This window comes from Klebsiella pneumoniae complex sp. WS1778, from assembly GCF_049472055.1.
Classification (GTDB): domain Bacteria; phylum Pseudomonadota; class Gammaproteobacteria; order Enterobacterales; family Enterobacteriaceae; genus Klebsiella; species Klebsiella quasipneumoniae.
On record NZ_JBKGTJ010000001.1, the window covers coordinates 949,255 to 1,172,193 of the forward strand.

224 protein-coding genes, 3 tRNA genes and 7 pseudogenes (2 of these 234 cut by a window edge) are annotated in these 222,939 nt (G+C 58.2%); 125 read left to right on the plus strand and 109 right to left on the minus strand.

What is annotated here, in order from left to right:
* The 3 genes from ACLEXF_RS04870 to ACLEXF_RS04880 all read right to left on the minus strand — a co-directional run.
* Positions 1-364: the beginning of a M20 peptidase aminoacylase family protein gene (locus ACLEXF_RS04870; protein ID WP_043519653.1), read on the minus strand. It extends 758 nt beyond the left edge of the window; 364 of the gene's 1,122 nt are visible here — the first part of the coding sequence; the start codon lies at positions 362-364; the stop codon falls past the left edge of the window.
* Complete coding sequence (locus tag ACLEXF_RS04875; protein ID WP_064187171.1) at positions 354-1,361, minus strand: MsnO8 family LLM class oxidoreductase; 1,008 nt, start codon at positions 1,359-1,361, stop codon at positions 354-356. The genes ACLEXF_RS04870 and ACLEXF_RS04875 overlap by 11 nt, the downstream gene beginning before the upstream one ends.
* Before the next feature lie 91 nt (positions 1,362-1,452).
* Positions 1,453-2,004, minus strand: coding sequence for a shikimate kinase (locus ACLEXF_RS04880; protein ID WP_043519654.1), 552 nt, complete (start codon positions 2,002-2,004; stop codon positions 1,453-1,455).
* Positions 2,005-2,099: 95 nt separating this feature from the next.
* On the opposite strand from ACLEXF_RS04880, the gene ACLEXF_RS04885 reads away from it, so the two are divergent.
* Complete coding sequence (locus tag ACLEXF_RS04885; RefSeq protein WP_049116190.1) at positions 2,100-2,795, plus strand: class I SAM-dependent methyltransferase; 696 nt, start codon at positions 2,100-2,102, stop codon at positions 2,793-2,795.
* Positions 2,796-2,818: 23 nt separating this feature from the next.
* Here the strand turns inward: ACLEXF_RS04885 and dapF are convergent, their stop codons facing one another.
* Positions 2,819-3,685 carry a diaminopimelate epimerase gene (gene dapF, locus ACLEXF_RS04890; protein ID WP_043519657.1) on the minus strand — a complete coding sequence of 289 codons (867 nt, stop codon included), beginning with the start codon at positions 3,683-3,685 and terminating at the stop codon, positions 2,819-2,821.
* A gap of 160 nt (positions 3,686-3,845) precedes the next feature.
* On the opposite strand from dapF, the pseudogene ACLEXF_RS04895 reads away from it, so the two are divergent.
* Together ACLEXF_RS04895 and ansP are read left to right on the plus strand one after the other, a co-directional pair.
* Positions 3,846-4,097, plus strand: a pseudogene (locus ACLEXF_RS04895) (hypothetical protein); the annotation flags it as partial.
* Positions 4,098-4,286: 189 nt separating this feature from the next.
* On the plus strand, positions 4,287-5,741 hold the full coding sequence (gene ansP, locus ACLEXF_RS04900; RefSeq protein ID WP_032456141.1) for an L-asparagine permease: 1,455 nt from the start codon (positions 4,287-4,289) through the stop codon (positions 5,739-5,741).
* A gap of 50 nt (positions 5,742-5,791) precedes the next feature.
* Here ansP and ACLEXF_RS04905 read toward each other — a convergent pair whose 3' ends face one another.
* Together ACLEXF_RS04905 and ACLEXF_RS04910 are read right to left on the minus strand one after the other, a co-directional pair.
* Positions 5,792-6,013: a YgdI/YgdR family lipoprotein gene (locus ACLEXF_RS04905; protein ID WP_002906779.1), complete on the minus strand. Its 222-nt coding sequence runs from the start codon at positions 6,011-6,013 to the stop codon at positions 5,792-5,794.
* Positions 6,014-6,161: 148 nt separating this feature from the next.
* Entirely contained in the window at positions 6,162-7,223 is a 1,062-nt protein-coding gene (locus ACLEXF_RS04910; protein ID WP_117129990.1) for a YncE family protein, read from the minus strand.
* Positions 7,224-7,480: 257 nt separating this feature from the next.
* On the opposite strand from ACLEXF_RS04910, the gene pqqU reads away from it, so the two are divergent.
* On the plus strand, positions 7,481-9,586 hold the full coding sequence (gene pqqU, locus ACLEXF_RS04915; RefSeq protein WP_017900492.1) for a TonB-dependent receptor PqqU: 2,106 nt from the start codon (positions 7,481-7,483) through the stop codon (positions 9,584-9,586).
* 68 nt (positions 9,587-9,654) lie between these two features.
* Here the strand turns inward: pqqU and ACLEXF_RS04920 are convergent, their stop codons facing one another.
* Positions 9,655-9,954 (minus strand): DUF406 domain-containing protein, encoded by a 300-nt coding sequence (locus ACLEXF_RS04920; protein WP_020481014.1) that lies wholly within the window; start codon positions 9,952-9,954, stop codon positions 9,655-9,657.
* 277 nt (positions 9,955-10,231) lie between these two features.
* On the opposite strand from ACLEXF_RS04920, the gene rihA reads away from it, so the two are divergent.
* A complete protein-coding gene (gene rihA / locus ACLEXF_RS04925; protein WP_214455923.1) occupies positions 10,232-11,167 on the plus strand; it encodes a pyrimidine-specific ribonucleoside hydrolase RihA in 936 nt (311 codons plus the stop codon).
* A 61-nt stretch (positions 11,168-11,228) separates the two neighbouring features.
* On the opposite strand, the gene ACLEXF_RS04930 is transcribed toward rihA, so the two are convergent.
* On the minus strand, positions 11,229-12,266 hold the full coding sequence (locus ACLEXF_RS04930; protein WP_407259779.1) for an NADP-dependent oxidoreductase: 1,038 nt from the start codon (positions 12,264-12,266) through the stop codon (positions 11,229-11,231).
* A 65-nt stretch (positions 12,267-12,331) separates the two neighbouring features.
* Positions 12,332-12,913 (minus strand): helix-turn-helix domain-containing protein, encoded by a 582-nt coding sequence (locus ACLEXF_RS04935; protein WP_004202756.1) that lies wholly within the window; start codon positions 12,911-12,913, stop codon positions 12,332-12,334.
* Between the two features lie 162 nt (positions 12,914-13,075).
* Here ACLEXF_RS04935 and ACLEXF_RS04940 point away from each other — a divergent pair, with 162 nt between their 5' ends.
* Together ACLEXF_RS04940 and ACLEXF_RS04945 are read left to right on the plus strand one after the other, a co-directional pair.
* Positions 13,076-13,594 carry a GNAT family N-acetyltransferase gene (locus tag ACLEXF_RS04940; RefSeq protein ID WP_004202758.1) on the plus strand — a complete coding sequence of 173 codons (519 nt, stop codon included), beginning with the start codon at positions 13,076-13,078 and terminating at the stop codon, positions 13,592-13,594.
* A complete protein-coding gene (locus ACLEXF_RS04945) occupies positions 13,591-14,040 on the plus strand; it encodes a DMT family transporter (RefSeq protein ID WP_407259778.1) in 450 nt (149 codons plus the stop codon). The genes ACLEXF_RS04940 and ACLEXF_RS04945 overlap by 4 nt, the downstream gene beginning before the upstream one ends.
* Positions 14,041-14,048: 8 nt before the next feature.
* Here the strand turns inward: ACLEXF_RS04945 and ACLEXF_RS04950 are convergent, their stop codons facing one another.
* Positions 14,049-14,282: a YdcY family protein gene (locus tag ACLEXF_RS04950; protein WP_004202765.1), complete on the minus strand. Its 234-nt coding sequence runs from the start codon at positions 14,280-14,282 to the stop codon at positions 14,049-14,051.
* Between the two features lie 16 nt (positions 14,283-14,298).
* Positions 14,299-15,897 carry an ABC transporter substrate-binding protein gene (locus ACLEXF_RS04955; RefSeq protein ID WP_004202766.1) on the minus strand — a complete coding sequence of 533 codons (1,599 nt, stop codon included), beginning with the start codon at positions 15,895-15,897 and terminating at the stop codon, positions 14,299-14,301.
* Between the two features lie 269 nt (positions 15,898-16,166).
* On the opposite strand from ACLEXF_RS04955, the gene ACLEXF_RS04960 reads away from it, so the two are divergent.
* Positions 16,167-17,600, plus strand: coding sequence for an aldehyde dehydrogenase (locus tag ACLEXF_RS04960; RefSeq protein ID WP_094311972.1), 1,434 nt, complete (start codon positions 16,167-16,169; stop codon positions 17,598-17,600).
* Positions 17,601-17,612: 12 nt separating this feature from the next.
* On the opposite strand, the gene ACLEXF_RS04965 is transcribed toward ACLEXF_RS04960, so the two are convergent.
* Both ACLEXF_RS04965 and ACLEXF_RS04970 read right to left on the minus strand, forming a co-directional pair.
* Positions 17,613-18,362, minus strand: coding sequence for an alpha/beta fold hydrolase (locus ACLEXF_RS04965; RefSeq protein WP_017900486.1), 750 nt, complete (start codon positions 18,360-18,362; stop codon positions 17,613-17,615).
* Between the two features lie 88 nt (positions 18,363-18,450).
* Positions 18,451-18,624, minus strand: coding sequence for a GhoT/OrtT family toxin (locus ACLEXF_RS04970; RefSeq protein ID WP_004202771.1), 174 nt, complete (start codon positions 18,622-18,624; stop codon positions 18,451-18,453).
* A 195-nt stretch (positions 18,625-18,819) separates the two neighbouring features.
* On the opposite strand from ACLEXF_RS04970, the gene yncL reads away from it, so the two are divergent.
* Positions 18,820-18,912: a stress response membrane protein YncL gene (gene yncL, locus ACLEXF_RS04975; RefSeq protein WP_002906891.1), complete on the plus strand. Its 93-nt coding sequence runs from the start codon at positions 18,820-18,822 to the stop codon at positions 18,910-18,912.
* A gap of 51 nt (positions 18,913-18,963) precedes the next feature.
* On the opposite strand, the gene ACLEXF_RS04980 is transcribed toward yncL, so the two are convergent.
* Positions 18,964-19,215 carry a hypothetical protein gene (locus tag ACLEXF_RS04980; RefSeq protein WP_339110607.1) on the minus strand — a complete coding sequence of 84 codons (252 nt, stop codon included), beginning with the start codon at positions 19,213-19,215 and terminating at the stop codon, positions 18,964-18,966.
* A 487-nt stretch (positions 19,216-19,702) separates the two neighbouring features.
* On the opposite strand from ACLEXF_RS04980, the gene ACLEXF_RS04985 reads away from it, so the two are divergent.
* Positions 19,703-19,825, plus strand: a complete 123-nt coding sequence (locus ACLEXF_RS04985) for a small membrane protein (protein ID WP_004175940.1) — start codon at positions 19,703-19,705, stop codon at positions 19,823-19,825.
* Positions 19,826-20,165: 340 nt separating this feature from the next.
* Here ACLEXF_RS04985 and patD read toward each other — a convergent pair whose 3' ends face one another.
* The 6 genes from patD to ACLEXF_RS05015 all read right to left on the minus strand — a co-directional run bounded on the left by patD (position 20,166) and on the right by ACLEXF_RS05015 (position 27,236).
* Positions 20,166-21,593 (minus strand): aminobutyraldehyde dehydrogenase, encoded by a 1,428-nt coding sequence (gene patD / locus ACLEXF_RS04990; protein WP_043520012.1) that lies wholly within the window; start codon positions 21,591-21,593, stop codon positions 20,166-20,168.
* A gap of 22 nt (positions 21,594-21,615) precedes the next feature.
* Complete coding sequence (locus ACLEXF_RS04995) at positions 21,616-22,422, minus strand: ABC transporter permease (protein ID WP_017900483.1); 807 nt, start codon at positions 22,420-22,422, stop codon at positions 21,616-21,618.
* The gene (locus tag ACLEXF_RS05000) at positions 22,412-23,341 is read right to left on the minus strand and encodes an ABC transporter permease (protein ID WP_423265735.1); all 930 of its coding nucleotides are present in this window, start codon (positions 23,339-23,341) and stop codon (positions 22,412-22,414) included. The genes ACLEXF_RS04995 and ACLEXF_RS05000 overlap by 11 nt, the downstream gene beginning before the upstream one ends.
* Position 23,342: 1 nt before the next feature.
* Positions 23,343-24,356, minus strand: a complete 1,014-nt coding sequence (locus ACLEXF_RS05005; protein WP_004202778.1) for an ABC transporter ATP-binding protein — start codon at positions 24,354-24,356, stop codon at positions 23,343-23,345.
* Between the two features lie 16 nt (positions 24,357-24,372).
* Positions 24,373-25,518: a putative ABC transporter substrate-binding protein YdcS gene (gene ydcS / locus ACLEXF_RS05010; RefSeq protein WP_017900481.1), complete on the minus strand. Its 1,146-nt coding sequence runs from the start codon at positions 25,516-25,518 to the stop codon at positions 24,373-24,375.
* A 305-nt stretch (positions 25,519-25,823) separates the two neighbouring features.
* A complete protein-coding gene (locus ACLEXF_RS05015; protein ID WP_094334059.1) occupies positions 25,824-27,236 on the minus strand; it encodes a PLP-dependent aminotransferase family protein in 1,413 nt (470 codons plus the stop codon).
* Between the two features lie 720 nt (positions 27,237-27,956).
* Between ACLEXF_RS05015 and ACLEXF_RS05020 the strand changes: the two genes are divergently transcribed.
* The 5 genes from ACLEXF_RS05020 (at position 27,957) to ACLEXF_RS05040 (ending at position 31,253) form a co-directional block, all read left to right on the plus strand.
* Positions 27,957-29,354, plus strand: coding sequence for a cytochrome ubiquinol oxidase subunit I (locus tag ACLEXF_RS05020; protein WP_423265736.1), 1,398 nt, complete (start codon positions 27,957-27,959; stop codon positions 29,352-29,354).
* A complete protein-coding gene (cydB, locus tag ACLEXF_RS05025; protein ID WP_339110606.1) occupies positions 29,354-30,364 on the plus strand; it encodes a cytochrome d ubiquinol oxidase subunit II in 1,011 nt (336 codons plus the stop codon). The genes ACLEXF_RS05020 and cydB overlap by 1 nt, the downstream gene beginning before the upstream one ends.
* The gene (locus ACLEXF_RS05030; protein WP_339110605.1) at positions 30,364-30,489 is read left to right on the plus strand and encodes a DUF2474 domain-containing protein; all 126 of its coding nucleotides are present in this window, start codon (positions 30,364-30,366) and stop codon (positions 30,487-30,489) included. Before cydB ends, ACLEXF_RS05030 begins: the two co-directional genes overlap by 1 nt.
* A gap of 96 nt (positions 30,490-30,585) precedes the next feature.
* Entirely contained in the window at positions 30,586-30,870 is a 285-nt protein-coding gene (locus ACLEXF_RS05035; protein ID WP_004202787.1) for a hypothetical protein, read from the plus strand.
* Positions 30,871-31,019: 149 nt separating this feature from the next.
* Positions 31,020-31,253 (plus strand): DUF2554 family protein, encoded by a 234-nt coding sequence (locus ACLEXF_RS05040; protein ID WP_017900476.1) that lies wholly within the window; start codon positions 31,020-31,022, stop codon positions 31,251-31,253.
* A gap of 12 nt (positions 31,254-31,265) precedes the next feature.
* Here ACLEXF_RS05040 and ACLEXF_RS05045 read toward each other — a convergent pair whose 3' ends face one another.
* Positions 31,266-33,227 (minus strand): peptidase U32 family protein, encoded by a 1,962-nt coding sequence (locus tag ACLEXF_RS05045; RefSeq protein WP_004202789.1) that lies wholly within the window; start codon positions 33,225-33,227, stop codon positions 31,266-31,268.
* Positions 33,228-33,260: 33 nt separating this feature from the next.
* Between ACLEXF_RS05045 and ACLEXF_RS05050 the strand changes: the two genes are divergently transcribed.
* A complete protein-coding gene (locus tag ACLEXF_RS05050; RefSeq protein WP_032425876.1) occupies positions 33,261-33,428 on the plus strand; it encodes a hypothetical protein in 168 nt (55 codons plus the stop codon).
* 10 nt (positions 33,429-33,438) lie between these two features.
* Here the strand turns inward: ACLEXF_RS05050 and ACLEXF_RS05055 are convergent, their stop codons facing one another.
* Complete coding sequence (locus ACLEXF_RS05055; protein ID WP_004202791.1) at positions 33,439-34,008, minus strand: helix-turn-helix domain-containing protein; 570 nt, start codon at positions 34,006-34,008, stop codon at positions 33,439-33,441.
* A gap of 184 nt (positions 34,009-34,192) precedes the next feature.
* On the opposite strand from ACLEXF_RS05055, the gene ACLEXF_RS05060 reads away from it, so the two are divergent.
* Complete coding sequence (locus tag ACLEXF_RS05060) at positions 34,193-35,359, plus strand: benzoate/H(+) symporter BenE family transporter (protein ID WP_114465543.1); 1,167 nt, start codon at positions 34,193-34,195, stop codon at positions 35,357-35,359.
* Here the strand turns inward: ACLEXF_RS05060 and ACLEXF_RS05065 are convergent.
* The gene (locus ACLEXF_RS05065) at positions 35,336-36,205 is read right to left on the minus strand and encodes an AraC family transcriptional regulator (RefSeq protein WP_004202793.1); all 870 of its coding nucleotides are present in this window, start codon (positions 36,203-36,205) and stop codon (positions 35,336-35,338) included. The genes ACLEXF_RS05060 and ACLEXF_RS05065 overlap by 24 nt on opposite strands.
* Positions 36,206-36,390: 185 nt before the next feature.
* On the opposite strand from ACLEXF_RS05065, the gene ACLEXF_RS05070 reads away from it, so the two are divergent.
* Complete coding sequence (locus ACLEXF_RS05070) at positions 36,391-37,287, plus strand: DMT family transporter (protein WP_032456156.1); 897 nt, start codon at positions 36,391-36,393, stop codon at positions 37,285-37,287.
* Positions 37,288-37,334: 47 nt separating this feature from the next.
* Here ACLEXF_RS05070 and ACLEXF_RS05075 read toward each other — a convergent pair whose 3' ends face one another.
* The 3 genes from ACLEXF_RS05075 to tehA all read right to left on the minus strand — a co-directional run bounded on the left by ACLEXF_RS05075 (position 37,335) and on the right by tehA (position 39,863).
* Entirely contained in the window at positions 37,335-38,003 is a 669-nt protein-coding gene (locus ACLEXF_RS05075) for a DUF3313 domain-containing protein (RefSeq protein WP_004202796.1), read from the minus strand.
* 262 nt (positions 38,004-38,265) lie between these two features.
* The gene (gene tehB / locus ACLEXF_RS05080; RefSeq protein ID WP_017900473.1) at positions 38,266-38,862 is read right to left on the minus strand and encodes a tellurite resistance methyltransferase TehB; all 597 of its coding nucleotides are present in this window, start codon (positions 38,860-38,862) and stop codon (positions 38,266-38,268) included.
* On the minus strand, positions 38,859-39,863 hold the full coding sequence (gene tehA / locus ACLEXF_RS05085) for a dicarboxylate transporter/tellurite-resistance protein TehA (protein ID WP_049092914.1): 1,005 nt from the start codon (positions 39,861-39,863) through the stop codon (positions 38,859-38,861). Before tehA ends, tehB begins: the two co-directional genes overlap by 4 nt.
* Before the next feature lie 111 nt (positions 39,864-39,974).
* Here tehA and ydcK point away from each other — a divergent pair, with 111 nt between their 5' ends.
* Positions 39,975-40,955 carry a YdcK family protein gene (gene ydcK / locus ACLEXF_RS05090; RefSeq protein ID WP_049092912.1) on the plus strand — a complete coding sequence of 327 codons (981 nt, stop codon included), beginning with the start codon at positions 39,975-39,977 and terminating at the stop codon, positions 40,953-40,955.
* Here the strand turns inward: ydcK and rimL are convergent.
* From rimL to hglS, 4 genes are all read right to left on the minus strand, one after another.
* Entirely contained in the window at positions 40,941-41,519 is a 579-nt protein-coding gene (gene rimL, locus ACLEXF_RS05095) for a 50S ribosomal protein L7/L12-serine acetyltransferase (RefSeq protein ID WP_004202802.1), read from the minus strand. The two genes, ydcK and rimL, sit on opposite strands and share 15 nt — an antisense overlap.
* Before the next feature lie 52 nt (positions 41,520-41,571).
* A complete protein-coding gene (locus ACLEXF_RS05100; protein ID WP_043519995.1) occupies positions 41,572-43,227 on the minus strand; it encodes a glucan biosynthesis protein D in 1,656 nt (551 codons plus the stop codon).
* A 315-nt stretch (positions 43,228-43,542) separates the two neighbouring features.
* Complete coding sequence (locus ACLEXF_RS05105) at positions 43,543-45,048, minus strand: carboxylesterase/lipase family protein (protein WP_023318416.1); 1,506 nt, start codon at positions 45,046-45,048, stop codon at positions 43,543-43,545.
* A 41-nt stretch (positions 45,049-45,089) separates the two neighbouring features.
* A complete protein-coding gene (hglS, locus tag ACLEXF_RS05110; RefSeq protein ID WP_023318417.1) occupies positions 45,090-46,433 on the minus strand; it encodes a 2-oxoadipate dioxygenase/decarboxylase HglS in 1,344 nt (447 codons plus the stop codon).
* A 239-nt stretch (positions 46,434-46,672) separates the two neighbouring features.
* Between hglS and pcaH the strand changes: the two genes are divergently transcribed.
* From pcaH to ACLEXF_RS05130, 4 genes are all read left to right on the plus strand, one after another.
* Positions 46,673-47,413, plus strand: a complete 741-nt coding sequence (gene pcaH / locus ACLEXF_RS05115; protein ID WP_004202816.1) for a protocatechuate 3,4-dioxygenase subunit beta — start codon at positions 46,673-46,675, stop codon at positions 47,411-47,413.
* The gene (gene pcaG, locus ACLEXF_RS05120) at positions 47,410-48,030 is read left to right on the plus strand and encodes a protocatechuate 3,4-dioxygenase subunit alpha (RefSeq protein ID WP_004202817.1); all 621 of its coding nucleotides are present in this window, start codon (positions 47,410-47,412) and stop codon (positions 48,028-48,030) included. The genes pcaH and pcaG overlap by 4 nt, the downstream gene beginning before the upstream one ends.
* Before the next feature lie 177 nt (positions 48,031-48,207).
* Complete coding sequence (locus ACLEXF_RS05125) at positions 48,208-49,131, plus strand: LysR substrate-binding domain-containing protein (protein WP_004143800.1); 924 nt, start codon at positions 48,208-48,210, stop codon at positions 49,129-49,131.
* Positions 49,132-49,408: 277 nt separating this feature from the next.
* A complete protein-coding gene (locus tag ACLEXF_RS05130) occupies positions 49,409-51,781 on the plus strand; it encodes a glucose/quinate/shikimate family membrane-bound PQQ-dependent dehydrogenase (RefSeq protein WP_135729990.1) in 2,373 nt (790 codons plus the stop codon).
* 68 nt (positions 51,782-51,849) lie between these two features.
* Here ACLEXF_RS05130 and ACLEXF_RS05135 read toward each other — a convergent pair whose 3' ends face one another.
* The 3 genes from ACLEXF_RS05135 to cybB all read right to left on the minus strand — a co-directional run bounded on the left by ACLEXF_RS05135 (position 51,850) and on the right by cybB (position 53,900).
* A complete protein-coding gene (locus tag ACLEXF_RS05135; RefSeq protein WP_004202819.1) occupies positions 51,850-52,968 on the minus strand; it encodes an S-(hydroxymethyl)glutathione dehydrogenase/class III alcohol dehydrogenase in 1,119 nt (372 codons plus the stop codon).
* Positions 52,969-52,992: 24 nt separating this feature from the next.
* Positions 52,993-53,268 carry a metal/formaldehyde-sensitive transcriptional repressor gene (locus ACLEXF_RS05140; RefSeq protein ID WP_004202822.1) on the minus strand — a complete coding sequence of 92 codons (276 nt, stop codon included), beginning with the start codon at positions 53,266-53,268 and terminating at the stop codon, positions 52,993-52,995.
* A gap of 104 nt (positions 53,269-53,372) precedes the next feature.
* Positions 53,373-53,900, minus strand: a complete 528-nt coding sequence (gene cybB / locus ACLEXF_RS05145) for a cytochrome b561 (protein ID WP_004202824.1) — start codon at positions 53,898-53,900, stop codon at positions 53,373-53,375.
* A gap of 243 nt (positions 53,901-54,143) precedes the next feature.
* Between cybB and ACLEXF_RS05150 the strand changes: the two genes are divergently transcribed.
* A complete protein-coding gene (locus ACLEXF_RS05150; protein ID WP_211774202.1) occupies positions 54,144-54,512 on the plus strand; it encodes an RND transporter in 369 nt (122 codons plus the stop codon).
* 9 nt (positions 54,513-54,521) lie between these two features.
* Here the strand turns inward: ACLEXF_RS05150 and ACLEXF_RS05155 are convergent, their stop codons facing one another.
* Both ACLEXF_RS05155 and ACLEXF_RS05160 read right to left on the minus strand, forming a co-directional pair.
* On the minus strand, positions 54,522-54,707 hold the full coding sequence (locus ACLEXF_RS05155) for a hypothetical protein (RefSeq protein WP_004202827.1): 186 nt from the start codon (positions 54,705-54,707) through the stop codon (positions 54,522-54,524).
* A 230-nt stretch (positions 54,708-54,937) separates the two neighbouring features.
* Positions 54,938-55,402 (minus strand): winged helix-turn-helix transcriptional regulator, encoded by a 465-nt coding sequence (locus ACLEXF_RS05160; protein ID WP_057215607.1) that lies wholly within the window; start codon positions 55,400-55,402, stop codon positions 54,938-54,940.
* A gap of 194 nt (positions 55,403-55,596) precedes the next feature.
* Here ACLEXF_RS05160 and ACLEXF_RS05165 point away from each other — a divergent pair, with 194 nt between their 5' ends.
* Together ACLEXF_RS05165 and add are read left to right on the plus strand one after the other, a co-directional pair.
* Complete coding sequence (locus tag ACLEXF_RS05165; RefSeq protein ID WP_060655925.1) at positions 55,597-56,751, plus strand: MFS transporter; 1,155 nt, start codon at positions 55,597-55,599, stop codon at positions 56,749-56,751.
* A gap of 157 nt (positions 56,752-56,908) precedes the next feature.
* Positions 56,909-57,910 carry an adenosine deaminase gene (add, locus tag ACLEXF_RS05170; protein WP_062914272.1) on the plus strand — a complete coding sequence of 334 codons (1,002 nt, stop codon included), beginning with the start codon at positions 56,909-56,911 and terminating at the stop codon, positions 57,908-57,910.
* Between the two features lie 35 nt (positions 57,911-57,945).
* Here add and ACLEXF_RS05175 read toward each other — a convergent pair whose 3' ends face one another.
* A complete protein-coding gene (locus tag ACLEXF_RS05175; protein ID WP_004202837.1) occupies positions 57,946-58,986 on the minus strand; it encodes an oxidoreductase in 1,041 nt (346 codons plus the stop codon).
* Between the two features lie 190 nt (positions 58,987-59,176).
* On the opposite strand from ACLEXF_RS05175, the gene blr reads away from it, so the two are divergent.
* The 13 genes from blr (at position 59,177) to gstA (ending at position 71,085) form a co-directional block, all read left to right on the plus strand.
* On the plus strand, positions 59,177-59,314 hold the full coding sequence (gene blr, locus ACLEXF_RS05180; RefSeq protein ID WP_012541534.1) for a division septum protein Blr: 138 nt from the start codon (positions 59,177-59,179) through the stop codon (positions 59,312-59,314).
* Positions 59,315-59,429: 115 nt separating this feature from the next.
* Positions 59,430-60,800 (plus strand): GH1 family beta-glucosidase, encoded by a 1,371-nt coding sequence (locus ACLEXF_RS05185; RefSeq protein ID WP_060655927.1) that lies wholly within the window; start codon positions 59,430-59,432, stop codon positions 60,798-60,800.
* Between the two features lie 215 nt (positions 60,801-61,015).
* Positions 61,016-61,231 (plus strand): transcription modulator YdgT, encoded by a 216-nt coding sequence (gene ydgT, locus ACLEXF_RS05190; RefSeq protein ID WP_004202843.1) that lies wholly within the window; start codon positions 61,016-61,018, stop codon positions 61,229-61,231.
* A gap of 75 nt (positions 61,232-61,306) precedes the next feature.
* Positions 61,307-61,747, plus strand: a complete 441-nt coding sequence (locus ACLEXF_RS05195) for a DUF2569 domain-containing protein (protein ID WP_004202845.1) — start codon at positions 61,307-61,309, stop codon at positions 61,745-61,747.
* Between the two features lie 78 nt (positions 61,748-61,825).
* Positions 61,826-62,407 carry an electron transport complex subunit RsxA gene (rsxA, locus tag ACLEXF_RS05200; protein ID WP_002907658.1) on the plus strand — a complete coding sequence of 194 codons (582 nt, stop codon included), beginning with the start codon at positions 61,826-61,828 and terminating at the stop codon, positions 62,405-62,407.
* Positions 62,407-62,985, plus strand: coding sequence for an electron transport complex subunit RsxB (gene rsxB / locus ACLEXF_RS05205; RefSeq protein WP_423265737.1), 579 nt, complete (start codon positions 62,407-62,409; stop codon positions 62,983-62,985). Before rsxA ends, rsxB begins: the two co-directional genes overlap by 1 nt.
* The gene (gene rsxC / locus ACLEXF_RS05210) at positions 62,978-65,239 is read left to right on the plus strand and encodes an electron transport complex subunit RsxC (RefSeq protein ID WP_423265738.1); all 2,262 of its coding nucleotides are present in this window, start codon (positions 62,978-62,980) and stop codon (positions 65,237-65,239) included. Before rsxB ends, rsxC begins: the two co-directional genes overlap by 8 nt.
* Positions 65,240-66,292 carry an electron transport complex subunit RsxD gene (rsxD, locus tag ACLEXF_RS05215; protein ID WP_099441278.1) on the plus strand — a complete coding sequence of 351 codons (1,053 nt, stop codon included), beginning with the start codon at positions 65,240-65,242 and terminating at the stop codon, positions 66,290-66,292. It begins immediately after the preceding gene.
* A 10-nt stretch (positions 66,293-66,302) separates the two neighbouring features.
* Positions 66,303-66,923, plus strand: coding sequence for an electron transport complex subunit RsxG (rsxG, locus tag ACLEXF_RS05220; protein WP_004202852.1), 621 nt, complete (start codon positions 66,303-66,305; stop codon positions 66,921-66,923).
* 2 nt (positions 66,924-66,925) lie between these two features.
* Positions 66,926-67,624 (plus strand): electron transport complex subunit E, encoded by a 699-nt coding sequence (locus ACLEXF_RS05225; protein ID WP_017900824.1) that lies wholly within the window; start codon positions 66,926-66,928, stop codon positions 67,622-67,624.
* Between the two features lies 1 nt (position 67,625).
* Positions 67,626-68,261, plus strand: a complete 636-nt coding sequence (gene nth, locus ACLEXF_RS05230; RefSeq protein ID WP_407259775.1) for an endonuclease III — start codon at positions 67,626-67,628, stop codon at positions 68,259-68,261.
* Positions 68,262-68,863: 602 nt separating this feature from the next.
* The gene (dtpA, locus tag ACLEXF_RS05235; RefSeq protein ID WP_004202855.1) at positions 68,864-70,369 is read left to right on the plus strand and encodes a dipeptide/tripeptide permease DtpA; all 1,506 of its coding nucleotides are present in this window, start codon (positions 68,864-68,866) and stop codon (positions 70,367-70,369) included.
* Between the two features lie 110 nt (positions 70,370-70,479).
* Positions 70,480-71,085: a glutathione transferase GstA gene (gene gstA, locus ACLEXF_RS05240; protein ID WP_114506155.1), complete on the plus strand. Its 606-nt coding sequence runs from the start codon at positions 70,480-70,482 to the stop codon at positions 71,083-71,085.
* Positions 71,086-71,127: 42 nt separating this feature from the next.
* On the opposite strand, the gene pdxY is transcribed toward gstA, so the two are convergent.
* From pdxY to anmK, 5 genes are all read right to left on the minus strand, one after another.
* Entirely contained in the window at positions 71,128-71,988 is an 861-nt protein-coding gene (pdxY, locus tag ACLEXF_RS05245; RefSeq protein WP_004202858.1) for a pyridoxal kinase PdxY, read from the minus strand.
* A gap of 61 nt (positions 71,989-72,049) precedes the next feature.
* Positions 72,050-73,324 (minus strand): tyrosine--tRNA ligase, encoded by a 1,275-nt coding sequence (gene tyrS / locus ACLEXF_RS05250; RefSeq protein ID WP_004175868.1) that lies wholly within the window; start codon positions 73,322-73,324, stop codon positions 72,050-72,052.
* 124 nt (positions 73,325-73,448) lie between these two features.
* Positions 73,449-74,105, minus strand: coding sequence for a pyridoxamine 5'-phosphate oxidase (gene pdxH / locus ACLEXF_RS05255; RefSeq protein WP_004202860.1), 657 nt, complete (start codon positions 74,103-74,105; stop codon positions 73,449-73,451).
* A gap of 57 nt (positions 74,106-74,162) precedes the next feature.
* Complete coding sequence (gene mliC, locus ACLEXF_RS05260) at positions 74,163-74,486, minus strand: C-type lysozyme inhibitor (RefSeq protein ID WP_004202862.1); 324 nt, start codon at positions 74,484-74,486, stop codon at positions 74,163-74,165.
* 92 nt (positions 74,487-74,578) lie between these two features.
* Positions 74,579-75,703 (minus strand): anhydro-N-acetylmuramic acid kinase, encoded by a 1,125-nt coding sequence (anmK, locus tag ACLEXF_RS05265; RefSeq protein ID WP_200927975.1) that lies wholly within the window; start codon positions 75,701-75,703, stop codon positions 74,579-74,581.
* Positions 75,704-75,971: 268 nt separating this feature from the next.
* Between anmK and slyB the strand changes: the two genes are divergently transcribed.
* Both slyB and ACLEXF_RS05275 read left to right on the plus strand, forming a co-directional pair.
* Positions 75,972-76,439, plus strand: a complete 468-nt coding sequence (gene slyB, locus ACLEXF_RS05270) for an outer membrane lipoprotein SlyB (protein WP_002907749.1) — start codon at positions 75,972-75,974, stop codon at positions 76,437-76,439.
* Between the two features lie 224 nt (positions 76,440-76,663).
* On the plus strand, positions 76,664-78,025 hold the full coding sequence (locus ACLEXF_RS05275) for a sensor domain-containing diguanylate cyclase (protein WP_094311982.1): 1,362 nt from the start codon (positions 76,664-76,666) through the stop codon (positions 78,023-78,025).
* A 34-nt stretch (positions 78,026-78,059) separates the two neighbouring features.
* On the opposite strand, the gene slyA is transcribed toward ACLEXF_RS05275, so the two are convergent.
* Positions 78,060-78,500 carry a transcriptional regulator SlyA gene (slyA, locus tag ACLEXF_RS05280; protein ID WP_017901090.1) on the minus strand — a complete coding sequence of 147 codons (441 nt, stop codon included), beginning with the start codon at positions 78,498-78,500 and terminating at the stop codon, positions 78,060-78,062.
* Positions 78,501-78,672: 172 nt separating this feature from the next.
* Between slyA and ACLEXF_RS05285 the strand changes: the two genes are divergently transcribed.
* Genes ACLEXF_RS05285 through ACLEXF_RS05295 form a run of 3 tightly spaced genes read left to right on the plus strand, consistent with a single transcriptional unit; the run spans position 78,673 to position 81,840 of the window.
* Positions 78,673-78,909 (plus strand): DUF1656 domain-containing protein, encoded by a 237-nt coding sequence (locus ACLEXF_RS05285; protein WP_004202868.1) that lies wholly within the window; start codon positions 78,673-78,675, stop codon positions 78,907-78,909.
* A gap of 10 nt (positions 78,910-78,919) precedes the next feature.
* Positions 78,920-79,816 (plus strand): efflux RND transporter periplasmic adaptor subunit, encoded by an 897-nt coding sequence (locus ACLEXF_RS05290; RefSeq protein WP_023318434.1) that lies wholly within the window; start codon positions 78,920-78,922, stop codon positions 79,814-79,816.
* The gene (locus tag ACLEXF_RS05295) at positions 79,816-81,840 is read left to right on the plus strand and encodes an FUSC family protein (protein ID WP_004202870.1); all 2,025 of its coding nucleotides are present in this window, start codon (positions 79,816-79,818) and stop codon (positions 81,838-81,840) included. The genes ACLEXF_RS05290 and ACLEXF_RS05295 overlap by 1 nt, the downstream gene beginning before the upstream one ends.
* Here ACLEXF_RS05295 and sodC read toward each other — a convergent pair.
* The 3 genes from sodC to ACLEXF_RS05310 all read right to left on the minus strand — a co-directional run bounded on the left by sodC (position 81,833) and on the right by ACLEXF_RS05310 (position 83,611).
* Entirely contained in the window at positions 81,833-82,354 is a 522-nt protein-coding gene (sodC, locus tag ACLEXF_RS05300) for a superoxide dismutase [Cu-Zn] SodC (protein WP_017901092.1), read from the minus strand. The genes ACLEXF_RS05295 and sodC overlap by 8 nt on opposite strands.
* Positions 82,355-82,423: 69 nt before the next feature.
* A complete protein-coding gene (locus ACLEXF_RS05305; protein ID WP_004202873.1) occupies positions 82,424-83,320 on the minus strand; it encodes an aldo/keto reductase in 897 nt (298 codons plus the stop codon).
* A gap of 48 nt (positions 83,321-83,368) precedes the next feature.
* Positions 83,369-83,611 (minus strand): DUF1289 domain-containing protein, encoded by a 243-nt coding sequence (locus ACLEXF_RS05310; RefSeq protein WP_017901094.1) that lies wholly within the window; start codon positions 83,609-83,611, stop codon positions 83,369-83,371.
* Positions 83,612-83,750: 139 nt separating this feature from the next.
* Here ACLEXF_RS05310 and ACLEXF_RS05315 point away from each other — a divergent pair, with 139 nt between their 5' ends.
* From ACLEXF_RS05315 to rnt, 4 genes are all read left to right on the plus strand, one after another.
* Positions 83,751-84,350 carry a TetR/AcrR family transcriptional regulator gene (locus ACLEXF_RS05315; protein WP_004202876.1) on the plus strand — a complete coding sequence of 200 codons (600 nt, stop codon included), beginning with the start codon at positions 83,751-83,753 and terminating at the stop codon, positions 84,348-84,350.
* A 53-nt stretch (positions 84,351-84,403) separates the two neighbouring features.
* Positions 84,404-85,501: an alkene reductase gene (locus tag ACLEXF_RS05320; protein ID WP_064189771.1), complete on the plus strand. Its 1,098-nt coding sequence runs from the start codon at positions 84,404-84,406 to the stop codon at positions 85,499-85,501.
* Between the two features lie 78 nt (positions 85,502-85,579).
* Entirely contained in the window at positions 85,580-85,987 is a 408-nt protein-coding gene (gene gloA / locus ACLEXF_RS05325) for a lactoylglutathione lyase (RefSeq protein ID WP_004202879.1), read from the plus strand.
* 137 nt (positions 85,988-86,124) lie between these two features.
* Positions 86,125-86,772 (plus strand): ribonuclease T, encoded by a 648-nt coding sequence (rnt, locus tag ACLEXF_RS05330; protein WP_004202881.1) that lies wholly within the window; start codon positions 86,125-86,127, stop codon positions 86,770-86,772.
* 47 nt (positions 86,773-86,819) lie between these two features.
* Here rnt and ACLEXF_RS05335 read toward each other — a convergent pair whose 3' ends face one another.
* On the minus strand, positions 86,820-87,167 hold the full coding sequence (locus ACLEXF_RS05335) for a Grx4 family monothiol glutaredoxin (RefSeq protein ID WP_002907768.1): 348 nt from the start codon (positions 87,165-87,167) through the stop codon (positions 86,820-86,822).
* A 340-nt stretch (positions 87,168-87,507) separates the two neighbouring features.
* Between ACLEXF_RS05335 and ACLEXF_RS05340 the strand changes: the two genes are divergently transcribed.
* Entirely contained in the window at positions 87,508-88,380 is an 873-nt protein-coding gene (locus ACLEXF_RS05340; RefSeq protein ID WP_004189707.1) for a C40 family peptidase, read from the plus strand.
* Here ACLEXF_RS05340 and ACLEXF_RS05345 read toward each other — a convergent pair.
* Complete coding sequence (locus tag ACLEXF_RS05345) at positions 88,335-88,820, minus strand: helix-turn-helix domain-containing protein (protein WP_023318438.1); 486 nt, start codon at positions 88,818-88,820, stop codon at positions 88,335-88,337. The genes ACLEXF_RS05340 and ACLEXF_RS05345 overlap by 46 nt on opposite strands.
* A 481-nt stretch (positions 88,821-89,301) precedes the next feature.
* On the opposite strand from ACLEXF_RS05345, the gene sodB reads away from it, so the two are divergent.
* A complete protein-coding gene (gene sodB, locus ACLEXF_RS05350) occupies positions 89,302-89,883 on the plus strand; it encodes a superoxide dismutase [Fe] (protein WP_004202885.1) in 582 nt (193 codons plus the stop codon).
* 59 nt (positions 89,884-89,942) lie between these two features.
* On the opposite strand, the gene ACLEXF_RS05355 is transcribed toward sodB, so the two are convergent.
* On the minus strand, positions 89,943-91,112 hold the full coding sequence (locus ACLEXF_RS05355) for an MFS transporter (RefSeq protein ID WP_004202887.1): 1,170 nt from the start codon (positions 91,110-91,112) through the stop codon (positions 89,943-89,945).
* Positions 91,113-91,278: 166 nt separating this feature from the next.
* Positions 91,279-91,371 (minus strand): YnhF family membrane protein, encoded by a 93-nt coding sequence (locus ACLEXF_RS05360; protein WP_002907776.1) that lies wholly within the window; start codon positions 91,369-91,371, stop codon positions 91,279-91,281.
* Between the two features lie 292 nt (positions 91,372-91,663).
* Here ACLEXF_RS05360 and purR point away from each other — a divergent pair, with 292 nt between their 5' ends.
* Positions 91,664-92,689 carry an HTH-type transcriptional repressor PurR gene (gene purR / locus ACLEXF_RS05365; protein WP_004202888.1) on the plus strand — a complete coding sequence of 342 codons (1,026 nt, stop codon included), beginning with the start codon at positions 91,664-91,666 and terminating at the stop codon, positions 92,687-92,689.
* Between the two features lie 18 nt (positions 92,690-92,707).
* On the opposite strand, the gene punR is transcribed toward purR, so the two are convergent.
* Positions 92,708-93,619, minus strand: a complete 912-nt coding sequence (gene punR / locus ACLEXF_RS05370) for a DNA-binding transcriptional activator PunR (RefSeq protein ID WP_004202889.1) — start codon at positions 93,617-93,619, stop codon at positions 92,708-92,710.
* Between the two features lie 112 nt (positions 93,620-93,731).
* Between punR and punC the strand changes: the two genes are divergently transcribed.
* Positions 93,732-94,913, plus strand: a complete 1,182-nt coding sequence (gene punC, locus ACLEXF_RS05375; RefSeq protein WP_423265739.1) for a purine nucleoside transporter PunC — start codon at positions 93,732-93,734, stop codon at positions 94,911-94,913.
* 294 nt (positions 94,914-95,207) lie between these two features.
* Positions 95,208-96,356 carry a cyclopropane fatty acyl phospholipid synthase gene (cfa, locus tag ACLEXF_RS05380; RefSeq protein ID WP_004202893.1) on the plus strand — a complete coding sequence of 383 codons (1,149 nt, stop codon included), beginning with the start codon at positions 95,208-95,210 and terminating at the stop codon, positions 96,354-96,356.
* 37 nt (positions 96,357-96,393) lie between these two features.
* Here the strand turns inward: cfa and ACLEXF_RS05385 are convergent, their stop codons facing one another.
* On the minus strand, positions 96,394-97,029 hold the full coding sequence (locus ACLEXF_RS05385; protein ID WP_004202894.1) for a riboflavin synthase: 636 nt from the start codon (positions 97,027-97,029) through the stop codon (positions 96,394-96,396).
* A 229-nt stretch (positions 97,030-97,258) separates the two neighbouring features.
* Here ACLEXF_RS05385 and mdtK point away from each other — a divergent pair, with 229 nt between their 5' ends.
* Complete coding sequence (gene mdtK, locus ACLEXF_RS05390; RefSeq protein ID WP_004202895.1) at positions 97,259-98,632, plus strand: MdtK family multidrug efflux MATE transporter; 1,374 nt, start codon at positions 97,259-97,261, stop codon at positions 98,630-98,632.
* 177 nt (positions 98,633-98,809) lie between these two features.
* Positions 98,810-99,274 (plus strand): acid resistance repetitive basic protein Asr, encoded by a 465-nt coding sequence (gene asr / locus ACLEXF_RS05395; protein ID WP_135716075.1) that lies wholly within the window; start codon positions 98,810-98,812, stop codon positions 99,272-99,274.
* Between the two features lie 139 nt (positions 99,275-99,413).
* On the opposite strand, the gene ACLEXF_RS05400 is transcribed toward asr, so the two are convergent.
* Positions 99,414-99,992, minus strand: a complete 579-nt coding sequence (locus tag ACLEXF_RS05400) for a TIGR00730 family Rossman fold protein (RefSeq protein WP_004202897.1) — start codon at positions 99,990-99,992, stop codon at positions 99,414-99,416.
* 253 nt (positions 99,993-100,245) lie between these two features.
* Between ACLEXF_RS05400 and ACLEXF_RS05405 the strand changes: the two genes are divergently transcribed.
* From ACLEXF_RS05405 to ACLEXF_RS05415, 3 genes are all read left to right on the plus strand, one after another.
* Positions 100,246-100,322 (plus strand) — tRNA-Val (locus ACLEXF_RS05405).
* 4 nt (positions 100,323-100,326) lie between these two features.
* A tRNA-Val gene (locus ACLEXF_RS05410) sits at positions 100,327-100,403 on the plus strand.
* A 4-nt stretch (positions 100,404-100,407) separates the two neighbouring features.
* A tRNA-Val gene (locus tag ACLEXF_RS05415) sits at positions 100,408-100,484 on the plus strand.
* A 121-nt stretch (positions 100,485-100,605) separates the two neighbouring features.
* Here ACLEXF_RS05415 and ACLEXF_RS05420 read toward each other — a convergent pair.
* Positions 100,606-101,358: an SDR family oxidoreductase gene (locus ACLEXF_RS05420; RefSeq protein WP_108433486.1), complete on the minus strand. Its 753-nt coding sequence runs from the start codon at positions 101,356-101,358 to the stop codon at positions 100,606-100,608.
* Between the two features lie 98 nt (positions 101,359-101,456).
* Between ACLEXF_RS05420 and ACLEXF_RS05425 the strand changes: the two genes are divergently transcribed.
* Positions 101,457-102,377, plus strand: a complete 921-nt coding sequence (locus ACLEXF_RS05425; protein WP_065696989.1) for an AraC family transcriptional regulator — start codon at positions 101,457-101,459, stop codon at positions 102,375-102,377.
* Position 102,378: 1 nt separating this feature from the next.
* Here the strand turns inward: ACLEXF_RS05425 and ACLEXF_RS05430 are convergent, their stop codons facing one another.
* On the minus strand, positions 102,379-103,263 hold the full coding sequence (locus ACLEXF_RS05430) for a LysR substrate-binding domain-containing protein (protein ID WP_032456178.1): 885 nt from the start codon (positions 103,261-103,263) through the stop codon (positions 102,379-102,381).
* A 156-nt stretch (positions 103,264-103,419) separates the two neighbouring features.
* Between ACLEXF_RS05430 and ACLEXF_RS05435 the strand changes: the two genes are divergently transcribed.
* Both ACLEXF_RS05435 and ACLEXF_RS05440 read left to right on the plus strand, forming a co-directional pair.
* Positions 103,420-103,935, plus strand: coding sequence for a hypothetical protein (locus ACLEXF_RS05435; RefSeq protein WP_064183323.1), 516 nt, complete (start codon positions 103,420-103,422; stop codon positions 103,933-103,935).
* Between the two features lie 7 nt (positions 103,936-103,942).
* Complete coding sequence (locus tag ACLEXF_RS05440; protein ID WP_064183322.1) at positions 103,943-104,779, plus strand: MBL fold metallo-hydrolase; 837 nt, start codon at positions 103,943-103,945, stop codon at positions 104,777-104,779.
* Between the two features lie 87 nt (positions 104,780-104,866).
* Here ACLEXF_RS05440 and ACLEXF_RS05445 read toward each other — a convergent pair whose 3' ends face one another.
* Positions 104,867-105,016 (minus strand): hypothetical protein, encoded by a 150-nt coding sequence (locus ACLEXF_RS05445; RefSeq protein WP_002907802.1) that lies wholly within the window; start codon positions 105,014-105,016, stop codon positions 104,867-104,869.
* Positions 105,017-105,416: 400 nt separating this feature from the next.
* On the opposite strand from ACLEXF_RS05445, the gene ACLEXF_RS05450 reads away from it, so the two are divergent.
* The 4 genes from ACLEXF_RS05450 (at position 105,417) to ACLEXF_RS05465 (ending at position 108,076) form a co-directional block, all read left to right on the plus strand.
* Positions 105,417-105,851, plus strand: coding sequence for a winged helix-turn-helix domain-containing protein (locus tag ACLEXF_RS05450; RefSeq protein WP_017899535.1), 435 nt, complete (start codon positions 105,417-105,419; stop codon positions 105,849-105,851).
* A gap of 45 nt (positions 105,852-105,896) precedes the next feature.
* Complete coding sequence (locus ACLEXF_RS05455) at positions 105,897-106,613, plus strand: hypothetical protein (RefSeq protein ID WP_064183321.1); 717 nt, start codon at positions 105,897-105,899, stop codon at positions 106,611-106,613.
* Positions 106,614-106,697: 84 nt separating this feature from the next.
* The gene (locus tag ACLEXF_RS05460; protein WP_004202908.1) at positions 106,698-106,907 is read left to right on the plus strand and encodes a YdgH/BhsA/McbA-like domain containing protein; all 210 of its coding nucleotides are present in this window, start codon (positions 106,698-106,700) and stop codon (positions 106,905-106,907) included.
* Positions 106,908-107,059: 152 nt separating this feature from the next.
* Positions 107,060-108,076: a zinc-dependent alcohol dehydrogenase family protein gene (locus ACLEXF_RS05465; RefSeq protein ID WP_023318447.1), complete on the plus strand. Its 1,017-nt coding sequence runs from the start codon at positions 107,060-107,062 to the stop codon at positions 108,074-108,076.
* A gap of 47 nt (positions 108,077-108,123) precedes the next feature.
* On the opposite strand, the gene ACLEXF_RS05470 is transcribed toward ACLEXF_RS05465, so the two are convergent.
* Entirely contained in the window at positions 108,124-108,759 is a 636-nt protein-coding gene (locus ACLEXF_RS05470) for a carbonic anhydrase (RefSeq protein ID WP_004202911.1), read from the minus strand.
* 249 nt (positions 108,760-109,008) lie between these two features.
* Between ACLEXF_RS05470 and ACLEXF_RS05475 the strand changes: the two genes are divergently transcribed.
* On the plus strand, positions 109,009-109,638 hold the full coding sequence (locus ACLEXF_RS05475; protein WP_064149860.1) for a LysE family translocator: 630 nt from the start codon (positions 109,009-109,011) through the stop codon (positions 109,636-109,638).
* 3 nt (positions 109,639-109,641) lie between these two features.
* Here the strand turns inward: ACLEXF_RS05475 and ACLEXF_RS05480 are convergent, their stop codons facing one another.
* A complete protein-coding gene (locus tag ACLEXF_RS05480; RefSeq protein ID WP_004202915.1) occupies positions 109,642-110,412 on the minus strand; it encodes a DeoR/GlpR family DNA-binding transcription regulator in 771 nt (256 codons plus the stop codon).
* A 90-nt stretch (positions 110,413-110,502) separates the two neighbouring features.
* Here ACLEXF_RS05480 and ACLEXF_RS05485 point away from each other — a divergent pair, with 90 nt between their 5' ends.
* From ACLEXF_RS05485 to ACLEXF_RS05545, 13 genes are all read left to right on the plus strand, one after another.
* Positions 110,503-110,886, plus strand: a complete 384-nt coding sequence (locus ACLEXF_RS05485) for a VOC family protein (RefSeq protein WP_004202917.1) — start codon at positions 110,503-110,505, stop codon at positions 110,884-110,886.
* Positions 110,887-110,917: 31 nt separating this feature from the next.
* Complete coding sequence (locus tag ACLEXF_RS05490; RefSeq protein ID WP_053810294.1) at positions 110,918-111,601, plus strand: CatA-like O-acetyltransferase, family 1; 684 nt, start codon at positions 110,918-110,920, stop codon at positions 111,599-111,601.
* Between the two features lie 270 nt (positions 111,602-111,871).
* Entirely contained in the window at positions 111,872-113,098 is a 1,227-nt protein-coding gene (locus tag ACLEXF_RS05495; RefSeq protein ID WP_023318450.1) for an SfnB family sulfur acquisition oxidoreductase, read from the plus strand.
* A gap of 1 nt (position 113,099) precedes the next feature.
* Positions 113,100-113,774 carry a methionine ABC transporter permease gene (locus ACLEXF_RS05500; protein WP_004202921.1) on the plus strand — a complete coding sequence of 225 codons (675 nt, stop codon included), beginning with the start codon at positions 113,100-113,102 and terminating at the stop codon, positions 113,772-113,774.
* A gap of 31 nt (positions 113,775-113,805) precedes the next feature.
* Positions 113,806-114,582 (plus strand): MetQ/NlpA family ABC transporter substrate-binding protein, encoded by a 777-nt coding sequence (locus tag ACLEXF_RS05505; protein ID WP_423265740.1) that lies wholly within the window; start codon positions 113,806-113,808, stop codon positions 114,580-114,582.
* 52 nt (positions 114,583-114,634) lie between these two features.
* Positions 114,635-115,678, plus strand: a complete 1,044-nt coding sequence (locus ACLEXF_RS05510) for a methionine ABC transporter ATP-binding protein (RefSeq protein ID WP_048326362.1) — start codon at positions 114,635-114,637, stop codon at positions 115,676-115,678.
* A gap of 148 nt (positions 115,679-115,826) precedes the next feature.
* On the plus strand, positions 115,827-117,530 hold the full coding sequence (locus tag ACLEXF_RS05515) for an ABC transporter substrate-binding protein (protein ID WP_080935642.1): 1,704 nt from the start codon (positions 115,827-115,829) through the stop codon (positions 117,528-117,530).
* Between the two features lie 44 nt (positions 117,531-117,574).
* Positions 117,575-118,534, plus strand: coding sequence for an ABC transporter permease (locus tag ACLEXF_RS05520; protein WP_004202926.1), 960 nt, complete (start codon positions 117,575-117,577; stop codon positions 118,532-118,534).
* Positions 118,531-119,481, plus strand: a complete 951-nt coding sequence (gene opp4C, locus ACLEXF_RS05525; protein ID WP_072140468.1) for an oligopeptide ABC transporter permease — start codon at positions 118,531-118,533, stop codon at positions 119,479-119,481. The genes ACLEXF_RS05520 and opp4C overlap by 4 nt, the downstream gene beginning before the upstream one ends.
* Complete coding sequence (locus tag ACLEXF_RS05530) at positions 119,478-120,458, plus strand: ABC transporter ATP-binding protein (RefSeq protein ID WP_023318454.1); 981 nt, start codon at positions 119,478-119,480, stop codon at positions 120,456-120,458. The genes opp4C and ACLEXF_RS05530 overlap by 4 nt, the downstream gene beginning before the upstream one ends.
* Positions 120,455-121,426: an ABC transporter ATP-binding protein gene (locus tag ACLEXF_RS05535; RefSeq protein WP_423265741.1), complete on the plus strand. Its 972-nt coding sequence runs from the start codon at positions 120,455-120,457 to the stop codon at positions 121,424-121,426. The genes ACLEXF_RS05530 and ACLEXF_RS05535 overlap by 4 nt, the downstream gene beginning before the upstream one ends.
* 368 nt (positions 121,427-121,794) lie before the next feature.
* Entirely contained in the window at positions 121,795-122,322 is a 528-nt protein-coding gene (locus ACLEXF_RS05540; protein WP_023318456.1) for an anti-virulence regulator CigR family protein, read from the plus strand.
* A gap of 117 nt (positions 122,323-122,439) precedes the next feature.
* Positions 122,440-122,928 carry a DinB family protein gene (locus ACLEXF_RS05545; protein ID WP_264947038.1) on the plus strand — a complete coding sequence of 163 codons (489 nt, stop codon included), beginning with the start codon at positions 122,440-122,442 and terminating at the stop codon, positions 122,926-122,928.
* A 78-nt stretch (positions 122,929-123,006) separates the two neighbouring features.
* Here ACLEXF_RS05545 and ACLEXF_RS05550 read toward each other — a convergent pair whose 3' ends face one another.
* Positions 123,007-123,378, minus strand: a complete 372-nt coding sequence (locus ACLEXF_RS05550) for a cyclophilin-like fold protein (protein WP_017899547.1) — start codon at positions 123,376-123,378, stop codon at positions 123,007-123,009.
* A 237-nt stretch (positions 123,379-123,615) separates the two neighbouring features.
* Entirely contained in the window at positions 123,616-124,542 is a 927-nt protein-coding gene (locus ACLEXF_RS05555; RefSeq protein ID WP_017899548.1) for a LysR family transcriptional regulator, read from the minus strand.
* A gap of 173 nt (positions 124,543-124,715) precedes the next feature.
* On the opposite strand from ACLEXF_RS05555, the pseudogene ACLEXF_RS05560 reads away from it, so the two are divergent.
* The 3 genes and pseudogenes from ACLEXF_RS05560 (at position 124,716) to ACLEXF_RS05570 (ending at position 128,351) form a co-directional block, all read left to right on the plus strand.
* Positions 124,716-125,846, plus strand: a pseudogene (locus ACLEXF_RS05560) (alpha/beta hydrolase).
* Between the two features lie 61 nt (positions 125,847-125,907).
* Positions 125,908-127,056, plus strand: coding sequence for an iron-containing alcohol dehydrogenase (locus tag ACLEXF_RS05565; protein ID WP_407259772.1), 1,149 nt, complete (start codon positions 125,908-125,910; stop codon positions 127,054-127,056).
* Positions 127,057-127,155: 99 nt separating this feature from the next.
* A pseudogene (locus ACLEXF_RS05570) lies at positions 127,156-128,351 on the plus strand (MFS transporter).
* Between the two features lie 114 nt (positions 128,352-128,465).
* On the opposite strand, the gene ACLEXF_RS05575 reads toward ACLEXF_RS05570, so the two are convergent.
* The 4 genes and pseudogenes from ACLEXF_RS05575 to ACLEXF_RS05590 form a co-directional block, all read right to left on the minus strand.
* Positions 128,466-129,146, minus strand: a complete 681-nt coding sequence (locus tag ACLEXF_RS05575) for a hypothetical protein (RefSeq protein ID WP_171996491.1) — start codon at positions 129,144-129,146, stop codon at positions 128,466-128,468.
* Positions 129,147-129,287: 141 nt separating this feature from the next.
* Positions 129,288-130,091 (minus strand): helix-turn-helix transcriptional regulator, encoded by an 804-nt coding sequence (locus ACLEXF_RS05580; RefSeq protein ID WP_309298522.1) that lies wholly within the window; start codon positions 130,089-130,091, stop codon positions 129,288-129,290.
* A gap of 156 nt (positions 130,092-130,247) precedes the next feature.
* A pseudogene (locus tag ACLEXF_RS05585) lies at positions 130,248-130,361 on the minus strand (helix-turn-helix transcriptional regulator); the annotation flags it as partial.
* A gap of 159 nt (positions 130,362-130,520) precedes the next feature.
* Positions 130,521-132,053 (minus strand): MFS transporter, encoded by a 1,533-nt coding sequence (locus ACLEXF_RS05590; RefSeq protein ID WP_131076431.1) that lies wholly within the window; start codon positions 132,051-132,053, stop codon positions 130,521-130,523.
* Between the two features lie 116 nt (positions 132,054-132,169).
* Here ACLEXF_RS05590 and ACLEXF_RS05595 point away from each other — a divergent pair, with 116 nt between their 5' ends.
* Positions 132,170-133,087, plus strand: coding sequence for a LysR family transcriptional regulator (locus ACLEXF_RS05595; RefSeq protein ID WP_109938399.1), 918 nt, complete (start codon positions 132,170-132,172; stop codon positions 133,085-133,087).
* Between the two features lie 73 nt (positions 133,088-133,160).
* On the opposite strand, the gene ACLEXF_RS05600 is transcribed toward ACLEXF_RS05595, so the two are convergent.
* From ACLEXF_RS05600 to ACLEXF_RS05615, 4 genes are all read right to left on the minus strand, one after another.
* On the minus strand, positions 133,161-134,150 hold the full coding sequence (locus ACLEXF_RS05600; RefSeq protein ID WP_074440893.1) for an isopenicillin N synthase family dioxygenase: 990 nt from the start codon (positions 134,148-134,150) through the stop codon (positions 133,161-133,163).
* Positions 134,151-134,170: 20 nt separating this feature from the next.
* Positions 134,171-135,589, minus strand: coding sequence for an amidohydrolase family protein (locus ACLEXF_RS05605; RefSeq protein ID WP_032435162.1), 1,419 nt, complete (start codon positions 135,587-135,589; stop codon positions 134,171-134,173).
* A gap of 11 nt (positions 135,590-135,600) precedes the next feature.
* A complete protein-coding gene (locus tag ACLEXF_RS05610) occupies positions 135,601-136,590 on the minus strand; it encodes an ABC transporter substrate-binding protein (protein WP_043519923.1) in 990 nt (329 codons plus the stop codon).
* Between the two features lie 293 nt (positions 136,591-136,883).
* Entirely contained in the window at positions 136,884-137,783 is a 900-nt protein-coding gene (locus ACLEXF_RS05615; RefSeq protein ID WP_004202952.1) for a LysR family transcriptional regulator, read from the minus strand.
* 207 nt (positions 137,784-137,990) lie between these two features.
* Between ACLEXF_RS05615 and ACLEXF_RS05620 the strand changes: the two genes are divergently transcribed.
* The 10 genes from ACLEXF_RS05620 (at position 137,991) to ACLEXF_RS05665 (ending at position 147,904) form a co-directional block, all read left to right on the plus strand.
* Positions 137,991-138,959 (plus strand): PDR/VanB family oxidoreductase, encoded by a 969-nt coding sequence (locus ACLEXF_RS05620; protein WP_423265742.1) that lies wholly within the window; start codon positions 137,991-137,993, stop codon positions 138,957-138,959.
* Between the two features lie 11 nt (positions 138,960-138,970).
* Positions 138,971-140,254: an amidohydrolase family protein gene (locus ACLEXF_RS05625; protein ID WP_407259770.1), complete on the plus strand. Its 1,284-nt coding sequence runs from the start codon at positions 138,971-138,973 to the stop codon at positions 140,252-140,254.
* Entirely contained in the window at positions 140,244-140,723 is a 480-nt protein-coding gene (locus tag ACLEXF_RS05630) for a RidA family protein (protein ID WP_048324511.1), read from the plus strand. The genes ACLEXF_RS05625 and ACLEXF_RS05630 overlap by 11 nt, the downstream gene beginning before the upstream one ends.
* Complete coding sequence (locus ACLEXF_RS05635; RefSeq protein WP_023318467.1) at positions 140,720-141,601, plus strand: creatininase family protein; 882 nt, start codon at positions 140,720-140,722, stop codon at positions 141,599-141,601. The genes ACLEXF_RS05630 and ACLEXF_RS05635 overlap by 4 nt, the downstream gene beginning before the upstream one ends.
* Positions 141,601-142,584: an ABC transporter substrate-binding protein gene (locus tag ACLEXF_RS05640; protein WP_117129964.1), complete on the plus strand. Its 984-nt coding sequence runs from the start codon at positions 141,601-141,603 to the stop codon at positions 142,582-142,584. Before ACLEXF_RS05635 ends, ACLEXF_RS05640 begins: the two co-directional genes overlap by 1 nt.
* Positions 142,581-143,411 carry an ABC transporter ATP-binding protein gene (locus ACLEXF_RS05645; protein WP_032431880.1) on the plus strand — a complete coding sequence of 277 codons (831 nt, stop codon included), beginning with the start codon at positions 142,581-142,583 and terminating at the stop codon, positions 143,409-143,411. Before ACLEXF_RS05640 ends, ACLEXF_RS05645 begins: the two co-directional genes overlap by 4 nt.
* Before the next feature lies 1 nt (position 143,412).
* On the plus strand, positions 143,413-144,228 hold the full coding sequence (locus tag ACLEXF_RS05650) for an ABC transporter permease (protein WP_049093736.1): 816 nt from the start codon (positions 143,413-143,415) through the stop codon (positions 144,226-144,228).
* A 26-nt stretch (positions 144,229-144,254) separates the two neighbouring features.
* The gene (locus ACLEXF_RS05655; protein ID WP_186920822.1) at positions 144,255-145,676 is read left to right on the plus strand and encodes an FAD-binding oxidoreductase; all 1,422 of its coding nucleotides are present in this window, start codon (positions 144,255-144,257) and stop codon (positions 145,674-145,676) included.
* Positions 145,677-145,948: 272 nt separating this feature from the next.
* Positions 145,949-147,313: a patatin-like phospholipase family protein gene (locus tag ACLEXF_RS05660; RefSeq protein ID WP_109938403.1), complete on the plus strand. Its 1,365-nt coding sequence runs from the start codon at positions 145,949-145,951 to the stop codon at positions 147,311-147,313.
* A 108-nt stretch (positions 147,314-147,421) separates the two neighbouring features.
* Positions 147,422-147,904 (plus strand): hypothetical protein, encoded by a 483-nt coding sequence (locus ACLEXF_RS05665; protein ID WP_017899565.1) that lies wholly within the window; start codon positions 147,422-147,424, stop codon positions 147,902-147,904.
* A 136-nt stretch (positions 147,905-148,040) separates the two neighbouring features.
* Here the strand turns inward: ACLEXF_RS05665 and chrA are convergent, their stop codons facing one another.
* From chrA to ACLEXF_RS05685, 4 genes are all read right to left on the minus strand, one after another.
* The gene (chrA, locus tag ACLEXF_RS05670; protein ID WP_017899566.1) at positions 148,041-149,408 is read right to left on the minus strand and encodes a chromate efflux transporter; all 1,368 of its coding nucleotides are present in this window, start codon (positions 149,406-149,408) and stop codon (positions 148,041-148,043) included.
* Positions 149,377-150,336 carry a chromate resistance protein ChrB domain-containing protein gene (locus tag ACLEXF_RS05675; protein WP_117129963.1) on the minus strand — a complete coding sequence of 320 codons (960 nt, stop codon included), beginning with the start codon at positions 150,334-150,336 and terminating at the stop codon, positions 149,377-149,379. The genes chrA and ACLEXF_RS05675 overlap by 32 nt, the downstream gene beginning before the upstream one ends.
* Positions 150,337-150,465: 129 nt before the next feature.
* Entirely contained in the window at positions 150,466-151,659 is a 1,194-nt protein-coding gene (locus tag ACLEXF_RS05680; RefSeq protein WP_258963770.1) for an MFS transporter, read from the minus strand.
* A gap of 197 nt (positions 151,660-151,856) precedes the next feature.
* A complete protein-coding gene (locus ACLEXF_RS05685) occupies positions 151,857-152,093 on the minus strand; it encodes a tautomerase family protein (RefSeq protein WP_049003323.1) in 237 nt (78 codons plus the stop codon).
* Positions 152,094-152,153: 60 nt separating this feature from the next.
* Here ACLEXF_RS05685 and ACLEXF_RS05690 point away from each other — a divergent pair, with 60 nt between their 5' ends.
* Both ACLEXF_RS05690 and ACLEXF_RS05695 read left to right on the plus strand, forming a co-directional pair.
* Positions 152,154-152,615 (plus strand): winged helix-turn-helix transcriptional regulator, encoded by a 462-nt coding sequence (locus tag ACLEXF_RS05690; protein ID WP_155027046.1) that lies wholly within the window; start codon positions 152,154-152,156, stop codon positions 152,613-152,615.
* A gap of 236 nt (positions 152,616-152,851) precedes the next feature.
* Positions 152,852-154,069, plus strand: coding sequence for an MFS transporter (locus ACLEXF_RS05695; RefSeq protein WP_155027047.1), 1,218 nt, complete (start codon positions 152,852-152,854; stop codon positions 154,067-154,069).
* A gap of 60 nt (positions 154,070-154,129) precedes the next feature.
* Here the strand turns inward: ACLEXF_RS05695 and ACLEXF_RS05700 are convergent, their stop codons facing one another.
* The gene (locus tag ACLEXF_RS05700) at positions 154,130-155,038 is read right to left on the minus strand and encodes a DUF535 family protein (RefSeq protein WP_004202981.1); all 909 of its coding nucleotides are present in this window, start codon (positions 155,036-155,038) and stop codon (positions 154,130-154,132) included.
* Positions 155,039-155,327: 289 nt separating this feature from the next.
* Between ACLEXF_RS05700 and ACLEXF_RS05705 the strand changes: the two genes are divergently transcribed.
* The gene (locus ACLEXF_RS05705) at positions 155,328-155,468 is read left to right on the plus strand and encodes a hypothetical protein (protein ID WP_002908189.1); all 141 of its coding nucleotides are present in this window, start codon (positions 155,328-155,330) and stop codon (positions 155,466-155,468) included.
* A 44-nt stretch (positions 155,469-155,512) separates the two neighbouring features.
* Here the strand turns inward: ACLEXF_RS05705 and ACLEXF_RS05710 are convergent, their stop codons facing one another.
* Positions 155,513-156,403, minus strand: coding sequence for a LysR family transcriptional regulator (locus tag ACLEXF_RS05710; RefSeq protein ID WP_017899570.1), 891 nt, complete (start codon positions 156,401-156,403; stop codon positions 155,513-155,515).
* A gap of 140 nt (positions 156,404-156,543) precedes the next feature.
* Here ACLEXF_RS05710 and ACLEXF_RS05715 point away from each other — a divergent pair, with 140 nt between their 5' ends.
* The 6 genes from ACLEXF_RS05715 to ACLEXF_RS05740 are packed head-to-tail and all read left to right on the plus strand — an operon-like array spanning position 156,544 to position 162,268.
* Positions 156,544-157,251, plus strand: a complete 708-nt coding sequence (locus ACLEXF_RS05715; protein ID WP_004202983.1) for a CoA transferase subunit A — start codon at positions 156,544-156,546, stop codon at positions 157,249-157,251.
* Between the two features lies 1 nt (position 157,252).
* Entirely contained in the window at positions 157,253-157,909 is a 657-nt protein-coding gene (locus tag ACLEXF_RS05720) for a CoA transferase subunit B (RefSeq protein WP_004202984.1), read from the plus strand.
* Positions 157,910-157,918: 9 nt separating this feature from the next.
* Positions 157,919-159,100, plus strand: a complete 1,182-nt coding sequence (locus ACLEXF_RS05725) for an acetyl-CoA C-acetyltransferase (RefSeq protein ID WP_043519898.1) — start codon at positions 157,919-157,921, stop codon at positions 159,098-159,100.
* Between the two features lie 11 nt (positions 159,101-159,111).
* Positions 159,112-160,035, plus strand: coding sequence for a 3-hydroxyacyl-CoA dehydrogenase family protein (locus ACLEXF_RS05730; RefSeq protein WP_043519889.1), 924 nt, complete (start codon positions 159,112-159,114; stop codon positions 160,033-160,035).
* Positions 160,036-160,079: 44 nt separating this feature from the next.
* Entirely contained in the window at positions 160,080-161,474 is a 1,395-nt protein-coding gene (locus tag ACLEXF_RS05735; RefSeq protein ID WP_196531944.1) for a GntP family permease, read from the plus strand.
* Positions 161,475-161,497: 23 nt separating this feature from the next.
* Positions 161,498-162,268: a 3-hydroxybutyrate dehydrogenase gene (locus ACLEXF_RS05740; RefSeq protein WP_423265761.1), complete on the plus strand. Its 771-nt coding sequence runs from the start codon at positions 161,498-161,500 to the stop codon at positions 162,266-162,268.
* 19 nt (positions 162,269-162,287) lie between these two features.
* Here the strand turns inward: ACLEXF_RS05740 and ACLEXF_RS05745 are convergent, their stop codons facing one another.
* Entirely contained in the window at positions 162,288-163,160 is an 873-nt protein-coding gene (locus tag ACLEXF_RS05745) for a LysR family transcriptional regulator (protein WP_004145376.1), read from the minus strand.
* A 106-nt stretch (positions 163,161-163,266) separates the two neighbouring features.
* On the opposite strand from ACLEXF_RS05745, the gene budA reads away from it, so the two are divergent.
* The 4 genes and pseudogenes from budA to ACLEXF_RS05765 form a co-directional block, all read left to right on the plus strand.
* Positions 163,267-164,046: an acetolactate decarboxylase gene (budA, locus tag ACLEXF_RS05750; RefSeq protein ID WP_002908205.1), complete on the plus strand. Its 780-nt coding sequence runs from the start codon at positions 163,267-163,269 to the stop codon at positions 164,044-164,046.
* Positions 164,047-164,055: 9 nt separating this feature from the next.
* Positions 164,056-165,735, plus strand: a complete 1,680-nt coding sequence (gene alsS, locus ACLEXF_RS05755; RefSeq protein WP_043519886.1) for an acetolactate synthase AlsS — start codon at positions 164,056-164,058, stop codon at positions 165,733-165,735.
* A 23-nt stretch (positions 165,736-165,758) separates the two neighbouring features.
* Positions 165,759-166,529 carry a (S)-acetoin forming diacetyl reductase gene (locus tag ACLEXF_RS05760; RefSeq protein ID WP_004151179.1) on the plus strand — a complete coding sequence of 257 codons (771 nt, stop codon included), beginning with the start codon at positions 165,759-165,761 and terminating at the stop codon, positions 166,527-166,529.
* A gap of 148 nt (positions 166,530-166,677) precedes the next feature.
* A pseudogene (locus ACLEXF_RS05765) lies at positions 166,678-166,806 on the plus strand (IS110 family transposase); the annotation flags it as partial.
* Between the two features lie 110 nt (positions 166,807-166,916).
* Here the strand turns inward: ACLEXF_RS05765 and ACLEXF_RS05770 are convergent.
* From ACLEXF_RS05770 to ACLEXF_RS05785, 4 genes are all read right to left on the minus strand, one after another.
* The gene (locus ACLEXF_RS05770) at positions 166,917-168,419 is read right to left on the minus strand and encodes a carbohydrate porin (RefSeq protein WP_049004054.1); all 1,503 of its coding nucleotides are present in this window, start codon (positions 168,417-168,419) and stop codon (positions 166,917-166,919) included.
* A 164-nt stretch (positions 168,420-168,583) separates the two neighbouring features.
* Positions 168,584-169,987, minus strand: a complete 1,404-nt coding sequence (locus ACLEXF_RS05775) for a glycoside hydrolase family 1 protein (RefSeq protein WP_049004055.1) — start codon at positions 169,985-169,987, stop codon at positions 168,584-168,586.
* A 34-nt stretch (positions 169,988-170,021) separates the two neighbouring features.
* A complete protein-coding gene (locus tag ACLEXF_RS05780) occupies positions 170,022-171,905 on the minus strand; it encodes a beta-glucoside-specific PTS transporter subunit IIABC (protein WP_049004056.1) in 1,884 nt (627 codons plus the stop codon).
* Positions 171,906-172,261: 356 nt separating this feature from the next.
* Positions 172,262-173,149 carry a LysR family transcriptional regulator gene (locus ACLEXF_RS05785; RefSeq protein ID WP_040241338.1) on the minus strand — a complete coding sequence of 296 codons (888 nt, stop codon included), beginning with the start codon at positions 173,147-173,149 and terminating at the stop codon, positions 172,262-172,264.
* Positions 173,150-173,433: 284 nt separating this feature from the next.
* Between ACLEXF_RS05785 and ACLEXF_RS05790 the strand changes: the two genes are divergently transcribed.
* The gene (locus ACLEXF_RS05790) at positions 173,434-174,471 is read left to right on the plus strand and encodes an aldo/keto reductase (RefSeq protein ID WP_064189808.1); all 1,038 of its coding nucleotides are present in this window, start codon (positions 173,434-173,436) and stop codon (positions 174,469-174,471) included.
* Positions 174,472-174,522: 51 nt separating this feature from the next.
* Here the strand turns inward: ACLEXF_RS05790 and ACLEXF_RS05795 are convergent, their stop codons facing one another.
* The 3 genes from ACLEXF_RS05795 to ACLEXF_RS05805 all read right to left on the minus strand — a co-directional run bounded on the left by ACLEXF_RS05795 (position 174,523) and on the right by ACLEXF_RS05805 (position 177,747).
* Positions 174,523-175,467 (minus strand): SMP-30/gluconolactonase/LRE family protein, encoded by a 945-nt coding sequence (locus ACLEXF_RS05795; RefSeq protein WP_407259765.1) that lies wholly within the window; start codon positions 175,465-175,467, stop codon positions 174,523-174,525.
* A 65-nt stretch (positions 175,468-175,532) separates the two neighbouring features.
* Complete coding sequence (locus ACLEXF_RS05800; RefSeq protein ID WP_053810921.1) at positions 175,533-176,714, minus strand: aldo/keto reductase; 1,182 nt, start codon at positions 176,712-176,714, stop codon at positions 175,533-175,535.
* 46 nt (positions 176,715-176,760) lie between these two features.
* Positions 176,761-177,747 carry an aldo/keto reductase gene (locus ACLEXF_RS05805; RefSeq protein ID WP_053810273.1) on the minus strand — a complete coding sequence of 329 codons (987 nt, stop codon included), beginning with the start codon at positions 177,745-177,747 and terminating at the stop codon, positions 176,761-176,763.
* Positions 177,748-177,960: 213 nt separating this feature from the next.
* Here ACLEXF_RS05805 and ACLEXF_RS05810 point away from each other — a divergent pair, with 213 nt between their 5' ends.
* Complete coding sequence (locus ACLEXF_RS05810; protein ID WP_114506072.1) at positions 177,961-178,869, plus strand: LysR family transcriptional regulator; 909 nt, start codon at positions 177,961-177,963, stop codon at positions 178,867-178,869.
* Positions 178,870-178,905: 36 nt separating this feature from the next.
* Here ACLEXF_RS05810 and ACLEXF_RS05815 read toward each other — a convergent pair whose 3' ends face one another.
* Positions 178,906-179,805 (minus strand): LysR family transcriptional regulator, encoded by a 900-nt coding sequence (locus ACLEXF_RS05815; RefSeq protein ID WP_064187649.1) that lies wholly within the window; start codon positions 179,803-179,805, stop codon positions 178,906-178,908.
* A gap of 139 nt (positions 179,806-179,944) precedes the next feature.
* On the opposite strand from ACLEXF_RS05815, the gene ACLEXF_RS05820 reads away from it, so the two are divergent.
* The 9 genes from ACLEXF_RS05820 to ACLEXF_RS05860 all read left to right on the plus strand — a co-directional run bounded on the left by ACLEXF_RS05820 (position 179,945) and on the right by ACLEXF_RS05860 (position 187,057).
* Positions 179,945-180,247 carry a hypothetical protein gene (locus ACLEXF_RS05820; RefSeq protein ID WP_053810270.1) on the plus strand — a complete coding sequence of 101 codons (303 nt, stop codon included), beginning with the start codon at positions 179,945-179,947 and terminating at the stop codon, positions 180,245-180,247.
* Positions 180,248-180,261: 14 nt separating this feature from the next.
* The gene (locus ACLEXF_RS05825; protein WP_064794669.1) at positions 180,262-180,951 is read left to right on the plus strand and encodes a type 1 glutamine amidotransferase domain-containing protein; all 690 of its coding nucleotides are present in this window, start codon (positions 180,262-180,264) and stop codon (positions 180,949-180,951) included.
* Between the two features lie 84 nt (positions 180,952-181,035).
* Positions 181,036-181,983, plus strand: coding sequence for an aldo/keto reductase (locus ACLEXF_RS05830; protein WP_049004063.1), 948 nt, complete (start codon positions 181,036-181,038; stop codon positions 181,981-181,983).
* Between the two features lie 102 nt (positions 181,984-182,085).
* Positions 182,086-183,120 (plus strand): amidohydrolase family protein, encoded by a 1,035-nt coding sequence (locus ACLEXF_RS05835; protein ID WP_080841544.1) that lies wholly within the window; start codon positions 182,086-182,088, stop codon positions 183,118-183,120.
* A gap of 151 nt (positions 183,121-183,271) precedes the next feature.
* Complete coding sequence (locus ACLEXF_RS05840; RefSeq protein WP_407259764.1) at positions 183,272-183,844, plus strand: NAD(P)H-dependent oxidoreductase; 573 nt, start codon at positions 183,272-183,274, stop codon at positions 183,842-183,844.
* A gap of 2 nt (positions 183,845-183,846) precedes the next feature.
* Positions 183,847-184,866: an aldo/keto reductase gene (locus tag ACLEXF_RS05845; RefSeq protein WP_420497972.1), complete on the plus strand. Its 1,020-nt coding sequence runs from the start codon at positions 183,847-183,849 to the stop codon at positions 184,864-184,866.
* 87 nt (positions 184,867-184,953) lie between these two features.
* On the plus strand, positions 184,954-185,493 hold the full coding sequence (locus ACLEXF_RS05850; RefSeq protein WP_064187701.1) for an NAD(P)H-dependent oxidoreductase: 540 nt from the start codon (positions 184,954-184,956) through the stop codon (positions 185,491-185,493).
* A 34-nt stretch (positions 185,494-185,527) separates the two neighbouring features.
* A complete protein-coding gene (locus tag ACLEXF_RS05855) occupies positions 185,528-186,238 on the plus strand; it encodes a putative quinol monooxygenase (protein ID WP_407259995.1) in 711 nt (236 codons plus the stop codon).
* Between the two features lie 15 nt (positions 186,239-186,253).
* Complete coding sequence (locus ACLEXF_RS05860; protein ID WP_049004716.1) at positions 186,254-187,057, plus strand: carboxymuconolactone decarboxylase family protein; 804 nt, start codon at positions 186,254-186,256, stop codon at positions 187,055-187,057.
* 204 nt (positions 187,058-187,261) lie between these two features.
* On the opposite strand, the gene ACLEXF_RS05865 is transcribed toward ACLEXF_RS05860, so the two are convergent.
* Together ACLEXF_RS05865 and ACLEXF_RS05870 are read right to left on the minus strand one after the other, a co-directional pair.
* Positions 187,262-188,479: an MFS transporter gene (locus tag ACLEXF_RS05865; RefSeq protein ID WP_074377612.1), complete on the minus strand. Its 1,218-nt coding sequence runs from the start codon at positions 188,477-188,479 to the stop codon at positions 187,262-187,264.
* A 127-nt stretch (positions 188,480-188,606) separates the two neighbouring features.
* Positions 188,607-188,957 carry a cyclophilin-like fold protein gene (locus tag ACLEXF_RS05870; protein WP_040241394.1) on the minus strand — a complete coding sequence of 117 codons (351 nt, stop codon included), beginning with the start codon at positions 188,955-188,957 and terminating at the stop codon, positions 188,607-188,609.
* 269 nt (positions 188,958-189,226) lie between these two features.
* Here ACLEXF_RS05870 and ACLEXF_RS05875 point away from each other — a divergent pair.
* Positions 189,227-189,386: pseudogene (locus ACLEXF_RS05875) on the plus strand (LysR family transcriptional regulator); the annotation flags it as partial.
* A 440-nt stretch (positions 189,387-189,826) separates the two neighbouring features.
* Here ACLEXF_RS05875 and ccmI read toward each other — a convergent pair.
* The 12 genes from ccmI to ACLEXF_RS05935 form a co-directional block, all read right to left on the minus strand.
* Positions 189,827-190,669, minus strand: a complete 843-nt coding sequence (ccmI, locus tag ACLEXF_RS05880) for a c-type cytochrome biogenesis protein CcmI (protein WP_065904635.1) — start codon at positions 190,667-190,669, stop codon at positions 189,827-189,829.
* Positions 190,666-191,112 carry a cytochrome c-type biogenesis protein gene (locus ACLEXF_RS05885; RefSeq protein WP_074195372.1) on the minus strand — a complete coding sequence of 149 codons (447 nt, stop codon included), beginning with the start codon at positions 191,110-191,112 and terminating at the stop codon, positions 190,666-190,668. The genes ccmI and ACLEXF_RS05885 overlap by 4 nt, the downstream gene beginning before the upstream one ends.
* A gap of 11 nt (positions 191,113-191,123) precedes the next feature.
* Positions 191,124-191,678: a DsbE family thiol:disulfide interchange protein gene (locus ACLEXF_RS05890; protein ID WP_004202997.1), complete on the minus strand. Its 555-nt coding sequence runs from the start codon at positions 191,676-191,678 to the stop codon at positions 191,124-191,126.
* Positions 191,675-193,627 carry a heme lyase CcmF/NrfE family subunit gene (locus tag ACLEXF_RS05895; protein ID WP_407259762.1) on the minus strand — a complete coding sequence of 651 codons (1,953 nt, stop codon included), beginning with the start codon at positions 193,625-193,627 and terminating at the stop codon, positions 191,675-191,677. The genes ACLEXF_RS05890 and ACLEXF_RS05895 overlap by 4 nt, the downstream gene beginning before the upstream one ends.
* Entirely contained in the window at positions 193,624-194,082 is a 459-nt protein-coding gene (ccmE, locus tag ACLEXF_RS05900) for a cytochrome c maturation protein CcmE (protein ID WP_004143391.1), read from the minus strand. The genes ACLEXF_RS05895 and ccmE overlap by 4 nt, the downstream gene beginning before the upstream one ends.
* Positions 194,066-194,296 (minus strand): heme exporter protein CcmD, encoded by a 231-nt coding sequence (gene ccmD / locus ACLEXF_RS05905; protein ID WP_023286548.1) that lies wholly within the window; start codon positions 194,294-194,296, stop codon positions 194,066-194,068. The genes ccmE and ccmD overlap by 17 nt, the downstream gene beginning before the upstream one ends.
* Positions 194,293-195,030: a heme ABC transporter permease gene (locus tag ACLEXF_RS05910; RefSeq protein WP_423265743.1), complete on the minus strand. Its 738-nt coding sequence runs from the start codon at positions 195,028-195,030 to the stop codon at positions 194,293-194,295. The genes ccmD and ACLEXF_RS05910 overlap by 4 nt, the downstream gene beginning before the upstream one ends.
* 49 nt (positions 195,031-195,079) lie before the next feature.
* Positions 195,080-195,739 (minus strand): heme exporter protein CcmB, encoded by a 660-nt coding sequence (ccmB, locus tag ACLEXF_RS05915; protein ID WP_043519859.1) that lies wholly within the window; start codon positions 195,737-195,739, stop codon positions 195,080-195,082.
* A complete protein-coding gene (ccmA, locus tag ACLEXF_RS05920) occupies positions 195,736-196,359 on the minus strand; it encodes a cytochrome c biogenesis heme-transporting ATPase CcmA (RefSeq protein ID WP_032456218.1) in 624 nt (207 codons plus the stop codon). Before ccmA ends, ccmB begins: the two co-directional genes overlap by 4 nt.
* Positions 196,360-196,442: 83 nt before the next feature.
* Positions 196,443-197,783 (minus strand): c-type cytochrome, encoded by a 1,341-nt coding sequence (locus ACLEXF_RS05925; protein ID WP_004217197.1) that lies wholly within the window; start codon positions 197,781-197,783, stop codon positions 196,443-196,445.
* A gap of 10 nt (positions 197,784-197,793) precedes the next feature.
* Positions 197,794-199,578 carry a GMC family oxidoreductase gene (locus ACLEXF_RS05930; RefSeq protein WP_002908285.1) on the minus strand — a complete coding sequence of 595 codons (1,785 nt, stop codon included), beginning with the start codon at positions 199,576-199,578 and terminating at the stop codon, positions 197,794-197,796.
* Between the two features lie 2 nt (positions 199,579-199,580).
* Positions 199,581-200,336: a gluconate 2-dehydrogenase subunit 3 family protein gene (locus ACLEXF_RS05935; RefSeq protein ID WP_017899589.1), complete on the minus strand. Its 756-nt coding sequence runs from the start codon at positions 200,334-200,336 to the stop codon at positions 199,581-199,583.
* 501 nt (positions 200,337-200,837) lie between these two features.
* Here ACLEXF_RS05935 and ACLEXF_RS05940 point away from each other — a divergent pair.
* Positions 200,838-201,209 carry a VOC family protein gene (locus ACLEXF_RS05940; protein WP_004203014.1) on the plus strand — a complete coding sequence of 124 codons (372 nt, stop codon included), beginning with the start codon at positions 200,838-200,840 and terminating at the stop codon, positions 201,207-201,209.
* 7 nt (positions 201,210-201,216) lie between these two features.
* Here ACLEXF_RS05940 and ACLEXF_RS05945 read toward each other — a convergent pair whose 3' ends face one another.
* The 3 genes from ACLEXF_RS05945 to ACLEXF_RS05955 form a co-directional block, all read right to left on the minus strand.
* Positions 201,217-202,287, minus strand: a complete 1,071-nt coding sequence (locus ACLEXF_RS05945; RefSeq protein ID WP_043519856.1) for an ABC transporter ATP-binding protein — start codon at positions 202,285-202,287, stop codon at positions 201,217-201,219.
* Positions 202,280-204,049, minus strand: coding sequence for an ABC transporter permease (locus ACLEXF_RS05950; protein WP_004189548.1), 1,770 nt, complete (start codon positions 204,047-204,049; stop codon positions 202,280-202,282). The genes ACLEXF_RS05945 and ACLEXF_RS05950 overlap by 8 nt, the downstream gene beginning before the upstream one ends.
* A gap of 74 nt (positions 204,050-204,123) precedes the next feature.
* On the minus strand, positions 204,124-205,212 hold the full coding sequence (locus ACLEXF_RS05955) for an ABC transporter substrate-binding protein (RefSeq protein ID WP_423265744.1): 1,089 nt from the start codon (positions 205,210-205,212) through the stop codon (positions 204,124-204,126).
* Positions 205,213-205,515: 303 nt separating this feature from the next.
* Here ACLEXF_RS05955 and ACLEXF_RS05960 point away from each other — a divergent pair, with 303 nt between their 5' ends.
* The gene (locus ACLEXF_RS05960; RefSeq protein ID WP_004203019.1) at positions 205,516-206,595 is read left to right on the plus strand and encodes a malate/lactate/ureidoglycolate dehydrogenase; all 1,080 of its coding nucleotides are present in this window, start codon (positions 205,516-205,518) and stop codon (positions 206,593-206,595) included.
* Positions 206,596-206,841: 246 nt separating this feature from the next.
* Positions 206,842-208,992: a formate dehydrogenase subunit alpha gene (fdhF, locus tag ACLEXF_RS05965; protein ID WP_423265745.1), complete on the plus strand. Its 2,151-nt coding sequence runs from the start codon at positions 206,842-206,844 to the stop codon at positions 208,990-208,992.
* Positions 208,993-209,032: 40 nt separating this feature from the next.
* On the opposite strand, the gene ACLEXF_RS05970 is transcribed toward fdhF, so the two are convergent.
* Positions 209,033-210,190, minus strand: a complete 1,158-nt coding sequence (locus ACLEXF_RS05970) for a M20 aminoacylase family protein (RefSeq protein WP_004203021.1) — start codon at positions 210,188-210,190, stop codon at positions 209,033-209,035.
* Between the two features lie 296 nt (positions 210,191-210,486).
* On the opposite strand from ACLEXF_RS05970, the gene ACLEXF_RS05975 reads away from it, so the two are divergent.
* From ACLEXF_RS05975 to ACLEXF_RS05985, 3 genes are all read left to right on the plus strand, one after another.
* Complete coding sequence (locus tag ACLEXF_RS05975) at positions 210,487-211,686, plus strand: MFS transporter (RefSeq protein WP_004203023.1); 1,200 nt, start codon at positions 210,487-210,489, stop codon at positions 211,684-211,686.
* A 113-nt stretch (positions 211,687-211,799) separates the two neighbouring features.
* Entirely contained in the window at positions 211,800-212,234 is a 435-nt protein-coding gene (locus tag ACLEXF_RS05980; RefSeq protein ID WP_017899595.1) for a VOC family protein, read from the plus strand.
* A 41-nt stretch (positions 212,235-212,275) separates the two neighbouring features.
* Entirely contained in the window at positions 212,276-212,668 is a 393-nt protein-coding gene (locus tag ACLEXF_RS05985; RefSeq protein ID WP_017899596.1) for a VOC family protein, read from the plus strand.
* A 129-nt stretch (positions 212,669-212,797) separates the two neighbouring features.
* Here the strand turns inward: ACLEXF_RS05985 and ACLEXF_RS05990 are convergent, their stop codons facing one another.
* From ACLEXF_RS05990 to ACLEXF_RS06030, 9 genes and pseudogenes are all read right to left on the minus strand, one after another.
* The gene (locus ACLEXF_RS05990; protein WP_254465463.1) at positions 212,798-213,385 is read right to left on the minus strand and encodes a DUF1062 domain-containing protein; all 588 of its coding nucleotides are present in this window, start codon (positions 213,383-213,385) and stop codon (positions 212,798-212,800) included.
* A 299-nt stretch (positions 213,386-213,684) separates the two neighbouring features.
* On the minus strand, positions 213,685-214,407 hold the full coding sequence (locus ACLEXF_RS05995; RefSeq protein WP_002908374.1) for an amino acid ABC transporter ATP-binding protein: 723 nt from the start codon (positions 214,405-214,407) through the stop codon (positions 213,685-213,687).
* Positions 214,394-215,158, minus strand: coding sequence for an amino acid ABC transporter permease (locus ACLEXF_RS06000; RefSeq protein WP_004151161.1), 765 nt, complete (start codon positions 215,156-215,158; stop codon positions 214,394-214,396). Before ACLEXF_RS06000 ends, ACLEXF_RS05995 begins: the two co-directional genes overlap by 14 nt.
* A 63-nt stretch (positions 215,159-215,221) precedes the next feature.
* A complete protein-coding gene (locus ACLEXF_RS06005; protein WP_325944104.1) occupies positions 215,222-215,989 on the minus strand; it encodes a basic amino acid ABC transporter substrate-binding protein in 768 nt (255 codons plus the stop codon).
* 92 nt (positions 215,990-216,081) lie between these two features.
* Positions 216,082-217,015: pseudogene (locus ACLEXF_RS06010) on the minus strand (MurR/RpiR family transcriptional regulator).
* The gene (locus ACLEXF_RS06015) at positions 216,981-217,958 is read right to left on the minus strand and encodes an ABC transporter substrate-binding protein (RefSeq protein WP_407259994.1); all 978 of its coding nucleotides are present in this window, start codon (positions 217,956-217,958) and stop codon (positions 216,981-216,983) included. The pseudogene ACLEXF_RS06010 and the gene ACLEXF_RS06015 overlap by 35 nt, the downstream one beginning before the upstream one ends.
* Positions 217,948-219,000, minus strand: coding sequence for a FecCD family ABC transporter permease (locus ACLEXF_RS06020; protein ID WP_407259759.1), 1,053 nt, complete (start codon positions 218,998-219,000; stop codon positions 217,948-217,950). Before ACLEXF_RS06020 ends, ACLEXF_RS06015 begins: the two co-directional genes overlap by 11 nt.
* A complete protein-coding gene (locus ACLEXF_RS06025) occupies positions 218,997-220,022 on the minus strand; it encodes a FecCD family ABC transporter permease (protein ID WP_064177704.1) in 1,026 nt (341 codons plus the stop codon). Before ACLEXF_RS06025 ends, ACLEXF_RS06020 begins: the two co-directional genes overlap by 4 nt.
* A complete protein-coding gene (locus ACLEXF_RS06030; protein WP_004203036.1) occupies positions 220,019-220,840 on the minus strand; it encodes an ABC transporter ATP-binding protein in 822 nt (273 codons plus the stop codon). The genes ACLEXF_RS06025 and ACLEXF_RS06030 overlap by 4 nt, the downstream gene beginning before the upstream one ends.
* Before the next feature lie 505 nt (positions 220,841-221,345).
* Between ACLEXF_RS06030 and ACLEXF_RS06035 the strand changes: the two genes are divergently transcribed.
* Positions 221,346-222,939: the 5' portion of a TonB-dependent siderophore receptor gene (locus ACLEXF_RS06035; RefSeq protein ID WP_407259993.1), read on the plus strand. It continues 479 nt past the right edge of the window; only the first 1,594 of its 2,073 coding nucleotides appear in the window; it begins with the start codon at positions 221,346-221,348; the stop codon falls past the right edge of the window.

Below are 222,939 nucleotides of genomic sequence, written 5' to 3' on the forward strand. Positions count from 1 at the left end.
GGATCCGTACCCGCCCCGGGAGTTCCGCTTCCCGCTCCTTCAGCAGCAGCGCCGCCCCCAGCATCACGCTGGTGTGAATATCATGGCCGCAGGCATGCATCACCCCTTCATTTTGCGAGCGGTAAGGCAGACCGGTCGCCTCCTCGATGGGCAACGCGTCGATATCCGCCCGCAGGGCAATCACCTTGTCGCCGCTGCCGACTTCGGCGACCAGCCCGGTTTTCAGATCGAAGGGCAGCAGAGTCAGCCCGCCGCTCTGCAGCCAGTCGCGGATCCGCGCGGTGGTGGCTACTTCCTGTAGGGAGAGCTCTGGGTTCTGGTGCAGCTCGCGCCGCCAGCTAATCAGTTGTTGTTCAAAGGACATTCAGCACCTCCTTGCCGTAGTGAGCCTGCGCCAGCAGGCGCAGGGAGTGCAGGCGCGCTGGCCCGTCGCTAATGGGGGTATCAATGATGAGTTCACCCAGCCGATCTTCCGCCTGCAGCGCGTCAAGCCGGGCTTTAACCTGTTCGGGAGTACCGGAGATCAGTGAAGATTCGCGGCGGTGGATGCGTGTCGGCCGGCTGCCAGCCTGGCGGGCAAAGGCGACGGCCTGAGCCTCACTGCCGACGGTCACCCGCTGGCCGTTCTCCAGCTCGACGCCCCACACCTCGACCTGCTGCGCCAGCGCAGCGGCGGTGGCCGGATCGTCAGCCACCACCACCTGCACGGCGACGATCGCCTCACGCGGGCTGAGCTCGCGCCAGCGGTTGATCACCGTACGGCGCAGCGCGCTGTCGCCATTGAGATGGGCCGCAAACACGAAGTTCCAGTCAAGACGGGCGGCCAGTTCCGCACTCTCCAGGCTGGCGCCGAGCAGAAATCCGTCGGCCCGGCGCGGCGGGATCGGCGTGGCGCGCAGGCTCTCCTCTCCCCCTGGCTCAGTCAGTGACAGCCAGTTATCCAGCTGCGCCAGCTGATCGGCAAAGGTCCCTTTCTCCTCCTGATGCAGGCCCTGCTGCAGGGCGCGGGTGGAGAGCGGCAGGCCGCCAGGCGCCTTGCCCACCCCGAGATCGATGCGACCCGGCGCGAGGGCGGCCAGCAGGTTAAAGTTTTCCGCGACTTTATAGGGGCTGTAGTGCTGGAGCATGACGCCGCCGGACCCAAGACGAATGCGCCGGGTGTGGCCCAGCAGCCAGGCGATAACCAGCTCCGGAGAGGGGCTCGCCAGCTGATCGGTATTGTGGTGTTCGGCGACCCAGAAGCGGTGATAGCCCCAGGCTTCGGCGTGTTGCGCCAGCGTTAATGTGCGCGCCAGCGCCTGCGCGGCGGTTTCCCCGGCGGCAAGCGGACTTTTATCCAGGATACTGATTCGATAAGACATTTCGCAGGCTCATATGAAAGTACGTGCCTGCATTATTAAAATCTCTGCTAACTATTGAGAAACAATTAATTCACATGTGTACTGCTGAAAATTAGATATGCCCGCCTGACCGCTGCGCTTCCAGCTCGCGGAGCAGCGCCTCGGCCTGCCGCGGACTGCGCAGCCGGACGAAGCGAATATGCCGATATTGCGGATCCTGCATATCGGCCAGATAGCGTCGACGATTCTGCCGCCAGGTCTTCAGCGTCCAGAGGATGATGGATTCCCGGCTGCAGAACGAACGGCGGAAACTCTCGCGGTTGCCGGTGCCCGGCCATAGCTCCTGTTGTCGCCACGCCCGGCTCGCGGCCCGCCACACCGCCTGGCGCAGCGTGCGCCAGAGGCCATAATCCAGCCAGATCACCAGATCCACCTCGCGCCATTTGACCCCGCGGCTGCGATTGTAATTGCCATCCAGCACCCAGCCCGGCGAGGCCGTAGCGGCGGCAATAGCGGCGAAAAACGCCTCATCCGGCGTGCCCTGCCAGTTCGGCCGCCAGTACAGGCGATCGAGCTCGATCCAGGGTAGTCCCAGCCGGTGCGCCAGGCGCCGGGCCAGAGTGGATTTGCCTGAGCCGCTGGTGCCGACCACGTTGATGTTCATCTCTGTTTCTCCCTGGTAGCCAAACGAATACTTATTTCAATGTTAAATGGCGTATATAGTAGTGATGTTTATCAATGATAAAAGGTGTTTTCAGGATGAACCCCTATGAAGCCCGCTACAGACAACTGTTAGCCAACGGAGCCAGCGCCTGGGCGGGTGATGGTTTTGCCAGGGCAAAGATACAACAAGAAAAAACATTTCATTGGCTGGATGCCCATGGCTATTTACCCGCTCCCGGCGCGCCGGTACTTGAACTGGGATGTGGCAATGGTGCCATGGCAGCCCAGTATCTGGCGGAAAGAGGCTATGCCGTATCGGGTGTTGATGTGTCCGAAACGGCGATCCGCTGGGCAGAAGACCGTTTTCAGCAAGCGGGTCTGGACGCCACATTTTTCGTCGGCAACGTCTGTCATCTTTCTCAATGTGAGGATGCCCAGTTTGCCTTAATCATTGATGGCAGCTGTTTACATTGTCTGCTGGAAGATGAGCGTCGCCGTTTTTTCGCCGAGGCGAGAAGATTGCTGAAACCCGCAGGCCGGCTGGTGATCGGCTCGATGTGCGGGCTTCCTCGTTATGCTGAAGACCTCGCCACTTACGATCCTGTCAAGCATCATCTCCTGAAAGAGGGGCAGCCCTGGCGTACGCTTAAACCCCTCCCGGCTTTACTGAATGAGATACAGCAGGCGCAGTTTAGCGTCCTTACCACCAACGTTAAGCACAATGCCTGGTGGGATCATGCCACCATCGTTTGTTCGGCAAACGGGCCGTCGGCGGATCCTGAAGGGGCTTAATGTCAGGCTTACCGCCCCCTCTGTCATGCCTCGTCATTGAAGATGACGCCGCCGCCGACAAAGCAGTCTTTATCCAGCGTCAGGCTGGCGATCTTATGCACCGGACCGCGCATATTCACCTGAAAATCCGCGCCGAAGGTGATGCACAGCTGGCCGCCAGGCATGTTGACATCCACCCGATCGTCCACCTTCCCTAACCGGCGCATGGCGCTGGCCGCCGCGCAGCTGCTGCTCCCGGAGGCCATCGTAAACCCGGCGCCCCGCTCCCAGATACCAATCTTCAGCGTATGGCGATCGACAATTTCCACGAACTGCACATTGCAGCGTTTGGGGAATAAGGGATGATGTTCAATTTGCGGTCCTAAACGATGAACCTGTTCCAGGTCGAGCTTATCCACGAGGACAACGCAGTGGGGATTGCCCATGGAGACCAGCACGACGGACAGGGTTTCATCCGCCAGCGTCAACGGATAATTCACCGCCTCGGGCAAATTCACTAAGGCGGGTAACGCCGCCGGATTGAAATTCGCCCGCCCCATATCCACGCTAATCTGATGAAAATCACTCTCCACGGTGCAATAGACATCTCCGCCCGCCGTGTGCACTAAAAAAGGCTCATGGCCGACGCGACCGATATCAAACAGATAGCGCGCATAGATCCGTAGCCCATTACCGCTTTTCTCCGCCTCGGAGCCGTCCGGATTGATTATACGCAGCGTGGGATGGGTTTGATCGCCGCTGTCGATCAGCAGACCATCGGAACCAACGCCATAGTGGCGATGGCACAGAATTCGAATATGCTCGTTGCTCAGCTGGTCGGCAACGGCGCGATGGCATACCAGGTAATCATTACCCAGTCCGTGATATTTATGAAAGTGTAAGGGGGTCATTGTGTGGGGTCGCCTGGCGCTATGGGTCTGATCTTGCATCTTACAATACCTGCGCCGCCAGAATGAATTAAACACTAAGGCTTAACCGCTCTGTTCATTCTGCTCTTCGGCAGGCAGGCGTCATGCTTCTCCCGTCTGCGCATCCCCGCCGTGACTGACGCTGAAGCCATTTATGCTGGAATATCCGGATATTAACATCAAAAGCACTGATGATAATGGCCAAACGGTGGTCGTCGATGACCGGTTAAACGCTGGGCTGCGACTCGGCGAACAGCTGGCTATCGCCTGTGACCAACGAATGCGCCAGCAGGCGAACTGGCCCCACGCCGTCCCCGGACAGCCTCGCTATTACCCCAGTCGACGCCAACATACCAGCGCTTTCATTCTGTTGCGGGAAACTCTGCGACGCTGATCTCATTGATAAATCTGTCAAATGCTATCGGTAAATGTTTTAGGTGCGTAACTATTAGGTTACGTGTAGGATTCAGCGCCATGTCTGAGCTTATCTCCTACGTCAGAATGATGAGAAAGCCAGCATAATGTGCCAGCCGTCCTCCACACCGGCTGCAAACATGGGCATTGACAGGAAACTGATACATCAATGAATACGAAACACGACACTGCAGCGGAGCACCATGCTGCAAAACGCCACTGGCTCAACTCACACGAAGCGGGTTATCACAAAGCGATGGGCAACCGTCAGGTACAGATGATTGCCATCGGCGGCGCCATCGGTACCGGTTTGTTCCTCGGCGCCGGGGCACGTTTACAAATGGCAGGGCCAGCGCTCGCACTGGTCTATCTGGTCTGCGGCATCTTCTCTTTCTTTATTCTTCGCGCGCTCGGCGAACTGGTTCTCCACCGCCCCTCGAGCGGCAGCTTCGTCTCTTATGCCAGGGAATTCCTCGGCGAAAAAGCCGCCTACGTGGCCGGCTGGATGTACTTCGTTAACTGGGCAATGACCGGGATCGTCGATATCACCGCCGTGGCGCTGTATATGCACTATTGGGGCGCCTTTGGCGATGTGCCGCAGTGGGTCTTCGCCCTTGGCGCGCTAGCCATCGTTGGCACCATGAACATGATCGGCGTGAAGTGGTTCGCCGAGATGGAGTTCTGGTTCGCACTGGTCAAAGTACTGGCGATCGTCGCGTTTCTCGTGGTCGGTACCATTTTCCTCGGCTCCGGTAAGCCGCTGGACGGTAATGCCACAGGCTTCCACCTGATCACCGATAACGGCGGCTTCTTCCCGCACGGCCTCCTGCCGGCGCTGGTGCTGGTGCAGGGCGTGGTCTTCGCCTTCGCCTCCATTGAGCTGGTGGGCACCGCGGCCGGTGAGTGTAAAGATCCGGAGACGATGGTGCCGAAGGCCATCAACAGCGTGATCTGGCGTATCGGCCTGTTTTACGTTGGGTCGGTGGTGCTGCTGGTGCTGCTGCTGCCGTGGAACGCCTACCAGGCGGGACAGAGCCCGTTTGTTACCTTCTTCTCAAAACTGGGCGTGCCGTACATCGGCAGCGTGATGAACATCGTGGTATTAACCGCCGCCCTCTCCAGCCTTAACTCCGGCCTCTACAGCACCGGACGTATTCTGCGCTCCATGTCGATGGGGGGCTCCGCGCCGAAGTTCATGTCGAAGATGAGCCGTCACCACGTCCCTTACGCCGGGATCCTGGCGACGCTGGCGGTGTACGTGGTCGGGGTGTTCCTCAACTATCTGGTGCCGTCGCAGGTGTTTGAGATCGTCCTCAACGTCGCTTCGCTGGGGATCATTGCTTCCTGGGGCTTTATCGTGGTGTGTCAGATGCGTCTGCGCAAAGCGATTAAGGAAGGGAAAGCGGCTCAGGTGAGCTTCAGAATGCCGGGGGCGCCGTTCACCTCGTGGCTGACGCTGCTGTTCCTGTTTAGCGTGCTGGTGCTGATGGCCTTCGATTATCCGAACGGCACCTATACCATTGGCTCCATCCCGTTGCTGGCGGTGCTGTTGGTGGCGGGCTGGTTTGGCGTGCGTAAGCGCGTGCATGCGATTCACAGCACAGCGCCGACGCTTAAGCAGTAAATGGCAGGACTCCCGGTTTGTCCATCGCGGGCAAACCGGGAGGTCAGGACTTAGTTATCCTCAACCAGCTGCGACACGTCGCTGCTGTTAATTTCTCGCTTATTACCAGACTCATCGATATAGCTGGTCATCCCCGTTTCTTTATCCAGCTGCGGCTTGCCGTGAGTCACGATCGTCTGACCGCTTTTGGTGGTCATAACGTAGTTGGACGAACAGCCTGCCAGCAAGGCCAGCATCGCGCCGGCGCAAATCACCATGAATGGCTTTTTCATTTTATCTCCACTGATTACCACTGCCCGCGCGAGGCGGGAAAGGGGTAAGTGTATAACCATCTGGTTTATCAGGCCAATACGCGTTTGTAACAGAGGGTGAGATGCCGGGCGCGACCACCGGTGGCAGTGGTCGTCGCGCCCGGGGACCTTACAGCGCGATGCGGATCACATCGTCCGGGGCGGTGGCCTCTTTCTCACGGCTGGAAGCTTGTTTCACGCTGACGTACAGCGTTTTGCCGTCATCAGAGAGCGCCAGGCTGTTGGGATGGGTCGGCGTTTTAAAGGTCTTCACCACCTTATAACTCTTGCCGTCGATAACGCTCACCTCCCCCGCTTTACGATGCGTCACATAGGCTTCGTTGCGGGTGGGGTTGAACAGCACCGCCAGCGATTCCGGCGCGGCGATTTTCTCCAGCACCTTACCGTCGCGGGTATCGACCACCAGCACTTCCGGCTGCTTGCTGTCGGTAATAAAGGCGCGGTGGCCGGCGGTATCGAGGCTCAGGTTAAGGTAGAAATGCGCCTTGCCGTCATCCAGCAATTTTTTGCGCGACACAATGGTGTTGTTCTCGCTGTCGATGGTCAGCAGTTCGCCGTCGGCGTTGGTGGTATAGAGACGCTTATCCTGCGGGTCGATCGCCAGGCCCGTCGCCATTGCCCCGGTGCCGGTAATGGTCGTTTTCAGCTTCAGGGTAGCGCCATCCACCACCCAAATCACGCTCTCTTTGCCCAGACCGGTAATGTAGACGGTGTTGGTTTGCTCATTGACCGCCAGCTCGCGCGGCTGCAGCGGGCGCACGGTTTCACTGCGCTGACGCTCGTCCAGCACCAGTCGCCCCTTCACGGCGCCGGTTTTGGCGTCAATGGCGGTGATGGTGCTGTCAACGGTATTGCCAAACCACAGCGTACCGGTGGCATGGTTGATAGCGGCGCCGAACGGCTTCAGATCGTTGTGAATAATCTGCGTCACGTCGAGGGTGGTGGGGTCAAGACGATACACAATCCCGCCCTTGTCCAGCGAACGACTCTGCGAAGTGGCAACCCATAGCGCGTTCTCCTGCTGGCTGTAGGCCATTTCGTAGGCCCCTTTTCCGACGGCCTTGCGCAGCATCTCTTCCGCGGCGTGGGCGCTAAAGCTGCCTGCCAGCAGCAGAGAAGTGAATAACAGTGAATGGCGCAGACGCGGCGCGACAAACTGACGTAATGACATGACGACTCCCTTTGATAAACCTGTATGTGCTGACCCGACATCGCTTCCGGCGGCAAAGTCATGGCTCTACCTTGTTTTGAATGAGAATAGTAATCATTATTCTTGTTAAAGTGGAGCGCTAATTGTTGTTGTTCGGTAAATTCGTCAGCCTTGAGCACTATCCGTTAACCAACGGCAGTTAATAATTTTCAAATATTTTACAAACGGGGTAACATATATACATATGTTCCATTTGGTTCGTCTCCCGAGTACTATCGATGAAAATCCTATCCGTGCGACATGCGGCCTTGCCGGCCCTGCTGCTGCCGCTCATCGCCGCCGCCCAGGCCGCCGATGAACAAACCATGGTGGTGACCGCTGCGCCAACCACCGTTTCTGAACTGGATACCCCCGCCGCCGTCAGCGTGGTCAATGGGGATGAGATGCGCCAGGCCGCGCCGCGCGTCAACCTTTCTGAATCGCTAGGCGCCGTGCCGGGCCTGCAGGTGCAGAACCGGCAAAACTATGCCCAGGATCTGCAGCTGTCGATTCGCGGCTTTGGCTCCCGCTCCACCTACGGCGTGCGCGGGCTGCGCATCTATGTGGACGGCATTCCGGCGACCATGCCCGACGGCCAGGGGCAGACGTCCAATATCGATATCGGCAGCGTCGACACCATTGAGGTGCTGCGCGGCCCCTTCTCTGCCCTCTACGGTAACTCGTCCGGCGGGGTGATCAACGTCACCAGCCAGACCGGCACCCAGCCGCCCACCGTGGAAGCCAGCAGCTACTATGGCAGCTTTGGCACCTGGCACTATGGAATGAAAGCCACCGGCGCCGTTGGCGACGGCAGCCACGCGGGCGATGTGGATTACACGGTGTCGACTAACCGCTTCACCACCCACGGCTATCGCGATCACAGCGGCGCGCGCAAAAATCTGGCCAACGCCCGGCTGGGGGTGCGTATCAACGACGTCAGTAAGCTGACTCTGCTGCTGAATAGTGTCGATATCAAAGCCAATGACGCCGGCGGATTAACCGCCGATGAATGGCGCGATAACCCGCGCCAGTCGCCGCGCGGCGACCAGTATAATACCCGCAAAAATACCCGGCAGACCCAGGCAGGTCTGCGCTATGAGCGCCAGCTGAGCGCCCAGGACGATCTCAGCGTCATGATGTACGCCGGGGAACGCGAAACCACCCAGTTCCAGTCGATCCCGCGCGCGCCGCAGCTGAAGCCGAGCCACGCCGGCGGGGTGATTGACCTCACCCGCCACTACCAGGGGATCGATACCCGGCTGACCCATCGCGGGGAGCTGCTGGTGCCGGTCACCCTGACCGCCGGTCTTGACTACGAGAACATGAGCGAGCGCCGCAAAGGCTATGAAAACTTTGTGATGGTCAACGGCGCGCCGCAGTATGGCGAACAGGGCGCGCTGCGTCGTAACGAACGCAACCTGATGTGGAACGTCGACCCTTACCTGCAGACCCAGTGGCAGCTCACCGACAAACTTTCGCTCGATGCCGGGGTGCGCTACAGCTCGGTATGGTTCGATTCGAATGACTACTACATCACGCCGGGCAATGGCGATGACAGCGGCGATGCCAGCTATCACAAATGGCTGCCCGCAGGCTCGCTGAAGTATGCCCTGACCGACGCGTGGAACGTCTACCTCTCCGCCGGCCGCGGCTTCGAGACGCCGACCATCAACGAACTGTCATACCGCTCCGATAACCAGAGCGGCCTTAATTTCGGCCTGAAGCCCTCCACCAACGACACGGTGGAGATCGGCAGCAAGACGCGGATCGGCAATGGGCTGCTCACCGCCGCCCTGTTCCAGACTGATACCGATAATGAGATCGTGGTCGACAGCAGCAGCGGCGGGCGCACCAGCTATAAAAACGCCGGCAAGACCCGTCGTCAGGGCATGGAGCTGGGACTGGATCAGCAGTTTGGCGAGAGCTGGCGCCTGAAGGCGGCCTGGACCTGGCTGGACGCGACCTATCGCACCAACGTCTGCGGCGACGCCAGCTGCAACGGTAACCGTATTCCGGGGATCGCGCGCAATATGGGCTACGCCTCCTTCGGCTATCAGCCTGAGCAGGGCTGGTACGCCGGAAGCGATATTCGCTACATGAGCGACATCATGGCGAATGACGAAAACACCGCCAAAGCCCCGTCCTGGACGGTGGTCGGCCTGACGACCGGCTATAAGTGGAGCTATGGCAGGATGGATATGGATCTGTTCGGCCGGGTCGACAACCTGTTCGACCGCGAGTACGTCGGGTCCGTCATCGTCAACGAGTCCAACGGACGCTACTACGAGCCCGCGCCCGGACGCAACTACGGTATCGGGCTAAACCTCGCCTGGCGCTTCGAGTAACGCTCGACTTCGCCCGCGGATTCGCGGGCGAAGGTGTTATTCTCAGGCGCTGGCGCCCAGGACGCTGATTAAAGCAGGTTTCTCAGGGACAATTCGAAAATGATCTTTTCCGCCTGGCAGGAGAAGGCGATGGACAGATCGAGCTTCACCTCGTCGCCGGCGGCGGCGAGGGTGTAGTCAACCTGCGGCGGTTCACTGGCGGGCGCCGCCGCGGCGGCACGCTCGCGAACGGCGGCTACGGTTGACTCCGCTTCCTCGCGGCTCGGGAATAATTTCTCAGCCCGGTAGACGCAGTCCTCGTTATCAATGATCGTCCCGACATCAATGGCGCAGCCTTTGGTGCTGCATTTATCTACTACATCTTTCATCGTCATAACCTCTTGAGTTTTCTTAAGGATAAGAATCCGCTCGCCGAAAAGCAAACCATTAATATCCGTAAGGATTAGCGATTTTTATTCTATCGCGCCGCGGCGGACGCAAGCTTGCGCCACCGCAAGGCGAGGCCTGATGACGCAGGACCGCCGCGACTAACCGTGCGATTGCCGGTGCAACCGTGCTTGCCATCACACTATTCTGCACACTATCTCGTCTGCTTCGCGCCGCAGCGTTAGTCTGGTCACAGAACAACGCCAACAAGGAGCTGCTATGGCACTGCCGATTATGATTGATTGCGATCCGGGACATGATGACGCGATCGCCCTGGTCCTCGCCCTCGCCTCGCCGGAGCTGGAGGTGAAAGCCGTCACCGCCTCCGCAGGCAACCAGACCCCGGAGAAGACTCTGCGCAACGTGCTGCGTATGCTGACCTTGCTGAACCGCGCGGATATTCCGGTCGCCGGCGGCGCGTGGAAGCCGTTAATGCGCGATCTGATCATTGCCGATAATGTGCACGGGGAAAGCGGACTGGATGGCCCGAACCTGCCGGAGCCGGCCTTTTCCCCGCAGAACTGCACCGCCGTCGAGCTGATGGCCAGAGTGCTGCGGGAAAGCCGGGAGCCGGTGACTCTGGTGGCCACCGGGCCGCAGACTAACGTGGCGTTGCTGCTCGCCAGCCATCCGGAGCTGCACGTGAAGATCGCCCGCATCGTGATCATGGGAGGCGCCATGGGGCTGGGCAACTGGCAGCCGGCGGCGGAGTTTAATATCTACGTTGATCCGCAGGCTGCGGAGATGGTCTTTCAGTCGGGGATCCCGGTGGTAATGGCGGGCCTGGATGTCACCCACCGGGCGCAGATCCTTCCTGCGGATATTGAGCGATTCCGCAAGATTGGCAATCCGGTATCCACTATCGTCGCCGAACTGCTCGACTTCTTTATGGCCTACCATAAGGATGAAAAGTGGGGCTTCGACGGCGCACCGCTGCACGACCCCTGCACCATCGCCTGGCTCCTCAAGCCGGAGCTCTTTACCACCATCGAGCGCTGGGTCGGCGTGGAAACGGAAGGAAAATATACCCAGGGGATGACGGTGGTCGATTACTACCATCTGACCGGCAATCCGCCCAATACCACCCTGCTGCTGGATGTGGACCGCGAAGCCTTTGTCGATCTGCTCGCCCAGCAGTTAGCCTTTTACGCCTGATATGCAGCAGCGCCTCTCTTCCCGGCCGGGAGAGAGGCGCATTCAGGCTAAACCCGGCGTATTAGTCGCCCGCCGCCACGCGGATCACCACCTTACCAAAGTTTTCGCCTTTCAACAGGCCGATCAGCGCCTGCGGCGCCTGCTCCAGACCGTCAATCAGCTGTTCGCGATATTTAATTTTCCCCTCCTGCACCCAGCGCCCCATCTGCTGCTGGAATTCCGCGATCCGATGCCCGTAATCCTGGCCGATAATAAAGCCCTGCATCCGGATGCGTTTCTTGAGGATGGTCGCCATCAGCAACGGCAGACGATCCGGCCCATCCGGCAGACCGGTGGCGTTATAGCCGCTCACCAGCCCGCAGACCGGAACCCGCGCCGCGGTGTTGAGCAGCGGCAGCACCGCGTCAAACACCTTGCCGCCGACGTTTTCGTAGTAGACGTCAATGCCCTGCGGGCAGGCCTGGGCCAGCTGTTCGGCAAAGTCCGCCGCGCGATGGTCAAGGCAGACATCAAAGCCTAAGGTGTCAACCGCATAGCGACACTTCTCCGCGCCGCCGGCGATGCCGACGGTACGGCAGCCCTTAATTTTGCCGATCTGTCCGACCGTGGCGCCCACCGGCCCGGTGGCCGCAGCGACCACCAGCGTGTCACCCGCCTTCGGCTGGCCAATGTCCAGCAACCCCATGTAGGCGGTGAAGCCCGGCATCCCCAGAACCCCCAGCGACCAGGACGGGTGCTGCGGGTTGTCCCCCAGCTTCACCAGTCCGCTGCCGTCGGAAAGCTCATAATCCTGCCAGCCGCTGTAGCCCAGCACCCAGTCGCCTGGTTGAAAATCATCATGCTGCGAGGTCACGACGCGACTCACGGTCCCGCCCACCATCACCGCGCCAATGGCCACCGGCGGTGAATAGGACGGCGCGTCGCTCATCCGCCCGCGCATATAGGGATCCAGCGATAAATAAACGGTACGCAGCAGAACCTGGCCCGGCCCTGGCGTCGGTACCTCGCTCTCTTCCAGGCGGAAATGCTCTGCCGTCGGTTCACCATGGGGACGGGAAGCCAGTACCCAGCGGCGATGGCGTTGCGTTTGTTCTGTCATAGCAAACTCCTCTTGTTAGCAGACTGTACTGAGGCTAGCTGCTTTATGCGCAATGCGCTTTAACATTAAGAGCCGGATGGCGATTGATTAAGGCGCACCACCAGATAGACGCAGGTCTCTGCGGACTCATTGATAAAGCGGCAGTCGTTCGGCGGGCCGAGCTCCAGACAGTCCCCTGTCTGCATCTCGTGGCGGGTATTCCCTTCCATGAACACCAGTTCGCCCTGCTGCAGCCAGATCAGCTGGCGGGCCAGCGCGTAGGACGAGGCCGGCATCGGCACATCGCTGCCGGGCGGCAGCTCGATCTGCACCATGTCAATGGGCAGATCGCTGCGCGGCGAGACGTGGCGACGGAGATAGTGGCTTTGCGGGTCGTGCCACACCGGCTGGCTGGCAAAACGCAGCAGCTTGCCCTCCTGCATTTCCGCCCGGGCGATCAGCGTCGACATACTGATCCCGAAGGCGCCGGAAAGGCGGCCCAGCATTGAGGCCGTCGGGCTGCTTTCACCGCGCTCGATCTTATGGATCATCGCCCGCGAAGCGCCAGCCCGTTCGGCGAGGTCGTTCAGCGACCAGCCGCGGGATTCGCGCTCGATGCGGATGCGCGCGCTAATGCGCTGATTGAGGTTGTCTTCTATAGTATTCATAACGTAACACTATAGTGTGCGCGCAGGCATTACACAACCGCCCGTCGTGCCGCGTAACCCCTGGCCCATCAGGAAAAAATTTGCTGAAAACGGATGACAGCGTGGCGTTCATTATTGTAATAATATCGTACTACTATAGTGTACGAAAAACTGAGGTTTGCTATGTCCATCCGCCCTGCCATTAAAGACGATTGCGCGGCGATCGCCGAGATCTATAACCACGCCGTCGTGCATACCGCCGCTATCTGGAATGACAAAACCGTGGATACCGACAACCGCATCGCATGGTTTGAAGCCCGCCAGCTGGCAGGCTTTCCGGTGCTGGTGAGCGAGGAAAACGGCGTCATCACCGGCTATTCCTCCTTTGGCGACTGGCGCGCGTTTGACGGCTTTCGCCACACCGTGGAGCATTCGGTGTACGTTCACCCCGACCATCAGGGGAAAGGCCTGGGCCGCAAACTGCTGGTTGCGCTGATCGCCGAAGCGCGGCGGCTGAATAAACATGTGATGGTCGCCGGGATCGAGTCGCAGAACCACGCCTCGCTGCACCTGCATGAAACGCTGGGCTTTATCACCACCGGGCAGATGCCGCAGGTGGGAACCAAATTTGGCCGCTGGCTGGATCTCACCTTTATGCAGCTGCAGCTGGATGCGCGCCAGGAACCGGACGGTAAGGCATGAATGCGTCGCTCACCCTCGCCTGTCTGGTGGCCGCCGGCGTAGGCCTGGTACTACAGAACACCCTGATGGTGCGCATCACCCAGTCGGCGTCGACGATCCTCATCGCCATGCTGCTCAATTCGCTGGTGGGTATCGTTATTTTCGTGACCCTGTTACTCCTGCGCCAGGGCGCCGCTGGCTTTCAGGAGCTGGCCCTGAGCGTGAAGTGGTGGATGCTGATCCCCGGCCTGCTGGGGTCCTTTTTCGTTTTTGCCAGCATCAGCGGCTATCAAAACGTCGGCGCGGCCACTACCATTGCGGTACTGGTGGCCAGCCAGCTGGTCGGCGGGTTGATCATGGATTTAATTCGCGCCCACGGCGTACCGCTGCGGGCGCTGATCGGGCCATTATGCGGCGCGGTGATGCTGGTAGTGGGCGCCTGGCTGGTGGCCAGACGCCAGTTCTGAGCGCCTCTTCAGAGGATCGCGCCGCCTTTGGTCAACTGCTCGCGGCGCGCGTCCTGCTCTTCCTGATGCTGTCGGCCATGGTGGGCGATAGCGGTGCGCAGGCGCTGCTGCTGGGTATAGCGCTCCTCACGACTGAGTTGCGCGTCATCGCTCAGGGCGATCAGCAGCTCATTCATATGAGCGATAACCCCCTCGGCAATAGTGTCATCGACTTTGACGATAACCTCATCCAGATGTGCCATCCTGTTCTCCTTTCGCTTAATTCAGCTTCGCTTTGGAAAAATCGCTGCCCATCATGCTCACGCGGTAGCCGCTGACGTTACTGCGGGTGGCATAGAAGGTCTTGCCGGTCGCCAGGGTGATCCACGGCGCCTGCTGGTAGAAGATCTCTTGCGCCTGTTCATAGAGCGTGGCGCGCGCCTGCGGATCGCTCACCAGCAGCGCTTTCTTCACCAGCGCGTCATACGACTTATCGCACCAGCGGGCGGCGTTAGAGCCGGTCTGGATATTATCACAGCTGAGCAGCGTGCCGGCAAAGTTGTCCGGGTCGCCATTGTCCGACATCCAGCCGTACAGCGCGCTATCGTGTTCACCTTTACGCATGCCGGCGAGGTATTCGCCCCACTCATAGCTGACGATCTTCGCTTTCACCCCGACTTTCGCCCAGTCATTTTGGATCATTTCAGCAATGCGTTTTGAGTTCGGGTTGTACGGACGTTGAACCGGCATCGACCACAGGGTCACTTCCGCCCCTTGCTCCAGACCCGCCTGCTTGAGCAGCGCTTTCGCTTTCTGCGGATCGTAGTCGTAGTCCGGGAGGTCTTTTTTATACCCGAGCATGGTGGACGGGATCGGTGACTTCGCCACCGTACCGGAATCGAGGAACACCGCCTTAACGATCGCCTGCTTGTCGGTGGCATAGTTTAACGCCTGGCGCACCAGCACATTATCAAACGGTTTTTTCTCCGTGTTAAACGCCAGGTAGCCGACGTTCAGCGCCTCGACGGCGTGCAGCGCCAGATCTTTATTGCCCTTAATTACCGGGAACTGAACCGGCGAAGGCGCAGGAATAATCTGGCACTCGTTAGTCTGCAGTTTCGCCAGGCGTGTCTCGACGTTTGGCGTGATGGAAAAGATTAAGTGCTTAGTCGGCACCTCGCCTTCCCAGTAGTGGGGATTGGCGATATAGCGGATTTGCGAATCCACTTTATACTGCTGCAGGGCATAGGGTCCGGTACCGACAGGCCAGTTATCAACGTTTTCCGGCGTCCCTTTCTTCAGCATCGCCTCGCCATACTCCGCCGACAGAATAGAGGCGAAGTCCATTCCCCAGTCGGCAAGAAACGCCGCGTTCGGCTCGTTAAGTACGAACTGGACGTGATAGTCATCGACCTTTTTCACCGACTTAATCAGCTTATCGAGGCCCACGTCGTGGAAGTACTCATAGTTCCCCTGCGACACCTTGTGATAAGGATGCTGAGGATCCATCTGGCGCAGCACGGAAAACAGGACGTCGTCGGCGTTAAAATCGCGGGTCGGTTTGAAGAATTTATTGCTGTTGAACTTCACCCCCTGACGCAGCGTGAAGGTCCAGGTCTTGCCATCCTCAGAGACGTGCCACTCGGTGGCCAGCGACGGGATCGGCGTGTTCTTCACCGGGTCAAAAGTGACCAGGCGGTTATACAGCACCTGCGAGCTGGCGACGAACGACGGGCCGGAGCTGGCGATCTGCGGGTTGAAAGACTCCGGGGAGGCCTCTGAGCAATAGACCAGCGTATCATTGCCCGCAGCCCATGCGGCGCTGACCGGCAACAGCGCGCTCAGCAGCAGCGCCAGCGTAGTTTTCCCTGTAGACATGGTTATAAGTCCTGATTATTGATTATAAGAACAGTAATAACAGCACAGCCCCTCGCCACCGGCAAATAATCAATGGCTATCACCTTATGCCAATCGCGCTGAATTTGCTGGTTTAATCGGCGTCGCGCTGCTTTTTGCGTCAGGCACGATTGGGATGTTGTGAGCTACGCACAATTCCGGCAAAAAAATGTGCGATAACCGCCCCGCTCACGCTCGCCATCAGCCGCGACCGGTACACTGGAGGAACCGCAGAACAAGAGGTTATCCCCATGACAATCACCTGCAATCTGTACATTGATGGCCAGTGGCACGATGCCGAAGACCGTCGGACCTTCACCCGGCGCCACCCGGCCCAAGACGATGTCGCTTCGGTTGCCGCTGCCGCCAGTCTCGCCGACGGCAAACGCTGCGTTGTGGCCGCGGCCAGCGCCTTCCCGCAGTGGCGCGATACGCTCCCGGCGGAACGGCGTCGCTTACTGCTCGACGCGGCGGAACATATGCTGTTACGGGAGGCTAAATTTATCGCCGCCATGGCGGCGGAAACCGGCGCGACCGCGCACTGGGCCGGATTTAACGTCCATCTGGCGGCTGATATCCTGCGCGAAGCGGCGGCGCTGACCACCCAGATTGAAGGACAGATCATTCCATCCAACGTGCCGGGCAATCTGGCGATGGGCGTCCGCCAGGGGGCTGGCGTGGTGCTGGGTATGGCGCCGTGGAACGCGCCGCTGATCCTTGCCACCCGGGCGCTGGCGACGCCGCTGGCCTGCGGCAACACGGTGATCCTCAAGGGCGCTGAGCTCTCCCCGGCGACACAAGGATTGATTATCGACGCCCTCGACGCGGCGGGCTTCCCGCCGGGTGTGGTGAACTATCTTACCTGCGCGCCGCAAGACGCGCCGGCGCTGGTGGAGTCGCTGATCGCCCATCCGGCGGTGCGGCGCGTCAACTTTACCGGCTCCACGCCGGTGGGGCGGATTATCGCCCGCACCTGCGGGCAGTATCTGAAACCAGCGGTGCTGGAGCTCGGTGGTAAAGCACCGCTGCTGGTCCTCGACGATGCCGATATCGAACAGGCGGCGGCGGGCGCCATTTTTGGCGCCTTCGCCAACGCCGGACAGATCTGCATGTCCACCGAGCGCATTATTGTCGACAACGCCGTGGCGGAGCGCTTTATCCCTCTGCTGGCCAGGCGCGCCGCCTCTCTCCCCGCCAGCCTGACCGGCCCGGTGGTCGACATGAATACCGTCACCCGCTGCAACGCGTTAATCGACGATGCCTTAGCCAAGGGCGCCCGCCTGCTGACCGGCGGTAAAGCCAGCGATACCCACATGGCGCCGACCTTACTGGACGGCGTCACCCGCGAGATGCGGCTGTGGAACGAAGAGTCCTTCGGCCCGGTAAAAGCGATTATTCGGGTTAATAATGACGAAGAGGCGCTGGCGGTAGCCAACGACAGCGAATATGGCCTTTCCGCGGCGGTCTACAGCCGCGACAGCGCCAGAGCGTGGAACCTGGCGCAACGTCTGCAAACCGGCATTTGCCATATCAATGGTCCAACCGTTCATGATGAAGCGCAGATGCCGTTTGGCGGCTGCAAAGCCTCCGGCTATGGCCGGTTCGGCGGCCGGGCCGGAATTGCAGAATTCACTGAGCTGCGCTGGATAACGCTCCAGACCCAGCCCCGCGAACTGCCTTTCTGACGCCGTCTCCCCTTAGCCGTGACTGGCGATGAGTTGCGCCAGCCCTTCCGGGTTTTCCCACGCCATCGAGTGCCCCGCGTGGGGCACAATCCCGACCGGGATCCCGTGCGCCTCTGCCCGTTCGATATCCGCATAAGGGAGCGACTGCTCGCCGACGATCAGCATCTTCTGACAGCGCAGCTGGCAGAGCTGGGTAAACCAGGGCGTGTCGCTGCCGTTTATCAGGCTGCTGGCGGCTCGCCAGACGGCCCAGGGGGCGCTGTTTTGCAAACAGCCGGCCCACGGCGAGCGCTCTTCCGCCAGCATCCTGGCGTAACCTTCAGCGATAAAGGCCCCCTCTGCCTGCGCCGCAATGCGTCTGCTGTACTCACCGCCTCCGGCGAACAGGTTGGGTTCAGACACCAGCAGCGTCGTCACTCGCTCCGCCAGCAGCCCTGCCGCTTCGATGGCGATGCTTCCACCCATGCTATGCCCATACAGCGCGAAGCGCTGCAGGCGCAGGTGGTTGAGGACCTGCTCCACAGCTTGCGCTTGCTTATGTATGTTGTAACTAAAGTCGTGCGGTTTATCGCTGTAGCCGAAGCCCGGGAGGTCGATAAGTATTTTGCGCCGCCCGTTGAGCGCGGGGTCGCTGGCGACGCGGGGGTAGTCGTAAGAGGACGCGCAGCCGAGGCCGTGGATAAACACCAGCGGAAGCCCCTCTCCCGGGAGATCGAGCCAGCGCAATGTGGCGCCTGCGACGGACGAAAAGAAACCGTTCACCTGTTTGCCTCCATGATAAGGTTACTGTGTTTTTATACAGTAACCTTACCTTTGCCGCCACCCTTTTCTGTCGTCCGCAGCCGGAAGGTTAAAACAGCGAGACGAGCAGCGCCATGGGGAAGCTGAACGGCCAGGTGGCACCGATCAACAGAGCCGCCAGCAGGCGGATCACCCAACTCTCTTTGGTTAAAAACCAGCTAATTACGGCACAGATCACGCCCATAATGGCGTAAAACACCAACATTTTTTGATATAACGTCATTCTTAGTTTTCCTTCCCTGAGGAGCGTTCCATGGTGGGATAATTATCTGCCATGACGTCGTGATTCAGAGATACCTGTATAACAAATTCAGAATCGGGCTCAATATTCAGAACAAAGCCTGATTCGTCTTAATCCGATAGCGCAACCGCGCCCGCCGTACTATACCTTTAGGGGCTTACTCATTAAGGTGGCGTTATGGATGTCTCCAGCAAGACCGTCGTTATGATTAATGTCTGCGCCGCGTTCGCGCTTATCAGCCTGCTGTCGGTGAGATTTGGCTGGTTTTAATCATTTTACTCAGCAACGAAACCTAAAAAAGCAGCCCAGTGGGCTGCTTTTTTACGTGCGGAGGCTGGCGCCATTATCAGGGTCATAAACGCTACGGGCTGAATGGCTTGCGATAATAACCTTGTTCAGCTCAGGGTTATAATGAGGCAGAACATTCACTTTCTCATTATCCCATTCGGCAGCGGCGCAGACGGCCTGCCCCACTCCCGCGTTCTCACAGTCCTGAATACGTTTTGCCGGCGCGTTACCATAGCTCAGCGCCACGGTGCCGATTGCCAGCAGAATAAAAGCCAAAATTTTCACAGCGACATCAACGTTAAAACCGAATATGCATGAAATGATCGCATGAGCGGCGGCGGAAAGTCAAACCCGGGAGCGTGCGCCACCGCGCTGGCGCGTATGGTGGATTGATTCGTCGGTGATTAAATATTGCGAATAAATATCACCCGCTGACTGCAAATATAAAAGCCTTATTTATAGTCGTGAAATAGTTTCTGTTCAGCGCAATCTGATTCATCTGATAAAGATAATATTTCGCCAATCGCAAATGAAAAGATTAGCGCGCGTTGACCGAAAATGCGATATACCACGCTGGCGCTGGATCTGAATAAGATAACAGGCGGCTACAAGCTATTGTAACCAAACCTTTTCCTGTCTGGCCTCGCTGGCCAGGGCCCAAAATAGCGCTAAATGACAACAAATATCATTTGCCTTCTCTGCAGAGAATACTTACATTCATAACTATTGGTAATGTTTTTAGCGCAGTGCGCTTTTATATTTCGAGGTGGATATGTCCGGAATCATCACGCTGGTCATCGCGCTGATCCTGCTGGTCGCGGCGGTGTATAATCTTATTTCCTATATACGTGACCGTCGCAGCGCCAGCTTGCCGAGCAAAAAAACCAAACGCTGAACACGGTTAAAACAAATTCCTCCCTGCTCCAGCGTCGCTGGCATCCTCCTCTTCCTGGCTTACTGTGGATATAAAAAAGCCCCTGCCATCAGGCAGGGGCCGGTATCCGGTCGCAAACCGCGACGTTGCCGCCTCACCCGCCGGGCGCGATGCGCCCAGGGTGGCTGGCGAACCCCATCCGGCGCTTATCTCCGGCACTCACGATGGCTTAGCTCTTGAAGGGGTATCAGAATAATCTCACATCCCCCGCCGCGAGTTTTAACCATTTTTGCCATCGTGACTATTAGCGCACTAACACACCCATTGCGTAATAATCTTTTGCCGCTTAAGGGTCAATCCGTTAGCCATGTTTAACCATCACATGGCGAACCACGGTGTAATCCTCAAGGCCATACATTGACATGTCTTTCCCGTAGCCCGACAGCTTCTGGCCGCCATGCGGCATTTCACTCACCAGCATAAAGTGGGTGTTGACCCAGGTGCAGCCGTACTGCAGCCTGGCGCTGAGCCGGTGGGCGCGGCCAACATCTTTCGTCCACACCGAAGAGGCCAGCCCATACTGGGAGTCATTTGCCCAGCTCAGGGCCTGCGCTTCATCGCTGAAAGGCGTCACGCTGACCACCGGGCCAAACACTTCGCGCTGCACGATAGCGTCCTCCTGCCGGGCGCCGGCGAGCAGCGTCGGCTGGAAATAATAGCCGGCGCCGTCAGCCCGATTGCCACCGGTAACCACTTTAATATGCGGTAGCGCCTTTGCGGCTTCCACCGCGGCGCTGACCCGCTCAAGATGGGCCAGCGAGCTCAGCGGCCCCAGCTCGGTGGCGGCATCCTCCGGCGCCCCCATTTTCAGGCTGGCCACCGCCGCCCCGAGCTTCTCCACCAGCTGCTCATAAATACCCTGCTGGGCGTAGATCCGGCAGGCGGCCGTACAGTCCTGGCCGGCGTTGTAAAACCCGAAGGTCCGAACGCCATCCACTACCGCGTCGATATCCGCGTCGTCAAAGACGATGACCGGCGCCTTACCGCCCAGCTCCATATGGGTACGTTTAATCGACGAGGCGGTATGGCCGATGATATGGGCGCCGGTGGCAATCGACCCGGTCAGGGAAACCATCCGCACTTTCGCGTGAGCGGTCAGCGGATCGCCCACCGTTTTGCCGCGGCCAAACAGTACGTTGATCACCCCTTCCGGGAAGATATCTTTTGCCAGCTCTGCCAGCTTCAGCGCCGTCAGCGGCGTGATCTCGGAGGGTTTTATCACCACACAGTTGCCTGCCGCCAGCGCCGGGGCCAGCTTCCAGGCCGCCATCATCAGGGGATAATTCCACGGCGCGATGGAGGCTACCACGCCCACCGGGTCGCGACGGATCATCGAGGTATGCCCTTCCAGATACTCTCCGGCCGCCATCCCCGGCAGGCAACGGGCGGCCCCGGCGAAGAAGCGGAAAACGTCCGCAATGGCCGGCATCTCATCGTTAAGCACGCAGTGCAGCGGCTTGCCGCAGTTCAGCGACTCCAGCTGCGCCAGGGGCTCCGCCTGCGCCGCGATAGCATCCGCCAGCTTCAGCAGACATTCCGCGCGCGTTTTCGGCGTCGTCTGGCTCCAGGCATCAAACGCCCGATCCGCCGCCTCAACGGCGGCATCCACCTGGGCCGCTGTCGCTTCGGCAATCTCCAGGATCACTTCGCCGGTCGCAGGGTTGTATACCGGCACCTTTTCGCCTTCACCTGCCACTAACTTACCGTTTATTAAGAGGTTGTGTTGCATAGCATTATCCTGTTTCATGGTTTTATTTCCCGTTTCCGGCGACGTTATCGCCGTCGCGGGTGAGCCACCAGGCCCCTAAGATTGGTATCGTTGTTACCAGCATCACCAACAGCGCGACAACGTTGGTGACGGGCACATCTCGCGGCCGCCCCAGCTGATTCAGTAACCACAGCGGCAAGGTTCGCTCATGCCCCGCGGTAAAAGTCGTGACGATGATTTCATCAAATGACAGGGCGAATGCCAGCATCCCGCCCGCCAGCAGCGCCGATCCCAGATTGGGTAGCACCACGTAGCGAAAGGTCTGCCAGCCAGTCGCCCCCAAATCCATCGAGGCCTCCACCAGGCTCCAGGAGGTCCTGCGGAAGCGAGCGATGACGTTGTTAAACACCACCACCACGCAGAAGGTCGCGTGCCCCACCACGATGGTCAGCAGACCAGGCTCCAGGCCGACCGCTTTAAAGGCTGTCAGGAGCGCCAGGCCGGTTATAATCCCCGGCAGGGCGATGGGCAGCAGCAGCAGTAGCGACACCGCGTTCTTACCAAAAAAGGTGCTCCGCCACAGGGCGCCTGCAGCAAGCGTGCCAAGCACTAAGGCAATGGCCGTCGACAGGGCGGCGATCTTAAGTGACAACGTCACTGCTTCCAAAATATCGCTGCGCCCTGCCGCCTCACTGAACCAGCGCAGCGTCAGCCCCTGCGGCGGAAAGCTGAAGGCAGCATCTTCGGTATTAAAAGCATAGATGGCGATGATCAGCAGCGGAAAGTGGAGGAACACTACCCCGCCCCATGTCGCCAGTTTCAGGTACCAGGGTGCGCGTTCAGAGTGCATCGAAGGCTCCCAGACGTTTCACGAACGCCAGATAAAGGGCAATCAGCACGATCGGCACGAGGGTAAACGCCGCCGCCATCGGCATATTGCCGATCGCCCCCTGCTGCGAGTAGACCATATTGCCGATAAAGTACCCCGGCGGGCCGACCAGTTGCGGCACGATAAAATCGCCCAGCGTCAGCGAAAAGGTGAAGATCGACCCGGCGGCAATTCCGGGAATAGCCAGCGGCAGGACCACGTAGCGAAAGGTCTGCCGTGGGGCAGCGCCAAGATCGGCCGAGGCCTGGAGCAGAGAGCCCGGAATACGCTCCAGCGCCGCCTGCACCGGCAGGATCATAAAAGGCAGCCAGATGTAGACGAAGACCAGAAAGCGTCCGAGGCCGGAAGTGGAAAAGGTGTTGCCGCCCACCGCCGGGACGGTCAACAGAGCGTTCAGCGCCCCTTCCAGCCCGAGATGGCCGAGGAACCACTGCGCTACGCCATCTTTGGCCAGCAGCAGCACCCACGCGTAGGCCTTGACGATATAGCTGGCCCACATCGGCAGCATGACCGCGATATAAAAGAAGGCCTTCATTTTGCCGCTGGTGTAGCGCGCCATATACCAGGCCATCGGCAGCGCCAGCAGGGCGCTGGCCAAGGTCACGCACAGCGCCATCACCAGGGTGCGGGCGATAATGTCGTAGTTGGCGGGGTTGAACAATGCCTGCAGGTTGGCCAGCGTAAAGTCGCTGGTCACCGACATGGTGAAGTCGTCAAAAGTGTAGATACTCTGCCACAGCAGGGTCAGCAGCGAGCCCAGATAGACGATGCCAAACCACATCAACGGCCCAAGCAGCAGCAAAAACAGGCCCAGCGCCGGCCGGCGCCAGAAGATCCCCGATACGCGTCCGGCCTGCGCAGGAACAATCGCCATGGTCATCTCAGCCTCCGCTTTCCAGCGGGGTCATCGCCGCCCGCGACCATGACGCCTGCACCGTTTGCCCGGTTCGAGGAACGCTCGCCGCCGCCGCGCCGTCGATATTGGCCTGGCTGACCAGCAGCTTGTCGCCATCCGCCAGCCGGAGCTCGATCCGCGTCGCCGCCCCCTGATACTGTACCGCCTGAACCACGCCCTGCACCTGCACCTCCCCGCCGCCCTGCAGGCGAACATGCTCCGGGCGCAGCGACCAGCAGCCCGCCAGGCCGCATAACCGCCGGGCCGCCTCGGCCTCAAAGACGTTGGCGGTGCCGACAAAACCGGCGACAAAGGCGGTCTTCGGATGCAGATAAAGATCCTGCGGGGCGTCCACCTGCTCAATGCGCCCGTTGTTAAACACCGCCACGCGATCGGACATCGACAGCGCTTCGCTCTGGTCGTGTGTAACGAAAATGAAGGTGATCCCCAGCGACTGCTGTAGCTTTTTCAGCTCCACCTGCATCTGCTCGCGCAGCTTTAAATCCAGAGCGCCCAGCGGCTCGTCGAGCAGCAGCACCCGCGGCTGGTTCACCAGCGCCCGGGCGATGGCGACCCGCTGCCGCTGACCACCGGAGAGCTGGGAGGGCTTGCGATGGTGCGCAAAACCGAGGGCCACTTTCTCCAGCGCTTCCTGGGCGCGGGCATGGCGCGCTTTCTTCGCCACGCCTTTGACCATCAGGCCGTAAGCAACATTGTCGAGGATCGACATATGGGGAAACAGCGCATAGTCCTGGAACACGGTATTGACGTCCCGCTGCCAGGGCGGCAGCTCGCTGGCCGGCTGACCGAAGATCCGAATGGTGCCGCCGGAGAGCTGCTCAAAACCAGCAATCAGCCGCAGGCAGGTGGTTTTCCCCGAGCCCGAAGGACCCAGCATCGAGAAAAACTCGCCGTCACGGATGCCAATGCTGACCCCGTCCACTGCCCGTACATCGCCATACAGGCGCGATACATTCTGAAACTCGACCGCGTACGTCATTGTTTACCTCCGATCCTTAGCGGCCGCCCATTATCGCAATGTAGTCCTGCGTCCAGCGGCTGTAGGGAACGTATTTCCCCCCCTCGGCAATCGGCGTTTTCCAGAAGTGGATGCGGGTAAACTGGTCATAGCCGTTGGTCTCACAGCCTTTCTCTCCGAGCAGCGCGCTGGCTTTACAGCCCTCAGGCACCACCGGCAACGAGCCGAACCAGGCCGCCACATCGCCCTGCACCTTCGGCGTGAGCGACCAGTTCATCCATTTATAGGCGCAAACCGGGTGCTTCGCCTCGCTGTGCAGCATGGTGGTATCCGCCCAGCCGGTCACCCCCTCCTTCGGAAATACGGTGGCGACAGGCTGGCCTTCCGCCTTCAGGCCGTTGGCCTGATAGGGCCACGAGCTGGAGGCGGCCACCCCTTCGTTTTTGAAGTCGTTCATCTGCACGGTGGCGTCATGCCAGTAGCGGTGAATCAGCGGTTGCTGGTCACGCAGCACTTTCAGCACCGCGTTGTACTGGGTTTCGGTCAGCTGATAGGGGTCATCGATCCCGAGCTGTGGTTGGGTGGCTTTGACAAACAACGCGGCGTCGGCGATATAGATCGGGCCATCATAGGCCTGCACTCGCCCCTGATTGGTTTTGCCATCCGGAAGATCCTGCTTCACGAAGACCACGCTCCAGCTGTCCGGCGGCGTCGGGAATACGCGGGTGTTGTACATCAGCAGGTTCGGTCCCCACTGATACGGCGTGCCGTAGACTTTGCCCCCGACGTTAAACCATGCCCCTTGCGCAATGCGCGGGTCAAGAGTGCGCCACCCGGCAATCAGCGCGGTGTTAATCGGCTGAACGCGTTTACCCATGATCAGACGCAGCGAAGCATCGCCCGAGGCGGTCACCAGATCGTAACCCCCCTTAGCCATCAGGCTGACCATTTCGTCGGAGGTGGCGGCGGTTTTCACATTGACCTGACAGCCGGTCTCCTTTTCAAACTGGCTGACCCAGTCGTACTGCTTGTCGGTCTGACCGCGTTCGATATACCCCGGCCAGGCGATAATATCCAGGCGCCCTTCCGGTTTATCCAGCGAGGTGAGTGGCTCAGCCGCCTGTACGGTCAGGCAGGCCATCCCCAGCACATAAAGGCTGCAACGGGCCAATTTTTTGCTCATCAGGTGTTACTCCTGTCACAAGGGAATTAGCGGCAGCCGTGCCGTAAAAATATCTCCTGAAATAAGGGTAGTCAGCGGATTAACGCCCTCGAGGGAATTTATTCAGGTTGTGACCCGGGACGCATTACGCAAAAATCGCCAACACAAGAATGACTTTATGGATTATAGACAACGAGTTAGAGAAAAAGGAGGGGTATGCATATTTCCTATGGTGAGCGCCGGTAAAATAATGACCGGCCTCGATAAAAAAAACTCTTCGTTTATTTATAGCGATTGGTTATCGCGGCGAAAAATAGCCAAAGCGATCAGGAAAGCTGCTCACGAATTAGTTCACCCAGCCGCTTCACCCCTTGCTCTTCGCGTTCTCCCCAGCCCCAGGCGGTATTGAAACGAAAAAACGAGGTCCAGCTGGCAGAGGTGGAAAACATTTTTCCCGGAGCGATGCTGATGTGCGACGCCAGCGCCCGGGCGCTCAGCACGCTGGCATCCGCCCCTTCCGGTAGTTCGATCCACAGAAAATAGCCGCTGTCGCTGTGATGAATAATGACCTCCGGCGGCAGATGGCGCAGCAGCGCCTGCCAGGCCTGCTGTTTACGTTCCGCCAGCTGGCGACGGAGACGGCGCAGATGGGCGTCATAGCGTTTGGTCGACAGGTAATCCACCAGGGCTAACTGCATCGGCGAGCTGGTGGAGAGCGTACTCATCAGCTGCAGCTGCTGGATCCGCCGCGCCTGTTTCCCGGCCGCCACCCAGCCGATGCGAAAGCCGGGCACCAGACATTTTGAAAACGAACTGCAGTGCAGCGTCATATCCTGTTGATCCCAGAACTTCGCCGGCAACGGCTTCTCGCGGCCAAAGTAGAGCTCGCTGTAAACATCATCTTCAATCAGCATCACGTCATAGCGCGCCAGCAGCGCCACCAGCGCTGCTTTTTTTTCGGCGCTGAGGGTGAAGCCGAGCGGGTTCTGGCCGTTGGTCATCAGCCAGCAGGCCTTGACCGGATAGTTTTGCAGGGCCGCCTCCAGCGCCGTCAGGTCAATGCCCTCTTTGACGTCGGTGGCCACCGACAGCGCCTTCAGACGCAGCCTCTCCAGCGCCTGCAGGGCTCCGTAGAAACAGGGATTTTCCACCACCACCCAGTCGCCGGGCTCGGTCACCGCCTGCAGGCTGAGGTTTAGCGCCTCCAGCGCTCCGGCGGTAATGACGATCTCGTCGGGCGAGACGTTCATCCCCTGCAGAGCATAGCGCCGGGCAATGGCGTGCCGTAGCTCCGCGTTGCCCGGCGGCAGGTTCTCAATCACGCTCATGGCGGTGGCAGTTTTACTCACCTGCGCCAGCGAACGGTTAAGCTGCTGGAGCGGAAAGAGGCGCGGATCCGGGAAGGCCGAGGCAAAGGGCAGCATTGACGCCTGGCGGCTGGCCTGAAGCACCTCAAAGATGTAGGTATTGATATCAACCGCTTCATCGCGGGTCACCTGGGCAGGCGGCGCCGGCTGACGAAGCTTCACCGGCTGGGGGGCAACGTAATACCCTGACTGTGGTCGGGCGACGATGCGCCCCTGGCTTTCCAGTAGCTGATAGGCATGGCTGACGGTCATAAAGCTCATGCCGCTGCTGATCACCTGCTCGCGCAGCGAGGGGAGCCGATCGCCCGGTAACCAGACGCCCAGCGCGATCTGGTCGGTCAACTGCTGCGCCAGCTGTTGATACTTTTTCATTGTTACCCTTTCCTTGCTGCAACCTCCTTTTATCATATATCAGTTGTAATAAATTAACAGTTTTAAGAAACTGTTATGTAAAACAGCGCAACCCGGTCACACAGAACGCCCGCAGGAAAGGTTCACGAGAAAATTGTCCAAAAAAACGATATGATGCATAACCAAAAAATGAACATGATACCGATGGTAATACATAAGCTATGTAATCCTTTTTCTGACATGACCATTCCCTTTTATTGATATCCTGAGAATAAAATACAAAGCACGGCTAAATACGACAATTTAAAATTATTTAATTCATAATTAACTGACTCATCCTTTTTACTGATTCTCATACTAGCAAACGTGTGCAGACGTTAAATTCATTAGTAAAGAACAGATAATAAAATGCTATATCTGTCGTAATCAGAGGATATTGCTCACAAAAATTAAACGACCGCGCTTTCCCGGGCAGCTATAGGTCTAAGCTGATCCGTAAGACTACGATAATACAGTGAAATAGATTATTAATATTTTCCTGGCCAACAATCTGGCTTTGCTTTCAGCGTTAAAAATGACGCTGTTCACCCGGGGGATCTCCATGTTGGCGGTCCCCGGAGACCGGCAAAAAGATCATAACAGCCGCTAACTGTTATGCTAAAAAATGGCCCTACTGCCTCTGCCCCCTTGCCACCGCCCTGCCTAAAATTGCGCTGAATCAATTTTGTTGTGGAGTCCTGCATGTTCGGTCTTGATGCATTCCATCTGGCGCGAATTCAATTCGCCTTTACGGTCTCGTTTCATATTATCTTTCCCGCTATCACCATTGGCCTGGCGAGCTACCTGGCGGTTCTCGAAGGCCTGTGGCTGAAAAGCAAAAATCCCACCTGGCGCTCGCTGTACCATTTCTGGTCGAAGATCTTCGCCGTCAACTTCGGTATGGGAGTGGTATCCGGGCTGGTGATGGCCTATCAGTTCGGCACTAACTGGAGCGGTTTCTCGCAGTTCGCGGGCAGCATCACCGGCCCCCTGCTGACCTATGAAGTCCTGACGGCGTTCTTTCTCGAAGCCGGTTTTCTCGGGGTCATGCTCTTCGGCTGGAACCGCGTGGGGCCGGGGCTACACTTTTTCGCCACCTGCATGGTGGCGCTGGGGACTATCATCTCGACCTTCTGGATCCTCGCTTCCAACAGCTGGATGCAGACCCCGCAGGGGTTTGAGATCGTCGATGGCCAGGTGGTGCCCGTCGACTGGCTGGCGGTGATCTTTAACCCGTCGTTCCCCTACCGCTTGCTGCACATGACGGTGGCGGCATTTCTCAGCAGCGCGCTGTTCGTCGGCGCCTCGGCGGCCTGGCATCTGCTGCGCGGCAATCAGTCGCCAGCGATCCGCAAGATGTTCTCCATGGCGCTATGGATGACGCTGCTGGTCGCGCCGGTCCAGGCGCTGATCGGCGATATGCATGGCCTGAACACCCTGAAACACCAGCCGGCAAAAATCGCCGCCATTGAGGGCCACTGGGAAAACCCGCCCGGCGAGCCGACGCCGTTACTATTGTTTGGCTGGCCAGATATGGAACAGGAGCGCACCCGCTACGGGCTTGAGATCCCGGCGCTGGGCAGTCTGATCCTCACCCACAGCCTGGATAAACAGGTGCCGGCGCTGAAGGAGTTCGCCCCTGAGGATCGGCCAAACTCCACCGTGGTGTTCTGGTCATTTCGCCTGATGGCCGGTCTCGGCATGCTGATGTTGCTGCTCGGGGCGCTGGCCCTGTGGCTGCGCCGCGGCGACCGGCTGTACCACTCGCGGCCGTTTCTGCGCTTTGCCCTGTGGATGGGCCCCTCAGGACTGATTGCGATTCTCGCCGGCTGGGTAACTACCGAAGTGGGCCGCCAGCCATGGGTGGTGTATGGCGTTCAGCGCACCGCCGATGCGGTTTCCGCCCACGGCGATCTGCATATGTCGGTCAGTTTGTTGACCTTTATTGTGGTTTACAGCGCCGTCTTCGGGGTCGGCTACAGCTACATGCTGCGCCTGATCCGCAAGGGGCCGCAGGAGGTGCAACCCGCGACAACCGGTACGCCAGCCCGCCCGCTGTCCGCCGCTACTGAAGGTTATCTGCAGAAGGAGTCTCGCTAATGGGTATCGAATTATCGGTGATCTGGTTCGTGATTATCGTCTTTGCCACGCTGATGTACATCGTCATGGACGGCTTTGATCTGGGCATTGGCATACTGTTCGGCACGGTCCGGGGCAGCACAGAGCGCGACGTGATGGTGAACAGCGTCGCCCCGGTATGGGATGGCAATGAGACCTGGCTGGTGCTGGGCGGCGCCGGTCTGTTTGGCGCCTTTCCCCTCGCCTACGCGGTGATAATCGACGCCCTGTCGATCCCCCTGACCCTGATGCTGATCGGCCTGATCTTTCGCGGCGTGGCCTTTGAATTTCGTTTCCAGGCCACGCCGTCGCACCGGCCATTCTGGGACCGCGCCTTCTTTGGCGGTTCCCTGCTGGCGACCTTCAGCCAGGGCGTGGTGGTCGGAGCGGTGATCGACGGTTTTACCGTCAGCGGTCGCGCCTTCAGCGGCGGCATGTTTGACTGGCTGACCCCGTTCAGCCTGTTTTGCGGACTCGGGCTGTGCGTGGCCTATGCGCTGCTCGGCGCCACCTGGCTGGTGATGAAGAGCGAAGGCGCGCTGCAGCAGCGGATGCGCAGCACGTCGCGACAGTTGCTGGTCGCGCTGCTGGGGGTATTTGCCGTCATCAGCCTGTGGACGCCGCTGGCGCACCCGGCGATCGCGGCCCGCTGGTTCAGCCTGCCGAATCTCTACTTCCTGCTGCCGGTGCCGCTGCTGGTGCTCCTGATTAGCGCCTGGCTGTGGCGCACACTGCCTCTGCACGACCGCCATGTCTCGCCTTTCACCCTAACGCTGGGCCTGGTGTTTCTCGGCTTTAGCGGCCTGGGGATCAGCATCTGGCCGCATATTATTCCGCCGTCGATCACCCTGTGGCAGGCCGCCGCCCCGCCGCAAAGCCAGGGCTTTATGCTGGTGGGCGCGCTGCTGATTATTCCGGTTATTCTTGGCTATACCTGCTGGAGCTATTACGTGTTCCGCGGCAAAGTCCAGCCCGGGGAGGGGTATCATTGATGAAAACCGTCTGGTCCAAACGTCTGCTGTGGCTGATCGCGCTGTGGGGAGGCAGCGTGCTGACGCTGGCCGCCATCAGCCTGCTGTTTCGCCTGCTGATGACCACCGCAGGTCTTAAAGTTTGAACCAGGATGCAGAGTATTCCGGATCTGGACTTCTCCATCTTGTCTTCACTTTTACCTGCTGAAATACGCGGACACATCAGAATAAAGGATATTGCTATGAAGAAGTTAGCTTTACTCTCCGCCGCGTTGACGCTGGGAATATCGTCATGGGCTTTCGCTGCCGACAACCCGCCGCCGCCGCCAGAAAAAGGCGCGCACCATCAGGGTAAATTGCCGGCGAAAAAGGGCCAACACGACGGTAAGCAAGTGCAACACAACGGCAAGCAGCCGCAGCATGATGGCAAGCAACCGCAACGAGACGGCAAACAACCGCAGCATGGTGGTAAGCAGCCGCCAAAAGGCGGCGAGCACAGCGGGAAACCACTGCCGCCAAAAGCGTAATCCCTCAGGCCTGGCCTTCTACGCCAGGCTTTTTTCACCCTCTTTCAGCAGACATTGACAAACTCTTGCCCTTCTTTGATAAACCGGGAAAAAAACCTGCACAGCCCCTGGCATAGTAAGCCCACGCCATTGATTCGCAGAGAAAAGGTATGTTGAGAAGAAGCACGAGTGCCCTGCTGTTGTTGTGCGCGCTATTTTCCGGGCATCTGCTGGCCCACCGTCAGGGGCACGATTACTTTCCGGTACAGGGTCTCGAACAGCAGCTGCTGCATGAGGCGGATAGCGATGAGCTTCGCAGCCGGTGCGAAGAGAACGCCGCCGACCTGCGCGAGCATCACCGCTGGCAGGACGCCCGCAAACCGCGGGCATCACACAGCCAGTAGCGTCGCCGCAGATCAGGCCCCTTTGCGCTTCGGCAGGGTCTTCATCAGCTCGTCAGGGCTAACGGAGGCCACGATGCTCCCCGGATGCGGCATTTTGAGGATATGGTTTTTGATCTTGCCGACCACGTGCATTTCGCACGGACGGCAGTCAAACTTCAGGGTCAACACTTCATCGCCATGGATCAGCTGCATCGGCGTGGCTTTCCAGCTCTTGATGGAGCCTTTCGCCTGTTTCGGACAGAGATTGAAGGCAAAGCGCAGGCAGTGTTTGGTGATCATCACCGGCACATCGCCCTTCTCTTCGTGCGCTTCATAGGCGGCATCAATCAGCTGCACGCCATAGCGCTGGTAGAACGCCCGCGCCTTATGGTTATAGACGTTGGCGAGGAAGGAGAGATGGGTCTCCGGGTAAACCGGGGGCGGCACGGAGACCGGCTTGCGGGTACCGCGCTGCCAGGCGTTGAGACGCGCGTCATCCAGCATTTCGGCGGTTTCACGACGCAGTTGGTTGAGCAGGCTGTTGGGAACAAACAGCGGCGGCAGGTTGACCTGCACATCGCGCGCATAATAAATGGTTTGCCCCAGTTTTGTGACACCGTCACGCAGGTTGGTTAGCGCTTTCTCTGCCTGGTTAGCTTCGGCAAACACCCCGTCAAGGGTATGGGTCACGCTGACGCCATCTTCACAGGTCATGGTGAGAACCAGCTGCTCCTGCCAGCCGCTTAGGGTGACGTCTACGGCGATGCGGCGTTCGCTGGAGGTCTTCAGCAGCGCCTGCTGCCAGTTGTGGTCGAGGTTGCGGTTAAGCGCCTGATGCGGACGCACTTTATGCAGATCCGCAGGCATCTCGTTCGGCCACACTCGATAGCGATTTTCGCCAGTTTTTTCCACGGTATTGGCGCGGAAACCCACCACTTCGCGCTTAATCATCACGTTAAGGCCGTCGCCGTTGGTTAACGGTTCGCTAACCTCGACGTCGAGATGGTCTTTACCCACCTTCAGCACTTCGCCCACCGGCAGTCCGATAAATTTTGGCGAATCAAAGGCGCCGATATCGCCTTTACGGGCATTAACGAAGTAGTCGGTGCTGCCGCGGTGGAAGGTTTTATCGGTGGACGGGATAAAGAAATGCTCAGTGCGGCCGGCTGAAGCGCGCGCGAGGTCGCCGCGGTCTTCGATTATGGCGTCCAGCATCTGGCGGTAGTGAGCGGTGATGTTTTTCACGTAGCTCATGTCTTTGTAACGGCCTTCAATTTTGAAGGAGCGTACCCCGGCGTCGATCAGCGCCGCCAGGTTGGCGGTCTGGTCGTTGTCTTTCATCGACAGGAGATGCTTTTCATAGGCCACCACGCGCCCCTGATCGTCCTTCAGGGTATACGGCAGGCGACAGGCCTGCGAGCAGTCGCCGCGGTTGGCGCTGCGTCCGGTCTGGGCGTGGGAAATGTAGCACTGGCCGGAATAGGCCACGCACAGTGCGCCATGGATAAAGAATTCAATGGTGGCGTCAGTATTATCGTAGATGGCTTTGATTTGACTGAGGTTCAGCTCGCGCGCCAGCACGATCTGGCTGAAGCCGGCGTCTGAGAGAAACTTTGCTTTCTCCACGCTACGGATATCGCACTGGGTGCTGGCGTGCAGCTCGATTGGCGGCAGATCCAGCTCCATGATCCCCATATCCTGAACAATCAGCGCATCGACGCCCGCGTCATAGAGATCCGTGATCAGCCGCTGCGCCGGCTCCAGCTCATCGTCATGCAGAATGGTGTTCAGCGTCACAAAGACCTTGGCGCCAAAGCGATGGGCGAAAGGCACCAGCCCGGCGATGTCACTCAGGCTGTTGCTGGCGTTGTGGCGGGCGCCAAAGCCAGGTCCACCGATATAAACGGCGTCAGCGCCGTGAAGGATCGCTTCGCGAGCGATACCGGCGTCGCGGGCAGGACTAAGAAGTTCAAGACGATGATTGTGCAGGCGCATACGCGTGTTGTTATCCAGTATAAGGGGGTCGAAATGGCGGCTATTGTAGTCAGAACCGGGCGCAGACGAAAACCTTTTCCGCCGTCATGGGACGACGAATTTTCAGTTTTCAGCAAAGTATTGAAGGAAAAGATATTTCCTTCAAATCACCGTACAGAGTACTGTCATTACGTATTCCGGATTTTCCTCGTCACGTTGTGAGTGGTTATCATCAGTCATCTTGTCTGGCCGCGGGTTCGCCCGCGGTTTTTTCTTTTGGATAATGGATAAGCGAATGGAAATGAGCCGCCAGGACGCCGCTGTTCCGATAGGCATGCGCCGCATCGCCGGCGAAGCGCCGACCCTCACCCGCCTGCAGCGAGTGCCATTCCCCCTGTAAGCAGAGCTCCAGAGTACCGCTAATCACCACCACATGCTCAATCACCCCTTGTTCATGCGGCGTCGATTCACTCAGCGCCCCGGGAGCGAGGGTTATCGAGAAATGATCAAAGCGCAGCTCCGGGTCCCACGGAAAGACCGGGGTTACCACCATCGCCTGCTGCTGCGGGTCAAACGCGGAGGGCGCCACGCTGTCATCCGGAACGATAAATGCCGAAAACGGCACGTTCAGCCCGGTGGCAATCTTCCACAGCGTCGCTACCGTCGGACTCGATTCATTCCGCTCTATCTGCCCGAGCATGGCTTTCGACACCCCGGTCTCTTCCGCCAGACGCGACAGGCTCCAGCCGCGCTGCTGACGCAGATGTTTGAGGGTGGCCGCCAGATGTTGCGCAATATTCATCCTACCTCCTGATTTTTCAGCCCAGAGTATACCCCCATTTGCCTCATTCTACAGGGCGATTAGCGGCATCGCGGGCCGTTTGCGACGAGCGCCTCGGTGGCGCTACCCTCACGCCGCGGATAGCTTGTGCGCTATAACGTACAATGATAGAGTAAACGGACGTTATAACGCACAAGAGAAAACTATGCGCTCGTTTACCGTTCCGCTTCCCACCCTGTTCGCCGGCTTCGTCGCCGTGCTGGTGGGCTACGCCAGTTCTGCCGCCATCATCTGGCAGGCCGCCGCGGCCGCCGGCGCCACGCCCGGGCAGATCGCCGGCTGGATGACGGCCCTGGGCCTCGCCATGGGCGTCAGCACCCTCGCGTTGAGCGGCTGGCGAAAAGTGCCGGTGCTCACCGCCTGGTCAACGCCGGGCGCCGCCCTGCTGGTCAGCGGCCTGCAGGGGGTGACCCTCCCCGAGGCGGTGGGGGTATTTATCTTCGCCAATGCGCTGATCGTCCTCTGCGGCGTCACCGGCCTGTTTGCCTGGCTGATGAAAATCATTCCCCATTCGCTGGCCGCCGCAATGCTGGCCGGCATTCTGCTGCGTTTCGGTTTGCAAGCCTTCGCCGGCTTACAGGATCATCTGCTGCTGTGCGGCGGCATGCTCGCCGCCTGGCTTCTGTGTAAGGCGCTGTGGCCCCGCTTCGCCGTGGTGGCCGCGCTGGCTGCGGGGGCGCTGGTAGCCGCGGTCTCCGGGGAAGTAGCCAGCGCCGCTGTGCCGCTGGCGTTTGTCGCACCGGAATGGATCGCCCCGCAGTTTACCCCGGCGCTGCTTCTCAGCGTCGGCCTGCCGTTCTTCCTCGTCACCATGGCTTCACAGAACGCGCCCGGGTTCGCTACCCTGCAGGCAGCAGGCTATGTCGTACCGGTCTCCGCGCTGATCGTTGTCTGCGGGGGGCTGGCGCTGCTGCTGGCGCCGTTTGGGGTCTACTCCATCTGTATTGCGGCGATCACTGCCGCCATCTGCCAGAGCCCGGAAGCGCACCCGGATCCTCAGCAGCGCTGGCTGGCGGCCATGGCTGCCGGCGGTTTTTATCTGCTGGCCGGTCTGTTCGGGGGATCGATCACTGCACTGATGTCGGCCCTGCCGACAGCGTGGATCCAGATGCTGGCCGGCCTGGCGCTGCTCGGCACCATCGGCGGTAGCCTGTTTCAGGCGGTACACCAGGCCAGTGAGCGCGACGCGGCGGTGCTGACCTTTCTGATCACCGCCAGCGGGGTGACGCTGGCGGGAATTGGTTCGGCGTTCTGGGGCGTGATGCTCGGCGGAGTGAGCTACGGCGTGTTATCCGCGCTGCGCCGCCCGTAGCTGGGAGGGCGTCAGGCCGGTGGCGGCTTTGACCCGATGGCTGAAATGGCTGGCGGAGCTGAAACCGCAGGCCAGAGCGATCTCGGTGAGCGGCAGCGCGCTGTGGCAGATCAGGTTTTGCGCCTTCGCCATTCGCTGCTGCATCACATATTGATGCGGAGCCATATTCAGCGACTGGCGGAACATACGGGCAAAATGAAATTCACTCAGTCCCGCCTGCTGCGCCAGGTCGGCCAGGGTCAACGGCTGATCGAGATGAGCGTCAATCCAGGCCAGCACGTGACGCTTCACCCCTGGCGCCAGTCCTCCTGTGACCGAGGGCAAGCGCCACTGCACTGTGGAATAGTGCTGGATCAGATGGGTGAGCAACAAACTGCTGGCGGCGCTAAGTGTCAGCTGGTTCGCCGGCTGTCGCCAGTCATTAGCCAGCAAAAACTGACGATACACGCTGGTGATTTTGTCATCGCTGGCGAAGGTTTTTTCCTGCAGGGTGAAGTTAGCCGGGCTGCGATCCCACACTTCCTCCCCAACGCGGCGCAGATGCGCATCGGTACAATAGAGATGGACAAACGACAGATCGCCGCGGATATCCCAGACGCTTTCATCGCCTTTCGGCATCAGGCAAAAGCGATCCGGGCCGCCGCCATTCTTCCAGCCGTGCGGCGTCTTTTGATAGCTTTCATAACCATCGGCGATGTACAGGCTTAAGGTATGATGATCGCTGCGCACCGTCACGGTATCGCAGTTGTTATACCACGCGGCCAGTTGAATACCGGAATTCAGCTCCACGGTGCCCTTCAGCACCGCATTCTGTCGCCGTAATGTTTCAAACGTCCCGTAACCCATCGCCTTCACACATCTGTTCTGTCAAGAAAACTCTAGTCTAGGGAGACTGCGATGCGGTTTCCAGTCCTCACCGCCGGCAAAAGACAAATAAGCGCAAGAATTTGCAAGCCGACAACAAGCGGATGAAAGCCGCAGGTTGCGGCAGGCGGCATACTCCTCCGTTCAACAAGCAGAGGAGAACCAGGGTGAACGCATTACTTTATGCACTCGTTGTCGTTATCTGGGGGACGACGTGGATTGCTATTTTTTTACAACAGGGGCCGGTGGCGGCGCCGGTATCGATATTCTGGCGTTTCGCCGTGGCCAGCGTCACAATGCTGACGATTCTGCTCGTCACACGACGTCTGCGGCCGCTGGGCGCGAAGGACCATTTCTGCTGCCTGCTGCAGGGCTGCTGCGTCTTCTGCTTCAATTTCTGGTGCTTTTATACCGCCGCCGCCTGGATCAACACCGGTCTGGAGTCGGTGATCTTTTCCATGGCGGTACTGTTTAACGCCATCAACAGCTTTCTTTTCTTCCGCCAGCAGCCGCCGGGACGCTTCTGGGCTGCCGCCGCGCTCGGTCTGGCCGGTATCGTCACCCTGTTCTGGGATGACCTGCTGGCCAACGGGCTAAACGCTACGCTACTGTGGGGGATCGGTCTGAGCGCGCTGGGCACCTATGGCTTTTCGCTGGGCAATATGTTCAGTATTCGTCACCAGCGGCGGGGGCTGGAGACGCTGACCACCAACAGCTGGGCGATGCTGTACGGCACGCTGGTGATGGGGGCTATCGCTCTGCTCCGCGGGGATAATTTCATGCCGGAGTGGACCGTCAGCTATCTTGGCGCCCTGCTTTACCTGGCGCTGTTCGGCTCAGTTGTCGCCTTCGGCGCCTATTTCACCCTTGTAGGGCGCATCGGCGCCAGCAAAGCCGCCTACAGTACGCTGCTGTTTCCGCTGGTCGCCCTGTCCATCTCCACCGTCTATGAAGGGTATGTATGGCACAGCAACGCCGTTATCGGACTGGCGCTGATCCTGTTGGGTAATCTGGTGATGTTTGCCAAACCGGAACAGCTGCTGCTGCGCCGAAAGCTGGCCTGAAACGGCGGAAGATAAATCAGCGCCGTCGGCAGACGGCGCTGACGAGATTACCGCTGGGAAGGGTCGAATTTGACGGCGTCTACCGCCATATCATCGATCACCTGCTTCATGGTTTCGATAGTCAGCGGCGTGTTTTCATTGGCCAGGGTTTTGCCCTCACCTTTACGAACCACTTTGATCACCGGCTTGTTGGTGCTGGCGTCAATCAGTTCGGCTTCAAAATAGAGGTCGGTGTCCATCGTACGATGGCCGGTGGCGGCTTGAGTACCGGCAACAATCATCGCTACCGGAACCACTTCATAGAACTGCAGCCCTTCTTTGCTGGAGTCCACTCCGGTAATCGCCCCGCGGAAAATAAGGCTACGCTTGCCGGCGGTGGTTGCCAGCGGTTTACGCTCGGAAATGGCCTGTTTGAGCTGTTTGTTGGTGTAATTCAAAATATCCTGCAGCGCCTTTTCACCCACCTGGGTCGTCGGCTTCGGTACTGGATAGTACGTTACCGGATGGTAGACGACATTATCGTAGTTGGCCGGATTGTAGTTTGGATCGATCCAACGCAGCTCCGACTTACCGGAGGCAGTGGTGGCTTCTTTCAGGTTGGAATAGTCTTTTAAAAAGCCCGAATACTGATTAGGTTGCGCCAGTTTGGACGCACAGCCCGTCAACGCTAACATCCCCGCCAGAGCGGCGACTTTAAATAACACGCGAGTACGCATAAAGAGATCCCTGTAAATGCAGTTTTTTCGGCAGACGTTATAGCAGATAAGACCCAGTAGTTTTGTGACAAAATGAGGGCTTCGTCAAGGAAGATATACAAATATTGATGGGATCAACATTACGTTATTAAATAATTACTTAAAACGTTAACAGGTCGGCTTTAACCTTTCTTTTCAGCGAGGATTTTCGCGCTTCTTGATCCGAGGTGTATTCGTGAGAGGCGGCGCGGTCAATCTCAGTAATTACACGCGCCGCTGAGGATTATGCGGGCTTGCGCGCCAGCAGCGTGGCGAAGCGCAATTTGATCCGGTTGCCGCTGGCGTCGGTCCGATGCAGCTCACCGACGTCCTCATTATATTTCAGTAATTCCCAGTCCCGGTAGTACTCCCGAAGTTCATCGGGTTTAAAAGCAAACGGGAAGCCGACGGTGCAGGGATAGTCCTCGGTGTCCATCGCCGCGACAATCAGGTTATAGCCCCCGGCGGCGGTGCAGCGCTGCATATTGCCGATGAGTCCAGGGATGGTGTCAGGCTCGAGGAACATCATCACTACGGTGGAGAGGATCAGATCATACTCGCCGTCAAAGGCCAGGCTGTTGAGGTCTTTCACCGCGGTCTGCAGATTATCCAGCCCTTCGGCGGCGCGAATAGTCTCCAGATTGTTGATGCTCATCGCATTTTTATCCCACGCCGTCACCGTGAAGCCATTCGCCGCCAGATAAAGACTGTTACGTCCGTTGCCGCAGCCCAGATCCAGCGCCCTTCCCGGCGGCACAATCGTCGCGGCATGCAGCACCTCAGAGTGGGTGCGGGTCAGGCCATATTTTTCACTAAAATAATCCGCGTCTCGCGTTGTCATGATCCTTCCTTCTTATTCAGGAGTGTTTCCCGGTCGACCTGTAGCAACAGTTTCCCGCTGACCAACAGCAGCCCTGTGCGCAGCAGCAGCAGGCCGATGACCAGATTGCTAAAAATAAAGAGCGGCAGCGCCAGATGATGAAAAAAGCCGTCCGCCTTCGCCTGGCCCAGATGCAGGCCGGTGGTGGCCAGGGCGGAGATACCGAACGAAAAGCTCCAGAAAGAAGCATTGAACGGCTGGCGAAGATACCAGGGCATCAGACGCAGCATAAACAGCAGCTGTAACAGACCGTAGCCGAACAGCAGCTTAGCGAAGGTATCGGCCTCACCGCCGTTAACGCTGAGCCAGGCGCTGCAGGCCACCAGCGCAGGCGCCAGCTGGATCCCCAGCGACGTGCGCAGCGCGGTCGGCAGTTCGCCTGCGCTGCGCAGACGATGGAGGATAGCCGGCTCGAGGCTCAGCCAGGAGAAGACCCCGGCGCCAAGGAACACCAGTCCGGCGTCGGTAAACCCCAGCGCGCCGCAGGCCATCGCGCTGATAAAATTATTCGCCACCGTGGGCAGATACAGCCCCGGCGTAGTGGCCTCGCGAGGATGGTTTCCCCGCCACAGGCCGCCGCTTTGCCAGGCGGCATAGGCCAGCTGCAGCGCCACGCCCGGCACAAACAGCCCGATGGCCAGCGGTCGGCACCAGGGCGCCAGACCAATCGATACCAGCAACGTGGTGGCGGGAAACAGGCTGACGAAGCTGCTGCTGACCGGATGTCGCATCTCCTGCAGCACACTCGCCGGAAAGCGGATCGCCCGGCTGATAAACGCCATACTGAGCAGGACCCATATCGCTATCGCCAGCGTCACCAGCCCATCACCAATACTGCGGCTGACCGGCCAGAGGGTGCTGGCGTAACGCCAGGCAAAGCCCATCCCGATGGTGCCAAGCACCATGCCAAAATATCCCGCCGGCAGGTTAAGCACCTGCTGCGACCTATACGTTTTGCTCATTTTATTGATGTTATCAATTAAATTTGAAGTTGCATTCTAAAGGAACCTTATACCACGCGCTACGGCGATCTTTGCTATGTTTATGTTAACCATAAGTAATGAGGATCGGGAATGCGTAAATACCGTCTCAGCGAACAGACCCGGCAGTATTGTTACCAGGAAGAGGATGGCAAACAGTGCGTCACCCTGCGCCAGATTGTGGCGCTTATCGATTTCGCTGACGTCAAAGCGGGCAGCGAAGGCGGCTGGGTGGATGAAGAAAGCGCCCTCAGCCAGCAGGGAGAGTGCTGGATCTACGATGCCAATAGCGTGGTCTTCGCCGGGGCGCGCATCCTCGACGATGCCCGACTCAATGGCCCCTGCGTGGTCAGCCATGGGGCTATCATCAGCGGACGGGCATCCATTCACGCCTCGCAGGTCAGCCATCACGCGCAGATTGGTGACAACGTCACGATTAGCCAGAGTCTGGTGCGCGGCTTCTGTCGCCTCGCCGATGAGGCTCGTCTTCTGCCCCACTGTCAAGTCATTGCCGCCCGTGGGCTGACCGCCGATCGCGACAAAGTGCTGCAGATTTATCAGCGAGCCACCGTCAGCGCGTCGCGCATTCTCCACCAGGCGCAGATCTATGGCGAGGCCTTCGTCGAACACGCTTTTGTCGAACATCGGGCGGAAGTCTTTGACCATGCCAGGCTCGAGGGAAACGAGGAGAACGACGTCTGGGTGTGCGATAACGCGCGGATTTACGGGCATGCCCGTCTGATCGCGGGACGCGGTGAGGACGCCATTCCCACCGTGCGCTACAGCTCGCAGGTCGCGGAGAATGCGGTGATTGAAGGCAACTGTCTGCTAAAGCATCGGGCGATGGTGGGCGGCGAGGCGCAGCTGCGCGGTGGACCGATTCTGCTTGATGATGACGTGCTGATCCAGGGGCGGGCTGTCATCGTCGGCGATGTGATCGTTGAGCACCAGGTCACTCTTGGGGACGAGGTGCAAATCGCCGCACGGGAAGGAGAAGCCATTCACCTGCGCGGCCCGAAGACCCTCGGCGGCCAACAGCAGATCACCCGAACGCCGCTGTTAGGCGCCCTGTAGCGCCTCGTCGCGGTCAATAATACGGGCGTAGATATTCTGATCGTCATAGCTGCCGTTCAGATACTCGGCCTGTCGGAGACAGCCTTCCAGAACAAACCCGTTACGCAACGCCACCTGGTTGCTGCGGGTATTCGCCACCCGACATTTGATCACAAACCGGCGCACCAGCCCGCTGCGGGCATAGTGGTGGATAAAGGCCTGCAGGGAACGGGACAGATACCCCTGCCCCTGGTGATCCTCATCGATCCAGTAGCCAATATAGGCCGTCTTATTCTGCGGCTCGATCTGGTTAAACGACAGAACGCCAATCGGCCGCTTTTCGAGAAACAGCAAAAACATTTTGGCGTAATCCCGCTGATGCAGCATCACGTTACCCTGCACATGGCGGCGGGTCTCCTCTTCGCTGCGCACCTCGCCGGCCCAGCTGAGCGACTGCTGTAGCCAGCGCTGGTTTTTCACCACCAGCTGGTGCAGGTCGCTGACGTAGCGTTCATCAATGGCGATAAGCGTCAGCGCCTCGGTCACCGGGATCGACTCCGGTACTGCTGGAATGTCTGTGGTCATGGGGCTCTCTACGGGCCCGCAGGGGGTGCCTGGGGCCACGGCTGTCATGGGGTTATTTCATGATCCGGTCGTCAATGTAGTTACGTTTATCCGGCGCCGGCGGGAAGTACTGATAGAGCCAGGTTTCGCTGATGGCTTCTCCCTGACAGCGCAGGAACAGACGCATCTCCACCGGGTCGGTCGAGTTGGAAGTCGGATACCAGTCGAAGAGGATCCGGTAGCCATCGAACGGCTCGACGTAGAGGATTTCAATCTGCTTCGCTTCGCCGCTGGAGAGGGTGATCACCGGTTCAATACCGCGCGGCGCGGCCGCTTTCAGATCGCCGCCAACAAAGTCGATGGCAAAACGACGCGCCCACTTGTCCGGGTAGTGTTCGCCCGGCGCCCATCCCTCCGGGAAGCCCCCCATCCCGGTGCGGGTGGCGAGCACACGCGCCAGCGGTGTGCTGACCGGCGGCTGTGCGCTCCAGTAGAGACGGTAGCTGAAGTCGAGTTCGTCGCCCGCCTTCACTGCCTTTTCCGGCTGCCAGAAGCAGACGATATTATCCAGCGTTTCACCGGTGGTCGGGATCTCCATCAGGCTGACCGCCCCTTTGCCCCACTGGTTACGCGGCTCAACCCACAGGCTGGGACGCTTGTTATACCAGCCCATCACGTCCTGGTAGTGGGAAAAATCACGGTCCAGCTGCAGCAGACCAAAGCCGCGCGGGTTCTTGTCCTGGAAGGCGTTGAACTGCAGCTTCTGCGGGTTGTTCAGCGGCCGGCAGACCCATTCGCCGTTGCCCAGCCACATCGACAGCCGATCGGAGTCGTGGATCTGCGGGTGGATGGTATCGCACATCCGACGCTCGTTGTTGCCGCAGCTGAACATGCTGGTCATCGGCGCGATCCCCAGCTGTTTGATATCCTTGCGGGCGTAGAGATGGTTCTCCACGTCCATAATGACCTGGGTATCCTGGCAGTGGATGGTGAACTTGTAGGCGCCAGTGATGCTCGGGCTGTCGAGCAGGGCGTAAACGGTAAAGACCGTGGCGTCCCCTTTGACCGTTTCGAACCAGAAAGAGGTGAAATCGGGGAACTCTTCCGGGGTATCGGTAAAGGTATCCACCGCCAGCCCACGGGCCGACAGGCCATACTGGTAGGTGCTGTCTACCGCGCGAAAATAGCTGGCGCCGAGAAACGCCACGATATCCCGGCGCGCCAGCTCAGGTGCTTTAAATACCCGGAACCCGGCGAAGCCGAGGTCGGACTGCCCTTCCAGCTGCCGGGTATCTACCCCGGCGTCATTGTACTTGAACAGCTCCGGACGGAAGTGGATCTCGCGCGCCTGCTGGGTGGCGGCGTCTAAAGAGAACATGCGCACGCGGCGACGGAACCCCATCCCGACGTGGAAAAACTGGATATCCAGTTTGCGTTCTTCAATATTGTTCCATAGCGAGTGGTTAGCGTCATACTGAATGCTGTTATAAGCCTGCGGGGTGAGATTGGCCAGCGTCGGCGGCAGATCGCGCGGTGCCCCGCCCCACGGCTGGCGCGCCAGATCGTGGGCCATCGCCTGCAGCACGGCATAATCGAACCGACGCGTCTGCCCGTCGGCAATGCCCGCGTCTTCAGCAAACGCGGCCTGACTGAATAAGGAAGCGACTCCTGACGTTCCGCATACGGCGGCAACAGCCATGGAAGATTTAAGAAAACGTCTGCGGTTCATGCCTGAGAAAGCGTCCTTCTGCACGGGTGAAATGATTCGCAACGCGTCATCACGCTGCGTGATAATTTCCGCCCACTCTAGACAAAAACGATTAATAATCCAATTGTTGCCAGCAGAAAAACGGTAAAAAAGCCCTGTCTACCAGAACAGGCTGTTTTTTCATCGCCGGCGGAGGGAGAGCGCAATATCTAACGCAAACCCGTCTTAAACAAAGCGGACAGCACTCTCCCGGCGCCCTGTCTCATCGCCGGGCCGTTTCTTAGCCACCCGCGGCCTGCAGCAGGGGCGTGCCCCGCTGAGCCGCCCCCATCCCCTTTATTCGAGGGTCACGTGGTGCTTCATCACCCGGCGAAACAGCGCCAGCCGGGCGCGCATAAAGCGATTCTCCACTTTAAACCCGGCACGCTTATGCAGGCCAATGCGCAGCAAACGATCCCGTCCGCGCAGGCACGCCGGCCAGCGCACCGCGCCGGCAAGCACCTGCTCGCCGCTGGCGACGCGGGCAAACTGGACCCAGTAGTCAGCGACCTGAGCGGCGAAGGCCAGATCCGCTTCACTGGCATACTGCCGCACCGGATCGGTGAGCCGCAGGTTATCAAACACGTAGGGCACCTCGTTGCCGTGCCAGGCGCCGTGCGGATAGGCGTCATGTTCCGCTTCCGCGACATAATCGAACCAGTACCGCCAGCATGGCTGGCCCACGCGCTGCTGGGCCTGCATCACCACATAGCCGAGGGTGGTAAACGCCATATCCCGACAGACTTCCCGCCCCAGCGCTTCATCGCCTTTTACGCCGGGATAGAGGAGTTTGATCAGTCCCAGACCCAGACGGCGCTCACGGCGCAGTTTCTGGATCTGCCCGGCGATGTCGACGCCAAACACCGCCATCACGCTGGCTTCATCGCTGTTGGAGCCGATGATCACCGGCATCGGATGCTGGCGCCCGGCAAAAAAGGTCTCCAGCATCGGCTGCGGGAGCACGATATCGCCTGCAATGGGCGCTGGCCCGATATTCAGCGGGGCGGAAAGCGACCAGAAGGCCTCCGCCGGGATTGCCCGCAGTTGCTCAGCGCTGGCCTGTGGTAAGGCGAAATGCTCCGCCAGCAGACGGCCTTTCTCCAGCGCCTTTTCCCGCGGCAGATCGGGTAAGGTATACCCGCTCTGAATAATCGCTTTATGGAACAACCCTTTCGCTTTCGGCGAGGCCATCAGCGACAGCACGCTGCGCGCGCCGGCGGATTCGCCAAACAGCGTGACGTTGGCGGCGTCGCCGCCGAAGGCGTGAATGTTTTCCTGGACCCACTGCAGGGCGGCGATCTGGTCGAGCAGCGCGAAGTTATACAGCCGCTCGCCCGCCTCTTCTTCCAGCGCCGGGTGGGCGAAAAAGCCGAGGTGGCCCAGACGGTAGTTGACCGTCACCACCACCACGTCGCGGCTGGCCAGCGCCAGGCCATCGTAAGGCGGCAGGCTACCGGCGCCGATGGTAAACCCGCCACCGTGCAGCCAGACCATCACCGGCAGCGGCTGCGCTGCGCTGGCGGGGGCCCAGACGTTGAGATAGAGACAGTCTTCGCTGAAGCGACCGGGATCCCCGCCGCCAAGTTCGCGGCAGTAGTCAATGTCCTGCCAGCTGGCGGCGGAAAAGGCGTCGGCCTGACGCACGCCCGGCCAGCGGGCGGGAGGCTGCGGCGCGCGCCAGCGCAGCGGCCCCACGGGCGGCGCGGCGTACGGAATGCCGCGCCAGATATGGATCCCCTGCTCTGCACTCCCGGCCAGCGTGCCCTGCCGGGTTTTCGCCAACGGTTTCGACGGATGTTGCATAACCTGCTCCCTGTAAGGCTGATGCCAGCAGGTTACTGATTTTACAGCAGACCGCAACGTCGTTTGCTGCGCTCCTCCGCCTGCTGGTACAGTTCAAATTCATCCTGCACCGGACAACCCAGCGCCGCTTCAAAGGCTTCGCGGCTGGCATTCCCGTGGCTGCGGGCCTGGGTTTCGTTACCCAGATTGGACTGAAAAATGCCCGCCGCGCTGACCGGTAAAAAATCCTCATAGACGATAGGCTGGGCCACTATCCACCCGCGCTCGATCAGCGGCTGGGGATCGTCGCCCGGGCGAAACGCGTGGCGATGGGCCTCGCCAGCCGGCGTCAGGCGGTAGCGAAACCAGGCCAGCCCCTGCTGACGCAGCAGAAATTCGCTGTCGGGAAATTCGCGGAATACCTCCTGCAGATGCAGCTGGTGGCTGAGATTGTCTTTGCCGGTCCCTGCTGCCTGCAGCAATCGGTCGTATAGCGCGCGTCCTTTTGGCGTCAGCGCCACGCCGCGCTGCTCAATTTCGCCGAAGCGGGCGCTGTGAGTGCCGCGGTGTTCGCCGGCGAACATTACTGGCTCCTCAAGCGCCTTGAAGCTGGTCTGTCGCAGGAGGATCGGTACCTCCCGGCGCGGCGGACCTTCGATCAGGGCCTTTGGCTCAATGCCGCACTCCGGCATCAGGGCCTGCGCGCGGTCAATATCCAGCGTCCGCGGCGTGAGGTGGTTGATATGACATCCCGGGAAGCAGACCACATCAGCAATCAAGCGATGCTCGCGATGCAGCGCGTGGTAGGTCTCCTCATCAACGGTGGCATGCCGGTGCCAGCGGAAGGTCTCCAGCGCCTCCTGCACGAACTCGCGGGCTTCCGCAGGGGTGAACGCCCCTTCGGCCTCGTGCCGGGCGATCAGCGCCAGACAGCGGGGAGTGAATATGTTGCGCCGGGCGAGGATCGCCTCGGCTCGCTCACGCAGAGCGCGGTTTTCGATCAGTTCCAGACGCAGCAGCGAGGTAAAAACCCGAAACGGATTGCGCGCCAGCGCGGCATCGTCGACAGGACGAAACGCCGTGGAATGAACCGGCACGCCGGCCTGTGAAAGATCATAATAGCTGACGGGATACATCCCCATGATGGCAAACATGCGACGCAGCGTCGCCAGTTCCTCCGCTGTGCCCACGCGGATCGCCCCGTGGCGCTCAACGTTCAGGCGAGCCAGCTCGTCGGCGTTGGCCAGTTGTTCATGCAGCTTCGGATTATTTTCCAGTACCGCCAGGTTGACGTCAGCCACCAGCTCCAGCAGCGTCCCGTACTGCGGAACTTCCTGCTGGTACATGGCCGACATGGCCTGCGAAAACTGCTCCCGAATCTCATCAGCCGTGATGGTGTTCGCCATGATGTGTTACCTCCAGTGAATACTTCCTGGAGTGTAGGAAAGCTGCCTCCCGGCGGGGGGAAGAATTTACAAACTGTGATGGCGATAACCTGCTTCCGGTCATGGGCATGGCGCAGGGCATAACCGACGGTTATGAAAAACACCCGGTAATTTCACTTTAAATTAACAATATATTTACACACACTGTTTCTGGCGACATTACAACAACATGCCTTTCTACCCTCTATACGGAGTACCCGATGAACGATAAATGGTCCCCGCGCGAGGTTATCCATCGCGATTACAGTAGTCACCCGCCCGCTTACGCCCCGGGCTATAAAACCAGCGTCCTGCGCTCCCCGAAAAACGCCCTAATCTCCCTGCAGAACTCGCTGTCAGAGATCACCGGCCCGGTGTTTAGCCGCGACGACCTGGGCCCGCTGGATAATGACCTTATCCTTAACTATGCCAAAGAAGGCCTGCCGATTGGCGAGCGGATCATTGTGCACGGCTATGTGCGGGATGGTTTCGGCCGACCAATGAAAAACACCCTGGTGGAAGTGTGGCAGGCCAATGCCGGCGGCCGCTATCGACATAAAAAAGATCAGTATCTGGCGCCGATTGACCCGAACTTCGGCGGCTGCGGTCGGGTGCTGACCGACGAGAACGGTTATTACTGTTTTCGCACCATCAAGCCCGGCCCCTACCCCTGGCGCAACCAGGCCAGCGACTGGCGTCCGGCGCATATTCATTTCTCGCTTTCAGGCGACGCCTGGGCCCAGCGCCTGATCACCCAAATGTATTTCGAAGGCGACCCGTTGATCAAGCAGTGCCCGATCGTCAGGACCATTAATAATGACGACGCCGTGCGCACCCTGATCGCCGAGCTGGACATGCACGCCGCCGTGCCGCTGGATTGTCTGGCCTACCGCTTCGACCTTGTTCTGCGCGGCCATCGCGCCACGCTGTTTGAAAATCGCACTCAGGGGGCCGCCCGATGAAAGAGTATCTGCCTGAAACCGCCTCGCAGACTGCGGGACCCTATGTTCATATCGGTCTGGCACCGGACGCGGCGGGTTTTCATATTTTTGAAAAAAATTTTGGTCCGGTTCTCACCACCGCCGATACGGTCGGGGAACGGATCACCATTGAAGGCCGGGTTATCGACGGCTCCGGGACTCCGGTCCGCGACGTGCTGCTGGAGATCTGGCAGGCTAACGCCGCGGGACGCTATAACCATCCTGAGGACCGTCAGCAGCAGAAAGCGGTCGACCCAGGCTTTCGCGGCTGGGGGCGCACCTGCTCTGACTTCACCTCCGGCGTCTGGCGCTTTGAAACCATCAAGCCCGGCGCGGTGGTTGGCCGCGACGGCCGTCTGATGGCGCCGCACGTCAATCTGTGGGTGGTGGCGCGGGGGATCAACATTGGCCTGAATACGCGGATGTATTTCGCCGATGAGCACGAGGCCAATGCCAGCGACCCGGTGCTGAATCTCATCGAATGGGAGGTGAGACGCAAAACCTTAATCGCCGAGCGCGAGGTTCGCGGTGCGGAAGTGGTCTATCGTTTCGACATTTATCTGCAGGGCGAGAACGAAACCGTCTTTTTCGATATCTAGCGGCCATGCTGACCACCGCCGTCGCCCCGTACAGCCGGGGCGACGGCGTGTTAAACCATAGGGAAAGATCTTGTAATGTAATCAGCTCAAATGTTAATAATATTTTGCTATCTGGTTATCAAATTTAAACAAGGCCGCTTGTCTCTTTCACCGCTGTGTTTTTAACATCATCTTACTATGGAAAAAAATGGTCTCTTCAGTCAGCGCATTCGCTTGCGCCATCTACACACCTTCGTGGCCGTCGCTCAACAGGGAACGCTGGGGCGCGCGGCTGAAACTTTAAATCTGAGCCAGCCAGCACTTTCAAAAACGCTTAACGAGCTTGAACAGCTGACCGGTACCCGTCTGTTTGAGCGGGGACGTCTGGGGGCGCAATTGACCCTGGTCGGGGAACAGTTTCTGACTCATGCCGTGAAAGTGCTTGATGCCCTTAACTCGGCGGGCCAGGCGCTGAACCGTAAAGAGGGCCTGAATAACGATATCGTGCGCATCGGCGCGCTACCTACCGCCGCGCTGGGGATCCTGCCGACGGTGATCGGCCAGTTCCATAAGCAGCAAAAAGATATCACGCTGCAGGTCGCCACCATGAACAACACCATGCTGCTCGCCGGGTTAAAATCCGGGGAGATCGACATCGGCATCGGACGGATGTCCGATCCGGAGCTGATGAGCGGGCTGCATTACGAACTGCTGTTCCTGGAATCCCTTAAGCTGGTGGTACGTCCGGGACATCCTCTGCTGCAGGAGACCGTGACCCTCAGTCGGGTGATGGAGTGGCCGGTGGTGGTCTCGCCAAAGGGCACCGTGCCGCGGCAAAACGCCGAAGCGCTGCTCCAGAGCCAGGGCTGTAAAATGCCCGCCGGCTGCATCGAGACACTCTCCGCTTCACTGTCGCGCCAGCTGACGGTCGATTTTGACTATGTCTGGTTCGTCCCTTCCGGGGCGGTGAAAGACGATCTTCGCCGTGGCGTACTGACCGCCCTGCCGATTGCCACCCAGGGCGCCGGGGAGCCCATCGGCATTCTAACCCGCGTCGATGCGACGCTGACCCCCGGGACACAAACCCTGCTCAGCGCTATTCGTAAATCAATGCCTGCCTGATCCGCTGATCCCCCGGCCCGTAGCGGCCGGGGAGCCAACGCTGACTGCGTCACATTCAGCAAAATAATCATTTAGTGCGAAATTATTTATTAACATTTGCGCAAATTTCTTTAACAGATCTATCATATCGCGATTTCACCAAATGGTTCATACGAAATCAAAACAGGCAATAAATTTGGCTTTATGAAGATACAAACCACTTCATTCAAAAATAAAACAAAATAACTTTGTTTCATTTGGTTCGCACTGAGGTGGCTGGTGTGGTTAAGGAGATTTCATGACAACTGGCAACGCGCCGCGCGGATTCCCCCGGATCCTGCAGTGGCTTCTCGCCGGACTGATGCTGATCATCGGTCTGGCTATCGGTATTCTGGGGGCAAAACTGGCTCTCGTCGGCGGCACGCTGTACTTCGCGCTGATGGGCGTGGTGATGGTTATCGCGGCGGTGCTGATTTTCCGTCGCCGCCGCGGGGGTATTCTGCTGTACGCCGTGGCGTTTATCGCTTCGGTGATCTGGGCGATCGGCGACGCTGGCTGGAACTTCTGGCCGCTCTTCTCGCGTCTGTTCGCCCTTGGCGTGCTGGCCTTCCTCGCCGCCCTGGTCTGGCCTTTCCTTGCCAGCTCGCCGACGAAAAAAGGCCCGGCTTTTGCCATCGCCGCCGTGCTCGCCGTGGCGCTGGCGGGAAGCTTTGGCTGGATGTTTAAATCCGAACCGCTGGTCAGCGCCACGGAAGCGGTGCCGGTGAAACCCGTCGCGCCGGGCGAAGAGCAGAAAAACTGGGCGCACTGGGGCAACACCACCCACGGCGACCGCTTCGCCGCCCTGGATCAAATCAACAAGCAAAACGTCAAGCAGCTGCAGGTAGCCTGGGTGGCGCATACTGGCGATATCCCACAGAGCAATGGCTCCGGCGCGGAAGATCAGAATACCCCGCTGCAGATTGGCGATACCCTCTACGTCTGTACCCCTTACAGCAAAGTGCTGGCGCTGGATGTCGACAGCGGCAAAGAGAAATGGCGCTATGATTCCAAATCCTCTTCGCCTAACTGGCAGCGCTGCCGCGGCTTAGGCTATTACGAAGATAGCCAGGCGCAGACGACGCCAGCGTCAGGCGCTCAGCCTGCCGCTTGCTCCCGTCGTCTGTTCCTGCCGACGATCGATGCCCGCCTGATCGCCATTGATGCCGACACCGGCAAACTGTGCGAGAGCTTCGGCGATCGCGGTATTGTCGACCTTAGCGTCGGGATGGGCGAAGTCAAAGCAGGCTACTATCAGCAGACCTCCACCCCGCTGGTCGCGGGTAATGTGGTGGTGGTCGGCGGCCGCGTCGCGGATAACTACTCTACCGGCGAACCGCCGGGGGTGGTCCGTGCGTTTGACGTCCACACCGGTAAACTGGCCTGGGCGTGGGATCCGGGTAATCCGGCGCTGACCGGCGTACCGCCGGAGGGCCAGACCTATACGCGCGGCACGCCGAACGTCTGGTCGGCGATGTCTTACGACGCGAAGCTGAACCTGATCTATCTGCCGACCGGTAACGCTACGCCTGACTTCTTTGGCGGCGAACGAACCGCGCTGGACGATAAATACAGCTCCTCCATCGTCGCCGTGGATGCCGCTACCGGCCAGGTACGCTGGCACTTCCAGACCACCCACCACGACCTGTGGGACTTTGACCTGCCGTCTCAGCCGCTGCTGTACGATCTGCCTGACGGCAAGGGCGGCACCACCCCGGTGCTGGTGCAGACCAGCAAGCAGGGCATGATCTTTATGCTCAACCGCGAAACCGGCGAGCCGGTGGCGAAAGTGGAAGAGCGGCCGGTGCCGGTGGGCAATGTCAAAGGCGAGCGCTACTCGCCGACGCAGCCTTACTCGGTGGGAATGCCGATGATCGGTAACCAGACGCTGACCGAGTCCGATATGTGGGGAGCGACGCCGATCGACCTGCTGCTGTGCCGTATCCAGTTCAAAGAGATGCGCCATCAGGGCGTCTTTACCCCGCCGGGGGAAGACCGCTCCCTGCAGTTCCCGGGCTCGCTTGGCGGCATGAACTGGGGCAGCGTCTCGGTGGATCCCAACAACAGCCTGATGTTCGTTAACGATATGCGTCTGGGTCTCGCCAACTATATGGTGCCGCGCGAGAAGGTGGCGAAAGACGCCAGCGGCATCGAGATGGGCATCGTGCCGATGGAAGGCACGCCGTTTGGCGCCATGCGCGAACGTTTCCTGTCGCCGCTGGGCATTCCGTGCCAGAAGCCGCCGTTCGGCACCATGTCCGCGGTGGATCTGAAAACCGGGAAACTGGTGTGGCAGGTGCCGGTAGGTACCGTAGAAGATACCGGGCCGCTGGGGATCCGCATGCACATGCCGATTCCGATCGGTATGCCGACCCTTGGCGCGTCGCTGGCGACGCAGTCCGGGCTGCTGTTCTTCGCCGGCACTCAGGATTTCTACCTGCGCGCCTTTGATACCGCTAACGGCAAGGAGATCTGGAAATCCCGTCTGCCGGTTGGCAGCCAGTCAGGCCCGATGACCTACGTGTCGCCGAAAACCGGTAAGCAGTACATCATTATCAATGCGGGCGGCGCCCGTCAGTCTCCGGATCGCGGCGATTACATTATCGCCTACGCGCTCCCTGACCATCACTGATTGACTTAAGTAAAAGGGCCCATCCGGGCCCTTTTTTGCTGTTGCCGAAACGCCTTGCGCGTTAGTGATTACTGGTCGCCAAAGTGGATCACGGTGCGAATCGATTTGCCTTCATGCATCAGGTCAAAGGCCTCGTTAATCTGCTCCAGCGGCAGGCGATGAGTAATAAACGGGTCGAGGCGAATTTTACCCGCCATCGCGTCTTCCACCATTCCCGGCAGCTGGCTACGGCCTTTCACGCCGCCAAAGGCGGAGCCGCGCCACACGCGGCCTGTCACCAGCTGGAACGGACGGGTCTTGATCTCCTGCCCGGCGCCGGCCACGCCGATAATGACGCTCTCGCCCCAACCCTTATGGCAGCATTCCAGCGCCGCGCGCATCACATTGACATTACCGATGCACTCGAAGCTGAAATCCACCCCGCCGTCGGTCAGCTCAACGATCACATCCTGAATCGGCTTATCGTAGTCGTTGGGGTTGATAAAGTCGGTAGCCCCCATCTCTTTAGCGAGAGTGAACTTATCCGGGTTGGTATCGACTGCCAGAATGCGCCCGGCTTGCGCCTGCACAGCGCCCTGGATCACCGCCAGGCCGATGCCGCCCAGACCAAAGACCGCGACGGTATCCCCGGCCTTAACCTTCGCCGTGTTGTGCACCGCGCCGATACCGGTGGTCACGCCGCAGCCCAGCAGACACACTTTATCCAGCGGCGCCTGCGGATTGACTTTCGCCAGCGAGATCTCAGCGCAGACCGTGTATTCGCTGAAGGTGCTGGTGCCCATGTAGTGATAAATCGGTTCGCCGTTATACGAGAAACGGGTGGTGCCGTCCGGCATCAGCCCTTTGCCCTGGGTAGCGCGTACCGCCTGACAGAGATTGGTTTTACCCGACTTACAGAATTTGCACTCGCCGCATTCGGCGGTATACAGCGGGATGACATGATCGCCCGGCTTAAGGCTGGTGACGCCCTCGCCCACTTCCACGACCACGCCGCCGCCTTCATGGCCCAGCACCGCCGGGAAGACCCCTTCCGGATCGTCGCCGGAAAGGGTGAAAGCATCGGTATGGCACACGCCGGTATGGGTGATTTTCACCAGAACTTCGCCTTTTTTCGGCGGCGCGACGTCAATCTCTACGATTTTTAACGGCTGACCGGGGCCAAAGGCCACTGCTGCGCGTGATTTCATAACTGTCTCTTCCTCGTCGTGATGTTATTTTAAATAGGATCGTAGCAGATGACCGACCTCTGCCATTCTCGCGGCCCGCTGGTCCGGGGTGGTGTCGCCGCTGACCAGCTCGTCCTGCAGGTGGATCTCCACCATTTCGCCCATCAGACCGTTTGCCGCCCCGCGAATCGAGGCGATCTGCTGCAGGATAGTCATACAGGGCTCGCCGGACTCCAGCGCGCGTTCAAGGGCTTCAACCTGGCCGCGGATGCGTCGTACGCGGCTGAGCGCCCGTTTTTTATCTTCAGGTGAATGTGGCACGATAACGCCTCCGTATCATATAGGGGGGTATACTATATTTTATTCACCACAAAGGCAAAAAAAACCCCGTCGCGGGACGGGGTCTGAATGTTGAAGCAAACCCTTCAGCGCTTACGGGGCATCATTCGCAGCAGGGTATTATCTTTCCACCAGTAATGATGGAGCAGCGCAGCAAAGGCATGCAGGCCAATCACGAAGTAACCGGCGTTCGCTAACCATTCATGGATCGCTTTCAGGGTGTCCACCCGCTCAAAATCGCTCTGCGGAGCATACGGCATCGTCAGGCCAAAGGCGTACCAGGGATTCCCGCGCCAGTACATCATTACCATGCCAATCAGCGGCAGGACGATAAACAGCAGATAGATAATCAGATGGCCGAGATGGGCGAAACCAGTCATCATCGGTGACGGCTTTGGCACGATCGGCGGCGTCGGCATTTTCAGCCGCACCAGCAGACGCGCCACCATCAGCACGCAAATGGTGATTCCGCAGGAAACATGAACCATATTGATCAGCGGCCGATCGCTGCGGGGGAAAAATCCGCGCAGCTCCATCGCCGCATAGGCCACCACCACCAGCAGAAAGACCAGCCAGTGGATGCCGATCTGCAGGCCGGAATATTTATCGCGCATGGAATATCCTTAATGGAAAGAGTGATTGTGCCAACATAGCGGCCTTCTCTTAAATTTTCATTAACCTTTACGTTGAATTAACAATTGATTACCGCATTGTGCTGAGCCGCTGCACCCGGACCACGCAAACGGGCGCCGGATACCATCCGCTATTACAAAATTAAACATTTTTGTTACCTGCCGCCGCGCTCTCCCCTCTATAGTTGAGAACATCTGTCGGCCACGCTGCGTATGGAGATGAAAATGAAGAAAATCAGTTTACCGCTATTGCTGCTGACCGCGCTGGCCAGCCCGATTTTCGCCGCGGACTGTCAGCCTAACGGCATCGGCGGCTCATTTTGCATTAACGATGACGGGACCACTACCGACACGGTGCCGAATGAAGTCAACGGTATGGATACGTATTCGAATAATGGCGGGTATAGCAGTTCTCTGCCCGACCAGTCGGGGGCAGAGGAAGCGCTTGAAGGGTCAACGCTGTCGACGCAGCAGGACAGCGTCGCCAGTAGTGGTCAGGGAGACAGCGCCCTGGCGGGTCGCGACTGGCATTCGCCGTCCAATCTGAATGATGGCGCCGCCACCTCCAGTATGAGCCTGCTGGATAAACCCTGAGGCCTGGCGTCAGGCAAAGCTCCAGCCTGCGGCGCCGATGGCGACGGCGAACAGCAGGCAGGCCAGCGCCGTTTTGCGTAACAGCATGGTATAGAAGGAGATCGCGACGCCAACGAATACCACCAGCAGAATGGGCCACATGCTTAATAACAACAGCAGAAAACCCTCAATATTATTATGGATTACGCTTTCCACATCCGCATCCCTGCCTCATCGTCGATAAAGTAAGCAGAATTTAATATGTAACATGAATACATTCAAATAAAATATAAATGTAAATGATTATGCGGCTGGCGGCGGGTCACTGTTACGCGTCCGGGGAGTTAGCATCAGAAGCAGTGCGCAAAAAATAGGTCAGGATTGTTCCACAACCCTTTAGCGGTACGATCGTATTCTCACTAGAATCCCGCAAACCCTTCACGACATTATTCGGCGCTGGTATCTGATACAACGCGCCGGCGATGACAGTCGCCTGGTTGCAATTTATCTCCCTGAGCGGAACGCACAACCAGATATTGAAGCGGCTGGCCGTGTTCGTTATCCAGCAGGACAGAGTAGGTTTCTCCCTGCTCAAACATATAACGCTCTCCCCATTGACGCATCGCCACAACAATGGGAAACACGGAGCGCCCCTTTTCAGTCAGGACGTATTCCTTATATGCGCTGCCATCCGATGCCGGTAAAATCTCGAAAATACCGATCTCGACCAGGTGCTTCAGGCGCGCGGCAAGGATATTTTTGGCCAGCCCTAAATTTTTTTGAAACTCGCTGAATCTCCGTACATCGTCAAATGCTTCGCGGATAATCATCAGGCACCAGCGTTCACCAATTGATTCCAACGTTCTCGCCACCGGACATTCACTGGTTCTGAGTGATTCCTGTTTTGCCATCTGCGCGCTCCTCATCAATCTGTCTACTAATGCTAGCTTAATCTTCCGTTTTACCAGTTGCAAAAAAAAACCACTATGGCTATTTCTATAGGTAAACGAGTTTTAAAAAGCAATCAGATAGAAGGTCTCTTATGAAAGATAAGACAAGCAGGTGTACCGGCCACGGAATTCAAACCGCGTTAGCCCCTGACGCGATGCTCACCGCAGGGATAACGACGTTGTTTTCACTGACCTGCGCGCTGGCGGTAGCCAACGTTTATTCAGCTCAACCTTTACTCGACTCGATGGCGGTCAGCCTCAAGGTGGCGCCAGGCATGATTGGCGGCGTCATCACCGCTACGCAGTTGGGCTATGCCATTGGCTTACTGTTCCTGGTTCCGCTCGGGGACTGGCTGAACCGTAAATACGTGGTGATGACTCAGCTGTTGCTTTCAGCGGCGGCGTTAGTTGTAGCAGGGTTATCCCCCAATATAGCCACTCTGCTTGGCGCCATGCTGATCGTTGGCCTGATGGCCGTTGTGGTGCAGTTGATGGTGGCGTGGGTGGCAATACTGGCGACACCGCAGAAACGAGGCCAGGCGGTGGGTACCCTGACCAGCGGAATTGTTTCAGGCATCCTGTTGTCTCGGTTTATCTCAGGCGCGATAGCCGATATTGCCGGCTGGCGAGCCGTTTATCTCACGGCTGCCTGTATGATGCTGTTGATGGCCGGTGTCGTCTGGAAGGTCATGCCTTCGCCCTCAAAGCAATCGCAGCCACAAAAGTCCACCTACCTTTCCTTATTGAAGTCAGTGTTTCAGCTATATATCACTGAACCGCAACTGAGAAAGCGCGGCATCCTGGCGCTTCTTATCTTCGCCGCCTTCAGCATGCTATGGACAACTATGGTCATGCCGCTTACCGCCCTTTCCCTCTCGCACACCCAGGCGGGGATGTTTGGCTTAGCCGGCCTCGCTGGCGTGCTGGCCGCCTCAAGAGCGGGAAAGTGGGCTGACCAGGGATGGGCTCAGCGTACTACCGGCTTGGCGCTGGCGCTGCTGGCTCTCTCATGGCTGCCTATCGCCTATGTTGAAACCTCTTTGCTCTGGCTGTTAGCTGGCGTCATTGCGCTGGACTTTGCGGTACAGGCCGTACATGTCTCTAACCAGAGCCTGATCATTGCCGCCAGGCCTGCAGCAGCAAGCCGCCTGGTTGGGGCTTACATGTGTTTTTATTCGCTGGGTAGCGCGGCAGGGGCTATCGTTGCCACACAGCTTTATTCCCACTGGGGATGGCAGGCGGTCTGCCTTGCGGGTGCCGCGGTCAGCGCGTGTGCTTTTCTTGTCTGGTCAGGATCGCGTCGATCATGACATTCGGCCCCTGTTTTGAAGGGGCCAGTCAAAAAGCGCGTAAAAATGACCTGATTGCCCCCAGCTGTTTGTATCGCATAGATTTTTTCAATGCTTTTAAACAGTTATGCTCATGTAGTATAATGACGTGCACTTTAACTAAAAAAAGAGTGCGACCATGATTGATTCCTCATTGCCATTAACCGACATTCACCGCCACCTTGACGGTAACATCCGGGCCCAAACCATCCTCGATCTTGGCCGCGAGTTTAATATCATCCTTCCCGCTACCACCCTTGACACGCTGCGTCCCCACGTCCAGGTCACCAGCCTGGAGCCCGATCTGGTCAGTTTTCTCGCCAAGCTCGACTGGGGGGTGAAAGTCCTGGCCTCGCTGGAAGCCTGCCGTCGCGTGGCGTATGAGAACGTCGAAGACGCGGCGCGCAATGGCCTGCACTACGTGGAGCTGCGCTTCTCCCCACGCTATATGGCGATGACCCACCAGTTGCCGGTTGACGGCGTGGTAGAGGCAGTGATCGCCGGGGTACGTGAGGGGTGCCGCGATTTTCAGGTCGACGCCCGCCTGATCGGCATTTTGAGCCGCACCTTTGGCGAAGCGGCCTGTCAGGAAGAGCTGGCGGCGCTGCTCGCCCACCGCGATGGCATCACCGCCCTCGACCTCGCTGGCGATGAGCTGGGCTTCCCGGGGGCGCTGTTCCTCAGTCATTTTAACCAGGCCCGCGATGCCGGGTGGCATATCACCGTTCACGCTGGCGAAGCGGCCGGCCCGGAAAGTATCTGGCAGGCCATTCGTGAGCTGGGCGCCGAGCGTATCGGCCACGGGGTAAAAGCGGTACAGGATCCCGCCCTGATGGACTATCTGGCCGAGCACCGCATCGGGATTGAATCCTGTCTCACCTCGAACGTGCAAACCAGCACCGTACCCTCTCTGGCCCAGCATCCGCTGAAGCAGTTCCTTGAGCACGGCGTGCTGGCGAGCCTCAACACTGACGATCCGGCGGTCCAGGGGGTCGATATTATCCACGAATACACCGTGGCGGCGCCGGCGGCGGGCCTGAGCCGGGAGCAGATCCGCCAGGCCCAGATCAATGGTCTGACCCAGGCGTTTCTGAGCGAACAGGAAAAAGCCGCGCTCATTCAGCGGGTGGCTAAAGGCTGATAGCCGGCCCGGCAGCCGCGCTGCCGGGCTATCTCTTACACAAGGCTGAGCGTGGCGCGATGCCGGGCCGACTCGATACCGAGCTCAAGCAGGGTCATGATTTGAATCGCCTCGCTGGCCGGAACCGGGTTTTCTCCCACCCCATTGAGCGCATCGCGGATAGCGGCATAGTAAGCGGGATAATTGCCCGGTAGCGTCAGCCATGTCTCCTCGCTACGTTCGTCGCCTTCGGCGCGGGTCAGGGTACCGTCACGCATATCATACCCCCAGTCCTCCTGCGGCAAACGCTCGCCATTTTTCAGCCGCTCCTCCTGCGGGTCGAGACCGTACTTGATAAAGCTGGCCCGCGAGCCGTGGACGATAAAGCGCGCGCTCTCCGCGGCGGCGAGCAATGTGCCGTGCAGCACCACCCGCCGCTGTGGATAGGCCAGCACCGCGTGAAAATAGTCGGTGGATTGCGCGCCGGGCCGAAGTTGAGCGAGATCCACCGTGATGCTCACCGGCAGACCAAACAGCACCACCGCCTGGTCGAGCAGATGCGGTCCGAGATCATACCAAATTCCACTCCCGGGGCCCGCCTGTTCCCGCCAGCGCTGGCGTACCTGCGGGCGGAAGCGGTCGAAATGGGATTCGAAGTAACACACCTCTCCCAGCAGGCCTTCGTCGATTAACGTTCTGACCGTTAAGAAATCACTGTCCCAGCGCCGATTGTGAAATACCGACAGCACCCGGCCACAGTGCTTCGCCAGGCTCTCCAGCTCACGAGCCTGTGACAGTGTCACGGTAAAGGGTTTATCCACCACCACGTGCTTACCGGCCTCCAGCGCCGCTTTCGCCAGTGGGAAGTGGGTGTCGTTCGGCGTGGCGATGACCACCAGATCGATCTCCGGGTCGTTCAGCAATTCACCCGCCGCACTAACCACCTTCGCGCCAGGCCAGTCGGCATGAACTTTGGCCGCGTCGCTGCTGGAGACCGTCGTCAGCGCCAGGCCCGGCGTGCCGCTGATTAATGGCGCGTGAAACGTTTTGCTGGCATAGCCATAGCCCACCAGCCCCACCCGGATCGCATCACTCATTTAACCGCCTCTCTTATTCAGCTGATGTCAATATCTGACTAATGAGAATATTCTTACAAAACGTGAATAAAACTTATCATTTTTTCACTTAAGGTTTTAACGCATGCGTGCAAAATCAGACAGATACCCCTTGTGATCTGCTGACCATAGAGTAACATTTCCCACTGTGTTCAAAGGATATTGAAGTGTTATGACGACTGTTTTTACTCGTATTGTAGAACTTATTGGCTGGATTGTTTTTGGGATTTCCGCACTGCTTTTGGTTATCGCGCACCATATTGATAACTACCAGTCGCCACCGCCAGCGGATGTGGTGCAGACAAAGTAGCGCCGCCGTGAAACAGTGACCCGCTTCGCAACTGTGCAACCGGTTTCAGAAACCGGTTGCACAGTTATCCTTGCTTTGATTACACTCCCTCTATCATCAGACTGGGAGTTTTTTCATGGCCGCTTTTCCGCAACATTTTCTATGGGGTGCCGCTACCGCAGCGTATCAGGTTGAAGGTGGGCACGACGCTGACGGTAAGGGACCGTCAATCTGGGATATCTACTCTCACCTGCCGGGAACCACCTTTGAAGGGACCACCGGCGATATCGCCGTCGATCACTATCACCGTTTTCGCGAAGACGTGGCGTTGATGGCCGAGATGGGCCTGCAGAGCTATCGCTTTTCCATCTCCTGGCCGCGCCTGCTGCCCACCGGGCGCGGCGAGATTAATGAAGCAGGCGTGCAGTTTTATAGCGATCTGATCGATGAACTGCTGGCGCATAATATTGAGCCGATGATTACCCTCTATCACTGGGACCTGCCGCAGGCCCTGCAGGATGAGGGCGGCTGGGAAGCACGCAGCACCGCCGAAGCCTTCGCCGAGTACGCCCGCCTGTGCTACGCCCGCTTTGGTTCGCGGGTGAAGCTGTGGGCTACCTTTAACGAGACCATCGTCTTTATCGGCCACGGCTACATTAACGGCCTGCATCCGCCGGCCGTTCGCGATCCGGCGCGCGCCATCCAGGCCTGTCATCACGTGTTTATCGCCCATGCGCTGGCGGTGAAGGCGTTTCGCGAGATGGCCGTGGCGGGCGAGATTGGTTTCGTCAATGTGCTGCAGCCGCATACCCCGCTCACCGACAGCGAGGCGGACAGGCAGGCTACCGACCTGGCTGACGCCATCCATACCCACTGGCTGTACGATCCGGTGCTAAAAGGCACCTATCCTGCTGCCCTGCTGGCGCAGACTCAAGCCCTGTGGGGAGTACCGCGCTTTGCTCCAGGCGACGACGCGCTGCTGCGAGACAACCGCTGTGACTTTATCGGTCTGAATTACTATCGTCGGGAAACGGTATCCGCCCAGCCGCCCGAAATCCCCACCGGCGGCGAGCCTGGCGTGGAGGGGTTATTCTATTTCGTGCGTAATCCGCAGAGCACTTATACCGAATGGGGCTGGGAGATCTGGCCGCAGGGGCTAACCGACGGCATTATGATGATCAAGGCGCGCTATGGCGATATCCCGATCTATATCACCGAGAATGGCCTGGGAGCGAAAGACCCGATTATTGCCGGTGAGGTGGTCGACGATCCGCGAATCGACTACCTGAGCAGCCATATTGGCGCTCTGGAAAAGGCGCTGGCGCAGGGAGCTGACGTTCGCGGCTATTATCCCTGGTCGTTTATCGATCTGCTTAGCTGGCTCAACGGATATCAAAAGCAATATGGCTTTGTCTATGTGGACCACCAGCAAAATCTGGCACGGAAACGAAAGAAGAGTTTTTATTGGTACAAATCTGTTATTGCCAGTCGCGGCGAACAGCGTTAATCTTCTCCTGCGGGCGCCATTCGGCGCCCGGTCTGATTTAGAATATTCTTAAACATCTCCCTGCTCTTCAAGGCTGGCTTTGCCCCTTGTCATGGGTTTATATAACCTGAAACATTCCACGCGGCCCCGGCAGAAGGCGCCGTTGGTTGAGAGTAGGTTTAGTGAATGCTGATAATATTCAACGTAATTATTCCGATTATAAAATGGATACGAAAATGACCGTTCTGGACTATTTATTAAAATTCCGCAAAATCAGTTCGCTGGAAAGTCTTGAAAAACTATTTGATCACCTTAACTACTCCCTGACTGACACCGAAGAGATCGTTAATATGTATCGCGCCGCCGATCACCGCCGGGCAGAGCTGGTTTCCGGCGGTAAATTGTTCGATGTGGGCCAGGTGCCTAAATCCGTTTGGCGATTCGTGCAGTAAGACTGTCATCCTTCACGCCAGTTGCTTATACTTCCCGGCCTGCTTTTATATACTGGCGTTAAATAGGGGAGAACCATGACGTCTCAATCTGCGGAACGCATCGGCGGATGGCTGCTGGCACCGCTGGCCTGGTTGCTGGTGGCGCTGTTGAGCGCCTCGTTATCGCTGCTGTTTTTTGCCAATGCCCTCATGTCGCCGCAAACCTGGGCCCTGCTGCGCGCCATGAGCACCGGACACATGGCGCTGTGGGTCGCCTCGTTGCTGTTTGCCCTCGCCATGTGGTTTTATACGCTCTGGCTGACCATCGCCTTTTTCAAGCGGCGCTCGCTGGTGCCGAAACACTATATTATCTGGCTGCTCATTACGCTGCTGCTGGCGATAAAGGCGTTTGCCTTCTCCCCCGTTTCGGATGTCCTTGCACTGCGTCAGCTACTGTTTCCGCTGCTGGCCGCCGCGCTGCTGGCGCCCTATTTTCGCCGTTCACAGCGGGTAAAACGGACCTTTGTTAATCCGTAAAAACCCCACACTTAACCTGTTGTCGCCGGTATCGTTTTATTCGATAATAAGCGGCTTTTTTTCGTTTCAGGTCGCATGATGGCTGATTATTTACTGCTCTTTATCGGTACTGTCCTTGTCAATAACTTCGTTTTGGTGAAGTTCCTTGGCCTGTGTCCGTTTATGGGGGTTTCCAAAAAGCTGGAAACCGCAATGGGGATGGGGCTCGCCACCACCTTCGTGATGACCCTGGCCTCTATTTGCGCCTGGCTGATTGATACCTGGATCCTTATCCCGCTAAATCTGGTTTATTTACGTACCCTGGCCTTTATTCTGGTTATCGCCGTGGTGGTCCAGTTCACTGAGATGGTGGTGCGTAAAACCAGCCCGGCGCTCTATCGCCTGCTGGGCATCTTTTTGCCCCTTATCACCACCAACTGCGCGGTGCTCGGGGTGGCGCTGCTGAACATCAACCTGGGCCACAATTTCCTGCAGTCGGCGCTGTACGGCTTTGCCGCCGCCGTCGGCTTCTCGCTGGTGATGGTGCTGTTCGCGGCGATCCGCGAACGTCTGGTGGTGGCCGATGTCCCCGCGCCGTTCCGCGGTAATGCCATCGCGCTGATTACCGCCGGTTTAATGTCTCTGGCCTTTATGGGCTTTAGTGGTTTGGTGAAGTTGTAATGAGCGCAGTCTGGATAGCCGTGATCGCCATCAGCCTGTTAGGGCTGATTTTCGGCTTAATACTGGGGTATGCGTCGCGCCGTTTCACGGTGCAGGACGACCCGGTGGTGGAAAAAATTGATGAATTGTTACCGCAGAGCCAATGTGGGCAGTGCGGCTACCCTGGCTGCCGCCCCTATGCGGAAGCGGTGGGCGTGCAGGGTGAGAAAATTAATCGCTGCGCGCCGGGTGGCGAAGCGGTGATGTTAAAAATCGCCGCCTTGCTCAACGTCGACCCGCAGCCTGTCGACGGCGACGAGCAGGCAGCCGAGCCGGCCCGCATGGTCGCCGTGATTGACGAGCCGAACTGCATCGGCTGTACCAAATGTATTCAGGCGTGTCCCGTGGATGCCATTGTCGGGGCGACCCGCGCCATGCATACCGTGATGAGCGACCTGTGCACCGGCTGCAACCTGTGCGTTGCCCCCTGCCCGACCCAGTGCATTTCACTCGTTCCGGTGGCGACCACCCCGGAGACCTGGAAATGGGATCTGCACACGATCCCGGTGCGAAATATTCCTGTGGAACAACATGTTTAAGCTATTTTCCGCTTTCCGAAAAGACAAAGTCTGGGATTTTAACGGCGGTATTCACCCGCCGGAGATGAAAACCCAGTCAAACGGCACCCCGCTGCGCCAGGTTTCCCTGCCGCAGCGCTTTGTGATCCCGCTGAAGCAGCACATCGGCGCCGAAGGCGAACTGTGCGTCAAAGTAGGCGACCGGGTGCTGCGCGGCCAGCCGCTAACCCGCGGTTGGGGAAGAATGCTGCCGGTTCACGCCCCCACCTCCGGCACCGTTGCCGCTATCGCCCCGCACACCACCGCCCATCCATCCGCGCTGGCGGAGATGAGCGTGATCATTGACGCCGACGGCGAAGACCGCTGGATCGAACGCGACGGCTGGAGCGACTACCAGACCCGCACACGTGAAGCGCTGATTGAGCGCATCCACCAGTTTGGCGTTGCCGGCCTCGGCGGCGCCGGCTTCCCCACTGGCAGTAAACTGCGCGGCGGCGGCGATAAAATTAAAACGCTGATCATTAACGCCGCCGAGTGCGAACCCTATATCACGGCGGACGACCGCCTGATGCAGGACTGCGCGGCGCAGATTGTCGAAGGGATCCGCATCCTCGCCCACATTCTGCAGCCTGACGAGGTGCTGATCGGCATTGAAGACAATAAGCCGCAGGCCATCTCCATGCTGCGGGCGGTACTCTGCGACGCCCATGGCATTTCGCTGCGCGTGATCCCCACCAAATACCCCTCCGGTGGCGCCAAGCAGCTCACCCAGATTCTCACCGGCAAACAGGTGCCGCACGGCGGTCGTTCTTCGGACATTGGCGTGCTAATGCAGAACGTCGGTACAGCCTACGCGGTGAAACGCGCGGTAATTGACGGCGAACCGTTAACCGAGCGCGTGGTCACCCTCACCGGCGAGGCGGTAACCCGGCCGGGCAATGTCTGGGCGCGCCTTGGCACGCCGGTGCGCCATCTGTTGAACGACGCCGGCTTCTGCGCCAGCGCTGAGCCGATGGTGATCATGGGCGGCCCGCTGATGGGCTTTACTCTGCCGGGGCTCGACGTCCCGGTAGTGAAGATCACCAACTGTCTCTTAGCGCCCTCCGCCAGCGAAATGGGCGAGCCGCAGGAAGAAAAAGGCTGCATTCGCTGTAGCGCCTGCGCCGACGCCTGCCCGGCCGATCTGCTGCCGCAGCAGCTGTACTGGTTCAGCAAAGGCCAGCAGCACGATAAAGCCACCGCTCACAATCTGGCGGACTGCATCGAATGCGGCGCGTGCGCGTGGGTATGCCCAAGCAATATTCCGCTGGTGCAGTACTTCCGCCAGGAGAAAGCCGAGATCGCGGCGATTCGTCTGGAAGAGCAGCGCGCTGCGGAAGCCAAGGCGCGATTCGAGGCCCGACAGGCGCGCCTGGAGCGTGAGAAAGCGGCCCGCGCCGAGCGGCATAAAAAAGCCGCCGTCCAGCCTGCCGCCAAAGATCAGGATGCGATTAACGCCGCCCTGGCCCGGGTACGTGATAAACAGCGCGACGCCGCGCAGCCTATCGTGATTCAGGCCGGCGCCAGACCGGACAACAGCGAGGCGATTGCCGCCCGCGAAGCGCGGAAGGCCGAAGCCCGGGCGCGTAAAGCGCAGCAGCAGGCCGCGCCGGCGGAATCCCCGTCGACCGACGCTGCCGATCCCCGCAAGGCGGCGGTGGAAGCCGCCATCGCCCGCGCCAAAGCGCGCAAAGCCGAACAGCAGGCCGCGCCGGTGGAAGCCCCGGCGGCCGAGCCGGTCGACCCGCGCAAAGCGGCGGTGGAAGCCGCTATCGCCCGCGCCAAAGCGCGCGAAGCCGAACAGCAGGCCGCGCCGGCGGAAACCCCGCCAGCCGAGCCGGTCGACCCGCGCAAGGCGGCGGTGGAAGCCGCTATCGCCCGCGCCAAAGCGCGCAAAGCTGAACAGCAGGCCGCGCCGGCGGAAGCCCCGCCAGCCGAGTCGGTCGACCCGCGCAAGGCGGCGGTGGAGGCCGCTATCGCCCGCGCCAAAGCGCGCAAAGCTGAACAGCAGGCCGCGCCGGCGGAAGCCCCGCCAGCCGAGCCGGTCGACCCGCGGAAGGCCGCGGTGGAGGCCGCTATCGCCCGCGCCAAAGCGCGCAAAGCCGAACAGCAGGCTGCCCAGGCGGATATTGCGTCAACCGCAGCCAATGACGACCCACGCAAAGCGGCCGTCGCCGCGGCGATCGCTCGCGTTCAGGCGCGCAAAGCAACACAGCAGGCAGTTAACGAGGAATAAATGGTTTTCAGAATCGCAAGCTCCCCCTATACCCATAACCAGCGGCAGACCTCGCGCATTATGCTGCTGGTGCTGCTCGCCGCCGTGCCTGGTATTGTGATCCAGACGTGGTTTTTCGGCTGGGGCACCCTCCTGCAGATTGTCCTCGCCGCCCTGACGGCCTGGGCAACGGAAGCCGCTATTCTCAAACTGCGCAAACAGCCTGTTGCGGCCACCCTGAGGGATAACTCCGCCCTGCTCACCGGCCTGCTGCTGGCGGTGAGTATTCCGCCGCTGGCCCCCTGGTGGATGGTGGTGCTCGGCACCGCCTTTGCCGTAGTGATCGCCAAGCAGTTGTACGGTGGACTCGGCCATAATCCTTTCAACCCGGCAATGATCGGCTACGTCGTGCTGCTGATTTCGTTCCCGGTGCAGATGACCTCCTGGCTGCCTTCTTACGAGATTGCCGCCCATATCCCGACGTTCAGCGATACGCTGCAGATGATCTTCACCGGTCATACCGCCGTCGGAGACGACATGACCGCCCTGCGGCTGGGTATCGACGGCATCAGTCAGGCCACCCCGCTGGATACCTTCAAAACCTCCCTGCATGCCGGGCATAGCGTCCAGCAGGTACTGCAGTTGCCGGTTTACGGCGGCGCTCTGGCGGGTCTGGGCTGGCAGTGGGTGAATATCGCCTGGCTGGCGGGCGGTCTGTTCCTGCTGTGGCAGAAGGCGATCCGCTGGCATATCCCGGTCAGCTTCCTCGTCAGCCTTGGCCTGTGCGCAACCCTCGGCTGGATCTTCTCGCCGCAGAGTCTGGCCTCTCCGCAGATGCATTTATTCTCCGGGGCCACCATGCTTGGCGCCTTCTTTATTCTGACCGACCCGGTGACGGCCTCGACAACCAACCGCGGACGTCTGATCTTCGGCGCCCTCGCCGGCCTGCTGGTGTGGCTTATTCGCAGCTTCGGCGGTTACCCGGACGGCGTGGCGTTTGCCGTTCTGCTGGCGAATATTACCGTGCCGCTGATCGATTACTACACGCGCCCGCGCGTGTATGGCCACCGTTGAGAGAGCGATGATGTTAAAAACGATGCGAAAACACGGCGTCACGCTGGCGCTTTTTGCCGCCGGCTCCACCGGGCTAACGGCGGCAATCAATGAGCTGACCAAAAGCACCATCGACCAGCAGGCGGCCCTGCAGCAAAAAGCGTTATTCGACCAGGTTTTACCTGCCGACCGCTATAATAACGATCTGCTCAAGAGCTGCTATCTGGTCAGCGCCCCGGCGCTGGGCAAAGGCCAGCATAAAGTGTGGATCGCCAAAAATAACGACCAGCCGATTGGCGCGGTCATGGAAGCCACCGCGCCGGACGGCTATTCCGGAGCGATCCAGCTGCTGGTGGCCGCCGATTTTAGCGGCACGGTCCTCGGCACCCGCGTGACCGAGCATCATGAGACCCCGGGTCTGGGGGATAAAATCGAGCTTCGCCTGTCGGACTGGATCACCCATTTTGCCGGGAAAGTCATCCACGGTCAGGGCGACAGCCATTGGGCGGTCAAAAAAGACGGCGGCGATTTTGACCAGTTCACCGGCGCCACCATCACCCCCCGGGCGGTGGTCAATGCCGTTAAGCGCGCAGGCCTGTATGCACAAACGCTGCCTGCGCAACTTCCTGAATTCAGCGCCTGTGGAGAGTAACCATGAGCGAAGTTAAAGACGTCATCGTCCAGGGTCTGTGGAAAAACAACTCCGCTCTGGTTCAGCTGTTAGGGATGTGTCCCCTGCTGGCAGTCACCTCGACGGCCACCAACGCCCTTGGGCTGGGTCTGGCGACCACCCTGGTGCTGACCCTGACCAACCTGACCATCTCCAGCCTGCGCCGCTGGACCCCGGCGGAGATCCGCATCCCGATTTACGTGATGATCATCGCCTCGGTAGTGAGCGTGGTGCAGATGCTGATCAACGCTTATGCGTTCGGTCTGTATCAGTCGCTGGGGATATTTATCCCGCTTATCGTCACCAACTGCATCGTGGTAGGCCGCGCCGAAGCCTTTGCCGCCAAAAAAGGGCCGGCGCTGTCGGCGCTGGACGGTTTCTCTATCGGTATGGGGGCCACCTGCGCGATGTTCGTGCTGGGCTCCCTGCGCGAAATCCTCGGCAATGGCACGCTGTTTGACGGCGCCGACAGCCTGCTTGGCAGCTGGGCAAAGGTGCTGCGCATCGAGGTTTTCCATACGGACACCCCTTTCCTGCTGGCTATGCTGCCGCCAGGCGCCTTTATTGGCCTCGGCATGATGCTGGCGGTAAAATACCTTATCGATGAACGTAGCAAGCAGCGGAAGGCGCAGGCGGCCCGGGCCGACGCTGTCGCCCCGTCTGACGCGACAGGGAAAGCGTAACATGAACAAAGCCAAACGCCTGGCGATCCTGGCCAGGCTGCGGGACAATGATCCCCACCCCACCACCGAGCTGCACTTCAGCTCGCCGTTTGAGCTGCTGATTGCCGTCCTGCTCTCGGCGCAGGCAACCGACGTGAGCGTCAATAAAGCGACAGCCAAACTCTACCCGGTGGCCAATACGCCCGCGGCGATGCTGGCGCTGGGGGTGGAGGGCGTGAAATCCTATATCAAGACCATCGGCCTGTTTAACAGCAAAGCGGAAAACGTCATCAAAACCTGCCGGATCCTGCTGGAGCAGCACAACGGCGAGGTACCAGAGGACAGAGCGGCGCTGGAGGCATTGCCCGGCGTGGGCCGCAAAACCGCCAACGTGGTGCTGAATACCGCCTTTGGCTGGCCGACGATCGCCGTGGATACCCATATCTTCCGTGTTTGCAACCGGACGCAATTCGCTCCCGGGAAAAACGTCGAACAGGTTGAAGAGAAGCTTCTGAAGGTCGTTCCCGCCGAGTTTAAGGTCGACTGCCATCACTGGCTTATTCTGCACGGCCGTTACACCTGTATCGCTCGCAAGCCGCGCTGCGGCTCCTGCCTGATTGAAGACCTTTGCGAATTCAAAGATAAAGTTTACGCCTGAGCGCCTTTCTCATGACCATAGCCTCACTCTGGGTTATGGTCTGTATTTATCTATTTAACCCGCCGTTAACACCGCTTAAACCGCATTTTGCTGGGCAATTATCCGGTTATATAACAAACAACTAGCTCATTCATTTTTTATCAATGCAAAATTTCTATATATTTGTGATCCAGATCATGCTCGCAACTCAATGTTGAACGAATGTTATGAAAATGGAAATTAAAGTCAGGTAATACAACGGCTGAGCAAAGATTACCAGGATAATAGCCCATGAATTTTTAGGATAATGGACCATATCACTACCTCACTGCGCGATCAGCAGAATATATCGCCATTTTGGCGAAAAGCGGGCAATCAAAAAGATAAAAATATCAACGATAACGTAACGGTGAAATTTAACTCTGGATAACATTCATATGTCCGGAGCATTATGCCATCCTGATTATGTGTAACAGATTATTACAAAAGCCTTGCCTGATACGCCAGGATAGTGAACATTACCTGCCGTTTTCCCTCCAAGAATAACTATAAAGGCGGCGGTCCAACGAGATTGCGCCCCGAACACCCCCCAGTAAATATGGGATGTAAAAAAAGAGGTATATGTGTCTACTGCAAACAATAAACCAGCAGAAAGCGTGAGTCTGAACGCTTTCAAACAACCACGCGCGTTCTATCTCATTTTCTCGATCGAGTTGTGGGAGCGTTTTGGTTACTACGGCCTGCAAGGGATCATGGCCGTTTACCTGGTAAAACAGCTGGGTATGTCGGAAGCGGATTCCATTACTCTGTTCTCCTCCTTTAGCGCGCTGGTTTATGGCCTGGTCGCCATTGGCGGCTGGCTGGGCGATAAAGTGCTGGGTACCAAACGCGTCATTATGCTGGGCGCTATCGTGTTGGCCATCGGCTATGCGCTGGTCGCCTGGTCCGGCCATGACGCCGCTATCGTCTATATGGGTATGGCGACTATCGCCGTCGGTAACGGCCTGTTTAAAGCCAACCCGTCTTCCCTGCTCTCTACCTGCTATGACAAAAACGACCCGCGTCTGGACGGTGCATTTACCATGTACTACATGTCCATCAACATCGGTTCGTTCTTCTCGATGCTGGCAACTCCGTGGCTGGCCGCGCGTTTCGGCTGGAGCGTCGCCTTCGCCCTGAGCGTGGTGGGGATGGTGATCACTATCATCAACTTCGCCTTCTGCCAGAAATGGGTGAAACAGTACGGTTCGAAACCGGACTTTGCCCCGGTGCATATGGGTAAACTGCTGGCGACCATCGCTGGCGTGGTGGTGCTGGTCGCTATCGCGACCTGGCTGCTGCACAACCAGGGTATCGCACGCATGGCGCTGGGCGTCATCGCGCTGGGTATCGTGGTGATTTTCGCCAAAGAAGCGATGGGCCTGAAAGGTGCCGCGCGTCGGAAAATGATCGTCGCCTTCCTGCTGATGGTAGAAGCGATCGTCTTCTTCGTACTGTACAGCCAGATGCCGACCTCTCTGAACTTCTTCGCTATCCGCAACGTGGAGCACTCGATCCTCGGCATCGCCTTCGAGCCGGAACAGTATCAGGCGCTGAACCCGTTCTGGATCATGATTGGTAGCCCTATTCTGGCCGCCATCTATAACAAGATGGGCGACCGCCTGCCGATGCCGCACAAGTTCGCTATCGGTATGGTGCTGTGCTCCGGCGCGTTCCTCGTCCTGCCTTTAGGGGCGAAGTTCGCCAGCGACGCTGGTATCGTCTCGGTTAACTGGCTGATCCTGAGCTATGCGCTGCAGTCTATCGGTGAGCTGATGATTTCCGGCCTCGGCCTGGCGATGGTCGCTCAGCTGGTTCCTCAGCGTCTGATGGGCTTCATTATGGGCAGCTGGTTCCTCACCACCGCCGGTGCGGCAATCATCGCCGGGAAAATCGCCAACCTGATGGCGGTACCGGAAAACGTCACCGATCCGCTGGTGTCGCTGGAAGTGTACGGTCATGTGTTCCTGCAGATCGGTATCGTCACCGCGGTCATCGCCGCCCTGATGCTGCTGACCGCGCCGAAGCTGAACCGAATGACTCAGGACGACAGCGCGGACGTAAAAGCACGCGAAACCGCGGCAGCCTGACGCCGCAGGGAAAACCAATTATTTTTAAGCCGCTAACGTTAGGTTAGCGGCTTTTTTTTTACCCCTGGCGGGACTAACATACAGAAAACTGCAGCCACGAGGAGTAACGCATGAAACTGTTCTACAAACCCGGCGCCTGTTCCCTCGCCTCACACATCGCCCTGCGCGAAAGCGGCCTGGATTTCACTTTGCAGAGCGTGGATCTGGCAAGGAAACAGCTGGAAAACGGGGAAGATTATCTGCTGATCAACCCGAAAGGTCAGGTGCCGGCGCTGCTGCTGGATGATGACATCCTGCTCACCGAGGGCGTGGCTATTATGCAGTACATCGCCGATCAGGTGCCGGACCGCCATCTGCTGGCGCCCGTGGGCTCCGTTGCCCGTTACCAGACCCTGGAATGGCTGAACTACGTGGCTACCGAACTGCATAAAGGCTTTACGCCGCTGTTCCGCCCGGACACCCCGGAAGACTATAAGCCCGTTGCCCGCGCGTTGCTCGAGAAGAAACTGCAGTACGTCGATGCCTCGCTGGCGGATAAACAGTGGCTGACCGGCCATCGCTTCACCATCGCCGATGGTTATCTGTTCACGGTGCTGCGCTGGGGCTATGCGATTAAACTGGATATGGCCGCCTGCGGTCATATCGGCAGCTGGATGGCGAAGGTGGCGGCGCGTCCGGCAGTGGCTGACGCACTGGCGGCGGAAGGCTTAAAGTAAGACCAGACTCTGCCCGGCGGTCTGCCGGGCAGAGTCAGAAAGTTACAGTCGGGTAGCGCTGAAGCAGTGCTCCGGCACGGCAATACGATCCTGCGCCGCCACCACCTGCAGTTCATACTCCTGCATGTTTTTGGTGGTCAACATGATCTCGTACACCGCGGCGGTGACGTGCTCAAGCGCGTCGCGCAGGCTGGCGCCCTGCAGCAGTTTCACCAACAGCAGACCGCTGGTCACATCACCAACGCCCACCGGCTGACGCAGGCCAAAATCCACCAGCGGCCGGCTGATATGCCAGGCTTCCTCTGCGGTCACCAGCAGCATCTCAAAGCGGTCCATGCTCATGCCGGCGCGGGAAAGATGCTTAACCAGCACTACCTCCGGCCCCTGGACAATGAGCTCCCGCGCGGCGGCCACCGCCTCGCTCACACTGGCGACCGGATGACCGCAGAGGATCTCCAGCTCCACCAGATTAGGCGCAATGATATCGCTGGCCGGCAGCGCGTAGCGCACGTGGAATTCCGCCACGCCCGGGGCGACGATGCAGCCCTTTTCCGGATGGCCCATCACCGGGTCACAAAAATACTTCGCCTCCGGATTGGCCGCTTTTACCTGACGCACGATGCCCAGGATATGCTCGCCCTGTTCAGCAGATCCGAGATAGCCGCTCAGTACCGCATCGCAGGTCTGCAGCTTGTCAATGTCGGCGATGCCCTGGACGATCTCCGTCAGGTGCGAAGGCGGCATCACACAGCCGGTCCATTTGCCGTACTGCGTATGGTTAGAGAACTGTACGGTATTGAGGGGCCAGACATTGGCACCCAGGCGGCGCATCGGGAACTCGGCGGCACTGTTGCCGGCGTGGCCAAACACTACGTGAGACTGAATGGCGAGGATGTTCTTCATTTTCTTACCACAACCCTAAAAAGAAAAAGGGCGTGGTTTCCCACGCCCTGGTAGTATTTTTTTATTTCCAGCAGACCAGGCAGTAATTCTTCTTACCGCGGCGCAGCAAGGTGTAGCGGCCAAACAGGCGATCGCTGTCAGCAAAAACATATTCCGGATCGGCCTGTTTTTCACCGTTGATGGTCACCGCGTTAGAGGCGACGGTTTTACGCGCCTGGCCGCGGGACGGCTGCAGCTCGGAATCCACCAGCGCCTGCAGCAGATCGGCGCCTTTTTCCATCTCGATCATCGGCACGCCGTCCTGAGCCAGCTGTTCGAAGTCAGCTTCGCTGAGGTCGCTCAGGTTGCCGTTGAACAGGCTCTCGGTAATGCGTTTCGCCGCTTCCAGACCCTCTTCGCCATGCACCAGACGCGTCACCTGCTCTGCCAGCACGTACTGGGCGCGCGGCGCTTTACCGCTGTTTTTATCTTCTTCTTCCAGGGCATTGATCTCTGCAATGTCCATGAAGGTGAAGAACTTGAGGAAGCGATAGACGTCAGCATCCGCGGTGTTGATCCAGAACTGATAGAATTTATACGGACTGGTCTTTTTCGGATCCAGCCACACGGCGCCGCCCTCGGTTTTACCGAACTTGGTGCCGTCCGCTTTGGTAATCAGCGGCACGGTGAGGCCAAACACCTGGTTCTGGTGCAGACGACGGGTCAGATCGATACCGGAGGTAATGTTGCCCCACTGGTCGGAGCCGCCAATCTGCAGCGCCACGCCATGCAGTTTGTTCAGACAGGCGAAGTCGTAACCCTGCAGCAGATTGTAGGAGAACTCGGTAAAGGAGATGCCCTGATCGTCACGATTCAGGCGCTGCTTCACCGCTTCTTTATTGATCATCTGGTTAACAGAGAAGTGTTTACCGATATCGCGGAGGAAGGTCAGCACGTTCATGCTGCCAAACCAGTCATAGTTGTTCGCCGCGATCGCCGAGTTGTCGCCGCAGTCAAAATCAAGGAACGGGGCTACCTGTTTGCGGATTTTATCCACCCACTCCTGCACGGTATCCTCGGTATTCAGCTTACGCTCAGCGGCTTTAAAGCTTGGGTCGCCAATCAGACCAGTAGCGCCGCCCACCAGCGCCACAGGTTTATGACCTGCCTGCTGGAAGCGTTTCAGGCATAACAATGGAACAAGATGCCCCAAATGCAAGCTGTCAGCGGTAGGATCGAAGCCGCAATAGAGCGCGATCGGGCCTTGCGCCAGTCGCTCTGCTAACGCTTCCTCGTCCGTCACCTGGGCTACCAGCCCCCGCTCTTGCAATTGTTTAATCAAGTTACTGCTTGCCATCAAATTCTCCATGTATAAACGACTGCACCTCTGCCGGTACACGACTTTTCGCCAGATGCGAAAAGTACATAGAATAAAGCGCCGGCCCTTTCAGCGCCAGCGCTTCGATAACTAATTTCGGCAATTACGGTGCCAGGCGGTCTATTTTCCAGGCGCCGTTATCGCGCTGGTATAAAAAGCGATCGTGCAGGCGATGTTCGCCCCCCTGCCAGAACTCCATCTGCTCAATGCTGACGCGGAATCCGCCCCAGAAACTCGGCAGCGGTACTTCACCCTGCTGGAATTTCTGCTTCAGCTCGAGGAATTTGCTCTCCAGGATACCCCGAGCAGAGATCCGACTCGACTGCTTCGAGACCCAGGCGCCGATCTGGCTGTCGCGCGGGCGACTGTGGAAATATTTGACCACCTCCAGCGTGGACAGGCGTTCCGCTTTGCCGATCACCATCACCTGGCGCTCCAGCATATGCCACGGAAACAGCAGACTGACCTGCGGGTTATTTTCAATCTGATGGGCTTTGCGGCTGCCAAGGTTGGTATAAAACACCAGCCCTTTTTCGTCGTAATGCTTTAGCAGCACAATACGCTGATAAGGTTGGCCGCTTTCATCAACGGTGGCAACCACCATGGCCGTCGGGTCGGCGAGTTTCGCGTCGCAGGCCTGACGCAGCCAGCGCTCAAACAGCGGCAGAGGTTCAGCTGGAAGATCGTGGCGACGCAAACCGCCACGGGTGTATTCACGGCGCAAGTGCGCGATTTGCTGGAGTTCGTCGTTATCAGACATGGCCATTGAGGATATAGTCATAAGGTGGCGTTATTGTGCGCCCCCCGGACAGAAATCTCAACGTTTGGCGGTCTGCAGCTGGCAGTTATCGAGAACGATGCGGTCGCGCTTATAGACGGTGGCGGTATCGCCTTTCGACCAGAAGACATAGACGCCGTCGGTGTAGCGCGCTCCGGAAGCCGACAGCCCCTCTGACAGATTCAGCTGCTGATTGTCATAAATAAAACTCACCTGCTGGCGTGAGTTATTGCGATGGACCGTCAACGGTTTCTGGTCGCATTGATACTCCAGCGTGTCCGTCTGCATCCGCTCGACAAACTGGTTGTAGTAGCTACAGCCCGCCAGCATAAAAGGTACAACTGCGATAAGAATTTTTTTCATTCGTTTGCCTTCGACTTTCCCGGTCACGGAGGGCACTCCGCCCTCCGCTTAACATGTCCAGTTTACCGGTCGCGTCGTATTTAAGATTTCAGTTAACTCCGATTCTGCGGCGGGTTAGCAGGGAAAATGGCGCCCAGCACCGTGGCTTCGCTGGCGCCAGTCACAGAGGGCAGATTCCCCGGCAGGCCAGCGATGGTGCGCCAGGCCAGCCAGGCAAAGGCCAGCGCTTCCATATCATCGCCGCTGATCCCCGCTTCATCGGTGGTGGAGACTTCGGTTCCCGGCAGCAGGGCCGCCAGGCGCGCCATTAACAATGGGTTACGCGCGCCGCCGCCGCACACTAACAAACGCTCGCAGCCGCCGCTTAACAATACCTGCTCACTGATGGTCACGGCGGTTAATTCCGCGAGGGTTGCCTGCACATCCTGTCCGCGCAGCCCCGGGTAACGAGCCAGATGCTGCTCCAGCCAGCCGTAATTGAAATATTCCCGACCGGTGCTTTTCGGCGCCGGCAAGGCAAACCACGGATCGCTCAGCATATCCTGCAGCAGCGGCAGGAGCACTTTGCCTTCACTGGCCCAGTGGGCGTCTTTATCGTAAGGTTTACCTTGCTTACGCCAGATCCAGGCGTCCAGCAACATATTGCCCGGCCCGGTATCATAGCCGCGCACCGGCTGGCCCGGCACCAGAAGCGACACATTAGCGATCCCGCCGATATTCAGCACCATCCGCCGCTCAACGGGGTGCGCCAGCAGCGCATGATGAAAAGCCGGCACCAGCGGCGCCCCCTGCCCGCCAAGCGCCATATCACGCCGACGGAAATCCCCCACCACAGTGACGCCGGTATGGGCGGCGATCTGATTGTTATCGCCAATTTGCAGCGTGTGCGGGGCATCGCCCTGCGGCTCGTGCCATACAGTTTGCCCATGACAGCCGATGGCGATGACGTCCGCGGATTTGAGACTTTCCTGACGCATCAGCGCCAGCACGGCCTCGGCAAACAGCCTTCCGAGGCGGGTATCCAAACGCCCCAGCTGCGAGAGGGTCAGCGACTGGCCCTGACAAATCGCCAGGATCTCTTCTTTTATCGCGTGTGGGATGGGCCAGGTGAGACTGGCCTGCTGCGCCACCATGTTTTCGTTGATAGCGGCTAAAACGACATCGATACCATCAAGGCTGGTACCCGACATAACGCCAATAAAGCGACCCGATCTCATACGTTTTTCCTTCATTCCATGACCCTCGTATGCGTCTCACTCCATCATAAAGTGTCCGCTAATGCTATGTTGTAATAATACTTTTTAACAATAGAGAGACATTTCGGAGAACATCGTAAAGAACCGGCGTTTAGTTTAGGTTGAAGCACCATTAATTATTATTTTTTGTATATCCCGGGGGGAAGCTATGCCCGCCGACGACTAAATGCCATATAATTAACCGCATGGACGTTCAATTGAACACCTTCGGTGAACAGGAGATTCATAAATGATTTTACGTGTTTTGGCTGTATCGATGATTGGTTTTACGCTCGCGGGCTGTGTGAGCAGCAGCGGCCTGTCCGGCGACGTTTATTCCGCATCTGAAGCCAAACAGGTGCAGAGCGTGACATACGGTACCATCGTGCATACCCGCGCCGTACAGATCCAGAGCGGCGACGACAGCAATGCCATCGGGGCGATTGGCGGCGCGGTTCTGGGCGGCTTCCTCGGGAATACCATCGGCGGCGGCACCGGACGTTCTCTGGCCACTGCGGCTGGCGCGGTCGCGGGCGGCGTAGCCGGTCAGGGCGTACAGGGCGCCATGAATAAAACCCAGGGCGTGGAACTGGAAATTCGTAAAGATGATGGCAACACCATCATGGTGGTACAGAAACAGGGCAGCACCCCGTTCTCTGTTGGACAGCGCGTAGCCATTGCCGGCAGCGGCAGCCAGGTCACCGTCTCTCCTCGCTAACACCTGTCACGATGCGGCCAGTTGCGCCGCATCGTACTTATCACCCACATTTATCTCGCCGTAAAAGTTTTGTATTAGCGATAACACATATTAATTTTAATATTTCATCAATCATTGCGCCTGCGCAATATCTTTGCCCACAGCCCCCACTACTCTTATAACCGTTAATATTATTAAGCCAACCCAACCTCGTTGCTGTTGTTTATTATTCTGGAATATTGCCTATGACCAAACATGTGAGTCATGTTGTTAGACGTCTTATCATTTATTTTTTTATTTGTTTGCTGGCCGGAGTCGGCATTACCGGATTAACCAGCTCTTTTGAGACCAGATTCAACAGCACCTCATCAATACTATTTCCCCTGCTGACCAGTTTTCTGATGGTTTTTCATATCACTATTGCCTGTTTTATGGGCATGAAATACTGGAGCAGCAAGCGTCGCCTGTATCTGACGCCTGTCGCTTTCGGTTTTGCCTGTTCGGCGTTACTGATGCTGGGCACCCTCAGTAGCTATCCGGACTGGCTCAGCTGTAATCCCGCGCCGGTGGTGAAACAAAATGACGCTGTGATATATTATTTCTTTCGCAATATAATGATGGCCGTCTTATTCACGTCGTCAATTATTTTGTATTACTTTCGCCGACGGATCATGCACTCCTTTAAAGCCCATGTAATGACTTTCGCGGCATGTATTGTTTTTACGTTAATGATAATTTTTTTGTCATGGATCTACTCCAGCCACTCGCCATGGTTGAGCATTAGGTTTATTGACGATCTGAGCCATACTTTTACGCCGCTGTGGCGGAGTATTATTGGCTGGCTGCTGATGGCAGTCTGGTTTATCGCGCTGATTTTAATAATTTGGTTTAGCAAACTGCGCAATATTTTCTGGTACAGCGGCGCTTTTTTTTGCAGCGCATATTTGTTCACCATTTTCCAGCTGCTCTCTGCCGTTGGGGAGCTCGATCAGGCCTGGTATCAGGCGCGTTTTTTTGAAACGCTGTGCACCCTGTTCCTGATCCTGGTGCTGCTGGTAGACGTCTTTATCCTCTATCGCGAGTCTAACCACAAGTATGTCAACTCATACCAGAATTCGATCCGCGACCCGCTGACCCGGCTTTACAACCGCAGCTTCTTCTACGATACCCTCAACCAGCAGCTGGCAAAGGTGAAGGCCCAGCATCCGCTGTCGGTGATCATCTGCGACCTCGACCATTTTAAACGCATCAACGATAACTATGGCCACATCGCCGGCGACAAGGTGATCCAGTTTGCCGCCTCGGTGCTGGACAGCCATTCGCGTAAGGATGACGCGGCCGCCCGCATTGGCGGTGAGGAGTTTGCCCTGCTGCTGGTCAACACCGCAGAGGACGAGGCGCAGGCGATCGCCGAGCGCATCCGCCTGGCGGTCAGCGCCGAGCAAACCCCTCTGCCAGAACGGATGACCATCAGCATGGGCGTGTATACGACCCATGACGGCAGTGTGACAGCCGAAGAGTGCGTCCAGCGCGCGGACGAAGCCATGTATGAAGCAAAAAACAGCGGACGTAACCGGGTGGTAATCTGGCGACGCCAGGGCAGGTAAAAAAAGGCCCGGGATAAACCGGGCCGCAAAACGATTAATCTTTTGCCTGGAGATCGAGGATATTTTGTTCAAGTTTACGAATTAAGTGAAGCAACGTTTCCACTTCCTGCTTCGAGACCCCTGCGAGGATTTCATCGCGGGTTTTGCCTATCACCTCTTCCATCTCGTTGATCAGCGGTTCGGCTTTTTCCGTCAGCTTGATGCGTTTGGCTCGCCGATCGCTTGCGCAGGTCTGGCGAGAAATAAGCCCTTTCTCCTCCAGCTGATCGAGCGTGCGCACCAGGGACGGTTGTTCAATACCGATGGCTTTCGCCAGCTGGATCTGCGACTGCTCAGGCGGCAGCTGGTGGATGTTATGCAGCGTAACCCAGTGGGTCTGCGTTAACTCCAGAGGTTTCAGGCGATGGTCGATTAGCGCGCGCCAGACGCGAACTAAACGTGCCAGATCAGAACCAAGTGGCGATTCCAATTTCATCTCCTTATAATTAGCTTGCTAAGTTATTATACTGATTTTAGAATAGTGTGCAGCATTTGAATAATCAAAACAAATGAATTACTTGATTCAACAAAAACCAAAACAATGATTTACACTGTTAAAGAGTAGCACGTCCTGAGGTTATCCCTGTTATGGCAAAGGATTTTTGCTTGTGAAACTGAGTCTTAATTCATCCGGATTGCCGCTGCAGGACCTGGTGTTCGGCGCATCCGTCTATTTCCCTCCGTTGTTCAAAGCCGTCCTGCTGGGCTTCTTTATCTGGCTGTTTTTACATCGCCAGCTGCGTGACTGGATGTATGCGGGCGACATCTGGCATCCACTGCTGATGGATCTCTCCCTGTTCGCGCTCTCGGTCTGTCTGGCCCTGGTGTTACTGATTGCCTGGTGATCTTCCTGCTATGAAAAAATTAAAATATCTTTCAACACTGTTGGTGGCGGCCATCGCTCTGGTTGCCGCGTGGTTGTTATGGAATTTCTACACTCAGTCCCCCTGGACCCGCGACGGTAAAGTGCGCGCCGAGCAGGTCGGGATCACCCCTCAGGTTTCCGGCAGTATATTGCAGCTGAACGTGGCCGATAACCAGCAGGTCAAGGCCGGTGAGGTATTGTTTACCATCGACGACACCCCCTACCGCATCGCGGTGCTGAACGCCCAGGCACAGCTGGCGAAAGCGCAAGCTGAGGTGGCGAAAGCGCAGGCGGAGCAAAGCAAAGCCGCCAGCGAAGCCCGCCGTCGCAGAAACCTGTCGCAAAATGCCATCTCAGCTGAAGACCTTGAAAACGCCAATACCGCCCTGAATACCGCCACCACTACCCTGGCGGCCGCCAGAGCGGGAGTCGGTGTCAGCGAGGCGGCGCTGAAACATGCGCAGTGGCAGCTCAGTCAGACGGTCGTCAAAGCGCCGGTAGACGGCTGGGTGACTAACCTCTCCACCCGGGTCGGCGATTACGCCACCACCGGCCATCCGGTCTTTGCCCTGGTGGACAGCCATTCGTTCTACGTGCTGGGCTACTTTGAAGAGACCAAACTGCGCCATATTCGCATCGGCGATCCGGCGCAAATCATTCTCTACAGCAATCAGCAGACGCTGCAGGGGCATGTCGCCAGCATCGGTCGCGCGATTGTCGACCAGAGCGTGGAACAGGGAACCGGGCTAGTGGCCAATATCAAACCGAATATCCCCTGGGTCCGCCTCGCCCAGCGCGTGCCGGTGCGGATTGCCTTTGATACGTTGCCGGCCGATGTCACTCTGGTCTCCGGTACCACCTGCACCGTCTCGATCGGCGGACAGTGATGAATCTGCAGACCCTGTCATGGCGCACGCTGCCCTGGGTTAAAGCCACCCGACCGCAGTGGCGATACGCGCTACGCAACGGCATCGCCATGTGTCTCGCGTTAAGCATCGCCTACGCACTGGATCTGGATGAGCCCTACTGGGCGATGACCTCCGCGGCGGTAGTCAGCTTTCCCACCGTCGGCGGGGTGATCAGTAAAAGTTTTGGCCGCATTGCCGGCAGCCTTCTCGGCGCCTGCGCCGCCCTGCTGCTGGCGGGCCATACGCTCAACGATCCCTGGCTGTTCCTGTTCAGTATCTCCGGCTGGCTGGCGCTGTGCACCTGGGCCTGCGCCTTGTTCACCAATAACGTGGCCTACGCCTTTCAGCTGGCGGGCTATACCTGCGCCATCATCGCCTTTCCGGTGATTAATATCAGCGACAGCTACGAGCTATGGGTGATTGCCCAGTCGCGCGTGTGCGAAGTCATCGTTGGGATCTTGTGCGGCGGGTTGATGATGATGATCCTGCCCAGCACCTCCGATGGCAGCAATCTGCTGACGGCCCTGAAAACCATGCACGCCCGCCTGCTGGAGCACGCCAGTCTGCTGTGGGTCCCGGAAACGACGGATGCCATCCGCACCGCCCATGAAAGCGTAATTGGCCAGATCCTGACCATGAACCTGCTGCGCATCCAGGCCTTCTGGAGCCACTACCGCTTCCGTCGGCAAAATCCCCTGCTGAACTACCTGCTGCACCAGCAGCTCCGCATGACCAGCGTCATTTCCAGTCTGCGGCGTATGCTGCTGAACTGGCCTGACGCCCCGGCCAATACCCGCCAGGTGCTGGAATCGTTGCTCGCGGAGCTCGCCACCTCCAGTGCTGACAGCTATCACGTCGCCCGCATTCTGGCGCCGCTGGCGCCGCCGCCGGACGCGGATTACCGCCACCTCGCCTTTTGGGCGCGGTTACGCTATTTCTGCCGCATTTATCTGGAAAGCAGCCGCTGGATCCGCCGGGTTGAAAATGCCTCGGCGATCGCCGAGTTCAATGTCCCTTCCGCGCCCGCGCTGGCCCGCCACACCGACCAGGCAGAGGCATTGCTCAACGGCATCCGTACCTTTTGCGCGCTGGTGGCGATTGGCGCGTGGGGGATCAGTACCCAGTGGACCAGCTGCGCGGCGGCCCTGACCCTGGCCTCCATTTGCTGCGTGCTCTATTCGGTTTCCGCCTCGCCGTTTCGTTCGTTGACGCTGCTGATGCAGACCCTGGTGCTGCTGTCGCTGTTCAGTTTTGTGGTGAAATTTGGCCTGATGGTGCAGATAACCGACCTGTGGCAGTTCTTGCTGTTTCTGTTCCCGTTGCTGACCACCATGCAGTTACTCAAGCTGCAGTGGCCAAAATTTGCCGGCCTGTGGGGGCAGCTTATCGTCTTTATGGGCTCGTTTATCTCCGTCACCAACCCACCGGTTTACGACTATGCGGCCTTTTTTAATGACAATTTAAGTAAGATTGTCGGCGTGGGCTTTGCATGGCTGGCCTTTGCGGTGCTCAGTCCCGGCTCGGACGCCCGTAAAGGTCGACGCCACATCAGAGCGTTACGGCGTCACTTTGTCGATCAGCTCAGCCGCCACCCCCAGCACAGCGAGCACGAATTTGAATCGCTGGTATATCACCATGTCAGCCAGCTCAGTCAGAGCCAGGATGCGCTGGCTCGCCGCTGGCTGCTGCGCTGGGGGGTGGTATTGCTGAACTGCTCCCACGTGGTCTGGCAGCTTCGCGAGTGGGAAACGCGCTCCGATCCTCTCGCCCAGGTGCGCGACCTGTGTATCAACCTGCTGCGCGATGTGATGAGCGAGCGTGGCGTGCAGCAGCGGCCGCTGGCCTCCACGCTGCAGGAGCTGCTGCGGATCTGCGAAGTTCTGAACCACCATCATCAGCCGGCGGCCCGGGAGCTGGCCGCCGCGATATGGCGACTGTATTGCGCGCTGTCGCAGCTGGAACAGGCTCCGGTCGCCGGAACGATTGGCGAAAAGATTACTTAATCACCCCGCAGGCAAACCGTTCGCCGCCGCCGCCCAGCGGCTGCGGACTGTCGGCCATATTATCGCCGCCGACATGAACCATCAGCGCTTTGCCTTTCACTTCCGCCAGCGTTTTCAGACGCGGAGCGATAATCGGCTGGTCAGCCACACCCGCGTCGTTGACCACCAGCAGCGGTAGATCGCCAAGATGCCCGGTGCCCAACGGCCCTTCATGTTTACCGGTATGTTGCGGATCGTAATGTCCGCCCGCCGCTCCGGCGGCTACGGCTTTGCCCTCTTTCATCGCCGGCTGGCAGCTGCCTTCAGCATGAATATGAAAGCCGTGCTTGCCCGGCGGTAACGCCCGCAGATTAGGAGCAAATTCGAGTCCGCGGTCGGTTTCGGTGATTTTTACACTGCCGATGGATTGACCAACGCCCTGGCTGGTCACGAGATTAAGTGGCACATCTTCACTGACGGCCTGCGCGCCAGCGCAAAATGCGAGGGAAAGGATAGCGAGAATACATCGTTGCATAACACCTCCGGATGGCTGTCTCTCTGTTAAGTGTAAACCAGGAACTGCTTTCCGGAGGCGAAATGCCCGTTACGGCACGTCGTAACCGAGCGCGGCTTTGCGGATACGGAACCACTGCTGGCGGGTCATACTCAGTTTTTCGGCCACAATCGCCGAGCGCACGCGCTCAATTTTACCCGAGCCGATAATCGGCAGCGGCTGCGACGGCAGGCGCATCACCCAGGCGTAAACCACCTGCTCGATGCTGTCGGCGTTGAGCTCGTGGGCCACCTGGGCCAGCTCGTCGCGCAGCGGCTGAAAGCCCTCTTCATTAAACAGGCGGCCGCCGCCGAGGCAGGACCAGGCCATCGGACGAATACGCAGCTGCTGCAGCTGGTCGAGGGTACCGTCAAGCAGCAACGGCTGATGCACCGGCGAGATCTCCACCTGGTTGGTAGCAAGCGTAAACGGCAGGCGCGACTGCAGAAGGGTGAACTGGGCAGGGGTAAAGTTCGAGACGCCGAAATGACGTACCTTGCCGCTGTGGTGCAGCGCGAGGAAGGCTTCAGCCACCTCGTCGGCGTCCATCAGCGGATCCGGCCGGTGGATCAGCAGCAGATCGAGATGGTCCGTTGCCAGGTTGCGCAGCGATTGCTCGGCGCTGAGCACGATGTGGTCCCGGTCGGTAATGTAGTGACCGATGGTGTTTTCAGCGCGCGCCCGGGTGGCAATGCCGCATTTGCTGACAATCTCCATCCGGCTACGCAGATGCGGCGCCAGCTTCAGGGCTTCACCAAAGGCGGATTCACACTGGTAATCGCCATAGATATCGGCGTGATCGACGGTGGTAATGCCTAAATCGAGATGCTGTTCGATAAAGCCGACCAGCTCGTCTGGCGACATTTTCCAGTCCATCAGACGCCAGTAGCCCATCACAAAACGCGAAAATTCCGGCCCCTGGGGAGCCATAGCAATACGCTGAACCATAACCGCTTCCTCAATAAAAAAGTGCTCTGAGTATACGTAATTTTTGGCTTAAAACAGTGAGGGTTGCTGCGGTTCTTCCGCCGCCTCTGGTCTGTTCGCGCGTATTTTGCGCAGCAGGCGTTGACGGCACAGACGCAATACCTCCTGTTTCTGCGCATCGCTCATCGTTTGCCAGTTAAAACGCTCCTCACGGCTACGGAAACAGCCGCGACAGTAGCCGCGCTCATCGGTCTGACAAATTCCCCGGCACGGGCTCTGCACCGGGAAAAACTCTAACTGCTCTGCCACCACACGCCTCCTGTCCCCTCATCTCCTTTCATTGAAGACGTTTCCCTGCGCCGACGCAAATTTTGTTCACTCCGTGCTGCGCCAGTTAACATTTTTGCGCTAAGTCTTGCATTAGACCAATCGGTCTACTACAGTGTGCGCCATGAACAGACACAGCGATTGCGATACCCGAGAACATATCCTGGCCACCGGCGAGCAGCTATGCATGCATCGCGGCTTTACCGGCATGGGCTTGAGCGAACTCCTGAAGACGGCGGAAGTGCCCAAGGGCTCTTTCTATCATTACTTTCGCTCTAAAGAAGCCTTCGGCGTCGCCTTGCTTGAAAACCATTACGCCGGATATCTGCAGCGCCTGGTCGATCACTTCGCCCATGGCGAGGGCAACTATCGCGATCGGCTGCTGGCCTACTATCAGCACACGCTGAATCAGTTTTACCAGCAGGGGATTATTAGCGGGTGTCTCACCGTCAAGCTGTCGGCAGAGGTTTGCGATCTGTCGGAAGACATGCGCACCGCCATGGACCACGGCGCCAGCCAGATCATCGCCCTGCTGGGCGACGCGCTGGAGAAAGGGCGTCAGGAAGGCAGTCTGACCTTTGACGGCGAGGCCAGGACGCTGTCGCAGGTACTCTATTCCCTGTGGCTCGGCGCCAACCTGCAGGCCAAAATAACGCGTAGCGCAACGCCGCTGGAGAGCGCCCTTGCCCACGCGAAACAGATTATTGCGGCGCCTGCTGTATAACAGGCGTTTTTATTTCATCAGTTCCTAGACGACCGGTCTACTCAGGAGTCATTATGTCGGAATCAAAATTATTCACCCCGTTGAAAGTCGGTGCCGTCACCGTCCCTAATCGCGTATTTATGGCTCCACTGACGCGTCTGCGCAGCATCGAGCCGGGCGATATCCCTACCCCGCTGATGGGCGAATACTACCGTCAGCGCGCCAGCGCCGGGCTGATCATCACCGAAGCGACGCAGATTTCCGCCCAGGCCAAAGGCTATGCCGGCGCGCCAGGGCTGCACAGCCCGGAGCAGATTGCCGCCTGGCAGAAAATCACCGCCGGCGTTCACGCGGAAAACGGCCATATCGCCGTGCAGCTGTGGCACACCGGACGAATTTCCCATAGCAGCCTGCAGCCCGGCGGCGCCGCACCGGTAGCGCCGTCTGCGCTGAGCGCCGGCACCCGCACCTCGCTGCGCGACGAAAACGGCCACGCCATCCGCGTCGACACCTCGATGCCTCGCGCTCTGGAAACCGAAGAGATCCCGGGGATCGTCGATGATTTCCGTCAGGCGGTGGGCAATGCCCGTGACGCCGGTTTCGATCTGGTTGAACTGCACTCGGCCCACGGCTATCTGCTGCACCAGTTCCTCTCGCCGTCGGCGAACCAGCGTACCGACCAGTATGGCGGCAGCGTGGAAAACCGCGCCCGTCTGGTGCTGGAAGTGGTCGACGCCGTGAGCAAAGAGTGGAGCGCTGACCGGATTGGCATCCGCGTGTCGCCGATTGGCAGCTTCCAGAATGTGGATAATGGCCCGCATGAAGAAGAAGACGCGCTGTATCTGATTAGCGAGCTGGCGAAACGCGGTATCGCCTATCTGCACATGTCCGAGCCGGACTGGGCGGGCGGCAAGCCGTATAGTGAAGCTTTCCGTCAGAAAGTTCGCGACCGCTTCCCTGGCGTGATCATTGGCGCTGGCGCCTACACCGTTGAAAAAGCCAACGACCTGATCAACAAAGGGCTGATTGATGCCGTGGCCTTTGGCCGCGATTACATCGCCAACCCGGATCTGGTGGCCCGCCTGCAGAAAAAAGCGGCGCTTAACCCACAGCGCCCGGAATCCTTCTACGGCGGCGGCGCGGAAGGCTACACCGATTATCCTACGCTGTAATCCCTCCATTGATAGCGGCGACGTATCGCCGCTATACTCAACGCTCTGATCTAGCAAATAAACTGCATAGGGGACATTATGCGCTTACTCCATACCATGCTGCGCGTTGGCGACCTGCAACGTTCTATCGACTTCTATACCAACGTGTTAGGCATGAAGCTGCTGCGCACCAGCGAAAACCCGGAGTACAAATACTCCCTCGCCTTCGTCGGCTACGGCGAAGAGAGCGATACCGCAGTGATCGAACTGACCTACAACTGGGGCGTGGACAGCTATGAGCTGGGTACCGCCTACGGTCACATCGCGCTGAGCGTCGACAACGCCGCCGAAGCCTGCGAGCGGATCCGCCAGAACGGGGGCAACGTCACCCGTGAAGCCGGGCCGGTAAAAGGCGGCACCACCGTTATCGCCTTCGTGGAAGATCCTGACGGTTACAAAATTGAGCTGATTGAAGAGAAAGACGCCGGTAAAGGGCTGGGCAACTAACCCCTCCCGACCATAGCGTCTTTATTTTCATCGCTCGCCCGGGCGCTGCGGCGCCCGTTGTTTTCACCCCTGCCTGCTGCAAGCCGTGGCAAAATTTGCCATAATGCGCGCTACTTTTTACCAGCTAAGAGAATCTGATGTCCGAGAACGCTCAACTGAATGGTCTGTGCGACCGTTTCCGCGGTTTTTATCCAGTGGTGATTGATGTTGAAACCGCAGGATTTAATGCCAAAACCGACGCCCTGCTGGAGATCGCCGCCATTACGTTGAAGATGGATGAGCAAGGCTGGCTGATGCCCGATGAAACGCTGCATTTCCATGTTGAACCTTTCGAGGGCGCCAATCTCCAGCCCGAAGCGCTGGCCTTTAACGGGATTAACCCGCACGATCCAGAGCGCGGCGCCGTTAGCGAATACGATGCCCTGCATGCCATCTTCAAAATGGTACGCAAAGGGATGAAAGAGAGCGACTGCAGTCGGGCTATCATGGTGGCGCACAACGCCACATTTGACCACAGCTTCACCATGACCGCCGCCGAACGGGCGGGGCTAAAACGCAACCCGTTCCATCCGTTTGTCACCTTTGACACCGCCGCGCTGAGCGGGCTGGCGCTGGGCCAGACGGTGCTGTCGAAAGCCTGTATTGCCGCAGGTATGCCGTTCGACGGCGCGCAGGCCCATTCCGCCCTCTACGATACCGAGCAGACGGCGCAGCTGTTTTGCGAGATAGTGAACCGCTGGAAGCGTCTGGGCGGCTGGCCGCTGCCGGTAGCGACGCCGGAGTGATAAAAAAAGCGACTTCCAGGAAGTCGCTTTTTTACTGACAGCGGGAATTATTCCGCTTTCGGCTCGTCAGTGTGATATTTCGCCGCGGTCTCTTTGATCAGCTGCTGCAGTTCACCGCGCTGGTACATTTCGATGACGATATCGCAGCCGCCCACCAGTTCACCGTCCACCCACAGCTGCGGGAAGGTCGGCCAGTTGGCATATTTTGGCAGCTCAGCGCGGATATCCGGGTTCTGCAGAATATCAACGTAAGCGAAACGTTCGCCACAGGCGGACAGCGCCTGAACGGCCTGAGCGGAGAAACCGCAGCTTGGCAGCTTCGGCGAACCTTTCATGTACAGCAGGATCGGGTTTTCAGCGATTTGGCGTTGGATCTTTTCTAAAGTCGAGCTCATTGTCGTGCTTCCTTAAACTTCTTTCTACGGCAGTAACTTGTCATTGTAGCGTCCCGAGGGCAGGACCGATAATAACATTTTTTTCACTATTCATATTTTATCTTCTGTTGCGCGAAGTTGCCTTAAAAATATCATTTTGACGCCGCGGGCAGGCGCGCGTTGCGCATTTTCTGTGCGAGGCGGTCAATGTCTGACGCGTTTTCTTGCAATCGTTAACCAATCGACATTTTTGATACAAAAGAATATTAACTTTCCGGGTTTTTATGCTTTAGAATCGTTCCGGTTTGTCATTCATCGTCAGGCATTTGTACATGTCTGTAATTAATCAGGGGATTGCTCAGTGGCGCGGCTAAACAAAATCGCGATATCGCTCTGTGCATTACTGTTCACATCTATCTCATTCACACCACTGGCTCAGGCTTCAGGGCATACGCACGCCTCCGCCTCGCCAAAGGCGTTGCCCGCGAAAAGCGGCTCAGAGCGCAAGAAAAAAGCAACCAGTCAAAAAAGTAAAACCACCGCTAAAACCACCAGTAAAAAGTCCTCGAGCACCCGGCTCCCTACCCGCACTACCGCAGCAAGCCAAACCGCGCTTCATCGTCAGGCCGTCGGCGCCACGAAAAAATGCGTGCTGCGTAAAGGGTATAAAAAGCAGTGCGCGAAAACGGTGGCCGCCAGCGCCGAGCCTACCCTGGCGTTGAACAGCGTCAAAAGCAAATGCGTGGTGCGTAAGGGCTATAAAAAGCGCTGTAAACCCGAGGCCAGCGAAGCGAATCTGACGATCGCCGATGCGCATAAAGTCCGGGTGCAAAAAGCGCAGAGTACCGCCATGAACAAACTGATGGGCCAGCTGGGTAAACCATATCGCTGGGGCGGCACCTCCCCGCGCACCGGGTTCGACTGCAGCGGGCTGGTCTATTACGCCTACAAAGACCTGGTCAAGATTCATATCCCGCGTACCGCCAACGAAATGTATCACCTGCGCGATGCGCGTCCGGTCGATCGTGACGAACTGCAGAGCGGCGACCTCGTCTTCTTCCGCACCCGCGGACGCGGCACTGCCGACCACGTAGGCGTTTACGTCGGCAACGGGAAATTCATTCAGTCACCACGCACAGGTCGTGATATACAAATCACCTCCCTGAGCGAAGATTACTGGGTTCGCCATTACGTCGGCGCCCGGCGCGTCATGACCCCGAAAACCATTCGCTGATCCCGGTCTGCCGCTACGGCGGCAGCCCTCTTCACCTGCCCGTTCTCCGCCCCTACCGTCAGGGGAAACTGCATATTCGCCTCTGTGACCGGCGCTTCCCGACGATAGCGGGTGGGCGACATGCCAAAGTGACGGTGAAAGGTGCGGCAGAATGCCGCCTGCCCGTCGTACCCCAAACGTTGAGAAATACTCTGCATCGAGGCCTCGGTCTGCGTTAAGTAGATTGTCGCGATGGTCATCTTCCGTCGGCTGACGTAGCTCGCCAGCGTACAGCCGGTCACCATGGCGAATTGCCGCTGGAAATACCAGTGCGAGTAGCCGGACTTTTTCGCTATCGCGCTCACCGGCAGGGTGTCAAAAATATGTGCTTCGATCCAGTCAACGATCCCCTGCACTACCGGGATCATTTTCGGGCTTACCACTTCATCTGTTTTTGCCATCGTAGCCATCCTGTGGAAATTGCTGCCGGCGGCTATATTTGTCATACAAATATAAAAATAGACAATGAATTATTGGCATAGCGGCGATTACCTGAAAGCATAGCATCATTAATTAATTGATTTAAAATGCTTATTTCCACTCAGGCGCTTGCGCTGCAGGGATCTTCGAATGACGAGCTGAGGAATGAACCATCGCGGCGAGAGACCCGTGCCCCTGCCCCCTTTAACTTATACATTTTTGCAACATCTACGGGCGTCTTAACGCTCTGCTCCGCAGAAAACGGTTAAGCCTTCGGCAGTTGCGCCTGTGATAATAGCCTTTATCGTTGTAAGGCTTTTCACTGCCTGCGGCAAATGTTAACATTCTCAATACAATAACAGGCCCGGGACGCGACAGCGTCGGGCGGTCAGCACTCGATTCAGGTGAAAACCTCATCTTGTCAATGTGAGATAAAACAAAAAAGTTATAAGGAGAGTAGCAATGTCGTTTGAATTACCTGCATTACCATATGCAAAAGACGCCCTGGCGCCGCACATTTCCGCAGAAACCCTGGAATACCACTACGGTAAACACCACCAGGCGTATGTCACTAACCTTAACAACCTGATCAAAGGCACCGCATTCGAAGGGAAGTCGCTCGAAGAGATCGTGCGCACCTCTGAAGGCGGTGTTTTCAATAACGCGGCGCAGGTCTGGAACCACACCTTCTACTGGAACTGCCTGGCACCGAACGCCGGCGGCGAACCGGAAGGCGAGCTGGCTGCCGCTATTGCCAAATCCTTCGGCAGCTTCGCTGAGTTTAAGGCCAAATTTACCGACGCCGCGGCGAAAAACTTTGGCGCTGGCTGGACCTGGCTGGTCAAAAATGCCGACGGCAGCCTGGCTATCGTCTCCACCAGCAACGCCGGTACCCCGCTGACCACCGACGCCAAGCCGCTGCTGACCGTTGACGTCTGGGAACACGCTTACTACATCGACTACCGCAACGCCCGTCCAAGCTATCTGGATCACTTCTGGGCGCTGGTTAACTGGAAGTTTGTTGCCGCTAACCTGGCCGCATAAACGACAAACCGCAGCTGGGTCCCCCCGGCTGCGGTTTTTTTTAGCGCTTTCCCACCCGTTTATGACTGACTGGCAAAGGCCTCTTCCGGCTGCGCTCGTCCGCTAAACCAGACCAGCAGCAGCGCCAGACCGGCAATGATCGCGCCCATCACCGGCACAAAAGCGTATCCCAGTCCGCCGGAGATCACCGCCCCGCCGGCGGCGGCGCCCAGCGCGTTGCCAAGGTTGAACGCCCCAATATTCACCGAAGATGAGAGCCCCGGCGCCTCATGCGCCACGCGCATCACTCGCATCTGCAGCGGCGGCACCACCGCAAAGGTGGCTGCGCCCCAGACGATCATACTGATGGCCGCACCCGCCTGGGATTGCGCCAGCAGCGGGATCGCCAGCATGATCGCCATCAGCAGCAGCAGAAAGCCTTTCAGCGTGCCGGAGACCGACCGGTCGGCGAATTTGCCACCCAGATAGTTGCCCAGCGAAAAACCAACCCCAATCAGCACCAGCATCGCGGTAATAAACAGCGATGAAGCATGGGTCAGCGTATTTAGGACCGGCGAAATGTAGGTATACAGCGTAAACATCGCCCCGGCGCCCAGCACGGTGGTCAGCAAGGCTGAGAGCACCTGCGGCCGTAACAGGACCGAAAGCTCTTGTTTGACATCCGGCCGCTCGCCCGCGCTGCCCTTCGGCAGGGAGAACCACAGGCTCACCATTGCCAGCAGGCCTAACCCCGCGGTGGCGAGGAAGGACATCCGCCAGCCGATGGTTTCCCCAAGCCAGGTCGCGGCAGGCACGCCGCCGATATTAGCGATGGTGAGGCCCATAAACATGGTGGCCACCGCGCTGGCCTGCTTGTGCCTGGGCACCACGCTGGCCGCCACCACCGACCCCAGGCCAAAAAAGGCGCCGTGGTTGAGGCTGGTAATAATGCGCGACAGCAGCAGCGTAGTGTAATCCGGCGCAATGGATGACAGCAGGTTGCCGACGGTGAAGATCCCCATCAGAAAAATCAGCGCATTGCGTCGGGCGCGATGCGACAGCAGCAGAGTCATCAGCGGCGCGCCGACCATGACGCCGATGGCATATGCACTGATCAGCATTCCCGCCACCGGTATTGAAACGTCCACGCCTTTGGCAATCACCGGCAGCAATCCCATTGGGGAGAACTCGGTGGTACCGATGCCAAAGGCGCCGATCGCCAGCGCGAGTAAAGGAAAGTTGATTTTCATTCAATGACTCCATCAGACCGTCGGGAGGACGGCATAACATCAGAAGCCAAAAGCATGACATCAATCACAAAAAAACAAAAGTGAACGAAATAACAAAAGATTTTTGCAGAATTGATAATAATGGCGGGATACGGGGAGGAAGCCGCGCTCCTCCCTCATTGGAGCATTAGTGCAGAATGGCGGTCAGGCTGAATGCGACGATCACGCCGAGAGCAATAATCGTGGTGATCAGCGAAAACTTTAAATTGGTATCCATCATTTTTCCCTCTTGTTATCCCCACACCAAAAGTGAGCTTGCTCATTTTTGCACAAAAAATCGCAAAAATCTTCCGGGATTTAGGGCGATGCACATTTTTGCTCTTCCACTTTGCCCCAAGATCGGACAAAATCCCACGCTAATTTAAAAGCGTATCGGCCATTGACCCCTTCCTGTCGTTCTGTGTCGTTTTCCCGACGTGATGCAATGTTGAAAATTGTATTCAGGGTGTGTGTAGGCAAACGTTTACGTATCGATGATCAGGCGATCAGGTCAAGGCATGGAGTGAGATGTAATGGCAACTATTAAAGATGTAGCGAAGCGCGCAAACGTTTCCACTACAACTGTGTCACATGTAATTAACAAAACCCGTTTCGTTGCCGAAGAGACGCGTAATGCGGTATGGGCGGCGATTAAAGAGCTGCACTACTCGCCGAGCGCGGTGGCCCGCAGCCTGAAAGTCAATCATACAAAATCGATTGGCCTGCTGGCGACCAGTAGCGAAGCCGCCTATTTCGCTGAAATCATTGAGTCCGTGGAAAAGAGCTGTTTCCAGAAAGGCTATACTCTGATCCTCGGCAACGCCTGGAACGACCCGGAAAAACAGCGTGCCTATCTGTCGATGATGGCGCAAAAACGCGTCGACGGTCTGCTGGTGATGTGTTCGGAATATCCGGATTCCGTCCTGAGCATGCTGGAAGAGTACCGCCATATTCCGATGGTGGTGATGGACTGGGGCGAAGCCAAAGCCGACTTTACCGATGCGGTGATCGATAACGCCTTCCAGGGCGGGTATATCGCCGGACGTTACCTGATTGAACGCGGTCACCGCGAAATCGGCGTGATACCGGGCCCGCTGGAGCGCAACACCGGCGCGGGGCGACTGGCCGGCTTCATGCAGGCGATGAAAGAGGCGCATATCAGCGTGCCGGAAAACTGGATTGTACAGGGCGACTTCGAGCCGGAGTCCGGCTACCGCGCCATGCAGCAGATCCTCAGCCAGCAGCACCGTCCAACGGCGGTCTTCTGCGGCGGCGACATTATGGCGATGGGCGCCATCTGCGCCGCGGATGAAATGGGGCTGCGCGTGCCGCAGGACATTTCGCTGATCGGTTATGATAATGTGCGCAACGCCCGCTATTTCAGCCCGGCGTTAACCACCATTCATCAGCCGAAAGATTCGCTGGGCGAAGCCGCGTTCAATATGTTGTTGGATCGTATCGTCAACAAGCGCGAAGAGTCGCAGTCTATCGAAGTGCACCCTCGGCTGGTCGAACGCCGCTCGGTGGCGGATGGCCCGTTTGTCGACTATCGTCGCTAAAGCATTGGCGGGCGCGGATCACTCCGGCGCCCGCAGCCACTCCCGATTCAACGTGTCGCTGTCCCCCAGGTAGTCCAGCATCCAGTTTAACGCCGGTGAAGCATCATTCTGCTGCCAGGTCAGACAGCAGGCCGCATCCGGAAACGGATTTTCCAGCGCCAGCGCGGTCCACTCGCCGCGATCCACCCATGGCCGGGCGAAATGGCTTGGCACCATGCCGACGCAGAGCCCTGCCGACAGACAGGTGGCCGACGATTCCCAGTCGGGGACCACCACCCTCTTCTGGTTATCCAGCAGCCACGTTGTCCTTTTGGGCAATGAACGCGAGGTATCCTCCCGCACCAGCGACGGCCAATTGCGCAGAACATCATCGCTCAGCGGACCCGCCATCTTCGCCAGCGGATGATCGCTCGCCACCACGCAGTCCCAGCTCAGCATCCCCATATCGCGGAACGCGTAGCGCCCCCCGACAGGAATAGAGCGCGTTGCGCCAATCGCCAGCTCCACGCGGCCGTCGGCCAGCGCATCCCATACGCCGTTAAACACTTCCTGGAAAACGATCAGTTCGACGTCGGGAAAATGGCGATAGAAATCCACGATCATCTGGCGCATCCGCGCGGGTTTCACGATATCGTCCACCGCGATTGACAACTGCCCGCGCCAGCCGTTAGCGATTTGCTGGCACTGCTGGCGGGTGATCTGCATTTTTTTGATAACAGAGCGCCCTTCCTGTAAAAACCAGACCCCGGCGGGGGTCAGCTCCACGTCACGATGACGGCGCTCAAACAAGGGGACGGCCAGCCACTCTTCCAGCTGACGCACGGTATAGCTGACGGCGGAAGGCACCCGGTGCAGCTCCTGCGCCGCCGCGCTGAAGCTGCCGTTACGGGCGACGGCATCAACCACTTCCAGAGAGTATTCAGACCACATTTTCTGCCTGCAAAAATTTTGAATGCCTGTGACAAATATTAGCGTTTCACAAGCCACAATGCACTCCCTACACTCTGCGGCATCGTACCTGTACTCCAAAAATGAGAACGTTATGTCACAACCTGGGAAAGGATTTTTAGTCTGGCTGGCCGGCCTGAGCGTGCTGGGCTTTCTGGCCACCGATATGTATCTGCCGGCATTTGCCGCCATGCAGCAGGATCTCAACACCTCCGCCGCATCCATTAGCGCCAGCCTGAGCCTGTTCCTTGCCGGCTTCGCGCTGGGCCAGCTGTTCTGGGGGCCGCTGTCGGACCGCTACGGGCGCAAACCGGTGCTGCTGAGCGGCCTGGCGATTTTCGCGGTCGGCTGCCTGGGGATGCTGTGGGTGCAGAACGCCACTCTGATGCTGGCGCTGCGCTTTCTGCAGGCGATTGGCGTCTGCGCCGCGGCGGTCACCTGGCAGGCGATGGTGACCGATTACTATCCCGCCCAGCGCACCAACCGAATCTTCGCCACCATTATGCCGCTGGTAGGGCTGTCCCCTGCGCTGGCCCCGCTGCTGGGCAGCTGGCTGCTGGTGCATTTCGAGTGGCAGGCCATCTTCGCCACCTTGTTTGCCATCACCCTGCTGCTGATGCTGCCTGCCCTGCGCCTGAAAGCCGCCGCTAAGTCGGCCACTGTGACTGAAAAGAAAATCACTTTTCTCGCGCTGCTGCGCTCCCGGGAATACAGCGGCAACGTCATGATCTACGCCGCCTGTTCCGCCAGCTTCTTCGCCTGGCTTACCGGTTCGCCGTTTATCCTTCATGAGATGGGCTACGGCCCAACCGCTATCGGGTTGAGCTATATCCCGCAGACCATCGCTTTTCTGGTGGGCGGTTATGGCTGTCGCGCGCTGCTGCAAAAATGGTCCGGACAGCAGATGCTACCTTGGCTGCTGGTGATCTTCGCCGTCAGCGTCGCCGCCACCTGGCTGGTGGGTCTGCAAACGCATGCCTCGCTGGTGGCGTTAATGATCCCGTTCTGCCTGATGGCGGTAGTCAACGGCGGGATCTACCCTATCGTGGTCGCTCAGGCGCTGAAGCCTTTCCCGCAGGCAACCGGCCGCGCGGCGGCGCTGCAGAACACGCTCCAGCTTGGCCTGTGCTTCCTGACCAGCCTGTTAGTCTCCGCACTGATCGCCACGCCGCTGCTGACCACCACCAGCGTGATGCTGGTCTCTATTTTGTTAGCCGGAGTGGGTTACCGACTGCAGCAGACGCCAGAGCTGGCGGCCCACTCTTCCCACGCCTGACGCCCGTCGCCAGAGCCCGGACCAGTGATTAGCACGCTAAGATATTTTTATTGAAAGCCAGTACTTAGCGTCCTATACTAGATCCGGGTTCACATAAATAAAAAATATTTAACAGATTAACGGATGCAGGATGCCTCCGTTTCACCATGGAAGGCCTTTCGGCAAGGGTTATCTCCCTTCCTCTGTTCTACGTCGGATAGCGACTTCACGGATTATCCGTGAGATTTCTCACAAAGCCAAAAAAGCGTCTACGCTGTTTTAAGGTTCTGATCACTTGGGCGTGATGGAGAAGCTATGAGTTCATCGTGTATAGAAGAAGTAAGTGTACCAAATGATGACTGGTACCGGATTGCAGCTGAATTGTTGGGCCGTGCGGGAGTTGAAATCAACGGCTCCGCGCCGTCAGACCTGCGGATTAAAAACCCTCTTTTTTTTAAACGCGTATTGCAGGAGGGGTCGCTGGGTTTAGGCGAAAGCTATATGGACGGCTGGTGGGACTGCGAGCGTCTGGATATATTCTTCCATAAAGTGCTCCGCGCCGGGCTGGAAAAACAACTCCCTCATCATTTCAAAGACACACTCCGCATCGCAGGCGCTCGCCTGTTTAACCTGCAAAGTAAAAAACGCGCCTGGATTGTCGGCAAAGAGCACTATGACCTCGGCAACGATCTTTTCAGCCGGATGCTGGATCCCTACATGCAATATTCCTGCGGTTACTGGAAAGAGGCGCAGACCCTCGAAGCCGCGCAGCAGGATAAGCTGGATCTCATCTGCCGTAAGCTGGAGCTCGAGCCAGGCATGCGAGTGTTGGATATCGGCTGCGGCTGGGGCGGTCTTGCCGAATATATGGCGCGAAATTACCAGGTGAGCGTTGTCGGAGTGACCATCTCCGCCGAACAGCAAAAGATGGCCCAGGCGCGCTGCGATGGCCTTGACGTAGAGATTCGTCTTCAGGATTATCGCGATCTGCACGACAGCTTCGACCGCATTGTCTCCGTCGGCATGTTCGAGCATGTGGGTCCCAAAAATTACGCCACCTACTTTGAGGTCGCCGATCGTAATTTAAAACCCAACGGCCGCTTCTTACTGCACACCATCGGTTCCAAAGTCACCGACCATAACGTTGACCCGTGGATCAATAAATATATCTTCCCCAACGGCTGCCTGCCGTCGGTACGGCAGATCGCCGACGCTAGCGAGAAGCACTTTGTGATGGAAGACTGGCACAACTTCGGCGCCGATTACGACACCACCCTGATGGCCTGGTATGAGCGTTTCCTCGCCAGCTGGCCGGAAATTGCCGATAACTATTCAGAGCGTTTCAAACGCATGTTCAGTTATTACCTGAATGCCTGCGCCGGCGCCTTCCGCGCCCGCGACATTCAGCTCTGGCAGGTGGTGTTCTCGCGCGGAATAGAACACGGACTGCGCGTCGCCCGTTAAAACACAGTCCCCCGCTCACCGGCGGGGGATTTTTTTTTCAGGCTTCACTGACCTTTGCCGCCATCTCTTTCGCCGCCAGCACGCGTTCGACCGTATCGACAACCGCCTGGGTTTGCGGGTCGATCTCGATATTGACGCGGTCGCCCAGCTTTTTCGCCCCCAGCGTGGTCCGCTGCAGCGTCTCCGGAATAAGATGCACGCAGAATCGGGTTGCCGTCACCTCACCTACCGTCAGGCTGATGCCATCGATACCGATGAATCCTTTATAAAGGATATATTTCATCAGCGTCGGGTCCTGTACTTTAAACCAGATCTGACGGTTATTTTCGGAAGTGAGGATCTTCACGATTTCCGCGGTGGTCATAATATGGCCGGACATCAAATGCCCGCCGATTTCATCACTGAATTTCGCCGCCCGCTCGACGTTAACTTCATCCCCGACCTGAATATCGCCAAGATTGGTAATCCGCAGCGTCTCTTTCATGAGATCAAAGCTGATGCGCGCGCCGTTGATGTCGGTCACCGTCAGACAGCAACCGTTGTTGGCTACCGATGCCCCGGTTTCGAGCCCCTCCAGCATATGCGCCGGCAGCTCCACCACGTGGGTGCGAAAATTGGGTTTATCATCAATGGAGACCACTTTCGCGGTTCCCTGAACAATACCAGTAAACATGTTTGGCTCCTGTTGAAAATCATGACGGTATCATTACCGTTTTCGCTATCGGGAACAATAACAGGAGGGCTGAGCGGTTGCCAGCGCGCTTCGTGCCTCGACTCTTTTTTCACTGGCTTAATGGCTAATCCTCGCTACAATAGACTGGAATTTCCTCATTTTTATCCCCTTGCTGCCAGTTACGGCGGCTTTTTTAGTCTCAAAATAACAACAATACAAAGGTGTTCACGTGCAGAAGTATTTCATTGAAGCGCGTCAGTTATTAGCTCTGGCTATACCCGTCATTCTTGCGCAGGTAGCGCAGACGGCGATGGGTTTTGTCGATACCGTGATGGCGGGCGGCTACAGCGCCACCGATATGGCCGCGGTGGCCATCGGAACCTCCATCTGGCTGCCGGCCATTCTCTTCGGCCATGGGCTGCTGCTGGCGCTGACCCCGGTGGTGGCGCAGCTTAATGGCTCCGGGCGGCGGGAGCGTATCGCGCCGCAGGTGCGTCAGGGCTTCTGGCTGGCGGGGCTGGTCTCGGTGCTGATCATGGTCGTGCTGTGGAACGCCGGGTATATCATCAGCTCCATGCATAATATCGACCCGCTGCTGGCGGAGAAAGCGGTTGGCTATCTGCGCGCGCTGCTGTGGGGGGCGCCGGGCTATCTGTTCTTCCAGGTCGCCCGTAACCAGTGTGAAGGGCTGGCAAAAACCAAGCCCGGAATGGTCATGGGCTTTATCGGTTTACTGGTCAACATTCCGGTGAACTACATCTTTATCTATGGCCATTTCGGCATGCCAGAGCTGGGCGGCGTCGGCTGCGGCGTGGCGACCGCCTCCGTTTACTGGGTGATGTTTGCCAGCATGCTGTGGTGGGTGCGCCGGTCGCGTTCGATGCGCGATATCCGCTGCGCCGAGGGCTTCAGCGGCCCCGATTTCGCCGTCCTGCTGCGGCTGGTGCAGCTGGGGCTACCCATCGCCCTGGCGCTATTCTTCGAAGTGACCCTGTTTGCCGTCGTCGCGCTGCTGGTCTCCCCGCTCGGGATCATTGACGTCGCCGGCCACCAGATTGCGCTGAACTTCAGCTCGCTGATGTTCGTTCTGCCGCTGTCGCTGGCGGCCGCGGTCACCATTCGCGTCGGCTTCCGCCTCGGCCAGGGCTCAACGATCGATGCCCAGGTTTCCGCCCGTACGGGTGTGGGCGTGGGCGTCTGCCTGGCGGTGTTTACCGCTATCTTTACCGTGCTGATGCGTAAGCAAATTGCCCTGCTGTACAACGATAACCCGGAGGTGGTGATGCTGGCCTCGCATCTGATGCTGCTGGCGGCGGTCTACCAGATCTCGGACTCTATTCAGGTGATCGGCAGCGGTATCCTGCGCGGCTATAAAGATACGCGGTCTATCTTTTTTATCACCTTTACCGCGTACTGGGTGCTGGGTTTACCCAGCGGCTACCTGCTGGCGCTGACCGACGTGATTGTCCCCCGCATGGGGCCCGCCGGCTTCTGGTGCGGATTTATCATCGGCCTGACCTCCGCCGCTATTATGATGATGCTGCGGATGCGTTTTCTGCAGCGCCAGCCCTCCAGCATCATCTTACAGCGCGCCGCGCGCTAATCCTGCCAAAGCCCGCCACCCTGGCGGGCTTTTTCTTTCTTCAGTTATGTTCCGACGTTGTACATTCCGTTACTCCCCGACACCAAAGACTCACTGATGAGCGCCCCGGAGATGCATATAGTGTGGCCAACAGCCCCGCAGTGGGGTTACTCAGGAAACCAATTCGAGGATTTCAGCATGAAAAAAGTATTAGCTCTGGTTGTTGCCGCTGCTATGGGTCTGTCATCTGTTGCTTTCGCAGCCGACGCCGCGACCACCACCCCGGCTACCGCAGCCAGCCACACCACCGTTCACCACAAGAAACATCACAAAGCGGCGGCGAAACCGGCAGCCGAACAGAAAGCCCAGGCAGCGAAGAAGCATCACAAAGCCGCGGCGAAACCGGAAGCAGCGCAGAAAGCCCAGGCAGCTAAAAAGCACCATAAAGCCGCGGCGAAACCGGCCGTAGCGCAGAAAGCCCAGGCAGCAAAGAAACACCATAAAGCGGTGGCTAAACCGGCCGTAGCGCAGAAAGCCCAGGCAGCAAAGAAACACCATAAAGCGGTGGCTAAACCGGCCGTAGCGCAGAAAGCCCAGGCGGCGAAGAAGCACCATAAAGCGGCGCACCACGCAGCCAAACCGGCGGTACAACCGGCGGCATAACGGTCAGGCGTTAAGGTAATAAACCGGCGCTGAATAGCGCCGGTTTTTTTTCAGGAGGACATCATGCTGCAACGCTATCGCTTCGAATTGCTGTTGGTTATGCTCATCGTCTGCGCGCTGTTTACCCTTCGCTTGATGTTTAAATAGCGGGCTGCTGAACCCATTTACGGGCCGGCGGCGTATAGTCGCGGAAACCGGCGATAATCTCCTCTGGCGAAGCAGCAAACGGCAGCATCTCCGCGTAGCGCGGGTGCATAAATCCTTCCCGTACCATGTTATTGACCATCGCCTGCAGCGGATCGTAATACCCCTTGATATTCAGGAATGCGCACGGTTTTTCATGGATGCCCAACTGCGCCCAGGTCCACTGTTCGAAAATCTCTTCAAGCGTCCCCGCTCCGCCCGGCAGAGCAATAAAGCCGTCGGCCAGCGCCGCCATTTTGGTTTTCCGTTCGTGCATATCCTCCACCACATGCAGCTCCGTCAACCCGCGGTGGGCAATTTCCCGCTCCACCAGGCCGCGCGGCATTACGCCGATGACCGTGCCCCCGGCCTCCAGCGCCGCATCGGCAACCGCCCCCATCAAGCCAACTTTGCCGCCGCCATAGACAACAGCCAGTCCCTGCTGCGCCAGCATGTGGCCAACCCGTCGGGCGGTTTCGAGATACAGCGGATGTTCGCCAGCTGAAGAACCGCAGAAAATACCAATCGATTTCATCTTCCTTATTACTCCTCTCTTCTGGTGGGCGATAATTTAACACAACGGCAACCCTTACGCGCAGGGTGAGACCGGCAAAGAAAAGAGAGGCGAGGCGCCTGCTGGCGAAGAAATATCCTTGTGGTTCAGTAAAATATCGCCGGAGTGGGTAAAAGATCCGCAATCGCATACAATGTACAAGAAAAGTGACGTTTACCTCTTGCCACATCCCCTGCCTGCCGCTAATATGCGTCCCCGTTGTCACCACAACATTGCGTTCGTAGCTCAGTTGGTTAGAGCACCACCTTGACATGGTGGGGGTCGTTGGTTCGAGTCCAATCGAACGCACCATTATGCGTTTATAGCTCAGTTGGTTAGAGCACCACCTTGACATGGTGGGGGTCGTTGGTTCGAGTCCAATTAAACGCACCATAATGCGTCTGTAGCTCAGTTGGTTAGAGCACCACCTTGACATGGTGGGGGTCGATGGTTCGAGTCCATTCAGACGCACCAATCTCGTTTCGTATCATTCCCTCTCAACATTAGCCTGCTGCATCGTGACCGGAAAACGCACGCCTTCTGCGCTTCCAGCCTGAACGTCATCGAACCCTGCCAGCGACAAAGCGAAACCCGATTATTCGCGACTATGAATAGCCTGCGCCATCGCCAGGGCATCCTCCCCTGCCGGCAACCGCGAAGGGGCTTGAGGATCGTTCACCATCCGCCAGACGGCCTGAGCCACATCGGCAGCCTGCGTCACGCTGGCGTTATCCTGGATGCTGTCGAGGATCTGCTGGCCGAGCGGCGCATAGCTCTCCGGGAGCTGGCCCATCGTTCGACGAGCGTTTTCCCCGAAGCGGGTCTGGGGAGCGCGTCCCGGCAGGATCAAACCGACGCGAATATTAAAGGGCCGCAGCTCCAGCGCCAGCGACTCCGTGAAGGCATTCACCGCCGCTTTACTCGCGGTATAGACCGCCAGCAGGGGCATCGGCTGCAGGGTGACCGCCGAGGTGATATTAACGATCGTCCCGCTACGGCGCGCTCTGAACCGGGGAAGTACCGCCTGGGTCATGGCGATAGTCCCAAGCGTGTTGGTGGCAAACAGGTTCGCTATCGCCTCGTGTGACGCCCCCTCCAGGGCATTGAGCATCCCCACTCCGGCGTTATTGACCAGAACGTCAATCTCTCCGGCCTCGGCAATCGCCTCGGCGATACTCTGCGCTGAGGTGACGTCAAGACGCACCAGCCGCAGACGGTCGCTGGCCGGCAACAGATCCTCGCGCGGAACCCGCATTGTGGCGATAACCTTCCAGCCCTGTTCAAGAAAATAACGCGCCGTCTCCAGACCAAAACCCGATGAACAGCCGGTGATCATAATCGTTTGCATCTCTCTGTCTCCGATTGGTTTCTTCCTTTTCATCATAGACAGCCCGCTCCGGACGATATAGGGTCAATAATCCATTATTCTTTAGCAGGAGTCCGGAAATGAGCGACCCGCTGGCGGAAATCATAGCGATGCTCAATCTCAGAGCGGTGCTGACCAAAACCATTGAGGGGGCGGGAGAATGGCGCGTTAAACGTTCAGACCAGGGAATGTCGTTCTACGGCGTGGTACTGGAAGGCGGCTGTCGGCTGGAAATAGACCAGCATGAACCGCAGATCCTGCGCGCCGGGGATTTTATGTTGATCCCGGCGGCGTACCGCTTCGCGTTAACCAGCCTGACCCCGCCGCCTTCACCGGCGCTGGAGACCACCCCGGTGAAACTGGCGGCGGAACACTTTCGCCTGGGAGCTCTCGACCAGCCAGCGGAGATGCAGGCGCTGATTGGCCACTGCGCTGCCGATTCGGATAACGCCAGCCTGCTAACCTCCCTGCTGCCCGCCTTAGTGGTGGTTCGCAACCAGCCGCGGCTGGCCACCTTTGTCGGGCTGCTGAAAGAGGAAGCCCAGGCGGATCGCGCAGGCAAATCTTTCGTTCTGGCGCGGATGGTTGAGCTGCTGTTTATCGAGGCCATCCGATCCTGCGGAACGCTCGCCACCCCCGGACTGATGCGCGGCCTGAGCGACCCGCGGGTCGCCCAGGCAATCCGCCTGCTGCATCAGGCCCCCGCCAGACGCTGGACCGTCAACGCCCTGGCCGCCGACTGCGCGCTGTCTCGCTCGACGTTATTTGAACGCTTTACCGGCCTGACCGGAATGACCCCGATGGGCTATTTGTTGAGCTGGCGCATGACCCTGGCCATGCAGTGGCTGGGCGAGACGGGCATCAGCATAACGGATATCGCCGAGCGCCTCGGCTATGGCTCGACCAGCGCGTTCAGCGTGGCCTTTACCCGATATGCCGGGATATCGCCGGGCAAATATGCCCGCCAGCGGGCGGCGCAGCGCCCCCCAGGCCCGCCATAAGTTAACCTGCCGCAATCGTCGTCTGCAGCCAGCGCTCAAACACCTGCAGCGCCGGCTCCCCCTCGCCGCCGCCGGGTTTGATCAGGCAAAAGCGCTTGGCCAGCGTCGGCAAGCCCGGCCATGGGGCGACCAGCGTCCCGCTGCGCAGTTCGCTCTCCACATACATCTTCGGCACCAGGGCCACGCCCTGCTGGCTGAGTACCGCAGCGATTGCCATCTCATGCAGATCATAGCGCGGCCCCTGCGCCGGATTATCCAGCGCCAGACCGCACTCGCGGGCATAGTGCAGCCAGGCGTCCGGGTTTTGCCGCCGATGAATGCGCGGCAGCCGGTTCAGCAGCCCCGGGAGATCGTCATCCGTCAGCAGCGCGGCATGACAGACCGGCAGCAGATACTCCGCAAACAAAAACGTCACATCCATTCCGGTCCACGCTGGGTGATCAAAATGGATGGCCGCATCAAATCCGCTGCCCGGCAGAATAAAGGGGTCGCTGCGGGCGGCGATATTGACCACGATATGCGGATGCTGCGCCGTGAACTGCCCGAGCCGGGGGATGAGCCAGCGGCTGGCGAAGGTGGGGAGCACGGCGATCTCGAGACTGCGGCCATCGGCGGGCATCCCGCTAACGTCGTGGGTTTCCCGCTCCAGCCTGCTGAGGATCTCGCGGACCTGTCTGGCATAGCGGGCGCCGGCCGGATTGAGCCGTACCCGGCTCCCGATCCTGTCAAATAGTTTGCTGTCGAGGAGCGCTTCCAGACGGGCGATCTGCCGGCTGATGGCCCCTTCCGTTAACGCGAGCTCCGCCGCCGCGCGGGCAAAGTTGCCGTGGCGGGCGGCGGCCTCAAAGGCCAGTAGCGCAGCGCTGCTGGGGATTTTACGACGCATAGCCAATGCTCCTTGTGCGGGCCCATTGAAATTCAGTGACAGAATATCACTGAGTGATGAATAAACATCGTTTTTCAGCGCCATTATTGCCGGATAGGATGAATAAAACTCACTAAAGCGCGTTATGCGCTGAATCATCTGTCTCTCGAGGTCACTATGCTCTATGTCGTCGAATGCGCCTACACCGACCCGCAAAGCGAAGCGGCGTGGAATACCTTTTACAATCGGGAAAAATTGCCGGCGCTGGTCTCGGTGCCCGGTTTTCATGCCTCCCAGCGCTTCTGCGCGTTCAGCGAGGTCTGCCCTCGCTACCTGGCCCTACACGATATCCGCGATGCCGCCGTCCTCGACAGCGACGCCTATCGCCGCAATGGTGGGGGTCATTTTGCCCGCTGGCAATCGGCGATCGCCGACTGGCATCGCCACCTCTATCTCACGACTCACGCGCTGCGGGAGGTGGCTCCTGACGAGGTGCTGCTGCTGAGCGATACCGCGGAAGCCCTGCCCGTCGCTGCGCCGATCGTCCTGCAGCCCGGGGGTCTGGCCACCCGGCATACCCGCTATGCCGCCATCGTCCCGCGTGACGACCTGCATCACCGGGTCACCTCTGCCGCGGTCTTTATCTATCAGCCCATTACCGCCAGGTTGCGTCACCCGGCGGAGCAAGCGTGAGGTCAACATGACACCAGCTCCCTTTTATACCCTGACAGCAGGCGACCTGACGATAAGCGCCATCAGTGATGGTCAGATGACGGCGCCGCTGACGCTACTCGCGGGGATCGCCCCTGAAGAGGCGGCGCGTCTGCAGCGCCAGGCCGGGTTAACCTCGCCGGAGGCCATCGAGATCGGCGCTTACCTGATCCGCGGACGCGGGCACACGCTGCTAGTGGATACCGGCACCGGCGGGGCCAACGGCGTCGGCGGCGCGCTTATTGCCAATCTGGCGCTGCTCGGCGTGCGCCCTGAGGAAATTGACACCATCCTTCTCACCCACGCGCACCCGGACCATATCGGCGGCCTGCTGACCGCCGCCGGTACACCGGCTTATCCCAACGCCATGGTGTTCCTACCCTCGCGGGAAAGCGCTTACTGGCTGGCGCCATCGACACTGGACAACGCCAGCGATCGTGGACAACGTAACGTGCTGCTCGTCCGCCGCATAATGGCGATCTGCGCGACGCAAATTCGTGATATTGATGAAGACGAGCCGGTAGCCGGGATCCGGCCATGTCCCCTGCCCGGGCATACGCCAGGGCATACCGGATATCGCCTTGAGGCGGGCGGAACGTCGCTGCTAATGTGGGGGGATATCGTCCACTTTCCCTCGATCCAGAGCGCCCGGCCAGAGGTGTCGGTGGCATTTGACGTCGATCCTGACCAGGCCCGGCATACACGGGAAAGTCTGCTGCGCCAGGCCGCCCGCGAACGGTGGCTCATCGCCGGTATGCATCTTGGCCTGCCGGGTTTCGCCCGCGTGGAGAATACCGCCTCAGGCTACTGCCTGCGCCCGGTGTGACCTTCGCGGTGAACACCGATCACAGCGAAACCCCGGTCGTGACATTAACGCGACCGGGGCGTGGTGTCTGGGGAAGTGGATTAGCCGTTAACCGCGGCTCTTCCAGCCTTTTTTACTTTTGCAGCTGGCTTTGGTGGCGACCCATGGGTGACGCAGCTGGGTCAACTGAAGATCCTGAGAGGCCGGGCTAGCGGACCAGCGTTTGTTGCACAGAGGCTTACGAGTTGCAATGACCATAAAAACGCTCCTGAAAGTAATGAACAGTTCCCTGGGTAATTCCATAAGTTCAGAATCAGCTTATCACCGCTTAAACGTAGTTATTTCAATCTTTGTTTTGCTATGTAAATGGTGATTGCCACCTGAAAGGTATTAAATTGATCTAGATCAATGTAAGTGCGATTTTTTGATTTCGCCACCTATATTTTCAACCGTTTAACTTCGGCCACCGCTTGATTAAGACTTTTCCTATACCACATAATCCAACAGAAGAGGGCAAGATTATCAGATTTTTATTCTAGTTATGTATGCTAATGTGGTTAATTGTTTTGATTATTCTAGCTAATAAAATTCACTTGGTCAGACCGCCGCAGGCGGTTACTCTGCACCGGCAATACGGGGATTTGTCAGGGAGTGGTGGATGACTACAGGCTATAAACTACTTGGCTATAAGTTAGCGGATAATATTTTCTACTGCCTGCATCATCGGGAAATTATCGCGTTACGTGGGACGCGAACGCAGGTTCAGCTGCGCAGCACCATGGCTTGTTTACTGGAGTATTTGCTGGCGCATGGCAGAGAACGTCTGGTCAGCGATGAAGAGTTAATGATTAACGTCTGGGAAAAAAATAATCTCCGTCCGTCCGCGCAGCGATTATGGCAGGTTATCCAGACCCTAAAATCTCGCTTAAACCAGGCGGGGGTCGAAAGCACGTTAATTGTCCGCGTTAAATGCGCAGGGTATTATATTAACCCTGCTTGCGTAGCCGAAATTTATTCCTTCAAACCGCCGGGCATGATGAATTATATAAATAACTCGCCTGCTGATATGAATAAGCTCCTGGTTCGCAACTAATCTCCTCTCCACGCCGTTTAGATCGCTTGCAACAGGATTTATTCTTTGAATATTTTAATTCACAGCAATAATATTTATTTTAATATCGGCCTCGCCCAGTGTTTCAGAGATATTCAGGAAACCCTGCCCGGTCTGAATATTATTCATTCACTGCCGCTCAGCCATCTGCCCGATCTGGCCGGGATGGATGTAATTATTTTAGCGCTGGAAAACTATCACGATTATCAGGCCGCTGCTGAATTAGCCCAGCGCTATCCCGGTCTGGTGGTCGGATTTACCTCCGCCAACAATGTGAGACGCGGACGCGCCTTTTACGCGGATACCCTCCTGTGGGTCAGCCAACGGGAAAGCGTTCACGAGATCGGCCGCCTTCTGCGCCGGCTGGCAGACCGTAGCCGCCCTTTCGCGCCGCGCCATCAGCGTCAGAGTCACTCCTCCCGGCTGCGAGCCCCACTTAATGACCTGGAGATGCAGATGATTCGTGGCGTGGTCGACGGACAGTCAATTAATCAGATGGCGGACGCGCTGGGGGTTAATCGCAAGCGGGTTTATAACGGACTGGAGCGGATCAAAATGAATTTTCGCCTCGTCAGCCATACCCATTTTCATCATTTTATGACCGCGGAGGCCACGTTTAGCCACCTCTGCGCCGATCTCAGCTGCTATAGACCAGGAGTACGGCCAGCCCGGCAACGACGTGCCGCATCGCGATCGGCCGAAAATCATTCATATAATTTGAATGAGTTTCGCAAATTGTTTTGATTTTAACCACGAGGTATTGCGCGTATTCTTTATCACATCAGGGCGACAAGCCCTATATCAGACACCAGATTAAGGAATACGACCATGAAATCCATCAAAACTTTCGTTGCTGTTGCTGCACTGTCACTGTTCTCTTCCGTTAGCTTCGCCCAGAGCGTCAGCGCCACCGCCTCCACCCTGGACCGTGCTGAAGCCAAAATCGCCGCCCAGGCCGCTGAGCAGGGTGCGTCCTATAAAATCACCAGCGCCCAGTTTAATAATCGCGTCCATATGACGGCTGAGCTGAGCAAATAATCTCTTCGTTCTTTCGCAATGAAAAAAGCGCCGTCAAAAACGGCGCTTTTTTTTCGCCTCTTTCTCCGGGCAGTGATTTCCTGAGCGGCGCGCTGTGGCGTTCAGCCAATTCCGGGCCAATACTTACCGTATCCCCCGGAAAAGAGAACCCGATGATGAAAGCCTGGATCGTCAACAAACCCGGTTCACTGGACAATCTGCAGCTTGTCGATCTTGCCGACCCCGGCGCGCCGGCGGCAGGCGAGATCCGCGTAGCGCTCCACGCCACCTCCCTGAATTATCACGATTTGCTGGTAGCGACGGGGGTGATTCCCACCGCCGATCGGCGGATCCTGATGGCGGACGGCGCGGGGGTGGTCGAAGCGGTTGGCGCCGGAGTCAGCGAGTTTCAGCCAGGCGACCGGGTGGTGGCTGGCTTTTTCCCGCAGTGGCTGGATGGCCGTCCTGGCCCGCAGGTGAAGGACTTCAGCCAGACCCCGGGCGACGGCGCCGAGGGGTTTGCCTGCCAGTATGTGGTCAGACCGGCCAGCCATTTTACCCATGCGCCTGACGGATGGAGCTTCAGGGAAGCGGCGACTATCACCACCTCCGGCCTCACCGCCTGGCGCGCGCTGGTGGTGGAGGGGCGGCTAAAAGCGGGCGATACGGTGCTGACGCTCGGCACCGGCGGCGTGTCGATAACCGCCCTGCAGCTGGCGAAAAGCATGGGCGCGCAGGTCATCGTCACCTCCTCATCAGATGAAAAGCTCGCCCGCGCGCGCGCCCTGGGGGCTGACCATCTCATCAATTACCGCACCACCCCGGCGTGGGGTGCTACGGTGCAGGACATCACTGGTCATCGCGGGGCCGATATTATCCTCGAGCTCGGCGGACCGGGCACCCTGAGCCAGTCGTTCGAAGCCGTCCGTGTTGGCGGACACATCGCCCTCATCGGCGTCCTGACTGGCTTCGAAGGTCATGTGCCCACCCATCTGCTGATGAGTAAACAGGCCCGGTTGCAGGGGCTGGTGGTGGGTCATCGCCGGCAACAACAGGACTACGTCAACGCGCTGAACCTGCAGGCGTCGCGGCCGGTCATCGATAAAGTGTTTGATTTTGCGGCCTTACCAGACGCCTTCCGCTATCTGCAAAGCGGCGCCCATTTCGGCAAAATTTGCGTGGAGTGGTAGGGGTGAGGAGATGAGATGAACAGGGCCTCCGTGCCCTGGGAACGGCTTTATTCGAAAAAGACGTCCGGATTGTCCGACAGCGAAACAAAGGATTTCGTGTTTTTATCCAGCGCCTGAATCTCGCCGCTTTCAATGTCGTAGAACCAGCCGTGCAGGCGCAGGGTATGGTCGCGCAGGCCGACGGCCACCGACGGGTGGGTTTTGATGTTGTTCAGCTGAGCGATGACGTTTTCCTGCACCATGCCGTTGACCTTATCGGTTTCGCTGGCCCAGGTTTTCTTTTCCACCACCGCTTTCGCAGCATCAGCGTAGCGCAGCCAGTGAGACACCGCCGGCATCGGCTCCAGGCACTGGCAGGTGGCGATCGCTTTCATCGCCCCGCAGTTTGAGTGGCCGCAGATCACGATATCAGTCACGCCCAGCGCAACCACGGCATACTCAATGGTCGCGGATACACCGCCCGGCTCCGGCCCGAAAGACGGCACGATATTCCCGGCATTACGAATAACAAAGAGCTGTCCCGGCTCCTGCTGGGTAACCAGTTCCGGCACCAGACGGCTGTCAGAGCAGGAGATGAAAAGCGCTTTGGGATTCTGGCTGGAAGCCAGGCTGCGGAAGAGCTCTTTACGCTGGGGGAAGATCTCTTTCTGGAAGTTGAGGAAGCCCTCAATGATATGTTGCATAGCAGTGTCTCTTCTCTGTAGTTATTACGGTATGACAAAGATCACAGTTATTCAGTTTACCATTGCTGACAAGAATGGGAATCGTTATTCAAACAGTTGCGCAGAAAACGCGCGCCGCGGATGCCCATTCAGCCTCGCCTATTCCACAGGGTTTTCACGTGCTTTCCTGAGCCAGTTTGCTACTCTGTCTGCTCGTACCGTCCCCACGTTGCCGACCGCCTGACGGCGGCGAACACACCAGGAGTTGCTATGTTCTTATCCAGCCTGATGGCCATTGCCGCGGTGCTGATCATGGGCGTGATCAGTCCCGGCCCGAGCTTTATTTTTGTCGCGCGCAATGCGGTCGCCCGCTCGCGCCTGCACGGTCTGGTGACCGCCCTCGGCACCGGCGCCGGCGCCGCCATTTTTTCTATTATGGCGATGCTGGGCCTGCAGAAGGTGCTCACCGCGGTGCCGGAGCTGTTTATTGGCTTGAAAGTAGCGGGCGGGCTCTACCTGTTATGGCTGGGCTATAAGATTTTCCGCGGTTCGGCGCAGCCGATGGATTTCTCCGCCAACGGTATGGCCGGTAACCGTTCGTTGCTGAAGACCTTCCGCGACGGGCTGTATACCCAGCTGAGCAATCCCAAAACCGCGCTGGTGTTTGCCTCGATTTTTACCGCCCTGCTGCCGACGCAGATCCCCACCGCGTTCTATTACATCGTGCCGCTGATGAGTTTTCTGATTGACGTCAGCTGGTATTCGCTGGTGGCGCTGGTGCTCTCCGCCGATCGCCCGCGTCGGGTCTACCTGCGGTTGAAGCGGCGAATCGATATCGCCACCGCGACGGTGCTGGGGGCGCTGGGCCTGCGGCTTATCGCGACCTCACTCACCCGCTAGCGGCTACACGGTATGGATACGGATATCGTGTTGCTGAAAGGCAACGCGATATTCGCGACTAATATTCTCCTCCACCACCAGCACATCGATATCGCTGCTCGCGGCCACCACGAACCGCGCCACCGCCGGAATTTTATCCGAGGTCAGGCCGATGATAATTTCGCTGCACTGCTTAATCACCGCTTTCTTAAACTCACAGTCGGCATAGTCAAAGCCGGTCAGGCCTGACTCTGGCGCCATGGCGCAGCCGCCGATAAACCCCTGGTCGAATAACATCCCCTGCACCTGAGCCACCGCCGCGGCCCCAACGCAGCCCCCGCTCGCCCGCTGCACCTGACCGCCGAGCATCACCACGTCGTAGAGCGGCTTTTTCACCAGCACCGCGGCGATCTCCGGAGAGTTCGTCACCACTGTCAGCGCAAGCTCGGCGGGCAGCGCCTCGGCCATCGCCAGATTGGTGGTGCCGGTATCAATGAAAATAGTGCCGCCGGGTTTCACCAGCCGGGCGCACTGCTGCGCGATCCTGAGTTTTGTTGCTCGGTTTTTATCTTTCCGTTCACTGTAGTCTCCCGCTTCCGGCAGGCTCAACACCGCCCCGCCGTAGACTTTTTTACAGACGCCTTCGCGGCTAAGCTCATGCAGATCGCGGCGGATAGTATGCTCAGACACCTGAAGACGCGCCGCCAGATCCGCACACACCACCCTGCCGTTTTCCTGCAGGATCTGGCAAATCAGCGCTTGTCGCTGTTGGGGAAAAGCAGCATAATCGAGCAAAGCAACTCCTTAAATAATCATAAACGAGCAACAGTAAGCATGATCGTCTGCCCTGCTGTGATTGTCAATGTTCCTGCCCGGAGGTTTACCATGAAAATTGCCCATTTCGCTCTGTGGACCCAACAGCTTGAGGCTCAGGCCCGCTTCTGGGTCGAGTTCTTTGCCGCCAGTATTAATGAAAAATACCTCAGCCAGACCAACCCCGGATTTGCCTCCTATTTTGTCACCATCGACGACGAAGTAGTGATCGAGCTGATGACCAAGCCTGGCCTGCAGCAGGCCAGCGCGGATAATAACCATACCGGCTGGGCGCATCTGGCCCTCTCGGTGGGCGGCGCAGAACAGGTCGATGCCCTTGCCCAACGCGCTGGAGCGGCGGGAATACTGGTTTCACCCCCGCGCACCACCGGCGACGGCTATTATGAGGCGGTGATCGCCGATCCCGATGGCAACCTGATTGAAATCGTCGCATAGTCAGTAGACCGCCAGCTATAAGGAGGCATCCATGGCACGTTACCGGATCATCGACACCGCGGCCTGGCCCCGCCGGGACCATTTCACCTTTTACCGACAATTTGCCAACCCCAGCTTTAATCTCTGCGTTCCGATAGAGGCGCAGCGCCTGTACGAATGTGCGAAGGACCGGCGGGTCTCATTTTTTCAGCTCGCGCTCTATGCCCTGCTGCGCGCGGCCAACGGGGTGCCGCAGCTCCGACAGCGTGTGCGCGATGGCGAGGTGATTGAATATCACAGCCTGGCGGTCATGACGCCGGTGATGACCGTCGAGGAGGGCTTCCGCCAGGTATGGTGCGACAACGCTGCCGAGTTCACCGCCTTCAGCGCCGCGGCAACGCCGAAGATCGTCGCGGCAAGAGAGACATCGCCGGCGCCGCTCATCGTCGATGGCGAACATTTTATCTGCGCCAGCTGTCTGCCGTGGCTCCACTTTACCTCGATGACCCATGCGGAATACGCGGTGGGCGCCGCGGTTCCGGCGCTCACCTGGGGGAAACTGCAGAACGGCGTGATCCCGGTGGCCGGGCGATTTAACCATGCCTTCGTCGATGGTCTCCATGCCAGCCGCTTTTATGCCCTCGTCGAAGCGGGGTTTCGTGACCCCGAGCGGCTCTGGCAGCCGCTAACCGCGACCGCCCCCTCACTGCTTCCCCCTACGGCGAAGGATCGCTGAGAACTCGCCACACTCACCGCCGGGCAGCCTTCCCTCTGTCCGGAGGTCGCTTTTCCCTAACTGTCGCCTTTGCAACAGGCAGCGCAAAAGCGCGCTGCATTTGCAGCAGTCCGCTCCGTCAGCAGACATAGCCACCCCGCTAGATATCGCCAACCTGCCTTCCTCTCTCGCTGGCACGTGTTTTGCTTACTCATACATATAACCCATGGGCATTATGAATAATTTATTTATCCAATTTACGCATAAGCTATTCACTGAATAAGAGAGAAGATGATGTCAGCCAGTTCACCCGCTCTGCCTTACACCCAGTCCTCGCCGCAGGCGCATATTATTGCCAGCGATGCGGAAGCCCTCGCCATCGCCGATGAGATCGCCGCCGTGCTCAAACCCGGCGCCGCCGAGCGCGACCGCACGGGTATCGTCCCGGTGGAGATCGTCAATACCTACTCCAACAGCGGGCTGTGGGGTATTACGGTGCCGCGCCGCTTTGGCGGCGCCGAGGTCTCGGCCGCGACCCTGGCGCAGGTCATTGCCATTCTTTCCGCGGCCGATCCATCGTTAGGTCAGATTCCCCAGAACCACTATTGCCTGCTGGAAGATATTCGTCTGCAGGGCAGCGACGACCAGCAGGCGTTCTTTTTCGCCCAGGTACTGCAAGGCTATCGCTTCGCCAATGCCCTGTCGGAAACCGGGGGGAAAACGGTCCTCGATATTCGTACCCGTATCGTGCAAGGCGCCGAGGGGCTGCGGATCACTGGCCGTAAAGGCTATTGCACCGGATCACTGTATGCCCACTGGATTGGCATTCTGGCGCTGGATGCTGACGATCGCGCCCAGCTCGCCTTTGTGCCACAGAACAGCCCGGGGCTGACGGTGGTCGATGACTGGGCGTGCCTCGGTCAGCGAACTACCGCCAGCGGCACCGTACTGGCCGATAATCTTCCGGTCAATCCCTTCCACCTTTTCCCAACGTGGAAGTCCTACGCCAGCCCGACCCTTGCCGGCCCCTTTGCCCAGTTGACCACCGCGGCGATAGACGCCGGTATCGCCCGCGCGGCGCTGGACGATACCGTGGCGTTCGTGCGCAACAGCGCCCGACCGTGGATCGACGCCGGTGTGGCGCGGGCCAGTGACGACCCGCTGACTATCTACCATATCGGTCAGCTGGATAGCCGTCTTGCCGCTGCCGACGCGCTGCTGGAGCGGGCCGGACGGGTGCTCGACCGCTATAAAAATGACCTCAGTGAGGAACATGTCGCCGAGGCATCGCTGGCCGTCGCCCGCGCCAAAATCTGGACCACTGAAGTGGCGCTGGAGGCCGCCAGCCGCCTGTTTGAGCTGGGGGGCACGCGGGCTACCGGTGAGTCGCTCAACCTCGACCGCCACTGGCGCAATGCCCGGGTGCACACCCTGCACGACCCGGTACGCTGGAAGTATCAGCTGCTCGGAAACTGGGTGCTGAACGGTATTCGTCCGCAACGACACGACTGGAACTGATATGACGAGTCTGCTGGCATTTTTCGCACAAATCGACTGGAGCGATGTGGCCCAGGCCGCCCTCGATACCCTCACCATGCTGGCCTGGTCGCTGGGCTGGACCGTGCTGCTGGGCCTTCCGCTGGGGATCGTACTCTATCTCACCGGCGAGCCGCGTTTGCTGTACGCCCCGCGTCTTTACCGCCTGTTGTCATTGTGCGTCAACGTGCTGCGCTCCCTGCCGTTCATCATTTTACTCATTGTCATGATCCCGTTGACCACGTTGCTGACCGGCACCTCGCTGGGGGTGGAAGGAACCATTCCGCCGCTGGTCGCCGGCTGCGCCCCGTTCTTCGCCAGGCTGGTGGAAACCGCTCTGCGCGAGGTGGAGCACGGCCTGGTGGAGGCCAGCTGGTCGATGGGCGGCAGCACCTGGCAGCTTATCTGGCACACGCTGTTACCGGAGTCGCGGGCCGGGCTGATCGCCGCTGTGACCGTGACGGCCATTTTGCTGGTCGACTACACCTCGATGGCGGGGGTGATTGGCGGCGGTGGGCTGGGCGATCTGGCCATTCGTTTTGGTTATCAGCGCTTTCAGACTGACGTGATGGTGGTCACCGTCCTGATGCTGATTGCGCTGGTACAGCTTCTGCAAATGAGCGGCGACCGCCTGGTGCGCTACGTCAGCCGCAAATAACTTACCTTTCCAGGTTTCAGGAATCATTATCATGAAAAAATCCATTATCGCCGCCGGACTTCTGGCCCTCTTCTCCACTACAGCAATGGCTAACGAGACGCTGATCGTCGGCGCCACGCCGGTACCGCATGCGGAAATCCTGGGGTTTGTGAAGCCCGTGTTGGCAAAGGAAGGCGTCGATTTACAGATCAAAGTATTTAACGATTTTATACAGCCCAATCAGCAGCTGGCGGAGAAACACCTCGACGCTAACTACTACCAGTACCGTCCGTTTCTCGATAACTACAACCAGACCCGGCATACCAACCTTATTCCGGTGATCGGGGTGCATATCGAACCTTTCGGCGCCTACTCCAGCAAATACACGAGTCTCACCGCGGTGCCTGACGGGGCGACGATCGCCATTCCTAACGATCCGGTGAACACCGGACGCGCGCTGGTGATGTTAAGCAACGCCGGGCTGATTACCCTCAAGGATCCGCACAATCCGCAATCGGCAACGAAGGACATCACCAGCAACCCGCATCACTTTAAAATCCGCGAACTGGAGGGCGCCATGCTGGCGCGGGCGGTGAAGCAGGTCGACCTCGCCTTTATCTTTGCCAACTATGCGCTGGAGGCCGGTATCGACACCGATAAAGCGTTGCTGGTGGAAAAAGGCAGCGATCTGTACGTCGAATATCTGGTGGCGCGTCCGGACAATATTCAGGACCCGGGCATTCAGAAACTGGCGCAAGCGCTGCATTCGGACGCCGTTCGTCAGTTCATTCTGACGCGTTATCAGGGCAAAATTTTACCCGGATTTTAATCACCGCGGGCAGCGGCGACAGCCGCTGCCCGGGCAAACGGAGCGCATCATCGTGACGCATATCCCCGCCCCACCGATCCATATTGAGTTTGCTGGTATCAGCAAAGCCTATCCTAACGGCGTGCAGGCGCTACAGGACATTGACCTGACCATCCGTCAGGGCGAAATTTTCGGCATCATCGGCCGCAGCGGCGCCGGAAAATCCACCCTGCTGCGCCTGTTTAATCGCCTGGAAAGTGCCGATAGCGGCGAGATGTTCATCCACGGCGAGTCGACCGTTCGCTACTCCCCGCGCCAGCTGCGCGACCTGCGTCGGCGGGTGGCGATGATTTTTCAGCACTTTAACCTGATGGCCACCAAAACCGTGGCGCAGAATATTGCGCTGCCGCTGAAGATGGCTGGCATCCCGGCCGGCGAACGTCAGCGGCGGGTTACGGAAATGCTTGAGCTGGTGGGCCTCAGCGCCCTGCGCGACAGCTACCCTGCCCGCCTTTCCGGCGGCCAGAAACAGCGAACCGGCATCGCCCGGGCGCTGGTCACTCAACCGGAAATTCTGCTGTGCGATGAGGCAACTTCGGCGCTGGATCCGGAAAACACCTTGTCGGTGTTAACCCTGCTGAAGGAGATTAACCAGCGCCTGGGGCTGACTATCGTGCTGATCACTCACGAAATGGAGGTTATTCGCACCCTCTGCGATCGGGTCAGCGTGCTCGAAGGCGGACGCATTGTCGAACAGGGGGAGGTCTGGCGCGTGTTTGGCAACCCGCAGCATCCGGTGACGCGCGCTATGCTCGGCCTGCAGCACCCCGATCGCCCGGAGGCCGGGCCATCGCTGCGCGACGGCGAGCAGATCGTGACCTTACGGTTTGACGGCAGCAGCGGTCGCGAACCCAATCTGCAGCATATCGCCAGCCTGCTGGGGGGCGACGCCCGCCTGCTGTACAGCAACTGCGAGCGTATCCAGGGCCGGGTCATCGGCCAGCTGCAGGTCCGGCTGAGCGGGCCGCTGGCCGCCAGCGCGCTGGTGCAGGATGGCTGGGTCGCGGACAGCATTTTGACCCACCCTCTTCAGGCAGCGGAAACCACTGCGCCATAGCCATAGAATGGAATTATATTTCCGATCCTTTGCTAAGGATAATTGGTTATAAATCATAACGTTTCAGTGTTAGACAGGGCGAAGTGCGCCTCTTATCTTTCGTCATGAATTGTAAATCACCACGCAATCACTTGATGAGGTAGCACTTTTGTCCAGATTACAACAAGGATTAAAAACCCAAAAAACCCGCTTCGCCCTGGCGCTAAAAGTGGCCCTGCTCGGCGGCGTGGTAGCATTTTCTTCTGCTGTCTTTGCTGAGGGTCTCCTGAAAGAAGGCATCACCCCGGCCACTGACGCCAGTCAGATCCCGGCCAGCGCCAAGCTGCGTAAAGACACGGTGGTGGCCGGGATCTCCGAGCCGCAGGGGATCTTTAACCCCTACTTTTTCGTCAACGGCTGGGATGAGAACGTCACGAACGTCATTTTTTCACGCCTGATCGACTGGGACAGCCAGGGCAAGCTGGTCCCGGGGCTGGCGGAGAGCTGGACGGTCAGCCCGGACAGTAAAGTCTATACCATTAAATTGCGCCCTGGTCTGACCTTCAGCGATGGTTCACCGCTGACGGCGGAAGATGTCGCCTTTACCCTGACGGTCCTGCTCGACCCCAAATATGATGGCGATACCGACATCACCCTGGCCAATATCGCTGGCGGCGCAGAATACAAAGCCGGCAAGGCTGACAGCGTCAGCGGCCTGAAAGTCATCGACCCGCTCACTCTTCAGGTGACCACCACCCAGCCAGGCGCCACCACGCTGGCCAAAATTGGCGGGCCAGTGCTGTCGAAAGCCTGGTACGGCAAAGGATATCAACGGGGACATCTCGACTATCTGCGCTCACTGCACGGCAAGCCGCTGGGCAACGGCCCTTACGTGTACGATACCTATATTCCCGGTCAGGAAATTCGTTTCCATGCCAATAGCCATTTTTACCGTGGGACGCCGCCAACGCCGCGCTTTATCTATCGCGTGACCAATCCGTCGACCAACTTCCAGTTGTTCCAGACCGGGGAGACCGACTACGACGCCTTTACCTCGCGTCCTGACGATATCGAACAGCTGAAGATGCTCGGCTTCGCCAACATTAATCTTTACGGCTCCAGCGACTACAGCCAGGTGGAATTCAACGTTCATCGTCCGGCGCTGCAGGATAAGCGGGTACGCCAGGCGCTGATTTACGGCCTGGACCGGCAGAAGCTGATCGACGTGGTCTATCAGGGGTACGGCAAAGTCGCCATCGAGCCGATCGCCCCGATCTCCTGGGCCTTTAACGCAGAAGGCGTCAATCCTTACCATTACGATCCGGCGCAGGCGAAAAAGCTGCTGGATGAGGCCGGCTGGAAAGCTGGCGCCGACGGTATCCGCGTCAAAGAGGGCCTGCGCCTGGAGCTAACCCTGCTGGTGAGCAAGAAGGTGCTCAACGATGCGTTGATCCCCATCGCCAAAGAGAACTGGCGGCAGATCGGCGTGCTGCTTAAGCCGCAGGTGGTGGATTTCAACGCTCTGATGGCGCAGCGCAAAGCCGGAAATTACGATCTCGCCTCGTTCAGCACCAGCACTCTCAACGACCCGCACGACGGGGTATGGGATTTCTACAGCAGCGAAGCTAAAGAGTCCGGCTACCACAACGCGGAGGTCGATAAGCTGATTAACGCCGGCAACGCGGTGCTCGACATCGAAAAGCGCAAGCCGATCTATCACCAGCTGTATAAAGTGCTGGCCGACGATCCGCCGGTGATCCTGCTCGGCTATCGCAACATCCTTTCCGCCAGCAGCGCCCGCGTCACCGGCTTTAAACCGGATATCTACAACGGCCTGACCGGCAGCCTGCCGGATGTGAAAATCGTTAAGTAAATCCCCTGGCCGCCGGGTTAACCGGCGGCTGATGCGAGATCGTCATGAAAAATTTCATCCTGAGGCGCCTGCTGCAAACGCTGCCGATGCTACTGCTGGCCTCGTTCATTATTTTTATGCTGTTTGCCAAAACCCCCGGCGACTTTATCGATGGCAATATTACCCTGACCGCCGCCCGCGCTGCGGAGCTGAAGGCGATCTATGGCCTCGACCAGCCGCTGTTCACCCGCTATCTCCACTGGCTGGGACAGCTTCTGCGCGGCGATTTAGGTTTTTCGCTGCAGTATCAGATCCCGGTCAGCCAACTGCTCAATCAGTACATCTGGAACTCTTTTCTGCTGGCCAGCGTCGCGCTGGTCTTTTACTGGGGCATTGGCCTGGCGGTCGGCGTGGTGTCGGCCCTGCGACCTGGCTCCTGGTTTGATCATCTGGTGAGCGTTGCGGTGTTTGCCGCCATGTCATTCCCCACCTTTTTCCTCTGCCTGTTGCTGATTAAATGGTTTGCCGTCGATCTCCACTGGCTGCCGGTAGGCGGGATGACCAATACCGGCAGCGACGAAAGCGGCTGGCAGTATGTGCTGCAAGTGGCTGCCCACCTGGCGCTGCCGGTGCTGGCGCTGGTGATGCTGCAGGCGGGCAGCCTGACGCGCTATGTGCGCGCCAGTATGCTCGACGTGGTGAAAATGGATTTTATCCGTACCGCCCGCGCCAAGGGATTACATGAGCGCACGGTGATCCTTAAACATGCGTTGCGCAACGCCCTGCTGCCGATCATCACCCTGCTGGGCTTTGAGCTGCCGGGGCTGTTCTCCGGGGCGATCATTACCGAAAAGGTATTCAACTGGCCGGGGGCAGGCCACATCCATATCGACTCGCTGGCCGCCCGCGACTATCCGGTGCTGATGGGGTTTACTCTGTTTCTGGCGGTGCTGACGATAGTCGGTAATTTGCTCGCCGACGTGCTGTACGCCTGGGCCGATCCACGTATTCGGGTGAGGTCATGATGATCCTGTCTTACTTTGCTTCCCGTCGCCGCCAGCGGCAGGCGGCTATCCCGGCGCTGGCGCACATTACCCCCTCTCCCTGGCGCCAGGGATGGCGACAGCTGCGCCGTAACCGGCTGGCCATGTTCTGCCTGATCCTGCTGGCCGTAATGGCGGTGTGGTGCGTGCTGGGGCCCGTCTGGTCGCCGTGGAAAGATGATGCCACCGACGCCCTGAGCATCAACCAACCGCCCGGGGCGGAACACTGGCTGGGGACCGATTTCCTTGGTCGCGATGTCTACACCCGCCTGCTGCTGGCCGGGCGCATCTCGCTGATTATCGGCCTGCTGACCATGGTGATGTCGGTATTCCTCGGCTATCTGCTCGGCGCCCTCTCGGGTTATGTCGGTGGGTTAACCGACAGAGTGATCATGCGCGTGGCCGACCTGGTGATGACCATCCCTGGATTGCCGCTGTTGATTGTTGCCGGGGCGATGCTTTCCGAGCTCGATTTTTCCCCGGACTCGCGCATCTATATGGTGGTGGTAATGCTCAGCCTACTGGAGTGGCCCCGACTGGCGCGGCTGGTGCGCGGGCAATGTCTCTCCCTGCGCGAACGCGATTTTATGCTGGCCACCCAAGTACTGGGCCTGTCGGCGCGTCGCCGGCTGTTTGGCCACCTGCTGCCGAATACCATTCCGATTCTGGTGGTGATGGCGACCATGGCTGTCGCCAACGCCATTCTCAGCGAATCCGCGCTGAGCTATCTCGGCCTCGGCGTGGTGCCGCCAACGCCGTCGTGGGGCAATATGATGGATGCCGCCAATAGCCTGATCGATTTCCAGCGCCGTCCCTGGCTGTGGATGCCGCCTGGGATCGCCATCTTTCTCACCGTGATCGCCATTAACGTGCTGGGCGATGGCCTGCGCGACGCCATGGATCCCAATATGAAACCGAGGCTGAAATGACCCTACCGTTAGTCTCTTTTAATCATCTCTCCGTCTCTTTCGCTGGCGAACGTCATCGCGTGCGCGCGGTGCAGGACGTCTCTTTCACGATTCAGGCCGGGCAAACCGTTGGCGTGGTGGGCGAGTCCGGCTGCGGCAAAAGCGTCACCGCCATGGCGCTGATGGGCCTCCTGCCGTCGCAGGCAGCGCGCATCGACGGCGGCGAAATTCGTTTCGCGGACCGCGATCTGCTGCGGCTGAACCCCAGACAGATGGCCGACCTGCGCGGCCACCAGCTGGCCATGATCTTTCAGGAACCGATGTCGGCCCTGAACCCGGTGTTGACCATCGGCGAACAGCTATGCGAACCAGCGATCCGCCACCTCGGCGCCACGCCGAAAGCCGCCTGGCAGCTGGCTACCCGGCTGCTAAGCGAGGTCGGCCTGGCGCGCGGCGACAGCCTGATGGCCAGCTACCCCCACCAGCTATCCGGCGGCATGCTGCAGCGGGTGATGATCGCCATGGCGCTGAGCTGTCAGCCCAAACTGCTGATTGCCGACGAACCGACCACCGCGCTGGACGTCACCGTGCAGGCGCAAATCCTGCGCCTGCTGCGGGATCGGGCGCGGGCCAGCCAGATGGCGATGATGCTGATTACCCACGACCTGGGGGTGATCGCGCAGATGGCCGAACAGGTGGTGGTGATGTATGCCGGAAGGATCGTGGAACAGGGCGCCACGGCGGAGGTGCTACGCCATCCGCAGCACCCTTATACGCGTGGGCTCATCGCCTCCCGCCCGGTGCCGGGCGAGCGGCGTCGGCGACTGTACTCGATTCCCGGTCAGGTACCGGATCTGGCCGCCCTGCCGGCGGGCTGCGCTTTTGCCGGGCGCTGCGAACGGGCGACGCCGCGCTGCCGGGAGGCGATTCCGCCGCTGCTCGGCGAGCGCCAGCGGGCCGCCTGCTTTTATAGCGAATTTGCGGAGGCGACAGCATGAGCGATCGCTATGTTATTGAAGTGGATGGATTGAAGAAGTATTTTCCGCTGCGCGACGGCCTCTTTGGCCAGCAGACCGGCGAGCTTCGCGCGGTGGACGGCGTCAGCTTTAACATCCGTCCGGGCACTATTTTTGGCCTGGTGGGCGAGTCCGGCAGCGGCAAAACCACCGTCGGCCGAACCCTGCTTGGCCTGTACGAGAAGAGCGCCGGCAGCGTGAAATTTCACGGTCAGGAGCTGGCCGACCTGCCCGGGCCCGCCCTGCGCGCCATACGGCCGAGGATGCAGCTGGTATTTCAGGATCCCTACAGCTCGCTGAACCCGCGGCTGCGTATTGGCGAGGCGATAGGCGAAGCCATGCTGCAGCACAAGCTCTGCACCCGCGATGAGCTCTATGACCGGGTGATCGACGTGATGAAGATCTGCGGCCTGGCGCCGGAACACTACGCCCGCTTTCCGCATCAGTTTTCGGGCGGCCAGCGCCAGCGGATCGGTATTGCCCGGGCGCTGATCCTCAACCCGGATTTTATCGTCGCCGATGAGCCCATCTCGGCCCTCGATGTGTCGATTCAGGCGCAGATCATCAATTTGTTTTCCGACCTGCGCGACGACCGCGGCGTCACGTTTCTGTTTATCTCCCACGACCTCGGGGTGGTGGAGCATTTATGTGACGATGTGGCGGTGATGTATCTCGGGCAACTGGTGGAAAGCGCCAGCCGCGATGCGCTGTTCAGCCGCTCCCTCCATCCCTACACCCGCGCTCTGCTAGCCGCGGTGCCGACCCTCGACCCGCACAGCGAACCGCAGGCGCTGGTGCAAGGCGAGATCCCGGATCCGATCAATCCTCCCGCCGGCTGCCGCTTTTCATCTCGCTGCCCGCAGGCCGGCGATCTGTGCCGCAGAGAAGCTCCGGCGCTGCGCGAGGTGGCCCCTGGCCATCGAGTGGCCTGCCATTGGGTCGCGTCCTGAGCGCGGCCGACGGGGGTTATTTATTTCTAAACAACCGGTCGATTGTGCGCAGCGGCGCCAGGATTTACTATCCGCTCCGTCTTGTGAGACGCGTTATGAATGAAGCGTAATATTTTTGTTCATTTTTGCCCGATGGCTTCGGGCATTTTTTTGCGACACGCCCGGGAGCGATCCTGCCGGCGACAAATTTAGCGGGGCGCGGTCGCCCGTCTGTCAAAACGCAGCAATGGAATTGCTCGTTCGCGTCCCGCTATCCCTTAATGACCTTCCCGTGAAATCCCGGAAAAAAATAAGACTCTATGAGATTGCCTGAGGCATAGCGTTATCTTATTTTTTAAGCGTGTACTCCACATTAAGGAAGCAAGATCATGCTTAAGCGTCGCACTATTAAAACAGCACTGGCGGCGGTTATTTCTCTCGCCGTCATGGCGGCACCGGCCTATGCCAACCCGGGTAACGGTAATGGCAATGGCGGAGGTAATCACGGGAACAGTGGTAACCATGGCAATAGCGGCAATCATGGTAACAGCGGTAACAGCGGCGACCATGGTAATAAAGGACAAAATAAAGGTCAGTCCACCGCCGATCATGGCAACCGCAAAAACTACGGCAAGCCCGACCACGTCGACAGCGATATTAGCTTCTCACGGGCGCGCTCCCTGGCCGTGAACTACGGTCTGGTCGGCTATCAGGCGCTGCCTCCGGGTATCGCCAAAAATGTTGCCCGCGGCAAACCGCTCCCTCCGGGTATCGCGAAAAAGACTCTGCCAGCTTCTATGATTAACGACCTGCCCTATTATCCGGGCTATGAATGGCGGGCGGTCGGCGATGACCTGGTGCTGGTAGCGCTGAGCACCGCCATCGTCACCGCCGTGATTAACGGTGTGTTTGACTAACTCACCTGCTTATTGAAAAGCCTCGCCCCGGCGAGGCTTTTTTGTGCCTGGCGCTGGAGAGTGACAACTCGCTGGCATCATCGCTAAGATAATGGCTCAACCAACCCGGGACCGACTATGGACAAAGACACTGTAGTGACGCTGTTGAAGTACAAGCGCTGGATTGACCTTGCCACCTTACAGGCGATCCGCACGATAGACGGAACAATACATGGCGAAAAGCGTCACCTGACCCTCAGGCTGATGAACCATATCCATGTCGTTGACATGATTTTCCGGGCGAATCTGCGCGGCAGGACGCACGGTTACACCGCGCTGAATACCCCCGAGACGCCAACCATTGATGCGCTGGAAACGGCAATGACCGCCTGTACGGACGAATACATTCACTACGTCAGCGCCATGACCCCCGCCGATTTCCACGAACGTATCGCCTTCAAATTTGTCGACGGCGGCGACGGCAATATGACCGCGATGGAGATGTTGAACCACATGCTCTTTCACGGCGCCTATCACCGCGGCGCGGTAGGCTGGATGATTGGCGAATGCGGCGGCGTGCCGCCGAAAGATGTGCTGACCGTTTTCCTGCGCGACCATCATTCCTGAAACTTATCCCGTGACGTTCCCCTCGGGGAACGTCCTCGTGGCGAATGATGCCGTTCTGTCCGTCGCCGTAACGGCTTGCTAATCGCTCCCGAGCGATGCTGCTGCGGCTAATTCGAATCGTGCCGGGTATGATGAAGGCTGCAGAGGTAATGCGTCAGGTTCATCCAGCCTCCCCAGAGGGATGAGCCCGTCAACGTAACCATGAGCCTGATAAAAAATGGCCAGATTGCCCCAGGGTAAAAAGACCATGATATCGCCCTTGCTGGCTGCTGACCCTACAGGCGAATCCGCCGTCGACAGCCGGGCGGGTAAATCGCCTATCTTTTCCTCTCCTGCATAGTCGCTGAGCTGCAACGTTAAAGGTAACAATCCAGCGAATTCGCGGCTGGCCTGACTACCGTTCAGGGTCGCGGTGAGCACGTTATCATTGATAGTAATCTTTAACTTCATCCTTCACTCCCTGCTAATGATTGAGGTCATTAAAATTGATGCGCGGAACAGGTAAACCGCTTCCCGGCGGCGAGCATCTCCTTCTCACCCTGCCCCGCCAGGACTACCTTTACCCGGAGAGGCGTGCTATTAGCTGACGCTGATCGTCAGGCAGTTGGCTACCGCTGATATCCTGAAAAACCAGCGGCGGGAGCCATGTCCTGCCGGCACCACGGTTCGCGACGGGTCCGCAAGGGATCAGCCCGTTCTGATAGCGCGGCTGTCCGCTCCGGGATAGTCCCTCAGAATGTCGATAATCACTCGCAGCGCACTGGACACGTTCCGGTGCGGATAATAGATATGAAACCCAGGAAAGGTGTGACTGTAATTCTCCAGAACCGGTATCAGCCGACCGCTTGCCAGTTCGTCCTGCATCAGATCCGCCGCTTCATAGGCCAGCCCCACTCCCAGCGTCGCGGCTTTAATGACTGTGCCGGCATCGCTGAACACCCATCCTCCGGCGGGGTTATGTCGATATAACCGATCGCCATCATGCATCTCCCATCCCCATGGTGAACCGTCGGACATGCGGTAGCCAATACAGGGATACTTATCGAGTTCGCGGGGATGTGCGGGGATCCCATGCTGGCGAAGAAAATTGGGGCTACCGACAACCCGCATCGGCACATCGGGGCCAATACGCACGGAAACCATATCCTCGTTGACCATGCTGCCGTAGCGAACCCCGGCATCATATCGCTCCTTCACAATGTCAACAAAGGTATTATTTTCAATAAGCTCCAGCGCGATATCTGGGTATGCATCCCGTAACGACTGCAGTCGCGGTAGCAACACTTGCTCGATGGCCTGCCTGCTGCCGTTAATGCGCACGGTTCCTGCAGGTTTCTCCCGAAGCTGATTCAGCAGCATCCAGCCATTTTCCAGTTGACCGAACCCCTGATCGAGCGAACGCAGTAGTTTTTCCCCGGCTGAGGTGAGCGCGACCTTGCGGGTACTTCTCACCAGTAACTGCAGATTAATACTTTTCTCCAGCATGCTGATGCTGCGGCTGATACTCGACTGGGCAAGCCCCAGCCTGGCCGCGGCACGGGTAAATCCCCCCTCTTTAGCCACATGATAAAAAAGATAGAGATGATGCAAATCCTCACGACGAAAAATATCCACCCTGCCTCCTGCGTCTGGTCGGTCTCAAGGATTCTATTTATAACATGGACACATTAATGAAGTGCGGTTTTGCCTGCTAATCAGAACGGTTTTGGTTCTCTACTATAAGCGCCATCAACACTCACACCGAACGGGACATCCTGGCCTGTCCTTTACACCATTCAGGAGTATTTATGGCTACTTTTTCTCATCGAACGCTGCGCACGGGAATGATCGTTGGGATGGCGATGCTGTTTGGTTCCAATGCCGCCATCGCAGACCTGGCGCTGCCTATGAAAGGCGACACGGATGTTAAGCTCATTCAGATCTGGGATAAAACCTTTCCGCTGAGCAGCGCCGTCGACCATCAAAAAGTCACCTTTAAAAACCGCTACGGTATTACCCTTGTCGCCGATGTCTATGTGCCGAAAAATCACCCGGCCGGTAAGCTTCCTGCCCTGGCGGTCAGTGGGGCATTCGGTGCCGTAAAGGAGCAGTCATCCGGTCTCTATGCTCAGGAAATGGCCCGGCGTGGTTTTGTTACTCTGGCTTTTGATCCTTCCTATACCGGCGAGAGCAGCGGCGAACCGCGTAATATCGCCTCACCCGATATCAACACGGAAGATATCATGGCGGCCGTCGACTATCTGGGTCTGCTGGATATCGTTGACCGTCAACGCATTGGCCTGTTGGGCGTCTGCGGCTACGGCGGGCTGAACCTTAGCGCGGCGGCAATGGATAAACGTATCAAGGCTGTCGCCACCTCGGTGATGTATGATATGTCGCGCCTGTGGGGTAAAGGCTTCCAGGACAGCTATACCCCGGAACAGCGTAGCAAAGTGCTGGAAAACATGAGCCTGCAGCGCTGGAAAGACGCCGAGAATGGCGTGCCTGCTTATGAGAGCCACAATGTCAGCTTTGATAAAGCGGGTAACGTGGTCCGGGATAAAACTATCCTGCCAGCAACGCTGCAAGCGGATGCCGATCCCATTACTCGAGAATTCTTCGATTATTATCGCACCAGGCGTGGGTATAACCCGCGGTCGGTTAACTCCGCCGGGTCATGGTCAGTGACAACCCCAATGCCGTTTATGAATTTCGCGCAACTGGATCATATTAAGGAAATCTCGCCACGACCGGTACTGATTATTACCGGTGAGAAAGCGCATTCGCGTTACTTTGCGGAAACCGCCTAGCAGCAAGCGGCTCAGCCTAAAGAACTGGTCATTGTTCCGGGCGCTAACCACGTGGACTTATATGACAACCAGAGTGGAAGAATTCCCTTTGATAAACTGGACCATTTCTTTAAAGCCACTCTGAAATAACTTTTTATTGATAACCATTTTAATACCTGTGTCGGAATTAAGCCGGCACACAGGAGCGAATATGCATAATTTTAATTTTTATAATCCAACACGTATTGAATTCGGCATCGATAAAGAAGATACCCTTGCTGACCATATCGCCAAAGACGGTATTCATCATGTGCTGATTTGCTATGGCAGCCAGCGAATCAAAAATGAGGGTCTGTTCGAGAAGGTCACGCGCCGTCTCGTATCCCAGGGAATAAGCTGGTGTGAATTTGGCGGTATTATCAGCAACCCGGTCATTTCATCGGTCAGAAGCGCCGTTGAGTTGGCGCGTAAGGAAAAGGTACAGGCGATTATCAGCATCGGTGGCGGCTCGGTTCTTGACAGCGCGAAAGCGATTGCTGCGGGAGTCGACTATCCAGGCGACGCCTGGGAATTGTTCACTGGCGACGGGGAATTAATCTCCGCCCTGCCGATATATGCCATTCTGACCCTCGCGGCCACCGGTAGCGAAATGAATCCGTATGCCGTGGTGGTTAACGAAGAAACAAAAGAAAAATTATCCATTGGTAACGATGCCACTCATCCACGGGTGACGGTATTAAACCCGGCGTTGATGACGGGTGTTCCGAGGGAATACCTGGTCTACTCGGCAGCGGACATTATTTCGCATTTGATCGAGGTGTACTTTACGGCCACCGTACTGCCCAGGCTGCAGTCCAGACTGATTGAATCATTGATTAAAACCGTCATCGAAACGACGGATATACTGATTAACGATCCGCAAAATATTGCGGCACGCGGCGAATTTGCCTGGGCTTCGACGCTGGCGCAAAATGGGATAACCTTCTCCGGCGCCGCAGATTATAGTTATCCTAACCATGCGATTGAGCACTCGTTGTCTGCCCTGTTCGACGTGCCTCATGGCGCCGGGATGTCGGTGGTGATGCCTGCATGGATGAAATGGTACCAGTCCCAAAATAAAGCCCAGTTTAACCGCTTCGCCCGGGTAGTTTTTAACGTGGAAAGTGCGGAAGAAGGTATTGCTGCACTGGAATCCTGGTTTACGAAAATCGGCACGCCGGTGAGACTTTCCGAGGTGAATATTTCTGCCGAGGCATTACCTTCAATTATCGACAATGTTAAATCGCATATCCGGGCCTTTGGTATCGCCGAAACCTATTCGCCTGATGTTGTCGAAGTTATTTTGCAAAATGCGCTTTAATGGCGAATACGAATGGGCTTCGGGAAGGTCCCTTTCATTCGCGATCAACCAATACAGAGTGACGCCTGCCGTAAACGTTAAGGTGTAATAAACCCTATTATGGATCTCAGAAAACATTCAGCTTATGATGATGATAAAAATCACTCCTCCAACTGGAGGGGGTATTTTCCATCACGCTCTGCGTATTTACGCTAATTGCTTCAGAATTTATGCCGGTGAGTCTGCTCTCCCCCATCGCTATGGATTTGGAGATCACCGAAGGTACCGCGGGTCAGGGAATGACGATCTCAGGAATATGTGCTGTTTTAACCAGCCTGTGTATTCGCAGATTGGCAGGTAAAATGAACCGCAAATATTTGCTGTTACTCCTGACCGCGTTGATGGGGATTTCGGCTTTAATTGTAGCGATGGCGCCGAATTTCAGCATTTATATGCTAGGGCGCGCATTGATTGGTGTAGTCATTGGCGGCTTCTGGTCAATGTCTGTCGCCACGGCGGTCAGGCTGGTCCATATTAGTCAGGTTCCGCGCGCTCTGGCCGTTTTTAATGGCGGCAATGCGCTTGCCACCGTGGTGGCCGCACCGCTGGGTAGCTATCTGTCGTCAGTCACCAGCTGGCGTGGCGCCTTTCTGAGCCTGGTGCCCATCGCCGTGGTAACCTTTATCTGGCAATGGATAAGCCTTCCCTCAATGAAAGCGGGAGCGCACCAGGCCGCTAGCGGTTCCGGTCTGCGCAGACTACTGGGCGATCGTTCGGTGGCGATTGGCATGGGCGCGGCCGGTATTTTTTTTATGGGGCAATTTACCTTATTCACCTATATTCGCCCGTACCTCAAACTGATCGCTCAGGTCGATGCCAGGACCATCTCGCTACTATTATTAGCGATCGGTATTTCCTGACTCGCGGGGACTACGGCTATTGGACTGGTGATTAAAAAGCAGCTCTATAAAACGTTAATCATTATTCCGCTACTGATGGCCCTGATTGCGTTATTACTGATCCCGCTGGCGACAAACCTTGTTGCGGTGTCGATTCTGCTGGCCCTGTGGGGCGTACTCTCCACCGCAGCGCCGGTGGGGTGGTGGAGTTGGGTCGCCCATGCCAGCAAAGCGGATACCGAATCAGGCGGGGGACTGATGGTCGCCACAGTGCAGTTTTCTATTGCCCTTGGTGCAACGGTCGGCGGTATTATATTCGACCATCTGGGCTATGAGAGCACCTTTTGCCTGAGCGCCGGGATGCTGATCGTGGCCGCGCTGATGACGATCCAGACGGCGCGACGTTCTGCTGACTGATTACGCGCGATGTTTGCTGGCTCGGTTCCGGCTAACGTCGTCGACCATTCGATAGAGACGAAAAGCTCGACTGGATAGCAAGGCCAGAATATCTCTGGCCTTGCTATCCACGACTCAGGAAGTACATTGATGATGCCCTTCGTTGGCCCACTGATGAATGCCATCGGGTCCTTTTGGTGTAGAAGGTTTTGGACAAGCCACGGAAGTATAAGCGCTTCCCGCCCTTCCTTTTGTTATTGACTGGCGTGAATTCGCCCCCACGCCATCCATACACCCCGTACGGCAATCATTCGCATCAAACCACATCACGGTAACGGCAAAGCCACAGTGGTTAATCCAGAAGTCTGCCAGTGAATTCGACGTCGAATCACGGGTAAGGCAATTATCAGCCGGAGGATAGGATTTGACTGACGAAGAAACCGATGACGGCCCTTGCGAAGACGCTGTTCTCAGGGCGACGTTTTGAGGCGTTGTGACGGTCGCAACTAAACCGCCTGCAGCGGTTTGAATTGTAGATTGAGGCCGCGTACCTGATGAACTGTGGGCTGACTGAGTCACCGGTTGTTTATTCGCGACGCTGGCGACCGTATTATATCCCGTTTGCGGGTCGCTGGTACCGCCGAGAGTAAATACGTCATAAAGCATGACAACGGGTAAGGTTGCGACATACCATGTCGCGACACCATAATGGCCTTTATCAATCTCCTTCCCGGTTTCATTTAGGGCTTTTTGCGTTGTGCAGGATATTAAAGCAGGGAATAAAATTGCGATGGCTATCACACGGAAGAAAAACATATTAACCACTCCCATCCAGCAGGAATTAGATATACGGACTGACCGCTCAGAGAGCGATTAAATCCTTCATTCGTTTTAGGAGGATTATAATGGCGGTAATAACAGATCCACTCATCCATATGAATGAGTGGATGAAATAAATCAGCCGTGAATCGCACGAATGATCAGCAGTAGTTCTGCCTGATTACGGGTGTGGGTTTTCCGGTACAGGGCGCTAAGGTGAGTTCTGATCGTGGCGATAGATACGCCCAGATGTAAGGCGCATTCATCCGGCGTCATGCCCCGCACCAGCAACTCCGCCACCGCATTTTCGGCAGGCTTGACGTTAAACAGTTCCATCAAGGCGCTGCCGGTGAAAAACGGCTCGGGAATAATCACGCAGGCGACCCCGGCAAGGCGGGCCGTCGGGATCACGAGGATCGGTTTCGGCTGACGCCCGGCGGTATAGCACACCCCTGCCCTCGGCGGCTCTGCCGTCCGGGTGGCCTGCTCGATAGCCCGTTTCAGTTTTTTGCTGTCGGTATTGAGGCACAGCGTATCGCCCCCGCTATACCAGGAGAGGCGGGTGTTAGCGCGCAGGTAGCGTTCGGCATGCGAGCTGGCGTAGACAATTTTACCGCCATGATCCACCAGCCATACCGGGTAGATCCCGTTGTCCATCACCGCGCTCTGGTATTTTATGGTGTCTCGCAGCTGTTCAAATCGGGCGTGAAGCTGGCAGGCGGTTTTTAACGCCGGGATCAAGCGCCTGAACAGTTCAAACTGCGCCGGCTGCGGATAAGCCGCCGTATTGGCCGTCATCAGTGACAGATAGGTGGCATAGCCATTGAGGGTGCATAGCTTGACGCTGGTAAGATTATTCAGATCGTTGGGGTGATGAAACTCATTGTAATAGACGCTGCCGGCAATAAATTTATCGCCTAAATACTCGCGGTCTCGGTACATTTGCCCGACCGGTAACGCGGTCAATATTTTTTCGGCGGGATCGATGGCCAGAAACACGTCGCGATAGGCAGTGAAGACCTTCTCCTCCAGCAGGAATGAATCGGTCAACAGATGCGCATTGCCTTTATCGTAGAACAGAAATGCCGCGTACTGATGGCCGGTGAGGAACGCCAGTTTCTGCAATGCCGATTTCCACAAATCGGGATCCAGGGTGGCCATCAGCACCGTTTCCAGGATCTCGATGTAAATCAGTTCCGGATCAATCGCCATACCGCCACCTGTGAGTCACTGTTTCCGCTGCCGGAGCGGCGCATGTGGCCGCCCTGATCAGCATAGTTCCGCCAGCGAAACAATGACAGTCCCGGTTCGCTAAGCAGACCGGGAAAGGCGGTTGCCGGGAGCGTGACGCCAATGCGCTATCAAGGGGGCTCAGGATCCGCTGTTGCGGGTTTGGATAGCGCTCCCCTTCCGGCATAGCGTCCGCCAGACCATCAGGGCGCACAGCAGGGTGACGACCGCCAGCCCACTAAACAGCAGCGTATAAGCAGAGTCATAGCTCTCGCGCAGCGCCCGGAGGGAAAAGTCAGGCAAAAGCGCAGCCGCCTGCGGCATATTGCCGGCTCCCAGCCAGCCTGCGGCGCGGTGAATCACCTCGGGGGCATACCCGTGAACGCGACTCTGCAGGGTCAGGGTATTGCTTGCCGTTAATACCGCGGAGACTATCGCCAGGGCGATCCCCTCGCCGGCAACGCGAACGGTGTTGAACAGGCCTGCCGCCATACCGGCTTTCGCCACCGGCACAGCGGATATCGCCAGGCCGTCCATCAGCCCCCAGGGAAGCGCCGCCCCCGCCCCACAGAGGATCAGCGCCAGCACCAATTGCGAAAGATGGTTACTGTGAAAAGCATCGCCCAGCAACAGCAACCCGACGGAGGCCATCATCAGCCCTCCCGTGGATACCCGCCCCGGTGAAAACCAGCGGGTGAGCAGGGCCGCAACGGATGGGAAAATCAGCATCGGCGCGGTCAGCGCCATCAGATATAGCGCGCTCTGCGACTCACTCATCCCCTCTCCGCCCATAAAATGCAGTGGAACAACAATCAGCAGGACCACGTAGCAACAGCAGGTGGCGACAGGCAGCAACAGTACGCCGACAAAACGCGGATGGCGCAGCAGGGAGAGTTCCAGCACCGGGTTGCTCACCCTCTGGCAGCGCACGGCAAACGCCACGAACAGTCCCGCCGACGCGATGAACAAGGCCAGCGTGGTCAGCGATAAAAAGCCGCGGGCCGGAATGACCATAAGCGATGCAGTAAACAGCATCAGGGCCAGCGTAAACAGGGTTAAGCCGAGGTTGTCAGGTGTCCGCGGCTGGCTTTGTTCTGCCGCCGGCAGATACGCCAGACCGATAAGCAGAACCATCGCCGAGAGCAGCGCAAACAGGGCGTATACCCCGCGCCAACCCACCGCGTCGGTCATGAAGCCGATCAGCAGCGGGCCGAACGCCAGGCCGGCGCCGAACACTGTGCCCAGGATGCTGAATGCCCGCGTCCGCTGAGCGCCGTCATACAGCTGGGCCAGCGCCGCACTGCCGCTGGCTAAAATCATCGCCGCGGCCAGACCTTGCAGCGCCCTCAGCACGCCTGACAGGAAGAGATTGTGCGTCAGACAAAACAGCAGGCTGCTCAGGCAAAACAGCGCGGCGCCGGCGATAAAAATACGTTTTCTGTCGATGGCATCCGCCGTCACCCCTGCGGCCAGCAAAAAGCTGCCGAAAGTCAGCATAAAGCCATTGGTCAGCCACGACAGCGCAGCGGGAGAGCCGCCCAGCGACTGCTGTATCGCCGGGGTGGTCATGACGCCGCCGGTAAAACTTAACGGCAGCAGCAAGGCCGCCATAAAGACAGAAAGCGCGGCCAGGGCGCTGGCGTATCGGGAAGGTGTTCTGGCGGTGAGTAACATCGGGCGGCCCTCATCAGTCGGCAAGGAATGAATAAACTATCGCCATCCTATTGCGGATGTTCTTGCCGATAAATAGACTGAAAATATCTTCTTAAGAGACAAAAGGTTTATAATCGATGGACAGCCTCACTTCGCTGACGTCCTTTGTCCGCACCGCCGAAACGCTAAGCTTTGTTCAGGCCGCCAGGCTGCTGGGGATATCTGCCTCGGCGGTGGGTAAGAATGTCGCCCGGCTTGAGCATAAGCTGGGGGTCCGGCTGTTCAACCGCAGCACCAGAAACGTCAGCCTGACGGCGGAGGGGGCCGCGTTTCTGACCCGCTGCCAGAGTATCCTGGAGCAGATCCAGGAGGCCGAGTCTGAGCTGACCAGCAGTCTTTCACAGCCCACCGGTAAACTGAGGATTTCACTGCCTGTCATCGGCTACCGCCTGTTGCTCCCAGCCCTCACCGCCTTTAGCCGTCTTTATCCGCAGGTTGAACTGGATCTCGATTTTAGTGACCGGCTGGTCAATCTGATCGATGAAGGATTTGATGTCGCTATCCGCAGCGGCGAACTAGCGGACTCCCGCTTGATCGCCAGAAAGCTGGGGGGCTTTCGTTTTGTGCTCTGCGCCAGTCCGGCCTATCTGGCGGAATACGGCGTTCCCGGCTCGCCAGCGGAATTAGCGGCGCACAAGTGTATTTTTTTTCGCTTCCCCGCGACAGGGCTGATCCAGCCCTGGGAACTGCGCGATATGCGGCTGACGGGAGATTTCAGGGCCGCTGCCATTATGACAGTCAATAACATTGAGGCCGCCATTCGCTTAAGCGCGGCGGGGATGGGCATCGCTTATGTGCCTGATTTTGTCGTGCGCGAGGCCATCAACGAGGGACAACTGCAGGAGGTGTTGCCCGGCTGTTGCGTCAAGGATGGGCATTTCTCGGTCCTGTGGCCCGCCAGCCGCTACCTGTCACCAAGAATACGCTGTTTTATTGATTTTATAGCTGCGGCAGAGATACCCTTGTCGCCCGTATCGGCAAGCCCTACCCCCTGAAAAGCTCAGCGCCGGATATCCTGCCGCCCGGCCAGCGAAAGCCGGCGGCAGGTATACCATTCAAGAGCGCATCTTACCCTTTGGCAAAATTGGCCTGGATCCGCTGCTGCAGATAATCCTCGGCGCTGATGGGCGGGTACTTCCTCTGCGGCCCGAGGATCTCGACATCTTTATTGGCCTGGCAGAAAAACGCCAGGCTGTAGCGCGGCCCCTGATATTCGTGGGGCAGCGGGTTTCTCACCCGGTGGAAGTTAGACGGCAGCTGGTCGTCGCTCCAGCGCATTAGCATATCGCCGATATTGCAGGTGATGACCTCTTCGCGCGGCTCAATGCTGGTCCACTGCTGGCTTTCGCGGTCTTTACCGGGACAAACCTGCAGGCCGCCCTGACCGGGGCGCTGGAACAGCAGCGTCAGACAGTCAAAATCGGTATGCGCGCCGGCCCGCCACATTCCCTGCTGCGACTGCTCGGTTGCATAGTAGTGCAGCATGCGCAAGGTGCTCTGATAGGTGTCACGCTGCGGATCGTGCGCGGTGGTGAAAAACGATTCCGGAAAACCGAGCTTTAACGCAAAGCAGGAGAGGATCTTCATCCCCAGCTGCCAGCACTGCGATTCAAACCCGAGCATCGTCTGTCGGAAGCCTGGCAGCTCCCGATCGCTGGGCCAGCGCCCATCCATCAGCGGACGGGTTATCTGATAGGACTCTTTTTGATCCGGCGTGCGGGTCGACGGCCGAACCTGCGCCTTGCTCTCCCAGCCGGCGTTGCCGGCCAGCGGATACTGGCGCTTCACCTCGTCGGGCAGGTTGAAAAACGCCTCGGTCGTGCTGAACGCCTGGCGGATCTCCGCCAGCGGAATACCATGGTGGCTGACCTGGAAGAAGCCGATCTCCACCGCCGCCTCCCACAGTTGTTCGGCAATATCATTTTTTCTTTCGGCAAAGTTCGACAGGTCGATACAGCGCACTTCGCGGGTGAAGGTCTCTTCGCCCTCGGCGCCCATCAGCGCCTCTTTTTCCAGTTCCTGTAAGGCATAGCGTTGATTCTGGGTGGTTGCGTTCATCGTCATTATCCTGTTATCAGTTAAACAGCGGCGCGCTGTTGGAGGGTACGGACGGCCGCCAGCGCGTCGTGGCGCATCGCGTCAAGGTCGAGACCGGGAATGGCGTCATCTTCCACGATGGGTCGGCCATTGAGCAGCAGCGCCTTCAGCGCGGCGCGCCCGCCGCAGGCCACCGGGCCAATGGCCATATCGTGCAGGCCGAAGTAGCGCGGATCGTCCAGCCGGTAAATGGCGAGGTCCGCCTGCATCCCGACCTGCAGAGTGCCGCTCTGCGCTAAGCCGAGGATCTGCGCCCCGCCGGCGCTGCCCCAGCGCACCACATCCTCCACCGTGGCCGCATCGGCCCCGCCCTCGAAGGTGCCTCCGGCGTAGCGCGGCTGCGCCAGCATCCCCTTGCGCGCGCGCTGCAGCAGCCATGCGGCGTGGGCTTCGCTTTGCATATCCGCCGCCTCATTGGAGGCAGCGCCATCCACCCCCAGCGAGACCGGGACCCCGGCCTGCTCCAGCGCCAGCAGATCGGCGATGCCGCTGCCCAGCCGACCGTTGCTTTGCGGGCAATGGGCGATGCCGGTTCCGGTGCGGCCCAGCAGGGCAATCTCCTCCGGCAGCAGCTTCACCAGATGGGCAAACCACACGTCATTTCCCAGCCAGTCATGCTCCGCGCAGAACTGCACCGGCGTCATGGCGAATTTCTGCCGCGCGGCGTCAAGATAATCGACGGTTTCCGATAAATGGCTGTGCAGCCGGATCCCCAGCTGGCGGGCCAGCTTCGCCATCTCCCGCAGCTGGGCGCCCGGCGCGGAGTGCAGGACGGTAGTGGGCGCCATCACCACCCGGCGCAGAGAATCGGGCCGGGGGTCGTGATAGCGGCTGACCAGCCGTTCGATATCCGCCATATAGCCGTCGAAGGTTTCCGGACGCAGCGCCACCGGCAGATCCTGTTCCACCGCCCGCCCCTGGGTCGCCCCACCCCGGCACAGAACGATGCGCATCCCCAGCGCTTCCCCTTCGCTGAAGACAATCTCCGAGGTATCGAAAGGCATATCTGGCCAGTACAGGTAGTTGTGATCCGCCACGCTGGCGCAGCCCGAGCGCAGAAGCTCCACCAGGCCAATGCGCACCGCCAGACGAAAGGTATGTTCATCGAAAGCCGCGCGAAAGCGGTACGGCGTGGCGCTCAACCAGGCCGTCAGGCTCTGGTTCAGCCCCTGCGGCTCGCCCTTCAGCAGCGACTGAAAAAGATGGTGGTGCGTGTTCACCCATGCCGGATAGATCACACAGTCGCGGGCATCGATCTGTCGCTCTTCCGGCAGCGGCGTCAGGCTGCCGATGGCCGCAATCTTGCCGTCGCGGATGCGAATATCTGGCCCGGCCAGCCGCGCCGCCTCTCCGGGCAGACCGCTGAGGATGGCATGGGCATTTTTAATCATTAATGACATGGCGTCGCTCCTCAGGGTTTAACCTGCATGGCCTGAACAAATTCGGTGGTGTAGGCCTGTTTCCAGTCGGTGGCCGCCGCCAGCAGACCGGCGCTGACCATAAAATCGCGGGTCTTCTGCCAGCGCGCGTCGGTCATCGTCCCCCAGCCCTGGCTGGCGGCATCCCCGCCGTCGATCAGATGATGCTCACGGATCTGGGTCACGCCCCAGGCGAGCAGATCGTCGGTCATTTTCGGATTGTCCTGCTTAATCAGCGCATTGCCCGGCGCCGGATCCTTGAGATAGCTCACCCAGCCCTCCATTGAGGCGCGGACAAACTTCGCCATCGCCGCTTTACGCTCGGCGATGGTGTCCGGGCGGGCGATAAGAATGCCGCCATAGGGAGGGTAACCATGCTCAGAAAAGAGGAAGAAGTTCGCCTTCACCCCAGCCTTCTGCACCTGGAACACCTCGGAGCTGACATAAGCCTGCTGGGCGACAGCGTCGTCGACGACAAAGGGTTGAATATTGAAGGTGTAGGGGCGAACCTGAGCGTCGCTCAGCTGGTATTGCGCCTTCAGCCACGGCCACCATGTCGCCTGACCGGAGCTGGAGACCAGAATGGTTTTATCTTTCAGCCCCTGCAGGGAGGTGACATCGGCGTGGGTCAGCAGCCCCTGGGGATCGTACTGAAAGGGAGCGGCAATGGCTTTCGCCTGGAAGCCGCGCTGAATGCCTTCCAGCAGCTGCAGATCGTAACCGATGATCACATCGGCCCGCTTCGACAACAGCAACTGCATGCCGTTGACCTGGGGGCCACCGGAGCGGATCTCGACGTCGAGACCATATTTTTTGTACAGCCCAGTGGCCTGAGCCTGATAATAACCCCCCTGCTCCGCCTGAGCGTACCAGGAGGTCAGCAGAACGATTTTCTCCTCGGCCTGAACGGCCAGCGAGACACCGCCGAGGGCCATCAGGCCCAGCCAGCGTAAACCCCGGGGAAGGCGTGCGCCTGTTTTCATTATCCCTCTCCTCTTTACGCCGGGAGGGGGAGCGAGCGAATGTGGCTCAGCCTCCCATCCCGGTCAACATTGAACCGCGACATGGTGACTGAGCAATGTCCCGTATGGATAACCCGTACTGACCGCTTCTACTCACACTTAGCTATACAAAAACAATGCCAGATTTTATCGCCCGCGCGCGGTCGCGCAAAATCGCCTGCGCCGCCGCCCTGGGCATGCAACCTTTGATTCATGCACACAAAAAACGCACCATTATGGTGCGCTAATGAATGATTTTAGTGCCTGCCGGTCTCTCACAGCTGGCTGAAGAGCATCTCCAGCTGGTTCAACATCATCGAGGCGGCAAGTGAAAGCTGGCGGGCGGGCGAAACGCACAGCGCCAGCGTGAAAGGCTTAAGCTGCGGATCGGTAAGCGGCACAAACGCCAGCTGGCCGGACTCGATCTCATCGAGAATATCCAGCCGGCACAGGATGCCGATACCCATCTGCTCTTTAATCAGGGTGCGGATCATGTGGATGTTATTCGACACCGCCACCTCCTTCACCTCGTTGCCGCTGATGTTCACCAGCGCCTCTACCGGTTCGCTGATCATCAATGGGGCGGAGGGCAGGATAAACGGGTAGTCGATGCACTGGCTAAAGCGCACAGCGCTGCGGCTGGCCAGCGGATGGCCGGTCGGTACCACGATCCCCATATTCATTTCGGCAAACGCCCTCACCTGCAGTTCACGGGAGGTCTGCGGATTGAGCATGATGCCGAAATCCGCCTCGCCGGAGATCAGCGCCTGCTGGATGTGGATATTGTTGATGGTGGTCAATGTAAAAGAGATGTTGGGATAATGTTTATGCACCTCTTTGAGCATCGTCGAAAAGAAATGCCGGTTAATGGCATCGATGGTGGCGATGCGCACATGCCCGCGCCGCAGTCCGCGCAGGTCATCCAGCTGCTCACAGACCCGGGTAAAGTCCTTTTTCCAGTTATTGGCCGCATGCAGCAGCAGCTCCCCGGCGGCGGTCAGCCGCAGCCCGGTGGGATGGCGCTCGAAGAGCGGCATCGCCAGCTCCTGTTCCACGCGCAAAATCTGACGGTCGATAGAGGACGCAGAGACATGCAACGCCTCTGACGCTTTACGAAACGACCCCTGACGGGCCACTTCAGTGAAATAGAGCAGAAATCGGGAGAAGGCAAACATCGTTTGGGTGCTCTCTTTTTTGCAAGGGGTTGTGCGAATCAAAGCTCTGGACGCAACAGTTTTATCACAATACCGTAGCATTCATAGCGGAGAAACGATCGTTTCACCCATTTTCTTGCACGCCGGACAGTTCACCGCGAAGGGGAGTTATCTCTTCGCCGACCCTGGCCGCCCTGCAGACAGCGGAATGAGGGAGAGTAAACGGTAATGCGCAGCCACGATTTTATTTCGGTCTCGGTCGGGGAAATACGGCCTAACGGCGAGGGAAATCTGTCTTTAATATTGCAGGCAGCGGCCGGGGAAATATTACCGGCCTACTCCGCCGGGGCGCATATCGATATTATTATTCCCGGCGTCGGCCCGCGGCAATATTCCCTGTGCGGCATGCCTGACCGCGGAAATCGCTATGAAGTTTGCGTCAGGCTGGCGGACGCTTCCACCGGCGGCTCACGCTATTTGCACCAGCAGCTCAAAGCCGGCGATCGGCTCTCCATTTCGCAGCCGCGCAACCATTTCCCCCTGCCGCAAGCCGGGCGCTACCTGCTGTTTGCCGGCGGTATCGGCATCACGCCGTTGCTGGCGATGGCTGACGCGATTGCCGCCAGAAAGGGTGAGCTGGAGCTGCATTATTATGTCGCCAGCTTGCGCCAGACCGCCTTCTCCCCGCGCCTGGCTCAGCTGGCCGCGAGCGGCACGGTGGCGATTCACTGCAGCGAGGAAGGCGAGTCGTTTCGCCAGCAGATCCCCCCATGCTTAACCGCGCCCGATCCTGATACCGCGGTGGTGGCCTGCGGCCCGGAGGGCTTTATTCAGCGACTGCGGTCGGTCATGGATGAATATCGCTGGTCGCCGTCGCAATTTGTATTCGAGCGCTTCACTCCCGCGGCGGAAAATAATACTGCGGCGAAAAACGCTTTTTATATTGAGCTGGCCTCCAGCGGGCAGCGTCTGCAGGTCGCCGCGGATCAAACCATTGCTCAGGTATTACAGAACGCCGGGGTGGAGGTCATGCTCTCCTGCGAACAGGGAATGTGCGGGTCATGTATTACCGGGGTCCTCGACGGGATCCCCGAGCACCGGGACAGCGTGCTGACGGCGGAAGAGAAAGCTGGCAACGACCAGATCACGCTCTGCTGTTCGCGGGCGAAATCACCGGGTCTGGTTTTGGATCTGTGAGGAGACTGACGATGACATTCTCCTCCTCTTGCGCGCCGCTCACCGGTATCAGCCGCGCCCGACTCCCGGCCTGGGCGCTGCCCGAAGGCTGGCCGACGCAGGCCAACGGTGAACCGCTGCTGGCGGACCTGGCCTTTCGCGATGGCCGGATCGCCGCATTGACCCCAACCGACCAGCCGGCTCCCGGCCTGTGGGATCTGGCGGGGGCGTTGACGCTCCCCGGCCTGGTGGAACCCCATGCCCATCTGGACAAGACATTCACCATTGAACGCTGCCGTCCGGCGCAGGCCGGGCTGCTGCCGGCGATCCACGCCATGCATGAGGATCGCCGACATTGGACCGGGGCGGATATTCAACGTCGGGCGTCCGCCGCGCTGGCCCGGGCGGCAGCGAATGGCGTGACCCATTTGCGCAGCCATATCGACTGGTTTACCGCCGACGCGCCGGACGCCTGGCAGGAGATCGCCCGCCTCGGTACCGGCGGCATCACCCTGGAGCGGGTGGCGCTGGTCCCGCTGCCCCTGTTTCAGGATCCGGCGGATGCCGAGGCCATTGCCCGTGCGGTCGCCAACAGCGGGGAGCGCTGCCTGCTGGGCGGCTTCATCCACTCCTCCAACTGGGACGCCGCCGCCATGGCAAACCTGCTGCATAGCGCAGCCCGCTGGAAACTGGATCTGGATTTGCATATCGATGAGGAGCTCAGCGAGGTGTCTCAGGGGCTGACCTGGCTGGCGGATCATCTCTCCCGCCACCCTTTCCCCGGACATATCTGCTGCAGCCACGGCTGCGCGCTGGCCGCCGGCAGCGACGCGCAGGCGGCGCAAATCCTGCGTCAGCTGGCGGCGCACGGCGTCACCCTTATCGCCCTGCCGATGACCAACCTGCTGCTGCAGGATGCGACGTTCGGCCGCACGCCGCGCCAGCGGGGGATCACCCTGCTGCACGAGGCGCAGGCCGCCGGCGTGGCCACCCTGCTTGGGTGCGACAACGTGCAGGACGCTTTTTGTCCGGCGGGAAGCTACGACCCGCTGGACACCCTGGCCTGCGGCCTGTTCAGCGCCCAGCTTAGCGACCCGTTCGACCGGCAGTCGCGGCTGATCTGCGATCGCGCGGCGCTAACCAGTTCGCCGGCAGACGCGGCGCCCTTTGCCGTCGGGGCGGCGGCCAGCGTGGTGATTTTCCCGGGTAGCGACCGCTTTACCTGGCCTTTAAACAGCGCCGCCCGTCTGGTGGTTAACCACGGCAGGTTAACCCACCGGCGAGTGTGGCAGGAGGAGATGGCACATGAGTCTTGAAGCAGGCGCGGGGGCGCCGCTGGCGCGGTATGCCGCCTGGCGCAGAGCCGGCGATTTTATCTTTCTCTCCGGCATTATTCCGGTCAATCCCCTGACCGGCACCATCGTCAACGGCTTTCAGGATGTGCCTGAGCCGGTGCGGGAGCTGCTGGGGGCGACCGGCGAATTTTCAACCGATGCGAAACAGGGGCCGATCCTCGCCCAGAGCTGGTACGTACTGGAAAGCATCCGCCGCACCGTGGAGTCCGCGGGAGGGCAGATGAGCGACGTTATCAAGCTGGTGCAGTACTTTCGCAACCTTGACCATTTTCCCTATTACAGCAGGGTCAGGAAGCTGTTTTATCCCGGCCAGCCGCCCGTTTCCACCGTGGTGCAGGTCAGCGAAATGCTGCCCGACGCCACGGTATTGATTGAAGTCGAAGCAACCGTCTGGTTACCCCAGCCAATTCACTCCGAGGCACCGCGATGATTAACGGTTACATTCCTGCAGCGCGCTTTCTCCCTTTTCTGAGCTGGACGGACGTGGCCGCCCTGCCGGATAAAAGCAATACGGTTATCGTCCTCCCTACCGGGGCGATCGAACAGCACGGCCCGCATCTGCCCTGCTCGGTGGACAGCGTGATATCTTCCGGCGTGGCGGGCCATGCCCTCGCCCGGCTGCCGGCGGCGATCCCGGCCTACGCCATCCCGCCGATCGTCTACGGTAAGTCAGAGGAGCATCTGCATTTTCCCGGCACCCTGACCCTCAGCGGCGATACGCTGCTGCATACGCTGCTGGAGATCGCCGAATCTCTCTATCGAGCCGGTTTTCGCAAGCTGCTGATGATCAACGGCCACGGCGGCCAGCCGCAGATCCTGCAGATCGCCTGCCGGGAAATGCGCCTGCGCCACGGGGATTTTATCGCCATCCCGCACGATGTGTTCAACGTGCCCAACTGCGAAAAACAGTTTCTCAGCCCGCATGAACAGCGGATGGCGATGCACGCCGGCCATAGCGAAACGGCGCTGATGCTGGCGCTGGCGCCGGAGTGCGTTCATATGGAGCGGGCGGTCGCCAACTTCCCGCCGGAATTCCCCTGCCCGACCCTGTCGAAAGGCCGCCCGGCGGCGGCATGGGCAGCGTATGACTTTGGCCCCAGCGGGGTGATTGGCGACCCGACCCCGGCGACGCGGGAGCAAGGCGAAGGGCTGCTCGACTCCCTCGCCGCCAGCTGGGCGCAGGCAATCATCGAGATCCACCGCATGGCCTGGGTCGAACGTCGCGAACCGACCTGGGGCAAACAGCACTGGCATGGCTTTGTCCAGTCCCTCCCCCCCTCTTTCGCTGCTGATTCCAAGGAGCCCTGATGAATACCAGATCGACGCCATTTTTAACCCTGCTGACCGTGACCGCCCTCGCCACCTCAGCCTCCTCCTTCGCGGCGGAGAAGTTTACGTTTCTCACCAACTGGTATGCCCAGGCGGAGCACGGCGGGTTTTACCAGGCCCAGGCCACCGGGCTGTACCAACACGCCGGTCTCGATGTCGAAATTAAAATGGGCGGCCCGCAGATCAACGTTATGCAGCTGATGGCGGCCGGTCAGGCGGACTGCACCCTTGGCGACAACGGCCAGGCGCTGGAGACCTGGCAGGCGGGGGTGCATGCGGTAACCGTCGCCACCGTGTTCCAGCACTCGCCGACGGTGTTTATCACCCATGACAAAGTAAGCAACCCGGCTGAGCTTAAAGACAAAACCTTCCTGCTCGCCACCGAGGCCTATACCTCCTTCTGGCCGTGGGCGAAGAGCGAGCTGGGTCTGGCTGGCAGCAAAGTGCGCCCCTATACCTTTAACGTCCAGCCGTTCCTCGCCGACAAAAATCTGGTGCAGCAGGGCTACGTCACCTCCGAGCCGTTCTCCGTCGCCAAAGGCGGGCAGCCGTTCTATGTCTATCCGCTCAGCGACTGGGGCTACCCGCCCTACGGCAACTCGATCATCTGTATGGCGGACACCATCCGCAAACGTCCGGCGGCGGTGGCGGCCTTCGTCAAAGCCTCCATGGAGGGCTGGAAAAGCTACCTGCAGAATCCCACCCCCGGAAACAATCTGATCGGCAAAGCGAATCCACAAATGGGCGCCGAGCAGATCGCCTTTGGCATTGCCCAGATGAAGCACTACCAGCTGGTGACCGGCGGCGATGCTAAGACCGGCGGCATCGGCATCATCACCGAGCCGCGGCTGAAAAAAACCTGGGACATGCTGGTGAAAAACAAACTGATCGACGCCAGCAAGGTGCCGTTTGAGCAGACTTACACCCTGGAGATGGTCAAAGACGCCGGAGTGATGCCATGAATACCGCCCCGAAACTGACCGTGATGAGCGACACCCGCTTTACGCCCGCCTCCGCCACGCCGGCCATTGAGGTGCTGTCGGCGGAGAAGATCTACAGCAACGGCACCCGGGCGCTGCTGCCCGTCAACCTGACCATCAATCAGGGGGAGTTCATTACCCTGCTCGGTCCGTCCGGCTGCGGTAAAAGTACGCTGCTGAAGATGGTCGCCGGCCTGGTGGAGCCCAGCGACGGCAAGCTGATGCTGTGGCGGCGCGACAGCCGGGAAAAGGCCCAGCATCCGCTCTCGTTCGTCTTCCAGGAAGCCACCCTGATGCCGTGGAGCAGCGTGCGCAATAACGTCAGGCTGCCGCTGGATCTGGCCGGCGTGCCGCGCGCGGAAGGTAATACCCGGGTGAGTGAAGTCCTTGAACTGGTGGGGCTGGGCAAGTTCGCCGACGTCCTGCCGCGCGAACTCTCCGGCGGCATGCAAATGCGCGTCTCCATCGCCCGCGGTCTGGTCACCCGGCCAAAGCTGCTGCTGATGGATGAGCCCTTCGGCGCGCTGGATGAAATTACGCGCAACAAGCTCGACAGCGATCTGCTGCGTCTGTGGCAGGAGCAGAACCTGACGGTGGTCTTCGTCACCCACTCGATCCACGAAGCGGTGTTTCTCTCGCAGCGGGTGATCATGATGGCGGCCCGTCCCGGACGGGTGGTGGAAGATATCGCCATCCGGGAGCCGTTCCCGCGCAGCGAGGCGTTCCGCGTCAGTCCGGCCTTTTCCCTGTATGCCCGTCAGCTGCAGGACAGTCTGTTGCAGGCCAGCCAGTCTGGTATGGAGCCATAATATGAAAACCACAACCGCAACGCCGTGGATCCAGCATCCGCGTTTTCTCAAAATTCTCTATCCGACCCTCGTCGCGGTGGCGGTGGTGCTCCTGTGGCAGGGCGCGGTAAGCTATTTCCGCATCCCGGCCTTTCTGGTGCCGTCGCCGCTGGTGATGCTGGACAGCCTGTGGACGCATCTCACGCCGCTGCTGCTGGCGCTGCTGTTCACCCTTAAGATCACCCTGATCTCGTTTCTGCTGTCGATTGTCATCGGCGCCGCCGTGGCGTTTATCCTGGTGCAGAACCGGTTTGTGGAAACCGCCCTGTTTCCCTACATCGTGTTTTTGCAGGTGACGCCGATCGTTGCCATCGCCCCGCTGATTATCATCTGGGTGAAGGACGCCACCCTCTCGCTGGTGGTGTGCGCCACCCTGATGGCGGTCTTCCCCATCATCTCCAATACCACCCAGGGACTGCGCAGCGTCTCTCCCGGCCTGCTGAGCTATTTCCGCCTCAATCACGCCAGCCGCTGGCAAACGCTGGTGCGACTGCGTATCCCCTCGGCGCTGCCCTATTTCTTCGGCGCGCTGCGTATTTCCAGCGGGCTGTCGCTGATTGGCGCGGTGGTGGCGGAGTTTGTCGCCGGCACTGGCGGGACCAGTACCGGGCTGGCCTATCAGATCCTGCAGGCCGGCTATCAGCTGGATATCCCGCTGATGTTTGCCGCGCTGCTGCTGATCTCTCTCGCCGGGATCGCGCTGTTCGGCGTGATGTCCTGGGTCTCGCGTCGGGCGCTCAGCGCCTGGCATGAAAGCGAAGCCGTGCAATCTCATTAATGTTCTGCTGACGAACAGGAAAAAGAATGATGACTGATGAACAGCGTCAACAAGCGATAGCGGCGATCCAGCAGGCACTCCCGGCGCTGGAGTGGACCCTGCAGCCGGCGAAACTCAAACGGCTTTCCCGCGATTTTCACTGGTTCAGTCCGGTACTCACCGAGCAGCTGGCGGGAAAACAGGCGGACGCGGTGGTTCGCCCGCGCGATGAAGAGGAGCTGCGGCAACTGGTCGCCGCCTGCGCGCAGCACCAGCTGCCGCTGACCCTGCGCGGCAGCGCCACCGGCAACTATGGCCAACTGGTCCCCCTCGAAGGCGGGATGCTGGTGGATATGACCGGGCTCAACCAGATCGTCGCCCTCGGCAACGGCACGGTGAGAGCCCAGGCCGGCATTCGCCTGGCGGACATCGAAACCGCCGCCCGCCCGACGGGCTGGGAGCTGCGCTGTATGCCGTCGACCTATCGCCTGGCGAGCCTGGGCGGCCTCTACGGCGGCGGGTTCGGCGGCATCGGCTCCATCAACTATGGGCCGCTGGCGGCGCCCGGCAATGTGCTCAGCGTCAAAGTGATGACCGTCGAGCCGGTCCCTCGCGTACTGACCGTCCCGGCTCCCGAAGCGCTGCTGCTGCATCACGCCTACGGCACCAACGGCATCATTCTCGAGGTTGAGCTGGCGCTGGCTCCCGCGCACCAGTGGATAGAACGCCTGGACGTGTTTGACGATTTCGCCGATGCGCTGAACTATGCCAACGCCTGCGTCCGCTCCCCGGGACTGGTGAAGCGCCAGGTGGCGCTGCTGGCCACGCCGATCGCCGATTATTTTAGCCACCTGAACGATCGTTACCGCGCCGGCCAGCATGCGGTTATCAGCCTGATCGCCGTGGAGAGCGAAGGACTCTGCGCCAGCCTGTTACCGCGCCATCGCGGGAACAACGCCATCCGTCAGGCCAGCGACGAGGCCCGGACGCAAAACGCCTCGTTAATGGAATACTGCTGGAACCACACCACCCTGCATGCGCTCAAGGTGGACAATACGCTGACCTATCTACAGACGGCGTTTGATCCGCTGCGCTATCCGCAGCAAATTTTACAGATGGAGCAGCATTTCGCCGGGGAGGTAATGTCCCATATTGAATTTCTGCGCGATATCGAAGGCAACCTTACCGCCAGCGGTCTGCAGCTGGTGCGCTATACCACGCCCGAACGTCTCAACGCGATCATGCAGATATTTCGCGATAACGACGTCAAAATTAACAATCCCCACGTACTGCAGGTTGAGGACGGCAAACAGGGGGTTATCCGCCCTGACGTGGTGGCGGTTAAACAATCTCTCGACCCGGCAGGATTGCTTAACCCCGGCAAGCTGCGCGGCTGGGCGCTGCGCGACCAGCTGGAGCTGGACAGCAACCCGCTGGCGCGGGCCACCCGCGAAAGCCCCGCGACCTGATCGCCCCCGCTCCGCGTGCGGGCTAACGCGGAGCGGGCCCGTCTCTCTTCCCCTGCCCGCACGGCGAGTTTTTTACGTCACTCATTCATATGAATGAGTGGTGTCTCTGTTTCCTCCGTTATACTTTTCTGTAGTTGACGAGACGGCCGTTAAAAATTGTTCACAGCATTTTCTCAATTTTCTCTTTGAGCAAAAAAGAGGTCTTCTGATAACGGCCAATAAATTCCCTTGTATGATCAACAATGATCAGATCCGTTGCTAAGGAAATTAAAATGTCATTATCCGTGAATAGGTACCTAAAAGAAGTTGAAGAAATAAAAAATAAAGCCACCGCCCTGTCCAATAAAGAATTCAGTGACACTATTGATGAAAATGGCCATCAATACGTTGATCTGGTAATGGAGGGTGGCGGCGTCCTCGGATTAGCCCTTGTAGGTTACATATATATTTTAGAGCAAGCAGGGATAAGATTCATTGGTATCGCAGGCACGTCAGCCGGTTCAATTGCCGCCTTGTTATTATCTGCAATAGATGTACCTGAAAAAGAAAAAAGCGAACGCCTAATAGATATGATCGCCAATATGCCAATAAATACATTTATTGATGGGAAAAAGGACGGAGATTATGACCCAAAGAAATTTATGGATACTGCCACAGGCTTAATGAACTCTAAAAACAAGTCAGGGTTTAAATATTTTAGTGCATTTTTAAGGTTTCTTACGACAACGGACAACTTAAAAATAATGCAAGGACTTAATAGAGGCGATGAATTTGAGTCCTGGCTTAAAAAACAGCTATCATCTTTTAATATTTATACAGTAAACGATCTTAGAAAAAGAATGGCGACGACTCCATACGGATGGAAGCTTAGAAGCACCAGCATTGATAAATCATCCCAACTTGAAGGTAAACAATCCCTTGATGAACTGGATGTAAATCATGACTATTTATGCCTGATAACAGCAGATTTAGCCACCGAATATAAAGTTGAACTTCCTGTCATGGCAGAACTATACTGGGAAAAACCGAACGATGTAAATCCCGCGGTGTTCTGCCGCTGCTCTATGTCTATCCCTTTTGTTTTTCAGCCCTACACGGTAAAAATACCTCATATGGATAATAATCTACAATTGAAATGGCAAAAATATACCGGCATTAGTTTTCAAAGCAGATTAGCGACTCGATTTCCGCCACCTATCGCTTGTTTTGTTGATGGCGGCATCATGTCAAACTTTCCGATTGATGTTTTTCACAACCCCACAAAAATTCCAGCAAGACCCACATTTGGTGTCAAACTGCAACTTGACGATCACAGTCATGAAATTAATAGCACCCTTGATATATTTGCTCAATCGTTCAACACCGCCAGACATGCCATGAATTACGATTTCATTAAAAAAAACCCTGATTACAATAAGCTAGTATCATTCATAGACACTGGAGACATTGGCTGGTTAGACTTCAGTATGTGCGATGCCAACAAACTTAAATTGTTTAGACTTGGCGCAGAAACCGCTTATCAATTTCTTATTAATTTTGATTGGCATAATTACAAAAAAATCAGGCGAGATATTACTTCTGCTTATCAGACAAGCCTTCCCCTTACAAAATTAAATAGATACTTCAAGAACAAATAAATACTTCAAAGATAAAAATAGAAAAGTTCAGCCAGATAAGGAGCGAAACTCGAAAAAATCATTTTCTGCCATCCACAATTTAACAATCTACCTGATGAGGATAAGACCATGCCTAATGGTAATGATTTAATAAACGCAGCAAGAAGTCAGCTTAATGTTAAAGAGGAACCACTTAACAGCAACTCTGGCCCGATGGTAAATACCTATCTCGACTACGTGGGTAGCCCCTCCGGCTCGCCATGGTGTATGGCTTTTATCTACTGGTGTAGCTGTCAGGCTGGTATTCCCGGCCTGCCTAAAACCGCCAGCGTAGCGAAATTCTATCAGGAGTCATTAGCGCACGGAAAAATAATAAATATTTCCGACATTGCCGTTGGCGATATTGTTTTAAGAGTAGATTATCCCGCCCAGTCTAACGGCAAAAAGCCAGGAGATCACGCCGGGATTTACACAGGTAAAAATAAGGCAGGCATCCCGTTATATATCTCAGGTAACACCGTCTCCACAAATCCTGTAGTCACCGATGAAACTAGCTCATATGTTGATGAACATCAGATGAAGCATTTTAATTACGCAGCTCGCTTTTGGTAACGCGAAGTCTTATAGATGCTTTGAGAAATAGAGACATTGCTATTACCACACCTTCCGGCCGACGACTGTTTCACCAGGCATCGGCCCCTTTCCCCATACCGTCCCTGCCTCCCGCCTTTTCAGCCCGAAGCCGACCTCACCCTGCGCCGGACAGTCCCGCCATATGGACGATAAGCCCTACCGCGGCGGCGGCGGCCAGTACCCAGGTCAGCTTCCACTTATAGCGAAACAGCAGCCCGGCGGCGGCGAGAGCAATGGCCGCAGACCATGGGTCGAAACCGGATGGCCCCCAGACGCTATGCCAGATAAAAAACAGCGCCAGATTCAGGATAACGCCCACCACCGCGGCGGTAATGGCGGTCAACGGCGCGGTAAATCCCACTTTATTATGCGTGGTTTCAATAAACGGCCCGCCGGCGAGAATAAAGATAAACGAGGGTAAAAAGGTAAACCATGTCACCAGGCACGCCGCCGCGATGCCCCCCAGCAGCACATCATCAACGCCCAACACCGCTTTGGTGTAGCCGCCGACAAACCCGACAAAGGTCACCACCATGATCAACGGTCCGGGGGTGGATTCCCCCAGTGCGAGGCCGTCCATCATCTGCCCTGCGCTCAGCCAGCCATAGTGGGTCACCGCCCCCTGGTAAACGTAAGGCAAGACGGCATACGCCCCGCCGAAAGTCATCAACGCGGCTTTGGTAAAGAACCAGCTCATCTGGGTCAGCGGGTGCGCCCAGCCCAGCATTAGCGCCAGGGTGGCCATCGGCACCAGCCACAGCAGTATCCCGGCGATCAGCACCCGGGCAGTGCGCCGCCAGCTGAACAGGGCGTGGGCTGGGATCGGCGTCGCGTCATCAATAATGGCGGCCCCGCCAGGCTGACTCTGCGCGCGATGGGCGTCGGCTTTGCCGAAGGTCGCCGGCGCCACCCGTCCGCCGATAAACCCGACGATCGCCGCGGTCAGGACGATCAGCGGAAAAGGTACGTTCAGCGCAAAAATAGCGACAAAGGCTGCGGCGGCAATGGCCCAGTAGGCGCCATTTTTCAGCGCCCGCGAGCCGATGCGGTGCGCCGCCTGCAGCACGATCGCCGCCACGGCGGGTTTGATGCCATAAAAAATTCCCGCCACCACCGCGACATCTCCCCAGACGAGGTAGATCCACGCCAGCGCGATGAGCAACACCAGCGAGGGCAAAATAAACAGCACCCCGGCGATGATGCCTCCCCAGGTTTTATGCATCAGCCAGCCGATATAGGTCGCCAGCTGCTGGGCCTCCGGGCCCGGCAGGACCATACAAAAGTTGAGCGCGTGCAGGAATCGCCCTTCCGAGATCCAGCGTCGGTTATCCACCAGCTCCTGGTGCATCATGGCGATCTGCCCGGCAGGTCCGCCGAAGCTGATGAAGCCGAGCTTCAGCCAGAAGCGAAATGCCTGCCAGAAGGATACGGAAGCGACGACGGAAGGGCTGTCAGTCTGCGGAAGAACCACCGTTTTGCTCATGATTACCAGACCTCATTTCACAGGACTTCAGTAAGCCGTCGAACAGCGAGCAGGCTGCCGCCAGCAGTTGGTCATCGTCCGTAATGGTTTCCCGCAGCCCTGCAAGAATGCTTTCCACCCCCGCCGCCTCCGGGGTGGATACCCCACCGACGTCCAGGAAGTGGATCAGCCGGCCCAGAGCGTCGGGGATCGCGGCCTCCAGAGCAAAGCGCCGGACCAGAACTTCGAAGGTCACCCGCATGCCGACGTGGCTGAACAGCGCCCCGTCAAAATCAAAACCGACCGCCGTCGCCGGACAATCCTCAGGCGCGGCCATCCACAGGAACCGCGCCTCAGGGTCGATAAAGCGCTGAATTAGCCAGGCGCTGGCCAGACGATCGACCCACGGGCGTCGGCGGGTGGCCCACAAACGGCCGCGAAAGGCCTCTCTATCCAGAAGGCTCAGTTCGCCCGCAACCGCCTGCGGCTCGTCCGGCGATAGCCGCTGATTAATCGCCTGCTCGAGGGTGGCCAGTCGCTCAGCGGCCTGCTCCCGGGCGGCCCCCGGGAAAAAATCGATAGCCGCGATCCGCTGGTAGTCACGCTGAATTTTACGCAGCTGTTTGAGCTGAGCCGCCAGTCCGTCGGCGGATAACGTCTCCTGCAGCGCCAGCAGATCCTGCAACAGCGCATCATACTGTTCGCGACGATCGAATAGCGGCCTGAGCGCCTCCTCTTCCGTCGACTCAATCGTAAACACATACCCGGCCCCGCCCTCCGCGCGGATCGCCTGGCAGGTGCTGAGGAAAATGTCATAGCCCTGACGCATGTCGGGCAGCAGATAGACCCCGTCGCGCAGGACCGCCGCCCCGCTCTGCTTCAGGGTTCGCCAGACACGCATGCGCAGCGTGGCTTGAGACGTCGTCAGGTTAAGGATCAAGAGATGCATTGTCATGATGTAGAGATTACTACAGCATGTAGCGTGTGTGACGTTTATTCGCGCGCAGGTTAAGATGAATTTCAGCAATGCATAGCTAAAAAGCACAAAACGAGGGCCCGCGCAGCGGCAGGCCAGGCGCTAAGCGCGGGGCGGCGATAACGGGCGCAGCAGCAGGGTGAACAGCGCCAGCCCCACCGGCGCCAGGGATCCCCACAGCACCGCGTTCCAGCCGAAGGCGTTGAGCAGAACGCCGGACGAAAACGAACCCACGATCATCACGCCGAAGACCAGAAAATCGTTGAGCGACTGAACCTGGGTCTTCTCTTCCGGGCGGTGGAAATCGATGATTTTCGCCGAGGCGCCGGTGAAGCCAAAGTTCCAGCCGATGCCGAGCAAAATCAGCGACAGCCAGTAATGATACACCCCGACGCCGCTGAGACCGACCGCCACCGAGGCGCCGGTGATCAGCAATCCCGCCGCCGCCATGCGCGCTGCGCCGAAGCGCTGGATCAGCCGGCCGGTGACAAATCCCGGACCGTACATCGCCATCACATGCCACTGGATCCCGAGGTTGGCGGCCTGCTGGGAAAGGCCGTGCATATGCATGGAGAGCGGCGCGGCGGTCATCAGAAAATTCATTACCATATAGGCCACCGCGCCGCTGAACACCGTGGTGGCAAAGCCCGGCTGGCGGACAATCTCGCGCAGCGGCCGCCCTCCGCGAACGCTGGCCGCCGCGGGCTCTGCTGGCGTCACGCCTGCCAGCAGAATGGCGGCGAGCGCCGCCACCAGCGCCTGAGCGAGGAAGGTGAAGGCGAAGGTATGAGTCGGCCAGAGGTGCATGGTGCCGGTGACCAGTATCGGGCCAATGATCCCGGCGGCCACGCCGCCGCCCATCACCAGCGACAGCGCGCGGGCGCGACGTTCCGGAGCGACGCCGTCGGTGGCGGCAAAGCGAAAACTGAGCGCCACCGCGGCATAGGCGCCGCCAAGCATCGCGGCGAAACAAAACAGCAGAAAAGAGCCCAGCACCACCGCCAGAGCGGCCGCCAGACCGGTAACCACCCCGGCGCCGGTACCGGCCATAAACGCGGCTTTGCGGCCCCGCTTACGCGCCAGCGCGCCGAAAGGCAGAATCGAGGCCGCCATCCCCAGCACAAACAGGGTGATCGGCAGCGTGGCCAGCGACGGGCTGGGGGCGATAGTATTGCCGACGATAGCGCCGGTGGCGTAGAACACCACCGAGTTGGCGCCGGCCAGCGCCTGAGCGACGGCCAGGCGGATGATATTGTTGTTCTGCGCCGCCAGCGGCAGCATCTGTTCGCTAGACATCCGTTGTTTTCACCAGTTTGAGAGTGGCGCCAGGCGGGTCGTCTGGCATCGCGCCCTGTTTGTTGGGTTCCCTGACCGTTACCTTAGCTGCAAAATACGCTTTTGCACCATAGTGAATAGCAATATCACCCGGCGACCTGGCCCTCTTCTGCGCCAGATAGCCGGGCCGGGCTTCGCAGCCCGCTTTTTTCACGGGATCAGTCGCGCCGCGCCGCGGCGAATTTAGCCGCAATCATCGCTTCCGTCGGCTGGACGCCCCCCAGGCTCCACTGCTCCGGGTCATGTTCATCAATGCGGATCCACACCGACTGGCGGAACTGCGGATCGCCCTGCCCCTCAATCTCCACCAGCAGATCGGTCATCCGCCGCAGCAGCTCACTTTTCTGTTCCGCGGTCATGATCCCTTTAATGGTTTGCACGTTAACAAATGGCACGCTATGCTCCTTAGCATCTAAGTCTAAATTTCAAACTCAGAGTAGAAGGCCAATCTCACGATGTCAAAAAATAAATCATTGCCCTACCTCGATCCTGAGCTGTGCGGCCTGGCGGAAGGAGCCAAAATACTGGGCGACCGCTGGGTGCTGCTGATCCTCCGCGAGGCGTTTTACGGCGTGACGCGCTTTGAAACGATGCAGGCGCATACCCAAATTACCCGCCAGACGCTCACCATCCGGTTGAAAACCATGACCGAAATGGGCTTGCTTCGCAAAGTCCCCTATCGGGAAGCGGGGGCTCGCGAGCGCTATGAATATGTTCTCACCGAAAAAAGCCGTAGCCTGGCGCTGGTGCTGTTCGCCCTGATGGAATGGGGCCACCAGCAGGTGCTGCACAGCACGCCGCATATTGCGCTGGTGGACAGCGCCAGCGGCGAGGCCGTCCATCCCGGGTTCGTCACCGCCAGCGGCAGCGTGGCGAATCCCGCCGCGCTGCAGATCGTTAAGGCAGACGAACGCTGAGAGCGGCGCGGTTGCCCTGATACAGAACTTTCGTAGGCCTCTGGCGGAAGCCGCGACGAGCAGGTATGTTGCATTGCCACGTTACCCGACGACTGGGTGACATTTTGGTTTCATCGAACGGTGCGATAAAGAATGAGGCTCTCTGCCGGGTCCGATCCCGGCTATTATTCGTGGCGCACGCCATGACCGCCCTGGTCCGCCGCTGATCCGCGGATCGTTCATGCTAAAGGAAGAAAATGTCGCTTCGTTCACTGCGGGCTTTATGTTTGACCAGCTTCTTTATCGCCGACGTTCGCGACGGCCTCGGCCCGTTTCTGGGGATCTTTCTCACCCAGCGTCACTGGCAGGCGGAGGACATCGGCCTGTTGATGACCGTCGGCGGCGTGGCCGGCCTGCTGGCGACCCTGCCCGCCGGCTTCATCACCGACACCTCGCGGCATAAGCGCGTGCTGTTGGCCGGGGTCTGCCTGGCGATCACCCTGACCACCCTCCTGCTCTGGTTCAGTCAGAAGACCAGCGTGGTGGCCCTTTCACAGGTTGCCAGCGGGATCTGCGCGGCCTTTGTCGGACCGTTAATCGCCGGGATCACCCTTGGGCTGACCCGACAGCGCGGCTTTAGCGCTCAGATGGGAAAAAACGAAGCCTTCAACCATGCGGGGAATTTCTTCACTGCGCTGATTGCCGGGGCCATCGCCTGGTACTGGGGCATCGGCGGCATTTTCATCCTGATGGCCTGTGCCACCCTGTTTACCCTGATCGCCCTGCTGGCAATCCGCAGCAGCGATATTGACGATGACGCCGCCCGCGGCCTCGAGTCGGCCGTCACGCCCGCTGTGCCTGGGTTTGCCATCCTGTTCCGCCATACGCCGCTGCTGATCGCCGGCGTGACCCTGATGCTGTTCCATCTCGCCAACGCCGCGCTGTTGCCGATGCTCAGCATGCGGATCGCCGCCGCGCCGGGACACCTCAATCCGGGGCTGTTTGCCGCCGCCACGGTGATTATTTCGCAGGTGGTGATGATCCCGGTGGCCATCCGGGTCGCCGGCAGCATCGACAAATATGGTTACTGGCGATGCATTCTGCTGGCGCTGCTGATCATGCCCATCCGCGCGGCGCTGGCGGCCGCCAGCGACGCCCCGGCGATGATGGTCCCGGTGCAAATTCTTGATGGTCTGGCGGCAGGGATTTTGGGGGTGGCGGTGCCCAGCTTTATCGTCTCGCTGCTGCGCGGCAGCGGGCACGTTAACGCCGGACAAAGCGTGGTGATGCTAATGCAGGGCGCCGGGGCGGCGATGAGTCCGGCGTTAACCGGCGCTATCGCCGGGCGCTACTCTTTTGCTACCGCCTTCGGCGTGCTGAGCGTTATCGCGCTGGTCGCGCTGATAGTGTGGTGGCGCAGCGCCCCGCTGCTCACCAACTCGGTGTCGCCGCCGATCGGCGAGAGCGGCCAGTAAAGAAAGGATATCGTCAGGCGGACAACAGCCCCCTGCTGCCTGCCTGACGTGGGAAAGGCGTTAATTCATCTGCGGATTCAAGGTTATTTGCCGCAGAGCGTTCGCCATTTCGAGCTGAATCAGCTCTTTGACACCTTCGCGCTTAATAAACTGGCTGCGGTGTTTACTTTTTACCTCTTCAAGACTTTTTTTGATCTCCTGCGCCGGCAGTTTATACCAGCCGCGAGCCTGTTTCTCTCCGCCCATTTCCAGCCACAGCGATGAATAACTGGCTTTCACCAGATCGCTTTTCACGTGGTAATCGGAATCGATCGCGTAGACCGTAGTGATGCCGAAATAACGCAGGAAACCATACAGCACGCTCATGATGATATTTTTCGGCCGCGCGCCATGCAGCTCTTTGGTCAGCACCTTCACCTCATCATTGGTGATATCTTTCCCGCCCTGTATTCCGCCGATATAAGCGCGGCCATCGTCGGTACAGGAAAAACAGACGCTATAAACGCGCCGGTCGCCGAGAAACAGCTGCAGCATCAGCTCACCCTCCTCCTGAAACGGCGATGCCAGCAGCTTAACGTCAAGCTTTTCGCCATTTTTCAGAGGAATAGCAAACATCGTCCGGCCAAAATCCGCCACGTTATAGAGCTGCGGCAGCACATCGGGCTGAAACGTTTTCTCGATAAAATTCAGCGAACCGTGGGCAATATCCAGCTTGCGCCGTTTTGACATCCGTTTATTAAGATAGGCCTTAAAGGGTTTATCCTCGAAAGGCACCAGTCCCTGGGTCACGGCGGTCAATCGTGCGCACTGATATTTGGCGCAAAGTCCTTGATATTCTCTGTATTTACCTCCTGCGAGCGAGAGCTCTCTGCATTTTCGTAAGAATTTTTTATAGCTTATTTTGACCTGACCGATCACTTTATTATGTTTACGCCATTCTTTGATGGCGCCTGTAACAGTATGTTCCATTGATTAAGATCCATAGATTCATCCATAATCGCGGCCATATTAACATAAAAGCCATTCGTCAATGCTTAATTACACCTTCGTTGTCCTTTCATTTAATATTTAGGCAGGAAATTATTCTGGTGGAGATATTTAAAGCTAACGCCATCCTGTCAACGGTTATTTATGGTGGGTTTTATCTGCTGCCGGCGGACTTAACGCTCTGTGCGTTCGGCGCGAAGAGCGGTTACCTCCGCAGGCGGTTATGCCCTATACTTGACGCTGATTCAAAACCAGCAACGATAGGTAACTTATGGAAATTGATCTCGACAACCTGGTCTTCAGCGGCCTGGATGAAGCGGAAGAGCGCAACGCGGAGCGTCTGGAAGAAGCGGACAAAAAAGCCCAGGCGATCGTTGCCGATGACGATTGCGGCGACGCCTGTAAAATCTGATTATCAAACCGGCCTGCGGGCCGGTTTTTTTTCCCCACGCCCCCTCAGGTGGGTAAATACCCTTTCAACGTATCCAGCAGCGCCTGCGCCGCCTTCGACAGCGGCAGATGTCCGGCATGGATCGCCCCAACGCACTTTTCAATCGGCGGATCGCTGAGCGGAATGCACACTGCCCCCAGCGAGGTCATCTGCGTTTTGCATAGCGCCGGCACCGCGCTGCCTCCCAGACCGCTGGCTACCATCCTCCCCACCGTCACCAGTTGGTGGCTCTCCAGCGCCACGTCCAGCTGACGCCCGCTGCGCGCCAGCGCCTCCTCCAGCATCAGGCGCACCGCCGAGGGACGCTGGAGGGTGATAAAGTCGAGAGTTAACAGCTCCTGCCAGGTGAGCTTTTTTTTCTTCGCCAGCGGCGATTGCCGGGGAACGATCGCCACGAAGCGGTCCACCGCCAGCGGGGTAAACAGCAGGTTGTGGTTGGGCGATGGCTCGAAAGCGATGCCCATCTCTACCCGCCCCTCACGCACCATCTCGATTACCTGCTCATTGATCACATCATGCACCGTGACGTTCACCCCGGCATAGCGGTCGCGGAAGGCTTTCAGCGCCTCCGGCAGAACGTTGGCGGCGAACGACGGCATCGCGGCGACCGAGATTTTGCCGCGCTGCAGGGTAAAGCTCTGGCGCATCGCCTCCTCAACGTTATCCCAGTCGGCCAGCAGTTGACGGGCCATCGGCAGAAAGAGTTCCCCCTCCTGGGTGAGGGTCACTTTGCGGGTGCTGCGCTGCAGCAGCGCGCCCCCCAGCGCCTCCTCCAACCCTTTGATGGTCAGGCTGAGCGCTGGCTGCGACAGATTCAGCCTTTCGCTGGCGTGGGCGAAATTGAGAGTGTGAGCTACCGCTAAAAACGCGCGTAACTGTTTGACACTCATTCTCATTTTTCATCCTGTTAACTAATTGAAAGAAATTAGTTAACAGGAAATTAATTAAATTTCCAAATGAGTGAGTCACAAATTCAAAATTATCAAATCAGTCGCCCGCGCCAATGATAAGGGTATCGCAAGGCAGGAGAGACAAGATGGCAGGACTGGATAAACGCGTCGCCAGCTACGAAGCGGCGCTGGAAGGGTTAACGGACGGCATGACGCTGCTCGCCGGCGGCTTCGGCCTGTGCGGTATACCCGAGAATTTGATCGCCGAGGTGAAGCGTCGCCAGGTGAAGGGGCTGACGGTGGTTTCCAACAACTGCGGCGTCGATGGCTTCGGTCTCGGCATGCTGTTGGAGTCGCGCCAGGTCAGCAAGGTAGTGGCCTCTTACGTCGGGGAAAACGCGCTGTTTGAACAGCTGGTGCTGAGCGGCGAGCTGGCGGTAGAGCTCACCCCGCAGGGAACGCTGGCGGAAAAAATCCGCGCCGGCGGCGCCGGGATCCCCGGCTTTTACACCGCCACCGGCTATGGCACGCCGGTCGCCGAAGGCAAAGAGGTGCGCCAGTTCGACGGTAAAAATTACATTCTTGAACAAGCTATTCGCGGCGATTTCGCCCTCGTGAAGGGCTGGAAGGCTGACTGGTACGGCAATGTGGTTTATCGCCATACCGCACAGAATTTCAACCCGCTGATGGCCACCGCCGGGCGCATTACGGTGGTGGAGGTGGAAGAGATTGTGCCGCCGGGCGAACTGCCGCCCTCCGCCATTCACACCCCGGGGATCTATGTCGACCGGCTGATCGTCGGGCAATTCGAAAAACGCATTGAACAGCGCACCTTGCGCGCCGGAGGGCACTGAGATGTTAACCCGCGAACAAATGGCGATGCGCGTCGCCCAGGAGCTGCGCGACGGCGACTACGTCAACCTCGGGATCGGTATCCCGACGCTGGTGGCCAATTACATTCCCGCCGGCATTGAAGTGATGCTCCAGTCGGAGAACGGCCTGCTGGGGATGGGCGAGTTTCCCGATGAGCAAACTCTCGACGCCGACATGATCAACGCCGGCAAACAGACCGTCACCGCGCAAACCGGGGCGGCGATCTTCGATTCGGCCCAGTCGTTCGCCATGATCCGCGGCGGCCACGTCGATCTTACGGTTCTTGGCGCCTTTGAGGTCGACGTCGCAGGGAATATCGCCTCGTGGATGATCCCCGGAAAAATGGTCAAGGGGATGGGCGGCGCCATGGACCTGGTGGCCGGCGCGCAGAACATCATCGTGGTGATGACCCACGCCTCAAAGAACGGCGAATCCAAACTGCTGCCGCAGTGCACCCTGCCGCTCACCGGCGTGGGCTGCATTCGCCGGGTGCTCACCGACCTGGCCCTGCTGGACATTGTCGACGGGGCGTTTGTCCTGCGCGAAGTGGCCCCGGGGGTCAGCCCCGACGAAGTGATGCGTAAAACGGCGGGACGGCTGATCGTCGCCGACGACGTGCGCGAAATGCGCTTCAGCTAAGGAGAGACCATGACCGATATTGCCATAGTTGCTGCCGTACGCACCCCGGTCGGCAGCTTTCGCGGCGCCTTCGCCCCGCTTTCCGCCGTCGACCTCGGCGCGGCAGTGGTGCGCAGCCTGCTTGAACGCTGCCAGCTGCCCGCCGCAGCGGTCGATGAACTGATTTTCGGCCAGGTGCTCACCGCCGGCTGCGGGCAGAACCCGGCGCGCCAGACCGCGCTGCGGGCCGGCCTGCCGGTGGACACTCCAGCGGTCACCGTCAATCTGGTGTGCGGCTCAGGGCTGAAAGCGGTTCAGCAGGCGGTGCAGGCGATCCGCTGCGGCGACGCCGAGATCGTTATCGCCGGCGGCCAGGAGAGCATGAGCAATGCTCCCTATCTGATGAATGGCGCCCGCGACGGCCTGCGTTTCGGCCATGCCAGCCTGCAGGACAGCATGATCCAGGACGGCCTGTGGGACGCTTTTAACGACTACCACATGGGCATTACCGCCGAGAACCTTGCCGACGCCTTCGACATCAGCCGCGAGCGCCAGGACGCCTTCGCCGCCAGCTCCCAGCGCAAAGCGGCGGCCGCTATCGCCGCCGGACGCTTTCGCGAGGAGATCGTCCCGGTCAGCGTCCCGCAGGGCAAAAAGCCGCCGCGTGTCGTGACCGACGATGAGCAACCGCGCCCGGAGACCAGCGAGCAGCAGCTGGCCAAGCTGCGCCCGGCGTTTCGCCCGGCTGACGGCAGCGTCACCGCCGGGAATGCCTCATCGCTGAACGACGGCGCTGCGGCGGTCCTGCTGATGAGCGTCGATAAAGCGCACGAGCTTGGGCTGCCGGTGCTGGCGCGCATTGTCAGCGCGGCGGTCGCCGGGGTCGACCCGTCGGTGATGGGCATCGGCCCGGTGAGCGCCTGCCGCCAGGCGCTGCAGCGCGCCGGCTGGACGCTGGACGAGGTGGATCTGATCGAAGCCAACGAGGCCTTTGCCGTGCAGGCGCTGGCCGTCGGCCAGCTGCTCGAATGGGACAGCGAGAAGGTCAACGTTAACGGCGGCGCCATCGCCCTGGGCCATCCCATCGGCGCCTCCGGCTGCCGGATCCTCGTCAGTCTAGTGCATGAGATGCAGCGCCGGGGCGCCAGCAAAGGGCTGGCCACCCTGTGCGTCGGCGGCGGACAGGGCATCGCCATGACCCTTCAACGTTAACAGGAGCCACTATGTTTACACCACGCCTGGCGGTACTCGGCGCCGGACTGATGGGCGTCGGCATTGCCTGCCATTTCGCCCGTCACGGTCACGCCGTCCGCCTGTATGACACCGATCCGCAACGTCTCGCCGAGATACCCACAGTAGCCGAGGCGATCCTGCGCGAGCTGGAGGCGAGCGGTCAGCAGGCTCCCGCCGACCGCGGCGCCGTGCTGAGCCGTTTAACCCCTACCCCGGCGCTGCAAGCGCTGGCGGACGCCACGCTGCTGATTGAAGCGATCCCCGAACGGCTGGGGCTGAAGCACGCCCTGTATGCCGAACTGGAAACGCTGATCGCCGACGAGGCGATTATCGCCAGCAACACCAGCGGCCTGCCGCCGGATCGGCTGGCGCAGGGCATGCGCCTCCCGGAACGGCTACTGATCGCCCATTTCTGGCATCCGCCGCACCTGATCCCGCTGGTGGAAGTGGTGCCCGGGAGCGCCACCCTGCCTCATCTGGCGCGCCAGGTGAGCGACTTTTGCGCCGCCTGCGCGCTGGAAGCGGTGGTGCTCAACCGCGCCGCGCCGGGCTTTGTCGGCAACCGGCTGCAGTTCGCCCTGCTGCGCGAAGCGCTGCATATCGTCCACAGCGGCATCGCGTCCCCGGAGGTGGTGGACCAGGTGATGCGCGCCTCGCTGGGGCGCCGCTATGCGATGGTCGGCCCGCTGGAGGCAGCGGACATGACCGGCCTGGCGACGGTCCAGGATATCTGCCAGCACTTGCTGCCGGAGCTGGCCAGCGGCACCGAGATGATGTCGCTGGTGGCGGAGAAAGTAGCGCGAGGCGACACCGGCGCCCGCAGCGGGCAAGGCTTTTACCGCTGGGACGAGGCCCGGCGCCAGCGCATCCAGTCGCGCCGGGAACACCAGCTGCGCTTCGCCCTGAAGCCCTAGTATCGCGTTCTGTACCCCTACAATAACAATGAGAGTGAGACGTCGTGATGAGTGTGATAATAGCCCTGGCCGCGCTGGCATTACTGATGCTGGCAGCCTACCGTGGATACAGCGTGATCCTCTTTGCGCCGATCGCCGCCCTCGGCGCGGTGCTGCTCACCGACCCGGGCGCGGTCGGCCCGGCCTTTACCGGCCTGTTTATGGAAAAAATGGTCGGCTTTGTGAAGCTCTATTTCCCGGTGTTTCTGCTGGGCGCGGTATTCGGCAAGCTGATTGAGCTGTCGGGATTCTCGCGGTCGATTGTCGCCGCCGCCATCCGCATCCTTGGACGCCGCCATGCGATCCCGGTGATCGTGCTGGTGTGCGCCCTGCTGACCTACGGCGGGGTATCGCTGTTTGTGGTGGCCTTTGCCGTCTACCCTTTCGCCGCCGAGCTGTTTCGCCAGAGCGGGATCCCCAAACGGCTGATCCCAGCCACCGTCGCCCTCGGGGCCTTCTCGTTTACCATGGACGCCCTGCCCGGCACGCCGCAGATCCAGAATATTATTCCCACCAGCTTCTTCGGCACCAACGCCTGGGCGGCCCCGTGGCTGGGGCTTATCGGCTCGCTGTTCATTATCCTCTTCGGTTTGCTGTGGCTGGAGCGCCAGCGCCGCAAAGCGCAGGCCAGCGGCGAAGGCTATGGGACCGACCTGCAAAATGAGCCGGAGACCCCGGATGACATCAACCTGCCGCATCCGCTGATCGCTATCGCCCCGCTGCTGCTGGTGGGGGTGCTGAATCTGCTGTTTACCCACTGGATCCCGCAGTGGTACGGCGCCAGCCATGAGCTCACCCTCCCGGGTCTGGCGAAGCCTGTGGTCACCGAGGTGGGGAAAATCACCGCCATCTGGGCGGTACAGGCGGCGCTGCTCTCCGGCATTGTGCTGGTACTGGTCTGCGGCTACCGCAATATTCGCGGCCGGCTGGCAGAAGGAAGCCGGACGGCGGTGGGCGGGGCTATTCTCGCGGCGATGAACACCGCCTCTGAGTATGGCTTCGGCGCGGTTATCGCCGCCCTGCCGGGTTTCCTGGTGCTGTCGAAAGCCCTCGCGGCTATTCCCAATCCGCTGTTAAACGAGGCGATCAGCGTCACGGTGCTGGCCGGGATCACCGGCTCGGCCTCCGGGGGAATGAGCATCGCCCTGGCGGCGATGTCCGAGACCTTTGTCGCCGCCGCCCACGCCGCCAATATTCCGCTTGAGGTCCTGCACCGCGTCGCCGCCATGGCCAGCGGCGGCATGGATACCCTGCCGCATAACGGGGCGGTGATCACCCTGCTGGCGATCACCGGCCTGAGCCATCGCCAGGCCTACGGCGGCATTTTCGCCATCACGGTGATCAAAAGCCTCGCGGTACTGTTTGTCATTGCCACGTTCTATGTGACCGGCATTGTCTGAGACCCGACTGAAGGAGAAATATGATGAATTTAAACGGTAAAACAGCGCTGGTCACCGGCTCCACCAGCGGCATCGGCTTAGGGATCGCCAAAGTGCTGGCGCAGGCAGGCTCCCAGCTGGTGCTCAATGGCTTCGGCGACAGCAGCCACGCCCGGGCTGAAGTCGCCGCGCTGGGCAAGATCCCCGGCTATCACGACGCCGACCTGCGCGACGTCGGGCAGATCGAGGCGATGATGCGCTATGCCGAAAGCACCTTCGGCGGCGTCGATATCGTGATCAATAACGCCGGCATCCAGCACGTGGCCCCGGTGGAGCAGTTCCCGGTGGACAAATGGAACGACATCATCGCGATCAATCTCTCCAGCGTCTTCCACACCACTCGCCTGGCGCTGCCGGGCATGCGCCAGCGCAACTGGGGGCGCATCATCAACATTGCTTCAGTGCATGGCCTGGTGGCGTCGAAAGAGAAATCGGCCTATGTCGCCGCCAAGCACGCGGTGGTCGGCCTGACCAAAACCGTGGCCCTGGAAACCGCGCGCAGCGGCATCACCTGCAACGCCATCTGCCCCGGCTGGGTGTTGACTCCGCTGGTGCAGCAGCAGATCGATAAGCGCATCGCCGAGGGGGTCGACCCGGAGCAGGCCAGCGCCCAGCTGCTGGCGGAAAAGCAGCCCTCCGGGGAGTTTGTCACCCCGCAGCAACTGGGCGAAATGGCGCTGTTTCTGTGCAGCGACGCCGCCGCCCAGGTGCGCGGCGCGGCGTGGAACATGGACGGCGGCTGGGTGGCGCAGTAAGCCGCAGGCGTCGCGAAGATCAGAACATCGCCAGAAAGCGTTTCACCGTGCGCGAGCGCTCGAAGCGCCGCCAGGCGATGGCGATATCGGTCTTCAGCGGCGCCCCGCTGAGCGGGTGATAGCTGACGTTCGGCTGCTGGATGCAGGTCATTGACTGCGGGACCAGCGCGAAGCCGAACCCGGCATTGACCATGCTCAGCGACGACGAAATCTGCGACGACTGCCAGGCGCGCTCCATATCGATGCCGGCGCGCAGGCAGCTGTTGTACACCAGCTCATACAACCCCGGAGCCACTTCCCGCGGGAAGAGGATCGGCGCCACGTCGCGCAGCTGCTCCAGGGCCAGGGTCGGCTGCGTCGCCAGCGGGTTATCGCGCGGCAGCGCGATAACCATCGGCTCCTCATCGATAATCCGCAGATTAAAGGCCTTACTGCTCTCGCACGGCAGACGGACGAAGGCAATATCCAGCTCGGCCTCGCTCAGGGCGGTCATCAGATTGGCCATGTTGTCTTCCATCTGGTGCAGGGTCACCCCGGGGTGGTCGAGCTGAAAACGGTGCAGCAGCGTGAAGATTTGCGGGTGGAAAGCATCAGAACTGGTAATGCCTAGCGACAGGCTGCCGTTCATCCCGCGGGCAATGCCCTTGGCCTTCTCCAGCGCCGCATCGCTCATGGCGAGGATCTGGCGGGCATCCTCATAGAACGACTCACCGGCCTCGGTGAGCTCCACCCCGCGGGTCAAACGCCGAAACAGCGGGGTCCCCACCTCGCGCTCAAGCCGCTGAATTTGCTGACTTAACGGAGGCTGTGAAATACCCAGTTCCTTGGCGGCCTGGGTGAAGTGCCGCGTCCTGGCGACGGCGACAAAATAGCGAAGATAACGAAGTTCCATATCGAAAACGTCTCAAACCAGCATGGTTTCTATATTGGAACTGTGAGCTGAATCGGGTCAACATTTATTTAACCTTTCTTATATTTGTTGAACGAGGAAGTGGTATATGAATCATTCTGCTGAATGCACCTGCGAAGAGAGTCTATGCGAAACCCTGCGGGCGTTTTCCGCGCAGCATCCCGAGAGCGTGCTCTATCAGACATCGCTCATGAGCGCCCTGCTAAGCGGGGTTTACGAAGGGAGCACCACCATCGCCGACCTGCTGAAGCACGGCGATTTCGGTCTCGGCACCTTTAATGAGCTGGACGGGGAGCTGATCGCTTTTAGCAGTCAGGTCTATCAGCTGCGGGCCGACGGCAGCGCGCGCAAAGCCCAGCCGGAGCAGAAAACGCCGTTCGCGGTGATGACCTGGTTCCAGCCGCAGTACCGGAAAACTTTCGACCACCCGGTGAGCCGCCAGCAGCTGCACGAGGTGATCGACCAGCAAATTCCCTCTGACAACCTGTTCTGCGCCCTGCGCATCGATGGCCATTTCCGCCATGCCCATACCCGCACCGTACCGCGCCAGACGCCGCCGTACCGGGCGATGACCGACGTCCTCGACGATCAGCCGGTGTTCCGCTTTAACCAGCGCGAAGGGGTACTGGTCGGCTTCCGTACCCCGCAGCATATGCAGGGGATCAACGTCGCCGGGTATCACGAGCACTTTATTACCGATGACCGCAAAGGCGGCGGTCACCTGCTGGATTACCAGCTCGACCACGGAGTGTTGACCTTCGGCGAAATTCACAAGCTGATGATCGACCTGCCCGCCGACAGCGCGTTCCTGCAGGCCAATCTGCATCCCGATAATCTCGATGCCGCCATCCGTTCCGTAGAAAGTTAAGGGGGTCACATGGACAAACAGTATCCGGTACGCCAGTGGGCGCACGGCGCCGATCTCGTCGTCAGCCAGCTGGAAGCCCAGGGGGTACGTCAGGTGTTCGGCATCCCTGGCGCCAAAATCGACAAGGTATTCGACTCACTGCTGGATTCCTCCATTCGCATTATTCCGGTACGCCACGAAGCCAACGCCGCGTTTATGGCCGCCGCCGTCGGGCGCATTACCGGTAAAGCCGGCGTGGCGCTGGTCACCTCCGGCCCGGGCTGCTCCAACCTGATCACCGGTATGGCCACCGCCAACAGCGAAGGCGACCCGGTGGTGGCCCTGGGCGGCGCGGTGAAACGCGCCGATAAAGCCAAACAGGTCCACCAGAGTATGGATACGGTGGCGATGTTCAGCCCGGTGACGAAATACGCCGTCGAGGTGACCGCGCCGGACGCGCTGGCGGAAGTGGTCTCCAACGCCTTCCGCGCCGCCGAGCAGGGCCGCCCGGGCAGCGCTTTCGTCAGCCTGCCGCAGGATGTGGTCGATGGCCCGGTCAGCGGCAAAGTACTGCCGGCCAGCGGGGCCCCGCAGATGGGCGCCGCGCCGGATGCCGCCATCGACCGGGTGGCGAAGCTTATCGCTCAGGCGAAAAACCCGATCTTCCTGCTCGGCCTGATGGCCAGCCAGCCGGAGAACAGCGCGGCGCTGCGCCGTTTGCTGGAGGCCAGCCATATTCCGGTCACCAGCACCTATCAGGCCGCCGGGGCGGTGAATCAGGATAACTTCTCTCGCTTCGCCGGCCGGGTCGGGCTGTTTAACAACCAGGCCGGGGACCGTCTGCTGCAGCTCGCCGACCTGGTGATCTGCATCGGCTACAGCCCGGTGGAATATGAACCGGCGATGTGGAACAGCGGCAACGCGACGCTGGTGCATATCGACGTCCTGCCCGCCTATGAAGAGCGCAACTACACCCCGGACGTCGAGCTGGTGGGCGATATCGCCGGCACCCTCAACAAGCTGGCGCAAAATATCGATCGCCGGCTGGTGCTCTCCCCGCAGGCGGCGGAGATCCTCCGCGACCGCCAGCACCAGCGCGAACTGCTGGACCGCCGCGGCGCGCAGCTGAATCAGTTTGCTCTGCATCCGCTGCGCATCGTTCGCGCCATGCAGGATATCGTCAACAGCGACGTCACGCTGACCGTGGACATGGGCAGCTTCCATATCTGGATTGCCCGCTACCTGTACAGCTTCCGCGCCCGTCAGGTGATGATCTCCAACGGCCAGCAGACCATGGGCGTCGCCCTGCCCTGGGCCATCGGCGCCTGGCTGGTCAATCCTGAGCGCAAAGTGGTCTCCGTCTCCGGCGACGGCGGCTTCCTGCAGTCGAGCATGGAGCTGGAGACCGCCGTCCGCCTGAAAGCCAATGTGCTGCACCTGATCTGGGTCGATAACGGCTACAACATGGTGGCCATCCAGGAAGAGAAAAAATATCAGCGCCTGTCCGGCGTCGAGTTCGGGCCGATGGATTTTAAAGCCTATGCCGAGTCCTTCGGCGCCAAAGGATTTGCCGTGGAAAGCGCCGAGGCGCTGGAGCCGACCCTGCGCGCGGCGATGGACGTCGACGGCCCGGCGGTGGTGGCCATTCCGGTGGATTATCGCGATAACCCGCTGCTGATGGGCCAGCTGCATCTGAGTCAGATTCTGTAAGTCATCACAATAAGGAAAGGAAAATGAAAAAAGTCGCACTTGTTACCGGCGCCGGCCAGGGGATTGGTAAAGCTATCGCCCTTCGTCTGGTGAAGGATGGATTTGCCGTGGCCATTGCCGATTATAACGACGCCACCGCCAAAGCGGTCGCCTCCGAAATCAACCAGGCCGGCGGCCGCGCCATGGCGGTGAAAGTGGATGTCTCCGACCGCGATCAGGTGTTCGCCGCCGTCGAACAGGCGCGCAAAACGCTGGGCGGCTTCGACGTCATCGTCAACAACGCCGGCGTGGCGCCGTCCACGCCGATCGAGTCCATTACCCCGGAAATTGTCGATAAAGTCTACAACATCAACGTCAAAGGGGTGATCTGGGGCATTCAGGCGGCGGTCGAAGCCTTTAAGAAAGAGGGGCACGGCGGGAAAATCATCAACGCCTGCTCCCAGGCCGGCCACGTCGGCAACCCGGAGCTGGCGGTGTATAGCTCCAGTAAATTCGCGGTGCGCGGCTTAACCCAGACCGCCGCTCGCGACCTCGCGCCGCTGGGCATCACGGTCAACGGCTACTGCCCGGGGATTGTCAAAACGCCGATGTGGGCCGAAATTGACCGCCAGGTGTCAGAAGCCGCCGGTAAACCGCTGGGCTACGGTACCGCCGAGTTCGCCAAACGCATCACCCTCGGTCGGCTATCCGAGCCGGAAGATGTCGCCGCCTGCGTCTCCTATCTTGCCAGCCCGGATTCTGATTACATGACCGGTCAGTCATTGCTGATCGACGGCGGGATGGTATTTAACTAATAAATAATAAGCTCTGACATGGCTTGCCCCTGCTTGTACGCAGGGGCTTTTTTTGGTTTGGGTGTAAGTGTAAGCATCCTGGCGAAACGAAGCATCAATATTTGCGGGCTTCTGGCGTTATTAGTTACGCTTCTGGCACGACGTGGGCAATTCAGTTGAAAATATACTTCGCTGGCTCAGGCTCCAGCACTGCGGTCCGGAAGATGTTCATGTGGTGATGGAGGCCACCGGTGTTTACCACGAACGGCTGGCTACTGAGTTACATGATGCCGGTTACCTTCTGTTAAGAGACTGGCCTCCATTCAATTATCGGATGTATTGGATGGCCAGTGAATTTTTACAGTGAATAATCATTGTTATAAAAATGTGATAAAATATATAGGCCGTTCATCTCCACCACAATTCTGCCTGAACGCCAAAGCTTAACTGACGGCTTTTATCGTCATTGAAACTGAAATTAGTAATTTCGTTATGAATTGCATCCATATAGGTGGTATAGAAGCGAATTTCCGGGCGTGATTTTAACATGCTATTTGCAACTTTAAGTGCATGATAAACTGTTGCTTTATAGCCTGATTCCCGAAGAGTTCCGTCGATATTAGTATTTCTTTGATTAAAATAAGCCAACTCTATTCCTGTTTGATTATACTGATCCCAAATCCAGGCTGGCCGAACCACTGCACGCAAAAATTCCGAGTCAGAGTGTGGATGTTTATCTTCAATGGTATGAATATTTTTAGCCATCCCAGCAACTACTGTGCTGGCCATTATTATATTGGGGGATAAATAATTTTCCCCTTGTGTGATAAAGCGCCATGTATAGCCACTGGCACTGCCTGGTATATACAAATAGCCCGGTTCTGAGTCATTTATTTTAGCCATGCTACTAGCAATCGAATTATTACCAAGTTGAAACCCAAATTCATTGAAACCACCATCATCATGTTGTGTGGTTAAAGTGATAGTTCCCATTGCAGCATCTTTAAATTCGATATCATTCTGGCTATCTGTTTTATTTGCCATATGATATTTACCATCTATTTCCAATGTCTTATTATGAGATACAGGTATTTTATTATAACGAAAATCAATGAAATTCGTGTTGACTGTTTCATCAGCAGCATCCTTATCCTGACGTTGTAATGCAATATCCAAACTACCAACAGGCAATGTGATATTTTCTAAGCCTACACCGCCTGCGGTTACTGCATTATGATATTTCCAGTCAAGCATCTGGAGTTCTCGTTTAGCAATTTTATGCTTACCAACCCACAATATTGCATCAGGAATTGGTGGTATAAAACCCGTGGTTTTTAGATACATATCTGAAAATTGTAGATAACTGCCCTTCTCAGAGGGTGTATCGAACCATCCACTGGAATTTGACTGGCTAACATTACCGTCCAGAGTAACGATTGCTTCAGCCTCTCTAGTTTGATCTTTAAACACTCGCTGTGTAAAGGTGAGATCAAACCACCCCGTGTTTTCATTACCATATCGTCCAAGACTACCAATGGCATAGTCTTTCGGACCACCATTGGTTGTTGTTGCCATTCCTGCACGAAAATAACCGGAATAATTAAACCCTATTTCCTTCTTAATCTTTAACGCAAGATCGTGGAATTCACTATCCGACATATTATTAAATGTACCTGCCTCATTCGTCGAGGCGGATAATGGTTCACCTGTCGTTATTTTATTCGCAATTAATTTTTTGTTGTCATTCTCTTTGAATTTTAACTTATCGTCGTTCGATAACTCTTCCTTTAACTTCCGAACAATTGCATCAATATCCTCCGGCGAAAGAGTCGGTGCAGAAATAGCATAAGCATTAACTAGTAGAAGTGCAGAAATACATATAAGTTTTGTAAGGCTGTTCTTGATTGCCATCAATTAGTACCCTTGTGATTTTGATTTTATTGTTGTTTGCCAAGCGTTAACAATAAGTATTTATGAACACTATCATCTGTTAAATAAAAGATAAACAGCATCCCCCCATCTAATTTTTAGGTTAACCAGATGGGGTATACTTTATAATTAATCAAATAAATAATTCAGGGCCTGGACAAGCCATTCTTGCTAATCACATCTTTATACCACCAGAAGCTTTTTTTCGGGATTCTGGCGAGCTCTTTAAGATCAAATTCATCACGATCAACATATATAAATCCATACCGCTTGCCATAGCCTTGATGGGTGCTGATTAAGTCTATAGCGGCCCAGGGACAATAAGCGAAAATTTCTACACCATCGGTTATTGCAAGCTGCATTTGTTCAATATGCTTTTGTAAATAATCAATGCGGTATTGATCATCAATTTTACCATTTACAAGACAATCATGTTGACCTAACCCATTTTCAGAGATCATGATGGGTAATCGATATTTATCCCATACGGCTCTTAAAGTCGTGCGAAAACCTATAGGGTCGACCAGCCAGTTATAATCTGTTTTCTCGAGATAAGGGTTAACTGCTGCCCGATAAATACCTTCCTCACCATAGGTGATCTGCTGATCACCTTCGCGGAAGGTAATATCATGACCATCATTACGACTCGCACTGACCGTCATTGTGGCATAATAATTAATAGAAATGAAATCAGGGTTAGCATTCTTCAGTATTTCATCATCTCCCTCCAGGACATCAGGCTGATAACCTCGATCACATAAATATGACCAGGCGAGGCTGTTATATTGGCCATAAACTGCCATATCAAGATAAAGCCAACAACGAATTGCCATCCAGTTGTCTGCTGCAATAATATCCTCTGGATGGCAGGACGCTGGGTATACCGATATAATATTTGGTGCTGGTCCAATCTTACCCTCAGGCACACGTTCGTGGCACAGTTTCATCACTGCTGCCTGTGCTACAAACATATGGTGTGCTTCCTGGTAAGCGTGTTTTTTGCTGTTATGTTTTTTTCCAATGGCATTACCGTGTAAAATCATTACGTTTTGTTCGTTTATAGTTAAAAAATATTTTACCCGGTCACCAAAACGATCAAATATCAATCTCGCGTATTCTATAAATGCATCAATGGTTTTTCTTGAACTCCATCCACCTTGCTCTTCAAGTTTCAATGGCAAGTCAAAGTGATACAGAGTCAATATAGGCTCTATATTGTAACGCAACAGCTCATCAATTAAATTATTATAGAAATCAACCCCTTTCTCGTTTATTTCACCTTGCCCCTGAGGCAATACTCTCGACCATGAAACTGAAAAACGATAACTTTTTAATCCCATTTGAGCAAATAAACGAACGTCTTCTTTATAGCGATGATAATGATCGCTCGCTACAGTAAAATCGGTAATGTCAGCATGCCGGGCACCAAGGGCATCCTGGACCGAAGGACCTTTGCCATCGCAATTCCACCCTCCTTCAACCTGGAAAGCTGAAGTCGATGCTCCCCATAAAAATTCATCCGGAAAAACTTTAAGATTTTTGTATAGCATATTAAGCCCTTAATATTATTGATTCGGAATACATTTATAACTTGACGCTCATTATCTTTTTCGTGGCGTCAATTACCTTGTGTTGGTCTTGTGTATATTCAAGCTCTGAAGTTTCTTCAAGATTAGTAATAATAACAGGGGTGTGCAGAGAAAGACCGGCTGCGCTAATCGCCCCAATATCAAATTCAATCATGAGTTGTCCTGAAGTCACCTTCTGTCCTTTTTCAATGTAAGACTTAAAGGGCGCCCCTTTCAATGACACGGTATCAATACCTACATGGATCAATAGTTCAACACCATTATTTGATTCCAGACAGATAGCATGTAAAGTCGGGAAAACTGAAACAACGGTACCGTCAAATGGTGCCAATACCTTTCCTTCAACAGGAACGATGGCTAATCCTTTTCCAAGGGCACCGGAAGAGAAAACTTCATCCTCTACTTCTTCTAATGGGATTACATTCCCTTTTATTGGATTCATTATCCCTTCTATATTATTTTTTTCTGCTGAAATGTGCGATTCTGCAGGTGCTTCAGCATTACCGGTACACACTGAAGCCGGTTCGTATTTCAGACTAAGAATATAGGTAAGGATAGCCGTTACTATAACGGAAATAAGTAATGCAATAAGAATATTAAAGATGTTCCACAGGTTCTCGCCAAGATATAAAGGCAGGGCTGGAAGTCCCGATGATCCCACGGCATAACGATACACATCTGTAATCCCGGCATATAAACCACCGCAAGCGGCTCCTGTCATACAAGCGATTAACGGGTATTTTTTTGGTAAATTTACACCATAGAGTGCAGGCTCTGTAATCCCCATTAGTGCAGTGATTCCTGAAGAACGTGCGATTTGACGAGTAGTATTCTCCTGAGTTCTAAAACCAACAACCAGCGCAGCAACGGCCTGACTGATATTGGCTATCATCGCACCTGGACCAATAATATTTTCGACTTTTAATGTTGTAAGTTGTGCAATAGAAAGTGGCGTAATGCTAAAATGAATGCCAAACATAACTAATATTGGCCAAAGTGTTGCTACAAGGAAAACCACTGTCCAACTACCGACAGATTGTAAACCCACAAAAGCTAATGCAATATAATCTCCAATATACCCTCCCAGTGGACCAAGCAGCGTTAACCCTATAATACCGACAAACATCAGAGTCAACATAGGGACAAAGATAATCTTGATGGCATTAGGCACTATTGTATTCAAAAAACGTTCAACAAATGACTGTAGCCAAACAATGAGTAAAATTGGAACAACAGAGGAACCATAGTTTACGAGCCTAACAGGCAACCCAAAAATCTCTATTGGATCGCCTGTCAATCGTAACTGGACAAATTGAGGATGAAGTAAAATACCACCAAGCACTGCGGCAAGTATTGGATTGCACTTTAATTTTGATGCCGCATTATAGGCAAGTAAAATTGGCAAAAAGTAAAAAACAGCGTCAGACATAAAGTTTATAACTACATAGGTCTTCTCTTCCTTACCAATAAGGTTAAACACGACAAGTAAAGCCAGCAATGCTTTTACCATCCCTGCCCCGGAAATAGCGGGTATGAGAGGGTTGAATGTTCCAGAGATAAAGTCCATAACTGAACTTAAACTTATTTTTCTATTCTTCGATGTGGATATATTAGAACTGCTGGAGCTGCGTGCTGGGTACGCGTCATTAAATGCATCAAAAACATCCTTAACATGAGTGCCGACAACCACCTGGCACTGACCTCCACTCATAATGACATTGATTACCCCTTCAAGGGATTTCAATTTAGCAATGTCAATATTATTATCAACCAAAACAAATCTCAACCGAGTTTGGCAATGGGTTAAATCTTTTACATTCCCAATCCCGCCAATATGAGAAATTATAGAGGTTATCAGATTATGGTATTTACCGCTCATTAAGATTCTCCAGTTTTTGATGCTGGGAATCTAACAGTTGAAAAATATTGAATCAAATACCTTTAAACTATGCATTACTATGCCTCACAGGCATGGTAATCGTAATGACACAGCAACAAAACCTCTTGATAATCATCGGGTTTGTTTTTTTCGCTTTTACATAAACTACTGTTACTGGTCGATTTCAGTATGTCCATAATCATAAAACGAGATCCAGATGCTACTTTTACAGCATAAGAATTCAACCTCCTTTAAATAATGTGATGGATATCACAACTATAATGAAGATAAAGAGTTCATGTTTTGGCTGTTTGTCCGGTTAAATCACCCTGACATTAATCGTTAGACGTTGGCTATTAGTATTCAGGTTGGTTCAGATAGCGTGAAATCGTTTTAACAAATAAATCTGTTGCGGTATTAAATATACGGCCTTTTTTCCATAGAACCAGGCTTTGTGTACGCCTTATCGGGTTAAACTGCCGAAAAGTTAATCCATTCACATTACGTACAAGTGGGCTATCAATACATACCACGTAACAAATACCTTTCCTGACGCTTTGAATAGGTATGACAAGACTGTTGTAGGTTCCTAATATATTAATATGATATTTCGAGCGGCCAAACCAGTTTTCTATTTCATTAATAACAGAAGGCCTCGCTGGAAGCATCAGTGGCTGATGGATCAGATCTTTCATTTCAACTTTTTCCTTTTTGGCTAAAGGATCGTCGACGGGTAGCAGCACACCCCATTCTTCATATGTGGGTAATCTTATGACGTTATAACTTAATGTATCAACCGGGTCTAATAACACACAAATATCAACCTCTCCTTCATCCATTTTTTTGATGATATATTCTGTTACGCCAGAATAGAAGTTAAACCTGACGTTAGGGTAAGATAAAGAGAAGGGTTTAATTAAGTCTAAAAGTAATTCGCTACCCTGTGACTCCACTATTCCAATGGTAACTTCACCAGAAACTAAAACATTCTTTTCGGTTAGTTCTTTTATTGTTAGTGCAGCAAGATCCAAAATATCTCTGGCGCGACTCTTTAATAATTTACCTTCTGGTGTGAGGGTCATTGCCCTGCCATTTTTTTCGAACAACTCCACACCAAGGCTCTGTTCAAGCATTATTAGCTGGCGACTTAATGTTGGCTGCGTAATGTGTAGCAAATCCGCAGCCTTGGTAATATTGTTAGTGTTTGAAACGGTCAGGAAGTAACGTAGAATTTTTAGGTCCATATAGCCACCAAATTTAACATATGAATCCCAACTATACTTGAGATATTAATAAGTGTTAACAGCCCATGGAGATTTTTGTTACCAATAGCGCATTATGAAAGCAGGGATGTTTGATGCGATCACCAATGTTACTTTGTCGGGACTGTACTTCGATTTTAATTCCATTGTCGACTACTTGTGAAAAAAACTCATAACACCATTCAATGGCGCATGCTGGTTCCCTTCATACCAGTGCAATACCCTGTCACATACAGAATTGCTGGCAATAAAAGAAGGAACACCGAATGAAGTATGTGAATCTGGGTCGTAGCGGGTTGAAAGTCTCCCGTCTTTGTCTCGGTTGTATGAGCTATGGCGAACCTGAACGGTTGCCTCAACCCTGGTCCCTGGATGAAAAGGCGTCACGTCCGCTCATTCGCCAGGCGCTTGAAGCCGGCATTAATTTTTTTGATACCGCGAATATCTACTCAGGCGGAAGTTCTGAAGAGATTACTGGAAAAGCGCTGAGAGAAATGGCCAGACGTGACGAGATCGTTGTAGCGACAAAGACCTTCTTTCCGTGGCGCAACTCACCCAATACCGGGTTTCTTTCCCGCAAGGCCATTTTTCAGTCTATTGACGATAGCCTGATGCGCTTAGGCATGGATTATGTGGATCTCTTTCAGATTCACCGCTTTGACCACTCCACGCCTGTTGAAGAGACCATGGAGGCTCTGCATGACCTCGTTAAAGCAGGAAAAGTACGTTACATCGGCGCATCTTCTATGGAAGCCTGGCGCTTTGCAAAAATGCAGCATACCGCTGAGCGTAACGGCTGGACCCGATTTATCACGATGCAACCGCAATACAACCTGCTTTACCGGGAAGAAGAGCGCGAGATGCTGCCCCTGTGTGAAGACCAGGGCGTTGGGGTGATCCCCTGGAGTCCGATGGCACGCGGCAGGCTCACGCGCGACTGGAGTGTCACGTCCCGACGAACGCAAAACGATGCCTTTGCGTTAAAAATGTATGAGAACGCAGCCCTTCTGGATAAGCCCGTTATTGATGTTGTTGCCAGCATTGCCGAAAAGCACGCGGTGCCAAGAGCTCATGTTGCAATTGCCTGGCTGTTATCAAAATCCGTCATCACAGCACCGATCATTGGCGCAACGAAACCAGAACATCTTTCCACGGCTATCAGCGCGCTGGACTTTTCTCTGAGCGATGCCGAAATCATAGAACTCGAGGCACAGTATCTGCCGCACCCCGTTGACGGGATCATTCCCCCGCTTCCGGATACGCCGCCTTCCCTCACGCCGCCTTCAGCAATCCAGAACTGTTAACACCCTGCCCTGGCCCGGCGTTGCCGGGTCTGCCAGACCACTCATTCCCGGTCACTGATGTGAAAAGGGAAACGGTGCCGGCGCGAATGCGCCCGATCGAAAAATCATCGCTCCACCAGGTTCGCTCCCGCTGTTGGCGACAATAAACAACTCGCGATGCCCGGGGCGGATCGCCAGGCTTGTCGATTTAAGGTTACGGCCTTCGTCGCGGTCAGGCAGCACAATTTGCCCAATCGGCAGTCCGTTGCGGTTGAAGACCATGACGCGGCCCTGGCCTGAGATGGCCACATATACATTGCCTTCGCTGTCGACACGGGCCCCGTCTGGCGCCGGCCCGGTGAACTGATAGATAACAACTGAACCAAACGGGGCGACCGTGGTGGCGTCTGACAGTCTTACGCGATGAAGCCTGTTTTTAGCGTGTTCTGTGGCCCATATCTGAGTACCGTCAGGGTCAATCGCTATGCCGTTCCCGACTGCGAGCCCAGGCAGGATGGCATGAATTGACCCGACATTGGGACTAACGTAGAACACTCCACCCTGTGGATCGGCTGAATTTCCCCGGCTGTCAGTGAAATAAAATCCGCCCTGATTATCAAAGACCAGGTCGTTGACAAGAAATCCGGCATCAGGAGCAACAATCATCTGCTCACCGGTGCCGTTGGGTTCGATAGCCCGAACAGAACCTCGCTGCATATCGCCCACCGAGGCGATAAAGATCCGTCCATCCTTGTGTACCGCCAGGCCGGAAGCACCGAGCGTATTCTCCTTAAGGACAATGGAAAGCTGCCGCTCCGGGGTGAGCTTAAACACGCGCCCCGTCGCCACATCAACAAACAGCAGGTTATTGTTCCGATCGAACACGATCCCTTCGAGCACGAGCGACGCCTGTGAAACGCTGAAGTACGGCTGGGCCTCCACGGCCTGAAGAGAACGCTCCCAGGGCGGTATGGGGACTGCACTGCATGTAAGCGCTTTATGATTTAGTCCATTCATGTGGTTTATCCCCGGCAATTATACAGAGGGAGACTTCACCTGCAGTCTCCCTGTGACAGCAGGTATTAACTTTTATCAAACTGACTTTCGGTAAACGGATCGGCGCGACCGCCCTGCAATGGGATTTTGGCAAGCGCCGCATCGATTTCGCGTAGCTCGCTGTCCGTCAACCGGACTTGCGGTGCGCCGCTATTTTCTATCAGGTGCGGATATTGCGTCGTACCCGGGATAGGGACAATCCAGGGTCGCTGGGCCATTACCCAGGCCAGCGCGAACTGAACCGGAGTGGTGTTTTTGCGACGGGCCCAGGACTGCGCGAATTCAAGCAGCACCATGTTTTTGGCCAGGGCATCGGGCTGGAAGCGTGGCAGGTTATGCCGCCGATCGGTGCTGTCGAACCGCTGGCTTGGATTGACTGCTCCGGCAAGGAAACTGCGGGCGGTCGGGCAGTAAGGTACGAAACCGATACCCAGCTCTTCGAGCGTTGGAAATATCCGCGTCTCCGGTTCCCGCCACCACATGGCATACTCACTCTGCACTGCAGTCACAGGGAGTACCGCATGTGCGCGCCGGATTGTCCTGGCACTCGCTTCCGACAGTCCCCAGTGTTTCACTTTCCCCTCCTGGATCAGCGCCTTCACGGTTTCCGCCACATCCTCGATCGGCACATTCGGGTCGGGGCGATGCTGATAAAGAAGATCGATGTGGTCCGTTTTCAGACGCTTTAGTGAGCCCTCTACGGCGCGGCGGATATGGTCAGGGTGGCTGTTTAGGGAAGTTGGCTTCCCCTCCTCCACGCCGAAGCCGAACTTGGTGGCAATCACTACACGATCGCGAACAGGGGCCAGTGCTTCCCCGACAAATTCTTCACTGAGATGGGGGCCGTACACCTCGGCAGTATCAAAGAAGGTGATACCTTGTTCGAAGGCTGCCCGGATAAGCGAAACCATGGCTTTACGATCGCGCGGACCTCCGCCGTAATAACCCACCATCGGCAGGCACCCGAGTCCCATGCTGGAAACCTCCAACGAGCCGAGTTTACGCGTGGTTAAGGTTTCCTTCCGGACGGGAACAGCATCCGAAGAGGCGTTCGACGTGTCCTGACCAGCCGGTTTCGCCATCACGGCGCCGCTCCTTCCGAGGGTGGTTGCGGCCAACGCCAGACCGGCGCCGGCGATCAGAAAATTGCGCCGGTCCCGGGAAGCGGGTATGGCAGCAGAAGGCTGGTCATGATTCATCTTGCTCATAAACTGGAACTCCCTATAACGAAGAAAGGATTCATCAATTTGGTCATTACCAGGCGTAAGCCTGAGGCGCTTCTCCCCCGGGACCGGGCCAGATTTCGTCAAGACAGCTCATGGTGTCGTCTGATAGCGTGACTGTCGTAGCGTGAAGCGCCTGCTGGAGTTGTTCCACCGTACGAGGCCCAATCAGTGGAGCGGTAACGACAGGATTCTGCAGGAGCCACGCCAGCGCCACATCGGAAGGGGTTTCGCCGAGGTCCTCACATAATCCCTCGTAGGCTTCCAACTGCGGACGATACTGTTCGATTAGACGGGCAAACGCGGGCCTTGCACGGCGCCCGCTTGCCATCTTTTTCAGTACGCCGCCAAGCAACCCTCCGGCAAGCGGGCTCCAGGGAATCAGCCCCAAGCCAAAATGACGGCATGCGGGAATGAGCTCCAGCTCAATAGTTCGGGCAGTCAGATTGAAGAGACTTTGCTCGGCGACCAGGCCCAAGAAATGACGGGCCGTGGCGACTGACTGCGCAGTCGCAATGTCCCAGCCGGCGAAATTGCTGCTACCGATATAAAGAACCTTTCCCTGCTGAACAAGCAGTTCCATGGCCTGCCAGATCTCTTCCCACGGTGTATGACGATCGATGTGATGCATCTGATAGACGTCAATATGGTCGGTCTTAAGACGTCGCAAACTGTCCTCGCAGGCCTTGCGAATATGGTAAGCAGAAAGCCGGCGATCGTTCGGTCCTGGTCCCATAGGCTGATAGACTTTCGTCGCCAGAACAATACGGTCACGGCGACCACCCTGCTGAAGCCAGCGACCAATAATTTCCTCGGACAGCCCTGAGCCTTGCTGGATATCGGGGGATTGTTCGGTGCCATACACGTCTGCTGTATCAATGAAATTGATACCCGCCTCAAGCGCCTCATCCAGAATGCGGGCGCTGGTTTTCTCGTCGGTGACGTCACCAAAATTCATGGTTCCGAGGCAAAGGCGGCTGACTTTCAGGCCGGTGCGGCCAAGATGCGTATAGTTCATAAACGGCTCCGTTAGGTGAATGTTCCGCCCTGGCCCACCAGCCAGAGTGCATAATTTTCAAGAATAACGAAGCACAACGTGTTCAGTGAGAGGACATGAGTGGATGGACTTGTGAAAAAAATTCAGCAACGGATTAGCCCTGGTCGGTCTAAGGTGTATATCATTTCTTTATCAACGCATTCGGGTCTTAACGCACAAGGAAAACTATTCTGTATGCAAATAAGCAGAGCTGATGTTGCCGATCTCATTTATTTCATGGCGATTGCACGTCATCGCAGCTTCAGCCGTGCGGCAATTGAATTAGGCGTCAGTGCATCAGCGCTGAGTCATGCCCTGAAGGGACTGGAAACCCGGCTCGGGGTTCGCCTGCTTAATCGCACGACCAAGAGCGTCACCCCTACGGCAGCTGGTGAGGAACTGGTTCAGTCTGTTCTTCAGCCTTTCGACTCCATAGAAGGCGCGCTTGAATCGCTTAACCGGTATCGCAATACCCCTACCGGACGTATCCGCATCAATGCCGCCGTTGAAGCGGCAAATCTTTTGCTTGCGCCGGTCATGCCCGCTTTTATGGATCGCTATCCCGATATTGAAATCGATATTGTGGCCAGCAACCGTATGGTTGACGTCACTGATGCGGGCTTCGATGCCGGTATCCGCTATGGTGGCACCGTCCCGGAGGACATGGTTGCCCGGCGTTTATCCGCCGATATTCGCTGGGTTATCGCGGCCTCCCCCGACTACCTGGAACGCTACGGAACGCCTGAACATCCGGATGATTTATTACGCCATCGCTGCATCAGCAATCGTCTCGGCGACGATCGGGTTTATCGCTGGGAACTTAAGCGAGACGGCGAAACATACCAAATGACAGTGCCAGGCTCAGTGACGGTCAATCATGCCGAAACGGGCCTTGTAGCCGTACTGGGCGGGGCTGGCCTGATGTATTTTCCGGAGCCTCTTGTTGCTCCCTATGTCAAGGATGGACGGCTCCGCCTGGTGCTTACGGAATGGTCCCCGCTGGAGGAAGGTTTTCATATCTATTATTCAAGCCGCCGGCAACTGCCGACCGGGCTTCGCCTTCTGATTGAGTTCATACAGGAGGCCAGGCCGCTGGGGTTGTGAAATAGCGCCTCCATACTGAACAATGAGTTAACGTCTTTATCGCCTCGTAGCGGATAGCAGAAAATCAATCAGGGTCTTCACTCTTTTCGTTTTACCCGCGTTTTTGGGGTAATAGAGATAAACTGGCGGGTAGGTTTTCCAGTAGCACTCCATCACGGGGATAAAGTGCTCCCTGTCGGGCTGTAACTGCCAGATGGGTTCAAACAGGCGTCCAATTCCCAGCCCGTTACGGATCCCGTCAGCCATAACGTCGATATCGTTACTGATTAACTGCCCGGGCATCTCAACCGTCAGTTGCTCTCCGTGGTCGTTCAGGAGCAACGGAAGGATGCGGTTGTTAGTGATAAAACGGTAGCCAATCAGCTTGTGTTGACTGAGGTCTGCCGGCACCTCAGGCATTCCATGCTCGCTGATATAAGCTGAGGATGCATATAATCCTTCACGAAAGGGTTTCATTAACGGCCGCGCCACCACCCCGCCTTCAAGAATATCGCCAAAACGGATCCCCAGATCAAAACGCTCTTCGATGATATTCACGGTACCGTCATAGACCGATATTTCCAGCTGTATGCCCGGATATTGCTGACAGAATTTCGCCATTGCAGGCTTAAGAATTAACAAATAGGCAAAACGCGAGAGTGTGATTCGCACGATACCAGAGGGCTCCTGATTCTGGTCGCGAATGCTTTCAAGCGAATTTTCCAGCGACTCCACCGCCGCAGCGGTCTGTTCCAGCAACAGCTGCCCGGTTTCCGTCAGCTCAATACGGCGGGTCGTACGCACAAAAAGCGGATGGCCAATATGCTCTTCCAGCAGCTTAAGCGCATTGCTGACGGAAGGAGGCGTAATTTCCAGTTTTCTTGCGGCTGCCGAAATATTACCCTCACGTGCAATGCTCTGAAAGATGCGTATCTGGTTATAAAGGGCATTATTCATAATGTGTTCCTTAAACAATCTCCGTCAGATTATTAAGTACAGTCTAAAGATGCTTAAGTCAATGCTCCTCTAATCTTCATGAAATTCGCCTCTTATACTTTTATCTCTTTCTACAACGACCTGAGTTCAGGAGACTATGATGCGAATTTTATGTCTGGATATCCCCGCACCTGGAGCATCGCTGGAAAAATATGCTCCACACCTTAACGCTGAAGCCCTGCACGCCTGGGGATTGTATAAATCCGGCTTCATCCGCGACATCTACTTCCGTCAGGACAGACCTGGCGTCGCTATTTTTCTTGAATGTGACTCTGTCGATGAAGCGGTGAACGTCATGGCCGAATTTCCGCTGGCAAAAGCAGGCTTATTAAGCTTCGAGTGCATTCCGCTTGGCTCCTTTATTAACTGGGAAAATCTTTTTGCCGCTGAATTCAAAAAGTAAAAGTGAGGCCCGATATGAAACCTGCAGATAAACCCGTGCTGTGTGTTGTCTCCAGCCATCCAATTAAAGGTGCATCCGGTGTACCGACCGGTTTTTTCCTGGCCGAGCTGACGCATCCGCTGAAAGTACTGGAAGATGCCGGACTAAAAACGACGATAGCCAGCATTCGTGGGGGACAGCCACCGGTGGATGGATTTGACCTCAGTGACCCTGTCAACGCCTGGTTCTGGAACGAAACCGATTTTCAGCAGCGCCTGGCCACAACGCCTGCGTTATCCGAGCTGAACGGTACCGATTACAGCGCCGTTTTCTTTGCGGGCGGGCATGGAACCATGTGGGATTTCCGCGACAGCCAGGATGCCCAGCGTATTATCCGCGAAGTGTATGAAAATGATGGGATTGTCTCAGCCGTCTGCCACGGACCTGCGGCACTGGTTGACGCAAAACTCAGTAGCGGCGAATACCTGGTGAAAGGCAAAAACGTGGCGGCCTTTACCAACAAGGAAGAGGAAGAAGTTCACACCACAGATGTGGTTCCCTTCCTGCTTGAGACTGCACTCCGCGAGCATGGCGCGCTTCATCATGAAGCTCCGAACTGGTCTGAAAACGTGGTTACTGACGGTCGCCTTATCACGGGGCAGAATCCCGCTTCAGCGCACGGTGTCGGTGTGGCGCTGTTAAATGCGCTCCGCCAGACAGCTTAATTCATTCATCTGTCTTTCATCGTTACTCACCCTCTTTGGCCGGTTTACGTCAGCAACGATCCGGCCTTTTTTCAGGAGCTGAATATGAAAACTCTTCCTCCCGTCGCGCTCGGCACATGGTCCTGGGGCACAGGCTTTGCCGGTGGCGACACCGTCTTCGGCAATCATCTTTCTGATACTCAGATGGCAGACGTGTTCACCACGGCCATGAGTAAGGGCCTCAATCTCTGGGATACCGCAGCAGTATATGGCATGGGGAGTTCAGAGGCTGCGCTGGGAACGTTAGTCCGTCAATTCCCCCGCGAGGATATGATTTTATCCACCAAATTCACGCCGCAGATTGCGGACGAACAGTCAGCGCAGCCTGTCAGCAATATGCTTGAGGCCAGCCTGGGACGCCTGGGTGTGGACGCGATTGATTTCTACTGGATCCATAATCCCCTCGATGTTGAGAAATGGACGCCAGGACTGATCCCACTTTTACAAAGCGGTAAGGTAAAACGCGTAGGTGTTTCCAACCACAATCTGGCACAAATCAGACGCGCCAACGAAATCCTTAACGCTTCCGGTTATTCCCTCAGTGCAGTACAGAATCACTACAGCCTGCTTTATCGCGCCTCTGAAGAGGCCGGGATCCTTGATTATTGCCGACAAAATAACATCACGTTCTTTGCTTACATGGTCCTGGAGCAAGGCGCGCTCAGTGGTCGTTATGATTCAAATCATCCCATGCCTGCCGGGAGTGGCCGGGCCGAAAGTTATAACGCAGTACTGCCGCAGATAGAAAGATTAACCGCCGCCATGAAAAAAATGGGAGCTGAAAGGAATGCCAGCGTTGCACAGATAGCCATCGCATGGGCTATTGCGAAAGGTACCCTTCCACTCATCGGCGCGACTAAAGTCCATCACGTTCTGGACGCCGCCAGTGCTTCAGATATCCAGTTACGCGAGGAGGAAATCATCCTGCTGGAACAACTCGCCACAGAGACCAGAGTGGATACACGAGGCGCCTGGGAAAAACCGATGGTGTAACGCCCGTCCGGGACAGACTGTCATGAATGACATTCACGTATGGACAGTTCCGGCTGATCCTTATCTGCATCACTTTTACTGCTTTGTATGAAGGGTGAGAATATGAAAATCATTTGCCTCGAAGAACATTATCTCGACAGCGAGTTAGGGCGAGCGTGTATGCCTGTTGCGCTTGAGCAGGCGCCTTTCCTTGGCGACTGGGGGAAAACCGTCGCTGATGGTCATAATCCTGACCGAAGCCGGCCGCAGATAGAAAAGAATGCGCTGATAAACGCGAAAGGCGCAGATTTGGGAAGCCGCCGCCTCAGGGATATGGATGAGGCTGGAATTACCCTGCAGATCCTTTCTGTGGGCGGATTCCCCCAGTTGGCACCCAAGGATGAAGCGGTAACATTAAATACGGCGGCAAACGACCGCCTTGCCGGGGCGGTAAGAAATCACCCGGATCGCTTCGCGGCATTTGCCACACTTCCCTGGGCACAGCCGGAAGAGGCTGAAAAAGAGCTTGTCCGCGCAGTTGAAAAACTGGGGTTTAAAGGGGCACTTCTCAATGGCCGACCCTCTTCATGCTTTCTCGATCATCCTGACTATGACTCCCTGCTTTCCCGCTTTAATAAACTGAATGTGCCACTCTACCTTCATCCCGGATTACCGTTTAAAAGCGTGCAACAGGCCTACTTCACGGGCTTCAGCGCAGAGGTCAACGCCAGGCTCTCTATGTTTGGCTGGGGCTGGCATCACGAAGCCGGGATCCATTTGTTACGGCTGATGTTATCGGGCGCATTTGATAAATATCCCCACCTGCAGGTAATCAGTGGCCACTGGGGGGAGATGCTGCCCTTCTGGCTGCAGCGTCTTGATGACAGCCTTCCGCTGGCTGCAACGGGTCTGTCACGCACGCTAACGAGAACCTTCCAGGAGCACGTTTATGTTACCCCGTCAGGTATGCTGACACTGCCGCACTTCCAGTTTATCTACGAGTTAATGGGGGCAGACAGGATCCTGTTCTCCGTCGATTATCCCTATCAGACCCTGGACGGTGTAAAAACATTTATCGACTGTCTGCCGGTCAATAAGGCTGAAAAAGAGGCCATCGCGTTTCGCAATGCAGAACGTTTACTGGGCATCACGGCGTAGTTCACGGGTTCATGATGACCGGGCACAATAAGATCCGTCGACCATTATTAGTTTTTGTCTAAAAGTGAATGAGCCTTTACTGCTCTAAAAAAAATAATGGTGTCACTCTATACTGGGTTAAATATTCACCAATGATGTTTAACTGATTGAAATGAAAAATATCCTTGTTGTTTCAGGTCATCCTGAGCTGAACCATTCCGTCGCCAATGCCACTATCCTTGATGAAGTGGCTACCGCCCTTCCCGATGCTGAAATTCGTCGTCTGGACTGGCTCTATCCGGACGGCAAATTCAATATCGCTGCGGAGCAGGAAAGCCTGCTCAGGGCCGATGTGATTGTCTGGCAGTTTCCTTTTTCCTGGTATGGGCTACCCGGGGTAATGAAACAATGGCTGGACGAGGTCTTTGTCCACGGCTTCGCGCATGGCTCAACGGCGAAACTGGGCGGTAAAAAGCTGATCCTCTCCTTCACTACAGGGGCGCCGCAGGTGCTCTATACCGCTGACGGTTTCTTTGGCCATGCCATAGAAGAGTATCTTATTCCATTCGAGACCACGGCAAGGCTGTGCAATCTTGAGCTGCTGGCGCCGGTTTATACCTGCGGTATCAGCTATGCCGACCGGGATGCCGACAAAATCGCGCAGCAAAAAACGCTTGCCCGGGAACACGCTTCAAGGCTTGTCGATCTGCTCAATTCCGTCGTGAATAATCCAGAGGGAGAATAACGATGCAGTATACCCGGCTCGGTAAAAGTGACTTACTGGTCTCCCGCATCTGTATGGGATGTATGGGGTTTGGCGACCCGTTAACGGGCCAGCATCGCTGGACGCTGGACGAAACAGCAAGCCGGGACATTATCCGCTACGGTCTCGAAAAGGGTATCAATTTTTACGATACCGCCATCGCCTATCAGAACGGCTCCAGCGAGCGATACGTTGGCCGGGCGCTGCGGGAGTTGGCAAAACGCGAGGACGTGGTGCTGGCCACCAAGTTTCTGCCACGAACCGCCGCGCAAATTGCCGCGGGGATCGGCGGAAAAGAAGCCATAGCCCAATCGCTCGACCAGAGCCTGCAGAATCTGGGGATGGACTACATCGACCTCTACATCTATCACATCTGGGATTACAACACGCCAGTTATTGAGGTGCTTGAAGCGCTGCACGCCGCCGTGACCGCCGGCAAGGTGCGCGCGATTGGTATTTCCAATTGCTATGCCTGGCAGCTGGCGAAGGCGAACGCCCTTGCCGAACGCGAAGGGCTGACGCCCTTTGTTTCCGTGCAGAGCCACTACAACCTGATTATGCGTGAAGATGAACGAGAGCTCTTCGGTCTGTGCGCTGAAGATGATATCGCCATGACCCCCTATAGCGCGCTGGCCAGCGGTCGTCTCTCCCGGAAAGAAGGCCACACGCGACGAGCCGCGGAGGATGATTATGCGCGCGGGAAATATGACAGCACGGCTGAACAGGATCGGCTCATTATTGAGCGTGTAGCCGAACTTGCCGAACGGCATCAGGTGTCCATGACGGAAATATCTCTCGCCTGGCTGCTGACAAAAGTCACGTCACCTGTTGTAGGGGCCACAAAAAAAGATCACGTCGATGGCGCGGTAAACGCCGTCAATCTTCAACTGAGCCAGGAGGAAATCCGGTTTCTGGAAGAAACCTACCAGCCGCATGTTCTGACGGGGATCATGGCGCAAAACACGCCGCAAACGAAAGACGCCAGGCAGGTCTGGACGCGGTAGCCCTTATTCACTTTTATAGGAGATTTTATGATCTGGTTACTGCAGCACAGAGCAGCAGCGTTGTTTTTGTTTGCAGTTATCTTCCTGATGCCCGTTAGCCATGCACATAGTCGTGAAAAGACCGACATTAAAACGCTCGTTATCGTCTCACACCCTTATCCGGAACGCTCAGTTCTGACAAAAGGGCTGCAGGCAGCCGCTGAGAGTCTGGAAGGCGTGACGGTTCGCAACCTTGAGACATTGTATGGTTATGACACACGTCAGATTAATGGCGACGCGGAGCGAAAAATGATGCGTGAGCACAGTCGTGTCGTTTTTATCTTCCCGACACACTGGTTCAATATTACGCCGATGATGAAAGCCTGGCTTAATGAAACCTGGGGGAGTGTCGGACCCGGTTTGTGGCAGGGAAAGGAGATGCTTATTGTCAGTACGGCTGCGGGGGGAAGCTCAACTTACGGGCCAGACGGCAGGATCGGGGTATCGCTCGCGGATGTGTTTTTACCAATGAAAGCCAGCGCCCTGCACGCAGGTATGACGTGGCTTCCTCCCCTGGTCTTTGAGGGCGCCCGTAGCGATCAGCTACCTTCCTACCAGCACCAGCTGATCGAACGACTTAAACAGTAATGTCAGTAAAAGGAGCCTCGTGAAAAAGAGCCTTATGCTTTTAATTTGCATACTAATAAGCAGTCCGGTTTTTGCAACAAAACCGGATGTGCTGGATAAGTCAGTGATGAATCTCTTCGAGATTGGGGTCAGGCCCGATCGGGGCAACGATTTTGCAGACGTGGCCAGACAGACGATTTCTGCTTCGGTTGTTCATGAAGAAGGTACGCTGGCGATGTACGCCCTGCAACGCAGCGACCATCCACGTCATGCATTCATGGTGGAGCTCTATGAAAACGAAAGCGCTTACCACAAACATCTGAATGGCGACCCGTACAAGGCATTCGCTGCCCGGGCACCTGACATTATCGAACGGAAAAATAAAATCATTCTGGAGCCCCAATTTCTGGGGGACAAACACATCATACCGAATGAGCGAACCATTAATAATCTGGTGATCGTCGAGGTAAAGCCTGAATTTCAGACCGAATTTAAAAACATCGTCATGCCTGAAATGGCTGAGTCGCTCAAAGTAGAGAAAGGCGTGTTAGCTATGTATGCCGCTACAGACTCACAGACTCCGAACCGCTGTTATTTCTATGAGATTTACGCCAGTGAGGAAGCGTATCAACTGCACCGACAAACGCCACACTTTCGGGATTATCTCAGGCAAACGGCGCATATGAGCGCCAGTAAGGACGCTATCCCGGTAAAACCGGTATTTCTTCGTAACAAAGGCGGAATCAAACAGGATCCGCACCGTTGATCAGTGAGGATTAACATGAAAAGCATAATTGCAGCGGCGGCCATGTCGCTTGTTATTTCTGATTTTGCTATTGCTGAGGAAACAAGAGGTAAAGCGATGATGAAAATTGAACCTTCAGCGATTTCGGAAGCTGATATTCGTGCTGTCTCTCCGGCTCTGGCGCGCTTCAGCCGTGAAGCCATTACTGAAGATCTGTGGACACGCGATTCCCTCTCGCCCAGGGACCGTAGTATGGTGACCATTGCCATGCTGATTGCCCGCAACCAGCCAGGCGAGCTTAAGCACTATATTGAAGTCGCTCTCGATAGCGGCGTGACACCAGCGGAACTGTCAGAAATCATTACCCATCTGGCGTTCTACTCAGGTTGGCCAAATGCAATGTCAGCCATCAGCGTGACCAAAACGGTTTTTGAATCTCGTGGCGTTACGGCGGATGCAATTCCTGACGCTTCTCCGGATCTGCTCCCCCTCAATCAGGAAGCAGAAAAGCAGCGTTCAGAAACAGTGGAAAAAAATGTTGGCTCAATATCTCCAGGCCTGGTTAAGTTCACTGCTGAACCCCTGTTCCTGGATCTCTGGCAAAGACCCGCGCTGAAACCCCGCGACAGAAGCCTGGTTACGGTCAGCGCCTTAATCGCATCCGGACAAAGTGCACAGATTGGCTATCACCTCAACAGAGCGATGGATAATGGACTATCTGCTGAGGAGGCTGGTGAGATCGTTACCCAAGCCGCGTTCTATGCCGGCTGGCCAAACGCGTTTACCGCTGCTCCTGTTGTCGGAGAGGTACTACGCAATCGGTCATCGAGTAAAAAGTAATATTACTGAACGCGAAAACCTAACGTACATCATAAAATTAGGGTGACCAGTTCTCGAACAAATGGGCGCAACATTGAGTGATTTGGACTGACCCCGCCCGTAGACATATTCTTTCCTCACGACGAGGCCTTATCCATCGGCTCCAGCGGCAATATGCACGCATGGGCGCCGTAAGCTTTAACTGTTATGGCGTTACTCCTGGGTTTATGAATGGTCTGCGGCAGAAGTGTCTGCCCGCGAGGTCAGAAAGATCAGTACGGTTGCGATAATCAGCATCGCGGCGCTGGCCAGGAAGGTGCTCTGGTAGCCGTGATGGTCGAAAAGCAGACCGCCCACCGTCGAACCGAGAGCAATGGACAGTTGCACCATCGCCACCATCAGTCCGCCGCCCGCTTCGGCATTCTGAGGGAAGGTATGCGGAACCCATGCCCACCATCCCACCGGTGCGGAAGTGGAAATCAGCCCCCACAGCCCGAGCAGCGCCGTCACGATGGCTACATGACTGCCGAAGGCAATCAGGGCCAGCGCAGTGATAGCCATCAGTACAGGGATGGCCATCAGGGTCGGGTAGAACCCGCTTTTCAGCACCCGGCCAATCAGGGTAGTGCCGATGAAACCCGCGACACCAATAACCAGCAGGACCAAGGTCACCGTTGCGGCATCCACCCGCGTCACCGTCTCAAGGAAAGGCCTGATGTAGGTAAAGAGCGTGAATTGCCCCATAAAGAAGATCCCCACACCCAGCATGCCCAGCGTGACCACCCGTCGACGAAACAGCCTGAAAACGTTGCGGGAAGCCGCCGCCTGACGGGTGACCGACATAGAAGGCAGACTGAGTAATTGCCAGACAAACGCGATGATGGCGACCGGCACCAGGCAGAAGAAGGCCCCCCGCCAGCCAACAACCGATCCGAGCCAGCTGCCAAGAGGGGCAGCCACGACGGTAGCCAGAGCATTGCCGCTGTTGAAAATAGCCAGCGCCAGCGGAACACGATGCACCGGGACCAGACGCATTGCCGTCGCGGCCGACATCGACCAGAACCCGCCGACCACAATGCCAATCAGGGCCCTGCCCGCCATATAGGTCAGGTAATTGGGCGCCATCGCAATAACAGCACCGGAAATTGCCATAATGCAGGTCAGACCGAGCAGCAGCGTTTTCCGGTTAAGCGTGCCTGCCAGCACGGAAATAAACAGGCTGGTTACCACTGCAAATGTCCCGGAAATGGCGATGCCCTGTCCGGCCATACCTTCGGTGACACGAAGGGTCTGCGCCATCGGTGTCAGCAGGCTGACCGGCATGAATTCGGAGGCGATCAGGGCAAAGACGCACAGCGTCATGGCAAAGACACCACTCCAGTGCTCAGGCTGTTTCCCGCTTCCGGTGTTATTTTTTCTGTTTTCGTCTGTCTTATTACTCATTCAGGGATTTCTTTTCAGTAGATAACATGAAGTCTGCGCCCCGGAGCCTTCAGCGCTGAAGGAAGAGCTGAAACGGCATACGGGGACGGGATAAGAGGGATAATCGCGATATGGAAGGTGCTGTGGGTCAGTTGGCTACCCTGATCTGCACCGCAAGAGGTCCGTGGCGCTGCAGGACCGGGAGTCCGGAATCCACTTTCCCTAACGGGATCAGTGAACGGCCGTAAGCCCTGCCCCGGGCAAAAATCGCCAGGTTGCCCCACGGCGCGTAGTAAGTGATATCTCCGGCTTCCGGCGTCATGCCGTCCGGTGCCTGCACCGTGGAAAGCCTGCGCGGCAGGTCGCTTATACGCTCAATATCGTCATAGTCTTCCAGCGTCAGGCTGAGAGGAAGCAAAGACGCAAAGTCCCGGCCTGTCGGCGTATCATAGAGGGTGGCGGTAGCGGTTTCTCCCTCCACGATGATCTCAATTTTCATAAGCGTCTCCTGCGCCACTCCCCGGTCGTTGTCACTCGCCATAGCGGACTGCGTGACGAAAATCAGGCCGGCAAGAAGCAGCAGTGATGTTCTGCGGTAAGCGTTTTGCATAAGGGTTATCGTTGACTTTTTCATCGCTTTATTATTAGCAATATGCAGCGGGTTAACTAGCTAATGAATACTTAATACCCTTATGAGTAAAATTTATAAATGGACCGGAAACGAGCATGGCCAGGCGCAATCTCAACGACTGACTCTCTTTCGTTACCGTGGTGCGTGAGGGTAGCTTTACGCGCGCTGCCGCCCAGCTCGGCGTGACCCAGCCCGCCTGAGCAGGTGATTTCCGGGCAGGAAGAACGGATGCGAATCCGCATGCTGACAAGGACCACGCGCAGTGTGTCAGTGACGACTGCCGGGGCGCGACTGCTGTATTAATGAGCACATGGTTCAATCGGGGAAAATTTACGCCTGAGAGTTTAATGACTATATCTGGCACACAGCAGGCGTGATCGACACCAGGGGGACGTAACGCGCTAGCGGCTAAGCGTAGCGCCAGCAGAGAAAATCCCGGATGGCGGCGCATGGCGCCTTATCCGGGCTACGCTGTTGTGCCTTAATTGTGCCGGGTGGCGCTTCGCTTACACGGCCTACAAAACTGCCCGCGATTTGGCGCTCTATTCGCGCCCTTCGTAGGCCCGCGCAAGCGCAGCGCCGCCGGGCAAGGACAGCGGGCATGGAGCCGATTTTGTGCCGGGTGGCGGCTGCGCCTGACCCGGCCTACAAAACTTACCCGGCCTACAAAAACAGGGCTGCCCGTACTCTTCTGGTGGCATGCCCCAGACCCGCGCCTGCGCAGCGCCGCCGGGCAGTTACTGCGCCTGCTGCTGCGCCTGCGCCAGCTGGCGGACGATCGCCTCGCGCCGCGCATCCCCTTCCGGCAGCCGGGCCAGCAGCGCCTGCAGGGCGGCCACGGCTTCGGGGTAATCTTCATTACGCACCGCGCTCAGGGCCAGCATCTCCAGCACCGGCAGGCTGTTCGGCTGCCGCTGATGCAGGTCACGCAGCAGCAGCTCGCCCATCCGAACCTGACCGCTATCTCCCGCCCGCACCAGCGCGCTGGCGTAATCGAAAGCCGCCGCCGGGTCATCCGCCGCCAGAGCATGCGCCCGGCCAAAGGCGCCGATCGCCGTCTCGCCATCGTTTAACAACAGGCCCAGCCGTCCAAGCAGCTGCCAGCCGGGGAGGTCATTCGGGGTATCCTGCAGGTGGCTGCGCAGGCCAAGCCGCAGCTCCGCCAGCTCATCCATTCGCAGCGGCGCCGCCGTCGGGTCCTTAACCTGCTGCAACAGCGCAGGATAATGCCGTTCAGCCTGCTGCCAGAGCAGCACCTGGCCGATATCGCTGGTTTTCAGATACAGGCCCAGACTCAGGACTACCAGCAGCAGCGCCCCCGGAAGCAGCGCCCAGCGGCTTAGCGGCCGTTCGCCAGGCTGTGCCTGGGGCGGGATATCGGTCAGCAGCGTGCGCTGCAGCTCGACGACCAGCGCCGGGTTGTCCTCGCCGCGCTCCTGCGTCAGCTCCTGCAGGCGCGACTGATACAGGGCGCGGTTGAGGGTATCGCGGTCCACCGCCCCGTTGCCCGTCCATGGGTAATAAAGCAGTCCCAGCGCGCCAGCCAGCAACAGCCCGGCGATAACCACCAACAGGCTCATCGTTCTTTTCCTTCTTTTAATAATTCCGCCAGCCGCTGGCGCTCTTCAGCGCTGAGCGCCGCGTCAGGGATGTCGCGACGACGCGCGCGGGCGATAATCATCCCGGCGCCCGCCAGCACGAACAGCCCCGGCCCCAGCCACAGCAGCACCGTGCCCGCGGTCAGCGGCGGCTCGTAGCTGACAAAATTGCCGTAGCGGGCCACCATATAGTCAACGATCTGCCCTTTCGTTTTCCCCTGCTGCATCAGCTCGTACACCTTCTGCCGCATATCGGCGGCAATCATCGCGTTCGAGTCGGCGATGCTGTTGTTCTGGCATTTCGGGCAGCGCAGCTGGGAGGTGATCTCGCGAAAGGCCTGCTCCTGGGCCTCATCCTTAAACTGCCAGGTATCGATGGCGGCCCACGCCTGGCCGGTCACCATCAGCGCCAGCAGGATGCCCATTACCCCTCTCATCAGCCCGCCCCCCGGTTGTATTGATTCCACAGCGGCTGGAGCTCCTCGCGCCACACCCGTTCGTTCAGGTCGCCGGCGTGCCGCCAGCGGATGATGCCCTGACCGTCGATGAGAAACGTCTCCGGCGCGCCATAAACTCCCAGATCCAGGCCGAGCATGCCGTTGCCGTCGTACAGGCTCAGCCTGTACGGATTACCCAGGCGCTGCAGCCAGCTCATCGCCTTCTGGCGATCGTCTTTGTAGTTCATCCCCACCACCCGCACGCCCTGCTGCGCCAGGCCGTTGAGAAACTGATGCTCGGCGCGACAGGTTGGGCACCAGGTGGCCCAGACGTTGAGCAGCAGCGGCTTGCCGTCAATCAGCGTCCGCCGGTCCAGCGTCTGACCGGGGGTATTCAGCGCTTCAAGGCGAAACTCCGGCAGCGGTTTGCCAATCAGCGCCGACTCAAGGGTCGTCGGGTCGTCGCCATCGGCATTGCGCATCAGCTGCCAGAACAGCGCGGCGGCCAGCGCCAGAAACAGCGCCAGCGGGATAAACAGCAGCTTCCGGTTCATGAGGCCTCCTGCAGTTTCTTACGCATCCGATAGCGCGGGTCGAGCATGCAGCACAGACCGCCGAGGGCCATCAGCACCCCGCCGTACCAGATCCAGCGAACGAACGGTTTGTAGTACAGACGCACCGCCCAGCTGCCGTCGCTCAGCTCTTCCCCCAGCGCGGCGTACAGATCGCGGGTCAGCCCGCCGCTGATCGCCGCCTCGGTCATCATCATCCGGCTGGCGGTGTAAAAGCGCTTCTCAGCATACAGCGTCGCTTCCGGGCGTCCGCTGCGGGTCACGGTGATAATGCCTTCGCCGCCGGTCCAGTTGGGGCCGACGATATTGCGCACGCCGTTAAACACAAAGTGATAGCGGTGGATATCGATACTGTCGCCGGGGCGCATCCGTACATCGCGCTCCACGCTGTAGTTCTGGCTAAAAGTGATGCCGATAACGGTCACCGCCACGCCGACGTGACCGAGCACCATCCCCCACTGGCTGCGGGTCAGCGTCCGCAGGCCGCGCCAGAAGCCGTGGCGATGAGTGGCCCGTTCGTGAACCTCCAGCAGGGCGAAGATCAGCACCCACAGGGCCATCATCAGGCCAATGACCGCCATGGCGGTGATACGATCCTGCAGCAGCCACGGCAGCGCCAGAGAAAGTGACAACGTCACAACCAGGGCGATAATCAGGCGCTTAATCTGCCTGGCGATGTCATCGCGCCGCCAGCGGATCAGCGGCCCCAGCCCCAGCAGCAGCGCAAACGGCGCCATCAGGGCGGTGAACATGGTATTGAAGAACGGCTCGCCGATGGAGATGCTGCCGAGGCCCAGCTCTTTATGCACCAGCGGCAGCAGCGTTCCGAGGAGCACCGCCAGCATCGCGGCCATCAGCAAAATATTGTTGCCAAGCAGGAACGACTCGCGCGACCACAGGGTATGTTCCACCCGCGCCCGCACCCGGCCGCCCTTCAGGGCGTACAGCAGCAGCGACCCGCCGATGGCGACAATCAGCAGCGCCAGGATAAACAGCCCGCGCGACGGATCCGAGGCGAAGGCATGCACCGAGACCAGCACCCCGGAGCGCACCAGGAAGGTGCCCAGCAGGCACAGGGAGAAGGCGGCGATGGCCAGCAGCACCGTCCAGGCGCGGAAGCTGCCCCGCTTCTCGGTCACCGCCAGGGAGTGCAGCAGCGCGGTGCCCACCAGCCACGGCATAAACGAGGCGTTTTCCACCGGGTCCCAGAACCACCAGCCGCCCCAGCCCAGTTCGTAATAGGCCCACGCCGAGCCCAGCACGATGCCGAGAGTGAGGAACATCCATGCCGCCTGGGTCCAGGGACGCGACCAGCGCGCCCAGGCAGTATCCAGCCGGCCCGCCAGCAGCGAGGCGATGGCGAAGGCGAAAGCCACCGAGAAGCCGACGTAACCCATATAGAGGATCGGCGGATGAAAAATCATGCCGATATCCTGCAGCAGCGGATTAAGGTCGCGGCCGTCAATGGGGTACTGCGGCAGGCCGCGGCTGAACGGGTTGGAGGTAAAGAGGATAAACAGCAGGAACCCCAAGGCGATCATCCCCATCACCGCCAGCACCCGGGCGACGGCGTCGAGCGGCATCCGTCGGCTGAAGAGGGCGACGGCGAAGGTCCAGACGCTGAGCAGCAGAACCCACAGCAGCAGCGAGCCCTCATGCGCCCCCCAGGTCGCCGCCACCCGATACCACACCGGCAGCGCGCTGTTGGAATTTTCCGCCACGTAGCGGACGGTAAAGTCGTTGACCACGAAGGCGTGCACCAGCAGCAGGAAGGCGCCGCCGATACAGGCGAACAGCCCACAGGCCAGCGGCCGGGCCAGGACCATCAGCCGCCGGTCCTGCCGCGCCGCGCCCCACAGGGGATAGACGCTCAGGAGCAGCGCCAGACCCGCCGCCAGACACAGTAAAAAATTGCCCAGCTCCGGCATCATGGCTGCGCCCCCGTTTTCTCCGGCGTCATGGCGTTTTTCACCTCCGGCGGGGTGTAATTTTCATCATGTTTGGCCAGCACCTGCTGGGCGGTAATATGCCGCTCGCCGTCCAGCACGCCCTGGGCCACCACGCCCTGCCCTTCACGGAACAGGTCCGGCAGAATGCCCTTATAGCTAACGTCCACCACCCCGCGGGCGTCATACAGCTTAAAGCGCACGTCGAGGGTTTGCGGGTCGCGCTGCAGGGAGCCCGGCTGAACGTAGCCCCCCACTCGCAGGCGCTGCCCGGTATGAGGTAGCGCCCGGGTTTCCGTTTTGCCGTAGATAATTTCCCCCGGGGTGTAAAACAGATCGATATTGCTGCTCAGGGCGTACAGCGTCAGGCTGACAGTGAGCCCAAGTCCGGCGAGCACCGCCAGCACGATATACAGCCGGGTTTTACGACGCGCTTGCATCCGCGGCCTCCTTGTCATGTTCGCGGGCAGCCGCGATCCGCCGCTCGCGCGCCTGCTGGCGTCGCACTTCATGGAATAGCGCCCGCCGCGCCCACAGGGTGTGCACCGTCAGCAGGCCAAAGGCGGCGACGGCCACCGCCACCGCCAGCCAGACGTACTGGGCATAGCCGCCCATATTCAGGAAGGCGGCGAACGAAGAAAAAGCGGGGCTCATCGGACGGCTCCTTTGTTAGCCAGCGCCACCACCCACGGTCGACGACGCTCCAGCTGCAGGATCAGGTTACGCAGGCGCATCAGGGTCAGGGTGACCGACAGCGCGAGGAAAGCAAAGATACAGATCCGCAGCGGCAGACGCATGCTCGGGTCGATGGTTTGCTGCAGGTTGGTCGAACCCTGGTGCAGGGTATTCCACCAGTAGACCGAGTAATGAATGATGGGCAGATTGACCACCCCGACCAGCACGAGGATCCCCGCCGCGCGCCCGGCCACCCGCCGGTCGTCAAAGGCGTGCCACAGGGCGATGACCCCGGCATACAGAAACAGCAGCACCAGCTCCGAGGTCAGGCGGGCGTCCCAGATCCACCAGGTTCCCCACATTGGCTTGCCCCACGCCGCGCCGCTGACCAGCGCCACCAGGGTGCAGACCGCCCCCACCGGTGCCAGGGCGGCAATCGCCAGATCGGCCATTTTGATCTGCCAGACCACCCCGACGAAGGCCGCGACGGCCATCGCCAGGTACAGCCCCATCGACCACATCGCCGCCGGGACGTGAAGATACATGATCCGGTAGCTCTCCCCCTGCTGATAGTCCGCCGGGGCGAAGCCAAATCCCCATCCCAGGCCGATGACCAGCAACAGCGCGCTCAACGCCGCCAGCCAGGGGATCCAGCATCCGCACAGGCGGTACAGCCGCTCGGGGATCGCCAGTTGATGTAACGCTTTCCACATAGACGCTTACTCACACGGTTTTGATGGCCGCGCCCACAGGCGCAGCGAATTATTGCACGGTCAGCCGCAGCGCGGCGGCGGTGGCGAACGGACACAGGGTGGCGCTGGCGGTTAAGAACGCCGCCAGCATCGCCAGATAACCGCCGACCGGGAGCCCGGCGGCGGCGGCCTGGCAGGCCGCGGTGGCGAAAATCAGCAGCGGCACCGCCAGCGGCAGCACCAGCAGGCTCAGCAGGACGCCGCCGCGCTTCAGGCCGACCGTCAGGCCAACCCCCACCGCGCCAAGAAAACTGAGCGTCGGGGTGCCGAGCAGCAAGGTCAGCGCCAGCACGCCGGCATCGTGCACGCTCATCCCCAGCAGCAGCGCCGCCAGCGGAGAGACGATCAGCAGCGGCAGGCCGCTCATCATCCAGTGGGCGACCACCTTCACCAGCACCACCGCCCCCAGCGGCGTCGGCAGAAGCAACAGCTGCTCCAGGGAGCCGTCCTGCCAGTCGTCACGAAACAACCGATCCATCACCAGCAGCGCCGCCAGCAGCGCGGCGACCCATACCACGCCCGGCGCAATCTGCGCCAGCAGCTGCGGCGCGGCGCCGACGCCGAACGGAAACAGGGTGATGACGATCAGAAAGAACCAGAGCGGATTGAGGATCTCCGCCCCGCTGCGCCACGCCAGGCGCAGTTCCCGGGCCAACAGCGCCCGCATCATTGCCACCTCCCGTCGCCGCCGCCGAGGCGCAGGGTGCGCAACGGGCAGCGCAGCGGCCGCAGCGGCTGGTGGGTAGTGAGGATCGCGCTTCCCCCCTGCCGGGCGTGCTGCTCCAGGCGTCGGGTCAGGGTTTCCATCGCTGTGGCGTCGAGGGCGGTGAACGGCTCATCGAGGATCCACAGCGGCGCGTCGGTTAACCACAGGCGGGTCAGCGCCACCCGGCGCTGCTGCCCGGCGGAGAGCTGGCTCAAGGGGAGATCTTCATAGCCCGCCAGGCCGACGGCGGCGAGGGCGCGTTCCCGCTGCTGAAGGCGGCTGGCCGGAAAGAAGAAACGCAGGTTTTCATCGGCGGTCAGCGCCGCGTTAACGCCGGGCTTATGGCCCAGCCACAGCAGCTGACGATGAAATGACTCCCGGACCTTCGCCAGCGGCTGGCCCTGCCAGCTCACCCCGCCGCTTTCCGGGCGCGCCAGGCCGCAGAGGATCCGCAGCAGCGAGGTTTTCCCCGCGCCGTTATCACCGGCGACCTGCAGCAGCTCACCGGCAGCAAGGGACAGCGTCAGCTCCGCAAACAGCGGTCGATCGTCAACGATGCAGGTCAGTCGCTCTGCATGCAGCATGAAGGCAAACTCCTTGATTCAGACAGTATTTTACGTCCTGGCTAAGTATGGGTTGCGCCGCGTGGGCGACGCAACCCTGACGGTTACTGTCCGGCCCCCGGCAGCTTCGAGATATCAGCGTTGCCTAACGCCTTCTCATCGTGCGCCGCGGTCTCCTTACGCACCTTCGCCACATCGCTGGCGCTGACCGCCGGCGCGTTGTTGCCCCAGCTGGTGCGGATGAAGTTGACCACATCCGCCACCTGCTGGTCGTCCAGACGCCAGCCGAACGATGGCATGGTCAGGTTGGAGACCGCATCTTTCACCGCCGGCGTGGTGCTCCCGGTCAGAACAATGTGGATAAGCGAAGTGGCATCTTCGGTCTGTACCACCGGATTGCCCTTCAGCGACGGGAAGGCGCGTTTATAGCCCGCGCCATCGGTACGGTGACAGGCGGCGCAGTTATCGACGTACAGCGCGGCGCCGGTTTTGCTGTCGTTACCCTTCCACAGATCTTTCGCCACGCTGTCTTCCACCGGGGCTGGGGTCTGTTTGCCGCCGCGCGGCGGGAGCGACTTCAGATAGCGGGCGATGGCGGTGATGTCGTCATCAGAGAGATACTGCAGACTGTGCTCCACCACATCGCTCATGCCGCCGAAGACCACCGATTTATCGTTGCGTCCGGTTTTCAGGAACTCGGCCAGCTCGGCTTCGCTCCAGGTCCCCAGACCGTCGCGGTTTTCGCCACGCAGGCTGGAGGCAACCCAGCCGTCAATCGGCGCATTACTGCCCGCCAGGTAATCATCGCCTTCGCTTTCGCTGAGCGCTTTTTCCTGCATCGTCAGGCTACGCGGGGTATGACAGGCGCCACAGTGGCCCAGGCCTTCCACCAGATAGCGGCCGCGCTCCAGCACCGGGTCAACCTGCGGGTTGGCAACAAAGTCGCTCGGCGTCGGAGCGAAGATGCCGCGCCAGAACGCCAGCGGCCAGCGCATCGACAGCGGCCACGGGATGTCGGTGTCCTTGTTGGCGACATTCACCGGCTCCACGCCGTGCATAAAGTAGGCGTACATGGCGCGCATGTCCGCTTCGCTGATCCGTGCGAACGAGGGATACGGCATCGCCGGGTAGAGCGTGGAACCGTCTTTCCGCACGCCCTTGCGCACCGCGTCGTCGAACTCTTCGAAGGTGTACCCGCCAATGCCGTGTTCTTTATCCGGCGTGATATTGGTGGAGTAGATGGTGCCGATCGGCGTCTCCATCGGCAGACCGCCGGCGAAAGGTTTGCCCGCTTTGCCGTTGGTGTGGCAGGCGACACAGTCCCCCGCCCGCGCCAGATACTCCCCTTGCTTAATCAGATTGCTGTCCGCAGGCGCCTCTTCGGCGAAGGCTGCGCAGCTCAATGCCCCAAGCACCAGGGCCGATAACCATTGCATTTTCATCATCTGCCTTCCTTTATGCCTGCACCAGGGGACCCGGATTTTTCAGATACTGCTCGCGGATCGCCTTCGCTGACCAGTAGGCCAGCGCGGCCACCGTGCCGGTTGGGTTATAGCCCAGCCCCTGCGGGAAAGCGGAGGCGCCGATGACGAAGACGTTATGCACGTCCCAGCTTTGCAGATAACGGTTAACGGCGCTGGTTTTCGGATCTTCCCCCATCACCGCTCCGCCGTTCATATGGGTGGTCTGGTAGGTGGTGGTATCAAAGTGGCTGTTGGCGTTTTTCGGGCTGCCGAGGATATATTTCGGCTTCATCGCTTTGGCGATCGGCGCCATCTTATCGAACATAAACTGCGCCATCTTGATGTCGTTTTCCTGCCAGTCGAAGGTCATGCGCAGCAGCGGCTGGCCAAAGACGTTTTTGTAGTTCGGATCAAGATCGAGGTAGTTCTGCCGATAGGACTGATGCGCGCCGTGGGCATCCATCGACAGGTGATGGGTGTAGGTATCGGCCACCGCCGCTTTCCACTTGCTGCCCCACGCCGGGGTGCCCGGCGGTACCGGGAAACCGGAGATGGGCTTGGTCCCGGCCTGGTTGACCCAGAACGGCGAACCGCCGACAAAGCCGGCCGCGCCGTGGTCGAAGTTGTCGGCGTTGAAGTCGTCGACGCCGACGCCGTTGCCGCCCGCGCCGATAAACGGGTTGGTATAAGTGTCTTTGTCGAAAATGGCCTTGATGGTGGTCATGTTCTGGTAGGCGAAGTTACGCCCCACCACCCCTTCGCCGGTCTCCGGATTGTACGGTTTACCGATCCCGGAGAGCAGCATCAGGTGCACGTTATGGAACTGGAAGGCGCCGATGATCACCAGGTCCGCCGGCTGCTCCATTTCGCGCCCCTGGCCGTCGACGTAGGTCACGCCGGTGGCGCGGGATTTGTCGTCAGTCAGGTTGACCTTCAGCACGTTGGCGTTGGTCCGCAGCTCAAAGCGTTTTTCCTGGCGCAGCGCCGGCAGGATGTTCACGTTCGGCGAGGCTTTAGAGTACATGTAGCAGGCGTAGCCGCTGCAGAAACCGCAGAAGTTGCACGGACCCATCTGCGCGCCATAGGGGTTGGTATAGGAGTCGGAGGTGTTGGCCGACGGCAGGTTGTAGGGATGGTAACCCACCTCGAGCGCCGCTTTTTCAAACAGCTGCGCTGACCAGGTGTTTTTCTGCGCCGGCAGCGGGAAGTCGTCTGAGCGGTCCGGGGCGAAAGCGTTGCCGCCGCGGCCTTTACCGACGACCTTGCCTTTGATCGACCAGGCGGTCCCGGAGGTGCCGAACACTTTCTCCGCTTTATCGAAGAACGGTTCCAGCTCGTCGTAGGTGACGCCGAAATCCTGGATGATCATATCCTGGGGAATGAAGTTTTTGCCGTAGCGCTCTTCATAGTGGCTGCGCATCCGCAGTTCGATGGGATCGACGCGGAAATGGACGCCGGACCAGTGCAGCCCGGCCCCACCCACGCCGGTACCCGGCAGGAAAGCCGCCAGCTGGCGATACGGCACCGCCTGCTGGCTGGTGTTATGGCGGATGGTGACGGTGCTTTTCGACAGATCCTGGAACAGCTTGCGGCGGATGTTGTAGGTCAGCTCATCGATAACCTGCGGATAGGCGCCGTCCGGCCAGGTGTCGCGCATCGGGCCGCGCTCCAGCGCCACGACGTTGAGCCCGGCTTCGGTCAGCTCTTTGGCCATGATCGCCCCAACCCAGCCGAAGCCGACGATCGCGACATCGGTTTTTTTCAATACGGTGGCCATGATTACGCCCTCTCCCCATTAATTGATACCGGCGGGAAGGGGTAGCGTTCGCCCCGTTCAACCCAGTCCATAAAGTCGGCGCGCGCGCCGGGAAAATTAATCAGCGTCCAGCCGACCATGCCTTTATTACCGCCATGGATCGGGTCGCTGAAGAAGCCTTCTCGGGTGTTCTGCAGCAGATAGGTGAAGAACAGCGAGGCCGGAAGCTGTTTGAACTCGGCTTTGCCGGATTCCCACAGGCCGAGCGCCTCGTCCTGTTGCTCGTTGCTCAGTTCAGCGAAGGTCTTGTGATACTTGTCCTGACACCACGCCTCGGCGTCGGCGATCCCGAGGTTATAGATCTGTTTGGGCACCAGCGGCAGCTGATAGCCCATCTCTTTCGGCACGTCGGGGTTGAAGGGCCCCTGCATATACCAGATGGAGCCGGTAGCGTAAGGGGTATTGAGCTGGCGGTCGATAAACTCCGGCACGCCGGCCTCTTTAGCGCCGGGGCCAAGTTCATCCGCTGGGATCAGGCGCGCGACGGCGGCGTTGATAAACGCCCACTCACGATCGTTGAAGAACTGCGGCTTCCAGTCGCTGGCCGCCGCCGTGTTCCCGGAGGCTGGCTCTGAAGCGGGGGCCGCCTGCGCGGTCGCGCTGGTGGCCACGCCAATGGCCCCTGCTCCCGCGCCGCCGATCACCACCGTCGGGATCAGCGCCATCGACTTCACCAGGAAATCACGCCTGGAATTGTTGGTTTTCTCGCTCGACATCATCACATTCCTGTCATTGAAAATTACTGTTTTTGTCGCTGACAAAACCAGTGAATGTCGTGCTGGAACCGATACCATTGCGCTTTTAAACCGCTTAGCGTCTGGCCCGGCCCGGCAAGTCGGATAAAACATCGCCAGAGGCGATATCATTTATAGGGTTATCGTTTGGATAGTAGACGATTCTCAACGAAACGCGGGAAATCGGAGAGAAATTCACCGGAATGTCATCGTGAGAAGGGTGCTGCCATAACCTTGAGGCGGTAAACCGGCGGCGTTCACACCGCGCTGAGCTTACCCATGCGCCAAAAAAGAGTGACTTGTATCACAAATGTTATTTTTTGTTTATGGTACATGGCAGATTAAACGTCTGTAAATACTCGTATTAGGAATAATTAAACATTTTGAGCTGTTAAAAAAGTTAATAACCGTTGTTAACTATTTTGCATCTATTTCCCGGCTAACGCGTTCGGCTGGCGATATCCCGTCCACAGGAGAAGAGAAGATATGTTCGATCATGTGAAATTCGGCGTCAGTGATTATGCCGCGAGCAAAGCGTTCTTTTTACAAGCCCTTGCCCCGCTTGGCGTAACGCTGGTCGGCGAAGGCGAGCCGACCTACGGCGCAGAGCTGGCCGGCAGCGGCGATGTCTCTTTGTGTCTCTATCAAAGTGCGGACAAACCGGCGCCGCTGCATATCGCCTTTCGCGCCGACAGCCGCGAACAGGTCGACGCCTTCTGGCAGGCGGCGCTGGCCGCCGGAGGAAAGGACAACGGCGCGCCGGGGTTACGACCAAACTACCACGCCAGTTATTACGCCGCCTTTGTGATTGCGCCAGACGGGCACAATATTGAAGCCGTGTGCCATCTGGCGTCTTAACCAGCGGTTACCGCTGCGGAAAAATCCACACATCCTCCGCCGGGAGCGTCAGATGACAGTGTTCGGCATCGCGCAGCGCCGTTCCGTAGGCGCGCAGCGGGAAATCGTCGCCCTCGGTGCGGAACAGGTACTCCCAGCGGTCGCCGAGGTACATGCTGGTCAGCAGCGGTAGCTGGAGACTGTTATCCTGCGCCGCGCCGTCCAGACGCAGGCGCTCCACGCGGATCACCGCCGTCGCCGGCTCGCCGACGCTAACCCCCTCGCCCGCTCGCCCCCACAGGCTCCAGCTGGCGCCTTCGATCCGCGCCCTGCCGTTCTCCAGCGCCATTACCTTGCCGTGCAGGCGGTTATTGCTGCCCATAAACTCGGCGGCGAACAGCGTCGCCGGGCTGCCATACATCTCCTGCGGCGTCCCCTGCTGCTCGATGACGCCATTGTTCAGCAGCAGAATACGATCCGAGATGGCCATCGCCTCATTCTGATCGTGGGTGACCATCAGCGCCGACAGGCCCAGCTTGACGATCAGCTCGCGCAGAAACACCCGCGCCTCTTCGCGCAGCTTGGCATCAAGGTTGGAGAGCGGCTCATCCAGCAGGATCACCGGCGGGTTGTAGACCAGCGCCCGGCCGATGGCCACCCGCTGCTGCTGGCCGCCGGAGAGCTGGTGCGGATGGCGGTTGCCAAGGTGCCCCAGCCCCAGCTGATCCAGCACGCGCTGCACCCGCTCTTTTATCTCCCCGGCGGCCACTTTACGCAGCTTCAGCGGATAGGCCACGTTGTCGAACACCGTTTTGTGCGGCCACAGGGCATAGGACTGGAACACCAGCCCGAGGTTACGCTCTTCGGCCGGGATCTCGCTGCGCGGCGTGCCGTCGTACACCGTGCGGTTGCCGATGGCGATCCGTCCGCTCGTCGGTTTTTCCAGCCCGGCCACCGCCCGCAGTAGCGTGGTTTTGCCGCTTCCCGAAGGCCCCAGCAACGACACCACCTCTCCCCGGCCGAGCGTCATCGACACCCCTTTCAGCACCGGGTTGTCGCCATAGGTGAGATGCAGATTTTCTACCGATAACTCAATCATGTAATTTCACTCCAAAGCGCAGGGCGATGCCAAGGCCAATCACCACCAGCAGAATATTGATAAAGGAGAGCGCCGCGACGATATCGATGGCCCCCGCCGCCCACAGCGACACCAGCATCGAGCCGATGGTTTCGGTACCCGGCGACAGCAGATAGACGCCGGTGGAATATTCGCGCTCAAAGATCAGGAACATCAGCAGCCAGGAGCCAATCAGCCCATAGCGCGACAGCGGGACGGTGACGTGGCGGGTGATCTGCCCCCGCGAGGCGCCGGTGCTGCGCGCCGCCTCCTCCAGCTCCGGGCCCACCTGCAGCAGCGTCGAAGAGATGAGCCGCAGGCCATAAGCCATCCATACCACGGTGTAGGCCAGCCAGACGCTGAAGATGGTGTTGCGCAGCGCGCGCAGCTGCACGATAAGGTGCTCCCGCAGCCAGTCGGCCACCGGCAGCGCCGAGAGCCAGCCGTGCTTCAGCGACTGATCGAGCCACATCGGCACAAACAGGAACACCCACAGGAAGGCCAGACCGGCCAGCAGCCCCGGCACCGCGCGCGGGACCAGTACGCTGTAATCAAGAAAGCGGGTGACGTTGTCCGCTTTGCGGTGCATGGCGATACCGACAAACAGATAGCAGATCACCGCCAGCGCGCCGCCGACGATGCCGATAGCCATCGAGTTGACGATTGCCCGCAGCAGGTTGGGCTGCTGCCAGATATTGTGGAACGTCGTCAGCGACAGCTCATCCCACAGCGACACGCCGACGCCCCAGTTGGAGATAAAGGCCCGCAGCGCCACGCCGAGCAGCGGCACGCCGATGGTCACCGTCAGCCAGGCCACCACCACCGCCCCGGCCACCCAACGCCATTTACCCAGCGGCAGCGCCCGCGCCTGCGACGCCTTGCCCTTCATGGTGACAAAGCGGTTGGCGGTGCGCATCAGCCGCCTCTGGAGCATCACCAGCGGGATGGTGATGCAGATCAGCACCACCGCCACCGCCGCCATCAGATGGTAGGAGGGGGTGCCGAGCTTGTTGGTCAGCTTGTAGAGATAGGTCGCCAGCACCATGTTGCCCTCGGGGTCGCCCAGCACCAGCATCAGACCGAAAACCTCCAGACCGAGGAAGAAGAGCAGCACGCAGGCGTAAAGAATGGACGGCCGCACCATCGGCAGACTCACCGAGGTCATCACCTGCAGCGGCGTGGCGCCGACGGTGCGCGCCGCCTCTTCCACGTCGGAACCGACGCTGCGCAGCGCCGAAGAGATATAAAGATAGGCGTGCGGAACGTGGGTTAAGCCGGCGATGACCACAATGCTGAACATCGAGTAGATATTCCACGGCACAAAGCCGATCAGCTGCTGTGCCCACTGGGAAAAGAAGCCTACCGGCCCGGCGGCCACCACGTAGCCAAAGCCCAGCACCATCGGCGAGACGAAGATCGGCACCAGGATCAGCGGCTCAATGAACCGCCGGCCGGGTAAATCGGTGCGTACCATCAGAAAGGCCAAAATACCGCCCAGTGGAATGGCGATAATCACCAGACCAAAGGCCAGAATAAAGCCTGACCTTAACGCCAGATAAAAATCCGGGTCGGTAAAAATAAAGGCGAAGGCTTCCAGGCTCCAGGATTTGGAGCGGGAAAAGAACGGCGCGGAGAGAAAACTCTGCACCACAATAAATAACAGCGGGACATAAATCACCAGCGCCGTGATGCACACCACCACGCCGCGCGGCAGCCCCTGCCACTTTCTGCGTAATACATTCATGGTTCATCCCTTTGGTCAGGTGAATAAACCCGCCGGGTGTGAATAAGGGGCATCGGCGATGCCCCGGGGGAGGATTATTTCGCGGCGGCGCTGCGCCATTGTTTAATAAACTGCAGACGTTTTTGCGGCTGTAAATAATCCAGCAGCGTTTCGTTGACCGGGATCGGTTTTAACGCTTTGCCCAGCAGCGCGGTCATGCCGTCGATATCATTTTTGCCTTCAATATCGCGACGAATAGAGGGAATATCCGCCTGACTGGCGAGGATCTGCTGGCCTTTTTCCGACAGGACATAGTCCAGCCACAATTTTGCCGCATTGGGATGTTCGCTCTCCTGGCTAATAAACGAGACGCGGGAGAGCACCAGCACGTAATCTTTCGGATAGGCAATGCCTAAAGAGGGATCGTTTTTCGCCCGCGCTTCCGCATAGGAGCCAAGGATGTTATAGCCGATCAGGTTTTCGCCAGAGGAGACGCGCTCCATCATCGTTCCGGTGGAAGACTGCACCGTCAGGCCGCCTTTGGCGATATTCGCCAGGTCGGTAAAATAGTTCGCGTCGGCCTGGCTGTCCTGCACCGCCAGCATAAAGCCGAGGCCCGATTTTTCGATATCGTAGGTGGTGACTTTGCCTTTAAATTTATCGGCCTGGCTGGGGATCAATTTTGCCAGCGCGGTATGCGAATCCGGAACCTCATTCTGCGGGATCAGCCGTTTGTTATAGATAAATACCACCGGCTCGTAGGTGGTGCCATAGGCTTTCTGCTGCCACACCGCCCAGTCGGGCAATTGCTTCACCTCCGGCGAGGCATATTGTTCCGCGTATTCGGTGGCTAATTTCAGCGCCGTATCCATCGATGAGCTCCACACCACGTCCCCGCTGCCGCCCCCGGCGGCCTGCTCGCTGATATAGCGGTTATACAGCTCGGTGCTGTTCATGTCGTTATATTCGACTTTGACGCCCGGATATTGCGCTTCGAATCCTTTAATTAACGGCCCGGCGGCTTTGGTATCGGTTGTGGAATAGATCACCACCTTGCCCTCTTTGACGGCGGCATCAACCGTTTTTTGATAATCCGCCGGATAGCCCGCAGGCACCTCCGCCCAGGCGGCACAGGCGAAAACGGCCGTCAGTGAAACCACTAAACCACTTATTTTCTTATACATGATACCAACCTTTAATCATCAATTAATAAACACAAATTTAACATATAGTGGTATCAGCTGCCCTTGCAACGCCGGGGCTGGCTTTTTTCTGGCTTTTGTGACAGTGGCAGAATTTAAAAATGTGGTGTTTATGACGTTAATTAAAACGCGATCGCGGACCGGTTTTTTATCGTCTGGCGTATAACGCAGACGCTGGCGCAGTGGCGTGACGCCCGGAGCCCCCGCCCTTGACCTTCTGCGCCGGGCGGCGCAGCATAAAACGGCAAACATAACAAAATAACAACAGACTACAGGAGAGAATCAGTGCCAACAGGACACCGCTTTCTGGCGACGGATCTGCATCAGTTTGTCGTCTCACTGTTTACCCATCTCGGCAGCCGCTCAGAAGAAGCGACGCTGGTCGCCGACCACCTGATCGCCGCCAACCTGGCCGGGCATGACTCCCATGGCGTCGGGATGATCCCAAGCTATGTGAAATCCCATGCCGGCGGTTTTCTGCAGCTCAACCGCCACGCCACGGTCACCAAAGATGCCGGCGCCGTGGTCACCCTCGACGGCAACGCCGGCTTCGGCCAGGTAGTCGCCCACGAAGCGATGCAGTTAGGTATCGAAAAGGCGAAGCAGCACGGCATGGCGGCTATCGCCCTGCGCAATGCGCATCACGTCGGGCGCATCGGCTACTGGGCCGAGCAGTGCGCCGCCGCCGGACTGATCTCCATTCACTTCGTCAGCGTAATCGGCGACCCGATGGTCGCTCCGTTCCGCGGAAAAGACAGTCGCTTCGGCACCAACCCCCTGTGCGTGGTGTTTCCGCGAGAGGGCCATCCGCCGCTGCTGCTGGACTACGCCACCAGCGCCATCGCCTTTGGAAAAACCCGCGTCGCCTGGCACAAAGGGGAAGCCGTGGCCCCCGGCTGCCTGATCGACGCCGAGGGGTTGCCCACCACCGACCCGGCGGTGATGCAAACCTCGCCGCTGGGCGCCCTGCTCACCTTCGCCCAGCACAAAGGCTATGCCCTGGCGACGCTGTGCGAAGTGCTCGGCGGCGCGCTCTCCGGGGGGCAAACCACCCATCAGGAAAGCCTGCAGACCAGCGTCGACGCCATCTTTAACTGCATGACCACCGTGATCCTGCGCCCGGACGCGTTCGATGCCCCGGACAGCCAGGCGCAGACGGAGGCCTTTATCGCATGGTGTAAACAGTCGCCGCACGATCCCGATGCCCCGGTGCTGGCCCCCGGCGAATGGGAAGCCGCCAACCGCGAAGCGCGCCTGGCCGAGGGGATCCCGCTGGATGCGGGCAGCTGGCAGGCAATCTGCGCCGCCGCGCGCGACGTCGGCCTGAGCGAGTCGCATATCACCCGCTGCCGCCCTCTCGCGTAGCGGCGTTTTCCCCCGCAGAGCGTCTGACGTCGGCGCTCTGCGTCATCGTCATTAGTGACGAGGTCACGCTCCCGTCATCATCCATCTGAAATTTTTCATTATAAATCAACAAATTAAAATCTGGCACAAGACCTGCATAGCGCAGCGGGCCTGCGTCCGCATCACCACCAGGCGATACCGCGATCGTTGCCCGTCGGGCCCGGCGCGACAGCGATCCTCTGTTCACTGTTAACAGGTCTGTTACTGATGAAAAAAATCACGAGCGTGTGCCCCTACTGCGGGGCGGGTTGCAAACTTAAACTGGTTGTCGACAACAATAAAATCATTCGCGCGGAAGCCGCCGACGGCGTCACCAACCAGAACCAGCTGTGCCTGAAAGGCTATTACGGCTGGGATTTTCTGAACGACACGCAGCTCCTGACGCCCCGTCTTAAACAACCGATGATCCGCTACCAGAAAGGCGGCGCCTTTACGCCGGTCAGCTGGCAGGAGGCGATTCGCTATACCGCCAGCAAGCTCAGGGAGATCAAAGAGAAGCATGGCCCGCGCGCCATCATGACCACCGGCTCCTCGCGCGGCACCGGCAACGAAACCAACTATGTGATGCAAAAGTTCGCCCGCGCGGTGCTGAACACCAATAACGTCGACTGCTGCGCCCGCGTCTGCCACGGCCCTTCCGTCGCCGGGCTACAGCAGGCGCTGGGCAACGGGGCGATGAGCAACTCGATAAGCGACATCGAAAACTCGAAGTGCCTGCTGGTCTTTGGCTACAACTGCGCCGACTCCCATCCCATCGTCGCCCGCCGGGTGATCAAAGCCCGGGAAAACGGCGCTAAGATCATCGTCTGCGATCCGCGACGCATTGAAACCGCACGCATAGCCGACCGTCATCTGCAGCTCAACAACGGCAGCAATATGGCGCTGGTGAACGCCTTCGGCTATGTCCTGCTGGAGGAGGAGCTGTACAACAAAGCCTATGTCGAACGCTACACCGAAGGGCTGGACGCCTACCGCGAGGCGGTGAAGGATTACGCCCCGGAAGCAGTGGAAGAGATTGTCGGGGTCAGCGCGCAGGCAATTCGCGAGGCGATGCGCATGTTTGCCGCCGCCCCTTCCGCCACCATTATGTGGGGCATGGGGGTCACCCAGTTTGGCCAGGCGGTGGACGTGGTGCGCGGCCTGGCAAGCCTGGCGCTGCTCACCGGCAACCTGGGGCGGGCGAACGTCGGCGTGGGCCCGGTTCGTGGACAAAACAATGTGCAGGGTGCCTGCGATATGGGCGTTCTGCCGAACCTGTTCCCCGGCTATCAGGAGGTCACCGACCCCGTCGTGCGGGCCAAATTCGCCGCCGCCTGGGGGATCGACCCGGCGCAGATGGATGACCAGGTCGGCACCCGCATCACCGAAGTGCCGCATAAAGCGCTGACCGGCGAGATCAAAGCCTACTACATCATGGGCGAAGATCCGCTGCAGACCGAAGCCGACCTCGGCCTGGTGCGCAAAGGCATCGAGGCGCTGGACTTCGTGGTGGTGCAGGATATCTTCATGACCAAAACGGCGGAGATTGCCGATGTCCTGCTGCCGGCCACCTCCTGGGGCGAGCACGGTGGCGTCTTCACCTGCGCCGACCGCGGGTTTCAGCGGTTTGAACAGGCAATCCCTCCGGCGGGGAATGTGAAGCGCGACTGGGAGATCATCAGTCTGCTGGCCAGCGAAATGGGCTATCCGATGCACTATGAGAACAACCAGCAGATCTGGGACGAGATGCGCGAGCTCTGCCCGCTTTTCTACGGCGTGACCTGGGAGAAAATGGGCGATATGGGCCATGTTCAGTGGCCGTGCCCGACCCTCGACCACCCCGGCACGCCGTGGCTGTATAAAGACAACCGCTTCGACACCCCATCGGGTAAAGGGCAGCTGTTCGCCACCGCCTGGCGCGCGCCGGCGGAGCGTCCGGATGATGAATGGCCGCTGGTGCTCTGCACGGTGCGGGAGGTGGGGCACTACTCCTGCCGCTCGATGACCGGCAACTGCGCCGCGCTGCAGTCGCTGGCCGACGAGCCGGGACGGGTGCAGATAAATCCGGTGGATGCGCAACGGCTGGGGATCGCTGACAAACAGCTGGTGTGGGTCAGCTCCCGACGCGGGAAAGTCATCACCCGCGCCGACCTCAGCGATCGCATCAACCCGGGCGCGGTCTATATGACCTATCAGTGGTGGGTGGGCGCCTGCAATGAGCTGACCCAGGATAACCTCGATCCGATCTCCAAAACGCCGGAAACCAAATACTGTGCGGTGAAAGTGGAAGCGATAGCCGACCAGCAGTGGGCGGAGCGCTATGCCTGGACGGCCTACAGCGACATGAAGGCGCGACTGAAAGCCGCCGCCGACGTCTGACCTCAGGGAGCGCGCGCTCCCTGCTGCCGCTGCCGGTGGGTTACGCCGCCGGCAGCTGTTTCTCCACCAGCGCCACCCACATCGCCACCCCGTGGCTAATCAGCGCATCGTTAAAGTCATAGCTGGCGTTATGCAGCGGCTTCGACGGCGTTTCGCCATCGGTGCCGATCCAGAAATAGGCCCCCGGACAGGCCTCCAGCATGCAGGCGAAATCCTCTGAGGCCATCGACGGCGCCTGGTTCCAGCGCACCGCCTCCGCGCCAAGGGTGGCGACCGCCACCTCGCGCAGCAGCTGCGCCTGGGGCGCATGGTTTTTGGTCACCGGATACCCCGGAAACCAGCTAATCTCGCCCTGCACATCGGACACCTGTGGCTGGGTCGCCACATAGCTTTCGATAAGCTCCCGCACGCGGGCGCGAACGCGATTGCTCAGGCAGCGGAAGGTGCCGCGCAGCACCACGGTGTCCGGCAGGACGTTGATCGCCTCGCCGCCGTTTATCTGGGTGATGCTGACCACCGCCGAATCCTGTGGCGACAGGCGGCGGGAAGGAATGGTCTGCAGCGCCATAATCAGCTGCGCCGCAGCGACGATCGGATCAGCCCCGCTCTCCGGCATCGCCGCATGGCAGCTTTTGCCGCGCAGGGTGATCTCGAAGGCGTCGAGGGAGGCCATCATCGCGCCATCGCTGAGCGCCACTTCGCCAAGCGGGATCCCCGGCCAGTTATGTAGCGCGTAAATCGCATCCATCGGGAAGCGTTCGAATAATCCCTCCTCCACCATTTTGCGCGCGCCGCCGAGGTTCTCTTCCGCTGGCTGGAAAACAAAGTGGACGGTGCCGCTGAACTGACGGGTCTGCGCCAGATGGGCGGCGGCCGCCAGCAGCATCGCGGTGTGGCCATCGTGGCCGCAGGCGTGCATGACCCCGGCGCGGCGCGAACGGTAGCTGACGCTCCCCAGCTCGGTGATCGGCAGGGCGTCCATATCGGCGCGCAGGCCGATGACCGGCCCGGGGCCGTTTTCCAGCGTCGCCACGACGCCGGTGCCGGCCAGCCCGCGATGAACCTGCAGGCCAAACGAGGCCAGCAGCTCGGCGACGCGGCGCGAGGTCTCCTGCTCCTGATATCCGAGCTCAGGCGCGGCGTGAAACTCACGTCGCCAGCCTGTGGCTTCGGCGATCAGTGACGGCGATACGGCCATGTATTACTCCTTTCCTGCATAGCGTAATGCTGAATAATTTGGTCATGCGTTGCGTTTTTACCCGTCGCTCACCGGCGTCGGGTCGCTGCCGCTCCCTCCGTTATATCCTGTCGTTAACACGCTGACAACGTCACGAAATGCGGCGGCGGCACGGCGTACAGGCCTGCCGTCGCCCGGCGGTCCTTTTTTGGTAGTGATTTCAACGGTGACAACGGCCAGGCGATTAATTATTATGCAGCTCAGGACGGCAATTTGCCGAAGGATCCACTACTGACCTCTCCGTCATCGGAAATAAAATGTTTAACCCAGACCAGAATCGTCTTGCTCCCACGCTGGCGATGATCATGGCCGCGTCGCTCGTGGGATTTATCACCGGCTATACGGTGCCGTTAATCAGTCTTGAGCTGGCGCAGCAGCAGATCGCGCCGCTGTATGTCGGCCTGCTGGCCGCCCTGCCGCCCGCCGGCATGATGATCTCCTCTTTCCTCTCTCCTGCGCTGTGCCGGCGCGTTGAGATGGGCGTGCTGCTGAGCGGCAGTTTGATCCTGCTGGCGCTGGCGACCATCGCCTCATGCATGACCACCGATATGACGCTGCTTCTGCTGCCGCGCCTGCTGACCGGCCTGGCCTCCGGGGTCATTATCGTCCTCGGTGAAAGCTGGATCACCGGCGGCGCGGCAGGCAACCAGCGCGCCACCCTCACCGGTATCTACGCCTCGGCCTTTACCGGCTGCCAGCTGGCCGGGCCGCTGCTGATCTCCGTCGGCCCCGCCTGGCAGGCTTCGGCGCTGATGGCGATCGTCGCGGTCACCGCCGTCTGCCTGCTGATGCTGCGCCATCTGCCCACCGGCACCCGCGAAAGCCTTGGGGAGCGCGCCAGCTGGCGCAGCCTCGGCGCCTTCCTGCCGGTACTGGCCTCCGGGGTCTTCTGCTTCGCCTTCTTCGACGCCAGCATCCTCGCCCTGCTGCCACTGTACGGTATGGATAAAGGGCTTAATGAAGGAATGGCGGTGCTGCTGGTGACCGTGGTGCTTACCGGGGATGCGATGTTCCAGACCCCGCTCGGCTGGCTGGCCGACCGGGTCGGCATTCGCCGCGTGCATCTGGCCTGCGCGGTGGTCTTCAGCCTGTCGCTGCTGGCCCTGCCGCTGATGCTCGGTTCGCGCATTCAGCTGATGGCCATTTGCCTGCTGCTGGGCGCCGCGGCGGGGGCGCTTTATACCCTGTCGCTGGTGCGAGCGGGGAAAACCTTCAGCGGACAGAAGCTGATTATGATTAACGCCCTGTTCGGCTTTTTCTGGTCCGCCGGAAGCGTCGCCGGGCCGGTAGTCAGCGGCATGCTGATCGGCATCACCGGCTACGACGGCCTGATCGCCACCCTGGTGGCCAGCGGCGTGCTGTTCCTGCTGATCCAGTGTCTGTGCAAAAACGAGAAAACCCTGCTCGCCAGCGAGCAGGAAGACGACATGGACGAAGCGACGGAGTCCGCGCAGTAGTCCTGACGGGCTGGCCTGGCGCCAGCCCTTTTTATGGCCCTTACCTGAGGGTATCCTGTTCTTGCTGGCTCACTGCTGTAACCATTGCCGGCCCCCTGCCGAGAGGAAATTCCATGGAAAGCATGACGTTACATCGTGGCAGATTGATCGATCATATCCTGCTGGTTGTCGAAGACTTTGAGGCAAGCAAAGACTTCTATACCGCCGTACTGTCGGCGCTGGAGATCCCGGTTATTACCACCGCTAATGACTACTTGCTGGCCGACGAACTGGTGGTGGCCTCACGCCACAGCCCGGAGGCTGCCGGGAAACTGACAGGACGCCACCACCTGGCGTTCCAGGCCAGAGATCGTGACAGGGTGGACGCTTTTTACCATGCGGCGCTGACCCATGGCGGCCGCGATAACGGCGCGCCTGGCGAACGACATTATCATCCTGGTTACTATGCCGCTTTTGTGCTGGATCCGCAGGGGAATAATATTGAGGCGGTCTACCATGGCGAGGCTGAGCGCAGCGCCGGGTCTGTTGCGATCAGCTTCACGCAGTAAGCGGGCGAAAGACACCTTTTTGCCCGCAACAGGAGGACACTATGTTTTCATACATCATGTTGGGAACCAATGACCTGCCACGCGCCATCAAGTTCTATGACCCGTTAATGGCGCTGCTGGGACACGTCAAAGCCGGTCGTAACGAACAGGGGGCGTCCTGGGGCACCTTCAATGGCAACCACACCTGTGGGCTGTGCGTGGGCGTTCCTTTTGACCTGCAGCCTGCCGGGGTGGGTAATGGAACGATGGTGGCGCTTAACGCCCGCTCCGTCGAACATATTGCGGAACTGCATGCCCTCGCCCTGCAACTCGGCGGACGTGACGAAGGCGCTCCCGGTCATCGCCCACAATATGGCAACGGCTTTCACAGCGCCTACGTCCGCGATCCCGACGGCAATAAGCTGGCGTTTGTTTATTATGCGTCGGCAGCTTGAATGGCTGCTGCGGAAGTGCCTTTTTCAGGCAGTAATGCGTCATTCAGGACGGCCGACTTCGCCGTCCTGATTTCATTGAGAATCACGAAAAACCGCGGTTAAAGCGCTACGACTTCTCTCCCCGACGAGTTATCTACCGCGAAGTGATAACGTAATCCGGCGTCGCGCATACAGCGTTTCCGCCGCCAGCTGAAAATGATATTCCATCGCCTTCAGCTTTTTCGTCTTGAGCTGTTTTAGTGGAATACCCTCGATATGCCCTGTCGCGACCAACCACCGGATTTCAGCCGTACTCAGCTTGAGCTGTTTTTTCAGTATTGATAGCAGGCTGATGCGAAATGGCTGACTGACTCTGACGCGCACCGTTATCCGCGGGCACGCCATCAGCGTCACCGACCATTGCTCATGAATACGAAAATCAGGTTGCCCCGACGGCTCGGCGCGGTTGCGCTTCAGCGTCGCGAGGTCAGCGGCATAATAGTGAACCATAGCTGCATCGTTCTGCCTCAGGCGCTGAAGCAGTTTACGGTTTATCTTGCTGACGTGCAGCCTGGAAAACAGGGCGATATTCCACGTGTAATCGCAGTGCGTGCATTTATAGATGCTCCAGATATCCAGCAGCTTCTTTTGCGAATTCACCCGGATGGCGCCGGAAGGTGCGAAGTCGCGTTTTACATTGCAGGCGGGGCAGCGTTTGGCAATGTGCTGATACCCCACGGGCGTGACCGTCCATGTAACTGTCATAACGTACCTTTTTTAACCCATACGAAACCGAGTCCGTCATTAACGGACCATGATTTTTGGCGTATGAAAAATAGTTAGTCGCTATTTTTCAGTGGGTTAAAAAAAGATTTCCAACGTTATATTCCTGGAGAAGCCCAAAGCGATACCCGGAGATTAACAAAGGGGTTATCGCGGGATATATGAGTTCAGTCAATGTTTATACTGATGATGAAAAACATCATCAATATATTTGACAACACTCAGCGGGCTGGCCTGGCGCCAGCCCGCTCGGTTTACAGCACCTTGCTGAGGAACGCGGCGGTGCGTGGGTTGCTCGGCGCGCTAAAGATCTGCCCCGGCTTGCCCTCTTCCTGAATCACGCCCTGGTCGATGAAGATCACCCGGTCGGCCACTTCGCGGGCAAAGCCCATTTCGTGTGTCACGATCACCATGGTCATCCCCTCGCTGGCGAGGTTTTTCATTACCTCCAGCACGTCGCCCACCAGCTCCGGATCCAGCGCCGAAGTGGGCTCATCAAACAGCATAATCGACGGCTTCATCGCCAGCGCGCGGGCGATGGCTACCCGCTGCTGCTGGCCGCCGGACAGGCTCGAGGGCCAGGCGTCGCGCTTATCGCTTAAGCCCACCTTCGCCAGCAAGGCTTCCGCCAGGTCGACCGCCTGCTGGCGCGGCATATTGCGCAGATTCATCGGCGCCATAATCAGGTTTTCCAGCACCGTCATATGCGGGAACAGGTTAAAGCGCTGGAACACCATGCCAACGCTTTCGCGCATCTTGTTGAGGTCGGTAGTGCGGTCGTGAGCGGCAAAGCCGTTGACCACCACCTCGCCTTCGCTGACCGTCTCCAGGGCATTCATGCAGCGCAGGAAGGTACTTTTCCCCGAGCCGGACGGGCCGATGATGCACACCACTTCCTGCGGTTTAATATCGCAGCTGATGCCGCGCAGCACGTGGCTGTCGCCGAAGCGCTTATGTAAGTTATTAATGTGAATCACTTTTGCCAAACCTCTTTTCCAGACGGTTAACCAGCTGCGCCAGCAGGAAGGTGATCACCCAGTAGACCAGGGAGATGGTCAGGTAGGGTTCCCAGTAGGTGGCGTAGGCGCCGGAGACGGTGCGCGCGGCGTAGGCCAGATCGGCCAGGCCAATCGCCGAGGCCAGCGAAGAGTCCTTAACAATGGCGATGGCGTTGTTGCCCAGCGGCGGCAGAATGCGGCGAAACGCCTGCGGCAGGATCACCTTGCGCATGGTTTTCCACCACGGCATGCCCAGCGCGCGGGAGGCCTCCATCTGCCCTTTGTCGATCGACTGGATGCCGGCGCGGAAAATCTCCGACACATAGGCCCCGGCGTTAAGGGTGATCGCCACGATGCAGGAGAGGAACGCCCCGTAGCTGGCGCGCAGCTCGCGGGCAAAGTCGGCGCTCATCAGGCCGCTGGTCACCAGCAGGCCGTCGCGCGGGTTGATAAATAGCGGCACCAGCGCAAAGTGCACCACCATGATCTGCACGAACAGCGGCGTACCGCGGAAGGCGCTAACGTAAAAGCGCACCGGAAACTGCACCAGGTAGCGGAGAATATATTTCCACGGCCCGTGCTCGGCCTTCGCCATCCGTCCGAGACCGAGGGTTAACCCCCACAGCGTCCCGAGGATCACGCAGATAATGGTACATTTAATCGTCATCAGGGCGCCGTCCACAAACAGCGGGCCGTACTCCTCGATGATCTCCCAACGGAATCCCGTCATAGTCCTTCCCTAAAAAATACGGCTATCGCCTGGGCGATAGCCGTGGTCACTGAAAAAGGTGGCTTATTGCGCTGGCAGCGTCGGCACGTTGTCGTCGAACCAGGTTTTATAGATTTTGGCGTAAGTCCCGTCGTCAACGATCTTCTGCAGACCGGCGTTGATTTTGCCCAGCAGTTCGCTGTTGCCTTTCGCCACCGCGATACCGAAATATTGACGTTCGAATTTGGCATCCGGCACCAGCTTGAACTGCTTCTCCGGGTGCTGTTTGATGTAGTACTTCACCACCCCGACGTCACCCACCGCGGCGCTGACGCCGTCCTCGAACAGTTCCTGGAGCATCAGCGGGGTATTGTCGAAGCGCTTGATCGCCGTGCTGTTCTTGCCCAGCACCTCAGAAACCACGATATCGCCGGTGCTGGAGTTCACAACCCCGACCTTCTCGTTTTTCAGGGCCGCCAGCGAATCCACCTTCGAGTCCTGGGCGACGACGATAGACTGCTCAGCCGGGAAGTACGGCGCGGAGAAATCGACCATCTGTTTGCGTTTATCGGTGATGGTGATCCCGGAGATGATGATGTCGCGGTCGCCGGTGTTCAGCGTGGCGAAGATGCCTTCCCATGGGGTATTGACCAGCTTGACGTCAAAGCCTTCGGCTTTGGCGATGGCTTTAATGATGTCGATGTCGAAACCTTCCAGCTGTTTCTGGCTGTTTTCAAATTCAAACGGCCGGTAGGTGCCGCCGGAGCCGACGGTATAGGTTTCCGCAGCCGCCTGTCCGGCTGCCGTCAGCGCGGCCATCATGAAACACGCTTTGAGCAAATTCTTGACCATGAGATTTCCTTTTTATGCATTTATTTTGCATAAAAATACACACACTGACTTTTATATGCAACCGGAAACCTTCCCGCTGGTGAATTATCTTATCAACTGCCGCGTTTACCGCCGGATTTACCAATGGCCCGGTGCAGGTCGTTGATTCGCTTCAGGGATTTCACCGTTTTTTGTGGCGTGGTGGAGGCCACCGACAGAACAATCATCTCCAGACACACCAGCACCGTGCCGTGCAGCGGCATCCGGCTACTGTCCCCGCCGCGCGGGACGTCAATCACCACCTGCGCCTCCTGGCTGAAGCGCGAGTCCACCGCCTGGGTCAGCAGGATGGTCGGAATACCCAAGCGCTTCGCCTCGCGCAGGGTGGTCATCCCCTCACGATGGGGCGATTTTTGCCCCATCATGATCAGCACATCGCCGCGCTGCAGGCCGATGAGCTGCTCGGCGAGGCTGAAACCCGTGCGGTTCATCACATACGCCGGCAGGCCAATGCGGCTGAACAGCCGGGCGGTGTACTCGGCGAGGATCCCCGAGGCGCCGATACCGAAGATCCCCACCTGCCGTGCGTCGCTGAGCAATGCCACCGCCTGAGCCACCGCCGCGCGGTTGTCGGCCCGCGACAGGACCTCGCAAACCCGTTGATGGCCTTCCAGCACAAAATCAATACTGGAATTGACGTCGCTGGAGAGCGCGGTGACCGTGGAGCGCATCTTTTCCGCCGAGGTGACCGAGGTGCCGAACCAGCGCTCCATGGTCTGCTTAAGCTCGCGCAGCCCGGCGAAGCCCAGCGCCTGGATGGCGCGCACCACCGTGGCGTCGGAGGTCTGGGTCGCAGCGGCGATCTCCATCGCCGTCTGCTCCAGCACCACCTCGCGGTTATCGTTGATATAGCTGACCACGGCCCGCAGTCGGGGAGAGAGCTGATGCGCCCGGGCGCGATAGCGTTCGCCGAACAGGTCGACCCGCCCCTTCTCTTTTTTTATCGCGCTTTTCATTTGGCCTCCGCCGGGAGCGGCCTGCCGGCAATATGCGACTGCACCTGGGCCACCATCAGGGAGAGCGCGGCGTAGGAGTTGGAGATCACCTCCTCCCGCGGCAGCAAAATATAGTGCCCGGTGCGGCAGGCGCGCATAAAGTCGCACCAGCCGGGCATCACCGCTTCCATCGCCTGCAGCTCATCCTGCGGCTTGCCGCCGGTATCCGACCGCCAGGTGGCGAAGACAAAATCGGCGTCCAGCTCCGGCAGCTGTTCCGCGCTGACATCAATACGCTGGCCGTCGGGGATCCGCTCAATCAGCGGCGGAAAGCGGAACCCGGCGTCGCGCAGCACCCGGCCCAGGGCATGATACGAATGATGCACCGTGACCTTGCCATTGTTCGCCTGGATCACCGAGACGGTGTACTGAGAAGGGTTGACCATCGCTTTCAGCTGCTTGATTTGTTCCTGATAACGGCGCTCAAGGATCGCCAGCCGCGGCTGGGTGCTGGTCAGCTGGGCCAGCTTGCGGTAAATCTCCGGGGCGCTGCCCTGCAGATGGTCGATACTCACCGTCGGGGCAATCTTCTCCAGCTGCTCCACCGACACGTGGCGGCTGGGCTCGGTGATGATCAGATCCGGCTTGACGGCAGCCACCGCTTCCAGATCGATATCGGCTGTGCCAATAAAGCGGATATCGCTGTTATCGAAATCGACACCGGTGAGCTGGGCGCTGGAGCGCAGATAGTGGCTGCCGTCCGGGCGCGTGCGGCCGTGGCTGGCGATCGGTGGCGCCCCGAGCTCAATCAGCGGAATAGTAATATCGAGATCGTGCATCGAAACAATGCGCTGCGGATGCAGCGGGACGGTGACCGTGCGGCCTAAATCATCGGTAAAAGTTTGAGTATGTGGGTCGGCGGCGCTGACGGCCCCCGTCAGCAACAGCAGCAATGAGACGAACCAACGCATAATACCTTCCTGATTAAAGGGCATCACGGCGACGCCAGAGCAAGACAACAAAGAACGGGCAGCCCACCAGGGCAATCACAATCCCCGCAGGGATCTGCAGCGGCGCAAACGCCAACCGGCCAAGGGTATCGGTCGCCAGCACCAGCAAGGCGCCAATCAGGGCGCTGCCGCTCAGCAGCGAGACCTGGCCGCCGCGCAGCACGAAACGCGCCATATGCGGCGCCATCAGGCCCACAAAGCCCAGGCTGCCGACGCAGGAGACGCTGGCCGAGGTCAGCAGCACCGGGGCGAAAAAGCGCAGCAGAGTCAACTGCTGCAGACGCACCCCAAGGCCAATGGCGGTTCGGTCGCCCAGCAGCGCCGCGTCCGCCGCCCGGGCGGTACAGAACAGGATGATGGCCCCGGGCAGCGCCCAGCAAAAGGCCACCGCCAGCAGTGGCCAGGAGACGGCTTGCAGGCTGCCCGCCAGCCAGATCATCGCTGTCTGCACGTCGCGTACGTCGGCGGTGGTCATAAAGATGCCGACAGCAGCCGCCAGGGTCCAGGAGACGCCGATGCCAATTAAAATAAAGCGCGGCCGCGAGCAGTCGCGGGCCAGCGTCAGGACCAGCAGGGCCACCGCCACGCCGCCGACCATCCCCGCCAGCGGCCGCCAGACCAGGCCTACCGCCGGGAAAAACAGCACCAGCGCCAGGACCACGATGCTGGCCCCCTCTTTAACGCCGATCAGCCCCGGATCGGCCAGCCCGTTGCGGGTGATACTCTGCATCGCCGCGCCGGCCAGCCCCAGCATGGCCCCGCACAGCAGCGCCATCATGATCCGCGGCAGGCGAATATCAAACAGAATAAAGCGCGGCTGCTCGCCCATCTCCTGTGGCGCCAGCAGGGCCTGCGCCAGCGTCGACGCGGGCAGCGGATAGCTGCCGCGGCTGAGGCTGTACAGCCCGAGCGCCAGCAGCATCAGCAGCATAAAGGCGGCAATTTTCAGCGCCGCCGGGCGCAGCAGCAGCTGGCGGGAAGCGAAAAGCAGCGGCCGAAAACCGGCCCGGTGAACGGCGCGCGTCATTTAAAAAACCTCGCGGCGATAAAGATAAACAGCGGTGCGCCCACCAGGGCGGTCATCGCCCCGGTGGCCAGCTCCTGCGGCGCGACCAGTGTCCGGGCGGCGATATCTGCCAGGAGCAGCACCAGCGCCCCCACCGGCGCCGCCAGGGGCAGCGCCAGGCGGATATCTTCCGTCACCAGACGGCGCACCACGTGCGGCACCACCAGCCCGACGAAGCCGATCGGTCCGGCCACCGCCACCGCCGCGCCGCAGAGCAGCGCAATCGCCAGCAGGCCCAGCAGCCGCGTCTGGACGAGGTTCACGCCGAGGCCCAGCGCCACCTTATCCCCCAGCGCCAGCACGTTGAGGCGCGGGGCAAGGAACAGCGCGACGCCAAGGCCGATCAGCGCCGGGACCAGCGCCGTCCGCAGCGTGCTCCAGTTCAGCCCGGCCAGATCGCCCGCCAGCCAGGTGCGCATCGCCAGCAGCGTTTGTTCATCGAGAATTAATATCGCCGCCGTCACCGCCGACGCAAACGCCGACAGCGCTACCCCGCACAGCGTGATGCGCAGCGGCGTCGCTCCGCCGCGACCGGCAGAGGCCAGCGCCATCACCCCGCCGAACAGCAGCGCCGCGCCGCAGGCGGCGGTCAGCGGCCGCGCGGCGGGGAAAGCGCCGAGAGAGAGCCCCAGCGCGGAGGTCGCCACCACTGCCAGTGACGCGCCGGCGTTAAGGCCGAGGATATGCGGCTCGCCCAGCGGGTTGCGGATCACCGTCTGCAGCAGCAGCCCGGCGACGCCGAGCGCCGCGCCGGTCAGCAGCGCCGCCGCCAGCCGCACCAGGCGCAGTTCGACGATAATCCGCTGCTCGAAATTGCGCGGATTGTACTCCAGCAGCGCCTGCAGCACCGTCTGCGGGGCGATCCAGCGGGCGCCCAGGCCAAGATGCACCAGCGAACCGGCGATAAGCAGCAGCGTAAGCAGGAGCAGCGCCAGTCGGGGACGGGCGCGCCGCCGCGCGGAAAGCAGGATAGTCACGCTCATTGCGCCGCCGCCTGGCGGGCGCGAAACGGCATAAAGAAGGGTTTGCCGGTTTGCGGGTTAATCGACATCTGCACGTCAACGTCAAACACGCGTTTAATCAGCTCAGGGCTACAGACTTCGTTGTCGCTAATCGTACCGGCGATGCGCCCCTGTTTGAGAAACACCAGCAGATCGGCGTAGTTCACGGCAAAGTTGAGGTCATGGAGCACCGTCACCACCGTGCGGCCATGTTCGCGGGTCAGGGTCTGGAGCAGCTCGAGGATATCGACCTGATAGCGCAGATCGAGCCAGGTGGTCGGCTCATCGAGCAGAATGGTGGCCGTTTGCTGGGCCAGCGCCATGGCGATCCAGCAGCGCTGACGCTGGCCACCGGAGAGGCTGTCCACCGGCAGATGAGCGAACTCGCGGGTGCCCGTTAAGCGCAGCGCCTCCTCCACCGCCAGCTCATCGGCGTCTGACCACTGGCGCATCAGACCCTGCCACGGATAGCGCCCACGCGAGACCAGCTCGAAAACCGTTAACCCTTCCGGGGTCAGCGGCGATTGCGGCAGGATCCCGAGCTGGCGCGAGACGGCCTTCGTCGGCATCTGATGAATGGCTTGCCCGTCCAGACGCACGCAGCCGCCGAGCGGCTTCAGCATCCTGGCGATAGTCGACAACAGCGTTGATTTGCCGGAGCCGTTCGCCCCTGCCAGCACCGTCATTTTGCCGCTGGGGATGGTCAGGTTGATGTCGTCAACGATCAGGGTCTGGCCGTAGCCGGCTGACAGGGCATCCAGTACGATCCCCTGCTCTGCAGGTGTCACCCGCTGTGGCATAACTCGCTCCTGCGCCGCAGCGTTCCAGGCGATGGCTGGACATTCTGCAGTCAAATCAAAATAAATCTCATTCTCTTTTGATCATGACGGGGATGAATGTAGTAGTCAATACTCGCCATCGTCTTCCTGCGGAGACGCTGACTACAGCGAGGCTGCGCCAACACAACATAATTTAAATAAAACAATATCAAAGAGATAACTGCATAACGCTCCCTTCTGGAGGCGTTTAAAACGTCCTGTTCCTCGCCGCTGAAATTTTATCTTGCATAACGTTTACTACTACATTCCTTCATGGTTGAATGATTCTCAATTACACATATAAAGGCGCATTCAGACGCTAAACCACGTGTTTTTATTATTCAGGGCAATGATTTTATTGGCTTTATCTGACCGCAAAGGCAGATTCGTTCACGAGAAAAAGATAATGACTCAACCCCATGTCGCCTTCACCTCGTTGCAAGGGCGGGCGCTTTTTTCGCTTCTTTTTTTAGCCTCACCGGGATTAATGGCCGCGGAAAATCACGCGGCGAAAGATAACAACGATGCGGAAGAGACCATCATCGTGGTGGCCAACGACGCCCAGCAGAGCGCCACCAGCGGCTATCAACCGCTCAGCTCCTCTACCGCGACGTTGACCTCAATGCCGCTGCTGGATATTCCGCAGGTGGTGAATACCGTCAGCGATCGGGTTCTCGAAGATCAGCACGCCACCTCGCTCGATGAGGCGCTGTATAACGTAGCCAACGTGGTGCAGACCAACACCCTTGGCGGCACCCAGGACGCTTTTACCCGCCGCGGCTTCGGCGCTAACCGCGACGGCTCGATCATGACCAACGGCCTGCGCACCGTGCTGCCGCGCAGCTTTAACGCCGCCACCGAACGGGTGGAAGTCCTGAAGGGACCCGCCTCGACGCTGTACGGTATTCTCGATCCCGGCGGGCTGATCAACGTCATCACCAAACGTCCGGAGCGGCAGTTCTCCGGTTCGGTTTCCGGGACGTCCACCAGCTTTGGCGGCGGCACCGGCAGCGTCGACGTCACCGGCCCCATCGAAGGCACGAATCTGGCGTACCGGCTGATCGGCGAATATCAGAATGAGGATTACTGGCGCAACTTTGGTAAAAACAAAAGCCGCTTTATCGCCCCTTCCCTGACCTGGTTTGGCGACCGGGCGACGGTGACCGCGTCCTATTCGCACCGCGACTACAGCGCCCCCTTCGACCGCGGCACTATCTTCGATCTCAATACCGGGCATGCGGTGAACGCCGATCGCAAAACCCGCTTCGATGAAGCCTTTAATATTACCGATGGCTATTCCGACCTCGCCCAGCTCAACGCCGAGTATCGCCTTAACGACGCCTGGACCGCGCGCTTCGATTACAGCTACAGCCAGGATCACTATAACGATAACCAGGCGCGGGTGATGGCCTATGATTCGGCGACCGGCAACCTCACCCGCCGGGTTGACGGTACCCATGGCTCCACGCAGAAGATGCACTCGACCCGCGCCGACCTGCAGGGCAACGTGGTGGTGGGTGGCTTTTATAACGAACTGCTGACCGGCGTCGCCTATGAGAATTACGATCTGCTGCGCACCGATATGCTGCGCTGCAAGAACGTGAAAGGCTTTAACATCTATCATCCGGTCTACGGCACCCTGGACACCTGCAATACCGTCTCCGCGTCCGACAGCGATCAGCGGATCCAGCAGGAGAGCTATGCCGCTTACGTGCAGGACGCGCTGTACCTCACCGACAACTGGATCGCCGTCGCCGGCGTGCGCTACCAGTATTACACCCAGTACGCCGGTAAAGGCCGACCGTTTAACGTCAATACCGACAGCCGCGATGAGAAATGGACGCCGAAAGCCGGCCTGGTCTACAAAGTGACGCCGAACGTGTCGCTGTTCGCCAACGTCGCCCAGTCGTTTATGCCGCAGTCGTCGATCGCCAGCTATATCGGCGAGCTGCCGCCGGAAGAGTCCACCTCTTACGAAGTGGGCGCCAAATTCGACCTGTTAAACGGCATTACCGCCAATATCGCGCTGTTTGATATTCATAAGCGTAACGTGCTGTACACCGAGAGTATTGGTGATGAGA

Excerpts from the sequence above, each read along its gene's own strand:
- ACLEXF_RS05885 (WP_074195372.1), bottom strand. The coding sequence starts at position 191,112 with ATGGGCATCCTGCTGGCGCTGATGGTGACCGGCCAGGCGTGGGCCGCC.
- ACLEXF_RS04950 (WP_004202765.1), bottom strand. The coding sequence starts at position 14,282 with ATGGCACATCTGGATGAGGTTATCGTCAAAGTCGATGACACTATTGCC.
- pdxH (WP_004202860.1), bottom strand. The coding sequence starts at position 74,105 with ATGTCTGATAACGACGAACTCCAGCAAATCGCGCACTTGCGCCGTGAA.
- ACLEXF_RS05810 (WP_114506072.1), top strand. The coding sequence starts at position 177,961 with ATGCAAATAAGCAGAGCTGATGTTGCCGATCTCATTTATTTCATGGCG.
- ansP (WP_032456141.1), top strand. The coding sequence starts at position 4,287 with ATGAATACGAAACACGACACTGCAGCGGAGCACCATGCTGCAAAACGC.
- ACLEXF_RS05665 (WP_017899565.1), top strand. The coding sequence starts at position 147,422 with ATGCCTAATGGTAATGATTTAATAAACGCAGCAAGAAGTCAGCTTAAT.
- ACLEXF_RS05775 (WP_049004055.1), bottom strand. The coding sequence starts at position 169,987 with ATGCTATACAAAAATCTTAAAGTTTTTCCGGATGAATTTTTATGGGGA.
- rsxC (WP_423265738.1), top strand. The coding sequence starts at position 62,978 with ATGTTTAAGCTATTTTCCGCTTTCCGAAAAGACAAAGTCTGGGATTTT.
- ccmE (WP_004143391.1), bottom strand. The coding sequence starts at position 194,082 with ATGCAAGCGCGTCGTAAAACCCGGCTGTATATCGTGCTGGCGGTGCTC.
- ACLEXF_RS05715 (WP_004202983.1), top strand. The coding sequence starts at position 156,544 with ATGGCAGGACTGGATAAACGCGTCGCCAGCTACGAAGCGGCGCTGGAA.
- ACLEXF_RS04940 (WP_004202758.1), top strand. The coding sequence starts at position 13,076 with ATGTCCATCCGCCCTGCCATTAAAGACGATTGCGCGGCGATCGCCGAG.
- ACLEXF_RS05450 (WP_017899535.1), top strand. The coding sequence starts at position 105,417 with ATGACTACAGGCTATAAACTACTTGGCTATAAGTTAGCGGATAATATT.
- ACLEXF_RS05640 (WP_117129964.1), top strand. The coding sequence starts at position 141,601 with ATGAATACCAGATCGACGCCATTTTTAACCCTGCTGACCGTGACCGCC.
- ACLEXF_RS05680 (WP_258963770.1), bottom strand. The coding sequence starts at position 151,659 with ATGTCTAGCGAACAGATGCTGCCGCTGGCGGCGCAGAACAACAATATC.
- ACLEXF_RS06030 (WP_004203036.1), bottom strand. The coding sequence starts at position 220,840 with ATGCCACAGCGGGTGACACCTGCAGAGCAGGGGATCGTACTGGATGCC.
- ACLEXF_RS05925 (WP_004217197.1), bottom strand. The coding sequence starts at position 197,783 with ATGATGAAAATGCAATGGTTATCGGCCCTGGTGCTTGGGGCATTGAGC.
- ACLEXF_RS05705 (WP_002908189.1), top strand. The coding sequence starts at position 155,328 with ATGGAAATTGATCTCGACAACCTGGTCTTCAGCGGCCTGGATGAAGCG.
- tehA (WP_049092914.1), bottom strand. The coding sequence starts at position 39,863 with ATGAGCAAAACGTATAGGTCGCAGCAGGTGCTTAACCTGCCGGCGGGA.
- ACLEXF_RS05225 (WP_017900824.1), top strand. The coding sequence starts at position 66,926 with ATGAGCGAAGTTAAAGACGTCATCGTCCAGGGTCTGTGGAAAAACAAC.
- ACLEXF_RS05860 (WP_049004716.1), top strand. The coding sequence starts at position 186,254 with ATGAAAAGCATAATTGCAGCGGCGGCCATGTCGCTTGTTATTTCTGAT.
- ACLEXF_RS05530 (WP_023318454.1), top strand. The coding sequence starts at position 119,478 with ATGACCCTACCGTTAGTCTCTTTTAATCATCTCTCCGTCTCTTTCGCT.
- ACLEXF_RS05305 (WP_004202873.1), bottom strand. The coding sequence starts at position 83,320 with ATGGTTCAGCGTATTGCTATGGCTCCCCAGGGGCCGGAATTTTCGCGT.
- asr (WP_135716075.1), top strand. The coding sequence starts at position 98,810 with ATGAAAAAAGTATTAGCTCTGGTTGTTGCCGCTGCTATGGGTCTGTCA.
- ACLEXF_RS05795 (WP_407259765.1), bottom strand. The coding sequence starts at position 175,467 with ATGAATGGACTAAATCATAAAGCGCTTACATGCAGTGCAGTCCCCATA.
- ACLEXF_RS05625 (WP_407259770.1), top strand. The coding sequence starts at position 138,971 with ATGACATTCTCCTCCTCTTGCGCGCCGCTCACCGGTATCAGCCGCGCC.
- ACLEXF_RS05805 (WP_053810273.1), bottom strand. The coding sequence starts at position 177,747 with ATGAACTATACGCATCTTGGCCGCACCGGCCTGAAAGTCAGCCGCCTT.
- sodC (WP_017901092.1), bottom strand. The coding sequence starts at position 82,354 with ATGCAACGATGTATTCTCGCTATCCTTTCCCTCGCATTTTGCGCTGGC.
- pqqU (WP_017900492.1), top strand. The coding sequence starts at position 7,481 with ATGAAAATCCTATCCGTGCGACATGCGGCCTTGCCGGCCCTGCTGCTG.
- ACLEXF_RS05985 (WP_017899596.1), top strand. The coding sequence starts at position 212,276 with ATGTTTTCATACATCATGTTGGGAACCAATGACCTGCCACGCGCCATC.
- ACLEXF_RS05315 (WP_004202876.1), top strand. The coding sequence starts at position 83,751 with ATGAACAGACACAGCGATTGCGATACCCGAGAACATATCCTGGCCACC.
- ACLEXF_RS05445 (WP_002907802.1), bottom strand. The coding sequence starts at position 105,016 with ATGGTCATTGCAACTCGTAAGCCTCTGTGCAACAAACGCTGGTCCGCT.
- ACLEXF_RS05540 (WP_023318456.1), top strand. The coding sequence starts at position 121,795 with ATGCTTAAGCGTCGCACTATTAAAACAGCACTGGCGGCGGTTATTTCT.
- ACLEXF_RS05645 (WP_032431880.1), top strand. The coding sequence starts at position 142,581 with ATGAATACCGCCCCGAAACTGACCGTGATGAGCGACACCCGCTTTACG.
- ACLEXF_RS05130 (WP_135729990.1), top strand. The coding sequence starts at position 49,409 with ATGACAACTGGCAACGCGCCGCGCGGATTCCCCCGGATCCTGCAGTGG.
- ACLEXF_RS05425 (WP_065696989.1), top strand. The coding sequence starts at position 101,457 with ATGAGCGACCCGCTGGCGGAAATCATAGCGATGCTCAATCTCAGAGCG.
- ACLEXF_RS05720 (WP_004202984.1), top strand. The coding sequence starts at position 157,253 with ATGTTAACCCGCGAACAAATGGCGATGCGCGTCGCCCAGGAGCTGCGC.
- ACLEXF_RS05950 (WP_004189548.1), bottom strand. The coding sequence starts at position 204,049 with ATGAATGTATTACGCAGAAAGTGGCAGGGGCTGCCGCGCGGCGTGGTG.
- ACLEXF_RS05030 (WP_339110605.1), top strand. The coding sequence starts at position 30,364 with ATGAAAACCGTCTGGTCCAAACGTCTGCTGTGGCTGATCGCGCTGTGG.
- ACLEXF_RS05050 (WP_032425876.1), top strand. The coding sequence starts at position 33,261 with ATGGCGGCTATTGTAGTCAGAACCGGGCGCAGACGAAAACCTTTTCCG.
- ACLEXF_RS05660 (WP_109938403.1), top strand. The coding sequence starts at position 145,949 with ATGTCATTATCCGTGAATAGGTACCTAAAAGAAGTTGAAGAAATAAAA.
- ACLEXF_RS05185 (WP_060655927.1), top strand. The coding sequence starts at position 59,430 with ATGGCCGCTTTTCCGCAACATTTTCTATGGGGTGCCGCTACCGCAGCG.
- ACLEXF_RS05485 (WP_004202917.1), top strand. The coding sequence starts at position 110,503 with ATGAAAATTGCCCATTTCGCTCTGTGGACCCAACAGCTTGAGGCTCAG.
- ACLEXF_RS05600 (WP_074440893.1), bottom strand. The coding sequence starts at position 134,150 with ATGAACGCAACCACCCAGAATCAACGCTATGCCTTACAGGAACTGGAA.
- ACLEXF_RS06005 (WP_325944104.1), bottom strand. The coding sequence starts at position 215,989 with ATGGTCAAGAATTTGCTCAAAGCGTGTTTCATGATGGCCGCGCTGACG.
- ACLEXF_RS05435 (WP_064183323.1), top strand. The coding sequence starts at position 103,420 with ATGCTCTATGTCGTCGAATGCGCCTACACCGACCCGCAAAGCGAAGCG.
- ACLEXF_RS04875 (WP_064187171.1), bottom strand. The coding sequence starts at position 1,361 with ATGTCTTATCGAATCAGTATCCTGGATAAAAGTCCGCTTGCCGCCGGG.
- ACLEXF_RS05000 (WP_423265735.1), bottom strand. The coding sequence starts at position 23,341 with ATGACCATGGCGATTGTTCCTGCGCAGGCCGGACGCGTATCGGGGATC.
- slyB (WP_002907749.1), top strand. The coding sequence starts at position 75,972 with ATGATTTTACGTGTTTTGGCTGTATCGATGATTGGTTTTACGCTCGCG.
- ACLEXF_RS05545 (WP_264947038.1), top strand. The coding sequence starts at position 122,440 with ATGGACAAAGACACTGTAGTGACGCTGTTGAAGTACAAGCGCTGGATT.
- add (WP_062914272.1), top strand. The coding sequence starts at position 56,909 with ATGATTGATTCCTCATTGCCATTAACCGACATTCACCGCCACCTTGAC.
- ACLEXF_RS05045 (WP_004202789.1), bottom strand. The coding sequence starts at position 33,227 with ATGCGCCTGCACAATCATCGTCTTGAACTTCTTAGTCCTGCCCGCGAC.
- ACLEXF_RS05065 (WP_004202793.1), bottom strand. The coding sequence starts at position 36,205 with ATGGGTTACGGGACGTTTGAAACATTACGGCGACAGAATGCGGTGCTG.
- ACLEXF_RS04885 (WP_049116190.1), top strand. The coding sequence starts at position 2,100 with ATGAACCCCTATGAAGCCCGCTACAGACAACTGTTAGCCAACGGAGCC.
- ACLEXF_RS04945 (WP_407259778.1), top strand. The coding sequence starts at position 13,591 with ATGAATGCGTCGCTCACCCTCGCCTGTCTGGTGGCCGCCGGCGTAGGC.
- ACLEXF_RS05035 (WP_004202787.1), top strand. The coding sequence starts at position 30,586 with ATGAAGAAGTTAGCTTTACTCTCCGCCGCGTTGACGCTGGGAATATCG.
- ACLEXF_RS05175 (WP_004202837.1), bottom strand. The coding sequence starts at position 58,986 with ATGAGTGATGCGATCCGGGTGGGGCTGGTGGGCTATGGCTATGCCAGC.
- gstA (WP_114506155.1), top strand. The coding sequence starts at position 70,480 with ATGAAACTGTTCTACAAACCCGGCGCCTGTTCCCTCGCCTCACACATC.
- alsS (WP_043519886.1), top strand. The coding sequence starts at position 164,056 with ATGGACAAACAGTATCCGGTACGCCAGTGGGCGCACGGCGCCGATCTC.
- ACLEXF_RS04905 (WP_002906779.1), bottom strand. The coding sequence starts at position 6,013 with ATGAAAAAGCCATTCATGGTGATTTGCGCCGGCGCGATGCTGGCCTTG.
- fdhF (WP_423265745.1), top strand. The coding sequence starts at position 206,842 with ATGAAAAAAATCACGAGCGTGTGCCCCTACTGCGGGGCGGGTTGCAAA.
- pdxY (WP_004202858.1), bottom strand. The coding sequence starts at position 71,988 with ATGAAGAACATCCTCGCCATTCAGTCTCACGTAGTGTTTGGCCACGCC.
- ACLEXF_RS05840 (WP_407259764.1), top strand. The coding sequence starts at position 183,272 with ATGAAAAATATCCTTGTTGTTTCAGGTCATCCTGAGCTGAACCATTCC.
- ACLEXF_RS05055 (WP_004202791.1), bottom strand. The coding sequence starts at position 34,008 with ATGAATATTGCGCAACATCTGGCGGCCACCCTCAAACATCTGCGTCAG.
- cfa (WP_004202893.1), top strand. The coding sequence starts at position 95,208 with ATGAGTTCATCGTGTATAGAAGAAGTAAGTGTACCAAATGATGACTGG.
- ACLEXF_RS04935 (WP_004202756.1), bottom strand. The coding sequence starts at position 12,913 with ATGAATACTATAGAAGACAACCTCAATCAGCGCATTAGCGCGCGCATC.
- ACLEXF_RS04910 (WP_117129990.1), bottom strand. The coding sequence starts at position 7,223 with ATGTCATTACGTCAGTTTGTCGCGCCGCGTCTGCGCCATTCACTGTTA.
- ACLEXF_RS04955 (WP_004202766.1), bottom strand. The coding sequence starts at position 15,897 with ATGTCTACAGGGAAAACTACGCTGGCGCTGCTGCTGAGCGCGCTGTTG.
- cydB (WP_339110606.1), top strand. The coding sequence starts at position 29,354 with ATGGGTATCGAATTATCGGTGATCTGGTTCGTGATTATCGTCTTTGCC.
- ACLEXF_RS05650 (WP_049093736.1), top strand. The coding sequence starts at position 143,413 with ATGAAAACCACAACCGCAACGCCGTGGATCCAGCATCCGCGTTTTCTC.
- anmK (WP_200927975.1), bottom strand. The coding sequence starts at position 75,703 with ATGAGATCGGGTCGCTTTATTGGCGTTATGTCGGGTACCAGCCTTGAT.
- ACLEXF_RS05320 (WP_064189771.1), top strand. The coding sequence starts at position 84,404 with ATGTCGGAATCAAAATTATTCACCCCGTTGAAAGTCGGTGCCGTCACC.
- rsxB (WP_423265737.1), top strand. The coding sequence starts at position 62,407 with ATGAGCGCAGTCTGGATAGCCGTGATCGCCATCAGCCTGTTAGGGCTG.
- ACLEXF_RS05595 (WP_109938399.1), top strand. The coding sequence starts at position 132,170 with ATGGACAGCCTCACTTCGCTGACGTCCTTTGTCCGCACCGCCGAAACG.
- ACLEXF_RS05740 (WP_423265761.1), top strand. The coding sequence starts at position 161,498 with ATGAATTTAAACGGTAAAACAGCGCTGGTCACCGGCTCCACCAGCGGC.
- ACLEXF_RS05655 (WP_186920822.1), top strand. The coding sequence starts at position 144,255 with ATGATGACTGATGAACAGCGTCAACAAGCGATAGCGGCGATCCAGCAG.
- ACLEXF_RS05955 (WP_423265744.1), bottom strand. The coding sequence starts at position 205,212 with ATGTATAAGAAAATAAGTGGTTTAGTGGTTTCACTGACGGCCGTTTTC.
- ACLEXF_RS04995 (WP_017900483.1), bottom strand. The coding sequence starts at position 22,422 with ATGCACTCTGAACGCGCACCCTGGTACCTGAAACTGGCGACATGGGGC.
- ACLEXF_RS05635 (WP_023318467.1), top strand. The coding sequence starts at position 140,720 with ATGATTAACGGTTACATTCCTGCAGCGCGCTTTCTCCCTTTTCTGAGC.
- ACLEXF_RS05040 (WP_017900476.1), top strand. The coding sequence starts at position 31,020 with ATGTTGAGAAGAAGCACGAGTGCCCTGCTGTTGTTGTGCGCGCTATTT.
- ACLEXF_RS05760 (WP_004151179.1), top strand. The coding sequence starts at position 165,759 with ATGAAAAAAGTCGCACTTGTTACCGGCGCCGGCCAGGGGATTGGTAAA.
- purR (WP_004202888.1), top strand. The coding sequence starts at position 91,664 with ATGGCAACTATTAAAGATGTAGCGAAGCGCGCAAACGTTTCCACTACA.
- ACLEXF_RS05135 (WP_004202819.1), bottom strand. The coding sequence starts at position 52,968 with ATGAAATCACGCGCAGCAGTGGCCTTTGGCCCCGGTCAGCCGTTAAAA.
- cybB (WP_004202824.1), bottom strand. The coding sequence starts at position 53,900 with ATGCGCGATAAATATTCCGGCCTGCAGATCGGCATCCACTGGCTGGTC.
- ACLEXF_RS05815 (WP_064187649.1), bottom strand. The coding sequence starts at position 179,805 with ATGAATAATGCCCTTTATAACCAGATACGCATCTTTCAGAGCATTGCA.
- ACLEXF_RS06000 (WP_004151161.1), bottom strand. The coding sequence starts at position 215,158 with ATGACGGGATTCCGTTGGGAGATCATCGAGGAGTACGGCCCGCTGTTT.
- ACLEXF_RS05535 (WP_423265741.1), top strand. The coding sequence starts at position 120,455 with ATGAGCGATCGCTATGTTATTGAAGTGGATGGATTGAAGAAGTATTTT.
- ACLEXF_RS05400 (WP_004202897.1), bottom strand. The coding sequence starts at position 99,992 with ATGAAATCGATTGGTATTTTCTGCGGTTCTTCAGCTGGCGAACATCCG.
- ACLEXF_RS05015 (WP_094334059.1), bottom strand. The coding sequence starts at position 27,236 with ATGAAAAAGTATCAACAGCTGGCGCAGCAGTTGACCGACCAGATCGCG.
- ACLEXF_RS05160 (WP_057215607.1), bottom strand. The coding sequence starts at position 55,402 with ATGGCAAAACAGGAATCACTCAGAACCAGTGAATGTCCGGTGGCGAGA.
- ACLEXF_RS05495 (WP_023318450.1), top strand. The coding sequence starts at position 111,872 with ATGATGTCAGCCAGTTCACCCGCTCTGCCTTACACCCAGTCCTCGCCG.
- ACLEXF_RS05745 (WP_004145376.1), bottom strand. The coding sequence starts at position 163,160 with ATGGAACTTCGTTATCTTCGCTATTTTGTCGCCGTCGCCAGGACGCGG.
- ACLEXF_RS05850 (WP_064187701.1), top strand. The coding sequence starts at position 184,954 with ATGCCCGTTAGCCATGCACATAGTCGTGAAAAGACCGACATTAAAACG.
- nth (WP_407259775.1), top strand. The coding sequence starts at position 67,626 with ATGAACAAAGCCAAACGCCTGGCGATCCTGGCCAGGCTGCGGGACAAT.
- ACLEXF_RS05385 (WP_004202894.1), bottom strand. The coding sequence starts at position 97,029 with ATGTTTACTGGTATTGTTCAGGGAACCGCGAAAGTGGTCTCCATTGAT.
- mliC (WP_004202862.1), bottom strand. The coding sequence starts at position 74,486 with ATGAAAAAAATTCTTATCGCAGTTGTACCTTTTATGCTGGCGGGCTGT.
- ccmD (WP_023286548.1), bottom strand. The coding sequence starts at position 194,296 with ATGAGCCCCGCTTTTTCTTCGTTCGCCGCCTTCCTGAATATGGGCGGC.
- rihA (WP_214455923.1), top strand. The coding sequence starts at position 10,232 with ATGGCACTGCCGATTATGATTGATTGCGATCCGGGACATGATGACGCG.
- ACLEXF_RS05800 (WP_053810921.1), bottom strand. The coding sequence starts at position 176,714 with ATGAGCAAGATGAATCATGACCAGCCTTCTGCTGCCATACCCGCTTCC.
- ACLEXF_RS05610 (WP_043519923.1), bottom strand. The coding sequence starts at position 136,590 with ATGAAAACAGGCGCACGCCTTCCCCGGGGTTTACGCTGGCTGGGCCTG.
- ACLEXF_RS05845 (WP_420497972.1), top strand. The coding sequence starts at position 183,847 with ATGCAGTATACCCGGCTCGGTAAAAGTGACTTACTGGTCTCCCGCATC.
- ACLEXF_RS05460 (WP_004202908.1), top strand. The coding sequence starts at position 106,698 with ATGAAATCCATCAAAACTTTCGTTGCTGTTGCTGCACTGTCACTGTTC.
- ACLEXF_RS05165 (WP_060655925.1), top strand. The coding sequence starts at position 55,597 with ATGCTCACCGCAGGGATAACGACGTTGTTTTCACTGACCTGCGCGCTG.
- ACLEXF_RS05620 (WP_423265742.1), top strand. The coding sequence starts at position 137,991 with ATGCGCAGCCACGATTTTATTTCGGTCTCGGTCGGGGAAATACGGCCT.
- ACLEXF_RS05105 (WP_023318416.1), bottom strand. The coding sequence starts at position 45,048 with ATGCAACATCCGTCGAAACCGTTGGCGAAAACCCGGCAGGGCACGCTG.
- ACLEXF_RS05060 (WP_114465543.1), top strand. The coding sequence starts at position 34,193 with ATGCGCTCGTTTACCGTTCCGCTTCCCACCCTGTTCGCCGGCTTCGTC.
- ACLEXF_RS05935 (WP_017899589.1), bottom strand. The coding sequence starts at position 200,336 with ATGATGTCGAGCGAGAAAACCAACAATTCCAGGCGTGATTTCCTGGTG.
- ACLEXF_RS05470 (WP_004202911.1), bottom strand. The coding sequence starts at position 108,759 with ATGCAACATATCATTGAGGGCTTCCTCAACTTCCAGAAAGAGATCTTC.
- pcaH (WP_004202816.1), top strand. The coding sequence starts at position 46,673 with ATGAACGATAAATGGTCCCCGCGCGAGGTTATCCATCGCGATTACAGT.
- ACLEXF_RS05895 (WP_407259762.1), bottom strand. The coding sequence starts at position 193,627 with ATGATGCCGGAGCTGGGCAATTTTTTACTGTGTCTGGCGGCGGGTCTG.
- ydcS (WP_017900481.1), bottom strand. The coding sequence starts at position 25,518 with ATGAGCAAAAAATTGGCCCGTTGCAGCCTTTATGTGCTGGGGATGGCC.
- ACLEXF_RS04985 (WP_004175940.1), top strand. The coding sequence starts at position 19,703 with ATGTCCGGAATCATCACGCTGGTCATCGCGCTGATCCTGCTGGTCGCG.
- ACLEXF_RS05690 (WP_155027046.1), top strand. The coding sequence starts at position 152,154 with ATGTCAAAAAATAAATCATTGCCCTACCTCGATCCTGAGCTGTGCGGC.
- ACLEXF_RS04960 (WP_094311972.1), top strand. The coding sequence starts at position 16,167 with ATGACAATCACCTGCAATCTGTACATTGATGGCCAGTGGCACGATGCC.
- ACLEXF_RS05125 (WP_004143800.1), top strand. The coding sequence starts at position 48,208 with ATGGAAAAAAATGGTCTCTTCAGTCAGCGCATTCGCTTGCGCCATCTA.
- ACLEXF_RS05790 (WP_064189808.1), top strand. The coding sequence starts at position 173,434 with ATGAAGTATGTGAATCTGGGTCGTAGCGGGTTGAAAGTCTCCCGTCTT.
- ACLEXF_RS05345 (WP_023318438.1), bottom strand. The coding sequence starts at position 88,820 with ATGGCAAAAACAGATGAAGTGGTAAGCCCGAAAATGATCCCGGTAGTG.
- ACLEXF_RS05580 (WP_309298522.1), bottom strand. The coding sequence starts at position 130,091 with ATGTACCGAGACCGCGAGTATTTAGGCGATAAATTTATTGCCGGCAGC.
- ccmA (WP_032456218.1), bottom strand. The coding sequence starts at position 196,359 with ATGCTGCATGCAGAGCGACTGACCTGCATCGTTGACGATCGACCGCTG.
- ACLEXF_RS05980 (WP_017899595.1), top strand. The coding sequence starts at position 211,800 with ATGGAAAGCATGACGTTACATCGTGGCAGATTGATCGATCATATCCTG.
- ACLEXF_RS05710 (WP_017899570.1), bottom strand. The coding sequence starts at position 156,403 with ATGAGAATGAGTGTCAAACAGTTACGCGCGTTTTTAGCGGTAGCTCAC.
- yncL (WP_002906891.1), top strand. The coding sequence starts at position 18,820 with ATGGATGTCTCCAGCAAGACCGTCGTTATGATTAATGTCTGCGCCGCG.
- ACLEXF_RS05785 (WP_040241338.1), bottom strand. The coding sequence starts at position 173,149 with ATGGACCTAAAAATTCTACGTTACTTCCTGACCGTTTCAAACACTAAC.
- ACLEXF_RS05820 (WP_053810270.1), top strand. The coding sequence starts at position 179,945 with ATGCGAATTTTATGTCTGGATATCCCCGCACCTGGAGCATCGCTGGAA.
- ACLEXF_RS05770 (WP_049004054.1), bottom strand. The coding sequence starts at position 168,419 with ATGGCAATCAAGAACAGCCTTACAAAACTTATATGTATTTCTGCACTT.
- ACLEXF_RS05520 (WP_004202926.1), top strand. The coding sequence starts at position 117,575 with ATGAAAAATTTCATCCTGAGGCGCCTGCTGCAAACGCTGCCGATGCTA.
- ACLEXF_RS05360 (WP_002907776.1), bottom strand. The coding sequence starts at position 91,371 with ATGATGGATACCAATTTAAAGTTTTCGCTGATCACCACGATTATTGCT.
- ACLEXF_RS05575 (WP_171996491.1), bottom strand. The coding sequence starts at position 129,146 with ATGTTTTTCTTCCGTGTGATAGCCATCGCAATTTTATTCCCTGCTTTA.
- ACLEXF_RS05075 (WP_004202796.1), bottom strand. The coding sequence starts at position 38,003 with ATGCGTACTCGCGTGTTATTTAAAGTCGCCGCTCTGGCGGGGATGTTA.
- gloA (WP_004202879.1), top strand. The coding sequence starts at position 85,580 with ATGCGCTTACTCCATACCATGCTGCGCGTTGGCGACCTGCAACGTTCT.
- ACLEXF_RS06020 (WP_407259759.1), bottom strand. The coding sequence starts at position 219,000 with ATGACGCGCGCCGTTCACCGGGCCGGTTTTCGGCCGCTGCTTTTCGCT.
- ACLEXF_RS05335 (WP_002907768.1), bottom strand. The coding sequence starts at position 87,167 with ATGAGCTCGACTTTAGAAAAGATCCAACGCCAAATCGCTGAAAACCCG.
- ccmB (WP_043519859.1), bottom strand. The coding sequence starts at position 195,739 with ATGATGCGGGCGCTGTTGGCCCGGGAACTGCGCCTGGCGTGGCGCAGC.
- ACLEXF_RS05355 (WP_004202887.1), bottom strand. The coding sequence starts at position 91,112 with ATGAAAATCAACTTTCCTTTACTCGCGCTGGCGATCGGCGCCTTTGGC.
- ACLEXF_RS05465 (WP_023318447.1), top strand. The coding sequence starts at position 107,060 with ATGATGAAAGCCTGGATCGTCAACAAACCCGGTTCACTGGACAATCTG.
- ACLEXF_RS05005 (WP_004202778.1), bottom strand. The coding sequence starts at position 24,356 with ATGACGTACGCGGTCGAGTTTCAGAATGTATCGCGCCTGTATGGCGAT.
- ACLEXF_RS05725 (WP_043519898.1), top strand. The coding sequence starts at position 157,919 with ATGACCGATATTGCCATAGTTGCTGCCGTACGCACCCCGGTCGGCAGC.
- ACLEXF_RS05020 (WP_423265736.1), top strand. The coding sequence starts at position 27,957 with ATGTTCGGTCTTGATGCATTCCATCTGGCGCGAATTCAATTCGCCTTT.
- ACLEXF_RS05430 (WP_032456178.1), bottom strand. The coding sequence starts at position 103,263 with ATGCGTCGTAAAATCCCCAGCAGCGCTGCGCTACTGGCCTTTGAGGCC.
- rsxD (WP_099441278.1), top strand. The coding sequence starts at position 65,240 with ATGGTTTTCAGAATCGCAAGCTCCCCCTATACCCATAACCAGCGGCAG.
- ACLEXF_RS05100 (WP_043519995.1), bottom strand. The coding sequence starts at position 43,227 with ATGAACCGCAGACGTTTTCTTAAATCTTCCATGGCTGTTGCCGCCGTA.
- ACLEXF_RS04930 (WP_407259779.1), bottom strand. The coding sequence starts at position 12,266 with ATGACAGAACAAACGCAACGCCATCGCCGCTGGGTACTGGCTTCCCGT.
- rnt (WP_004202881.1), top strand. The coding sequence starts at position 86,125 with ATGTCCGAGAACGCTCAACTGAATGGTCTGTGCGACCGTTTCCGCGGT.
- ACLEXF_RS05870 (WP_040241394.1), bottom strand. The coding sequence starts at position 188,957 with ATGAAAATTGAGATCATCGTGGAGGGAGAAACCGCTACCGCCACCCTC.
- ACLEXF_RS05975 (WP_004203023.1), top strand. The coding sequence starts at position 210,487 with ATGTTTAACCCAGACCAGAATCGTCTTGCTCCCACGCTGGCGATGATC.
- ccmI (WP_065904635.1), bottom strand. The coding sequence starts at position 190,669 with ATGAGCCTGTTGGTGGTTATCGCCGGGCTGTTGCTGGCTGGCGCGCTG.
- ACLEXF_RS05440 (WP_064183322.1), top strand. The coding sequence starts at position 103,943 with ATGACACCAGCTCCCTTTTATACCCTGACAGCAGGCGACCTGACGATA.
- tehB (WP_017900473.1), bottom strand. The coding sequence starts at position 38,862 with ATGACAACGCGAGACGCGGATTATTTTAGTGAAAAATATGGCCTGACC.
- rimL (WP_004202802.1), bottom strand. The coding sequence starts at position 41,519 with ATGACCACAGACATTCCAGCAGTACCGGAGTCGATCCCGGTGACCGAG.
- opp4C (WP_072140468.1), top strand. The coding sequence starts at position 118,531 with ATGATGATCCTGTCTTACTTTGCTTCCCGTCGCCGCCAGCGGCAGGCG.
- hglS (WP_023318417.1), bottom strand. The coding sequence starts at position 46,433 with ATGGCGAACACCATCACGGCTGATGAGATTCGGGAGCAGTTTTCGCAG.
- ACLEXF_RS05590 (WP_131076431.1), bottom strand. The coding sequence starts at position 132,053 with ATGTTACTCACCGCCAGAACACCTTCCCGATACGCCAGCGCCCTGGCC.
- ACLEXF_RS06015 (WP_407259994.1), bottom strand. The coding sequence starts at position 217,958 with ATGCCCTTTAATCAGGAAGGTATTATGCGTTGGTTCGTCTCATTGCTG.
- ACLEXF_RS05780 (WP_049004056.1), bottom strand. The coding sequence starts at position 171,905 with ATGAGCGGTAAATACCATAATCTGATAACCTCTATAATTTCTCATATT.
- tyrS (WP_004175868.1), bottom strand. The coding sequence starts at position 73,324 with ATGGCAAGCAGTAACTTGATTAAACAATTGCAAGAGCGGGGGCTGGTA.
- slyA (WP_017901090.1), bottom strand. The coding sequence starts at position 78,500 with ATGAAATTGGAATCGCCACTTGGTTCTGATCTGGCACGTTTAGTTCGC.
- chrA (WP_017899566.1), bottom strand. The coding sequence starts at position 149,408 with ATGAGCAAAACGGTGGTTCTTCCGCAGACTGACAGCCCTTCCGTCGTC.
- ACLEXF_RS05970 (WP_004203021.1), bottom strand. The coding sequence starts at position 210,190 with ATGGCCGTATCGCCGTCACTGATCGCCGAAGCCACAGGCTGGCGACGT.
- ACLEXF_RS05475 (WP_064149860.1), top strand. The coding sequence starts at position 109,009 with ATGTTCTTATCCAGCCTGATGGCCATTGCCGCGGTGCTGATCATGGGC.
- ACLEXF_RS05700 (WP_004202981.1), bottom strand. The coding sequence starts at position 155,038 with ATGGAACATACTGTTACAGGCGCCATCAAAGAATGGCGTAAACATAAT.
- dapF (WP_043519657.1), bottom strand. The coding sequence starts at position 3,685 with ATGACCCCCTTACACTTTCATAAATATCACGGACTGGGTAATGATTAC.
- ACLEXF_RS05550 (WP_017899547.1), bottom strand. The coding sequence starts at position 123,378 with ATGAAGTTAAAGATTACTATCAATGATAACGTGCTCACCGCGACCCTG.
- ACLEXF_RS05675 (WP_117129963.1), bottom strand. The coding sequence starts at position 150,336 with ATGCATCTCTTGATCCTTAACCTGACGACGTCTCAAGCCACGCTGCGC.
- ACLEXF_RS05500 (WP_004202921.1), top strand. The coding sequence starts at position 113,100 with ATGACGAGTCTGCTGGCATTTTTCGCACAAATCGACTGGAGCGATGTG.
- ACLEXF_RS05940 (WP_004203014.1), top strand. The coding sequence starts at position 200,838 with ATGTTCGATCATGTGAAATTCGGCGTCAGTGATTATGCCGCGAGCAAA.
- ACLEXF_RS05505 (WP_423265740.1), top strand. The coding sequence starts at position 113,806 with ATGAAAAAATCCATTATCGCCGCCGGACTTCTGGCCCTCTTCTCCACT.
- pcaG (WP_004202817.1), top strand. The coding sequence starts at position 47,410 with ATGAAAGAGTATCTGCCTGAAACCGCCTCGCAGACTGCGGGACCCTAT.
- ACLEXF_RS05865 (WP_074377612.1), bottom strand. The coding sequence starts at position 188,479 with ATGAGTAATAAGACAGACGAAAACAGAAAAAATAACACCGGAAGCGGG.
- ACLEXF_RS04920 (WP_020481014.1), bottom strand. The coding sequence starts at position 9,954 with ATGAAAGATGTAGTAGATAAATGCAGCACCAAAGGCTGCGCCATTGAT.
- ACLEXF_RS05420 (WP_108433486.1), bottom strand. The coding sequence starts at position 101,358 with ATGCAAACGATTATGATCACCGGCTGTTCATCGGGTTTTGGTCTGGAG.
- ACLEXF_RS05855 (WP_407259995.1), top strand. The coding sequence starts at position 185,528 with ATGCTTTTAATTTGCATACTAATAAGCAGTCCGGTTTTTGCAACAAAA.
- patD (WP_043520012.1), bottom strand. The coding sequence starts at position 21,593 with ATGCAACACAACCTCTTAATAAACGGTAAGTTAGTGGCAGGTGAAGGC.
- ACLEXF_RS05290 (WP_023318434.1), top strand. The coding sequence starts at position 78,920 with ATGAAAAAATTAAAATATCTTTCAACACTGTTGGTGGCGGCCATCGCT.
- punC (WP_423265739.1), top strand. The coding sequence starts at position 93,732 with ATGTCACAACCTGGGAAAGGATTTTTAGTCTGGCTGGCCGGCCTGAGC.
- ydcK (WP_049092912.1), top strand. The coding sequence starts at position 39,975 with ATGCGTAAATACCGTCTCAGCGAACAGACCCGGCAGTATTGTTACCAG.
- ACLEXF_RS05695 (WP_155027047.1), top strand. The coding sequence starts at position 152,852 with ATGTCGCTTCGTTCACTGCGGGCTTTATGTTTGACCAGCTTCTTTATC.
- ACLEXF_RS05630 (WP_048324511.1), top strand. The coding sequence starts at position 140,244 with ATGAGTCTTGAAGCAGGCGCGGGGGCGCCGCTGGCGCGGTATGCCGCC.
- ACLEXF_RS05295 (WP_004202870.1), top strand. The coding sequence starts at position 79,816 with ATGAATCTGCAGACCCTGTCATGGCGCACGCTGCCCTGGGTTAAAGCC.
- rsxA (WP_002907658.1), top strand. The coding sequence starts at position 61,826 with ATGGCTGATTATTTACTGCTCTTTATCGGTACTGTCCTTGTCAATAAC.
- ACLEXF_RS05565 (WP_407259772.1), top strand. The coding sequence starts at position 125,908 with ATGCATAATTTTAATTTTTATAATCCAACACGTATTGAATTCGGCATC.
- sodB (WP_004202885.1), top strand. The coding sequence starts at position 89,302 with ATGTCGTTTGAATTACCTGCATTACCATATGCAAAAGACGCCCTGGCG.
- ACLEXF_RS05490 (WP_053810294.1), top strand. The coding sequence starts at position 110,918 with ATGGCACGTTACCGGATCATCGACACCGCGGCCTGGCCCCGCCGGGAC.
- ACLEXF_RS05195 (WP_004202845.1), top strand. The coding sequence starts at position 61,307 with ATGACGTCTCAATCTGCGGAACGCATCGGCGGATGGCTGCTGGCACCG.
- ACLEXF_RS05830 (WP_049004063.1), top strand. The coding sequence starts at position 181,036 with ATGAAAACTCTTCCTCCCGTCGCGCTCGGCACATGGTCCTGGGGCACA.
- ydgT (WP_004202843.1), top strand. The coding sequence starts at position 61,016 with ATGACCGTTCTGGACTATTTATTAAAATTCCGCAAAATCAGTTCGCTG.
- ACLEXF_RS05835 (WP_080841544.1), top strand. The coding sequence starts at position 182,086 with ATGAAAATCATTTGCCTCGAAGAACATTATCTCGACAGCGAGTTAGGG.
- ACLEXF_RS05730 (WP_043519889.1), top strand. The coding sequence starts at position 159,112 with ATGTTTACACCACGCCTGGCGGTACTCGGCGCCGGACTGATGGGCGTC.
- ACLEXF_RS05615 (WP_004202952.1), bottom strand. The coding sequence starts at position 137,783 with ATGTTTGCCTTCTCCCGATTTCTGCTCTATTTCACTGAAGTGGCCCGT.
- ACLEXF_RS05890 (WP_004202997.1), bottom strand. The coding sequence starts at position 191,678 with ATGAACCGGAAGCTGCTGTTTATCCCGCTGGCGCTGTTTCTGGCGCTG.
- ACLEXF_RS04880 (WP_043519654.1), bottom strand. The coding sequence starts at position 2,004 with ATGAACATCAACGTGGTCGGCACCAGCGGCTCAGGCAAATCCACTCTG.
- ACLEXF_RS06025 (WP_064177704.1), bottom strand. The coding sequence starts at position 220,022 with ATGAGCGTGACTATCCTGCTTTCCGCGCGGCGGCGCGCCCGTCCCCGA.
- blr (WP_012541534.1), top strand. The coding sequence starts at position 59,177 with ATGACGACTGTTTTTACTCGTATTGTAGAACTTATTGGCTGGATTGTT.
- ACLEXF_RS05150 (WP_211774202.1), top strand. The coding sequence starts at position 54,144 with ATGAAGAAAATCAGTTTACCGCTATTGCTGCTGACCGCGCTGGCCAGC.
- punR (WP_004202889.1), bottom strand. The coding sequence starts at position 93,619 with ATGTGGTCTGAATACTCTCTGGAAGTGGTTGATGCCGTCGCCCGTAAC.
- ACLEXF_RS05930 (WP_002908285.1), bottom strand. The coding sequence starts at position 199,578 with ATGGCCACCGTATTGAAAAAAACCGATGTCGCGATCGTCGGCTTCGGC.
- ACLEXF_RS04970 (WP_004202771.1), bottom strand. The coding sequence starts at position 18,624 with ATGACGTTATATCAAAAAATGTTGGTGTTTTACGCCATTATGGGCGTG.
- rsxG (WP_004202852.1), top strand. The coding sequence starts at position 66,303 with ATGTTAAAAACGATGCGAAAACACGGCGTCACGCTGGCGCTTTTTGCC.
- budA (WP_002908205.1), top strand. The coding sequence starts at position 163,267 with ATGAATCATTCTGCTGAATGCACCTGCGAAGAGAGTCTATGCGAAACC.
- ACLEXF_RS05910 (WP_423265743.1), bottom strand. The coding sequence starts at position 195,030 with ATGTGGAAAGCGTTACATCAACTGGCGATCCCCGAGCGGCTGTACCGC.
- ACLEXF_RS05275 (WP_094311982.1), top strand. The coding sequence starts at position 76,664 with ATGACCAAACATGTGAGTCATGTTGTTAGACGTCTTATCATTTATTTT.
- ACLEXF_RS05825 (WP_064794669.1), top strand. The coding sequence starts at position 180,262 with ATGAAACCTGCAGATAAACCCGTGCTGTGTGTTGTCTCCAGCCATCCA.
- ACLEXF_RS05945 (WP_043519856.1), bottom strand. The coding sequence starts at position 202,287 with ATGATTGAGTTATCGGTAGAAAATCTGCATCTCACCTATGGCGACAAC.
- ACLEXF_RS05605 (WP_032435162.1), bottom strand. The coding sequence starts at position 135,589 with ATGTCATTAATGATTAAAAATGCCCATGCCATCCTCAGCGGTCTGCCC.